The 226933-nt window shown below is 72.8% G+C and carries 199 protein-coding genes, 4 tRNA genes, 1 other RNA gene and 5 pseudogenes (2 of these 209 running past the window's edge); 113 read left to right on the top strand and 96 right to left on the bottom strand.

The window, feature by feature from the left end; translation table 11 throughout:
- The 4 genes and pseudogenes from ACF1BE_RS01475 to ACF1BE_RS01490 all read left to right on the top strand — a co-directional run.
- Positions 1-339: the 3' portion of an IS5 family transposase gene (locus ACF1BE_RS01475; RefSeq protein ID WP_392196938.1), read on the top strand. 258 nt of this gene lie to the left of the window's left edge; the window shows 339 of its 597 coding nt (coding positions 259-597); its start codon lies beyond the left edge, outside the window; it ends in the stop codon at positions 337-339.
- Between the two features lie 484 nt (positions 340-823).
- A complete protein-coding gene (locus ACF1BE_RS01480; protein WP_392196939.1) occupies positions 824-1891 on the top strand; it encodes a CAP domain-containing protein in 1068 nt (355 codons plus the stop codon).
- A gap of 182 nt (positions 1892-2073) precedes the next feature.
- A pseudogene (locus tag ACF1BE_RS01485) lies at positions 2074-2373 on the top strand (hypothetical protein); the annotation flags it as partial.
- Positions 2374-2521: 148 nt separating this feature from the next.
- Complete coding sequence (locus ACF1BE_RS01490; RefSeq protein ID WP_392196940.1) at positions 2522-2674, top strand: hypothetical protein; 153 nt, start codon at positions 2522-2524, stop codon at positions 2672-2674.
- A 361-nt stretch (positions 2675-3035) separates the two neighbouring features.
- Here the strand turns inward: ACF1BE_RS01490 and glnA are convergent, their stop codons facing one another.
- Positions 3036-4397 (bottom strand): type I glutamate--ammonia ligase, encoded by a 1362-nt coding sequence (gene glnA / locus ACF1BE_RS01495; protein ID WP_392196941.1) that lies wholly within the window; start codon positions 4395-4397, stop codon positions 3036-3038.
- 326 nt (positions 4398-4723) lie between these two features.
- Here glnA and ACF1BE_RS01500 point away from each other — a divergent pair, with 326 nt between their 5' ends.
- Positions 4724-5908, top strand: coding sequence for a globin domain-containing protein (locus ACF1BE_RS01500; protein WP_392196942.1), 1185 nt, complete (start codon positions 4724-4726; stop codon positions 5906-5908).
- 39 nt (positions 5909-5947) lie between these two features.
- Here the strand turns inward: ACF1BE_RS01500 and ACF1BE_RS01505 are convergent, their stop codons facing one another.
- Positions 5948-6391: an RrF2 family transcriptional regulator gene (locus ACF1BE_RS01505; RefSeq protein ID WP_392196943.1), complete on the bottom strand. Its 444-nt coding sequence runs from the start codon at positions 6389-6391 to the stop codon at positions 5948-5950.
- A 136-nt stretch (positions 6392-6527) separates the two neighbouring features.
- Here ACF1BE_RS01505 and ACF1BE_RS01510 point away from each other — a divergent pair, with 136 nt between their 5' ends.
- From ACF1BE_RS01510 to ACF1BE_RS01520, 3 genes are all read left to right on the top strand, one after another.
- The gene (locus ACF1BE_RS01510) at positions 6528-7205 is read left to right on the top strand and encodes a DUF3105 domain-containing protein (protein WP_392196944.1); all 678 of its coding nucleotides are present in this window, start codon (positions 6528-6530) and stop codon (positions 7203-7205) included.
- On the top strand, positions 7202-7834 hold the full coding sequence (locus ACF1BE_RS01515; protein WP_392196945.1) for a DUF305 domain-containing protein: 633 nt from the start codon (positions 7202-7204) through the stop codon (positions 7832-7834). The genes ACF1BE_RS01510 and ACF1BE_RS01515 overlap by 4 nt, the downstream gene beginning before the upstream one ends.
- A gap of 210 nt (positions 7835-8044) precedes the next feature.
- Entirely contained in the window at positions 8045-9988 is a 1944-nt protein-coding gene (locus ACF1BE_RS01520; RefSeq protein WP_392196946.1) for a protease pro-enzyme activation domain-containing protein, read from the top strand.
- 210 nt (positions 9989-10198) lie between these two features.
- Here ACF1BE_RS01520 and ACF1BE_RS01525 read toward each other — a convergent pair whose 3' ends face one another.
- A complete protein-coding gene (locus ACF1BE_RS01525; RefSeq protein WP_392196947.1) occupies positions 10199-10480 on the bottom strand; it encodes a DUF397 domain-containing protein in 282 nt (93 codons plus the stop codon).
- Positions 10452-11315 carry a Scr1 family TA system antitoxin-like transcriptional regulator gene (locus ACF1BE_RS01530; RefSeq protein WP_392196948.1) on the bottom strand — a complete coding sequence of 288 codons (864 nt, stop codon included), beginning with the start codon at positions 11313-11315 and terminating at the stop codon, positions 10452-10454. The genes ACF1BE_RS01525 and ACF1BE_RS01530 overlap by 29 nt, the downstream gene beginning before the upstream one ends.
- Before the next feature lie 116 nt (positions 11316-11431).
- Here ACF1BE_RS01530 and ACF1BE_RS01535 point away from each other — a divergent pair, with 116 nt between their 5' ends.
- Positions 11432-11650, top strand: a complete 219-nt coding sequence (locus tag ACF1BE_RS01535; RefSeq protein ID WP_392196949.1) for a hypothetical protein — start codon at positions 11432-11434, stop codon at positions 11648-11650.
- The gene (locus ACF1BE_RS01540) at positions 11650-12057 is read left to right on the top strand and encodes an ATP-binding protein (RefSeq protein ID WP_392196950.1); all 408 of its coding nucleotides are present in this window, start codon (positions 11650-11652) and stop codon (positions 12055-12057) included. Before ACF1BE_RS01535 ends, ACF1BE_RS01540 begins: the two co-directional genes overlap by 1 nt.
- A gap of 189 nt (positions 12058-12246) precedes the next feature.
- Here ACF1BE_RS01540 and ACF1BE_RS01545 read toward each other — a convergent pair whose 3' ends face one another.
- The 5 genes from ACF1BE_RS01545 to ACF1BE_RS01565 all read right to left on the bottom strand — a co-directional run bounded on the left by ACF1BE_RS01545 (position 12247) and on the right by ACF1BE_RS01565 (position 18344).
- On the bottom strand, positions 12247-12831 hold the full coding sequence (locus tag ACF1BE_RS01545; RefSeq protein WP_392196951.1) for a hypothetical protein: 585 nt from the start codon (positions 12829-12831) through the stop codon (positions 12247-12249).
- 638 nt (positions 12832-13469) lie between these two features.
- Positions 13470-14684: an MFS transporter gene (locus ACF1BE_RS01550; protein ID WP_392196952.1), complete on the bottom strand. Its 1215-nt coding sequence runs from the start codon at positions 14682-14684 to the stop codon at positions 13470-13472.
- 141 nt (positions 14685-14825) lie between these two features.
- Entirely contained in the window at positions 14826-15863 is a 1038-nt protein-coding gene (locus ACF1BE_RS01555; RefSeq protein ID WP_392196953.1) for an endonuclease/exonuclease/phosphatase family protein, read from the bottom strand.
- 182 nt (positions 15864-16045) lie between these two features.
- Positions 16046-16681 carry a TetR/AcrR family transcriptional regulator gene (locus tag ACF1BE_RS01560; protein ID WP_392196954.1) on the bottom strand — a complete coding sequence of 212 codons (636 nt, stop codon included), beginning with the start codon at positions 16679-16681 and terminating at the stop codon, positions 16046-16048.
- Positions 16682-16757: 76 nt separating this feature from the next.
- Positions 16758-18344, bottom strand: coding sequence for an MFS transporter (locus tag ACF1BE_RS01565; RefSeq protein ID WP_392196955.1), 1587 nt, complete (start codon positions 18342-18344; stop codon positions 16758-16760).
- A gap of 169 nt (positions 18345-18513) precedes the next feature.
- On the opposite strand from ACF1BE_RS01565, the gene panB reads away from it, so the two are divergent.
- The 6 genes from panB to ACF1BE_RS01595 all read left to right on the top strand — a co-directional run bounded on the left by panB (position 18514) and on the right by ACF1BE_RS01595 (position 24225).
- Positions 18514-19380, top strand: coding sequence for a 3-methyl-2-oxobutanoate hydroxymethyltransferase (panB, locus tag ACF1BE_RS01570; protein ID WP_392196956.1), 867 nt, complete (start codon positions 18514-18516; stop codon positions 19378-19380).
- Between the two features lie 225 nt (positions 19381-19605).
- Entirely contained in the window at positions 19606-21141 is a 1536-nt protein-coding gene (locus ACF1BE_RS01575; protein WP_392196957.1) for a zinc ribbon domain-containing protein, read from the top strand.
- Positions 21142-21178: 37 nt separating this feature from the next.
- Entirely contained in the window at positions 21179-21562 is a 384-nt protein-coding gene (locus ACF1BE_RS01580; RefSeq protein ID WP_392196958.1) for a hypothetical protein, read from the top strand.
- Positions 21563-21578: 16 nt separating this feature from the next.
- On the top strand, positions 21579-22283 hold the full coding sequence (locus tag ACF1BE_RS01585) for a zinc ribbon domain-containing protein (RefSeq protein ID WP_392196959.1): 705 nt from the start codon (positions 21579-21581) through the stop codon (positions 22281-22283).
- A gap of 98 nt (positions 22284-22381) precedes the next feature.
- On the top strand, positions 22382-23407 hold the full coding sequence (locus ACF1BE_RS01590) for an ATP-binding cassette domain-containing protein (protein WP_392196960.1): 1026 nt from the start codon (positions 22382-22384) through the stop codon (positions 23405-23407).
- A complete protein-coding gene (locus tag ACF1BE_RS01595; RefSeq protein WP_392196961.1) occupies positions 23404-24225 on the top strand; it encodes an ABC transporter permease in 822 nt (273 codons plus the stop codon). Before ACF1BE_RS01590 ends, ACF1BE_RS01595 begins: the two co-directional genes overlap by 4 nt.
- A 13-nt stretch (positions 24226-24238) precedes the next feature.
- Here the strand turns inward: ACF1BE_RS01595 and ACF1BE_RS01600 are convergent, their stop codons facing one another.
- On the bottom strand, positions 24239-27490 hold the full coding sequence (locus ACF1BE_RS01600) for a BTAD domain-containing putative transcriptional regulator (RefSeq protein ID WP_392196962.1): 3252 nt from the start codon (positions 27488-27490) through the stop codon (positions 24239-24241).
- Between the two features lie 22 nt (positions 27491-27512).
- On the bottom strand, positions 27513-28037 hold the full coding sequence (locus ACF1BE_RS01605) for a DUF6578 domain-containing protein (RefSeq protein ID WP_392196963.1): 525 nt from the start codon (positions 28035-28037) through the stop codon (positions 27513-27515).
- Positions 28038-28144: 107 nt separating this feature from the next.
- Here ACF1BE_RS01605 and ACF1BE_RS01610 point away from each other — a divergent pair, with 107 nt between their 5' ends.
- The gene (locus ACF1BE_RS01610) at positions 28145-28945 is read left to right on the top strand and encodes a site-2 protease family protein (RefSeq protein WP_392196964.1); all 801 of its coding nucleotides are present in this window, start codon (positions 28145-28147) and stop codon (positions 28943-28945) included.
- Here the strand turns inward: ACF1BE_RS01610 and ACF1BE_RS01615 are convergent.
- The 3 genes from ACF1BE_RS01615 to ACF1BE_RS01625 are packed head-to-tail and all read right to left on the bottom strand — an operon-like array spanning position 28935 to position 31033.
- A complete protein-coding gene (locus ACF1BE_RS01615) occupies positions 28935-29204 on the bottom strand; it encodes a hypothetical protein (RefSeq protein WP_392196965.1) in 270 nt (89 codons plus the stop codon). The two genes, ACF1BE_RS01610 and ACF1BE_RS01615, sit on opposite strands and share 11 nt — an antisense overlap.
- Positions 29205-29217: 13 nt before the next feature.
- Entirely contained in the window at positions 29218-29922 is a 705-nt protein-coding gene (npdG, locus tag ACF1BE_RS01620; protein WP_392196966.1) for an NADPH-dependent F420 reductase, read from the bottom strand.
- A gap of 37 nt (positions 29923-29959) precedes the next feature.
- A complete protein-coding gene (locus ACF1BE_RS01625) occupies positions 29960-31033 on the bottom strand; it encodes an exo-alpha-sialidase (protein ID WP_392196967.1) in 1074 nt (357 codons plus the stop codon).
- Between the two features lie 108 nt (positions 31034-31141).
- Between ACF1BE_RS01625 and ACF1BE_RS01630 the strand changes: the two genes are divergently transcribed.
- Positions 31142-31744, top strand: a complete 603-nt coding sequence (locus tag ACF1BE_RS01630; RefSeq protein ID WP_392196968.1) for a hypothetical protein — start codon at positions 31142-31144, stop codon at positions 31742-31744.
- A gap of 36 nt (positions 31745-31780) precedes the next feature.
- Here ACF1BE_RS01630 and ACF1BE_RS01635 read toward each other — a convergent pair whose 3' ends face one another.
- Positions 31781-32014, bottom strand: coding sequence for a hypothetical protein (locus tag ACF1BE_RS01635; RefSeq protein ID WP_392196969.1), 234 nt, complete (start codon positions 32012-32014; stop codon positions 31781-31783).
- 58 nt (positions 32015-32072) lie between these two features.
- Here ACF1BE_RS01635 and map point away from each other — a divergent pair, with 58 nt between their 5' ends.
- Entirely contained in the window at positions 32073-32930 is an 858-nt protein-coding gene (map, locus tag ACF1BE_RS01640) for a type I methionyl aminopeptidase (protein ID WP_392196970.1), read from the top strand.
- Between the two features lie 46 nt (positions 32931-32976).
- Here map and ACF1BE_RS01645 read toward each other — a convergent pair whose 3' ends face one another.
- Complete coding sequence (locus ACF1BE_RS01645; protein ID WP_392196971.1) at positions 32977-33624, bottom strand: PhzF family phenazine biosynthesis protein; 648 nt, start codon at positions 33622-33624, stop codon at positions 32977-32979.
- A 134-nt stretch (positions 33625-33758) separates the two neighbouring features.
- Here ACF1BE_RS01645 and efeO point away from each other — a divergent pair, with 134 nt between their 5' ends.
- The 4 genes from efeO to ACF1BE_RS01665 are packed head-to-tail and all read left to right on the top strand — an operon-like array spanning position 33759 to position 38009.
- Positions 33759-34904: an iron uptake system protein EfeO gene (gene efeO, locus ACF1BE_RS01650; protein WP_392196972.1), complete on the top strand. Its 1146-nt coding sequence runs from the start codon at positions 33759-33761 to the stop codon at positions 34902-34904.
- A gap of 17 nt (positions 34905-34921) precedes the next feature.
- Positions 34922-36181 (top strand): iron uptake transporter deferrochelatase/peroxidase subunit, encoded by a 1260-nt coding sequence (gene efeB / locus ACF1BE_RS01655; protein WP_392196973.1) that lies wholly within the window; start codon positions 34922-34924, stop codon positions 36179-36181.
- Between the two features lie 3 nt (positions 36182-36184).
- Positions 36185-37057: an iron uptake transporter permease EfeU gene (gene efeU / locus ACF1BE_RS01660; RefSeq protein ID WP_392196974.1), complete on the top strand. Its 873-nt coding sequence runs from the start codon at positions 36185-36187 to the stop codon at positions 37055-37057.
- Positions 37017-38009 (top strand): hypothetical protein, encoded by a 993-nt coding sequence (locus ACF1BE_RS01665; protein ID WP_392196975.1) that lies wholly within the window; start codon positions 37017-37019, stop codon positions 38007-38009. The genes efeU and ACF1BE_RS01665 overlap by 41 nt, the downstream gene beginning before the upstream one ends.
- A 27-nt stretch (positions 38010-38036) precedes the next feature.
- Here ACF1BE_RS01665 and ACF1BE_RS01670 read toward each other — a convergent pair whose 3' ends face one another.
- The 5 genes from ACF1BE_RS01670 to ACF1BE_RS01690 all read right to left on the bottom strand — a co-directional run bounded on the left by ACF1BE_RS01670 (position 38037) and on the right by ACF1BE_RS01690 (position 44094).
- On the bottom strand, positions 38037-38774 hold the full coding sequence (locus tag ACF1BE_RS01670) for a bifunctional DNA primase/polymerase (RefSeq protein WP_392196976.1): 738 nt from the start codon (positions 38772-38774) through the stop codon (positions 38037-38039).
- A gap of 151 nt (positions 38775-38925) precedes the next feature.
- Entirely contained in the window at positions 38926-39540 is a 615-nt protein-coding gene (locus tag ACF1BE_RS01675; RefSeq protein WP_392196977.1) for a TetR/AcrR family transcriptional regulator, read from the bottom strand.
- A 31-nt stretch (positions 39541-39571) separates the two neighbouring features.
- Positions 39572-40579 (bottom strand): small ribosomal subunit Rsm22 family protein, encoded by a 1008-nt coding sequence (locus tag ACF1BE_RS01680; RefSeq protein ID WP_392196978.1) that lies wholly within the window; start codon positions 40577-40579, stop codon positions 39572-39574.
- A gap of 1104 nt (positions 40580-41683) precedes the next feature.
- Entirely contained in the window at positions 41684-42853 is a 1170-nt protein-coding gene (locus ACF1BE_RS01685; protein ID WP_392196979.1) for a serine hydrolase domain-containing protein, read from the bottom strand.
- Entirely contained in the window at positions 42805-44094 is a 1290-nt protein-coding gene (locus ACF1BE_RS01690; RefSeq protein ID WP_392196980.1) for a multidrug effflux MFS transporter, read from the bottom strand. Before ACF1BE_RS01690 ends, ACF1BE_RS01685 begins: the two co-directional genes overlap by 49 nt.
- 87 nt (positions 44095-44181) lie before the next feature.
- On the opposite strand from ACF1BE_RS01690, the gene ACF1BE_RS01695 reads away from it, so the two are divergent.
- Both ACF1BE_RS01695 and ACF1BE_RS01700 read left to right on the top strand, forming a co-directional pair.
- Positions 44182-45279 (top strand): Gfo/Idh/MocA family protein, encoded by a 1098-nt coding sequence (locus ACF1BE_RS01695; protein ID WP_392197389.1) that lies wholly within the window; start codon positions 44182-44184, stop codon positions 45277-45279.
- A gap of 11 nt (positions 45280-45290) precedes the next feature.
- Positions 45291-46049, top strand: coding sequence for an SDR family oxidoreductase (locus tag ACF1BE_RS01700; protein WP_392196981.1), 759 nt, complete (start codon positions 45291-45293; stop codon positions 46047-46049).
- 272 nt (positions 46050-46321) lie between these two features.
- Here ACF1BE_RS01700 and ACF1BE_RS01705 read toward each other — a convergent pair whose 3' ends face one another.
- Together ACF1BE_RS01705 and ACF1BE_RS01710 are read right to left on the bottom strand one after the other, a co-directional pair.
- Positions 46322-47548: a D-alanyl-D-alanine carboxypeptidase family protein gene (locus ACF1BE_RS01705; protein ID WP_392196982.1), complete on the bottom strand. Its 1227-nt coding sequence runs from the start codon at positions 47546-47548 to the stop codon at positions 46322-46324.
- Positions 47549-47670: 122 nt separating this feature from the next.
- The gene (locus ACF1BE_RS01710; RefSeq protein ID WP_392196983.1) at positions 47671-47997 is read right to left on the bottom strand and encodes a nuclear transport factor 2 family protein; all 327 of its coding nucleotides are present in this window, start codon (positions 47995-47997) and stop codon (positions 47671-47673) included.
- A gap of 127 nt (positions 47998-48124) precedes the next feature.
- Here ACF1BE_RS01710 and ACF1BE_RS01715 point away from each other — a divergent pair, with 127 nt between their 5' ends.
- The 5 genes from ACF1BE_RS01715 to ACF1BE_RS01735 all read left to right on the top strand — a co-directional run bounded on the left by ACF1BE_RS01715 (position 48125) and on the right by ACF1BE_RS01735 (position 54165).
- Positions 48125-48670: a DoxX family protein gene (locus tag ACF1BE_RS01715; protein WP_392196984.1), complete on the top strand. Its 546-nt coding sequence runs from the start codon at positions 48125-48127 to the stop codon at positions 48668-48670.
- Positions 48671-48722: 52 nt separating this feature from the next.
- The gene (locus ACF1BE_RS01720; RefSeq protein ID WP_392196985.1) at positions 48723-49061 is read left to right on the top strand and encodes a MazG-like family protein; all 339 of its coding nucleotides are present in this window, start codon (positions 48723-48725) and stop codon (positions 49059-49061) included.
- 221 nt (positions 49062-49282) lie between these two features.
- Positions 49283-50239, top strand: coding sequence for a hypothetical protein (locus tag ACF1BE_RS01725; RefSeq protein ID WP_392196986.1), 957 nt, complete (start codon positions 49283-49285; stop codon positions 50237-50239).
- A gap of 177 nt (positions 50240-50416) precedes the next feature.
- Positions 50417-51244, top strand: coding sequence for an SDR family NAD(P)-dependent oxidoreductase (locus ACF1BE_RS01730; RefSeq protein WP_392196987.1), 828 nt, complete (start codon positions 50417-50419; stop codon positions 51242-51244).
- Between the two features lie 947 nt (positions 51245-52191).
- On the top strand, positions 52192-54165 hold the full coding sequence (locus ACF1BE_RS01735) for a hypothetical protein (RefSeq protein ID WP_392196988.1): 1974 nt from the start codon (positions 52192-52194) through the stop codon (positions 54163-54165).
- Between the two features lie 59 nt (positions 54166-54224).
- Here the strand turns inward: ACF1BE_RS01735 and ACF1BE_RS01740 are convergent, their stop codons facing one another.
- The 4 genes and pseudogenes from ACF1BE_RS01740 to ACF1BE_RS01755 form a co-directional block, all read right to left on the bottom strand.
- Complete coding sequence (locus ACF1BE_RS01740; RefSeq protein ID WP_392196989.1) at positions 54225-54896, bottom strand: SMI1/KNR4 family protein; 672 nt, start codon at positions 54894-54896, stop codon at positions 54225-54227.
- A gap of 285 nt (positions 54897-55181) precedes the next feature.
- An RNA gene (gene rnpB, locus ACF1BE_RS01745) (RNase P RNA component class A) lies at positions 55182-55585 on the bottom strand.
- A gap of 115 nt (positions 55586-55700) precedes the next feature.
- Positions 55701-56480: pseudogene (locus ACF1BE_RS01750) on the bottom strand (DMT family transporter); the annotation flags it as partial.
- The gene (locus ACF1BE_RS01755) at positions 56477-57403 is read right to left on the bottom strand and encodes an AraC family transcriptional regulator (protein WP_392196990.1); all 927 of its coding nucleotides are present in this window, start codon (positions 57401-57403) and stop codon (positions 56477-56479) included. The gene ACF1BE_RS01755 and the pseudogene ACF1BE_RS01750, both read right to left, overlap by 4 nt.
- Positions 57404-57586: 183 nt before the next feature.
- On the opposite strand from ACF1BE_RS01755, the gene yaaA reads away from it, so the two are divergent.
- Together yaaA and eda are read left to right on the top strand one after the other, a co-directional pair.
- Complete coding sequence (gene yaaA, locus ACF1BE_RS01760; RefSeq protein WP_392197390.1) at positions 57587-58369, top strand: peroxide stress protein YaaA; 783 nt, start codon at positions 57587-57589, stop codon at positions 58367-58369.
- Positions 58370-58432: 63 nt separating this feature from the next.
- Positions 58433-59191 (top strand): bifunctional 4-hydroxy-2-oxoglutarate aldolase/2-dehydro-3-deoxy-phosphogluconate aldolase, encoded by a 759-nt coding sequence (gene eda / locus ACF1BE_RS01765; protein WP_392196991.1) that lies wholly within the window; start codon positions 58433-58435, stop codon positions 59189-59191.
- On the opposite strand, the gene ACF1BE_RS01770 is transcribed toward eda, so the two are convergent.
- From ACF1BE_RS01770 to ACF1BE_RS01780, 3 genes are read right to left on the bottom strand one after another with little or no spacing between them, the layout of a single operon-like run.
- Positions 59102-60634, bottom strand: coding sequence for a bifunctional RNase H/acid phosphatase (locus ACF1BE_RS01770; protein ID WP_392196992.1), 1533 nt, complete (start codon positions 60632-60634; stop codon positions 59102-59104). The genes eda and ACF1BE_RS01770 overlap by 90 nt on opposite strands.
- Before the next feature lie 16 nt (positions 60635-60650).
- Positions 60651-61394, bottom strand: coding sequence for a zinc ribbon domain-containing protein (locus ACF1BE_RS01775; protein ID WP_392197391.1), 744 nt, complete (start codon positions 61392-61394; stop codon positions 60651-60653).
- A 13-nt stretch (positions 61395-61407) separates the two neighbouring features.
- Positions 61408-62247: a Nif3-like dinuclear metal center hexameric protein gene (locus ACF1BE_RS01780; protein ID WP_392196993.1), complete on the bottom strand. Its 840-nt coding sequence runs from the start codon at positions 62245-62247 to the stop codon at positions 61408-61410.
- 187 nt (positions 62248-62434) lie between these two features.
- Between ACF1BE_RS01780 and ACF1BE_RS01785 the strand changes: the two genes are divergently transcribed.
- Positions 62435-63751, top strand: a complete 1317-nt coding sequence (locus ACF1BE_RS01785) for a hypothetical protein (RefSeq protein ID WP_392196994.1) — start codon at positions 62435-62437, stop codon at positions 63749-63751.
- 96 nt (positions 63752-63847) lie between these two features.
- Positions 63848-64003, top strand: coding sequence for a hypothetical protein (locus ACF1BE_RS01790; RefSeq protein WP_392196995.1), 156 nt, complete (start codon positions 63848-63850; stop codon positions 64001-64003).
- Between the two features lie 102 nt (positions 64004-64105).
- Here the strand turns inward: ACF1BE_RS01790 and ACF1BE_RS01795 are convergent, their stop codons facing one another.
- Complete coding sequence (locus ACF1BE_RS01795) at positions 64106-64978, bottom strand: MaoC/PaaZ C-terminal domain-containing protein (RefSeq protein WP_392196996.1); 873 nt, start codon at positions 64976-64978, stop codon at positions 64106-64108.
- Between the two features lie 187 nt (positions 64979-65165).
- On the opposite strand from ACF1BE_RS01795, the gene ACF1BE_RS01800 reads away from it, so the two are divergent.
- Complete coding sequence (locus tag ACF1BE_RS01800; protein WP_392196997.1) at positions 65166-66488, top strand: sensor histidine kinase; 1323 nt, start codon at positions 65166-65168, stop codon at positions 66486-66488.
- On the opposite strand, the gene ACF1BE_RS01805 is transcribed toward ACF1BE_RS01800, so the two are convergent.
- Complete coding sequence (locus ACF1BE_RS01805; protein ID WP_392196998.1) at positions 66454-68046, bottom strand: alpha-L-arabinofuranosidase B; 1593 nt, start codon at positions 68044-68046, stop codon at positions 66454-66456. The genes ACF1BE_RS01800 and ACF1BE_RS01805 overlap by 35 nt on opposite strands.
- Before the next feature lie 274 nt (positions 68047-68320).
- On the opposite strand from ACF1BE_RS01805, the gene ACF1BE_RS01810 reads away from it, so the two are divergent.
- From ACF1BE_RS01810 to ACF1BE_RS01830, 5 genes are all read left to right on the top strand, one after another.
- Positions 68321-68962 carry a response regulator gene (locus ACF1BE_RS01810; RefSeq protein WP_392196999.1) on the top strand — a complete coding sequence of 214 codons (642 nt, stop codon included), beginning with the start codon at positions 68321-68323 and terminating at the stop codon, positions 68960-68962.
- A gap of 179 nt (positions 68963-69141) precedes the next feature.
- Positions 69142-70884, top strand: coding sequence for an MFS transporter (locus tag ACF1BE_RS01815; RefSeq protein ID WP_392197000.1), 1743 nt, complete (start codon positions 69142-69144; stop codon positions 70882-70884).
- 307 nt (positions 70885-71191) lie between these two features.
- A complete protein-coding gene (locus tag ACF1BE_RS01820; protein WP_392197001.1) occupies positions 71192-71842 on the top strand; it encodes a class I SAM-dependent methyltransferase in 651 nt (216 codons plus the stop codon).
- A 22-nt stretch (positions 71843-71864) separates the two neighbouring features.
- On the top strand, positions 71865-72800 hold the full coding sequence (locus tag ACF1BE_RS01825) for an N-acetylmuramoyl-L-alanine amidase (RefSeq protein ID WP_392197002.1): 936 nt from the start codon (positions 71865-71867) through the stop codon (positions 72798-72800).
- 83 nt (positions 72801-72883) lie between these two features.
- Entirely contained in the window at positions 72884-73687 is an 804-nt protein-coding gene (locus ACF1BE_RS01830) for a hypothetical protein (RefSeq protein WP_392197392.1), read from the top strand.
- 97 nt (positions 73688-73784) lie between these two features.
- Here ACF1BE_RS01830 and ACF1BE_RS01835 read toward each other — a convergent pair whose 3' ends face one another.
- Positions 73785-74360: a hypothetical protein gene (locus ACF1BE_RS01835; RefSeq protein WP_392197003.1), complete on the bottom strand. Its 576-nt coding sequence runs from the start codon at positions 74358-74360 to the stop codon at positions 73785-73787.
- 127 nt (positions 74361-74487) lie between these two features.
- Here ACF1BE_RS01835 and ACF1BE_RS01840 point away from each other — a divergent pair, with 127 nt between their 5' ends.
- Positions 74488-74781, top strand: a complete 294-nt coding sequence (locus ACF1BE_RS01840) for a hypothetical protein (protein WP_121789030.1) — start codon at positions 74488-74490, stop codon at positions 74779-74781.
- 58 nt (positions 74782-74839) lie between these two features.
- Here ACF1BE_RS01840 and ACF1BE_RS01845 read toward each other — a convergent pair whose 3' ends face one another.
- The 7 genes from ACF1BE_RS01845 to ACF1BE_RS01875 all read right to left on the bottom strand — a co-directional run bounded on the left by ACF1BE_RS01845 (position 74840) and on the right by ACF1BE_RS01875 (position 82603).
- Entirely contained in the window at positions 74840-75910 is a 1071-nt protein-coding gene (locus ACF1BE_RS01845) for a prenyltransferase/squalene oxidase repeat-containing protein (RefSeq protein WP_392197004.1), read from the bottom strand.
- Complete coding sequence (locus ACF1BE_RS01850; RefSeq protein WP_392197005.1) at positions 75907-76671, bottom strand: class I SAM-dependent methyltransferase; 765 nt, start codon at positions 76669-76671, stop codon at positions 75907-75909. Before ACF1BE_RS01850 ends, ACF1BE_RS01845 begins: the two co-directional genes overlap by 4 nt.
- A complete protein-coding gene (locus ACF1BE_RS01855) occupies positions 76665-78083 on the bottom strand; it encodes a glycosyltransferase family 4 protein (protein WP_392197006.1) in 1419 nt (472 codons plus the stop codon). Before ACF1BE_RS01855 ends, ACF1BE_RS01850 begins: the two co-directional genes overlap by 7 nt.
- Positions 78084-79199: 1116 nt before the next feature.
- A complete protein-coding gene (locus ACF1BE_RS01860) occupies positions 79200-80063 on the bottom strand; it encodes a tetratricopeptide repeat protein (RefSeq protein ID WP_392197007.1) in 864 nt (287 codons plus the stop codon).
- A 110-nt stretch (positions 80064-80173) separates the two neighbouring features.
- The gene (locus tag ACF1BE_RS01865) at positions 80174-81379 is read right to left on the bottom strand and encodes an MAB_1171c family putative transporter (protein WP_392197008.1); all 1206 of its coding nucleotides are present in this window, start codon (positions 81377-81379) and stop codon (positions 80174-80176) included.
- Positions 81379-82017 carry a hypothetical protein gene (locus ACF1BE_RS01870; RefSeq protein ID WP_392197009.1) on the bottom strand — a complete coding sequence of 213 codons (639 nt, stop codon included), beginning with the start codon at positions 82015-82017 and terminating at the stop codon, positions 81379-81381. The genes ACF1BE_RS01865 and ACF1BE_RS01870 overlap by 1 nt, the downstream gene beginning before the upstream one ends.
- Complete coding sequence (locus ACF1BE_RS01875; RefSeq protein WP_392197010.1) at positions 82010-82603, bottom strand: XRE family transcriptional regulator; 594 nt, start codon at positions 82601-82603, stop codon at positions 82010-82012. The genes ACF1BE_RS01870 and ACF1BE_RS01875 overlap by 8 nt, the downstream gene beginning before the upstream one ends.
- 252 nt (positions 82604-82855) lie before the next feature.
- Between ACF1BE_RS01875 and ACF1BE_RS01880 the strand changes: the two genes are divergently transcribed.
- The 7 genes from ACF1BE_RS01880 to ACF1BE_RS01910 all read left to right on the top strand — a co-directional run bounded on the left by ACF1BE_RS01880 (position 82856) and on the right by ACF1BE_RS01910 (position 90748).
- Positions 82856-83902, top strand: a complete 1047-nt coding sequence (locus ACF1BE_RS01880) for a hypothetical protein (RefSeq protein WP_392197011.1) — start codon at positions 82856-82858, stop codon at positions 83900-83902.
- Between the two features lie 500 nt (positions 83903-84402).
- Complete coding sequence (locus ACF1BE_RS01885) at positions 84403-85620, top strand: prenyltransferase/squalene oxidase repeat-containing protein (protein WP_392197012.1); 1218 nt, start codon at positions 84403-84405, stop codon at positions 85618-85620.
- The gene (locus tag ACF1BE_RS01890) at positions 85617-86261 is read left to right on the top strand and encodes an SCO2322 family protein (RefSeq protein WP_392197013.1); all 645 of its coding nucleotides are present in this window, start codon (positions 85617-85619) and stop codon (positions 86259-86261) included. The genes ACF1BE_RS01885 and ACF1BE_RS01890 overlap by 4 nt, the downstream gene beginning before the upstream one ends.
- Positions 86248-87432, top strand: a complete 1185-nt coding sequence (locus ACF1BE_RS01895) for a CbiQ family ECF transporter T component (RefSeq protein ID WP_392197014.1) — start codon at positions 86248-86250, stop codon at positions 87430-87432. The genes ACF1BE_RS01890 and ACF1BE_RS01895 overlap by 14 nt, the downstream gene beginning before the upstream one ends.
- Positions 87429-89177, top strand: a complete 1749-nt coding sequence (locus ACF1BE_RS01900; RefSeq protein WP_392197015.1) for an ABC transporter ATP-binding protein — start codon at positions 87429-87431, stop codon at positions 89175-89177. The genes ACF1BE_RS01895 and ACF1BE_RS01900 overlap by 4 nt, the downstream gene beginning before the upstream one ends.
- Entirely contained in the window at positions 89174-90001 is an 828-nt protein-coding gene (locus ACF1BE_RS01905) for an ECF transporter S component (RefSeq protein ID WP_392197016.1), read from the top strand. Before ACF1BE_RS01900 ends, ACF1BE_RS01905 begins: the two co-directional genes overlap by 4 nt.
- Before the next feature lie 333 nt (positions 90002-90334).
- Positions 90335-90748, top strand: coding sequence for a transglycosylase SLT domain-containing protein (locus ACF1BE_RS01910; protein ID WP_392197017.1), 414 nt, complete (start codon positions 90335-90337; stop codon positions 90746-90748).
- 7 nt (positions 90749-90755) lie between these two features.
- Here ACF1BE_RS01910 and ACF1BE_RS01915 read toward each other — a convergent pair whose 3' ends face one another.
- Complete coding sequence (locus ACF1BE_RS01915; protein ID WP_392197018.1) at positions 90756-92006, bottom strand: alpha/beta hydrolase; 1251 nt, start codon at positions 92004-92006, stop codon at positions 90756-90758.
- Between the two features lie 289 nt (positions 92007-92295).
- Positions 92296-94332 carry a bifunctional glycosyltransferase 87/phosphatase PAP2 family protein gene (locus ACF1BE_RS01920; RefSeq protein WP_392197019.1) on the bottom strand — a complete coding sequence of 679 codons (2037 nt, stop codon included), beginning with the start codon at positions 94330-94332 and terminating at the stop codon, positions 92296-92298.
- A 424-nt stretch (positions 94333-94756) separates the two neighbouring features.
- On the opposite strand from ACF1BE_RS01920, the gene proP reads away from it, so the two are divergent.
- Together proP and ACF1BE_RS01930 are read left to right on the top strand one after the other, a co-directional pair.
- Complete coding sequence (gene proP, locus ACF1BE_RS01925) at positions 94757-96109, top strand: glycine betaine/L-proline transporter ProP (RefSeq protein ID WP_392197393.1); 1353 nt, start codon at positions 94757-94759, stop codon at positions 96107-96109.
- A 191-nt stretch (positions 96110-96300) separates the two neighbouring features.
- Complete coding sequence (locus ACF1BE_RS01930) at positions 96301-96972, top strand: O-methyltransferase (RefSeq protein ID WP_392197020.1); 672 nt, start codon at positions 96301-96303, stop codon at positions 96970-96972.
- 30 nt (positions 96973-97002) lie between these two features.
- On the opposite strand, the gene ACF1BE_RS01935 is transcribed toward ACF1BE_RS01930, so the two are convergent.
- The 3 genes from ACF1BE_RS01935 to ACF1BE_RS01945 all read right to left on the bottom strand — a co-directional run bounded on the left by ACF1BE_RS01935 (position 97003) and on the right by ACF1BE_RS01945 (position 99116).
- Positions 97003-97395 (bottom strand): hypothetical protein, encoded by a 393-nt coding sequence (locus tag ACF1BE_RS01935; protein WP_392197021.1) that lies wholly within the window; start codon positions 97393-97395, stop codon positions 97003-97005.
- A 270-nt stretch (positions 97396-97665) separates the two neighbouring features.
- Positions 97666-98451 carry a hypothetical protein gene (locus ACF1BE_RS01940; RefSeq protein WP_392197022.1) on the bottom strand — a complete coding sequence of 262 codons (786 nt, stop codon included), beginning with the start codon at positions 98449-98451 and terminating at the stop codon, positions 97666-97668.
- 5 nt (positions 98452-98456) lie between these two features.
- Complete coding sequence (locus ACF1BE_RS01945) at positions 98457-99116, bottom strand: hypothetical protein (protein WP_392197023.1); 660 nt, start codon at positions 99114-99116, stop codon at positions 98457-98459.
- 139 nt (positions 99117-99255) lie between these two features.
- Here ACF1BE_RS01945 and ACF1BE_RS01950 point away from each other — a divergent pair, with 139 nt between their 5' ends.
- Positions 99256-99780, top strand: coding sequence for a GNAT family N-acetyltransferase (locus ACF1BE_RS01950; protein ID WP_392197024.1), 525 nt, complete (start codon positions 99256-99258; stop codon positions 99778-99780).
- Here ACF1BE_RS01950 and ACF1BE_RS01955 read toward each other — a convergent pair.
- Positions 99758-101803: a DHA2 family efflux MFS transporter permease subunit gene (locus ACF1BE_RS01955; protein WP_392197025.1), complete on the bottom strand. Its 2046-nt coding sequence runs from the start codon at positions 101801-101803 to the stop codon at positions 99758-99760. The genes ACF1BE_RS01950 and ACF1BE_RS01955 overlap by 23 nt on opposite strands.
- Positions 101804-102268: 465 nt before the next feature.
- Here ACF1BE_RS01955 and ACF1BE_RS01960 point away from each other — a divergent pair, with 465 nt between their 5' ends.
- Positions 102269-102961, top strand: coding sequence for a peptidoglycan-binding protein (locus ACF1BE_RS01960; protein ID WP_392197026.1), 693 nt, complete (start codon positions 102269-102271; stop codon positions 102959-102961).
- Positions 102962-103208: 247 nt separating this feature from the next.
- Here ACF1BE_RS01960 and ACF1BE_RS01965 read toward each other — a convergent pair whose 3' ends face one another.
- Positions 103209-103874, bottom strand: coding sequence for an HAD-IA family hydrolase (locus tag ACF1BE_RS01965; protein ID WP_392197027.1), 666 nt, complete (start codon positions 103872-103874; stop codon positions 103209-103211).
- 173 nt (positions 103875-104047) lie between these two features.
- The gene (locus ACF1BE_RS01970; protein WP_392197028.1) at positions 104048-104629 is read right to left on the bottom strand and encodes a TMEM165/GDT1 family protein; all 582 of its coding nucleotides are present in this window, start codon (positions 104627-104629) and stop codon (positions 104048-104050) included.
- Positions 104630-105015: 386 nt separating this feature from the next.
- On the opposite strand from ACF1BE_RS01970, the gene ACF1BE_RS01975 reads away from it, so the two are divergent.
- The gene (locus ACF1BE_RS01975) at positions 105016-105660 is read left to right on the top strand and encodes an HNH endonuclease family protein (RefSeq protein ID WP_392197029.1); all 645 of its coding nucleotides are present in this window, start codon (positions 105016-105018) and stop codon (positions 105658-105660) included.
- A 79-nt stretch (positions 105661-105739) separates the two neighbouring features.
- On the opposite strand, the gene ACF1BE_RS01980 is transcribed toward ACF1BE_RS01975, so the two are convergent.
- The 3 genes from ACF1BE_RS01980 to ACF1BE_RS01990 all read right to left on the bottom strand — a co-directional run bounded on the left by ACF1BE_RS01980 (position 105740) and on the right by ACF1BE_RS01990 (position 107416).
- Positions 105740-106354, bottom strand: coding sequence for a DedA family protein (locus ACF1BE_RS01980; RefSeq protein WP_121791267.1), 615 nt, complete (start codon positions 106352-106354; stop codon positions 105740-105742).
- A gap of 142 nt (positions 106355-106496) precedes the next feature.
- Positions 106497-106928 carry a DoxX family protein gene (locus ACF1BE_RS01985; RefSeq protein ID WP_392197030.1) on the bottom strand — a complete coding sequence of 144 codons (432 nt, stop codon included), beginning with the start codon at positions 106926-106928 and terminating at the stop codon, positions 106497-106499.
- Positions 106929-107164: 236 nt separating this feature from the next.
- Complete coding sequence (locus ACF1BE_RS01990; RefSeq protein ID WP_392197031.1) at positions 107165-107416, bottom strand: DUF2277 domain-containing protein; 252 nt, start codon at positions 107414-107416, stop codon at positions 107165-107167.
- A 91-nt stretch (positions 107417-107507) separates the two neighbouring features.
- Here ACF1BE_RS01990 and ACF1BE_RS01995 point away from each other — a divergent pair, with 91 nt between their 5' ends.
- A complete protein-coding gene (locus tag ACF1BE_RS01995; RefSeq protein WP_392197394.1) occupies positions 107508-108407 on the top strand; it encodes a ketopantoate reductase family protein in 900 nt (299 codons plus the stop codon).
- 84 nt (positions 108408-108491) lie between these two features.
- Complete coding sequence (locus tag ACF1BE_RS02000) at positions 108492-108836, top strand: hypothetical protein (protein WP_392197032.1); 345 nt, start codon at positions 108492-108494, stop codon at positions 108834-108836.
- Positions 108837-108893: 57 nt separating this feature from the next.
- Here the strand turns inward: ACF1BE_RS02000 and ACF1BE_RS02005 are convergent.
- A tRNA-Val gene (locus ACF1BE_RS02005) sits at positions 108894-108965 on the bottom strand.
- Positions 108966-109318: 353 nt separating this feature from the next.
- Here ACF1BE_RS02005 and ACF1BE_RS02010 point away from each other — a divergent pair.
- From ACF1BE_RS02010 to ACF1BE_RS02020, 3 genes are all read left to right on the top strand, one after another.
- On the top strand, positions 109319-109522 hold the full coding sequence (locus ACF1BE_RS02010) for a hypothetical protein (RefSeq protein ID WP_392197033.1): 204 nt from the start codon (positions 109319-109321) through the stop codon (positions 109520-109522).
- Positions 109523-109596: 74 nt separating this feature from the next.
- On the top strand, positions 109597-111003 hold the full coding sequence (locus ACF1BE_RS02015; protein ID WP_392197034.1) for a hypothetical protein: 1407 nt from the start codon (positions 109597-109599) through the stop codon (positions 111001-111003).
- Between the two features lie 83 nt (positions 111004-111086).
- Complete coding sequence (locus ACF1BE_RS02020) at positions 111087-111659, top strand: DUF4383 domain-containing protein (protein ID WP_392197035.1); 573 nt, start codon at positions 111087-111089, stop codon at positions 111657-111659.
- On the opposite strand, the gene ACF1BE_RS02025 is transcribed toward ACF1BE_RS02020, so the two are convergent.
- From ACF1BE_RS02025 to ACF1BE_RS02035, 3 genes are all read right to left on the bottom strand, one after another.
- Complete coding sequence (locus ACF1BE_RS02025) at positions 111647-112750, bottom strand: amidase domain-containing protein (RefSeq protein ID WP_392197395.1); 1104 nt, start codon at positions 112748-112750, stop codon at positions 111647-111649. The genes ACF1BE_RS02020 and ACF1BE_RS02025 overlap by 13 nt on opposite strands.
- A 188-nt stretch (positions 112751-112938) precedes the next feature.
- The gene (locus ACF1BE_RS02030; RefSeq protein WP_392197036.1) at positions 112939-114234 is read right to left on the bottom strand and encodes a hypothetical protein; all 1296 of its coding nucleotides are present in this window, start codon (positions 114232-114234) and stop codon (positions 112939-112941) included.
- A 38-nt stretch (positions 114235-114272) separates the two neighbouring features.
- Positions 114273-116579 (bottom strand): transglycosylase domain-containing protein, encoded by a 2307-nt coding sequence (locus tag ACF1BE_RS02035; RefSeq protein ID WP_392197037.1) that lies wholly within the window; start codon positions 116577-116579, stop codon positions 114273-114275.
- A 177-nt stretch (positions 116580-116756) separates the two neighbouring features.
- Here ACF1BE_RS02035 and ACF1BE_RS02040 point away from each other — a divergent pair, with 177 nt between their 5' ends.
- On the top strand, positions 116757-116987 hold the full coding sequence (locus ACF1BE_RS02040; protein WP_392197038.1) for a zinc ribbon domain-containing protein: 231 nt from the start codon (positions 116757-116759) through the stop codon (positions 116985-116987).
- A gap of 105 nt (positions 116988-117092) precedes the next feature.
- Here the strand turns inward: ACF1BE_RS02040 and ACF1BE_RS02045 are convergent, their stop codons facing one another.
- The 3 genes from ACF1BE_RS02045 to ACF1BE_RS02055 are packed head-to-tail and all read right to left on the bottom strand — an operon-like array spanning position 117093 to position 121609.
- Entirely contained in the window at positions 117093-117944 is an 852-nt protein-coding gene (locus ACF1BE_RS02045) for an HAD family hydrolase (RefSeq protein ID WP_392197039.1), read from the bottom strand.
- Complete coding sequence (locus ACF1BE_RS02050) at positions 117944-120406, bottom strand: phosphoribosyltransferase (protein WP_392197040.1); 2463 nt, start codon at positions 120404-120406, stop codon at positions 117944-117946. Before ACF1BE_RS02050 ends, ACF1BE_RS02045 begins: the two co-directional genes overlap by 1 nt.
- 27 nt (positions 120407-120433) lie before the next feature.
- The gene (locus tag ACF1BE_RS02055; protein WP_392197041.1) at positions 120434-121609 is read right to left on the bottom strand and encodes an HpcH/HpaI aldolase/citrate lyase family protein; all 1176 of its coding nucleotides are present in this window, start codon (positions 121607-121609) and stop codon (positions 120434-120436) included.
- Between the two features lie 177 nt (positions 121610-121786).
- Here ACF1BE_RS02055 and ACF1BE_RS02060 point away from each other — a divergent pair, with 177 nt between their 5' ends.
- Positions 121787-122548 carry a TerD family protein gene (locus tag ACF1BE_RS02060; protein ID WP_392197042.1) on the top strand — a complete coding sequence of 254 codons (762 nt, stop codon included), beginning with the start codon at positions 121787-121789 and terminating at the stop codon, positions 122546-122548.
- Between the two features lie 30 nt (positions 122549-122578).
- Here ACF1BE_RS02060 and ACF1BE_RS02065 read toward each other — a convergent pair whose 3' ends face one another.
- The 6 genes from ACF1BE_RS02065 to ACF1BE_RS02090 all read right to left on the bottom strand — a co-directional run bounded on the left by ACF1BE_RS02065 (position 122579) and on the right by ACF1BE_RS02090 (position 127040).
- Entirely contained in the window at positions 122579-123313 is a 735-nt protein-coding gene (locus ACF1BE_RS02065) for a Tellurium resistance (protein ID WP_392197043.1), read from the bottom strand.
- A gap of 96 nt (positions 123314-123409) precedes the next feature.
- A complete protein-coding gene (locus tag ACF1BE_RS02070; RefSeq protein ID WP_392197044.1) occupies positions 123410-124549 on the bottom strand; it encodes a DUF475 domain-containing protein in 1140 nt (379 codons plus the stop codon).
- Positions 124550-124625: 76 nt separating this feature from the next.
- Positions 124626-125204 (bottom strand): TerD family protein, encoded by a 579-nt coding sequence (locus ACF1BE_RS02075; RefSeq protein WP_392197045.1) that lies wholly within the window; start codon positions 125202-125204, stop codon positions 124626-124628.
- A gap of 96 nt (positions 125205-125300) precedes the next feature.
- Positions 125301-125876: a TerD family protein gene (locus ACF1BE_RS02080; RefSeq protein WP_392197046.1), complete on the bottom strand. Its 576-nt coding sequence runs from the start codon at positions 125874-125876 to the stop codon at positions 125301-125303.
- A 138-nt stretch (positions 125877-126014) separates the two neighbouring features.
- A complete protein-coding gene (locus ACF1BE_RS02085; protein WP_392197047.1) occupies positions 126015-126473 on the bottom strand; it encodes a peroxiredoxin in 459 nt (152 codons plus the stop codon).
- Between the two features lie 129 nt (positions 126474-126602).
- A complete protein-coding gene (locus ACF1BE_RS02090; RefSeq protein WP_392197048.1) occupies positions 126603-127040 on the bottom strand; it encodes a DUF3052 domain-containing protein in 438 nt (145 codons plus the stop codon).
- A 380-nt stretch (positions 127041-127420) separates the two neighbouring features.
- Here ACF1BE_RS02090 and aceE point away from each other — a divergent pair, with 380 nt between their 5' ends.
- Both aceE and ACF1BE_RS02100 read left to right on the top strand, forming a co-directional pair.
- Entirely contained in the window at positions 127421-130168 is a 2748-nt protein-coding gene (gene aceE / locus ACF1BE_RS02095; RefSeq protein ID WP_392197049.1) for a pyruvate dehydrogenase (acetyl-transferring), homodimeric type, read from the top strand.
- 78 nt (positions 130169-130246) lie between these two features.
- Positions 130247-130987 (top strand): potassium channel family protein, encoded by a 741-nt coding sequence (locus tag ACF1BE_RS02100; RefSeq protein ID WP_392197050.1) that lies wholly within the window; start codon positions 130247-130249, stop codon positions 130985-130987.
- 150 nt (positions 130988-131137) lie between these two features.
- On the opposite strand, the gene ACF1BE_RS02105 is transcribed toward ACF1BE_RS02100, so the two are convergent.
- Complete coding sequence (locus ACF1BE_RS02105) at positions 131138-131443, bottom strand: small hydrophobic protein (protein ID WP_392197051.1); 306 nt, start codon at positions 131441-131443, stop codon at positions 131138-131140.
- A gap of 243 nt (positions 131444-131686) precedes the next feature.
- Positions 131687-133303, bottom strand: a complete 1617-nt coding sequence (locus tag ACF1BE_RS02110; protein WP_392197052.1) for an MFS transporter — start codon at positions 133301-133303, stop codon at positions 131687-131689.
- Positions 133304-133416: 113 nt separating this feature from the next.
- Between ACF1BE_RS02110 and ACF1BE_RS02115 the strand changes: the two genes are divergently transcribed.
- The 3 genes from ACF1BE_RS02115 to ACF1BE_RS02125 all read left to right on the top strand — a co-directional run bounded on the left by ACF1BE_RS02115 (position 133417) and on the right by ACF1BE_RS02125 (position 136302).
- Complete coding sequence (locus ACF1BE_RS02115; RefSeq protein WP_392197053.1) at positions 133417-134043, top strand: TetR family transcriptional regulator; 627 nt, start codon at positions 133417-133419, stop codon at positions 134041-134043.
- 126 nt (positions 134044-134169) lie between these two features.
- The gene (locus ACF1BE_RS02120) at positions 134170-135387 is read left to right on the top strand and encodes an alpha/beta hydrolase (RefSeq protein WP_392197054.1); all 1218 of its coding nucleotides are present in this window, start codon (positions 134170-134172) and stop codon (positions 135385-135387) included.
- A gap of 66 nt (positions 135388-135453) precedes the next feature.
- Positions 135454-136302 carry a DUF4429 domain-containing protein gene (locus ACF1BE_RS02125; protein WP_392197055.1) on the top strand — a complete coding sequence of 283 codons (849 nt, stop codon included), beginning with the start codon at positions 135454-135456 and terminating at the stop codon, positions 136300-136302.
- 216 nt (positions 136303-136518) lie between these two features.
- Here ACF1BE_RS02125 and ACF1BE_RS02130 read toward each other — a convergent pair whose 3' ends face one another.
- Complete coding sequence (locus ACF1BE_RS02130) at positions 136519-137535, bottom strand: aldo/keto reductase (RefSeq protein ID WP_392197056.1); 1017 nt, start codon at positions 137533-137535, stop codon at positions 136519-136521.
- Positions 137532-137996, bottom strand: coding sequence for a MerR family transcriptional regulator (locus tag ACF1BE_RS02135; protein WP_392197057.1), 465 nt, complete (start codon positions 137994-137996; stop codon positions 137532-137534). Before ACF1BE_RS02135 ends, ACF1BE_RS02130 begins: the two co-directional genes overlap by 4 nt.
- A gap of 97 nt (positions 137997-138093) precedes the next feature.
- On the opposite strand from ACF1BE_RS02135, the gene ACF1BE_RS02140 reads away from it, so the two are divergent.
- Both ACF1BE_RS02140 and ACF1BE_RS02145 read left to right on the top strand, forming a co-directional pair.
- Complete coding sequence (locus ACF1BE_RS02140; RefSeq protein ID WP_392197058.1) at positions 138094-138576, top strand: GNAT family N-acetyltransferase; 483 nt, start codon at positions 138094-138096, stop codon at positions 138574-138576.
- 19 nt (positions 138577-138595) lie between these two features.
- Positions 138596-139417, top strand: a complete 822-nt coding sequence (locus ACF1BE_RS02145) for a serine hydrolase domain-containing protein (RefSeq protein ID WP_392197059.1) — start codon at positions 138596-138598, stop codon at positions 139415-139417.
- 71 nt (positions 139418-139488) lie between these two features.
- Here ACF1BE_RS02145 and ACF1BE_RS02150 read toward each other — a convergent pair whose 3' ends face one another.
- Positions 139489-140145 (bottom strand): pirin family protein, encoded by a 657-nt coding sequence (locus tag ACF1BE_RS02150; RefSeq protein WP_392197060.1) that lies wholly within the window; start codon positions 140143-140145, stop codon positions 139489-139491.
- A 71-nt stretch (positions 140146-140216) separates the two neighbouring features.
- On the opposite strand from ACF1BE_RS02150, the gene ACF1BE_RS02155 reads away from it, so the two are divergent.
- The 5 genes from ACF1BE_RS02155 to fabF all read left to right on the top strand — a co-directional run bounded on the left by ACF1BE_RS02155 (position 140217) and on the right by fabF (position 145158).
- Positions 140217-141422 (top strand): PucR family transcriptional regulator, encoded by a 1206-nt coding sequence (locus ACF1BE_RS02155; RefSeq protein WP_392197061.1) that lies wholly within the window; start codon positions 140217-140219, stop codon positions 141420-141422.
- Positions 141423-141511: 89 nt separating this feature from the next.
- Positions 141512-142438: an ACP S-malonyltransferase gene (locus ACF1BE_RS02160; RefSeq protein WP_392197062.1), complete on the top strand. Its 927-nt coding sequence runs from the start codon at positions 141512-141514 to the stop codon at positions 142436-142438.
- 10 nt (positions 142439-142448) lie between these two features.
- Positions 142449-143480 carry a ketoacyl-ACP synthase III gene (locus ACF1BE_RS02165; protein ID WP_392197063.1) on the top strand — a complete coding sequence of 344 codons (1032 nt, stop codon included), beginning with the start codon at positions 142449-142451 and terminating at the stop codon, positions 143478-143480.
- An 81-nt stretch (positions 143481-143561) separates the two neighbouring features.
- Entirely contained in the window at positions 143562-143810 is a 249-nt protein-coding gene (locus ACF1BE_RS02170) for an acyl carrier protein (RefSeq protein ID WP_356816124.1), read from the top strand.
- 85 nt (positions 143811-143895) lie between these two features.
- Positions 143896-145158 (top strand): beta-ketoacyl-ACP synthase II, encoded by a 1263-nt coding sequence (gene fabF, locus ACF1BE_RS02175; RefSeq protein ID WP_392197064.1) that lies wholly within the window; start codon positions 143896-143898, stop codon positions 145156-145158.
- 66 nt (positions 145159-145224) lie between these two features.
- Here the strand turns inward: fabF and ACF1BE_RS02180 are convergent, their stop codons facing one another.
- On the bottom strand, positions 145225-145719 hold the full coding sequence (locus ACF1BE_RS02180; protein WP_392197065.1) for a DUF3145 domain-containing protein: 495 nt from the start codon (positions 145717-145719) through the stop codon (positions 145225-145227).
- A 255-nt stretch (positions 145720-145974) separates the two neighbouring features.
- Here ACF1BE_RS02180 and ACF1BE_RS02185 point away from each other — a divergent pair, with 255 nt between their 5' ends.
- Positions 145975-146856 (top strand): SGNH/GDSL hydrolase family protein, encoded by an 882-nt coding sequence (locus ACF1BE_RS02185; protein WP_392197066.1) that lies wholly within the window; start codon positions 145975-145977, stop codon positions 146854-146856.
- Positions 146857-146870: 14 nt separating this feature from the next.
- Positions 146871-147863, top strand: coding sequence for an aldose epimerase family protein (locus ACF1BE_RS02190; RefSeq protein WP_392197067.1), 993 nt, complete (start codon positions 146871-146873; stop codon positions 147861-147863).
- A gap of 81 nt (positions 147864-147944) precedes the next feature.
- Here the strand turns inward: ACF1BE_RS02190 and ACF1BE_RS02195 are convergent, their stop codons facing one another.
- Complete coding sequence (locus ACF1BE_RS02195) at positions 147945-150386, bottom strand: glycoside hydrolase family 3 protein (protein WP_392197068.1); 2442 nt, start codon at positions 150384-150386, stop codon at positions 147945-147947.
- A 54-nt stretch (positions 150387-150440) separates the two neighbouring features.
- Here ACF1BE_RS02195 and ACF1BE_RS02200 point away from each other — a divergent pair, with 54 nt between their 5' ends.
- Both ACF1BE_RS02200 and ACF1BE_RS02205 read left to right on the top strand, forming a co-directional pair.
- A complete protein-coding gene (locus ACF1BE_RS02200) occupies positions 150441-150593 on the top strand; it encodes a hypothetical protein (protein ID WP_392197069.1) in 153 nt (50 codons plus the stop codon).
- Between the two features lie 223 nt (positions 150594-150816).
- On the top strand, positions 150817-152085 hold the full coding sequence (locus tag ACF1BE_RS02205; RefSeq protein ID WP_392197070.1) for a pyroglutamyl peptidase: 1269 nt from the start codon (positions 150817-150819) through the stop codon (positions 152083-152085).
- 10 nt (positions 152086-152095) lie between these two features.
- Here ACF1BE_RS02205 and ACF1BE_RS02210 read toward each other — a convergent pair whose 3' ends face one another.
- Together ACF1BE_RS02210 and ACF1BE_RS02215 are read right to left on the bottom strand one after the other, a co-directional pair.
- Positions 152096-152902: an EI24 domain-containing protein gene (locus tag ACF1BE_RS02210; protein WP_392197071.1), complete on the bottom strand. Its 807-nt coding sequence runs from the start codon at positions 152900-152902 to the stop codon at positions 152096-152098.
- Positions 152903-152939: 37 nt separating this feature from the next.
- Positions 152940-153377, bottom strand: a complete 438-nt coding sequence (locus tag ACF1BE_RS02215) for a MarR family transcriptional regulator (protein ID WP_362222731.1) — start codon at positions 153375-153377, stop codon at positions 152940-152942.
- An 88-nt stretch (positions 153378-153465) separates the two neighbouring features.
- Between ACF1BE_RS02215 and ACF1BE_RS02220 the strand changes: the two genes are divergently transcribed.
- The gene (locus tag ACF1BE_RS02220) at positions 153466-154464 is read left to right on the top strand and encodes an NADP-dependent oxidoreductase (protein WP_392197072.1); all 999 of its coding nucleotides are present in this window, start codon (positions 153466-153468) and stop codon (positions 154462-154464) included.
- 133 nt (positions 154465-154597) lie between these two features.
- Positions 154598-155017 carry an organic hydroperoxide resistance protein gene (locus ACF1BE_RS02225; protein WP_392197073.1) on the top strand — a complete coding sequence of 140 codons (420 nt, stop codon included), beginning with the start codon at positions 154598-154600 and terminating at the stop codon, positions 155015-155017.
- A 358-nt stretch (positions 155018-155375) separates the two neighbouring features.
- Here the strand turns inward: ACF1BE_RS02225 and ACF1BE_RS02230 are convergent, their stop codons facing one another.
- Positions 155376-156284, bottom strand: a complete 909-nt coding sequence (locus tag ACF1BE_RS02230) for a hypothetical protein (RefSeq protein WP_392197074.1) — start codon at positions 156282-156284, stop codon at positions 155376-155378.
- Positions 156285-156484: 200 nt separating this feature from the next.
- Here ACF1BE_RS02230 and ACF1BE_RS02235 point away from each other — a divergent pair, with 200 nt between their 5' ends.
- From ACF1BE_RS02235 to ACF1BE_RS02270, 8 genes are all read left to right on the top strand, one after another.
- Complete coding sequence (locus ACF1BE_RS02235; protein ID WP_392197075.1) at positions 156485-157642, top strand: mandelate racemase/muconate lactonizing enzyme family protein; 1158 nt, start codon at positions 156485-156487, stop codon at positions 157640-157642.
- Positions 157639-158643: a zinc-binding dehydrogenase gene (locus ACF1BE_RS02240; RefSeq protein WP_392197076.1), complete on the top strand. Its 1005-nt coding sequence runs from the start codon at positions 157639-157641 to the stop codon at positions 158641-158643. The genes ACF1BE_RS02235 and ACF1BE_RS02240 overlap by 4 nt, the downstream gene beginning before the upstream one ends.
- 113 nt (positions 158644-158756) lie before the next feature.
- Positions 158757-159758 (top strand): hypothetical protein, encoded by a 1002-nt coding sequence (locus ACF1BE_RS02245; protein WP_392197077.1) that lies wholly within the window; start codon positions 158757-158759, stop codon positions 159756-159758.
- 4 nt (positions 159759-159762) lie between these two features.
- Complete coding sequence (gene chvE / locus ACF1BE_RS02250) at positions 159763-160872, top strand: multiple monosaccharide ABC transporter substrate-binding protein (protein ID WP_392197078.1); 1110 nt, start codon at positions 159763-159765, stop codon at positions 160870-160872.
- 44 nt (positions 160873-160916) lie between these two features.
- Entirely contained in the window at positions 160917-162467 is a 1551-nt protein-coding gene (gene mmsA / locus ACF1BE_RS02255; RefSeq protein ID WP_392197079.1) for a multiple monosaccharide ABC transporter ATP-binding protein, read from the top strand.
- Positions 162464-163708: a multiple monosaccharide ABC transporter permease gene (gene mmsB, locus ACF1BE_RS02260; RefSeq protein WP_392197080.1), complete on the top strand. Its 1245-nt coding sequence runs from the start codon at positions 162464-162466 to the stop codon at positions 163706-163708. The genes mmsA and mmsB overlap by 4 nt, the downstream gene beginning before the upstream one ends.
- Before the next feature lie 25 nt (positions 163709-163733).
- On the top strand, positions 163734-164888 hold the full coding sequence (locus ACF1BE_RS02265; RefSeq protein ID WP_392197081.1) for an aldose epimerase family protein: 1155 nt from the start codon (positions 163734-163736) through the stop codon (positions 164886-164888).
- 102 nt (positions 164889-164990) lie between these two features.
- Positions 164991-166721, top strand: a complete 1731-nt coding sequence (locus tag ACF1BE_RS02270) for an aminotransferase class I/II-fold pyridoxal phosphate-dependent enzyme (protein WP_392197082.1) — start codon at positions 164991-164993, stop codon at positions 166719-166721.
- A gap of 190 nt (positions 166722-166911) precedes the next feature.
- Here the strand turns inward: ACF1BE_RS02270 and ACF1BE_RS02275 are convergent, their stop codons facing one another.
- Positions 166912-167562: a DUF4360 domain-containing protein gene (locus ACF1BE_RS02275; protein ID WP_392197083.1), complete on the bottom strand. Its 651-nt coding sequence runs from the start codon at positions 167560-167562 to the stop codon at positions 166912-166914.
- Between the two features lie 682 nt (positions 167563-168244).
- The gene (locus ACF1BE_RS02280; RefSeq protein WP_392197084.1) at positions 168245-168703 is read right to left on the bottom strand and encodes an RrF2 family transcriptional regulator; all 459 of its coding nucleotides are present in this window, start codon (positions 168701-168703) and stop codon (positions 168245-168247) included.
- A gap of 75 nt (positions 168704-168778) precedes the next feature.
- On the opposite strand from ACF1BE_RS02280, the gene ACF1BE_RS02285 reads away from it, so the two are divergent.
- The 3 genes from ACF1BE_RS02285 (at position 168779) to ACF1BE_RS02295 (ending at position 173737) form a co-directional block, all read left to right on the top strand.
- Complete coding sequence (locus ACF1BE_RS02285; protein WP_392197085.1) at positions 168779-171733, top strand: beta-galactosidase; 2955 nt, start codon at positions 168779-168781, stop codon at positions 171731-171733.
- A gap of 118 nt (positions 171734-171851) precedes the next feature.
- Positions 171852-172511, top strand: a complete 660-nt coding sequence (locus tag ACF1BE_RS02290) for a toxin-antitoxin system, toxin component family protein (RefSeq protein ID WP_392197086.1) — start codon at positions 171852-171854, stop codon at positions 172509-172511.
- Positions 172508-173737 (top strand): MAB_1171c family putative transporter, encoded by a 1230-nt coding sequence (locus ACF1BE_RS02295; RefSeq protein ID WP_392197087.1) that lies wholly within the window; start codon positions 172508-172510, stop codon positions 173735-173737. The genes ACF1BE_RS02290 and ACF1BE_RS02295 overlap by 4 nt, the downstream gene beginning before the upstream one ends.
- 46 nt (positions 173738-173783) lie before the next feature.
- Here ACF1BE_RS02295 and ACF1BE_RS02300 read toward each other — a convergent pair whose 3' ends face one another.
- On the bottom strand, positions 173784-174629 hold the full coding sequence (locus ACF1BE_RS02300; protein ID WP_392197088.1) for an SMP-30/gluconolactonase/LRE family protein: 846 nt from the start codon (positions 174627-174629) through the stop codon (positions 173784-173786).
- Complete coding sequence (locus tag ACF1BE_RS02305) at positions 174626-175399, bottom strand: IclR family transcriptional regulator (RefSeq protein ID WP_392197089.1); 774 nt, start codon at positions 175397-175399, stop codon at positions 174626-174628. The genes ACF1BE_RS02300 and ACF1BE_RS02305 overlap by 4 nt, the downstream gene beginning before the upstream one ends.
- Positions 175400-175557: 158 nt before the next feature.
- Here ACF1BE_RS02305 and ACF1BE_RS02310 point away from each other — a divergent pair, with 158 nt between their 5' ends.
- Positions 175558-176115: a hypothetical protein gene (locus ACF1BE_RS02310; protein ID WP_392197090.1), complete on the top strand. Its 558-nt coding sequence runs from the start codon at positions 175558-175560 to the stop codon at positions 176113-176115.
- 9 nt (positions 176116-176124) lie between these two features.
- Here the strand turns inward: ACF1BE_RS02310 and ACF1BE_RS02315 are convergent, their stop codons facing one another.
- Positions 176125-177003, bottom strand: a complete 879-nt coding sequence (locus ACF1BE_RS02315; protein WP_392197091.1) for a RimK family alpha-L-glutamate ligase — start codon at positions 177001-177003, stop codon at positions 176125-176127.
- Positions 177004-177148: 145 nt separating this feature from the next.
- Between ACF1BE_RS02315 and ACF1BE_RS02320 the strand changes: the two are divergent.
- From ACF1BE_RS02320 to ACF1BE_RS02330, 3 genes and pseudogenes are all read left to right on the top strand, one after another.
- Positions 177149-178083: pseudogene (locus ACF1BE_RS02320) on the top strand (MerR family transcriptional regulator).
- 12 nt (positions 178084-178095) lie between these two features.
- On the top strand, positions 178096-179541 hold the full coding sequence (locus ACF1BE_RS02325) for an acyl-CoA synthetase (protein ID WP_392197092.1): 1446 nt from the start codon (positions 178096-178098) through the stop codon (positions 179539-179541).
- Positions 179534-180943 carry a carboxyl transferase domain-containing protein gene (locus tag ACF1BE_RS02330; RefSeq protein ID WP_392197093.1) on the top strand — a complete coding sequence of 470 codons (1410 nt, stop codon included), beginning with the start codon at positions 179534-179536 and terminating at the stop codon, positions 180941-180943. The genes ACF1BE_RS02325 and ACF1BE_RS02330 overlap by 8 nt, the downstream gene beginning before the upstream one ends.
- Position 180944: 1 nt before the next feature.
- Here the strand turns inward: ACF1BE_RS02330 and ACF1BE_RS02335 are convergent, their stop codons facing one another.
- The gene (locus ACF1BE_RS02335) at positions 180945-184577 is read right to left on the bottom strand and encodes a S8 family serine peptidase (RefSeq protein ID WP_392197094.1); all 3633 of its coding nucleotides are present in this window, start codon (positions 184575-184577) and stop codon (positions 180945-180947) included.
- Positions 184578-184804: 227 nt separating this feature from the next.
- On the opposite strand from ACF1BE_RS02335, the gene ACF1BE_RS02340 reads away from it, so the two are divergent.
- From ACF1BE_RS02340 to ACF1BE_RS02360, 5 genes are all read left to right on the top strand, one after another.
- Complete coding sequence (locus ACF1BE_RS02340) at positions 184805-185209, top strand: CU044_2847 family protein (protein ID WP_392197095.1); 405 nt, start codon at positions 184805-184807, stop codon at positions 185207-185209.
- Entirely contained in the window at positions 185209-186942 is a 1734-nt protein-coding gene (locus ACF1BE_RS02345) for a trypsin-like peptidase domain-containing protein (RefSeq protein WP_392197096.1), read from the top strand. Before ACF1BE_RS02340 ends, ACF1BE_RS02345 begins: the two co-directional genes overlap by 1 nt.
- 44 nt (positions 186943-186986) lie before the next feature.
- Complete coding sequence (locus ACF1BE_RS02350; protein ID WP_392197097.1) at positions 186987-188057, top strand: AAA family ATPase; 1071 nt, start codon at positions 186987-186989, stop codon at positions 188055-188057.
- The gene (locus ACF1BE_RS02355) at positions 188047-192072 is read left to right on the top strand and encodes an SAV_2336 N-terminal domain-related protein (RefSeq protein WP_392197098.1); all 4026 of its coding nucleotides are present in this window, start codon (positions 188047-188049) and stop codon (positions 192070-192072) included. Before ACF1BE_RS02350 ends, ACF1BE_RS02355 begins: the two co-directional genes overlap by 11 nt.
- Positions 192073-192241: 169 nt before the next feature.
- Positions 192242-193279 carry a rod shape-determining protein gene (locus ACF1BE_RS02360; RefSeq protein ID WP_392197099.1) on the top strand — a complete coding sequence of 346 codons (1038 nt, stop codon included), beginning with the start codon at positions 192242-192244 and terminating at the stop codon, positions 193277-193279.
- A 14-nt stretch (positions 193280-193293) separates the two neighbouring features.
- On the opposite strand, the gene ACF1BE_RS02365 is transcribed toward ACF1BE_RS02360, so the two are convergent.
- From ACF1BE_RS02365 to ACF1BE_RS02405, 9 genes and pseudogenes are all read right to left on the bottom strand, one after another.
- Entirely contained in the window at positions 193294-194253 is a 960-nt protein-coding gene (locus tag ACF1BE_RS02365; protein ID WP_392197100.1) for an anti-sigma factor RsbA family regulatory protein, read from the bottom strand.
- A complete protein-coding gene (locus tag ACF1BE_RS02370; protein WP_392197101.1) occupies positions 194250-194561 on the bottom strand; it encodes an STAS domain-containing protein in 312 nt (103 codons plus the stop codon). The genes ACF1BE_RS02365 and ACF1BE_RS02370 overlap by 4 nt, the downstream gene beginning before the upstream one ends.
- A 518-nt stretch (positions 194562-195079) precedes the next feature.
- Positions 195080-196381, bottom strand: coding sequence for a serine/threonine-protein kinase (locus tag ACF1BE_RS02375; RefSeq protein WP_392197102.1), 1302 nt, complete (start codon positions 196379-196381; stop codon positions 195080-195082).
- A 34-nt stretch (positions 196382-196415) separates the two neighbouring features.
- Positions 196416-196553 (bottom strand): hypothetical protein, encoded by a 138-nt coding sequence (locus ACF1BE_RS02380; RefSeq protein ID WP_392197415.1) that lies wholly within the window; start codon positions 196551-196553, stop codon positions 196416-196418.
- Positions 196554-196626: 73 nt separating this feature from the next.
- Positions 196627-196785, bottom strand: a pseudogene (locus ACF1BE_RS02385) (asparagine synthase-related protein); the annotation flags it as partial.
- Positions 196786-197143: 358 nt separating this feature from the next.
- Positions 197144-198415 carry a M20 family metallopeptidase gene (locus tag ACF1BE_RS02390; protein ID WP_392197103.1) on the bottom strand — a complete coding sequence of 424 codons (1272 nt, stop codon included), beginning with the start codon at positions 198413-198415 and terminating at the stop codon, positions 197144-197146.
- A gap of 668 nt (positions 198416-199083) precedes the next feature.
- Positions 199084-199157 (bottom strand) — tRNA-Ile (locus tag ACF1BE_RS02395).
- Positions 199158-199332: 175 nt separating this feature from the next.
- Positions 199333-199405, bottom strand: a tRNA-Asn gene (locus ACF1BE_RS02400).
- Between the two features lie 6 nt (positions 199406-199411).
- Positions 199412-199484 (bottom strand) — tRNA-Asn (locus ACF1BE_RS02405).
- 160 nt (positions 199485-199644) lie between these two features.
- On the opposite strand from ACF1BE_RS02405, the gene ACF1BE_RS02410 reads away from it, so the two are divergent.
- The 4 genes from ACF1BE_RS02410 to ACF1BE_RS02425 all read left to right on the top strand — a co-directional run bounded on the left by ACF1BE_RS02410 (position 199645) and on the right by ACF1BE_RS02425 (position 205258).
- Positions 199645-199950, top strand: a complete 306-nt coding sequence (locus ACF1BE_RS02410; RefSeq protein ID WP_392197104.1) for a YtxH domain-containing protein — start codon at positions 199645-199647, stop codon at positions 199948-199950.
- Positions 199951-200027: 77 nt separating this feature from the next.
- Positions 200028-201479, top strand: coding sequence for an FGGY-family carbohydrate kinase (locus ACF1BE_RS02415; protein ID WP_392197105.1), 1452 nt, complete (start codon positions 200028-200030; stop codon positions 201477-201479).
- Between the two features lie 117 nt (positions 201480-201596).
- On the top strand, positions 201597-203330 hold the full coding sequence (locus tag ACF1BE_RS02420; protein WP_392197106.1) for an ABC transporter ATP-binding protein: 1734 nt from the start codon (positions 201597-201599) through the stop codon (positions 203328-203330).
- A complete protein-coding gene (locus ACF1BE_RS02425; RefSeq protein WP_392197107.1) occupies positions 203330-205258 on the top strand; it encodes an ABC transporter ATP-binding protein in 1929 nt (642 codons plus the stop codon). Before ACF1BE_RS02420 ends, ACF1BE_RS02425 begins: the two co-directional genes overlap by 1 nt.
- A gap of 41 nt (positions 205259-205299) precedes the next feature.
- Here ACF1BE_RS02425 and ACF1BE_RS02430 read toward each other — a convergent pair.
- From ACF1BE_RS02430 to ACF1BE_RS02450, 5 genes and pseudogenes are all read right to left on the bottom strand, one after another.
- Positions 205300-206571 (bottom strand): annotated as a pseudogene (locus ACF1BE_RS02430) (RNA polymerase sigma factor).
- Positions 206572-206717: 146 nt separating this feature from the next.
- Positions 206718-208625 carry a DNA primase gene (dnaG, locus tag ACF1BE_RS02435; RefSeq protein ID WP_392197108.1) on the bottom strand — a complete coding sequence of 636 codons (1908 nt, stop codon included), beginning with the start codon at positions 208623-208625 and terminating at the stop codon, positions 206718-206720.
- 47 nt (positions 208626-208672) lie between these two features.
- The gene (locus ACF1BE_RS02440; protein WP_392197109.1) at positions 208673-209938 is read right to left on the bottom strand and encodes an NAD(P)/FAD-dependent oxidoreductase; all 1266 of its coding nucleotides are present in this window, start codon (positions 209936-209938) and stop codon (positions 208673-208675) included.
- A gap of 104 nt (positions 209939-210042) precedes the next feature.
- Positions 210043-211368, bottom strand: a complete 1326-nt coding sequence (locus ACF1BE_RS02445) for a deoxyguanosinetriphosphate triphosphohydrolase (RefSeq protein WP_392197110.1) — start codon at positions 211366-211368, stop codon at positions 210043-210045.
- Positions 211369-211423: 55 nt separating this feature from the next.
- Positions 211424-212284: a sirohydrochlorin chelatase gene (locus tag ACF1BE_RS02450; protein WP_392197111.1), complete on the bottom strand. Its 861-nt coding sequence runs from the start codon at positions 212282-212284 to the stop codon at positions 211424-211426.
- Between the two features lie 152 nt (positions 212285-212436).
- Here ACF1BE_RS02450 and ACF1BE_RS02455 point away from each other — a divergent pair, with 152 nt between their 5' ends.
- From ACF1BE_RS02455 to ACF1BE_RS02465, 3 genes are all read left to right on the top strand, one after another.
- The gene (locus tag ACF1BE_RS02455; protein WP_392197112.1) at positions 212437-213117 is read left to right on the top strand and encodes a vancomycin high temperature exclusion protein; all 681 of its coding nucleotides are present in this window, start codon (positions 212437-212439) and stop codon (positions 213115-213117) included.
- A 103-nt stretch (positions 213118-213220) separates the two neighbouring features.
- A complete protein-coding gene (locus tag ACF1BE_RS02460; protein WP_392197113.1) occupies positions 213221-215728 on the top strand; it encodes a molybdopterin oxidoreductase family protein in 2508 nt (835 codons plus the stop codon).
- 9 nt (positions 215729-215737) lie between these two features.
- Entirely contained in the window at positions 215738-216568 is an 831-nt protein-coding gene (locus ACF1BE_RS02465) for an arylamine N-acetyltransferase (RefSeq protein ID WP_392197114.1), read from the top strand.
- Position 216569: 1 nt separating this feature from the next.
- On the opposite strand, the gene ACF1BE_RS02470 is transcribed toward ACF1BE_RS02465, so the two are convergent.
- Positions 216570-217031 (bottom strand): gamma-glutamylcyclotransferase family protein, encoded by a 462-nt coding sequence (locus tag ACF1BE_RS02470; protein ID WP_392197115.1) that lies wholly within the window; start codon positions 217029-217031, stop codon positions 216570-216572.
- A gap of 137 nt (positions 217032-217168) precedes the next feature.
- Here ACF1BE_RS02470 and ACF1BE_RS02475 point away from each other — a divergent pair, with 137 nt between their 5' ends.
- The 8 genes from ACF1BE_RS02475 to ACF1BE_RS02510 all read left to right on the top strand — a co-directional run bounded on the left by ACF1BE_RS02475 (position 217169) and on the right by ACF1BE_RS02510 (position 226202).
- Positions 217169-218818, top strand: coding sequence for a M4 family metallopeptidase (locus tag ACF1BE_RS02475; protein WP_392197116.1), 1650 nt, complete (start codon positions 217169-217171; stop codon positions 218816-218818).
- A 265-nt stretch (positions 218819-219083) separates the two neighbouring features.
- Complete coding sequence (locus ACF1BE_RS02480; RefSeq protein ID WP_392197117.1) at positions 219084-219599, top strand: hypothetical protein; 516 nt, start codon at positions 219084-219086, stop codon at positions 219597-219599.
- A gap of 154 nt (positions 219600-219753) precedes the next feature.
- Positions 219754-220413: a class F sortase gene (locus ACF1BE_RS02485; RefSeq protein WP_392197118.1), complete on the top strand. Its 660-nt coding sequence runs from the start codon at positions 219754-219756 to the stop codon at positions 220411-220413.
- Between the two features lie 121 nt (positions 220414-220534).
- The gene (locus ACF1BE_RS02490; RefSeq protein WP_392197119.1) at positions 220535-221749 is read left to right on the top strand and encodes an NAD(P)/FAD-dependent oxidoreductase; all 1215 of its coding nucleotides are present in this window, start codon (positions 220535-220537) and stop codon (positions 221747-221749) included.
- Positions 221750-224359, top strand: coding sequence for a nitrite reductase large subunit NirB (gene nirB, locus ACF1BE_RS02495; protein ID WP_392197120.1), 2610 nt, complete (start codon positions 221750-221752; stop codon positions 224357-224359).
- Positions 224356-224721, top strand: a complete 366-nt coding sequence (gene nirD / locus ACF1BE_RS02500; RefSeq protein WP_392197121.1) for a nitrite reductase small subunit NirD — start codon at positions 224356-224358, stop codon at positions 224719-224721. The genes nirB and nirD overlap by 4 nt, the downstream gene beginning before the upstream one ends.
- 28 nt (positions 224722-224749) lie before the next feature.
- Positions 224750-225334, top strand: coding sequence for a TetR/AcrR family transcriptional regulator (locus ACF1BE_RS02505; protein WP_392197122.1), 585 nt, complete (start codon positions 224750-224752; stop codon positions 225332-225334).
- A 76-nt stretch (positions 225335-225410) separates the two neighbouring features.
- Entirely contained in the window at positions 225411-226202 is a 792-nt protein-coding gene (locus ACF1BE_RS02510) for an SDR family NAD(P)-dependent oxidoreductase (RefSeq protein ID WP_392197123.1), read from the top strand.
- 6 nt (positions 226203-226208) lie between these two features.
- Here the strand turns inward: ACF1BE_RS02510 and ACF1BE_RS02515 are convergent, their stop codons facing one another.
- A protein-coding gene (locus ACF1BE_RS02515) for a carbohydrate ABC transporter permease (protein ID WP_392197124.1) crosses the window boundary here: on the bottom strand, positions 226209-226933 show its 3' portion. 109 nt of this gene lie beyond the right edge of the window; only the last 725 of its 834 coding nucleotides appear in the window; the start codon falls outside the window, past its right edge; the stop codon is at positions 226209-226211.

Below are 226933 nucleotides of genomic sequence, written 5' to 3' on the forward strand. Positions count from 1 at the left end.
ATCCGCGTCGCCCGGCCCGGGCCGGGACGCCCCCGTCGGCGGCCCGAACGGGTGGTGGCCGACAAAGGCTACTCAGCCCGCTCCTTCCGTGCCTACCTGCGCAGACGCGGAATCAAAGCGACCATCCCCGAGCGCGTCGACCAACTCGCAGGCCGGGTACGACGCCGCGAACGCCGGTGCGGCTTCGACAAGACCGTCTACCGGCGCCGCAACGTCGTCGAACGCTGCTTCCACCGCCTCAAGCAGTGGCGTGGCATCGACACCCGCTACGACAAGCAACCCAGCCGCTACCGTGCCGCGATCGCCCTGGCCAGCACACTCATCTGGCTCGACACCTGATCGACAAGACGTCCCCCTATACTCCGCCGCCGCACTTCCTGGTCAAACTCGTTGGCATCGCTGCACGTCAGCAGCTCGGCCGGAAGGACTTCCGGAGGTCTGGGCCCCGCATGTTGTGGTACGACTCGCGATGTCGGCCGAACGAGTGCAGTCTGGAATCAAGGGTTGCCTCACGGCGCAGCGCGAGGTGAGGCGCGGACACAGCGGAAGGCCGGCGTCATTCCGCAGGAATCGCGGACGCTATGTGCATAGGTCTGATGTCTTGATTCCCTGAAGACGAATGTGGCTGCCGACGGCTGCCTGACGGCCGCCGTGACCGCGCAGGGGAAATCAGCGCGGCGACGCTTTCAACAATCGCGGCGGAGCGCCTTACAGGTCTATCTCGCGCAGGATGCGGCGCTCCTTACGGTTCCTTCCGATAGTGAAGTGAATACCGAAGCAGCGCACATCGAGCTGGGCCCAGGATCCGAGAGGTTGGGCGATCATGACGAAAAGTCGACGCGGGCTGGTAGCTCGTGGAGCGGCGATTCTAAGTGCCGCACTGATCAGCGGGCTCTTTGGGCTCACGAGCCCTTCTCAGGCGCAAACCGGATCCCAGTTCACCGATGCCGAGCGCAATGCCGTTCTCGCCCGGCACAACCAAGAGCGCCAAGCGGTCGGCGTGCCACCTTTGGTGTGGAGTAACCAACTCGCCGCCGATGCGCAGGCCTGGGCCAATCTCGGAACGGGGAAGCACAGCAATCCCAATACGGGGCAAAGGCCCGCCAACCAGGGTGAAAACCTATACGAAGCCTGGGGAACCCCCACTCCCGCCCGTGACTCCATAGCCCGTGATGCGGCGGCTTCGTGGGCCAACGAGAAGCAGTACTACGACGCCGATCCCAACAAGAAGATCGATCTGGCCCATGCGGTCAACGACCCGGATCCGGCGAAAAGAACCAATGTATACAGGTGGGGCCATTACACGCAGATGGTGTGGTCATCCACCAGGGAGATCGGCTGTGGGATAAAGCAGGGTGCGCCCAAGCCCAACGGATGGTTCGTGGTGTGCCGGTACCGCTCCGGAGGCAACGTCGACGGACAGACACCCTATCCGCCCGGACAGGCATCGCCCCCTACAAAGCGAATGGCAACGGTGGCCGGTGAGGACGTGGATGTCTACAACGTCAAGAATGAGCCGGACGGTGCCGGGCGGGTCATCGGCACCCTGCGCGTCGGCCAACAAGTTGAGCTCGTGGGAAGCTGTGAGCCGGAATCCTGGTGCCAGGTCACCGGACGCAACGTCCCCGGTGGCAACGGCTGGGTCTGGGGGCACCTGCAGTTCGGACAAGCATCGCCACCTACAGGGCGAATGGCAACGGTGGCCGGTGAGGATGTGGACGTTTACAACGTCAAGAATGAGCCGGACGGTGCCGGGCGGGTGATCGGCACCCTGCGCGTCGGCCAACAAGTGCAGCTCGTGGGAAGCTGTAAGCCGGAATCCTGGTGCCAGGTCACCGGACCTAACGTCCCCGGTGGCAACGGCTGGGTCTGGGGGCACCTGAAGTTCTGAAGATGGGCGGAGTGAAAAAGCCCACGGCTCTGATCAGCTCGGATGCCGTGGGCTTCTGTCCTTGGTCGGTCGCCCGGTACGTGAAGGCCGGCCGGCACGTGCGCAGCCCGGAGAGCGCGATCGAGGAGTTCATCAAGTCGCGCACGGTGGAGCCCATCAGGGCCCGCCGCGCCACACTCCCGTCTTTCGGTCGCAAGTGGCGGGGCACCCGAGCCGCTGTCGGACTCCCCGACGACTTCCGCTTCCACGGCCTTCGGCACACCGGCCACACGCTCTCGACCCGTTCCGGCGCCACGCTCAAAGACACGGTGGTCCGCGCCGGCCAGTCGTCCGAGAAGGCCGCGCTGATCTACCAGCACTCCGACGAGGAGCGGCAGCGGGACATGGCGGCCGGGCGCGCACCGCAAGGAGAAGCCCGCCGGCAGCTGGCCACGCCCTTATGGTGCGGATGTGGTGCACAGCCCGCGCACTGGGCCAGATAGCAAAGAGCCCCCGGTCCTCTGACCGGGGGGTTTCTCATGGAGCGGGTGACGAGAATCGAACTCGCGCTCTCAGCTTGGGAAGCTACTGACCCTCAAAGCGTGGTGTCGGTAGGGCTGACCGTCCATGTCCCTGCGGTATGCCGACTGCATGAGGTATGCGCAAGGGGGCGGGCTGACCGATGAACGGCGCTCCTTCCGCGAGAAGTTGCGATTGGAGGCGGCCGAGCGGTTCCGGCAGGGTGACGAGAACGTGGTCATCGCTCACGACCTGCCGGTCAGCGTCCGGTCGGTACAGCGCTGACGCAAGGCTTGGCCGCAGGGCGGGCCGAAAGCCTCCTGCCGCTGAACGAGTCGACTGGGCTCCCCTTGAACGAGACATCGTCATGGACTCGTTGACGGGCCTGTTCAACTTGGATGTCGTCACGTACAGCGCGCCAAGAGGTCGCTAGAGACCCAGACAGACTCAAGCGAAGGGAGTTCGACGCCCGATACCCGAGCGGGAACAGTCAGGCACCATGAAGCCGCGCAAGCCTCGGATCAAGTCGCGCTCGCTGCCCGGGCGGCCCAGAGACGGCCCAGAGACCGTGAGACACGATGGGGCCGACGGTTCGTGACCGTCGGCCCCACGGGATCGTCCGGGCGGAACCCCGCCCTGACCTGCGCTACAGCACCGGCAGGTTCTTGCGCAGCTCGAACGCCGTTACCTCGCTGCGGTACTCCTCCCACTCCGACTTCTTGTTGCGCAGGAAGAAGTCGAAGACGTGTTCGCCGAGGGTCTCGGCGACCATGTCGCTGCTCTCCATCAGGGTCAGGGCCTCGCCGAGGTTCTGCGGGAGGGGCTCGATGCCCATGGCGCGGCGCTCGGCGTTGGACAGGGCCCAGACGTCGTCCTCGGCGCCGGGCGGGAGTTCGTAGCCCTCCTCGATGCCCTTCAGGCCGGCGGCCAGCAGCACCGCGTACGCCAGGTACGGGTTCGCGCCGGAGTCGATGGAGCGGACCTCCACGCGCGCGGAGCCGGTCTTGCCGGGCTTGTACATGGGGACGCGGACGAGGGCGCTGCGGTTGTTGTGGCCCCAGCAGATGTACGAGGGTGCCTCGCCACCGGCGCCGGCGGTGCGCTCGGAGCCGCCCCAGATGCGCTTGTAGGAGTTCACCCACTGGTTGGTGACCGCGGAGATCTCCGCCGCGTGCCGGAGCAGGCCCGCGATGAAGGAGCGGCCGACCTTGGAGAGCTGGTACTCCGCGCCGGACTCGTAGAAGGCGTTGCGGTCGCCCTCGAAGAGGGAGAGGTGCGTGTGCATGCCCGAGCCGGGGTGCTCGGAGAACGGCTTCGGCATGAAGGTCGCCTGGACCCCCTGCTCCAGCGCCACCTGCTTCATGACCAGGCGGAACGTCATGATGTTGTCGGCCGTGGAGAGGGCGTCGGCGTAGCGCAGGTCGATCTCCTGCTGGCCCGGGGCGCCCTCGTGGTGGGAGAACTCCACGGAGATGCCCATCGACTCCAGCATGGTGATCGCCTGGCGGCGGAAGTCCATGCCGACGTTGGTGGGCGTGTGGTCGAAGTAGCCGGAGTTGTCGGCGGGGGTGGGGCGGGAGCCGTCGAGCGGGCGGTCCTTCAGCAGGAAGAACTCGATCTCCGGGTGGGTGTAGAAGGTGAAGCCCAGGTCGGAGGTGCGGGCGAGGGCGCGCTTGAGGACGTAGCGCGGGTCCGCGAAGGACGGGGAGCCGTCCGGCATGAGGATGTCGCAGAACATGCGGGCCGTGCCGGGGGTCTCCGCGCGCCAGGGCAGGACCTGGAAGGTGGACGGGTCCGGCTTGGCGATCATGTCGGACTCGTAGACCCGGGCGAAACCCTCGATGGCGGAGCCGTCGAAGCCGATGCCCTCGTCGAAGGCCTGTTCCAGCTCGGCGGGGGCCACGGCGACGGACTTGAGGAAGCCCAGCACGTCCGTGAACCACAGCCGTACGAACCGGATGTCGCGCTCCTCCAACGTCCGGAGCACGAACTCCTGCTGCTTGTCCATCTTCCGCTTCCCCATCCTTGCTGGTCAGGCCGCCTGTCTCCCGTGTCGCGGGAGGCGGTCGGGCACCTGAGCATCCCACCACAACACCATTTCGTGCGCGTTGCGGACCTTGATCGCCCGAGCGTCCTGGATCTGAACGCCTCTCCTACGGCCGGTGTACTGCTCTGCCGCCCATCTTGCCTGCTCGGGCCGTCATCCGTAATGGCCGTTCCGCTCCGTGATGGCCGGTCCGTTGCGGTGGTGAGCGACACCACGTCCGTTTAATTTGCACCGCCAATGCCAATTTCCATAGCGTGCCGGTCAGCCGAGTCCTCCGAGGAGTTTCGATGCTGACCGAGCAGTCCGCAGCCACCGTCCGCGCCACCCTCCCCGCCGTCGGCGCGGCCATCGGCGAGATCACCGAGCGCTTCTACGGCCGCCTGTTCGCCGCCCACCCCGAATTGCTGCGGGACCTGTTCAACCGCGGCAACCAGGCCTCCGGTGCGCAGCAGCAGGCCCTCGCCGGTTCGATCGCCGCCTTCGCCACCCACCTGCTGGACCACCCGGACCAGCGGCCCGACGCGATGCTCGCCCGGATCGCGCACAAGCACGCCTCCCTCGGGGTGAGCGCCGAGCAGTACGAGGTCGTCCACGAGCACCTCTTCGCCGCCATCGCCGAGGTGCTCGGCGACGCCGTCACGCCGGCGGTGGCCGCCGCCTGGGACGAGGTGTACTGGCTGATGGCGCACGCGCTCGTCGCCGTCGAGAAGCGGCTGTACGAGGAGAGTGCCCACCGGGGCTTCCGGGAGTTCGAGGTCGTGGAGCGGGTGGCGGAGACCGCGGACGTCGTCACCCTCCGGCTGCGGCCGGCCGACGGGGGCCCGGTGGCCGGCTTCCGCGCCGGGCAGTACGTCTCCGTCCGCGTCACCCTGGACGACGGGGCCCGGCAGATACGGCAGTACAGCCTGTCCGGGGCGCCGGGCGGGACGGTGCGGCAGATCAGCGTCAAGCGGGTGCACGGCGGTACGACGCCCGACGGCGAGGTCTCGAACCACCTCCACGCGCGCGTGCGCCCCGGTGACGTGCTGGAGCTGTCCGAGCCGTACGGCGACCTCGTCCTGGGCGGCGGACCGGACACGCCGCTGCTGCTCGCCTCGGCGGGCATCGGCGTGACCCCGATGGTCGCGATGCTGGCCGACCTCGCCGCCTCGGGCCACCGCGGCCCGGTCACCGTCGTGCACGGCGACCGCTCCCCCGCCGACCACGCCCTGCGCGCCGACCAGACGTCGTACGCCGCCAAGCTGCCGGCGGCGGCCGTGCACCTCTTCTACGAGCGGGACGCCGGTCCGGGCGCCCGGACCGGCCTCGTCGACCTGGCCGGGGTCGCCGTACCGCCCGGCACGCGCGCGTACCTGTGCGGCCCGCTGCCCTTCCTGCGCGCGGTCCGCGCCCAGCTGATCGGGCGGGGTGTGGCTCCGGCGGACGTGCACTACGAGGTGTTCGGCCCCGACCTGTGGCTGGCCCAGGGCTGAGCGGCGGCGCCGCCGGCGCCGGGGCCGGCCGCGGAGCACTCAGGCCGGTCCCGGCCCCCGGGAGAGGCCCAGCAGCAGCGGACCCGTCGGCTCGGTGACGATCTCGGTGATCGTGACGGAGTCCAGCGTGGCGAAGAATGCCTCCTGGGCGCGGCGCAGGGCACCGCGCAGGCGGCAGCCGTGGCGCAGGGGGCAGGGGGTCGTGCCCTCGCAGTCGGCCACGTCGCCGTCGCCCTCGAAGGCGCGCACCACCGCGCCGACCGACGCCGTCCGCCCCCGTTCGGTCAGGGCCAGGCCGCCGCCCCGGCCTCGGCGGGCGTCGACGAGGCCGAGGTGCTGGAGTTCGGCGACGACCTTCGCGGCGTGCGTGTAGGGCACGTGCATGTCCGCGGCGACCTGGCGGGTGGTGGGTGTGGCGCCCGCGGCGACGGCGAGTCGCATCAGGACACGCAGAGCCAGGTCGGTGGAGCGCAGCAGCCGCATACCGCGAGGGTAGGTAACGCGCATCCTTGCTCCAAATCAGCCGGTTCCCGCGCCCTCTCTACGGAAGGGCGGCCCCCGCGCATTACGATCAGCGGGCCCCACCGTCCACGTCCCCTTCCGCAGAAGGACACGCCTCATGGGTTCCGGCAAGAACAGCAGCACCGCGGCGCGCAAGGCGCGCATCGAGGAGATGCGGCGCGCGGACCGTGTCCGCGAGCGCCGGAACCGGGTGCTCACCATCGCCGCGAGTGTGGTGGTCGTCGCCGGTCTCGCCGTCGGCGGTGTGGTCCTCGTGAACAAGCAGTCCGGGGACAAGGATCCGGCCGCGAGCGGTGACGCCAAGGGTTCCGGGGACTCCGGGCACTTCACCACCGGCAAGGACGGGGTGCGGACCTGGTCGGGCAAGCTGTCCCGGACGCACGTGACGACCAAGGTGTCGTACCCGATGCACCCGCCGGTCGGCGGCAACCACAACCCGGTCTGGCTGAACTGCAACGGCGATGTCTATACCAAGCCCGTGCAGGACGAGAACGCCGTGCACGCGCTGGAGCACGGCGCGGTCTGGGTGACGTACACGGGCAAGGCGCCGAAGGCGGACGTCGACGCGCTGGCGGCGAAGGTGAGGAAGACGCCGTACTCGCTGATGAGCCCGTACGAGAACCAGGGCGCCCCGCTGGTGCTGTCGGCGTGGGGTCACCAGGTGGCGGTGAAGAGCGCGAGCGACCCGGAGGTGGACAAGTTCTTCGCCACCTATGTGCAGGGCCGGCAGACGCCCGAGCCGGGCGCCTCGTGCACCGGCGGAGCCATGAAGTGAGGCGTCGGCACGTCGGCTGGACCGCGGGGGCCGCGGCGGCGGTGCTCGTCGCGGCCGGCGCGATCACGTACGCGGTCGCCGAGGACACGGGCGGGGCGGGTACGAGTACGCCGGGCGCGGAGTCGGCCGACGCCGGTTTCGCCCGGGACATGGCCGTCCACCACCAGCAGGCCGTCGAGATGTCGTACATCGTGCGGGACCGCACGAAGAACGCGGAGGTCCGGCGCCTCGCGTACGACATCGCCCAGACCCAGGCCAACCAGCGCGGCATGCTGCTGGGCTGGCTGGACCTGTGGGAGCTGCCGAAGGTGTCGGCCCAGCCTCCGATGACCTGGATGGGCATGGGGGACATGCCCGCCGGCAAGGACGGCGCGCTGATGCCGGGCATGGCGACCAACACCGATCTGAAGAAGCTCGGGACGCTGAGCGGGAAGCAGGCCGAGGTCTTCTACCTCCAGCTGATGACGGACCATCACAAGGGCGGTGTCCACATGGCAGAGGGGTGTGTCGCCAAGTGCACCGTCGGCGTGGAGAAGCGGCTCGCGCGGGGCATGGTGGAGGCCCAGCGCTCGGAGATCCGGCTGATGGCCGACATGCTCGAGGAGCGGGGCGCGCAAGCCCGTTCGTAACAGCACCGTCAGGACGAAAGACCCAAAACGCCGCGCGTGACGGCTCCTTGGGCTTCTCTTGACTTTTACGTTCCCCTGACATGAACGGTTCATCGCAAGAGTGACCCCCATCGTGTGATCCCCTCGCCGGCCGACACCGCCGCGGGCCGGCGCGCGGAACCGCGACGTACCGACCACTACATGCATGCGAAACGCATCGCAGGGGGTTTTATGAGATCCAACCGTGCCACCGTGCGCGCCGGTGTGAGCATGGCAGCGACACTGCCCATGATCGCCGGTGCGCTGGCGCTCGGCATACCCGCGGCGCACGCCGCGGGCTCCCCGGCCCGCGACACGCTCAAGGGCACCAAGCCCGCGTGGGCCACGGCCAAGGCGGACAAGGGCGCGACCTCCGACAGCGCCCAGGTCAAGGCCCGGGTCTACCTGGCCGGCCGGGACGCGGCGGGCCTCGCGGCCTACGCCGAGGCGGTGTCCGACCCCGGCTCGCCGCTGTACGGCAAGTACCTCGGCGCCAAGAAGGCACAGGCCCGCTTCGGGGCCACCAAGGCCCAGGTGGCCGCGGTCACGTCCTGGCTGAAGTCGGCCGGCCTGACCGTCACCGGGGTCACCCCGCACTACGTCGCCGTCTCCGGTGACGTGGCCGCCGCCGAGAAGGCGTTCGGCACCCAGCTGCACAACTTCGCCAAGGGGTCGAAGACCTACCGCGCCCCCGCGGGGAGCGCGTCGGTGCCGGCCGGCCTGAAGGGCGCCGTCCTGACCGTCACCGGCCTGGACAACGCCCCGCACAAGGCGACCCACGACGACCAGCTGCCGCCGCCGGACGCCGTGTTCAGGAACTCCGGGCCGTTCTCCTCGTACTACGGCTCGAAGACCGCGAGCACGCTGCCGGACGCCTACGGCCACAAGATCCCGTACGCGGTCAAGGGTTACACCGGCAAGCAGCTGCGTGCCGCGTACGGCGCCGGCACGTACACCGGCAAGCACGTCCGCATCGCCATCACGGACGCGTACGCCTCGCCGACCATCGCCTTCGACGCGGGCAGTTACGCGAAGAAGCACGGTGACGCGGCCTGGAAGACCGGCCAGCTGCACCAGTCGCTGCCGAAGAACTACACCAGGACCGAGGAGTGCGGCGCGGCCGGCTGGTACGGCGAGGAGACCCTCGACGTCGAGGCCGTCCACGCGGTCGCGCCGGCCGCCGACGTCACGTACGTGGGCGCCGCGTCCTGCTACGACGAGGACCTGCTCGACTCGCTGAACAAGATCGTCGACAACCACCTGGCCGACATCGTCTCCAACTCCTGGGGCGACATCGAGGCCAACCAGACGCCGGACCTCGCCGCCGCCTACGACCAGGTCTTCCAGCTGGGCGCGGTGCAGGGCATCGGCTTCTACTTCTCCTCGGGCGACGACGGCGACCAGGTCGCCGCCAGCGGCGCCAAGCAGGTCGACACCCCCGCCAACTCGGCGTGGGTGACGGCGGTCGGCGGCACCTCGCTGGCCGTCGGCAAGGGCGACACGTACCAGTGGGAGACCGGCTGGGGCACCCAGAAGGCCACGCTGTCGGACGACGGCAAGAGCTGGACCAACTTCCCCGGTGCGTTCACCTCGGGCGCGGGCGGCGGCACCAGCAGGACGGTGGCCGAGCCGTACTACCAGAAGGGCGTCGTCCCCGACGCGCTCGCCAAGGCCAACAACGCCACCGGCAACCGCGTCGTCCCGGACATCGCGGCCATCGCCGACCCGAACACCGGCTTCCTGGTCGGCCAGACCCAGTCCTTCCCCGACGGCACCGAGCAGTACAGCGAGTACCGCATCGGCGGCACCTCGCTCGCCGCTCCCGTCATCGCGGCGGTCCAGGCCCTGGCCCAGGAGGCGCGTGGCGGCAAGGCGATCGGCTTCGCCAACCCGACGATCTACGCCAAGTACGGCAAGAAGGGCGTCTTCCACGACGTCACGGACAACCCGACCGGCTCCGGCCTGGCCGTCGTCCGCGTGGACTTCGCCAACGGCCTCGACAAGTCCGGCGGCCTGCTGTACTCGGTCCGCAGCCTCGGCAAGGACAGCTCGCTGTCCGCGGTCAAGGGCTACGACGACGTGACGGGCGTCGGCTCACCGGCGAACGGCTACGTGAAGTCGTACGGCAAGCACTGACGCTCCGCTGAGCTGAGCAGGGGGGCGGGGGGGGGGGGGCGCCCCCCCCCCCCCCCCCCGGGGGCCCCCCCCCCCCCAGGGGGGGGGGGGGGGGGGGGCGCCGCCCGGGGTACGGGATTGGGGGGGGGGGGGGGGGGGGGCGGGGGGGGGGGGGGGGGGGGGGGGGGGGGGGGGGGCCGGCCCCCCCCCCACGCCCCTTCGCGTTGCCCGCTACGCCGACTTGAGGGAGGCGATGAAGGGTGCCCAGGCGGTGGCGGGGAGGAGGAGGGCGGGGCCGTCGGGAAACTTGGAGTCCCGGACGGGCACGAGACCGGGGAGGTTGTCGGCGACTTCGAGGCAGTTGCCGCCGTCACCGTTGCTGTAGCTCGACTTGCGCCAGAGGGCGGCACCGGGGAAATCGCCGGCCACTTCGACGCAGTCCCCGCCGTCGCCGTTGCTGTGACTGCTCTTGCACCAGAGCGCGTCACTCAAGTCGATCCCGTTGCTCGCCATTTCGGTAATCCTCTGCCGCTGCCTTGATCATGGCCAGGGACGTGTCTGGTGACAGTGCGACGGCCCTGAGCCGATCGTATGCCTTGCGGTACTGCTTCACGAGGGCCGGATCGTCGATGGTGTCACCGCTGTAGGACGCTTCGGTGTAGATCAACGGCGGCGCGTCCGGGAAGGTCATCACCATGATGGAGGCTGCCATCAGGGGATACGCCCCGCACGTCCGCGGCACGATCTGCGGAGTGATCCGGCGCCTCTCGGCCAGCTCAACGATCCGGTCCAGCTGCTCGGCCATCTCCAGCGGCGGGAGGAGAGGGTCCGTGATCAGCGACTCACGCAGGACCGCCCAGTACTCCGGTGTGGAGTGATCCTCCTCGAAGAGGCGGGCGCGGGCGAGCCGGGCCGTCACCTTCTCCTCGACCCACTCGTCGGAGGCTGCGGGGTGAGCCGACCGGACCAGCGTCCGGGCGTACGGGGCGGTCTGGAGCAGTCCGGGGAGCGTGATGGGGCACCACTCCTCGATGGTCTCCGCGTAGTTCTCCGCCTCCAGAACCTTCTCGAAGTACGCGGCGTGCGGTCCCCTCCGCGCCTTCCGCACATCCTCGCAATGCCGCTCGAAGAACCCGTCGGTCCCCAGTACCCGGTCCGCGTGCCGGGCCAGATCCAGCGGCATCCGGCGCTCCCCGTGCTCGATGTCGCTGAGGTACGTCTTGCCGTAGAAGCTGCCTTCGAGGAACGTCTCCAACGACATCCCCGCCGCCTCCCGCTTCCACCGCAACTCCTTGCCGTAGAAGGTCGGGACGCTGACCGAGCCGTCGATGTCCTTGCCGCGAGCCACCACTCACTCTCCTCCGCTGCCCTGGTCGCGAACGCGAAACCCCTTTCACGGTAGCGAGACGTTCGACACTCTGTGAGGTGTTCGTCACACCCTGCACAGAAGGTCACAACACCCCCATGCCCGACCGCTCCCCCACCGCCTACGACGTCACCCTCTGCGTCGAGGAACTCCGCGCCGCCCTCGCCCTGCACGGCATCACGCTGCCCTCCCTCCGCGTCGACCTGCCGTGCTTCGCGGGGACGTACTCGCCGCCCGCGGGCCTCGTCACGCTCGGCAGTTGCAACACGGTCACGGCCCGCGCCCTCGCCGCCGCGCTACGGAAGACGGCCGGGTGATGACGCCTCTGGAACTGCGTCTGCTCGCCACGCCGAAGGCCGCGCCGGAGCTGCGCCGCCACCTGCGTGAGCACGGCTTCGACGTCCGGCTCTGTGCCACGGAACTGCTGACGAACGTCATCGACCACCTGGGCGAGGGCACGCCGGTGACCGTACGGGTCAGCGGTACGGCCCACGGTCACACCCGCGTCGAGGTCACCGATCCGGCCCCCGGCACGCTGCCCACGGTGCTGTCCGCCACCGGCACGGCCGAATCCGGTCGCGGCCTGAGCCTGGTCGCCCGACTCTCCCGGCGATGGGGAGTGGAGCTGGACGCGGACCGCAAGACGGTCTGGTGCGAGGTTCCCGGACCGGAGCAGCCGGCCGCTGAGCCCAGCCAGGAACCCACGCTCCTGAAGCTCCCGTGAGAGTCCTGGACATCCGCTGCTCCGCGCAGCATCGGCCGACCAAGATGCACAACGGGTTCCCGATCTCGGTGGGCATCTCCGGCGCCGGCCTCCACGACAGCCGGCGCCTGGTTCCGCTGGTCCGCGGGCTTGGGCCGGCACGGCTGGGTGGTCGAGCGCGCAATGTCCTGGCACTCGGAACGGCCGGACTCAGGTGTTGGCCGCCCCATGGTGCAGGACACCCTCTCGCGGAAGCAGGTAGCCGATCGCGCGCTCCTCCGGCAACTTGCCTGCCAACGTTGCCGCATCGGTGCATCCAGAGACTTCCCAGCCGATCACGCCGAGGCTGAACACCGCCTGCTCGAAGGTCTCGGTGCCAATGACCGCGAGCCAGTCGTCCATGACGGGGGACCTGAAGAACGGCCGGCCGTCCCAGTAGGCGATACCCGCCTTGTCCAGCGCTCCGAGGGGGACGTAAAAGTCCAGCCAGTCGCTGCTGTCGTCACCTCCGCGGATCGCCACGCAACCGCACACGGCCAGCTGGCCGGTCGGCAAGCGGACCTGACCGTGAAGGTGGCCGAACTCGGCCAGGGAGGCAACCGTGCATGGCACGGGCTCCTGTTCATGGGGCTCACGGTCGTTGAACGCGAATGATCCCTGCACACCTGCTGCGGACCACAGAGCGCTCAGGACTGCCTGTATCTCAGCGTCGTCCGTCGACCCCACCTCGATCGCCAGTTCGTAGTAGCCGTCGGACCAGTTGGTCTGGTCACGGAACGAAGCAGGGTTCGGCATGACGCGATCATGCGGCACGGTCCGGTCCCTTGACACCCCGATTTCGGCGCTCAGCTGCACCGATCGAGACGACCTCCAAGGGCCGAAGCGGTTCGACGACGCCGACTTCGGTCTGACGTGGCTGACCACGATGTTCCACGCGGACTGGACACACAACGGGGCTGCAGCAGCTGACAGGCACGGCAACGACTGAGCGGATCCGGTCAGGGCCACCGGGCGAATCAGCCGCCGGCCAGGGCCATGAGGAACCTGGTCTCCGCGTCGTCCCGCCCCGCACACAGTGGTGGCGCACACGGTGCCGGGACCGCTCCGGTCGGACCAGGCGAGGCAGAAGAGCGGCGGGCCAGAGCGGTGGGGCTCCCGGCGACGGCGGTCCGGGGTCCCCTGCGGAGCAGGAACACGGCGGCCGCCGCGGCCAGGACGGTCAGGGTCACGCCGGCCGACGGCAGGGCGGCCGGTCCCAGGGCGAAGCAACCGCCGACCGCCGGCCGGGCCAGGAACCAGCCCCACCGCGCACCCGGCGGGTCCCGGCCGGGACGGTCGTCCGTCGCACCGTGCCTCCCGTGGAGGGTGAGCCCGCGCGAACCCCGGTGCGGAGTCCGGGGCCCGGTCCAGGGTGTCGCCGGTCATCCCCTGGGTCAGTGGTGCAACGCCCCCGCTTCCTCCGGAACATGGGAGGTGACCACGCGCCCCGCCGACGGAGTCGCCCGGCGCCGGTCCACCACCTGGGCGGCGCCCGCGACGCCCAGGCCCAGTACGGCCAGGGCCGCGCCGGTCAGCGCCGGGGACGTCGCGCCGAAGCCGGCCGCGAGGGCCAGGCCGCCGATCCAGGCGCCGCCGGCGTTGGCCAGGTTGAAGGCGGCCTGGTTGGCCGAGGAGGCGAGGGAGGGGGCCGCGGAGGCCTTCTCCATGACCATCAGCTGGAGCGGGGAGCCGGTGACGAACGCCGCCGCGCCGAGCAGGGTCACGGCGAGGGCCGCGCTCCACTCCGCGCGCATCAGCAGCGGGAACAGCCCCAGCACCACGGCCAGGGAGGCCAGGCCGGCGAAGAGGGTGCCGCGCAGGGAGTGGTCGGCGAGCCGGCCGCCGAGGAGGTTGCCGGCGGTGGCGCCGACGCCGAAGAGGGCGAGGAGCAGGGTCACGTTCGTCTCGGCGAAGCCGGCGGTGTCCGTGAGCATCGGGGTGACGTAGCTGTAGGCGGCGAAGAGCGCGCCGAAGCCGGCCACCGTGGTGCCGAGGGCCAGCCAGACCGGCAGGGACTTCAGTGCCGCGAGTTCGCCGCGCAGGCCGCTGCCGGAGGCCTCGGTGCGGTCGTGCGGGATCAGCAGGGCGAGCGAGGCTATCGCGGCCAGGCCGATCGCGCTGACGCCGAGGAACGTGGCCCGCCAGCCGAGGTGCTGGCCCATGAGGGTGGCGGCGGGGACGCCCGCGATGTTGGCGACGGTCAGACCGAGGAACATCAGGGACACCGAGCGGGCCTTGCGCTCCGGCGGGACCATCGCCGTGGCGACGACCGCGCCGACGCCGAAGAAGGCGCCGTGGGGCAGTCCGCTGAGGAAGCGGGCGGCGAGCAGGGAGCCGTTGCCGGGGGCGAACGCGGAGAGCGCGTTGCCCGCGACGAACAGGGCCATCAGGGCGATCAGGACCGTGCGCCGGGGCATCCGGGCCGTCACGGCGGCCAGCAGCGGGGCGCCGATGACGACGCCGAGCGCGTACGCCGAGACCAGGTGCCCGGCGCTGGGGATCGAGATGTGCAGGTCGTCCGCGACGTCGGGCAGCAGGCCCATCATCACGAACTCGGTCGTACCGATGCCGAAGGCGCCCACGGCGAGGGCGAGCAGGGCCAGGGGCATGAAGGACCTTTCAGAGAGGTGACGCCGTACAGATTCGCACTATGTTCCTGTACGGAACAAATCCTCTCGGGCCCGCTATTCCAGCGGGTGACGTCCCCGTCGCCGATGTGGGTGCCGTCACCGTGGGAGCCGTGGGACGGCTCACACCTTCACGCGGGCCGCCACCGGCAGATGGTCGCTGTTCGTGCGGGGCAGCGTCCAGGAACTCTGCGGCTGCACGCCCTTGACCATGATCTGGTCGATCCGCGCCATCGGGAACGACGCCGGCCAGCTGAACCCGAAGCCGCTGCCGGCCGCGCCCTGCGTGGAGCGGAGCTGCGAGGTGACGGCGTTGAGCGAACGGTCGTTCATCGTGCCGTTCAGGTCGCCGAGCAGCACCACGCGCTTCAGCGTCTCGTCGGCTATGGCCTCGCCGAGCGCGTCGGCGCTCTTGTCGCGCTGCCGGGCGGTGAACCCGGCCTTCATCTTCACCCGCACCGAGGGCAGGTGCGCGACGTAGACCGCGACCGGGCCGCGCGGGGTGGCGACCGTGGCGCGCATCGCCCGCTTCCAGCCGAGCTTGATGTCGACGGCGTCGACGCCGGCCATCGGGTACCTGCTCCACAGGCCGACCGTGCCGACCACCGCGTGGTACTTGTACGTCGTCGCGAGCGCCTTCTCGTAGACGGGGACGGCGGAGGCGGGCAGCTCCTCCAGGGCCAGGACGTCCGCGCCCGAGGCGGCCACGTCGCGGGCGGTCGCGGTCGGGTCGGGGTTGTCGGCGTTGACGTTGTGGGTGGCCACCATCAGGTCGCCGCCGCCGCCCGACCTGTCGGTGAGCAGTCCGCCGAACAGGTTCAGCCACACGACCGCCGGGAGGAGCACGGCGACCAGCGCGGTCGCCGACCGGCGCAGCAGGCCGAGGGCCAGCAGCACCGGGACGGCCAGGCCCAGCCAGGGCAGGAAGGTCTCGGTGAGACTGCCCAGGTTGCCCACCCGGTTCGGGATGTGGGAGTGCAGCAGCATGACCAGGCCGAGGAGCAGGGCCAGCGCGGCGAGCACGAGGCCACGGCGCCAGACACGTGGGTCGCCTCTCCAGCCGGCGGTCAGGCGGTGCGCCAGGCGCCGAAGCCGGGATCCCGGTCGCTCGGGCCCCGAGCCGCCGTTGTCCGTCTCCGTCATGTACGCCTGCTGCGCCATACCGTCTGCCTCACTGCCTGCCGTGCACACCGTTCGTCCCCCGTTCACTTCCGACCCTAGGGGATGATCGGCTCCGTTCCCGCCGTCCGGTGACGGCCTTACGGAAGAGGAGGACGAACGGCGCGGGACGAAGAGTTCCGGTTAGTCCCCGTCCGGGCGGGGTCTGTGACGAAACGCGCACATCAACGTGACGGGGCTGTGGAGCTGACGGGCCGTAGGCCGGCCAGGACCGTGTCGACGATCTGCGCCGCCAGGCCCTCGGGCAGATCCGCGTCCGGGCGCATGACGGCGCGGACCAGCATGGGGCCGACGAACATGTCGTTGGCCAGTTCCAGGTCGACGTCCGCGCGCAGTTCGCCGTTCTCCCGCCCGCGGCGCAGCACGTCCAGGCCGAGGACGCGGCGGGGCTCTATGACGCTGGCGTGGTAGGCGGCCCAGATCCGCGGGCTGCTCTTCATCTGCGCGTACACGTTGTGCAGGATCGCCGAGGAGCGGCTGGCCAGACCGCGCCGGCGCAGGGACTCCAGCAGCACGACGAGGTCGTCGCGCAGGGAGGTGCCGGGGAGTTCGGGGTCGGGGGGTTCGGCGGCGCGTACGACGTCGACGAACAACTCCTCCTTGCCGCTCCAGCGGCGGTAGATGGTGGCCTTGCCGACCCCGGCCGTGCGCGCGACGCGCTCGATGGACAGCTCGGCGAGGGGGACGCCCTCCTCCAGGAGCTTCATCACGCCTTCCAGAATGGCGTGTTCCACCGCTTCGCTGCGCGGCCGGCCCCGCGCGGGTCCCTCCGGCCGTGGCCGGCTGTCGGCAAGGCTCACGTCGTACCGTCCTCTCACTGGCTGCGGGAATTGTCCCGCAGCGGCCTCCTTCCCCCGTGGAAATCGCGCCGGACCGTCAGTCCGTGGCTCCGACCAACTCCGCTTCCTCGTCCTTCCGCTGCCCGGCCGGCGGCCTGCCCGGCAGGAACAGGGCCACGACCACGGCTCCGACCAGCGCGACGCCCGTACCGCACAGGGCGGTGACGTGCATGGCGTGCAGGAAGGCGTCATCGGCGGGGGTGACCAGGGCCCGGCCCTGCGGGCCCAGCTTCGCGGCGACACCGAGGGTGGCCTCGATGGACTCGCCCGCGGTGTCACGCAGGGCCGGCGGCAGCGAGCCGAGCTTGCCCTCGATCCCGTCGCGGTAGGAGGTGGCGAGCACCGAACCGAGGACGGCGATGCCGAGGGCGCCGCCGACCTGGCGGAAGGTGTTGCTGAGCGCGGAGGCGGAGCCGGCCTTCTCGCGCGGCAGGGCCTGCATGATGACGACCGAGGTGGGGGTCATGATGTGCGCCATGCCGGTGCCCATCAGGAAGAAGACGACCTCCAGCAGCCAGATCGGGGTGTCGGCCTCGAAGCCGGCGAACGCGGCCAGCGTCGCCGCGATCAGCAGCAGACCGGCGGTGGTGGTGGCCTTGTTGCCGAACCGGTCGACCACCAGCCGGGCGCGCGGCGCGAAGATCAGCTGGGCGGCGGCGAGCGGCAGCATCAGCACACCCGACTCCAGCGGGGAGTAGCCGCGCACGCTCTGGGTGTAGAAGACGCCGAAGAACGTGACGCCCATCAGCGCGAAGAAGACCAGCGCGATGGCGCTCATGGCGGCCGAGAAGACCTTGTTCCTGAAGTAGCTGACGTCCAGCGACGGGTGGTCGCTGCGCTTCTCGAAGATGACGAACCCGGCGAGTACGACGAGGCCGGCGATAATGGTCGCCAGGACCTTCGGGTCGGTGAAGTCGGCCAGTTCGCCGCCCTTGATGATGCCGTAGACCAGCAGGACGAGGCCGACGACGGACAGCACCACGCCGATGGGGTCGAGGCGGCCGGGGCTGGGGTCGCGGGAGTCGGGCACCAGCCAGACCATCAGGACGAGCGCGAGGATCACGATCGGCACGTTGACGAAGAAGACCGAGCCCCACCAGAAGTGGTCGAGGAGGGCTCCGCCGGTGATCGGGCCGATGGCGATGGCGAGGCCGACGCCGCCGGCCCACATGCCGATGGCCTTGGGCTGCTCGTCGCGCTCGAAGACGTTCATGAGTACGGCGAGGGTGGCGGGCATGACGAAGGCGGCACCGACGGCCATCAGCGCGCGGTAGGCGATCAGCTGGGCCGGGGAGCCGGACTCGGCGGCGAGCGCGGAGCCGATGCCGAACAAGGCGATGCCGCCGAGGAGCACCTTCTTGCGGCCGATCCGGTCGCCGACGAGGCCGGCGGTGAACAGCAGCCCGGCGAAGACGAGGGTGTAGGCGTTGATCGCCCACTCGATCTGGCTCTGGGTGGCGCCGAGGCCGATGGGCGCCGGGGTGGAGATGGTCTTGATGGCGACGTTCAGGATCGAGTTGTCGAGCACCACGATGAGCAGGCTCAGCATCAACACGCCCAGGATCGCCCAGCGGCGCCGGTGCACCGCCTCCGGTATCCGGGGGGCAGGGAGGGGACTGGTCATGGGTCCGAGCCTATGACCATTTCGATACGGAACCGTCTCGTATCTTAATTTTTTGCCAAGGCCTTAATCACAGGGACCCCCTCTGGCCGTGTCTGGCACGAGGTGCCACCATGGAGACGATCCGGGGACGCCGTCAGGGTGCCTCGAGATGACTGAAGGAGCCGTTGCCATGACGCAGCTCTCGGCTGCCCAGAACAAGCCCTCCGACGGCAGCAAGGCGCTGTACGGGGGGAAGGGCACGCGACGCATCACCGTCCGCGACATCGCCCTCGCCAAGGAGCGGGGCGAGAAGTGGCCCATGCTCACCGCCTACGACGCGATGACCGCCTCCGTGTTCGACGAGGCCGGGATCCCGGTGATCCTCGTCGGCGACTCCGCGGGCAACTGTCACCTCGGCTACGAGACCACCGTGCCCGTCACCCTCGACGAGATGACCATGCTCTCGGCGGCCGTCGTACGCGGCACGACCCGCTCCCTGATCGTCGGCGACCTGCCCTTCGGCTCCTACCAGGAAGGTCCGGTGCAGGCGCTGCGCTCGGCGACCCGGCTGGTGAAGGAGGCCGGCGTCGGCGCAGTCAAGCTGGAGGGCGGCGAGCGCTCGCACGAGCAGATCCGGCTGCTGGTGGAGTCCGGCATCCCGGTCATGGCCCACATCGGCCTGACCCCGCAGTCCGTCAACGCGATGGGCTACCGCGTGCAGGGGCGGGGCGAGGAGGCGGCGCAGCAGCTGCTGCGGGACGCGAAGGCGGTGCAGGACGCGGGCGCGTTCGCGGTCGTGCTGGAGCTGGTCCCGGCGGAGCTGGCGGCCGAGGTGACCCGCGTGCTGCACATCCCGACCGTGGGCATCGGGGCCGGCCCGGAGACGGACGCGCAGGTGCTGGTGTGGACCGACATGCTGGGTCTGACGTCCGGCCGGGTGCCGAAGTTCGTGAAGAAGTACGCCGACCTGCGTGAGGTCATGAGCACCGCGGCGAAGGCGTTCGCGGAGGACGTCGTCGGCGGAACGTTCCCGCTGGACGAGCACTCCGTCCACTAGGCCACTGCGGCACCACCCGGCAGCCCGCCGATCGTCCCCCGTCGGCGGGCTGCCCCTTTTTCCGGCCGGCATCGTGAAGCCATGGCCTCAACTTCCCGGTGCGTTCAGGGACTTGCCTCGAACTCCAGGTAACGGAGTGGCCTCGAAAACACTCCGGGGACTCCCCGGCCCCGTGTGAGTGGTGCACTTGGCGGTGTGGGACGTCTCACATCCGGGGGAGCGACGATGGCCCAGCCGCAGACCACCTGTTCCGACTGCTCCGCCGCCACCGCGCCGGAGGCGGCCTTCTGCGGCGGGTGCGGGGCCACGCTGGCCGTCGCCGGACCGGTGACGGCGGCGCGCCCGGCCCGCAGCCTCGCCGTCCCCCGCTGGACCGGCGGCCGGGACCTGACCCGGTACATGTGCGCGGCCGTCTTCCTGGACCGGAGTTACGCCGACTCGCTGATCCGGGACATCGCCGCCGAGCCGCATCTGGGTGTGGCACCGGCTCCCGGGTGCGACGTACCCGTGGTCCTGCGGTACGCCTACGAGGCCAATGCGCGGCGACACGCCAGGGACCTGCTGCTGGCGGCCGAGTTCCTGATCCTGGCCGTCGGGCTGCTGGTGCTCCACAGCGGCCTGGCCGTCTTCCTGATGCTCCTGTTCGCCTGGCTGACGACGCTGGTCTTCGCGTTCTCCACCCAGTACGGCGAGCGCCTCCAGCGGCTGCGGCCGGACCGGTTCGACCCGGCGCAGGCACCCCCGCCGCCCAACGAGTCCGCGGCCCGGCGGCTGCGCCAGATCGACGAGTACGCGCACGGCAACCTCACCGTCTACAGCGACTTCTCCCCGTTCACCGGCTACGGCCAGGAACTCGACTCCTGGTCGCTGACCTTCGACGTGACCGCCTCGGGACGCGAAGGCGTGCGGCCACGGGAGTTCGACGTCGCGGACCTGTACGCCCACATCGCCCGGCGGGTCGGCGAGCTGTCGCTGCCCTGCCTGGAACTCGAGGAACGGGTCTTCGTGGAGGGGACGGCGCTGCTGGGCGACACCCGCTTCCTGCCGGACCCCCTCGGCCGCCCCGCCGCCCAGATCGGCCCCGACCGGCTGGACGCGCTGAAGCGGGCCCCGGAGGAGACCGCGCGCGTCTACCTCGTCACGCACTCCTCGGGCTGGGGCGGGGAACTGGTCACCTCGATGTTCCTGCGGCTCGTGCGCTCGGACTCCAACCTGTTCGTGGAGGCCCTGCCCACCGTGCTGTGCCCGCTGCTGGACCGCTACCGGACCATCGACAGCCTCATGCCGTACCCGTCGCCACGCGAGTTCCTCACGATGCTGTTCCAGACCCTGGCCAGCACGCCGTTCGTGCTGCTCGCCTCGCCGCCGCGCGCGGTCATGGGCTTCTTCCCGGACTTCCGGCTGCGCAGCCGGCTGAAGAAGCAGCACCGGCAGATCACCCGGCTGGGGATGTTCGACTACGGGGCGCGGGACAGCGTGCGGCAGCTCGCCTCCGCCACGGACCACCGGCGGTACTTCCAGAAGGTCGACTCCGGCATGGTCCTCAAGACCGTCGAACGGCGGATCCTGGACGCCCTGGTGGAGTTCGCCGTGGAACACGACATCGACGCCGGCGACCTGATCAAGCGCCAGGAGACCATCATCAATAACGGCATCATCGCCACCGCGGGGGCGAAGGTCGAGTCCAGCTCGGTCGCCTCGGGCGACAGGTCCCGTATCTCGACCATCCTCAGCAGGATCCCGCGGCCCAACACGGACTGACGGCGACGGCACACCGAACGGACGAACGGGGACCGGCATGGACGGACGCAGCAACGACGGCGTCATCGCGACGGGGAACGCTCAGGTCAGGAACACGGTGGTCGCGAGCGGCAGCAACGCGCGCGTCGACTTCCGGGTCACGGAACGGGCAGCGGCCGAGGGCGCCGACGGCCCCGCGCCGACCCCTCAGGAGATCAGCGAGCTGCTGGCCCGGTTCATCGAGGCGCTGCACCGCTCGGACCACCCGGAACGGGAGGACCTGGCGGAGTTCGCGCAGGACGCGCGCGAGGAGCTGGCCGCGCCGGAACCCCGTACGGGAAAGCTCCGGCGGGTCGCGAAGGCCCTGGTGGAGGCCGTGCCCGGGTTCACCGCGCTGGCCTCCCTCGCCGTGACGATCGAAGAAGCCGTCCGGGGCCTGTAGACGGAGGACGGGGGCCATGCACTTCTGCGTTCACTGCGGCGCGCGGGTCGAGGACGCCGCGCGGCCGGACTGTCCACACTGCGGGGCGCCGTACGCCGCCGGGGAGCCCGCCGAGCCCGCCGGCCGGGACACGTATCTGCGGGTGGGCGCCACGCGGCTGCCGGGCTGGCTGCCCTGGGCCCTGGTGGCCGTTCTGGCGGCCGGCGGCGTGGCGCTCGGGGTGGCCGTCGCCGGCCGCCCCGACACCCCCTCGGCGGGCGGCCTGCCCACCGTTCCGTTCTCCCCCGGGCCCACGTACGACGGCTCGGACGTCACCTCGTCCCCCTACGACGACGGGAACAACACGGCGGAGACCTACCCCGCCGACAGCTACCCGTCCGACGACAGCGGCGCCCCGGACACCGGGACGCCCGAGCCCACGGCCGGCGTCCAGGACGCGCGCACGGTCGTGCTGACGTACTACGACCACCTCAACGCCGGGAACTACTCGGCGGCCTGGGACATGGGCGGTTCCCACCTCTTCCCGGGCACCTACTCGGACTGGGTGGCGGGCTTCGCCACCACGGCGCACGTCGACGTCACCGCCTCCGACGACGGCTACGGCACGGTGAGCGTCGAGCTCCGGGCGAGCCAGAACGACGGCAGCGTGCGCGTGTTCCGGGGCACCTACACCGTGGCGGGCGGGGAGATCGTCAACGGCCGCATCCAGCAGGTGTCGTAGCGGCCCGCGGAGCGCCTACAGGTCCCCGACAGACGCCGGGCGACCGCTGTAGGCGCGCTGTCGGCCGTTTGTCGGTGGGCCCTGGCACTGTCGTCCCCATGAAACGCATCGACGACGACCCCGCCGGCGTGACCCACGCCGTGACCGTACGGGGACTGGTCAAGCACTACGGCGAGACCAGAGCGCTGGACGGTGTCGACCTGGACGTGCGCGAGGGCACCGTGATGGGTGTGCTCGGGCCGAACGGCGCCGGCAAGACCACCCTCGTACGAATCCTGTCCACCCTGATCACCCCGGACGCCGGCCAGGCCACCGTGGCCGGTTACGACGTCGTCCGCCAGCCCCGGCAGCTGCGCCGGGTCATAGGCCTCACCGGCCAGTACGCCTCGGTGGACGAGAAGCTCCCCGGCTGGGAGAACCTGTACCTGATCGGCCGGCTGCTGGACCTGTCCCGCCGGGACGCCCGCTCCCGCGCCGACGAGCTGCTGGAGCGGTTCTCGCTGACGGAGGCGGCCCGCCGCCCGGCGAGCACGTACTCCGGCGGTATGCGGCGCCGGCTGGACCTCGCCGCCTCCATGATCGGCCGCCCGGCCGTGCTGTACCTGGACGAGCCGACGACCGGCCTGGACCCCCGCACCCGCAACGAGGTGTGGGACGAGGTCAAGGCGATGGTCGGCGAGGGCGTCACCGTGCTGCTCACCACCCAGTACATGGAGGAGGCCGAGCAGCTCGCCTCCGAGCTGACCGTCGTGGACCGCGGCCGGGTCATCGCGGGCGGCGGCATCGAGGAGCTGAAGGCCAGGGTCGGCGGACGCACCCTGCGGGTCCGCCCGCTGGACCCGCTGCAGTTGCGGCCCCTCGCCGTCATGCTGGACGAGCTGGGCATCACCGGGCTGGCGACCACCACCGTGGACCGCGAGACCGGCACCCTGCTGGTGCCTGTCCTGAGCGACGAGCAGCTGACCGCGGTGGTCGGCGCCGTCACCGCGCGCGGCATCACCATCTCCGCCATCACCACCGAACTGCCCAGCCTGGACGAGGTGTTCCTGTCCCTCACCGGCCACCGTGCCAGTGCTCCGCAGGACGCCGTACCCGCCGACGACCGTCAGGAGGCCGCCGTATGAGCGCCGCCACGCTCACGCCGGCCGCGCACCCGGCCGACACACCCATCTCGCTCCGCGCCCATCTGCGCCACACCGGCGCGCTGATCCGCCGCAACCTGCTGTGGATCCGGCAGGACCCGGAGTCGATGTTCGACGCGATCCTGTTCCCGGTCGTCTTCACGCTGCTGTTCGTGTACGTCTTCGGCGGTTCCATCGGACAGTCCCTGGGGGGCGGCCAGGACCGGTACGTCCAGTACGTGGTGCCCGGCCTCATGGCCATGATGGGCATGAACATGGCTCAGGGCGTGGGCACCGGCTTCAACCAGGACTTCAACTCCGGGGTCATGGACCGCTTCCGCTCACTGCCCATCGGCCGCGGCTCCGTGCTCTTCGCGAAGATCGCGGTGGAGCTGATGCGGATGCTGTTCGCGACGGCCGTGCTGATGGTGGTCGCCGTCCTGGTGGGCTACGACATCAAGCACTGGAGCGGCCTGCTGGCCTCCGTGGCGCTGTCCGCGCTGTTCGGCTCGGCGCTGATGTGGGTGTTCCTCACGCTCGGCGTGATGATGAAGAGCGCGCAGTCCGTGCAGGCCATGGGCTTCCTGGTACTGATGCCGTTGCAGTTCGGCTCGTCGATCTTCGCGCCGACCGCCTCCATGCCGGGCTGGCTCCAGTCGTTCACCGACTACAACCCGCTCTCCGCGCTGGCCGACACCGCCCGCGGACTGATGGAGGGCGGCCCGGTCGCCCACCATCTGTGGGTGACGCTGATCTGGTCGGTGGGCCTCACCGCGGTCATGGCGCCGGTCGCGATCCACAAGTTCCGTACGAAAGCCTGACGTTCACCGGCGCTCACACCAGGGCGGTGGCCTCCACGAGGGAGAGGCCACCGCCCTCGGCGTACGCGGCCGGGTATCCGGGGCCGAGCACCTCGCGGACGCGGGCCTCGGTGATGTCGTACGCCCGCTGCTCCACGCGGGAGCTGACATGGCCGGGCGGCAGCAGCGCCCGGGCGGCGGCCAGACAGCGGGCGGCGTCCGCGGCGCGGCTGCCGCCCTCGGCGCCCTCGCCCGTGAGGGCCATCGCGGAGACGGCCAGGCACAGGGAGATCAGGTGCGGGGCGATGGCCAGGGACAGCGGGTCGGCGGCGAGGCGCAATGCCCTGCGGGCCCGGGTGAGGGCCTCCTCGGTGCGCCCGTCCAGGGCGTCCAGCCAGGCGTGCTGGCAGACGATCATGGCGTCGAACACGACGAAGTGCGCGACCGGCAGCTCCTCGCGCAGCAGCCGCAGCTGTTCGCGCGCCTCGGCGGTGCGGTCGGTCAGGCTGAGCCAGGCGGCGAGGTACAGCCGGGCGGCGGGCATCGCCTCGTGCAGGGTGCCGTCCTGGCTGTCGATGACCTCCCGGAGGAGCCGCTCGCCGCGTCCGGTGTCACCCGACTCCAGGAGCACGCCGCCGAGCCGGGCGCGGAGCACGGCCATCTGGGCGCGGGCACCGAGGCGTTCGGCGTGCTCGATGGCCGCCCGGTAGTCGGCGGCGGCCTCCTGGTAGGCGCCCTTGCGTTCCAAAGCCTCACCGCGGGCCGACAGGGCCTCGGTGGTGCCCCAGGTGTCGCCGAGGCGGCGGTAGATCTCCAGGGACTCGTCGGCGTCGCGGGTGGCGTCACCGGCCCAGGCGGTGCGGTTGGCGAGGAGGCCGGCGCGCAGTTGCAGCGCGCCGGCCAGCTCCCACTCGTAGCCCGGGGTGTCCCGGCAGGTCCGCACGCAGGCGTCGATGATGGTGTGCAGCCGGTCCGTGCGGCCGGTCAGCAGCTCGGCGAAGAACCACAGCATGCCGGGGGCCCGGCAGGTCTGCGGCAGGCCGGGTTCGTAGGCCCGGGTGACCGCGCGCAGCTTCGCCTGCGCCTCGGGCGTCTGCCAGGTGTCGACTTCGGTGTCCATACAGGCCAGGTGGGCCAGATGGACACCGCGCCGGGCCTCGGCGAGGTCCTCGCCGGTGTACGGGGGCGGGGTCTCGGTGCAGCGCCGCCACACCGGGCCGGCGGGGCGCACCGGTTCGGCGAACGGGTCGGGGCCGAGCGCCATGACCTCCTGGCACCAGGTGCGGGTCTCGATGCGCTGGTCGCGCATCTGCCAGAACCAGACCAGGGACAGCACCAGGCACAGCCCCTCCTGCTCGTCACCGAGGGCGACCGCGAACCGGAGGGCGGTGCGCAGGTTCTCGTACTCCAGCTCCAGCCGGTCGATGGCGGCGCGCTGTCCGGGACCACGCAGCAACGGGTCGGTGGTGCGGGCGAGTTCGCGGTAGTACGTCAGATGGGCGCGGCCGGCCGCGGTACGGCGGCCGGTCTCGGCGAGCCGTTCGGCGGCGTACTCGGCGACGGTCTCCAGCAGCCGGTAGCGCATGCCGCCGCCGGGTGACGGGGCGGCCACCACGAGGGACTTGTCGACCAGGGAGCCGAGGGCGTCCAGGGCGACGGGCCCGCACACGGCCTCGGCGGCGGCCAGGTCGCAGCCGCCGGCGAAGACCGACAGCCGGGCCAGCACGTCCCGTTCGTCCGCGTCCAGCAGCTCCCAGGACCAGTCCACGACGGCGCGCAGGGTCTGCTGGCGGGGCAGCACGGTGCGGCTGCCGGAGGTGAGCAGCCGGAAGCGGTCGTCCAGCCGGTCCGCTATCTGACGAGGGGTCAGCATGCGCAGCCGGGCCGCGGCCAGCTCGATGGCGAGGGGCAGCCCGTCCAGCCGGCGGCAGATCTCGGCGCACGCCTCGGGGTCGTCCCCGACGCGGAACCCGGGGCGGGCCGCCGCGCCGCGCTCGGCGAGCAGCCGCAGCGCGACCGGCTCGGGCAGCGGCTCCACCGGACGCAGCAACTCCCCCGGCACACCGAGAGGTTCGCGGCTGGTGGCGAGGACGGTCAGCTCCGGGCAGCGGGCCAGCAGCCGTTCGGCCAGCCGGGCTGCGGCGTCGACGACGTGCTCGCAGTTGTCCAGGACGATCAGCATCCGGCGCCGCGCGCAGTGCTCCACGAGCCGTTCGAGGGGGTCGCCGTGCCGGTCGGTGACCGCGCGCATGGTCTCCACGCCGGCGCCGTGCAGCACGGTCTCGCGGGCGCCGATCGCGGTGAGCACGGCCTGCGGCACGGCGTCCGGGTCGTCCACGGGGGCCAGTTCGGCGAGCCAGACCCCGTCCCGGACGGTGTGCCGTACCGCCGCGGCGGCCTCCTGGGACAACCGGGTCTTGCCGGCGCCGCCGGGCCCGAGCAGGGTGACCAGGCGGTGCCTGCCGAGGTCGGCGCCGAGGGCCGCGAGGTCGGCTTCCCGGCCGACGAAGGAGGTGAGCCGGGCGGGCAGGTTGCCCGGGCCCGTCGCGGGCCGCGCGTCCACGGGCTCCTCGTCCAGCAACTCGGCGTACAGGGCACGCAGTTCAGGACCGGGATCGGAGCCGAGCCGGTCCGCGAGGAGCCGTCGTACGTCCTCGTAGGCGGCGAGTGCCCGGGCCGGCCGGCCGGTGTCGCGCAGGGCGCGCAGCCGCAGCGCCTGGAGCGGCTCGTCCAGCGGGTGGTTGTCGCACAGGGCGGTCAGTTCGGGCAGCGACTGCTCGGCCCGGCCGAGAGCGAGGGCGGCGGTGTGCCGGGCGCGCAGGGCGTCGAGGCGGCGGGCGTCCCACCGGGCCGCCTCGGCGGTGCGGTCGGGCAGGTCGGCGAGGGCCGGGCCGCGCCACAGGGCGAGGGCGTCTTCGAGGACGGCGGCGGCCTTGGCCGGGTCGCCGTCGGCGAGCGCGCGCAGCCCGTCCCCGGTCAGCCGGTCGAAGCGGGTGAGGTCGATGTCGTCGGGCGCGGCGGTCAGCCGGTAGCCGCCGTCGGCGGAGGCGACGGCGTCGGCGCCGAGGGCCCTGCGCAGCCGGCCGACGAGTGCCTGGAGCGCGCCGGCGGCGTCGGCGGGCGGGTCGTCACCCCAGACCTCGTCCACCAGTGCGGCCACGGGCACGGTCCGGCCGGCCCGGAGCGCGAGCACGCTCAGCAGGGCACGCAGCCGCGCCCCGCCGACCGGGACGGCCGTACCGTCGGGGCGGACGGCCTGGGTGGTGCCGAGCAGCCGATAGCGCACGGGTCCATTCTCCCTGCGGCGATCAGCGGCGGTCACCGGGTTCGTCCGGCGTGGCGCCGGGATCCTCGGGGGCGACGTCCCTGACCCCCGTGACGTCCAGTACGACGAGGGCGCCCACGGTGCGCCGCACCCGTCGGGGGCCCGGCCCGCCACCGGGTTCCTCGCCGCGGAACCATCTCGGGCAGGCGTCCACGGGCTCCAGGGTCCATGCGCCGGGTACCTGTTCCATACGGTGGGGAGACGGCAGCAGGACCGTTTCGCCGGGTTCCGCGTCCGGATCCAGGGCGCGGTCGAGCTGTTCGCGGAGGCGCGGATCGGTGTGGACCACGTACTCCTGGTGCACCAGCTCGATGGCGTGGACACGGCCGACGGTCTCGTGGTCGGGGCCGCCGTGGTTCTCCACCCACCATTCGGCGCCGCGGCGGTCGCCCCCGTGGTCGTGCGGGTCGACCGCGACGAGCCGCCAGCCGACCTCGTCCCCGACCGCGAACGGCGTGCCGCAGCACTCCATCTGCCAATCCTCGTAGAACACCCTCGTGCGCGCCATTGCACCACCTTGAAGGAACCGGAGGGCCACCGCGAGACGTTTTCCCCGCGGGGCCGTGGCCGGTACGGTCGCCTGACCGACCGTCCCCGCACTCCAGGAGTTCGCCCATGACCACCGTCACCACCCGCCACGGCGACCGCAGGGTCAGTCCCGTGTTCGTCGGGATCCTGGCCGTGACGGCGGTGACCGGCTGGGCCACCTGGACCGGGTTCGCCGCGCAGCCGGGCATAGCGGTGTTCCTGTTCGTGACCGCGGCCTGGATCGTCTCCCTGTGCCTGCACGAGTACGCGCACGCCCGCACCGCCCTGCACAGCGGGGACATCACGGTCGGCGCGAAGGGCTATCTGACGCTCAACCCGCTGAAGTACACGCACGCGCTGCTGAGCATCGTGCTGCCCGTGGTTTTCGTGATCATGGGCGGGATCGGTCTGCCGGGCGGCGCGGTGTTCATCGAGCGGGACCGGATCCGGGGCCGCTGGCGGCACAGCCTGATCTCGGCGGCCGGCCCGCTGACGAACGTGCTGTTCGCGGCCGTCTGCACGGCCCCGTTCTGGCTGCACGCCCTGGACGGCGTGCCCGGGCAGTTCCGCAACGCGCTGGCGTTCCTGGCGCTGCTCCAGGTGACGGCGGCGATCCTGAACTTCCTGCCGGTGCCGGGCCTGGACGGCTACGGCGTGATCGAGCCGTGGCTGTCGTACGGCGTCAAGCGGCAGGTGGAGCCGTTCGCGCCGTTCGGGCTGCTGTTCGTGTTCGCGGTGCTGTGGCTGCCGTCGGTCAACGGCGCGTTCTTCGACGTGGTCGACACCTTGCTGCGCGGCCTGGGCGTGGACGGCTTCTCCCAGTACTGCGGCGAGGCGGTCTACCGCTTCTGGGAGGACAGCCCGGAGATCTGCTCGCTCAGCTCGTGACGGACGTGCCGTCGCCCCCGGCGGGCCGGCCGCGCTTCACGTAGTACCAGGTCATGTTGGACGTCACACCCGCCAGCAGCACCCAGACGACGCCCAGCCAGCTGCCCTGGACGAACGAGACGACAGCGGCGGCCACGGCGAGGAGGCAGACGGTCAGGGTGTAGAGGGCGAGTCGCCGGGACGGGCTGGGCGGGGGCAAGAGGGGCATGGGGCTCGGCTCCTTGCGGGGGACACTGCTTCGACGACCAGTGTCCCCCATGGCCCGCCCGGTCTCACACGTCGGTGACGCGGAGCCCGGCGTGCGCCTTGTACCGGCGGTTGACGGAGATCAGGTTCGCGACGAGCGACTCGACCTGGTGGGCGCCTCGCAGCCGGCCGGCGAAGACGCCGCGCATGCCGGGGATGCGTCCGGCCAGCGCCTGCACGATCTCCACGTCGGCGCGCTCCTCGCCGAGCACCATCACGTCGGTGTCGATCCGCTCGACCTCGGGGTCCTGGAGCAGGACGGCCGAGAGGTGGTGGAAGGCGGCGGTGACCCGGGAGTCCGGCAGCAGGGCGGCGGCCTGCTCGGCGGCGCTGCCCTCCTCGGGCTTGAGGGCGTAGGCGCCCTTCTTGTCGAAGCCGAGCGGGTTGACGCAGTCCACGACGAGCTTGCCGGCCAGTTCCTGGCGCAGGGCCTTGAGCGTGTCGCCGTGGCCGTCCCACGGTACGGCCACGATCACGATGTCGCTGCGGCGCGCGGTCTCGGCGTTGTCCGCGCCCTCGACGCCGTCGCCGAGTTCCGCGGCGGCGGCCCGGGCGCGCTCGGCGGACCGGGAGCCGATGATCACCTTCTGGCCGGCCCGGGCGAGCCGGTGGGCGAGGCCCTTGCCCTGCGGGCCGGTGCCGCCGAGCACGCCGACGACGTACCCGGAGACGTCGGGCAGGTCCCAGGGGTCCTTGACGGGGGCCTTCTGTGCGCTGTCGGTAGAGGTCATGGCCCGACTCTACGTCCGCCACCGGGCCCGCAGCGGCTCAGGTCAGCCGCTGCACGGGCACCCGGCGGAAGGTGATCGTCTCGTAGGCGCCGAAGTCGCCGGTCTCGTACAGGAGCCCGACCGTGTGCCGGTCGACGCGGACCAGGTCGGAGTAGGCAGCGGGCAGCCCGTCGACGGTGAACGCCGTGCGCCAGGTGGTGCCGCCGTCGGTGGAGGCGCGGATCGTCATCAGGGCGCGGGCGGCCGGGTCGGCCGGGCCGGAGAAGAGGAGCAGGTCGGGGTCGCGGAGCTGGAGGACGGAGGCCTCGCAGACCGGTGCGCTCAGCCCGGCCTGCGGGCGGAAGGGCTTCACGAGGGTCCGGCCGCCGTCCCTGGAGTGGGCGTCGGCGCGGTTGCCGGGCGAGGGCGAGTCGTTGCGGGTGTTGAGGTAGACACGGCCGTCGGGCAGTTCGGCGGCGGTGGTCTCGTTGACGTTGACGTAGCCGTCGGTGTTCTCGTCCACGTAGCCGAGGTACCAGCTCGCGCCGCGGTCGTCGCTGAGCAGGCAGTGCCCGCTGTTGTACCGGGCCTCGGCGCCGGTGTCGGTGCCGGTGGGCGGCAGGGTGTGGTTGGCGGGGACGAGGACGCGCCCACCGCTCAGCTGGAGGGCGTGCCCGGGGGTGGTGGCGTACCAGCGCCAGCCGGGCTTCCTCACCCGCGCGGTGATCTCCGTCGGCGCGGACCAGGTGAGGCCGTCGTCGTCGCTGTGCCGTACCCACACGCGGCGCCCGTCGGCGTCCTTGACCTGGCCGCGCAGGATGGCGGCCTCGGTGGCCCAGGCCGCGGCGCGGACGTGCACGAGCAGGATCCGGCCGGTGTCGAGCACGACGGGTGCGGGGTTGCCTGCCAGGTTCCTGCCGTTGCCGGCCGCGACGGTGAGCGGCCCCCAGGTCCGGCCGCCGTCCGTGGACCGCTTCAGCACGATGTCGATGTGCCCGTGGTCGGCCGGGGAGTCGGCCCGGCCCTCGCAGAACGCGAGCAGGGTGCCGGCCCCGGTGGCGACCACGGCCGGGATGCGGAAGGCGGCGTACCCGTCGTGGCCCGCGCGGAAGGGGACGGTCGCGTCGGTCATGGACGGCTCCTCGCTTCTGACGGACACGGGCCCGTCCCCTTCCCCGGTCGGGCGAATTCCGGGTGAACTCCACGTCACGAACGGCCGCTTCCGGCAGGATGCGGTCGCATGGACGCCGTACGGGTCGCGTTGCTGCGGGAAGTGCTCGCCGGAACCGAGTGGCTGGGCGCCACCCGCAGATTCGCGGGGGTGCTGCGCGGGTCGGTGGTGACGCACGGGGGCGGCCTGCTGCTGGTGGGCACGCCGGCGTACGAGCCGTGGCATCTGGCCGCGCATCTGGTGGACGAGGCCGCGTGGTCGGGCACGCCGGAGCTGGCTCCCACGCTCGTACGGCATCGTGTGCGCCCCGGCGATCCCGCGCACCTGGCCGTCGGGCCGGGCCGGATCGCGGCGGCGCGGCGCGGCGACACCCTGCTGGTCGTGGCCCCCGAGGAGCCCGCGCCGCTGCTGGAGCGGGTGCACGACGCCCGGCGGGCCGGGGTGACGGTGCTGGCGCTGGGCGCGGGCGGGGGCGAGCTGGCCGCGATGGCGCATGACACGCTGGCCGTGCCCGAGGGGGCGGAGCTGGACCTGGACAGCGTGCAGCACCTGGTCAGCGCGGCGGCCGGGGAGAACCCGGCCGGGGACTGCCCGCGGGCCCGGCGTCACCTCCGGGACCGTCTGTCGAGACTGGCGGAAGCGCTGACGGCGCCCCCGCCGGCTCCCTGGTGACCCCGGCCGGGCCTGGCCGGCCGGGTACGGGCCGGGTCAGTCGTCCCGGGTGTCCGGGCCCGCCGGCGTGTCGTGCCAGCGCGGGTCGTTCTCCCACTGGAGGTTGCGCTCGCGGGCGGCCTCCATCGCGTGCCCGGCCTCCTGGGCGGAGGCGTAGGGCCCGAAGCGGTCCTTGCCCGGGCAGTCCGGGCCCTCCTCGACCTTCTGGTGCTCCAGGCAGTAGTACCACTCGCCCGGCTTGCCGGCGGTGCGCTTCTTGAACAGGGCCATCGACAGCTCCTCTCGCCACCGTCATGTTCCCCCATGTCCGCTGGATAGACTCGCCGGTATGTCTGGCCAGTCGCTGCTCGTACCAGGGGAGCTGTCCCCCGTCCGTCCGGTCCCCGGAAACATCCGCCGCCCCGAGTACGTCGGCAAGCCGGCGCCGGCGCCGTACACGGGGCCGGAGGTGCAGACGCCGGAGACCGTCGAGGCCATGCGGACCGCCGGCCGGATCGCCGCGCGGGCGATGGCGGAGGCCGCGAAGATCATCGCGCCCGGGGTCACCACGGACCGGCTCGACAAGGTCGCCCACGAGTACATGTGCGACCACGGCGCCTACCCGTCCACGCTCGGCTACCGCGGTTTCCCCAAGTCGCTGTGCACCTCGGTCAACGAGGTCATCTGTCACGGCATCCCGGACTCGACGGTCCTCAGGGACGGCGACATCGTCAACCTGGACGTGACCGCGTACATCGGCGGGGTGCACGGCGACAACAACGCCACCTACCTGGTCGGCGACGTGGACGAGGAGTCACGGCTGCTGGTGGAGCGCACCCGGGAGGCCCTGGACCGTGCCATCAAGGCCGTCAGGCCCGGCCGGCAGATCAACATCATCGGCCGCGTCATCGAGTCGTACGCCAAGCGCTTCGGCTACGGCGTCGTCCGGGACTTCACCGGGCACGGCATCAACTCCTCGTTCCACTCCGGCCTGATCGTCCCGCACTACGACAGCCCGCACGCGACGACGGTGATGCGGCCCGGGATGACCTTCACGATCGAGCCGATGCTGACGCTCGGGACCCACGAGTACGACATGTGGGACGACGGCTGGACGGTCGTGACCAAGGACCGCAGGCGGACTGCGCAGTTCGAGCACACGCTGGTGGTGACGGAGACCGGCGCGGACATCCTGACCCTGCCGTGACGCCACGCGGATCCACCCGTACGGGGGGCGCGGACGCGCGCACGTGTCAGCGCTCGAGGTGCACCCGGCCGCCGATCTCCGTCCAGCCGTGCGGCTGCGGGGCGGTGAGGATCTGGGAGCCCGCACCCTGGGCGATGTTCAGGGCGCGGCCCAGCCGGTCGGTGAGCAGCAGCGCGGCGGCGCCCGTCGCCTCGTCCTCCCCGGCGCGCTCCGCCCCGCCCGGCAAGGCCCTGGCGCGCACCCGGCCGGCCGCCTCGTCCTCCCAGGCCCAGGCGTAGAGCCCCGCCCCGGCCGGTGCGGACGCGTCGAGCGCGTCCACCTCGGCGGCGCCGGCGTACCGGCGCAGGGTGTGCGGCGGCGCCCACTCGGCGCGGGCCTCGATCCAGCTGAACTCGCCGTCCAGCCGGGCCCCGACGGCTCCGGCGGGCGTGACCAGTTCCGGCACGTCGAGCAGCCAGGCCGTGCCGACGCAGGCGTGCACGGCGAAGCACGGGCGCAGGGCGGGGGTGTAGAGGTCGATCACTCCGCGCTCGGGATCGTCCACGAACACGGTCGTGCGGAAGCCGAGCTTGGCGGCGAAGTCCTGCCGCTCGTCGCGCTCCGGCATCCGCGAGCCGTCGCGGACGACGCCCAGTTCCTTGCCGTACCCGCCGTACGGCCCGCAGAAGACCCGGAGTACGTCGTATGCAGTCACCGGAGAATTGAATCACCGCATCCGTCCCGGCCGATCTTCCGATGAGAGCTGAATCACGACCCGCACGGTTATGAGTGAGGTAAGCCTCATGTAAGTTAGGGCAGCCTCACCAATCAGATCCGCTGGGAGCCTGCATGCGAGCCGTCCGACTGACCGTCACCGCCGCCGCCACCGCGGCCGCTCTGACCGCCCTCTCGGCCTGCACCGCGAAGAGTGACGCCAAGGACGGCGACGCCGTCCGGGTCACGGCCGCAGACTCCACGTGCGAGACCTCCACCAAGTCCGTGCCGGCCGGCCAGGTGACGCTGAAGATCGAGAACAAGGGCTCCAAGGCGACCGAGGTCGAGATCCTCTTCCCGGACGACCGCATCGTCTCCGAGAAGGAGAACATCGGGCCGGGCACCCGGTACACGCTCACCGCCGAGGTGAAGGCCGGATCGTACGAGGTCGCCTGCCGGCCCGGCATGAAGGGCCACGGCGTCCGGCAGAAGCTCACCGTCACCGGCGACGGCGGCAGCGCCAAGCGGAACCCGAAGCTCGACACGGCGGTCGCCGAGTACCGCCGGTACGCCCAGGACCAGGCCGACGAGACGCTGCCGCTTACCGAGACGTTCGCGAAGGCGGTCAAGGCCGGCGACCTGGACGCCGCGAAGAAGGCCTACGCCCTCTCCCGCCTCGGCTGGGAGCGCACCGAGCCGGTCGCCGAGTCCTTCGGTGACATCGACCCGAAGGTCGACGTCCGCGAGGACGGCCTGGAGGACGGCCAGAAGTGGACCGGCTGGCACCGGCTGGAGAAGGCCCTCTGGCACGACAAGAAGATCGGCGCCGAGGAGAAGGCCCTCGCCGACCAGCTGGTGAAGGACCTCAAGGACTGGCAGGCCCGGGTCGGCAAGGCCGAGATCACCCCGACGTCCATGGCCAACGGCGCCAAGGAACTGCTCGACGAGGTCGCCACCGGCAAGGTCACCGGCGAGGAGGACCGCTACGCGCACACCGACCTCGTCGACTTCAAGGGCAACGTCGAGGGCGCCCAGAAGGCGTACGAGCTCCTGAAGCCCGTCGCCGCGCACAACGACCCGGCGCTGACCCGGGAACTGGACAAGCAGTTCACGACCCTGGACGCACTGCTGGACACCTACCGCGCAGATCCGGCCGACAAGGCGGGGTACGACTTCATCTCCTACGACAAGGTCGGCAAGGACCGCCGCAAGGAGCTGTCGGACGCGGTCAACGCGCTCGCCGAGCCGCTGTCCAAGCTCGCCGCCGCGGTCGTGAAGTAAGCAGAGGGGGCAGGGCGATGACCGAGACCCAGGGAAGCACTCCGTCCCGTCGCGCGCTGATCGGCTGGGGCGGGGCCGGGCTCGCGCTCGGGGCCGCGGCGGCCGGCGGCACGGTGGCGATGACCAGGGCGGGCGACGACGTGGACCCGGTGGCCGCCGAGACCGGCGGCGCGGTGGAGTTCCACGGCGCCCACCAGGCCGGCATCGCCACACCGGTGCAGGACCGGCTGCACTTCGCCGCGTTCGACGTGAAGACCGACGACCGCGACGCGTTCGTGCAGATGCTGAAGGACTGGACGGCGGCGGCCCGGCGGATGACCGCGGGCAGCGCGGTCGGCGAGGGCGCCTACGGCGGGCTCGCCGAGGCCCCGCCGGACGACACCGGCGAGGCACTCGGGCTCAAGCCGTCCCGGCTGACACTGACCATCGGGTTCGGGCCCTCCCTCTTCGACCGGTTCGGTCTGAAGGACAGGCGGCCCGAGGCCCTGGTCGACCTGCCCGCGTTCCCCGGCGACAACCTGGACAGGTCCCGCACCGGCGGCGACCTGTGCGTCCAGGCCTGCGCCGACGACCCGCAGGTCGCCGTGCACGCGATCCGCAACCTCGCCCGCATCGGCTTCGGCAAGGTCGCCATCCGCTGGTCGCAGCTGGGCTTCGGCAAGACCTCCTCGACCACCCCGGGCGCGCAGACCCCCCGCAACCTGATGGGCTTCAAGGACGGCACCCGCAACATCGCGGGCACCGAGACCGACCGGCTGAAGAAGTTCGTGTGGGTCGGCGACGGCGACGGCGACGCGCGGACGGACTGGATGACCGGCGGCTCCTACCTGGTCGCCCGGCGCATCCGCATGAACATCGAGACCTGGGACCGCACCTCCCTGCAGGAGCAGGAGGACGTGTTCGGCCGGGACAAGCGCGAGGGCGCCCCCGTCGGCAAGGCCCACGAGCACGACGAGCCGTTCCTGAAGGCGATGAAACCGGACGCGCACGTGCGGCTCGCCCACCCCGACTCCAACAACGGGGCCACCATCCTGCGCCGGGGCTACTCCTTCACCGACGGCACCGACGGCCTCGGCCGGCTCGACGCGGGCCTGTTCTTCCTGGCCTACCAGCGGGACGTACGCAAGGGCTTCATCCCGCTCCAGCGCAAGCTGTCGGCGCACGACGCGCTCAACGAGTACATCCAGCACGTGGGTTCGGCGGTCTTCGCGGTGCCCCCCGGCGTCCGGGACTCCGGCGACTGGTGGGGCCGCACGCTGTTCTCGAAGGAGGCGTAGCCCGTGTTCTCCAACTACCTGATCGGCCTGCGCGAGGGACTGGAGGCGTCGCTCGTCGTCTGCATCCTGATCGCCTACCTGGTCAAGACCGGCCGCAGGGACGCCCTGAAGCCCATCTGGATCGGTATCGGCATCGCGATCGCCATCGCCATGGGCTTCGGCTGCGCCCTGGAGTTCGGCTCCCAGGAGCTGACCTTCCAGGCGCAGGAGGCGCTCGGCGGCTCCCTGTCGATCGTCGCCGTGGGCCTGGTGACCTGGATGGTGTTCTGGATGCGGCGCACCGCCCGGCACCTCAGGTCGGAGCTGCACGGCAAGCTGGACGCGGCCCTCGCCCTCGGCACGGGCGCGCTCGTCGCCACCGCGTTCCTCGCGGTCGGCCGGGAGGGCCTGGAGACCGCGCTGTTCGTGTGGGCGTCGGTGCACGCGGCCTCCGACGGCACCCCGCGCCCGCTGGCCGGCGTCGCCCTCGGCCTCGCCACGGCCGTCCTCCTCGGCTGGCTGTTCTACCGCGGCGCCCTGAAGATCAACCTGGCGAAGTTCTTCACCTGGACCGGCGGCATGCTCGTCGTCGTCGCGGCGGGCGTGCTGGCGTACGGCTTCCACGACCTCCAGGAGGCCGACTGGGTCCCGGGCCTGACCCACCTGGCCTTCGACATCAGCGGCACCATCCCGCCGGACAGCTGGTACGGCACCCTGCTGAAGGGCGTGTTCAACTTCCAGCCGGACCCGACCGTCGTCCAGGTCACGGTGTGGGCGCTGTACCTGGTCCCGGTGCTCGCACTGTTCCTCTCCCCGGTAGGGTTCGCCTCCGGAAAGGGGAAGGTGAAGCAGCCGGATGACCAGGGAACGCAGCCGTCGACGGCTTCGCAGGCGTGACCGGAACGCACTCATAGCGGCCTCGCTGACCGCTATGTCGGTGACGGCGAGCGGCTGTGTGGTGGTGCACGGGGAACGCGTGGTGCTCCCGGCCGCCACCCGCGCCGAGGCCGCCAGGGCGCTGACCGCGTTCACCGACGCGTACAACAAGGCCGACAAGGCCTACGACAGCTCCCTGGACGCGCCCTACGTCACCGGCGCCGTCGCCGACATCGACTCCGCCCGGCTGAAGGCCGGGCACACCAACAGCCCCACCGGGAACGTCCGTCACGCCCCGCTGGCGCTGACGGACGTCACGTACACGATCCCGAAGAAGGCCGGCTGGCCGCGCTGGTTCGTCGCCGACGCCAGGAGCAACAAGGGCGGTGACGTCCGCTGGGTGCTGGTGTTCACCCGCCACGGCCAGGGCGAGCGGTGGCAGGTGGCGTACCTGACGCTCATGGCGCCCGGTGCCGTGCCGAAGTTCCGGACGGACAAGGACGGCTGGGCCGAGGCCGTACCGGCCGATTCCACCGAACTTGCCGTCCGGCCGGACGCGTTGAGCACGTCGTACACCTCCTACCTCAAGAACGGCGGCAAGGCGTTCGCGGACGGCCGCGACACCAGCGTGCTGCGCGCGGACCGCAAGAAGGCGGCCGAGAAACCCGGCCTGGTCCGCCAGTTCATCGACGAGCCGCTCACCCACGGCGACTACGCGCCGCTCGCGCTGCGCACGGCGGACGGCGGGGCGCTGGTGTTCTTCACCACGCACCACTTCGAGAAGCAGACCGCCTACCCGGGCGCGACCGTGCCGATCCCCAACAAGGACGTCCGGGCCCTCGTCAAGGGCGACGTGAAACAGTCCCTGACGCTGGAGTCGATGGCCGACGAGGCCGCGCTGGACCCGCCCGCCCGCGGCCCGGTACGGATCCTGGGACGCGTCCAGGGCCTGACGGCCGGACAGGGTTCGTGAGGCCGGCGCCGGACGCGGCCGGCGGTGTCAGTGGCGCGGGGGCCAGGCCGCGGCCGGGTGGGCGGGCTCCTCGGCCGCGTACCGGGCGCACGCGTCGGTGAGCGCCTCCAGCAGGGTCAGCGGGTCGGGCAGCGGCTGCTCCGGGCCCCGTACCCAGCGCACCCGGCGGTCGTCACCGGGAAGCCGGGCGGGCGGCACGAGGACGTAGGAGCCACGGCAGTGCCAGCGCAGGCCCGGGTGCTCGTCCATGGTCTCGGGATGGCAGTCCAGCTCGCAGGGCCACCACTCGTCCTCGTCCTCGGGGGTGCCGCGGGTGAGCGTGAAGAACAGCATGCGGCCGTCGTCGCTCTCGGCGACCGGGCCGACCTCGACGCCGGCACCGAGCAGCCGCTCCATGGCCTCGCGGCCGGCCTCCAGCGGCACGTCGAGGACGTCGTGCACCATGCCGGTGGCGGTGATGAAGTTGGCCTGCGGCTGGTGCCGGGCCCAGCGCTCGATCTGGCCGCGCTCGGTGGTGGACTGGGTCTGCCAGGCGAACGACACCGGGTGCCGGGCCGGGGTGGGACAGCCGACGCGGTCGCAGGAACAGCGGTATCCGGGGGCGGGGTGCGCGGCCGGGGCCAGCGGCAGGCCCGCCCCGGCGGCGGCGAGCAGCAGGGCCTCCCGGCCGTCGTCACCGGACGCGGCTCGCTTCGGGCGGCGCCCCGGCAGCCACCGGGAGAGTTTGCCCTGGAGACCGGTCCGGCCGCCGAACGTCGCGCTCATCTGTCCCCTCGCCTCGCTGTGTGCGGACAGCATGCCTTATCGCCCTATCTTCCCTCCGCCCCGGGGGCCCGGGGGACGGTTCCGCCCCAACCGGGCGAGACAACCCTCACAGCTCCCGGAACACCGGCCCGGCCGGGGCCGGCGCCGGGGCTCAGCGGGCTGCGATGCCGTGCAGCGCGTACTCGACCAGCGTGTCCGTGTACGCGTACGAGAGCGGCCCGGTCCGCTGGAGCCAGCGCTGCGCCAGCGGCGAGACGAACAGCTCCAGGGCGATCCGCGGATCGATGTCGGGCCGCACCGCCCCGGCGTCCCGCGCCGAGCGCAGCCGGTCCGCGTACAGCTGGAGCTGGGGTTCGAGGAGCTTCGTCACGAACCGGCGGCCGAGCTCCTCGTTGACCAGGCCCTCCGCGGCCAGTGCGCGCGACGGCGCCTCGAAGCGCGGGTCGAGCAGCTCGTCCACCGTGGCCCGGAGCACCGCCCTGAGGTCGGCTGCCAGGTCACCGGTGTCGGGGATCGCGTACGACTGCTGCCCCGCCTCGTGGGCCGCCTGCCCGGTGAGGTCCAGGAACGCCTCCAGCAGGACGTCGGCCTTGGACGGCCACCACCGGTAGATGGTCTGCTTGCCGACGCCTGCGCGGGCCGCGATCGCCTCGACGGTGGTCCTCGGATAGCCGACCTCCCCCACCAGGGCGAGGGCGGCGGCATGGATCGCCCGGCGGGACTTCTCGCTGCGGCGGGCGGCGTCGGGGGCGGACTTGTCGACCATGGGACCGAAAGTAACAAGGGGCGGCGGCGTACTACGACACGGAGCCGTGGCCGTCCGGCGGCCACGCATCGCCCCAGTCGGCGTCCCGGGCCGCCCGGTACAGGTCGCCGTGGCGTTTGGTCACCGTCGTACGGCGCAGCCGCTCGTCGGCCTCGCACAGGTCGAGCAGCACCTGGCCCTTGCGGATCTGCGGGCGCCGGACCACGCGGGCGGGGGCCGGTCCGGCGGGCAGCCGGGTGGCGGCGACGTAGGCGAACTTCTCGTCCTCGTACGCCAGCGAGCCGCCCTTCACCTGGCGGTGCAGGGAGGAACGGCCGACCCGGGCGGAGAAGTGGCACCAGTCGGTGCCGGGCGCGATCGGGCAGGCCGCGCTGTGCGGGCACGGCGCGGCGACGCGGAAACCTGCCCCGATGAGCCGGTCGCGGGCCTCGATGACCCGCTCGTAGCCGGCCGGGGTGCCCGCCTCGACGATCACGACGGCCTGCGCGGCGCGCGCGGCGGCGTCGACGAGGGCGGCCCGGTCGGCCGCGGCGAGTTCGTTCAGGACGTACGACACCGTGACCAGGTCGGTGTCGTCCAGGGCGAGGTCGGCGCCGATCCGGGCGCGCTGCCAGCGGGCGTCCCCCAGTGCCGGGTTCGCGGCGGCCAGCTCCCGGCCGAGGGCGAGCGCGGGCTCCGCCCAGTCCAGCACGGTCACCGGGCGGGTGCCGTCCCAGGTGGCGGTGACCGCCCAGGTCGCGGCGCCGGTGCCGCCGCCGACGTCCACGTGCCCGGCGGGCACCCAGCCGGGCACGGCGTCGGCGAACGCCGCCAGCGCCGAGCGGACCGCCTCGAAGGTGGCCGGCATCCGGTAGGCGGCGTACGCAGCGACGTCGGCGCGCTCGCGGAGGATCGGTGCGTGGGTGGGGGTGTCTCCGCGGTAACTGGCGATCAGCCGTTCCACGGCTCCGGCGACCCGCGAGGGCGGCAACCCGGCCAGCAGCCCACCGAGAGCCTCACGCAGAGTCTCGGCCGGGGACGGGGATACGGGGTGGTTCACCTGCCGATTGTACGAGGCCGGGGGTGAGGGTGGGGCGGGAGGGCGGTGGGAGTGAGGGTGGGGCGGGAGGGCGAGGGCGTGAGAGTGGGCACGGGCGGGGGGCGTGCGCGGTGGGCCCGGATCGTGGGCGCGGGCGGGGGGCCCGGATTGTGGGCGCGGGCAGGAGGCGTGCGCGGTGGGCGCGGGTCGTCGGCGAGGGCAGGGGCGAAGCCCTGCCAGGCCGGTGTCGCGGCCGGCAGGCCGGGCTGGTGCGCGAGGCCCTGCCGTGCCGGTGCCGTAGGCGGCGGGCGGCGGGCGGCGGGCGGCGGGCGGCGGGCGGCGAGCGGCGGGCGGCGGGCGGCGGGCGGCGGGCGGCGGGCGGCGGGCGGCGGGCGGCGGGCGGCGGGCGAGGAACGGTGCGGGACCGTGCCAGCCGGTGTCGAGGCCGGCAGGCCGGGCCGGTGCGCGAAGGCAGCGGCGAGGCCGGGCCGGTGCCGAGCCGGCGGGGCGGACCGGTGCGGGGGCCGGTGCCGAGGCCGGCAGGTCGGGTTGGTGGGCGACGGCGGCCGTGCCGGGCCGGTGGGCCAGGCCGTGCCGGGTCCATGTCGAGGCCAGCCGGCCGGGCAAGGGCGAGGCCGTGGCGGGCCGGTGCCGTGGGCGGCGGGCCGGGCCCGTGGGCGAAGGCAGCGGCGAAGCCGGGCCGGTGCCGAGCCGGCAGGAGTCAGGCCGGTGCTGAGCCAGTGGCCAAGCCGGAGCCGAGGCCGGCAGGCCGGGTTGGTGGGCGACGGCGGCCGTGCCGGGCCGGTGGGCCAGGCCGTGCCGGGTCCATGTCGAGGCCAGCCGGCCGGGCAGGGGCGAGGCGGGCCTGCCAGGTCGGTGGACGACGGCGGCCGTGCCGGGCCGGTGGGCCAGGCCGTGCCGGGTCCATGTCGAGGCCAGCCGGCCGGGCAGGGGCGAGGCCGGGCCGGGCCGGTGCCGTGGGCGGCGGGCCGGGCCCGTGGGCGAAGGCAGCGGCGAGGCCGGGCCGGTGCCGAGCCGGCGGGGTCGGGCCTGGGCGAGGGCCGGGGGGCGGTGCGAGGCAGGCGGACGGGCCGGCCGGCGAGGCCGTGCGGGGTGGGCGTGGGGTCAGATCACCGCGCGTGCCAGTCGCGTCGCCAGTGCCGCTCTCGGGCCGCTGTCCGCCGGACGCCGTCGCGGGTGGACCGTGTTCGCCAGCAGTACGAGGAACGTGTCCGTCGCCGGGTCCAGGACCAGGGACGTGCCGGTGAAGCCGGTGTGGCCCGCCGCGCCGTGGCCCGCCATCTCGCCCATGAACCACGGCTCGTCCAGGGCGAATCCCAGCCCGGGCGGGGTGAACAGCAGCTCCACGAAGTCGGGCCCGAGGATGCGCGCGGGGCCGTAGGAGCCGCCGGCGAGCAGGGCGCGGCAGAAGACGGCCAGGTCGGGCGCGGTGGAGAAGAGGCCCGCGTGGCCGGCGACCCCGCCGAGCGCCCAGGCGTTCTCGTCGTGGACCACACCGCGCAGCATGCCCCGGTCGGCCTTGGCCCAGGGCCGCCGCTGGTCCTCGGTGGCCGCGGCGCCGGGGCAGGGACCGAAGGCGGTGGCGGTCATGCCGAGCGGGCGGGTGATGCCCTCGTGGACGAGGACGTCGAGGGTGCGGCCGGTGATGCGCTCCAGGACGAACTGGAGCAGCAGCATGTTCAGGTCGGAGTACCGGTAGGTGCCCGGTTCCGCCGTCGGGGCGGTGTTCCGCAGGAGTGCGAGGCGGGCGCGCTCGTCCGGGCAGTCGTACAGCGGGAGTTCGGGGCGCAGCCCGGAGGTGTGGGTGAGCAGCTGACGCACGGTGATGCCGTAGGCGGCGGCTCCGGTGAACTCGGGCAGGTAGGCGCCGACCCGGGCGTCCATGCCGAGGGTGCCGCGTTCGATCTGCTGCACCGCGGCGACGGAGGTGAACAGCTTGGTGAGGGAGGCCAGGTCGAAGGGGGTGTCGACGGTGGCCGGGACCCGGGAGTCGGGCGGCAGCGCGACAGCGTTGTCGGTCTTCGGGTCGTAGGCGCAGTAGCGCACCGCCCAGCCCGCGGCCTCGGCCACCGCGACCACGGGTCCGCGTCCGGCCAGCACGACGGCACCGGCCGCCCAGGGGCGGACGCCGGTGGTGAGGGCGTGCACGTCGTCGGTCAGACGCTCGAGCTCCGTGGGGTCGAGCCCGGCTCGCTCGGGTGTGCCGGTACGCAGTCTCGGTGCGCTCAGTTGTCCTCTCCCTTCGGCCCCGTACGGGTGTTCCAGGGACGGCACATTCCCACGAAGCAGGCCGCGGCGACCAGTGCGCCCGCCAGTTGGACGACCGCCATGGGGACGGCGGTGTGTTCCCCGGCGACGCCGACGAGCGGGGAGGCGATCGCGCCGACGAGGAAGGAGGTGGTGCCGAGCAGCGCGGAGGCGGAGCCGGCGGCGTGCCGGGTGCGCAGCAGGGCGAGGGACTGGGCGTTGGGCAGGGTGATGCCCATCGCCGACATGAGGACGAACAGGGCGGCGGAGACGGGTGCCAGGCCGACCTCGCCGAAGGTGCCCGCGGCCATGAGGAGCAGGGCGGTGGCGGCGATGACGATGACCGCGAGGCCGGTCGCGAGGACCTTGTCCAGGCTGACCCGGCCCACCAGCACCTTGCCGTTGATCTGGCCCGCGATCATCAGACCGACCGAGTTGACGCCGAACAGCAGGCTGAAGGTCTGCGGGGAGGCGCCGTAGATCTCCTGGATGACGAACGGCGAGGCGGATATGTAGGCGAACAGCGCGGCGAAGGCGAAGCCGCCGGCCAGCGTGTAGCCGGTGAAGGGCAGGTCGGCGAGGAGGCCGCGCATCGCGCGCAGGGCCTGGCCGGTGCCGCCGCCGTGGCGGTCGGCGGGCGGCAGCGTCTCGGGCAGCCGCCGCCAGACGACGGCGGCGAGCAGGACGCCCACGAGGGTGAGGACGGCGAACACGCCCCGCCAGTCCGTCACCCGGAGGATCTGCCCGCCGATCAGCGGCGCCACGATCGGGGCGACCCCGGAGATCAGCATCAGGGTGGAGAAGAAGCGGGCCATGTCCACACCGTCGTACAGGTCGCGTACGACGGCTCGTGCGATGACGATGCCGGCCGCGCCCGCGAGGCCCTGGGCCAGCCGGAAGGCGACCAGGGTCTCGACGTTCGGGGCGAAGGCGCACAGGACGGTGGCGAGGACGTAGACGGCGAGGCCGGCCAGGAGCGGGCGGCGGCGGCCCCAGCGGTCGCTCATCGGACCCACGATCAGCTGGCCGAGCGCCATGCCGGCCAGGCAGGCGGTGAGGGTGAGCTGGACGGTGGCGGCGGGGGCGTGCAGGGAGCGGGTGACCTCCGGCAGGGACGGGAGGTACATGTCCATGGCGAGCGGAGGTGTGGCGGTGAGGCCGCCGAGGACGAGGGTGACGAGCAGGCCGGTCCGGCGGTCGGCGGGTGGGCTCTGCGCGGTGGACGCGTGCTCCGTTCCGGGTGTCTGTGCCGCCGCGTGCTCGGGCATGTGTCCCTCCCTCTCGTACTGGACCGGCACCTATGCTCTCAGCTCGTACACACTGCCGAGGCACACATGAGCGAGGGTGGGGCGGGCATGGCGGAGCGGGGCGTGCGGTGGGGGATCCTGGCGACGGGCGGGATCGCGGCGGCGTTCGCGGCGGACCTGGTGGCCGCGTCGGACGACGGCCGTGCGGCCAAGATCGTGGCGGTGGCGTCGCGCCGGCCCGAGTCGGCGCGGGCGTTCGCCGACCGGTTCGGGGTGGCGCGGGCGTACGGCGACTGGGAGTCGCTGGCGGCGGACGAGGACGTCGACGTCGTGTACGTCGCCACTCCGCACACCGCGCACCGGGCGGCGGCCGGGCTGTGCCTGGCGGCGGGGCGGAACGTGCTGTGCGAGAAGCCGTTCACGCTGAACCTGCGCGAGGCGGAGGAACTCGTCGCGCTGGCACGGGAGCACGACCGCTTCCTGATGGAGGCGATGTGGATGTACTGCAATCCGCTGGTGCGGCGGCTGAAGGCGCTGGTGGACGACGGGGCGATCGGCGAGGTGCGCACGGTGCAGGCGGACTTCGGGCTGGCCGGGCCCTTCGCCGCGGACCACCGGCTGCGGGATCCGGCGCTCGGCGGTGGGGCGCTGCTGGACCTGGGCGTGTACCCGGTGTCCTTCGCTCAGTTGCTGCTGGGTGAGCCGGACGGGGTCGCCGCGAGCGCGGTGCTGTCACCGGAGGGCGTCGACCTGCAGACGGGGGCCGTGCTGTCCTGGGACAGCGGCGCGCTGGCCTCGCTGCACTGCTCCATCGACGGCGCTACGGCGGCCACCGCCTCGGTCACCGGCTCGCGCGGCCGGATCGACGTCCCGTCCGGCTTCTTCCACCCGGACCGGTTCGTACTGCACCGCGAGGGCCGTGACCCCGAGGAGTTCGCCGCGGACCCGGCCGACGGGCCGCGCAGCAGCATGCGGCACGAGGCGAGGGAGGTCATGCGGGCGCTGCGGGCAGGTGAGAAGGAGTCGCCGCTGGTGCCGCTGGAGGGCACGCTCGCGGTGATGCGGACGCTGGACGCGGTGCGGGAGCGGACCGGGGTGCGGTATCCGGGGGAGGCCGGGGCGCGGTATCCGGGGAAAGAGGTGGCCGACGTCTCCGGACAACCGTATGGCGGACACCTGATCCCGTATGGCGGACCCGCCGCCTAGGCTGCGGAGCCATGACCGGCAGGCAGTCGAAGATCGCGGTGGTGACCGGGGCGGGCTCCGGCATCGGACGGGCCGTCGCCGTGGAGCTGTCGCGCCACGGCTGGTCGGTGGCGCTCGCCGGCCGGCGCGCCGGGACGCTGGAGGAGACGGCGGCGACGGCGCCGGAGGGCACCGCGCTCGCCGTGCGCACCGACGTGTCCCGACCCGAGGACGTGGACGCGCTGTTCGCGGCGGTGGTGGAGCGGTTCGGACGGGTGGACCTGCTGTTCAACAACGCGGGGATCTTCGGGCCCGGCGGGGTCCCGGTCGAGGACCTGCCGTACGACGCCTGGCGGCACGTGGTGGACACCAACCTCAACGGCGCGTTCCTGTGCGCGCAGGCGGCCTACCGGCGGATGAAGGAGCAGGATCCGCAGGGCGGCCGGATCATCAACAACGGTTCCGTCTCGGCCCACACGCCCCGCCCGCACTCGGTCGCCTACACCGCGACGAAGCACGCGCTGACCGGGCTCACCAAGTCGCTGTCGCTGGACGGGCGGCCGTACCGCATCGCGGTCGGGCAAATCGACATCGGCAACGCGGCGACCGACATGACGGCCCGGATGCGGACCGGCGCGCTCCAGGCGAACGGCGAGGTGGCCCCGGAACCGGTGATGGACGTGGCCGACGTGGCGCGCACGGTGCGGCACATGGCGGAACTGCCGCTGGAGGCGAACGTGCAGTTCGCGACGGTGCTGGCGACGGGGATGCCGTACATCGGGCGGGGCTGAGCCCGGCGGCGCCTGCCCGCGGGCCGAGCCCGGCGGCGCCCGCCTTCTCCCCGTCCGACGGAACCGGAGTTTGAACGTCCGCGCTATTGCGGCCGGTCGCGCCCGTGTGCTGAACTCTCCTTCACCAGAGCTTCACAGTTGGCGCACCGACGTTCCGCGGCCACTCCGAGGGGGGAGGCGGCGGTCGTTCCACCGGACCGGAGTCAGGGGCGTGCCTCGCGGCCGGCCGCGGGGCACACGCCGGTGGGTGGAACGACCGCCGCACACACCGCTCAGCTCCGGTGGCGGCCTTCCGGCCCGCCCGCGGCGCCCTTGCGGACCTCACCGCCCCCGCCGTCCGCGGCGCCCGCGCCGTTCACCACCGCCCGTGTCCGGTGTCGGCGCAGGACCCAGGCTCCGGCGCCCAGCAGGGCGGCCGCCCCGGCCGAGCCCGCCGCCAGCCCCCACCCCGAGCCGCCCCCGGACCCCGTACCGGGCGCGCCGGCCGCCGCCCGTGCCGGCTTCCGCGCGGGCGGTGGGCTCGCCTTCACCCCGCCCTCGCTGAGCGGTGCGACCAGCAGACCCACCGCCTGCGCCGAACGCCCGTGCCCGAAGCCCCAGTCGAGCAGCGCGGCGGTCTCCTCGTAGACGGCGTTGCCGCCGGCCTTGGGGTGCATCACGGTGACCAGCAGGGTGCGCCCACCGCGGGTGGCGGCACCGGTGAAGGTGTTGCCGGCGTGGCTGGTGTAGCCGTTCTTGACCCCGATCAGCCCGTCGTACGTCTTGAGGCCCCACGCCCCGGTCAGCAGGCGGTCGGTGTTCTGGATCTGGAAGGTCTTCCTGCCGCCCGCCGGGAAGTCGGCGGTCCGGGTGCCGCAGTAACGGCGGAACGCGGCGTCCTTCAGGCCGTGGCGGGCGAAGAGCGTGAGGTCGTACGCCGAGGAGAGCTGGCCCTTGTGGTCGAAGCCGTCGGGGCTGACCACATGGGTGTCCATGGCCTGGAGGTCCGCGGCCCTGGCCTGCATCTCGGCCACCGTCCGGGCGATGCCGCCGTTCAGGTGGGAGAGCACGTGCACGGCGTCGTTGCCGGAGCGCAGGAACACGCCCTGCCACAACTGCTCGACGGTGTAGGTGATGCCGGGCTTGACACCGACGAGGCTGGAGCCGGCCGGGACGTCGGCGAGGTCGGCGTCGGTGACCCGGTAGCGCTCGGCGGGGTCCAGCCGCTTCAGCACGGTGTCCGCGAACAGCATCTTCAGGGTGGACGCGGGCGGGAGGCGCCGGTGTGCGCCGAACGAGGCGAGGACCTCCCCGCTGTCGAGGTCGGCGACCAGCCACGAGCGGGCGGTGAGCTTTCCGGGCAGTCCGGCGGCACCGCTCACCTGGACGCCGGGACGGGCCAGCCGCTCGCCGCCGACGACCGTGGTCGCGGCGGCGGCCCCCGTGGCCGTGGAAAGGGGGAGGGCGGCGGCCGTCAGCCCGAGGACGGCACGCCGGCTGAGCCGGGAACTTTCACGCACCCGGGGACCGTACACCGCGCCGGGCGGGGGTCCGGCGCGCGGGAGGGCCGCGGGGCGGGGAACGGGCCACCGGAGCAGAACTCCGGTGGGTCAGCGCCGATTCCCGGCGCGTGGGCGCCTGTTCAGGCCTGCCCGGTCTCGAACCGCGAGATCCGCCCGTCGTCCTGGACCGTGAAGACCCACTTGGTGCGCATCTCGCCCCAGGTGTCGTTGCGGTAGCGGGCGAGGACGGTGCGGCCGCCGTCCGACTCGTTGTCGACCTCCAGGTGCCCGTGGGAGGAGAAGATCTCCCGGTCCGTCCACTCGGCGAGGTCACGCTCGAAGCCGTCGTCGCACATGGTCGCGCCGGGCGCCAGGAGCGACATGAAGCCCTCCAGGTCACGGGAGTTGACGGCGTGCACGAAGGCCCTGACGGCCGGATCGCTGAGCCGGGTCGGCTGAATCGTCATGGCGTCAGGCTCACACCGCTTCCGCGGGCCCGCCACCCGAACGACAGCCAGCGGGGGCCGGACGGTGTCGGGGGTGCCAGGCTGAACGCGGGAGGACATCCGCTCGCCAGTCTGCATGGGAGTCACCGTGAGCTGTTACGACCGACGTGATCTGGGTTTGCTGCTGCTCCGGCTGGGCACCGGCGGGGTGCTGGCAGCTCACGGCACGCAGAAGCTGTTCGGCTGGTTCGGCGGCCACGGCCTGGAGGGCACCGGCCGGTTCATGGAGTCCGTCGGCTACGTGCCCGGCAAGGCCAGCGCCACGGCCTCGGGCCTGGCGGAGACGGGCAGCGGCGTCCTGCTGGCGCTCGGCCTCGCGACCCCGGCGGCGGGTGCGGCGGCGGCCGGGGCGATGGCGGGCGCGGCGGCCGTCCACGTGCCCAACGGCTTCTTCGCCCAGGAGGGCGGCTGCGAGCACCCGGTGAGCCTGGGCCTGGTCGGGGCCGGCCTCGCCGTCACCGGACCGGGCCGCCTCTCCCTCGACCACGCCCTGGGCCACGTCCTGAACCGCGACTGGATGGTGCCGGCCGCGCTCGGCGTGACGGCGGCGGTGGCGGCCGTGGTGATCGGCGCCCGGAACAAGCGGGTCCGGGCCCAGGCGGCGGGCGAGCAGGAGACCCTGTTCGAGGAGTGACCGCCGTCCGGAGACGGCCGGGCACCGCCTCGGGCATGGCAGGCTGCGGGACATGAGCGATCACGACTCCGCAGCCGGGCTCTGGCCCGCCGTCGACTCCCTGTGGACCCGCCTGGAGGCCACCCGCGCCCACGGCGGCCAGGACGGCGTCCTGCTGCGCATCCTCAAACTGTCCGAGGAGGTCGGCGAGGTCGCCGAGGCTGTCATCGGCGCGACCGGCCAGAACCCGCGCAAGGGCGTCACCCACACCTGGGACGACGTGCAGGCGGAACTGTGCGACGTGGCGATCACGGCGCTGGTGGCACTGCGCACACTGACCCCGGACGCCCGGCAGGTCTTCGAACACCACCTCCGGAAGGTCGGGACCCGGCCGCTCGACCGGCCGGCCTGACACCTCGTCCCGGCGCGCGCTGCGCTGCCCACCGGGTGTTCCGGCCGGTGTTCCGACATCGCGCGCCGGACAGCACAACCTTGTGGGCAGGTGGTGAGTCTTGTTTTCGATCACACCGTGGTCGGACTCACGAGGAGACCATCATCAGCGCCATACGCAAGACCCTGACCGCCACCGCCGTAGTCGGTGCCGTCCTCGCGGGCTCCGCCGCCTGCGGAACGGTGGAGCAGCTCTCCGCCGGCAAGAAGCTCGACCAGGCCTTCGAGAAGCTCGGCAAGAAGAACTCGCTCTCCTTCGAGCTCGACCTGGACACCGACGTCACGTCCCTGAAGGCGCTGGACGCCAAGTCCGACCCCGCGCCCGGCGACGAGATCCCGGATGACGCGGCCAAGCTGATCAGCGGCGCGAAGATCACGGTCACCGTGCAGTCGAAGAAGCCGATCGAGGAATCCGGTGAGAAGGACCTCGTCGGCATGGCCATGAAGATCAGCAGCCCGGACGGCGACCTCGCCGAGTACCGGGTGATCGGCGACAACGCCTACATCCGTGCCGACATGGACACCATCGGCAAGGTGACGGGCAACCCCGTACCGGCCGCCACGGACCTGCCCCCGGAGGCCGGGGCGATCAGGAACGTCCTCGAGGGCAAGTGGGTGAAGTTCGACACCAAGGAGATGCAGAAGGCCACGGGCCAGGGGTCCGAGGACGGTCCCGAGCCCAGCCCGTCCCTCGACGCCAAGACGCAGAAGAAGCTCGTGAAGGCGGTCCGCGAGGTCGTCGCCCGTCGGGTGCATCTCAAGACGGCCGGCGGCGGGGACGGCACCGAGCACATCACCGCCACGGCCCCCTTCCGCACGCTCGTCACCGAGCTGCTCGGCAAGATCCGCCCGCTGGTGAAGGACCTGCCGCCGGGCATGGAGCTGCCGACGGACAAGGACCTGAAGGACGCCCCCAACGCCAAGGTGACGGCGGACTTCACGCTCAAGAACGGTGAGCTGACCGAGGTGGACGTGGACCTCGCCAAGCTGGCCGAGAACGCCAAGGTCAAGAAGCTGGGCCTGACCCTGCGGCTGGGCAAGGGCACCAGGCCCACCGTTCCGGCCGGCGCCAAGAAGCTGGACCTGAACGCCCTCATGCAGGGCTTCTTCGCCGGCCCCGGGATGAGCGACGAGTCCTGATCACGCCGAGCGCGTACGGAGCGGGTGCCCCACCCGCACGGTGAGTGGCCGTGCGGGTGGGGAGCACTCCCCCCGACCGTGTCTGCGGTCCCTGGCTGGAAGTCGACGGCGGTGGAGCCGCCGGTCCTAGAGTCGGATGCCCCAGGTGATCTCGGTGATGGAGGGGGTTCGACCACGTTGGCGGACAAGCGGGTTGTCGTCGTGACCGGCGGAGCCACGGGCATCGGTGAGGCCACGGCCCGGCTGTTGCGCGAGGGAGGCCACCACGTGGTCGTCTCCGGCCGCCGGCCCGAACCCCTGCGACGCCTCGCGGCGGAGATCGGGGCGCTGGCGTACCCGTCCGACGTCGGTGAGCCCGACGCGGCCGAGGGGCTCGTCCGGGCGGCCCTGGCCGAGCACGGCCGGATCGACGGACTGGTGCTGAACGCGGGGATCGGACGCGGCGGCGCCGTGGGAGACCTGACGCTGCGGGACTGGGAGGACGTGATGCGCACCAACGTCACCGGCCCCCTCCTGCTGCTGCGCGCGGCGATCCCGCACCTGCTGGAGTCCAGGGGGGCGGTGGTCGCCGTCGCCTCCGTCTCCGCGCTGCGCAACGGCGCGAGCAACGCCCCGTACGCCACCTCCAAGGCGGCTCTGCTCCAGCTCTGCCGTTCCGTGGCCGTCGACTACGGGCGTCAGGGGGTGCGCGCCAACACCGTGTGCCCCGGCTGGGTACGGACCGAGATGGCCGACCGGCGCATGGCCCGCTTCGCCGAGGAGGCCGGCCTGGGCGGTGGCGTGGAGGCCGCCTACGAGGAGGCGACCAGGTTGCTGCCCCCGGGACGGCCGGGTGAGCCGCGCGAGGTCGCGGAGGCGATCGACTGGCTGCTCTCCCCGGCGGCGTCCTACGTCAATGGCGCGGTCCTCACCGTCGACGGCGGGACGACGGCCCTCGATCCGGGAACGCTGGCGTTCGACTTCCACATCACGCCACGCGACGCCGACGGCTCCGCCACCCGCTGAGCATCTCCCGCACGGGGCGGGCGGAGCTGCGCCCGGGCGGGGGCCGTTGTCCCCGCCCGGGGCGTCCGCCCTCCTTCGTCGCCGTAACCGCGTACGACGACTCGACGCACAGGATCACCGGGTTCATCAACGCGCCGGCCTCGGCAGCGGCCTGCTCGGCACCCTGGCGGACGCCGGCCCGGTCCGCCTGGAGGCCCATGGCCCCAAGCCCGCCTCGGGGCCCAAGACCTCGTGCTCCTGGGAGAAGAGCGCCCCCGGCTTGCTGTGCGAGCCGGCACGGTGACCTGAACGACGCGCTCGGCCACGCGCGTGGGATCGCGGCAACGGCGGACGCGGCCACCCGGCCGCTGCACGGCGACGGCGCGGGACGGTGACGGCCGGCCCCGTCCCGCCGTCACCGCCTGGCTGACGAACGGACAGCTCATCCACTCCCTTCGGCGTGGCGGTGCCACGCGTGACGTACCGATCCACTGGCCCCGACAGTGCTCGCCCACGAGTACGACGGTCTGGCACACACGTCCGGGACCGTCGACCATGGTCACGGACTGACACGAACCCGTCCCACTCCACGGCCGGGCGCGGGGCGTACGAGTCCATGTGTACGGCTCGCGGGGGAGCGCCGCAGACGTGGACGGCCTTTCGCGCCGGTGCCGATGTTCCACGTTGGGATGCGAGTGGCCCCATGCTGCGCCTCTGCGGGGGCGTGCCCGTGCTTGATCAGCCAGATCTTGGTCGGCCTGACGGCCGCGGACGTCCTCGAACCCCACGAGATCCCATCCGGAAGGAGAGGGCGGCTGAGTCGGGAGCGCCGGTGACCTGCAGGTCGGCGTAGACGGGAACAGGTGGCTCATCTCTTTCCCCGATCGCTCAAACCGTGAGACCGGCCATGGTTCTCGCGCTGTGGACCTGATGGGATCGCACTCTTGTTCCCACAGGAGGGTCACAGATTGATATCCCGCACCAGGAAAAGACGGCGCACAGCCCTCGGTGCGATCCTCGCGGTCGTCCTCGGCTCCGGAGTGACCACCAGCTACGCAGCTGACTCCGACAACCCGCCACCCGTCCACGGTCCCGGCGCACGCGCCGTCGCAGCCGCCGTACCGGACACACCCAACGCACCGGAAGTGGGCCCGCCGTTCACGAAGACGGACGGCGTGTGGCAGGTCGAAACCACTACACCGACGTTACGCAACACGGTCAACGCCACCAGCGGCCACAAGACCACCGCAACCTTCGAGGTCCACACCACCGACTCGGGTGGCAAGCCCACCGCCACGGTCGTGAAGCTGACCGACGCCAACCAATGGGGCGTTCTCGTGTCCGGCGAGGTGAACGCCGGCAAAGCGGCCTCTGTCACGGTTCCCGCGGGCAAGCTCAAGAACGGGGTCACCTACGCGGTCCGCTCCTCCGGGTACGACGCGACCAGCAAGGTCTACGAGGACGGCTGGTCCGCGTACTCCATCTTCAAGATCGGTATTCCTCCGGCCGACAAGCCGTACGTCACCTTCCCGGCGCCGCAGACCACGTCCGGCATCAACTCGCTTGCGCAAAACCCGATCGAAGTCACGCGCACCGATCCCGGCCCCGTCACGGGTGTGCGCAGGAAGGACTCCGGCCGGAAGTGCTCCGCGCTGGACTCCAAGGGGCGGAAGGTGTGCATCGAGATCAGCCGTGACGCGCCGACTCCTGAAGACGCAGCGGTGGCCAGGAGAGTGACGAGAAACGCTCTTCGGGGCGCCGATCTCGTCCCGTGGTGTGCCGCCAAGCCGGACGGCAAGGACTACATGGACCGGTCCGACGCGTGTCTGAAGAACGTCGGTTACGCAACTCTGATCTTCGTCGACGCGGACGAACTGCCGAAGTTCGGCACCGCGACGTTCGCGCTGTCACAGCAGATCAAGCTGTACAACAAGAAGGCGGAGACCAGCACGGACAGGGCGGAGTTCGACCAACAGCTCACCGTGGTCCCGACGCAGATCGACGACGCGACCGAGGGGGTTCACCTCACCTGGAGGCCGTCCGACAACTGCAAGGACTGCACCAGTTCGCAGGTTCAGTGGTCGAGCAACGACGGCCTCAACCACACGCCGCACTGGGCGGTCGGCCAAGTCGGCTCCCAGTACGCCATGACCGCAAAGGTGCAGACGATCTGGAACGGCACCGGCAAGGAGCAGTTCGACCTCGGTTGGAGCCTCCTCGGTTCCGTCGACGCCGGAGACGGGCACGCCCAAACCAGCCTCGGCACCAGCGGCGACGTCCGGGTCCGGGAGCTTGCGCCGCGCTGTGACGACATCGCCGGGGGCAACATCGCGACCGGTTGTGTCTTCCCCTACTTCAAGCCGACCTGGACGGTCGACACCAACCAGTATCCGGCGGCCGGTGCTTACTACTGGCTGATGCAGGAGAAGCTGCCCTCCCATCCCGGCAGCCGGAAGTGGGACTCCCTCGTCACCTACCTCGGCCCCGGCAACAACGCCGACCCGGAGGGAGGCGACTGGACCAACGCCAAGAGCCGCGGCAAGGTATGCCCCGGTAGCTGGGCGCCGAACAGCGCCACGCCAAGCGGATCGTGCGACGAGTACGCGCCCGCGAGTACGTACGAAAGCGGCGGCATGCCGAAGGGCCCGAACCAGGTCAACTCCGGCAATGAATGCGCCCAGCTCTACACCAAGCCGATGACCGGCGGAACGTGGGGTCTGCTGGCTGAGAATCGCAACGGCTACACCGGACCGAAGTGGAACGAGAAGTGCGGTCGCGCCTCCGTCCCGCTGGACCAGAACGAGGGTGCGTTCCGCGACCTCGGCATCAAGTTCGTTCCCCAGATGCGGCTGCTCGACAAGGACGGGTTCCTGATCAGCGATCCCGGCTTCGAGCACTGCAAGAACGCCGACACGGTCTGCGGGTGGAAGAAGATCGGCTGACCTGACCACTGCCTGACCGCCCTGTGGCCGGACCACCCCGCGGTGTTCCGGCCGCAGTGCTATGCGAAGCGTGTCCAGTCCGGATCCAGTGGATACAGAGGGCCGTCCCACGCCAGGGCCTGATCGACGAGCCCGGGCACAGTCGTGTCCTGATGCCCGTCCGCGTACTCGACGCCACGGTTCTCGTGCAGGGCATCGGCGACTTCGATGATGTAGTCGGCGAACGACGGCCACGCGCCCAGCCTGGGTATGCCGGCCTCTTCGAAGGTTCCGATCCGTCCGTAGCCGGGTCCTGGGGTGCAGTCCGTGAACAGCCCGTACAGGCCGCTGCGGTCGGTCGCGGCGAACGCGAGGTACCGCATCGCGGGGTCGGCCGGCATGCCGATGGTGTGGGGGCCCTCATCCCAGTACGGCAGATGCTGTACCGGGGGGATCGCGTGCCTCATCGGCAGCAGCCAGGCCGTTCCCTGTCCTTGTGGGGGGAGGCCGGTCTCGGGTTCGGGTGTCCAGCCGAAGTCAGCGGGGTGGCCGGTGCCGTTGCGGAGGCGGTAGAACGCTCTGAGGCCCGGTGGGACGGTGAGGTCGAGTTCCTGCTCGACCGCGGCGATGCCGGCTTCTGAGGAGGGTGGAGGAAGCATCCGGTAGGAGCGTGGAGCGTTCTGCCCGAGCCACGCTTCGATCCTCGTCCAGGCGCCTGCCACTGCCTCTTCCTGCTGTTGGTCATCGGTCATACCCGCGACCCTAAGGTTCCCCTGCGCGCGCAACTGTGGCCTGCACCACGCGGCGGCTCAAATGTCGCTGTGGACCGCGATCGGCGCCTGCGCGATCAGCCACTGGCCCCGGACACAGCTGAACGGGTTCGGCTCCCCGACGAGTTCGCGGAAGTCACCGGTCCTTCCACCGGCACCGCAGGGCACGGCCGGCTGAAGCCGGGTGTATGCCCCCTCCTGCCAGGCTGCCCCAGTCCCACGGCGGGCACCGGTTCGGCGCAGGCGAAGCGGAGCCGCAGGTGGCGGCAGACGAGTCGGGCTGTACGCCGGGTTCTGTTCCCCGGTCGCCTCGCGGCGGCCGGGGCGACGGCCATCCATCTAGGGCCGGCGTTGCCGCCGGCCTCGTGCGGTCTACCCGCGGACTCGGGCGAGCAGCCCTCGATCGTCCGCGCAGAGCGCTTTTCACGGCGCTCCTCTTGACCTTGCTCCGGGTGGGGTTTACCTAGCTGCCCAGGTCACCCTGGGCACTGGTGGTCTCTTACACCACCGTTTCACCCTTACCGAGGACCGAGATCCCCGGCGGTCTGCTTTCTGTGGCACTGTCCCGCGGGTCACCCCGGGTGGCCGTTAGCCACCACCCTGCCCTGTGGAGCCCGGACGTTCCTCGGGGAGCCCCTTGAGGAACTCCACGCGGCCGTCCGCCCGGCTCGTCTGCCGTGCTGACCATGGTACCGGGCGTGTGCCGCGCCGCGGACCGGCGGCCGTCGCCAGGACCGAGCCGGCCAGGATGAGTGCGAAGGCGGCCAGTACGGGCAGGGTCAGCGGCTCGTCCAGGAAGACCGCGCCCGCCGCCACCGCCACCGCCGGGTTGACGTACGTGATCACGGTCGCCCGGGTCGGGCCGGCCTCTCTGATCAGCTCCAGGAACGCCACGAAGGCCACCGCCGTGCAGATCACGCCGAGGCCGGCCAGCGCGGCCAGGACCGTGGCGGAGGGCACGCCGGACGGGCGGGTGAGCGCGGCCACGGGGGCGTAGACCAGCGCGGCCAGGGTCAGGCAGGCGGCGGTGAGGTGCAGGGACGGGACCTCCTTGAGGCGGCGGGCGGCGATGAGGGGGGCCGTGGCGTAGCCCAGCACGGTCAGCAGGACCTCCACCAGCGACCGCGCGTCCCCGCCGGTGAGGTGCGGCAGGGTGAGGACCGTGACACCGGCGAGGCCCAGTGCCAGACCGGTCACCCGGCGGACGCCGAGGTGTTCGGTCTCCCCCAGCAGCCGCGCCCCGATCACGCCCACGATCGGCACGCCCGCGATCAGCAGGCCGGCCGTCGAGCTGGACAGGTGCCGTTCGGCGTCGGTGAGGGTGAACCAGGGGACGATGATTTCCAGTACCGCGAAGGCCAGCAGGGGCCGCCAGTGGGCCCGTACGGTCGCGGGCAGGCCGCCCTGACGCAGGGCGAACGGGAGCAGCAGGGCCGCGCCGAGCGCGCAGCGTGTGAACACCACCACCGGCGGGGACACCTCGTCCACCGCCACCTTGATCATCAGATAGGGGATGCCCCAGACCACTCCCATCAGGGAGAAGAGGAACCAGCCGCGTGCAGTCATGGGGTCGAGTCTCGGCCGGTGCGCCCCGGGGTGTCTTGAACGCTGTTGCGGTAGACCGCCGGGGTCACCCCGAGCACCCGGCGGAACCAGCGGGTCAGGTGCGCCTGGTCGGCGAAGCCGACGAGAGGGGCCACCTCGGCCGGGCGCAGGCCGGTGTCGAGCAGGGTGCGGGCGCGGGCGACCCGGTGCTGGGCGAGCCAGGCGTACGGGGGTATGCCCACGGTCGTACGGAAGGCGCGCAGGAGCTGGTAGCGGGACAGGCCGAGGTCGGTGGCGAGGAGTGCGAGGGACGGCGGGTCGGCGAGTTCGCCGGCGAGGCGGTCACGGACCGTGCGGGCTATGGCCGCGGCGCCGGGAACGCGGTCGGACACCGGGCGCGCCGTGGAGTGGCGCCGGGCCAGGGCGGTCAGCAGCCAGGGCAGCCGGGACTCGGCCTCCAGCGGGTCGGGGCGGGCGCTGAGCCGCGTGTGGGCGGTGCGCAGGGCCCTGACCAGCGCGGGGTCGTCGATGAGGGGCTCGCGGAAGTGCGGCAGGCCGCCGAGGGTGCCGTCGGCCAGCAGGGACGGCTCGGCGTACAGGGCCAGGTACGCGTAGCCGTCGGTGGGGTTGCCCGGGCCACCGGTGTGCATCTCGCCGGGTTCGAGGACGATGATCGTGCCGGGGCCGGTGCGGACGTGGCCGCCCCGGTAGTCGATGATCTCGGAGCCGCCGACGCAGACGCCGATCGTGTACTCGTCGTGGGCGTGCGGGGCGTACACGTGCCGCTGGAAGCTCGCGGTCAGCAGGTCGAGCGGGGGCCCGCAACGCCCCAGCCTGGCCCGGGTCCACCGGGCCCGCTCCCCCGGTCCCCGCTCCCCCGGTCCCCGCTTCTCGGGCGCCCGCTCGTCCCCGAGCCGCTGCCTCACCCGGACCTGTTCGCCCATCGGACTCCCCCTTGCCGTGCCGTCTGCCACGGGTGCAACGTCCGCGGGCCCCGCTTCCATGCCACGTGCCGCGTCCGGACCGGGACGGGCGGGGGGGGTGCGTCCGGGGCGCCGTCGACGCGGGCGAGGCCGTACCGGAAGTACGCCGTACCCTGGCGCGGAGGTCTACGTGAGGAGTACGTGTTGCTGGTCCTGCTGCCCCCCTCGGAAGGCAAGGCGAGCGCGGGTGAGGGCGCCCCGCTGGAGCTGGAGTCACTCTCCCTGCCGGGGCTGACCGGCGCGCGCGAGGCCGTGCTCACCGAACTGGTCGAGCTGTGCGCCGCCGACGAGGAGAAGGCCCGCGAGATCCTCGGGCTGAGCGAGGGACTGCGTGGCGAGGTCGCGAAGAACGCCGGGCTGCGCACGGCCGGCACCCGCCCCGCCGGGGAGATATACACCGGCGTGCTCTACGACGCCCTCGGCCTGGCCACGCTGGACGCGGCGGCGGCGCGGCGCGCGGCGGACTCGCTGCTGGTGTTCTCGGGGCTGTGGGGTGCCGTGCGGGTGACCGACCGCATCCCCTCCTACCGCTGCGCGATGGGCGTGAAGCTGCCGGGGCTGGGCACGCCGGCCGCGCACTGGCGGGCGCCGATGGCCGAGGTGCTGCCCACGGTGGCCGCCGAGGGCCTGGTGCTCGACCTGCGGTCCGCCGCCTACGCGGCGGCCTGGAAGCCGAAGGGCGAGGTCGCCGGGCGGACTGCGACGGTACGGGTGCTGCACGCGCCGACCCGGAAGGTCGTCAGCCACTTCAACAAGGCGACGAAGGGCCGGATCGTCCGCGCCCTGCTGACCGCCGGGGCGGTGCCGGAGGATCCCGCCGAGCTGGTGGAGGCGCTGCGGGAGCTGGGCTACGCCGTGGAGACGGAGGCGCCCGGGAAGGCCGGCCGGGCGTGGTCACTGGACGTACTGGTGGACGACGTGCACTGAAGTGTCGTTGCAGAATGCGCAACGCGCATTGCGTGTGATGCGCTCCCTGGGCACGATGAGGGCATGACCTCGCCGCTGCCCTCCTTCCCGGCTGCCTCGGTCCTCGACCTGGCTCCCGTCGTGCCCGTGGTGGTGCTCTCCGACGCCGCCGACGCCGTACCGCTGGCGCGGGCACTGGTGGCGGGCGGGCTGCCCGCGATCGAGGTGACCCTGCGGACACCGGCCGCGCCGGCCGCGATCCGCGCCATCGCCGACGAGGTCCCGGAGGCAGTGGTAGGGGCGGGCACCGTGATCACACCGGAACAGGTCGGGATGTGTACGGCGGCCGGTGCGCGGTTCCTGGTCAGCCCCGGATGGACGGAGGCCCTGCTGGGGGCGATGCGGGGGGCCGGGGTGCCGTTCCTGCCCGGGGTGTCGACCACTTCGGAGGTCGTCGCGCTGCTGGAGCGCGGGGTGCGGGAGATGAAGTTCTTCCCGGCACAGGCCGCGGGCGGGACGGCGTATCTGAGGTCACTGGCCGGGCCGTTGCCGCAGGCGCGGTTCTGCCCGACCGGCGGGATCGGTCAGCACAACGCCCCCGAGTATCTGGCACTGCCCAACGTCGGTTGCGTGGGCGGGAGCTGGATGATCCCGACAGAAGCCGTGGCCGCCGGGGACTGGGGCCGGATCGAGGAACTGGCGCGGTCGGCTGCCGGGTTGGGGACCGACGTGGGCCCCGGGCCGAAGGTGGGCTCAGGGCCTGAGGTGAGACGTGTCGTTGAAGAGCCGGACGCTGGCGTTGCCGTCCGCGTAGTACGCCACCGCCGACAGGGATGCGGCTGAAAGCTCCATGCGGAACAGGGACTTGGCCGGGGCGCCCAGGGCGAGACGGATCAGGGTCTTGATCGGGGTGACGTGCGTGACCAGCAGCACCGTACGGCCCGCGTGGGCGGCGACCAGCTTGTCCCGGGTGGCGGCGATCCTGATGGCCGTATCGGCGAAGCTCTCGCCGCCGCCGGTGGGGTGGGCCTCCGGGTCGGCGAGCCAGGCGTTCAGGTCGTCCGGGTAGCGGTCCCGTACCTCGCCGAAGGTCAGGCCCTCCCAGGCGCCGAAGTCCGTCTCCCGCAGGCCGTCTTCGAGTGTGACGTCCAGGCCGAGGCGGGCGGCGACGATGGCGGCGGTCTCCCGGGTGCGGGCGAGGGGCGAGGCGACGACGGCCTGCACCGTGCCACGCCTGGCCAGTGCCTCCGCGACTCGCCGGGCCTGCTCACGGCCGACGCCGGAGAGGGACGGGTCCGTCCCGCCGCTCCCGGAGAAGCGCTTCTGGGGGGTGAGCGGGGTCTCGCCGTGGCGGAGCAGCACGAAGGTGGCGGGGGCCCCGAGGTCGGGTGCGGCACTCCAGCCGGGGGCGGACGTGCGCTGCTCGGCGTCGCCGGGGGCGGCGGGGGCGGCGGGGGGCTGCTCACCGGCGCCGGAAGCGGCGGGTCGCCGCTCGCCGGAAGGTGCCGCTTCCCCTGGGGCGGGCGCCGCCCCGTCGGCACGGCCCCGGCCCTCCGCCGCCGCGTCGACGGCGGAAGCCGCGTCGGAAGCGGGCGCGGCATCGTCAGAGGGCACCGGTTCGGCAGAGACCGCCGGTTCGTCATAGCCCGCCGCATCCGCATCGGCAGCGCCCGCCGTATCGGCAGGGACCGAAGTGGCAGGGCCCGCCGCATCGGCAGCGCCCGCCGGTTCGGCAGAGCCCGACCGGTCGGCAGAATCTGCCACATCGGCAGCGGCCGCCACAACGGCAGACCCTGCCGCGCCGGACGCGGCCGGAGTGACAGCGGCGGTCCCCGTGTCCAGCGCGGTCCGGGACTGCGACGGCGACCACTGTTCGCCCTTCGCTCCCGCGTCCATCGCCTCGTTGGCCAGACGGTCCGCGTGCTTGTTCCGCTCGCGGGGGATCCACTCGTACGTGACCTGGTCCGGCGGGAAGATCGACCGGGCCGCCGCGGCCAGCGGCTTCATCGCGGGGTGTTTGATCTTCCAGCGGCCCGACATCTGCTCGACCACCAGCTTGGAGTCCATGCGGACATGGACCGGCGCGGACGGGTCGAGGGCGTGGGCGGCGCGCAGGCCGGCCAGGAGACCGCGGTACTCGGCGACGTTGTTCGTGGCGACGCCGATGTACTCCGCCGCTTCGGCCAGGGTCTGGCCCGTCGCCGCGTCGCACACCACGGCACCGTAGCCCGCGGGCCCCGGGTTGCCCCGTGACCCGCCGTCGGCCTCGACGATGAACTCCCGCACCCGCCCGGCCCCTCGTCTACAGGCCCGACTCGGCCGTGCGCACCAGGATGCGGCGGCAGTTCTCGCAGCGCACCACCGTGTCCGGCGCCGCCGAGCGGATCTCGCTCAGCTCGGTGATCGCCAGCTCCTGCCGGCAGCCCTGGCAGCTGCGGGCGTACAGCTTGGCCGCGCCGATCCCGCCCTGCTGCGCGCGCAGCTTGTCGTAGAGCTTGAGCAGGTCCGCGGGGACGGAGGCCGCGACGACCTCGCGCTCCCTGGTGACCGAGGCGGCCTCGCCGTCGATCGCCTCGAACGCCGCGTCCCGGCGGGCGGTGGCGTCGTCGATCTTCGACTGCACGGAGGCCACCCGCTCGGTCAGCTCGCCGACCCGCTCCTGCGCGGACTCGCGGCGCTCCATGACCTCGAGGACCACGTCCTCCAGGTCACCCTGTCGCTTGGCGAGGGAGACGATCTCGTGCTGGAGGTTGGAGAGGTCCTTCGGCGAGGTGACCGCGCCGGAGTCCAGGCGCTGCTGGTCGCGGGTGGCGCGCCGGCGCACCTGGTCCACGTCCTGCTCGGCCTTGGTCTGCTCGCGGGCGCAGTCGCTCTCCTCGGTCTGCGCGGCCACGAGCAGGTCGCGCAGCTGGGTGAGGTCCTTGGTCAGCGCATCGATCTCGGCGTGCTCGGGCAGCGACTTCCGCTTGTGCGCGAGCTGCTGGAGACGGACGTCGAGGTCCTGGACTTCGAGGAGTCGGATCTGGTCGGCGGGCGCGGCGTTCAGTTGGGGGCTCCTGTTAGCTAGCGGGGGTGGTGGACGCCGCGTGGGCGGTCCAGGGGTCGGTGACCGTCTTGGAGACGTGGACGCGCAGGTCCCAGCCGTGGCGGTCGGAGATCTCGTCGAGCTGGGTGGCGGCCAGCTCGCACCAGGGCCACTCGGTGGCCCAGTGCGCCGCGTCGAGCAGCGCGAGGGGGCTGTGGGCCACCGCCTCGGACGCCGGGTGGTGGCGCAGGTCGGCGGTGAGGAAGGCGTCGACGCCGGCCGCGCGGACCTGGTCGAAGAGGCTGTCGCCGGAGCCGCCGCTGACGGCGACCGTGCGGACGACGGCATCCGGGTCGCCGGCCACCCGGATGCCCTGCGCGGTGGCGGGCAGCCGTTCGGCGGCGCGGGCGGCCAGTTCGCGGACGGTGAGCGGGTGGTCGAGTTCGCAGACGCGGCCGAGGCCCCGGCGGCCGTGCGGGTCGGTGGGGTCGGGTACGAGGGGGCGTACGACCCGGAGGTCCAGTGCGCCGGCGAGGGCGTCGGAGACACCCGGGTCGGCGGTGTCGGCGTTGGTGTGGGCGACGTGCAGCGCGATGTCGTTCTTGATGAGCGTGTGCACGGCCCGGCCCTTGAAGTGCGTGGCCGCGACCGTCGTCGTACCGCGCAGGTAGAGCGGGTGATGGGTGACCAGAAGGTCGGCGCCGAGCTGCACCGCCTCGTCGACGATCTCCTGGACCGGGTCGACGGCGAACAGGACCCGGGTGATCTCCTGGCCGGGGTCGCCCACGACGGTGCCGACCGCGTCCCAGGACTCGGCCCGCTCGGCGGGCCACAGGTTCTCCAGCGCGGCGATGACTTCAGACAGACGGGGCACGAGAGACAGGCTACCTGGCTGTTCTGCGGGCCTGTACCGCATCCGCCGGCTCCGCGCCCGGTCGGCACAGACGCCCCGGTTTCCTCAGAGGAATCGCTTCTGCCCCACCCGTATGTGTGAAGCCTGAGCCATCGGTCCCCCGCCCGTGCGTACGAAAACTAGCTTCGTCACCGGAGGTGACCGAACCATGACGGCCTGTGCTATCGAATCCCCGTCCACGGACGGGGCCGACGGTGTGCCGGGGGCGGGATGCGCGATCACGGCGGACGGCGCGTACGCCGCCCGGCTCGCGCCGGCCGGTGACTGCTGGTTCCCGGAGCGCTGGACCCTGGACGGCCCGGAGCCGTACGCGGTACCGCTGCCCGGCAACCAGCCGGAGGAGCCCGGCACCGAGGTGCAGCCCCTGGGCGACGGCCGGGTGCTGATCCACCGGCTGGTGGAGCGGCGGCACGCCTTCTCGCTGCTGTATCCGACCGGGCCCGGCACCGGCGAGTTGCCACTGGGCGCGGTGGAGTGCCCGGGGCCCGGCACCGGTCTGCCGGGGCTGGCTCTGCTGCCGCCGGCGCCGGGGGGCACACGGGCGTACGCCCTCGCCGTCGGGCCGCGTTCCAGCGTGGTGTGGCTGGTGGCGGGCGGGGCGTCCGGCCCGGAGCGGCTCGCCGAGGTGCCGGGACGCTGCTCGGGCGGGGTCTGGCTGGACCGCACCGGGCGGCTGCTGGCGCTGGACCGGGAACTGGACGGGCGCACCAAGACGGTCGTGGTGGACCTGGAGCGCGCCGGCGCGGTCTCACCGCTGCTCCAGATCACGGACGGCAGCGACGACCGGCTGCTGCTCGCCGACCCCGACAGCGGGCTGCTGCTGATCTCCTCGGACGCTCCCTCCCCGGGGCGGCGGCGACTGGGCTGGGGGGTGCTCGGCAGCACCCTGCCGGTGCGCTTCCCGGAGTGTCTGCGGGTGCCGGAGTGCCGGGTGACGCCGTTCGCGATCCAGCCGGGTCAGGTGCTGATGCCGGAGAGCTGCGGGGTGGGCCTGCGGATCGACGGGACGTTCGGCACCTGGGTGGGGACCTGGCGCCCGGCCGAACGGCGGGTACGTCACCTTCCGGCGCCGCACGGATGGCTGGCGGGGGCCGGGCTGTGGACACCGGAGGGCGTGCTGCGGCTGCCGTACGCCACGCGGGACACCCCGTGCGGGGTGGCGGAGCTGACGGCGCCCAGGCGCGAGGCGGCGGACGCGTGCGCCGTCGGGGGGACGGCAGCCGCGGAGGGAACCGGAGCGGTGGAGGGGGCGGGGGCCCCAGGAGGAGCGGGCGGGACGAGCGGGACCAGTGGGACTGGCGGGACCGGCGGGACCATCGGGTCTGGCGGGACCGGCGATGCGATCGGGGCTTCCGAGACACCCGGGGCGTCCCGGCCGGGGGTGGAACCGCGCCCTGCGGAGCGTGTGTCGGCCCGTCCCGTGCCGCTCCAACAGGCGCCTCTGGGCCGTCTTGTAACGAACTAGTGCCGGTCGGCGTGTGCGCCTGGATTCGGCCCGTGGTGTGCCGGTTAGACTCGCCCGGCTGTACGAATGATCATGTTGACGGGGTGAATTCTTCCGATGAGCGACACCAGGACGCGGCAGCTGACTGCCGACTCTCAGGAGAGCGCCGGCCACGGCCGGCACCGGGGCCCGGTCGCGGCCCAGGAGAGCGAGACGACTCCGCACGGCCGGCACCGCAAGCCGGTCCAGGAGACGGTCGAGGCGGCTTTCTGACCGCAGGGGAACAGCAGGGAACCGAGGGGCGTTCGTACGGCGAGCGCCCCTCTTCCTCTGCCCGCGTCCCGACCGCCTCCTGCGGCGTGGAGATCTCCGGCTTCAGCGGTGCTGGACGACGGTGCCGGTGAGCACCGCGGTGTCCCGCTCGGCGGCGTCCACGGTGACCCGCACCCAATCCTCCCCGCGCCACATGCGGATGCGCAGGGTCTCCCCCGGGTACACCACGCCGGTGAACCGGGTGCCGTAACCGCGTACCCGGGTCACGTCACCGCCGAGCAGCGTGTCCACGACCGCCTTGAGCGTGATGCCGTAGGTGCACAGGCCGTGCAGGACCGGCCGGTCGAAGCCGGCGAGCCCGGCGAACGCCGGGTCGGCGTGCAGGGGGTTCAGGTCACCGGAGAGACGGTAGAGGAGGGCCTGGTCGGGGCGGACTGGACGCTCGACGGTCCGGTCGGGGGTGCCGGCGGGCGGGTCCGGCCGGGAGGCGGGCCCGCGGTCGCCGCCCCAGCCGCCCTCGCCGCGCACGAAGATCCGGGCGTCGTCGGTCCACAACGGGCCGTCGGCGTCGGCGACTTCGGTGCGCATGACGAGAACGGCGGCCTCGCCCTTGTCGTACACGGCGGCGATGCGGCTCGTGGCGGTGGCGGTGCCCGAGGCGGGGACCGGACGGTGCGGCGTGAGGTACTGGCCGCCGTGCAGGACCTTGGCCAGGTCGACGTCGACACCCGGCATGGACAGGGCGCGGACGACGCCGGGTGAGCCGCCGCCGGCGACGGTGGCGAAGCTCGGCAGGACGTGCAGCCGGGACTCCAGCGTGTAGCGCAGCTCGTCCGGGTCGGTGGCGGGGTCCTCCTTGTCGGGGTTGGCACCGGCCCCGATGCCGAGGTGGTAGAGCTGGACGTCCCTCGGGGTCCAGGAGATCTCGCCGGCATGTGGCCCGGCGGCGAGGGCCAGGGCTGCGTCGATGGGCATGCGGCTCCAGTCGGTGAGGGCTGTCGTCGGCGCTGCGTCGGTTCCGGGCGCCACCCGTGACATTCGTACCGTCCGAAGCCGTACGTACGCATCTGCCGGCGGCCGGATCCGGCTCCTTACCGTTGGTCCCTACGCTGTGCGTCCTACCGCCGCACGGCGGGGACCACTCGACCGGGGGACGACAGAGATGACTTGGTGGCGGGCACCACGGTGCCGGACAACGGCCTGGCAGGCGGAACAGCGTCGGTGGTGGGCGGAACGCGAGGGCTTCCGGGCCGCGCGACGGGCCGCCCGGAAGGACGGCGGGGCGCCGCGCGTCGACCAACCGGGCCCGCCGCCCACCGGCTTCACCCTGCTGCCCTGGCTGCTGATAGGCATGGGGGCCATCTCCAACCTGCTCCAGGGCAGGACCGCGAACCCGTGGGTCGGCGGTCTGGGCCTGCTGGCCTTCAACTCCCTGTACGTCTACGTCACTTTCCGCTCCTTCGACCGGCGCAGTCGCGAGGCGGTGTCCACCCGGGTGGCGCTCGCCCTGATGGGCCTGCTCACCACCGGCCTGGCCCTCGGGTACGGCGGTGACTGGCTGGTGTTCTTCCCGCTGCTGGGCCTCGCGGCGGGCGCCAGTCTGCGCGGCCCGTTGCTGGGGCGCGCGGGGACGCTGCTCGCGCTGTACGCGGGTGCCGTCGCCTACGTGCGTGGCGGCTGGGACGACGCGTCGAGCATCGGGTACGCCACCTTCATCTCCAGCATGGTGACCGCCGCGATCCTCGGTCTGTCCGAGGCAGTACGGGAGTTGCGGGCCGCCCGCGAGGAACTGGCCCGGCGGGCCGTGGAGAAGGAGCGGCTGCGGTTCTCCCGCGATCTGCACGACCTGCTCGGGCACACCCTGTCGGTGATCGTGGTGAAGTCCGAGGCGGCCCGGCGGCTGGCCCCGCGGGATCTCGACGCGGCGCTGGCGCAGGTCACGGACATCGAGTCGGTGGGCCGGCAGGCGCTCACCGAGATCCGCGAGGCGGTGACCGGCTACCGCGAGGGCAGCCTGGCCACCGAGCTGACCCGGGCCCGGTCGGCGCTGTCCGCGGCGAGCGTGGAGCCGGTGGTCCACCAGTCCGGGACGCCGCTCGACCCGCAGAGCGAGGCGCTGCTGGGCTGGGTGGTGCGCGAGGCGGTCACCAACGTCGTCCGGCACAGCCGCGCGACCCGCTGCGAGATCACCGTGGAGGGCACCACCGAGCGGGTCCGCCTGACGGTCACGGACAACGGCACCGGCACCGGCACGAGTCCGGAGGCCGGCACCGGGGCCGGTGAGGGGGGCGGCCGGTCGCGGGGGTGCGTCGGCGGTACGGGGCTGAAGGGGCTGGCCGAGCGCCTCGCGGCGGCGGCCGGCTCCCTCACGGCCGGTCCGGCACCGCGCGGTGGTTTCACGGTCAGTGCGGAACTCCCCGTTGTGGCCGACGAGGTGGTCCCGGTGGCGGTTACGGCGCCCAGGGGGAGCCGGTCACCCAGCTGACGTCGGCGGCCCAGGAGGTGCTGCTGTCGAAGTCGTTGGCTCCGCCGTTGCTCGCTATGTACAGCGTGTGGTTGTAGTGGCGCAGGTAGCGCGTCGGATAGTTGTACGAGGCGAACGAGGTGCCGGTGCCGCTCCTGCCGGTCTGCGGGCAGAAGGTGGCGTCGGCCCGGAACTGGGCGGTTCCGTCCATGGGCTGCCGGTGGAGCCGGTAGTCGAAGTGGCGCAGGAAGTCACCGGGGTAGTTGCGCGACTCGAAGGAGACGCAGGAAGCGTTGGCGAGCCCACGGCGCACGATCCAGGTGGCGTCACCCTTGTCGACGGCCGGGCTGCTCGACGTCACCGTGGAGGTGACGGCCGCGTCGTTCTGGTGGCGGACGTACTCGGTGGTGCAGCAGGCGGTCGTGGCGCGCAGCGAGATCTCGGAGCCGGGGTTCAGGGTGCCGGTGCTGCCGGTCGGGCCGCCGTAGCCGACGGAGACGATGTTGGTCTGGACGGCGGCGTCGGCGGCGTCCGTCGGGATGCCGGAGGTCATGACGCCCTCGAAGAAGGACCCGATGGAACCGTTGCTGTTGTCGCCCCCGGTGCCGAGGACGATCGCGCCCTCCTGGTGCATCGGCGAGTAGCCGCTCGCGGTCGGCTCACCGCCGGAATAGGTGGTCGTCAGTCCGCCGGACCGGCCGTTCGCGTATTTCAGCGCGAAGTGGTTCTGCCCGTTGTTCTTGAGCAGCGCGGTCACGAACGGCAGCGCTCCGGTCCCGGTGTTCGCCGTGTTCCTGCTGTATCCGGCGTCGGACTGGAACAGGCCGTTCTCCAGGTCGGCCTGCACCCACGGGCCCTGCCCGTAGCAGGGCGCGAACCAGCACTCGGTGCCGAAGTTGATGGCGTCCATGTGACCGTTGCCGGTGTCCAGGTTGTTGGTCTCGGCGTTGCCGTAGTCGAAGCAGCAGCGGTTGTTGACGTGGGTGCCGGAGGTCACCATGTACATCCCCTCGGCCTGTCCGTTCACGGCGACACCCGAGGTGGAGTTGTCCCGGTAGCCCATGCCGGCGGAGATCTCCAGGCCGTAGACCTGGTGGCCGCCGGCGGTCACCGGCAGTGCGTCCGCGGGCGCCCCCACATCGGCCGCGCCGGCGCCGCCCGCGCCCTCGACCGTGAGGTCGTTGTGGCGCGGGGACTGGTCGTAGATCTCGGTGATGATGCAGGTCGTGCCAGAACAGAAGGAGTCCTGGGCGGCGGCGTCGGCGTAGCCGCCGGTGGACAGGAGGCCGATTCTCGCGGTCGCCCCGTCCGAGGCCCGCCGCACCTGGTAGAGCGGGCCGTTGTACGCCCCGTACAGCGCCCGGGTGAGGCTGTGTGCGGCGACGCAGGGGGTGCCCGCGGCGCCGTAGATGTCGCACGGCAGCGAACCGGCGGCGGCGGCCGGGGGCGCGCCGGTGCCGAGGAGCAGGGCGGCGAGGCCGGCGCAGACGGTGAGGACGGACAGAAGGGCGCTTCTGACGCGCCGGGGGATGCGGGGAGTCCAGGGCCCTCGGGGGCTCTTGGGGGTTCGGGGAAGCACGGTGCACCTCGTATTCGTCGGGGGCTGTGCGGGGTCTCTGCGGGGCTTCCTTCCTGTCCGATATTCCGAACGTTGTTCGATCGCTATACCGGACTCGCCCGGCTGGGGGGTGACCGGGGATTGCCGAGAAGGCAGGGGCGATTGTTTGCGTACCGTCAAGGACCGTCAACCCCCGGCGCACGGGAGAAGAGAGATTCTTGACCGGGCTCCACCCCCGGCCCGCCCCGTGCCGCGCTCCGCCACCGGGCCCGGAGGCCCGCCGTAATCTGAGCCCATGAACGAGACGCCCCGCGACGAGCGGCCCGCCAGGCGCATCCGGGTGCTCCTCGCCGAGGACCAGGGCATGATGCGTGGCGCCCTGGCCCTGCTGCTCGGCATGGAGGAGGACATCGAGGTCGTGGCGCAGGTGGCCTCGGGTGACGCCATCGTGGACGGCGTGCTCACGCACCGGCCGGACGTGGCCCTGCTGGACATCGAACTGCCGGGCATCAGCGGGCTGGACGCGGCGGCCCGGCTGCGGGACCGGGCGCCCGACTGCCGGGTGCTGATCCTCACCACCTTCGGCCGGCCCGGCTATCTCCGTCGGGCCATGGAGGCCGGGGCGGCCGGCTTCCTCGTCAAGGACGGGCCGGTGGAGGAACTGGCCGGGGCGGTCCGGCGCGTCCTCGGCGGGGAGACGGTGGTCGATGCGGGGCTGGCCGCCGCCGCGCTCACCGCCGGGCCGAACCCGCTGACGGCGCGGGAGCGCGAGGTGCTGACGGCGTCGAGGGACGGGGCGACGGTCGCCGACATCGCCGGCCGGCTCCATCTGTCCGAGTCCACCGTCCGCAACTACCTCTCGTCCGCGATCGGCAAGACCGGCACCCGGAACCGGGCGGAGGCGGCACGAGAGGCCCGGCAGCAGGGGTGGCTGTGAGCCGGGGGGGGCGCACTCCGTCACCTCGCTGGAACGCGTTCCATGACACCCTCGCCCCTGACACGTCGTCAGATACCCATGGATCGGTCAAGAATTCATTAGAGGCCCGAAGCAACGGAATAGTTGCCCGTGCATACGAGGTTTACGCAGCACTTATGACACGCGGAAGGCCTCACCCCATGCCAGACACGACGACCGACCAGCCCACCCGGAGAGCGAGCGGGGCCGTGGTCCCGGTACTCGCCTTCGCGGGCATCGTGGTCGCGGTGATGCAGACCCTGCTGGTGCCGGTCATCAAGGACCTGCCGCAGCTGCTGGACACCGCCCCCACCAACGCCACCTGGGTGCTCACCTCGACACTGCTGTCCGGTGCCGTCGCCACCCCGATCACGGGCCGGCTCGGCGATCTGTACGGCAAGCGGCGCATGCTGGTGTTCAGCCTTTCCGTGATGGTGGTCGGCGCCCTGGTCAGCGCGCTCACCAGCGACCTGATCATCATGATCGTCGGTCGTACCCTCCAAGGGTTCGCCATGGGCGCGATACCGCTCGGCATCGGCCTGATGCGCGACATGCTGCCTCGCGAGAAGCTCGGCTCGGCCATGGCGCTGATGAGTTCCTCCATCGGCGTCGGCGGCGGCCTCGCCCTGCCCGCCGCGGCCCTGATCGCCCAGCACTCCGACTGGCACGCCCTGTTCTACGGCGCCGCCGGCCTCGGCGCGCTCGCCATCGCCCTCACCCTCCTCGTCGTACCCGAGTCCCCGATGCGCGCCCGGGGCACCTTCGACGTGCTCGGCGCTGCGGGCCTGTCCGTCGGCCTGGTCCTCCTGCTGCTCCCGATCACCAAGGGCAGCGACTGGGGCTGGTCCTCCGGCACGACGCTCGGCCTGTTCGCCGCGGCCGTCGCCGTCCTCCTGCTGTGGGGCGTGTACGAGCTGCGCATCCAGGCGCCCCTGGTCGACCTGCGCACCACCGCCCGCCGCGAGGTACTGCTCACCAACCTCGCCTCGATCATGGTCGGCGTCAGCTTCTACGTCGTCTCGCTCGTCCTGCCCCAGCTGCTCCAGCTGCCCACCGCGACCGGCTACGGCCTCGGCCAGTCCATGGTCGTCGCGGGCCTGTGCGTGGCCCCGCTGGGCCTGACGATGATGTTCACGGCACCGGTCTACGCCCGCCTGTCCGCCCGCTACGGCCCCAAGGTCACCCTCATCCTCGGCATGCTGATCATCGCCATCGGCTACGGCGGCGGACTCGGCCTGATGGACGCGGCCTGGCAGACGATCATCACCTCCGTGGTCCTCGGCGCGGGCATCGGCCTCGCCTACTCCTCGCTGCCCGCACTGATCGTCGGCGCGGTCCCCGCCTCGGAGACCGGCGCGGCCAACGGGCTCAACACCCTCATGCGGTCCATCGGTACGTCGGTCTCCAGCGCCGTCATCGGCATGGTGCTGGCCAACACGGCGAACCACGTGGGCGGCCTCGCCGTCCCGACCATGCACGGCTTCCGCGTCTCGTTCCTGATCGCCACGGCCGCCGTCGCGGTGGGTCTGCTGCTCGCCCTCTTCCTGCCGAAGGCCCCGCGGCCGGCCCAGCACACCCAGCTGCGCGTGAGCAGCGAGGAGGACACGAACCTGGAGCACGCCGAGCAGGTGCTGCGGGCCTTCCGGGGGCGGGTGCTGGACGCCGGTGGCACGCCGGTCGCCCGGGCCACGGTCACCCTGATCGACCGCCGGGGCCGGCAGGCGGGGGCCACGGTCTCCGGGGAGGACGGCTCCTACGCCCTCGTCGTGCCGGCGCAGGGCGCGTACGTACTCGCCGCGAAGGCCTCCGGCCATGGGCCGCTGGCGTCGTCGGCGACCCACTCCGGTGAGGAGCGGGCCGTCGAACTGGACCTCGCGTTGCCGGGGGCTTCGGTCAGCGCGTAGCGCTCCGCTGGGGGGCGGGGGCTCTACCGGTACCGGGGGTGCCGTGCGGTGTCGTCGGGGGCTGCGGCCTGGGGGTGGCCCCTGGCGGGGGTGGTCTACCGGGCTGCCACCGAGTGCCGGGCGGCGGCTGCGGCTTCGATGGGGCCGGGCGCGCCGTTCCCCGCGCCCCTTCGGGGGGCGGAACCGCTCGGCGCCGGTCGGGCGGGGGTGGCGTGGTTCTCGGGGCGTTGTCGCTACCCCCTGTCGGGTCGGTGGACGGGGGTGGGGGAGCATGGGGGTGGATCGTTGCGTTAGCGAGAGGTTGAGCATGGCCGCCGTACCCCGTCCCGAGATTCTGGCCGCGTTCGAGGGGGCCAAGGGGTTCATGCCCGTGGACGAGGGGCTGGCGCTGTACGCGGCGGCGGTGGAGGCGGGGCGGCTCGGGCTGCCGCTGCTGGAGGTCGGCACGTACTGCGGGCGGTCCACCGTTCTGCTGGCCGACGCGGCCCGCGCGGCCGGGGTCGGTGCGCTGACCGTCGACCATCACCGGGGCAGCGAGGAGCAGCAGCCCGGCTGGGACTATCACGACCCGGAGACGGTCGACCCCGAGATCGGCCTGATGGACACGCTCCCCGCCTTCCGGCGCACGCTGTTCCGGGCGGGCCTGGAAGAGCACGTGATCGCCCTCGTCGGCCGGTCCCCGCAGATCGCGCGGATCTGGAACTCCCCGCTCGGGTTGGTGTTCGTCGACGGCGGCCACACCGACGAGCACGCCACGGCCGACTACGAGGGCTGGGCACCCCATGTGGCCGAGGGCGGACTGCTCGTCATCCACGACGTCTTCCCGGACCCGCAGGACGAGTTCACCGGCCAGGCGCCGTACCGGGTGTATCTGCGGGCGCTCGGATCGGGGGCGTTCACGGAGGTCTCGGTGACCGGCTCGCTGCGGGTCCTGCGGCGAACGGGCGCGGGGATCTGAACCCCCGGTTAGAGTCGCTGACGTGTCGTACGCAGGCCCGGACCTCGATCCCCCGCAGCCCCGCCGGCCCCGGCGCGGCCCGCTGACCGTGGCGCTCGCCGCGCTGGTGCCCGGTGCGCTGCTCGGCTGGGTGGTGTACGAGGCGGTGGGCGGCGGCAGTCCGGGCAGCCGGGACGGTGCGGCCTCCCCCGCGCCGGCCCCGCGCAGTTCCGCGGTGTCCTCCTCCCCGCCGGCCCCGACCGCCGCGCCCGGCACCGGTGGCACGCCGAAGGGCGCACGCCCGCTCGAGGGGAAGGTCGTCGTCATCGACCCGGGACACAATCCGGGCAACTTCCGGCACACGGCCGAGATCGGCCGTCCGGTGGACATCGGCACCCATCGCAAGGAGTGCGACACCACCGGCACGTCCACCAACGACGGTTATCCCGAGGCCCGGTTCACCCTGGACCTGGCGCACCGGCTGCGGGCGCTGCTGGAACGGCAGGGCGCCACGGTGAAGTTGACGCACGACGAGGACAGGCCGGCCTGGGGGCCGTGCGTGGACGAGCGGGCCCGGATCGGGAACACCGCGCGCGCGGACGCGGCCGTCTCCCTGCACGCCGACGGCTCCGCACCCGGCAACCGCGGCTTCCATGTCATCCTGCCCGGGTCCGTGCACGCCGGTGCGGCCGACACCCGCGCCATCGTCGGCCCGTCCCACGACCTGGGGACGCGCATCGCGGGCGGCTTCCTGCGGGAGACGGGCGAGCCGCCGTCCAACTACCTGGGCAAAGGTACCGGTCTGGTCACGCGGACGGACCTGGGCGGTCTCAATCTGTCAACGGTTCCCAAGGTGTTCCTCGAGTGCGGCAACATGCGCGATAGCAAGGACGCGGCACTGCTGACCAGCGGCGCCTGGCGGCAGAAGGCGGCGCGGGGGATCTCCGAGGGAATCGTGGGTTTCCTGCGCACGTCGTGACCGGCGGGCGGATCCGGCCGTACGACCGGATCTTGCGGACGATAGTGTCTACCGACGACGAGACGACCTACGAAGGACCTGAAGTGAATATCCGCTCCCTCACTAGAGGCGACGGCGTGGTGATCGGAGCAGCGGTGGTGCTGTTCATCGCGTCGTTTCTCGACACGTTCGACACCGGCAGCGACAGCACCAACGCCTGGGACAACCTGGGCCTGGTGATGAGCATGTACGTCGGCGGCATCATCGGCGCGGTCCTGATCGTCGTCGCCCGCGCGCTGCCGCAGCCGCGCAAGGTCGTCGGCCTCGACCTCGGCCAGGTGGGCGTCGCCCTGGCGGTGTTCGCCGCCTGGACGGCGTTCTGGTCGATCCTCGACCCGCTGGGCGCCTTCGACGACTTCGACAGGTTCGACGTCGGTGCCGGCGCCGGTCTGGTGCTGGGGCTCATCGCCGCTCTGCTGCTGGCCGCGGCCGCCATCGCCACGCCCCTGGTGCCCGCTCTCCAGGCCGCCCTGGTCCCGGCTCCCAAGCCGGCCGCCCCGCAGCCCTACGGCGCCCAGCCGCCCGGCGGTTACGGCTACCCGGGTGCCCAGCCGCAGCAGCCGTACGGCGCCCAGCCGCAGCCGGGCCAGCCGTTCGGGCAGCAGCAGCCGGCCCCCCAGGGCGCTCCGGCACCGCAGCCTCCGGCCGGGGACTTCTCCCCGTTCTGGTTCGCCGTACCGGCGGCCCGTCCGCTGTTCGCGGAGGACGGCTCGCCGAACCAGATCGCCGAACTGGCGCCGGGTACCTGGTACCTGGCCGTCGAGCAGCGCGGTGCCGCGCTGGTCGCGCAGACCCAGGACGGCCGTCGTGGTGTGCTCCAGGACAGCTCGGGCATCCAGCGCGGCTGAGCCGTTCACCCGTACCGCACGGCCCCTCGCCCTCGTGGCGGGGGGCCGTTGTCGTACGGCCTTCTGAGGCACGTCGCCTGACGCGACGTCGACTATGTCAGCCCTGCGACAGCTGGGAGGTCGAGGGCACCTTGTTCTCGACCGGGGCGCCGGCGCTCTTGCCCGCGTCCTTGACCTTGTTGATGATGCCGTCGAACGTGCCGGCCGCGCCCTCGTCGCCCTTGCGGAGCTTGGACGGCAGGCTCTTCAGGGATTCGATGCCGGCGGCCAGGGGTGCCAGGGCCTTGGACAGCAGCGGGTCGGCCTGGGCGTTCTTCTTGGCCGCCTTGAGCCGGTTGTAGGCGAAGGCACCGGCGACGGCGGCCTTCACCAGGGCCACGGTGCGGCCGTGGGCGCCCTTCTTGAACTTGCCGGCCTTCCACGGCTTCACGATCCACTGATAGGTGGCGCCGGCGGCCAGGCCCGCGTCCACCACGAACCGCGTCTTGGCGAACTTGCGCTTCTCCGCGGACGTGCTGGGGCTGGGGGTGGGGCTGTCGGCGGCGGGGACGGCCTGGGTCGCCGCGCTGTTCTTCGTCGTGCTCTTCCCGTCGCTTCCACAGGCGGTGGAACCGGCGAGCAGGGCGCAGCACAGCGTGAGCGCCACGGCGAGGCGCCGCATCGGTACGGGCACGAGATCCTCCGGACGTGTCTCCCCGAGCGGTTGGCTTCCTCCGGCAGCCTCACCCCGAACACCCGGACGCGCCACCCGGGGGACGCCGTCCGGGTTTCACCGCCCGCCGCCCGGCAATCCGCAAGGCATGTCCCCTAGATATCGCAACGGTGCGAATCAGGCCGGGACGGTCATCGCGATCGTCGCCGACGTCATGGCCTTCATCCTCGGCCTGTGGATCCTGATGTACCTGTTGGACGCGAACCGGGCGAACAGCCTGGTCCAGTTCGTCCATGACGCGGCCTCCTGGCTGGCAGGCTGGTCGCACGACCTGTTCACCTTCGACGAGGCGTGGGCCCGGGTGGTCGCCGGGTACGGCCTGGCCGCGGTCGTCTATCTCTTCGTGGGCCACGCCATCGCCAACCGCATGAGCCGGCACTGACCCCGTCCCGCACGGTCCACGCGCCGCCCCCGGCAGGGCGGGGCGTGGCCGGTGGGGGTCAGTCGCAGCAGTCGGGGTCCAGGCCCGCCGGCAGGTACTGTCCTCCGAAGACCGCGCAGGTGGCCTCGTGGCCGCCCAGTGCGGCGACGGCCAGCAGCAGGGAGCCCGCCGTCCAGGTGGTCAGCTCGCGCGGCCAGACGGCGTCGTCGTCGAAGACGTAGCCGGTCCAGTACAGGCCGCTGTCCGGATCCCGCAGGTGCTGGATGGACTGGAGGATCTCCAGGGCTCGGTCGGACTCCCCCACCGCCCACAGGGCCAGGGCGAGTTCGCTGGACTCGCCGCCTGTCACCCAGGGGTTGGGGATCACGCAGCGCACGCCGAGGCCGGGCACGACGAACCGGTCCCAGGATTCCTCGATGCGCGCCTTGGCCTCCTCGCCCGTCAGCGCGCCGCCGAGGACCGGGTAGTACCAGTCCATCGAGTAGCGGTTCTTGTCCAGGAACCGCTCGGGGTGCCGGCATATCGCGTGGCGCAGCGCTCCGACGGCCAGCTCCCAGTCGGGCTGCGGCTCTTCGCGCTCCTCGGCGATGGCGAGCGCGCACCGCAGGGCGTGGTGGACGGAGGAGCTGCCGGTGAGCAGGGCGTCCGTCGTCGGCGTGCCGTCGTCCTCGCGGCGCCAGCCGATCTCCCCGCCGGGCTGCTGCAGCCGCAGCACCCACTCCATGGCCGCGTAGACGGTCGGCCACATCCGGTCCAGGAACATGTCGTCGCCCGTGGACAGGTAGTGGTGCCAGACGCCGACGGCTATGTAGGCGACGAAGTTGGACTCGCGGGCCCGGTCGGTGACGTCGTCGTGGGCGCCGTCGGCGTAGGCGGCGTACCAGGAGCCGTCCTCGTTCTGGTGCCGGGCGAGCCAGTCGTAGGCCCGCTCGGCGGCCTCGTGCTCGCCGGCCGCGTCCAGGGCCATGGCGGCCTCGGTGTGATCCCACGGGTCCAGGTGGTGCCCGCGGAACCACGGGAGCGCACCGTCCTCCCGCTGCACGGCGAGGATGCCGCGGACGGTCGCGGCGGCCTGCTCGGCGGTGAGGACCCCGGGCAGGACGAGGTGTTCTGTCCGGGGGGTGGTCACTTGGCGGCCGCCTCGGAGGTCTCGGTCCCGGTCTCGGCCAGGCGCGGCAGGTGCGGCTTGGTGGCGTAGACGACGAAGCTCTTGCCGATGAGCGGGTTCAGGGCCTGCTCGGCGAGGCGGGTGGCGAGCGGCTTCTTCATGATGTCCCAGACCAGCAGCTTGTGGTACGCCCGCACCGGCAGCGCCTTGTCGTTGTCCACGCCGAAGGCGCACTTCAGCCACCAGTACGGCGAGTGCAGCGCGTGCGCGTGATGGCTGCCGTACGGCCTCAGGCCGGCCTCGCGGACCTTGGCGACCAGTTCGTCGGCCTTGTAGATGCGGATGTGGCCGCCCTCGACCTCGTGGTAGGCGTCGGACAGCGTCCAGCAGACCTTCTCGGGGCCGTAGCGGGGCACGGTGACCGCGAGCCGGCCGCCGGGACGGAGCACGCGGACCATCTCGGCGAGCACGCCCTTGTCGTCGGGGATGTGCTCCATCACCTCGGAGATGATGACGACGTCGAAGGAGTCGTCGGGGAAGGGCAGGGCGAGGGCGTCGCCCTCCATGGCGGTGGCGGTGGCGCCCTCGGGGGCCTCCCCGGCCTCCCGCATCGCCGCGAACCACTTGGCGACCTCGCGGATCTCCTCGGCGTTCTGGTCCAGCGCCACGACCTGGGCGCCGCGCCGGTAGCACTCGAAGGCGTGCCGGCCGGCCCCACAGCCGAGGTCCAGGACACGGTCGCCGGGGGCGATCGGGAACCGGGAGAAGTCGACGGTCAGCACGTGGCCCTGCTTTCGGTGTAGACGCCGGGGGTGGCCGCGGGGCGGCCGGGGTCCTGCCGCCCGGGGCGCGGGTCGCCGGAACGGGCGATGGCCTCGCGGTAGCGGGCCACGGTGCCCTCGGCGGCCCGGGCCCAGGTGAAGCGTTCGAGCACCCGCGCCCGGCCGGCCACGCCGAGCCGGGCCCGCAGCGCCGGGTCGCCGAGCAGCCGGCCGAGACCGGCGGCGAGGGCGTCCGCGTCACCGGGTGGTACGGCCAGGCAGGTCTCGCCGTCCCGGCCGGCGACCTCGGGGATCGCGCCGCCGGTGGTGGCGACCAGCGGGGTGCCGGTGGCCATGGCCTCGGCGGCGGGCAGCGAGAAACCCTCGTACAGAGAGGGCACGCAGGCGACCTGGGCGGAGCGGATCAGGTCGACCAGTTCGGCGTCGGAGATGCCCTTGACGAACTCGACGGCGCCCTGGAGGCCGTACCGCTCGACCGCCCGGGCGACCGGGCCCTCCTGCGGGCGCTTGCCGACGACGACGAGGTGGGCGGCCGGGTGCTCGGTGCGCAGCTTGGCGAGCGCCTCCACGAGGTACACCAGGCCCTTGAGGGGCACGTCGGCGCTGGAGGTCGTGACGATGCGTCCGGGGATCTCGGGCACGGCGGGGTCCGGCGCGAACAGGTCGGTGTCGGCGCCGATGTGGACCACGTGGACGCGGTCGTCACGGACGCCGAGGTGATCCACGATCTCCTGCCGGGAGCTGCCGGAGACGGTGAGGACCGAGGGCAGGCGGCGGGCGACCCGCTTCTGCATGCGGGTGAACGCGTACCAGCGGCGCACCGAGCAGCGGCGCTGCCAGGTGGCGGCCGCGTCCAGCTCCAACTGCCGGTCGACGGTGATGGGATGGTGGATCGTGGTCACCAGGGGGGCGCCGATGTCGCCCAGCAGGCCGTAGCCGAGGGTCTGGTTGTCGTGGACGATGTCGAACTCGCCGCGCCGGGCGCGCAGATGGCGGCGGGCGCGCAGCGAGAAGGTCAGCGGCTCGGGGAAGCCGCCGGTCCACATGGTCGCCACTTCCAGGGCGTCGATCCAGTCCCGGTACTCGTCCCGTCCCGGGGTGCGGAAGGGGTCGGGCTGGCGGTAGAGGTCGAGGCTGGGCAGCTCGGTGAGCGTGAGGTTCGGGTAGCCCTCGTCCAGGACGGGGTACGGCTGCGACCCGATGACCTCGACCCGGTGGCCGAGGCGGGCCAGCTCGCGCGAGAGGTGCCGTACGTAGACACCCTGCCCCCCGCAGAACGGGTTCCCCTTGTAGGTGAGGAGCGCGATGTCGAGCGGTCGCTCTCCCCCGCTCCCGGCCGCGCTCGAGCGGGAGGGACCCCCACCGGCAGCGGGTTGGTGGCCGGCACCCGCTTCCCGGGCCTCAGCGGTCACTCCGTGCCCCCTTCTGCCTGCACTGCCCGCGACACCATGACGGGGACTGACAAGTTGCAGACTTGATCGTTCAGGAAGCTCCGAATCTACCGGCAGGTAGGAGCACTGTGAGCAGTGGATCAGGTGATTCGCGCCACGGCACACGGCGTTGCCGTGCTGTCTGATCACGAGCCCCACCGAGGACCTCACCGACTGTCACGGACGGTACCCGTGCCCCGTGAGCCGGTATCTCACGTCCGTCCCCCGGGCTCCCGCCCTCACCCGGGGGCCTCCCCCACCGCCGCCCCTGACCGCACGGCAGGAGACCCGCCGCCGCGGGATCCTGCACACCGGCGCCCAGCCGGCCGGGGCGGGTTCGACGGCGTGCGGATGCGTGAGGGCGCCGAGGTCTCGCAGGTGGCCCCTGGCACGCTGTACCGCGGCTTCCCGTCCGCGGTGCGTCTGCTCGTGGCCGCCGTGCGGGACCGGCCGGAGCGCCCGCACGGCAGCCTGCGCGAAAGGCCCCCACGGGTGGCACGGCCGCCGGGCGGCCGGCCGAGCACACCTGGCGCCCGGTGCTCGTCACCTGGGCCCTCTCGTTCGGATCATGCCGGGCTCGCGGGCCCTGGCACCGCGCCTCGCCGCGTTGTCGTCGGTTGCCATGGCGCCGCCATGGCGCCCTCCTCCGCCGTGCGACGCACGGCACCAGGACCCGCTCCCTGATCCGGCCTGATCCGAACGAAAGACCCTGGGTGTCGGGCCGCGCGTGCGTCGCCCAGGCGGAGGCCGGCCCCGGGACGCTGTGCCGCCTGATCGATCTGGCGGAGCCGGGCGGCCGGCCGAGCACCTTCCCACGGACGGCACACGGCGCACGGAAAGACCTACGAGACGGGTTCCCTTCGCCGGCATGGTCCGGATCAGGTGCTGGGGGTCGCCGGCCGGCCTGACTGCTGCCGTGCGGCCTCTCAGCCCCACCGTCGCTGTCGGCCCCGGCGGATGCCTGCGCGTCTCGCCGTAGTCGGCTACTCCGGTTGGACTCCCTCACTCGCCTCGTAGGCTGTTTTCAGGATAGACCCGCCCAGCCGTGTCAGAACCCACCATTTGGCACCATTTCCGACACCGCCGTGCCGGCGCCCCTCAGCCGGCCGGTTCCAGGCCCTTCCAGCTCCGGGCGGGCGCCCGCGGACCGGCCCACTCCTCCAGCAGGCGGCGGGCCTCCTGCGGCGGGGCGGCCAGGGAGACCCGCTGGGTGCCGGCGTGGGTGTTCCGCTCCCGCTCCAGCGTGCCCGCGCTGCAGCAGGAGCACAGCAGCTCGAAGCTGCTCGCCGGGTCGGCGCCGTAGTCCTGCCGGCCGAACAGCTCGACCAGCGCCTCGACGTCGGCGGCCTCGGCCGCGTGCACCGTCACCGTGAGCGTCGGCAGACCGGAGGGCTCGAAGAGGAGCAGTTCGTCGAAGACCGGGTACTCGCGGCCGTCCACGACCCGGCGGCCCGTCGGCTCGCCGTCGTGCACGACGACCTCGCCGTACCGGCGGCCGGCGGTCACCGGCACGTTCATCACCCGGCCCCGGGTCGGGCACAGCCGGTCGATCCACACGACCTCCCGCTCGCCGCCGGTGTCCAGGCGTACGCAGGCCGGCCCGAGACGGGCCTCGATCGGGCCCTCGCCCGCCGGGAGCGTGATGCCGAACCCCTCCCAGGCCTGGCGTGCGGTGACCCACTCGCGCTGGATGGTGGCCGCGATGCCCAGGTTCCAGTACGCCGGGTCGCCCTCACCGCGGGGGGCGCGGGCGGCGGCCTCACGGCCCAGCTCGTACGCCTTCGCCCAGTTGCGCAGGAACTTGTGACCGAGGGCGGCGTCGTACCACCACACCCCGCTCGGCTCCTCGTCGGGGAAGTGGGCGAGCACCCGCTCGAGCAGACCGGCGGCGGTCAGCCACTCCTCGGCGTCCCACGCCTGGTACGCCCGCTCGATCAGCTGCTCGGCCTCGGACTTGCGCACGCTGTGTTCCTCACCCCGGTCGGTACCCGTCGAAACCGCAGGAGCCTACCCCGTCCTTCCGGCACCCCGGCCCGCGGGTGGGCAGGCCTGACGGGCCCACGCGCCGTAGGTCAGGCGTGGGTGGTGAGGCCCTCGGTGACGGCCGTCCGGCGGCGGAGCCTGTCGACGGTGGCGGCGTGGCAGCGCAGCGCGTGGGCGACGGACTCCAGTTCGCCGGGACCGCAGGCGGTCGCGGCGGGCCCGGCCGGCGCCGGTCGGCTCCGGTCCCGCGGTGCGTGCAGCACCTCGGCGGCGACCAGGATGTCCACCGCCGCCGCGATGCCGCGCGCGACGCACTCCGGGTGGCCCGCCGCGGTCGCCGCCCGCAGGGTCCTCTCGCGCCGGGCTCCGCTGAGGTGCGGGGCCAGCTTCAGGAGTCCGTCGTTGATGGCGGCCCGGCGCAGTTCGAGGCGGAGGGCGGCACCACTGACCCGGCCGGTCGCCGGCGCCGCCGGCGCGCTGACGGTCAGCATGATCTGCCACAGCGGCTTCAGCCGCCGGTAGGTGCGCACGAGCCGGCGGCGCTCCGCCACGAGCGGCCCGGCCTGCCCGGCGATGAAGGCGACGGCCACCAGGCCGGCCTCGGCGATGGCGAAGGGCGGGGCGACGTACGTGGACAGCCAGTCCCAGTCCCGGCCGCTCCACCGGGCGCCGATCGCGGTGAGTTTGGCCAGGTCGAAGAGGAGTCCGAGGGCGTAGGCCTCCTGGAGGAAGATCACCGCCCGGCGCAGCCAGGTCTCCTCGACCTCCTGGAACCAGGCCCACAGCATGCCGGCCGCGACCAGCGCCGACACCAGGTGGGCGACGAGGTAGAGCAGCACGAACTCGCGCATCCACGGCGTGTCGGCGTAGTACGTGTCGAGGTCCCGTACCCGTTCCACATGGTGGTCGCCGAGCAGGAATGTCGTCCACAGGCCGACGATGATCACGGTGTACGTCATCCACACCAGCCGGGTGCGCCGGCGGCGGACGACGGACGGCGGCTCGCGCCAGGTGATGATGAGCCACAGGCAGGCGCCGCAGTAGACGGTCAGCAGCGAGTAGACCCACAGACCGGCGAAGTTGGGGATGCCGGTGAGTTCGTTGATGCCGTGCAGGCCGGCCGGCGGCAGCGAGGCGAAGACGACCGCGCCGATACCGAGCAGCAGGGCGGTGGCCCGCAGGATCGGGTCCTGCCAGGCGCGCCGCAGCAGCGGGACTTTGATCACGAAGGCCACGGCGAACAGGGCGGCCGGGACGGCGTAGGCGGCGAGGCAGCCGGCGAGGTCCCAGCGCATCAGGGCCCGCCGATGTTGCCCAGTGAGGAGGACAGCCGGCCGGTGAGGGTGTCCTGGGTCGTCCGGCCGGCCGCGCCCGGCCCGACGACCTTGGAGAACTTGGCCGCGAGGCGCAGCCCGCACTCCTCGGCCGCCCACTCCGCCTCGGCCGCCGGCGCGGCGGGCGAGCGGGTGGCCGTGGCGACCACCTGGTCCCAGGGGATGTCGTCCTCGGCCCGGGACAGCAGCCGGCGTGCGGCGGCGGGCAGTCCGGCCGGGTAGTGCACGTCCAGCGTGCCGTGGTGGACATGGCCGATCTCGTGCCCGGCGATGACGAACTGGTGCAGTTCGGGAGCGCGTTCCTCGACCACGACGAGGTACTCCTCGTCCCGGGCGAGGGTGACCCCGGAGACGTCCAGGGTGGCCGGGAAGGCGACGAACTTCAGCCGCACCGGGCGGTCGAGGCACGGGCTGAGCGTGGCGCACAACGCGTGCAGGAACGCCTTCGGTTCCGTGGGCGGGGTGAGGGTGCGGACGGTGTCGCGCACGAGCTGGTCCAGGAAGCGCTTGGGGGATCTCGCGTACTTCGGGGAGCCCGCCGGCCGCGGGTGGGCCGCGGGCGCCCGGGATTTGGGGGAGCGGGCGGTTCGCTCAGGCACGCCCGGTGTCCTTCGCCCGCTCCGAGGAGATGATCATCTCGGCCAGGTCGGCCAGGGTGGCGAGCTGCCGGGCGTTCATCTGCGGGGCGCGGGCGGCCAGCCTGACCAGTCCGCTCTCGCGCAGCCGCAGCAGCGGGTCGGCCTCGGCCTCCAGGCTCTGGAGCACCGGTCGCAGCGCCTCGTGCAGCGCCTCCGGTTCGTCCGCGGTGAAGAAGCCCGCGGGCAGGCAGAAGAACCGGCGCAGCCGGTCGGCGTGTTCGAGGCTCGGCATGCCGCTCTTGCGCCACTCGCTCAGCCACTGCCTGCTGGTCCCGGCGATCCGGGCCAGCTCGTCCAGCGAGTACCGCTTGCCGTCGGGCCGGCGCCGGGTCTCACGGATGAAGTCGAGACGCTGACGCACCCGTTGGGCCAGGCACGGCTCGGAGACCTGTCCGCCGTGGAGGAGTTCTACGACGGTGCCCGCGGGGATGCCGGTGCGGTACGAGAGACCGGTCACGTCGAGGACCTCCGACAGGCGGCCCGGCCGGCCGGTCAACTCCCCGAGCCGTTCCAGGACTTCGGCCAGCGAGGCGTAGGCGTCACTCACCGAGGTCCCCCCTGGGCGTGTCGTCCGTTCGGCGGCTGAGCTGACGCGAGGCTACCCGGTTGCCCGTGCGCCGACCAGACGTGACAACACTCCCTGCGGAAGTACGCAGCTATCGTTGACAGTTGATGGTGCGGTGGGTGAGGATCACTGCACACAGAGCAAGATCTGACCCGCCCCGGGTGCCGCCGATGGGGGAGCGGCACCCGGGGTGTTTCTCGTCCGCCTTCGCCGTCGAGGAAGGACCAGGCACCCATGGCGCAGCCCGTCCTCCTCCTCGGGACCGGACACGGGGACACGTGCGGTGAGTTCCCGCTGGCGCGGATCGCCGCGGTCCACCCGGTGATCCTGGTCGACCCGGACCCGCCCGCCTGGGCGCGCCCGTATCTGGCCGGCCACCTCGCGGCCGACCCGGCCTGCGAGGCGCAGACGGCCGACGCCGTGCTGCGGTACGCGGCCCGGCGCCCGGTCGGCGGCCTGCTCACCTGGTCCGCGGAACACCTGGTGACCGCAGCGCGCCTCACCGCCCGGCTGGGGCTGCCCGGCCTGCCGTACGAGACGGCCGCGGCCTGCGCCGACCCCGCCGCGTTGCGGGCGCTGCTGCTGCGGCACCGGGTGACGCCGGCCGGTCCCGAGGACACGGAGGGGCCCCTCGTGTCCGCCGAGACCGTCGTCCTCGACGACGAGATCCGCATCGTCGCGCTCACCCGTACGACGACGGGCCCGCCGCCCGCCCGCCGCCCGCTGCGGCACTGCGTCCACGCCCATGACGGGCTCCTGCACAACCGGTTCCTGCGCCAGTGCGTCGAGCGGACCGTCCGCGCGCTCGGGCTCACCCACACGGTCGCGCACCTCACCCTGCGGCTGACCGACCGCGGCCCCCACGTCACCGGCGTCGCCCCGCACCTGCCCGGCGACCTGGTGCCGCTGCTGGTGGAACAGGCCACCGGCGTCGACCTCGCCCGGGCCGCCGCCGCCCTGGCCACCGGCCGGCTCCCGGAACTGACCCCGACCCGGCAGCAGGCCGCCGCCGTCCAGTTCGCCTACCCGGCCGCCACCGGACGTCTGACCCACCTCCGCCTGGACCCCGGTGCCGCCCACGAGCCCTCCGCCGAACGCATGGTCCTCACCCGGCGGGCCGGTGACCCGGTGACGGCCGCCGCGCACGCGGACGTCACCGACCGGCTCGCCCACTGGGTCGCCACGGGCGAGGACCCCGCCCGGTGCGAGGAGGCACTGCGCCGCATGGCCCGCCACCTCAGCGCGACGGTGGCCCCGGCGACGAGCACGTACGCGGCGTAGACCGCCGGGCCCACCCACATGCGACCGGGTCCGACGGCGGCACCGACGGACGACCGGCGCACCGGCAGCACCTGACGGCCCGTGTGCGTACGGTCCGCACCGTACGGTGCCCGGGTACGGCCCGGCCCCGGCGGCGACCCGCGCTCCCGTCGCCGTCACGGCCGTGACCCCGGTCACCGTGGCCCTGTGCCCACGGCCACCCCTCGGCCCGCCCGGGGCGGCCGGTACAGTGGCGGGGTCGTCATCACACCCGTACGGGGGGAAGCCGGTGCAATTCCGGCGCCGGCCCTTCCCACGCCCTCGACTTCGCTCGAGCAGGGGACACCCCTGTCCGTGAACCGTCGTCCGACGGTGCGCCGGACCGCCCCGGGCGGGACGTTGACCGGCTCCCGTGCGCCGGCGGCCCGCCGCGCACGGCACCGTCGAGTACTACGGAGCCGAGCCGCCCGGGGAGTCTCCCGCGCGCCGCCGGCTCCCCGCAGGAGAGGCAGTCGCCGACCATGAACGTCCGCCGCAGTGCCGCGGCCCTCGCCGCCGTAGGCGTGCTGGCCGCCGCCGCGCCCGCCACGGCCGCCGACCCGTCCCCGTCCGCGCCGTCCCCCGAGGTGACGGCCCCGTCCGGGCTGTACGGCAAGGGCGACCCGACGTGGGACGGCGTGTGGCGGCAGTCCCTCACACTGGTCGCCCAGCGCGCCCTCGGCTACCGCCCCGCCGCCACGGCCGTGGACTGGCTCACCGGACAGCAGTGCGCGAACGGCGGGTTCGCCGCATTCCGCGCCACCACCGGCACGGCCTGCGACAGCAAGGTCAAGCTCGACACCAACAGCACCGCCGCCGCCGTCCAGGCCCTCGCGGCGGTCGGCGGACGCGGCGGCGCGGCCGGCAAGGCCGTCGACTGGCTGAAGTCCGTGCAGAACAAGGACGGCGGCTGGGGCTACTACCCGGGCGCCCCCAGCGACACCAACTCCACCTCCGTCGTCATCGGCGCGCTGGCCGCCGCGGGCACGGACCCGGCGGACGTCCGCAGGTCCGGCAGGTCCCCCTACGACCCGCTGCCCGCCTGGTCCGTCCCCTGCGACCAGGACGGCGGGGGCGCCCTCGCCTTCCAGCCGGACAAGAAGGGCAAGCTGCTCGCCAACGCGGACGCGACGGCGGCCGGCCTGCTGGGCGCCCTCGGCAAGGGATTCGCCGCCCCGGCCGGCAAGGCCCCGGCGAAGGACACCTGCACCAAGGGTGGCCACCTCACCCGGACACAGGTCGCCGACAACGCCGGCGCGTACCTCGCGGCGGCCGTCGCGAGGACCGGGCATCTGCGGTCCACGCTGCCCGGCGCCAAGGACCAGCCCGACTTCGGCAACACCGCGGACGCCGTCGTCGCGCTCGCCGCGGACGGCCGGACCGAGGCCGCCCACAAGGCGTACGCCTGGCTGGAGAAGAACGCCGGCCAGTGGGCGACGCAGAGCGGCCCGGCCGCGTACGCGCAGCTCATCCTCGCCGCCCGCGCGGTCGGGGAGCAGCCGGGTGACTTCGACGGCACCAGCCTGGTCCGCTCCCTCAACGCCCTCGGCCCCGCCCCGCACATGGACTCCGCCGCGGACCCGTCGGCGTCCGACGAGAAGGACTCCGACAGTGGCGTCTGGTGGATCGTCGGCGTCGGTCTCGTCGCGGGCATCGGCGTCGGTCTCCTGCTGAGCGGCCGGAAGAAGCGGCAGCCGTGACCGCCGTCCGCCGTGCCGTGCCGGTGCTCTTCGCCGTGGCGCTCCTGTTCGGCTCCGCCGGACAGGCCGGTGCCACCGGTTACCGCTACTGGTCGTTCTGGGAGCGGACCGGGGGGCACTGGGCGTACGCCTCGCAGGGCCCGGCGTCCGTCCGCCCCGACGACGGCAGCGTGCAGGGCTTCCGGTTCGCGGTGAGCGCGGACTCCGCGGACGCGAGCCGGCCGCGCGGTACGGCGGACTTCGGCAAAGTGTGTGCGGGGACACCCGCGAAGTCCGGTACGAAGCGGGTGGGTCTGGTGCTCGACTTCGGTACGCGATCGGACGCGCCGTCCGGCGAGACCCCGCCGTCGTCGCGTACGGCGTGCGCGCGGGTGTCGCCTGACGCGACGGCCGCGGATGCGCTGGCCGCGGTGGCCAAGCCGCTGCGCTACGACACCAACGCCCTGTTGTGTGCGATCGCCGGGTATCCGGCGAAGGGGTGCGGGGAGCAGGCCTCCAGCGGGGGCGAGACCGCGTCCGACGGCGGGACCGAGTCGAACGGTGGGCCGTCGCTGGGGCTGCCGGTCGGCGTGGCGGTGGTCGCCGCGCTGGCGGGGGCGGCGGTGTGGCGGGCCAAGCGGCGGCGCGATGACGCCGGGTGAGACGGCAGGGGGGTACGGGCGTGTCGGGCCGTCCCGTGAGTGCGGGCGCGCCGCGGCTGGTCGCGCGGCTCCCCGCGCCCCTGAGGCGTTGCGGCCGGCGTCGGCTTACCGCGGGGGTGTTCTGCATCCCGGGGCCTGGTGGGCATGGGCTCTCGGGGTCGGGGTCGCTGCCGGCCGTACCACCAATCCGCTTCTCCTCGGCCTCCTCATCACCGCCTCCGGCTACGTCGTGGCGACGCACCGGTCGTCCGCGCCCTGGTCCCGCTCGTACGCCGCCTTCGCGCGGCTCGGACTCGCCGTCGTCCTCGTCCGTCTTCTCTTCGCGGTAGCCCTCGGCTCCCCGATCCCCGGCACGCACACGCTTCTCACGCTTCCCGAGGTCCCGCTGCCGCACTGGGCGCAGGGCATCCGTCTGGGTGGCCGGGTCACCGCGGAGGCGGTGGTCTTCGCCGCGTACGACGGACTGAAGCTCGCCACCCTCCTGGTCTGCGTCGGCGCGGCGAACGCGCTGGCCGCCCCGGCCCGTCTCCTCAAGTCCCTGCCCGGCGCGCTGTACGAGACGGGCGTGGCGGTGGTCGTCGCGCTCACCTTCGCGCCGCACCTCGTGGCCGACGTCCAGCGGCTGCGTGCCGCCCGCCGCCTGCGCGGCCGTCCGGACCGGGGCGTGCGGGGCCTGTTCCAGGTCGGACTTCCGGTCCTGGAGAGCGCGTTGGAGCGTTCGGTGGCGCTGGCCGCCGCGATGGAGGCGCGCGGTTACGGCCGTACCGCCGAGGTCCCCGCCCGGGTCCGCCGTACGACGGCCGCGCTCACCCTCGGCGGTCTGCTGGGCGTGTGCGCGGGAACGTACGGGCTGCTGACGGCCGAAGGCGGCACGTACGGTGTCCCGGTGCTGCTCGCCGGGGTCGTCGCCGCGCTCGCGGGCCTGCGGCTGGGCGGCCGGCGCTCCCCGCGGACCCGGTACCGCCCGGACCCGTGGGGTGCGCGCGCCTGGCTGGTCGCGGGCTCCGGTGCCGCGGTGGCCGCGCTGCTCACGCTCGCCTCCGTCCGCGATCCGGGGGCGCTGCACCCGGGGGTCGTACCCCTGGTCGCCCCCGGGCTTCCGGTCTGGCCCGCCGCTGCCGTCCTGTTCGCCCTGCTGCCCGCCTTCGTCGTCCCCAGGGAGCCGTCGTGATCCGCTTCGAGGATGTCAGCGTGACGTACGACGGTGCGGCCGGGCCCACCGTCGCCGACGTCTGCTTCGAGGTGCCCGAGGGTGAACTGGTGCTGCTCGCCGGCCCGTCCGGGGTCGGCAAGTCGACGGTGCTGGGCGCGGTGAGCGGGCTGGTGCCGCACTTCACCGGCGGTACCCTGCGCGGACGCGTCACGGTGGCCGGCCGGGACACCCGTACCCACCGGCCGCGCCATCTGGCCGACGTGGTCGGCACGGTGGGCCAGGATCCGCTCGCGCACTTCGTGACGGACACCGTGGAGGACGAACTCGCCTACGGCATGGAGTCGTTGGGGCTCGCCCCGGAGGTGATGCGGCGCCGGGTGGAGGAGACCCTCGATCTGCTGGGTCTGGCCGGGCTGCGGGACCGGCCCATCGCCACACTGTCCGGCGGGCAGCGCCAGCGCGTCGCGATCGGCTCGGTCCTCACCCCGCATCCACGGGTGCTGGTCCTGGACGAGCCGACGTCGGCGCTGGACCCGGCCGCCGCGGAGGAGGTGCTGGCCGTGGTGCAGCGGCTGGTGCACGACCTGGGGACGACGGTGCTGATGGCCGAGCACCGGCTGGAGCGGGTGATCCAGTACGCCGACCGGGTCGTCCTGCTGCCGGCACCCGGTGCGGCTCCGGTCGTCGGTCCCCCGGCCGAGGTGATGGCCGTGTCCCCGGTGTTCCCGCCGGTGGTGGACCTGGGCCGGCTGGCCGGCTGGTCCCCCCTCCCCCTGACCGTCCGGGACGCCCGCCGCCGCGCCGCCGGCCTGCGCACCCGCCTGAGCGCCACGACCACGACAGCGACCGCGACCACCGCCACCGCCTCCACCGTCACCGGCACTGCCACCACCGCCGGCACCGCCTCCGCCGGCGTCCCCGCCCAGTCGCGGCGCCCCGCACCCGCCGGACCCGCCCGCCGTCCCTTCTTCCGCCGTCGCCCCTCCCCCGGCCCGGTGGCGCCGCCGGCCACGCGCGTGGCCGAGGTCCGCGCCCTCTCCGTGCGCCGGGACGGTGTCCACGCGCTGCGGCGGGTGGACCTGACCGTCACCCCGGGCGAGACGGTGGCCCTCATGGGCCGCAACGGCGCCGGGAAGTCGACGCTGCTCGGCTCGCTCGTCGGGCTAGTGGCGCCCGGTGCGGGCACGGTCACCGTCGGCGGAGCCGTCCCTCACCGCGCCTCGCCCCGGGAACTCGTCCGCAAGGTCGGTCTCGTCCCACAGGAACCGCGCGACCTGCTGTACGCGGACACGGTGGCCGCCGAGTGCGCGGCGGCCGACCGGGACGCGGGCGCGGCGCCCGGCACCTGCCGGGCGCTGGTGTCGGGGCTGCTGCCGGGCATCGCGGACGGCACGCACCCCCGTGACCTGTCCGAGGGCCAGTGTCTGGCACTCGCCCTGGCCGTCGTGCTGACCGCCCGCCCTCCCCTGCTCCTGCTGGACGAGCCGACGCGCGGCCTGGACTACGCGGCGAAGGGCCGTCTGGTGGCCGTCCTGCGCGGGCTGGCGGCCGAGGGACACGCGATCGTACTGGCCACGCACGACGTGGAACTGGCCGCCGAGCTGGCCCACCGGGTGGTGCTGCTCGCCGAGGGTGAGGTGATCGCCGACGGTCCGACGGCCGAGATCGTGGTGTCGTCGCCGTCCTTCGCGCCGCAGGTGACGAAGATCCTGGCCCCGCAGCGGTGGCTGACGGTGTCCGAGGTACGGGAGGCCCTGGCATGAGCCGCCCTACCCCGCGAATCCGTGCCGTCCGCCTCGGCCCCCGCTCCGTCGCCGCGCTCGCGCTGACCGGCGCGGTGGGTGTGGCGGCCTTCGGCTGGCCCTTCCTCGCTCCGCCCGGCTCCGGGCTGGGTGCACACGCCCAGGACGCGCCGTGGCTGTTCGCGGGCCTGCTGCTGCTCCTGGTGGCGGTCGTGTCGGCGACGATCTCCGAGTCGGACCTCGGACCGAAGGCCGTGGCCATGCTGGGGGTGCTGGCCGCGACGGGCGCGGCGCTCCGCCCGATCGGCGCGGGGACGGCGGGCCTGGAGCCGATGTTCTTCCTGATGGTGCTGAGCGGGCGGGTGCTCGGTCCGGGCTTCGGGTTCGCGCTGGGCTCGGTGACGATGTTCGCGTCCGCTCTGCTCACGGGCGGGGTGGGGCCGTGGCTGCCGTTCCAGATGCTGGCGATGGGCTGGTTCACGACGGGCGCCGGCCTGCTCCCGGGTGCGGTCCGCCTGCGTGGTCGCGGCGAACTGCTGCTGCTGGCCGCCTACGGCTTCCTGGCGGCCTTCGCCTACGGCACGGTCATGAACCTGGCCGGCTGGCCCTTCATGGGTGCGTCGGTCTCGGGCATCTCCTTCGACGCGGACGCTCCGGTCGCCGTCAACCTGGCCCGCTTCGTCGCGTACTGCCTGGCCACCTCGCTCGGCTGGGACCTGGGCCGGGCGGTGTGCACGGTGGTGCTGACGCTCGCCCTCGGTCCTGCGGTGCTGCGCGCCCTGCGCCGGGCCACGCGGCGGGCGGCGTTCGAGACGGCGGTCACGTTCGACGGCCCCGGTGCGTGAGCTGCCGCATCCCCACGGTGAGCGGGACGGTGAAGCACCCCACATGACGCACGTCACCTACGACCCGGGATCGTAGTCCTATTTGTCCGATACATCCTTCTGTGCACCCCTTCTGACCTGCGCTTTGAGACCCACGCCACAGACCCGGTCACACCGGCAGATCCGGCCACAACTAGTAAAAGGGGTCATTGCGGACTTGTTTCGCGCCTGTTTCTCTGGAGGACGTCGCCAGGCACCACGAGCCCCCCGGGCCGCGGTGCCGACGCATGCGGCCACAGCGCGTGGTCCTTCCCATGCGGGTGATCCACCGTCCCCCACAGAAGAGGTTTCTCCGTGTCCGTCTCCTTCATCCGCCGCGTCGCTTCCCCCAAGAAGGCCCTCACCACCGTCGCCCTGGCCGCCGCCACCGCCGGCATGGCGCTCACCGCGGCGCCCGCCCAGGCCGCCCCCGCCTCCGCCTCCTCCGCCCAGGCGATCGCGCACAAGATGATTCCGGACGCCGCGCAGTTCAACGCCTTCAGCAAGATCGTCGAGCACGAGAGCGGCTGGAACCCCAGCGCCACGAACAGCTCCTCCGGCGCCTACGGCCTGGTCCAGGCCCTGCCGGCCTCGAAGATGTCCTCCGCCGGCGCCGACTGGAAGACCAACCCCGCCACCCAGATCAAGTGGGGTCTGGACTACATGAACTCCCGCTACGGCAGCCCCGCCCAGGCCTGGAACTTCTGGCAGGCCAACGGCTGGTACTGAGCCGCCCCTACGCGGTCGCACCGCTGAACCAGCGCGCGATCCCGGCCAGCGCCGCCCGGTCCGACCCGAAGTGGTCGACGGGCCCCACCTCCAGCACCCGCACCCTCGCCCCCCGGCCGGCGAGGGTGCGCGCGCATGTCCGGGCGTTGCCGATGGGCACGTCCGTGTCGCGGTTGCCCGCGTACAGCCGCACCGGCACCTCGGGCTTCCAGTCACAGGCGTGCCCGTTGGCGCGCAGGGCCTCCAGCAGGCCGCCGGCCGGCCTGCGCAGCTGCCGGTAGAAGCGGTCGGTCAGCAGCTGCCGCACGGTGGGCGCGAGCTGCCGGACGATGTCCTCGTCCTTGTGCCGCCCGTCGAAAAGCCCCTCGACCCGCCCCGCATAGGGCTGCCGGAACACCTCGGCGGGGTCCTTGTAGATCGGGTGCAGCCGGTTCTGGGCGACGAGGAAGTAGGAGAGGTAGAACACTCCGCTGACGTTGTTGACCCGCCCGTCGGTGAGCGCGGGCTCCTCCGTGCCCTGGAGGTCGTACGGCCCCGCCACCGGCGCCACCGCCTTCAGCCGGAACCCGGCCGCGTCGCCACCCTGCACGGCCCGGGCCAGCGCCATCGCCACCTGGCCGCCCTGGGAGAACCCGGTGACGTACAGGTCCCGGTCCAGTGAGCGCCCCAGCAGACGGCTCGCCGTGCGGGACGCGCGCAGCATGTCCACGGATGCGGTCACCGCGGACCCGGTGTCCATGTAGGGGTGCCGTCCCGGTCCTTCCCCCAGCCCCAGGTAGTCGGGTGCGGCGACCGCGCGCCCGGTGGCGGCGAACAGGTACGACCGGGTGCGCGCGTCCTCCGCGACGGAAGGGGCGTAGGCGCGGTTCGCCATGGTGCCGTGGGTGTCGGAGACCAGGCCCAGACGGTGCCCGCCGCCCGACGGCACGGTCAGCAGGCCGGTCGCGGTGGTCGGTCGCCCCTGCGGGTCCACCGTGCGGTACGTCACCCGGTACGCGAGGACGCCGTAGCGCAGCGGGACGGCACCGATGTGCCGCTCACCCAGGGCGCGGGCGATCTCGGCGCGGCTGTGCGCGGCCACCGGCACGACGGACACGACCTCCCCCCGGTCACCGCTGACGTGCCCCTCGGCCGCGGGCAGCCCCGGCACCACCCCGGCGGCACCGACGAGCACCAGGGCGCCCAGGGTGACCGCCGGGCCCTTCCGCAGGGACCGACCGGGCTGCTTTCCCACCACTTCGCGCGTGTCCTGTGTCATGTCCGGAACGCTACGGACGCAGGCCGCGCCGGGACATCCGAGAGCCCCCCGTCCTCGGGGTGGACTTCTTTCGCGGGCCGGGTGGAGTTCTTTCCACCTTCCACGGCCACCGTCCCCCCGGAGGAGCGACGCCGACACCACCGGTACCGGACCCGGAGTTGCGCGGGCTGCGGCTGGTGACGAACTCCCTTCCGTGACAGAGCACACCTCTGAGGACGCGGAGAGTGGCCGGGGGCTTACGCTGGTCGACGCCGCAGTCGAGAAGCGGCCGGCCCGCCGGGCGTAGCGATCAGCCGGGGGCCGCTTCCTTCACCGACTCCCGGCTGCTCCCGGCCGCCGACCGCGCGACCGGCCGGGCCCGCGGCCCCTGGAGCACGTACGACAGTCCGAACCCCGCCCCGACCACCACAGCGCCGCCGACCGCGTCCAGTACCCAGTGGTTGCCGGTGGCGACGATGGCCGAGACCGTGAAGAGCGGGTGGAGCAGGCCGAGGGCCTTCATCCACCACTTCGGGGCGATGACCGCGATGACGATCCCGCACCACAGGGACCAGCCGAAGTGCAGGGACGGCATCGCGGCGTACTGGTTGGTGAGAGCGGTCAGGGTGCCGTAGTCCGGCTTGGAGAAGTCCTGGGCGCCGTGGACGGTGTCGATGATGCCGAGGGCCGGCATCAGGCGGGGCGGGGCGAGCGGGAAGAGCCAGAAGCCGGTCAGCGCGAGGAAGGTGGCGAAGCCGAGGGAGGCGCGGGCCCAGCGGTAGTCGACCGGGCGGCGCCAGTACAGGACGGCGAGGACGGTGAGCGGGACGACGAAGTGGAAGGACTCGTAGTAGTAGTCGAAGAATTCCCGCAGCCAGCCGATCCTCACGACGGCGTGGTTGACGGTGCGCTCGATGTCGATGTGCAGGAAACGTTCGGCGTCCAGGACCAGACGGCCGTGGTGCTCCGCGGTGGCCCGGCCCCCGGAGTTGGTGCCGCCGGTCGCGGCCAGCCGTACCTGTTGGTAGGCCGCGTACGTGACGCGGATGAGGAGCAGCTCCAGGAGGAGGTCGGGGCGGGTGAGGACCCGGCGCAGGACCGGCAGCAGCGGGACGTGGCGGAAGCGGGCCGGGGGCTGCGGGGCGTACTCGGTCGCGACCGGGACCTGGTAGTACGGCGAGGTGCGGGACAGGAAGGGGGCGGCCGTGGCGGCGGCGAGGGCAGCGAGCAGCACCAGGTTGTCCCGCAGCGGGTACATCACCGGCATGTCCGGCAGCATCATCTTCGCCGGGAGCGTGGTCACGAGGATCACCGCGACCGGCCAGACGTAGCGGTCGGAGGCCCGCCTGCCGACCCGGCCGACCACCGCGAGCAGCACCCACAGCAGCTGGTGCTGCCAGGTGGTGGGGGACACGGCGACCGCGGCGCAGCCGGTGACCGCCACGGCCAGCAGGAGCTGGCCGTCGTGGGCATAGCGGACGGCACGGCGCAGGGCGAGGCCGGCGACGGCGGCGCCGAGCAGCAGGAAAGAGGTGATCTCCAGGGGGCCGGTGAGGCCGAGGCGGAGCAGGGCACCGTGCAGGGACTGGTTGGCGAGGCCGTCGGCCTTGCCGCCGAGGCCCACGCCGGCCATGTGGTGCACCCAGTAGGTGGCGGAGTCGTGCGGCAGCGCCGCCCAGGCCAGCGCGGTGCACGCGGCGAAGGTGCCGGCCGTGGCGAGGGCGGCCCGGCGGCGGCCGGTGAACCACAGCAGCGGGGCGAAGAGCAGGACGGTCGGCTGGAGGGCGGCGGCCAGGCCCAGGCACAGGCCGCTCGCCCGCTGCCCGCGGACGGTGAAGCAGCCGAGCAGGACGAGCAGCACCGGGATGATGCTGGTCTGGCCGAGCCACAGGGCGCTGCGGACCGGCAGCGACAGCATGAGGAGGCTGACGGCGGCCGGCGCGGCCAGCAGTGAGGTGCGCCGGCTGACCGGCTGGGGCAGCGCACGGGCAGCCACCAGGCCGAGGGCGACGACCAGCAGCAGGGTGCCGAAGGTCCAGCCCCAGCCGAGGGCGGCTTCCGCCGAACGGGTGAGGGGCTTGAGGGCCAGGCCGCCGAAGGGCGTGCCGGTGAACCGCGTGGAGTCGTAGATCGAGCCCTTGACGTGCAGGACGCCCTCGGGGCCGACCCAGGTTTCCAGGTCGGTGAGCCGATCGCCGCTCGGTGTGGTCAGGACGACGGTCGTCTGCCGTAGGGCGAGGATCGCCGCGATCGTCCACAGGGCGAGCCGGGCGGCGCGCAGCCGGTTCCCGGTAGCCGCCTCGCCGAAGGCATCCGTCGGTCGTCCGCTGTGCCGCACGTTCGCCACGCCTGTTCGGCCTCCCGCCCCGTCGCGTCCCGGGCGCGCCCTGCGCGCCGGGTCCGTCCGCGCCTCTTCCGAGGCTTTCAGACCCCCTGGGCAGGGACGCAGGAAACCTCCGCTTCACCTGACGTCGATCGGCCTTTTGTCCGGAACACGACCGTCCCGGCGACCCGCGGTTGCGGGCCGTGGACGCGACAAGGATCACACTGATCAGGCGGAATGGCAGTGAGTGAGTGGGCAGGAGTACCTGCGTATCCGGCCTTTAATTGCATGCTGCATCGATTCGCACACCGTACGTAAAGGGCAGACATGCCCCTATGGTCGTTTTTCGGCCCGTCGTACGTCAGCGACGCCGTCCGGGTCCGTCCCTGTCCCCGTCGAAAGGTAGGCGAGCTCCGTCTTGGCGACCTTCACAGCCGTCAACCCGCCCCTGAAGGCACGACGGGCCACCACGGCCCGAGACACCGGCGATGTCACCGTCACCGACCCGGCGCTCGTCAAGCGCGCCGTGAAGGCGGCCGCGCTCGGCAACGCGATGGAATGGTTCGACTTCGGTGTCTACAGCTACATCGCGGTCACCCTGGGCAAGGTCTTCTTCCCGTCCGGCAACCCGACCGCGCAGCTGCTGTCGACCTTCGGCGCCTTCGCGGCGGCCTTCCTGGTCCGCCCGCTCGGCGGCATGGTCTTCGGCCCGCTGGGCGACCGCGTCGGCCGGCAGAAGGTCCTCGCCGTCACCATGATCATGATGGCCGCGGGCACGTTCGCGATCGGCCTGATCCCGTCGTACGCCACGATCGGCGTCGGCGCGCCGCTCCTGCTGCTGGCCGCGCGGCTCGTGCAGGGGTTCTCCACCGGCGGCGAGTACGCGGGCGCCACCACGTTCATCGCCGAGTACGCCCCGGACAAGAAGCGCGGCTTCCTCGGCAGCTGGCTGGAGTTCGGCACGCTCGCCGGTTACATCGGCGGCGCCGGCCTGGTCACCCTGATGACGGCCCTGCTCTCCTCCGACGACCTCACCTCCTGGGGCTGGCGGATCCCGTTCCTGATCGCGGGCCCCATGGGCATCATCGGCCTGTACCTGCGGATGCGCCTGGAGGAGACCCCGGCGTTCGCCGCCGAGGTCGAGAAGGCGGAGGCCGCCCGGCCGAAGGTGCCGCTGCGCGAGATGGTCACGGGTCAGTGGAAGGCGCTGCTGCTGTGCATGGGCCTGGTCCTGGTCTTCAACGTCACCGACTACATGCTGCTGTCGTACATGCCGAGCTACCTCACCAGTGAGCTGAAGTACGACGAGACGCACGGTCTGCTGGTCGTGCTCGGCGTGATGGCCCTGATGATGGTCGTCCAGCCGTTCGCGGGCGCCCTGACCGACCGCGTCGGCCGCCGGCCGGTCATCGCGGCGGGCTGTGCGGGCTTCCTGCTGCTGTCCGTTCCCGCGCTGCTGCTCATCCGCCAGGGCAGCCTGGTCGCCGTCGCGCTGGGCATGGGCGCGCTGGGTCTGCTGCTGGTCTGCTTCACGGCCGCCATGCCGGCCGCGCTGCCCGCGCTCTTCCCGACCCGGGTGCGCTACGGCTCCCTGTCGATCGGCTTCAACGTCTCCGTGTCCCTGTTCGGCGGGACGACTCCGCTCGTCGTGACCGCGCTGATCGGGTTGACCGGGAACATGATGATGCCCGCGTACTACATGATGGCCGCGGCTGTCGTGGGCGGGTTCGCGGTGTGGCGGATGTCCGAGTCCGCGGGCCGGCCGCTGCCGGGGTCCGCGCCGGCGGTGGAGGAGCGGTGACCGTCGGCACGTCGCCGGCGAGCGCAGCGAGCCTTGCGGTTGCTCGCCGGCTGCGGCTCGGTCGTAGCTGATCGCGCGGTTCCCCGTGCCCCTTGGGGGGTGCGGGGATCTCTGCTGGGATCATCTGGGTGGGCAGAGGCAGGCAGTCCGGGGAAGACTCGGGAATGACACTCGGAAAGGCAGCAGGCGCTATGAGCGGGTCGCAGCTGTGGGACGACGTCGACGACTACCTCATCAGCCGGCTATCGCCGGACGACGAGGCGCTGCGGGCGGCCCTGCGGGAAAGTGAGGCCGCGGGGCTGCCGCAGATCAGCGTGACGGCCGCGCAGGGCAAGCTCCTGCACCTGCTCGCCCGGCTCCAGGGCGCCCGCAACATCCTGGAGATCGGCACGCTCGGCGGCTACAGCACGATCTGGCTGGCCCGGGCCCTGCCCGAGGACGGCCGGCTGGTGTCGCTGGAGTACAACGCCAAGCACGCCGAGGTGGCCAACCGGAACATCGCCCGCGCGGGCCTGGAGCGGATCGCGCAGGTACGGGTGGGTCCGGCGCTGGAGTCGCTGCCCAAGCTCGCCGACGAGAACCCGGCCCCCTTCGACCTGGTGTTCATCGACGCCGACAAGGTCAACAACGGGCACTACGTGGAGTGGGCGCTGCGGCTCACCCGCGCGGGCAGCCTCATCGTCGTGGACAACGTGGTGCGCGGCGGCCGGGTGGCCGACGCGGACAGCACCGAGCCGGACGTGGTGGGCACCCGCGCGGCGATCGAGCTGATCGCCACCCACCCGAGACTGAGCGGTACGGCGATCCAGACGGTCGGCAGCAAGGGTTACGACGGGTTCGCGCTGGCCCACGTGCTGGGCTGACCGCCGGGACGCGGTGCGCCGGCAGCCGCCTCACGGCTCGTGGTAGAAGCCCACGTTCACGCTGCGCGGTGCGGTGCGGTCCTGGATGACGATCTCACCGGACCCGCCGTACGGCAGCGGGACGGTCGCGCCGTAGCCGACGGGCTGGGCGTGCTCCCCGACGGCCACCCGTACCTCGGAGGCCGGGTCGGGCTGTGAGCCGCGCAGCCAGGTCACCTGCCAGGCACCGTCGGGGCCGCACCGGAACTCCAGGTGGATCCGGGAGACGAACAGCCAGTCCTCGGGGGTGGCCAGCCGGCACACGGTGCCGTCGCGGCCGACCCGCAGCACGGCCCCGGGCTCGCTGGGCGCTTCGGCCATCGTCATGCCGGCTGTGGCGCCCGCGTCCTCCCCTGAGACGGCGGCCATGGTGAGTTCGAGCACGAGCGTTCCCCCTGAAACGTCCTGGCGCGGTGGGCGGATCGCCGTACCACCGCCGCATGATAAAACGCCCGGCGGGGTCCCGTCCGGCACAATGGGTTCATGACCGCGCGGCAGCCACCGGGCGTCCCGTTCGTGACGGGGGTGTCCTCGCTCGGACCCGGTCGAGCGCGGGAGAGGGCCCGGCGGATCCGTGACGCGCCGCACGACGTTGAGCCGGCACGCGAAATGGCGGCAGCGCAGGGCTGCCGCCAGGGGGGGGACGGACCGGAGTCAGCCGTGCAGCAGGCGTCCGGCCAGTTCCCGGTAGTCGCGCAGGGCGAGCCGCAGCTGTTCGGTGTCGGTCCCGGCACCGGGCCCGCCGTCCTCTCCGCCCTCCCAGGAGGTGCGCAGGGTGCGGCGGCGTTCCGTCACCGCCTCCGTGAATCGTGCGGCGATCTCCTCCAGCGCCCGGTCGGCCTCCACGACGGCCGCCTTCGGCTCGTCCACGAACCCGGAGACGACCTCCCGCATCCGCCGTTCCCACCGGTCCGCCTCGTCGTGCGGGAGCAGCGGGGCGTCCACGCCGGCGCCGGCGTGCGCCGCGTGAGGGGCGCCGGACGCGGCGGACGTCTCGTCCCCGCCGGTACCGGTACCGGTACCGGTACCGGGTGTCTCCTGGCCCAGGTCCTCCGTGCCGGGACGCAGGCCCTCGGTGCCGTGTCCCGGGCCGAAGGCCCCGGCGGCGGGTGCCGCCGTGTCCCGGGGCGTGGCGAGTCCTCCCGTGTCCGGTCCCGGCGCGGGCCGTGCCGTGTCCCGCGGGGTGCGGTCGTCGGCCGTCAGCCCTTCCCGGACGGGGCCGGCCGAGCCCGGAAGCCGGCCGCCCGCGTGCTCGGCCGGGGCCGGTTCGCCGGGGAGCCGCTCCTGCGGCAGGGCCTCCCTCGGCGTGCGGTGGCCCGGCGCCGCGTCTCCGGCTGCCCACTCGTCGTTCTGCGCGGCCTCGCCGGCCGGCACCCCCGCGTCCGCCGGGGTGCGCGTGAAGCGCCGGTCGTCGCCCGTACCGCTCGTCCTGTCCGGCATGGTTCTCAGCTCTCCTTCGGCCGGCTCCGGTGGAGGACCGGGGTGTGGGAACGGGTGCCGGTCAGACTCTTGGGGTGGTCCGTGCCGGCGGAGGCGCGGTGCCGGCCGGGTTCCGTGCTCGTCAGGTCGTCGAAGAGGGCACGGGCGCCCAGCAGCGCCGACCGCAGCTCCTCCGTCCCGGCGCCGGACCCGTCCGTGCCGGTGCCGGTGCGGGCGGCCCGGTGCACCCGGCGGTAGCCGTCGACGTGCTCGGCGTGGTGCACGGACAGCGCGTCGAGCTGCTCCTCGTACCGCTCGCCGTCGGGGTAGCCGCGTACCGCGGCGAGTTCCGCGAGCAACCGGTCGGCGTCGGCCACCGCCTCGCGCGGGGAGTCGACGAAACGCTCCTGGACGGCCGTCCAGCGGTCCGCCCAGCGCTGCCGCTCGGCGGGGTCGAGCGGCCGTTCCCGCAGCTCGCCGTGGCGTTCGAGGCGCCCGGTCAGCTCCCGTTCGGCCGCCTTGGTGTCACCGTCGTGCAGGGCCACGGTCCGCTCGTACTCGGGCCCGAAGCGCCGCTGGAGGTTGGACCCGCCGTGCCGCCCGCGGCTGCGCGCGATCAGGGCCAGCGCCCCGACGACCACGACGGCCACGATCACGGCCAACGCGATGATCATGCCTGTGGACATGGTTGCCTTCCAGTCGGACCGGCCCCGCTGGCCGGTTCATCCTTCGTGTGACCCGGAACACGGGCCACAAACGGCCTCCCGCACGCCGCCGCGCATATTCGGTTGCCGAGAGTGAGGGGACCCTCCCGACAATGGCCGCATGACATGGACGATCGCTCCGGAGCCGTACGACTCCCCGGCCGCCGCCGCCCTGTGGCGGGCGTACTACACGGAGGTCAGCGACCGCTGGTACCTGCTGCACGAGGGGCACCGCACCGACCCGGACGAGCTGGAGCGGGAGATCGCGGCCCACCCGGGCGCCGAACTCGCCCCGCCCACGGGGCGACTGCTCGTCGGGTGGTACGAGGGGGCGCCGGCCGGGTCGGCGGGCGTACGGCTGCTCGACGCCGACACGGCCGAACTGACGCGGGTGTTCGTGCGGGAGGGAGCGCGCGGCCGGGGCGGGGCCGCGCTGCTCGTCGCCGCCGCCGAGGAGGCGGCCCGCGACCTCGGTGCCCGGCGGATGCTGCTGGACACCCGCGGCGATCTGGTCGAGGCCCGCGCCCTGTACGCCCGGCTCGGCTACACCGAGACCGGGCCGCACAACGACGAACCGTACGCCGAGCACTGGTTCCGCAAGGAACTGGGCCCGCCGCAGCCCCTCAGCGCGACGCGGTCCTCGTGACCGTGCCGTCGTGCGGGCGTTCGCGTTCGGTGCCGCACAGTTCGCCCGTGAGGTCCCGGACCAGCTGTGTCAGGTCGGTGGAACGGCCCTGGTGCCACCAGTCGCCGAGCAGCTCGCCCAGGGTCTCCTCGCGGGCCCTGGTGAGCCGTTCGGTGGCCTCGCGGCCCGTGCGGGTCAGCACCAGCTCCAGGCCATGGCGCTCGGCGAGCCGCCGCTCCTCGACCTGGCGGGCGGCGGCCATGACCGCCTGGAGCGGGACGGGGCTGCGCTCGGCGAGCACGGCCGGTTCCACGGAGCCGTACCGGCGGATGCGCAGCAGCAGCCAGCTGGCGGCGGGCAGCAGGTCGTATCCGGCCCGTTCGGTGATGTCCCGGTAGATCTCGCGGCGGCCCTCGCGGGTGCCGAGCACGGACAGGGCGCGGCACACCTCGTCGTAGGAGGAGCGCTCGACGGGGTTGGGCGGGATCGTCTCGGAGATGTCCGGTGCGGTGACCGAGCCGCGCAGGCGGTCCTCCTTCAGGAACCAGGCCAGCACGAAGCCGAGAGCGGCGACGGGCGCGGCGTACAGGAAGACGTCGGTGATGGCGGACGCGTACGCGTGCAGGGCCGCCGGGCGCAGCGCCGGCGGCAGGGCGGCGATGCCCCGCGGGTCGGCTCGGAGCGCGTCGGGGGTCGCGCCGGGCGGCAGGCGCAGCCCCCGCAGGGCGTCGGCGAGCTTGTCACCGAGGCGGCCGGCGAAGACCGAGCCGAAGATGGCCACGCCGAAGGCGGCGCCGATGGAGCGGAAGAAGGTGACGCCGGAGGTGGCGACGCCCAGGTCCTCGTAGGAGACGGCGTTCTGCACGATGAGCACGAGGACCTGCATGACCAGGCCGAGACCGAGGCCGAAGACGAACAGGCTGGCGCTCGTCTCGACGGTCCCGGTGCGTTCGTCGAGCCGGTGCAGCAGGAGGAGGCCGAGGGTGGTGACGGCGGTGCCGACGACCGGGAACACCTTCCAGCGGCCGGTGCGGCTGACGATCTGCCCGGAGACCGTGGACGAGAGCAGCAGGCCGACCACCATCGGCAGCATGTGCACGCCGGACAGGGTCGGGGAGACGCCGCGCACGACCTGGAGGAACGTCGGCAGGTAGGTCATCGCGCCGAACATGGCGAAACCGACGATGAAGCTGATCACGGCGGCCAGGGTGAAGGTGCGGATGCGGAACAGCCCTAGCGGCAGGACCGGTTCGGCGGCCCGGCGCTCCACGGCGACGAACGCCACCGCCAGCAGGACGCCCAGCACCGCCAGCCCGATGATCTGCGCCGACCCCCAGGCCCAGGTGGTGCCGCCGAGCGAGGCGACCAGGACCAGGCAGGTGGCGACGGCCGCGATCAGGAACGTGCCCGGGTAGTCGATGACATGGCGGGCGGCCCGGTGCGGGATGTGCAGGGCGACGGCGATCACGGCGAGCGCGACGACACCGACGGGCAGGTTGACGTAGAACACCCAGCGCCAGCTCAGGTGCTCGGTGAACAGCCCGCCGAGCAGCGGCCCGAGCACGCTGGTCGCGCCGAAGACGGAACCGAACAGGCCCTGGTAGCGACCGCGTTCCCGCGGGGGCACGATGTCGCCGACGATCGCCATGGACAGCACCATCAGCCCGCCGCCGCCCAGGCCCTGGAGCGCCCGGAAGGCAATCAGCTGGGGCATGTCCTGCGCGGCCCCGCACAGCGCCGAGCCGATCAGGAAGAGCACGATGGCCATCTGGAAGAGCCGCTTGCGTCCGTACTGGTCACCGAGCTTGCCCCACAGAGGGGTCGCGGCGGTCGACGCCAGCAGGTAGGCCGTGACGACCCAGGACAGATGCTCCAGACCGCCGAGTTCGCTGACGATCGTCGGCAGCGCCGTCGACACGATGGTCTGGTCCAGCGCGGCCAGCAGGAGGCCGAGCAGCAGGGCGCCGATCGGCACCAGCACGCTGCCCGGTACGTGTTCGCCGCTGCGCTCGTCCTTGGCCGTGCCGTGCGTGTCCAGGGCCATGAAGACCTCCCGGGGCTCGGATGCGCCTCTCCCATCGTGATCGGTGTCACCACTTACGGCCTGTTGAGTCGAGAAGACCCGCATAATCTCTGGAGTCCCGAGGGGAGGGCCGAACGGGTGACGGGGAAAACGGGGAAAACGGGGAAAACGGGGAGAACAGGGAAAGGCGACACCAGCTGCCCGGAGTGCGGGACGCCGAGGGCACCGGACCACACACCGTCGTGCGACTGCACCGAGCGTGCCGCGGAGGCCCTGCACGAGACACGCACGGCCGAAGCGGCAGCGGCGGAGGACTTCGACCCGCTGCGGATACGCCCGTACGTGGGGATGCGGGACGCACCCGCGGGGCCGCCGGACGCGCCGGTGACGAGGCCGGACGCACCCGCGGGGCCGCCGGGCCGTCCGGCGGCAGGGACCGGCACGCCCGCGCCGGCCGACCGTCCGGCGGCAGAGACCGGCACCCCCGTGTCGTCGCATTCGCCGGCGGAGACCGGTGCCTTCGGTGCGGGGTCCGCCGGGCAGCTCCCGGCCGAGTCCGGCCCGCACCCCCGGCCACCGCGCCGCTCCCGCCGTACCGTGCTGCTGGCGGCCGGGGGCGCGGGAATCGCGCTCGTCGCGGCAGCCGGTTTCGCGCTGTCCTCCTACCATGAGCCCGCGCGGGACCAGGGGGCCCCGGAGGTCAGGCAGGGCATCCCGGACGTCGGCGCACCGGGCCCCGCCTCCGCGTCGGCACCCCCGGCCGCGCCCCGCTCACCGGCCCCGCCCCCTCCCCGGTCCCCGTCGGCATCGGCATCGGCATCGGCCGACCCGAGCCCGTCCCAGGGCTCCGCTTCCCCGTCCCCTGCTCCGACGCCCTCAGGCAGCGCGTCCGGCTCCGCCTCCCCCACCCCGTCAGGGACGGTCTCGGGCACCCCGCACACCACACCCGCCGCGGCACCGGTACTGCGGCGCGGCGACACCGGCCCGCAGGTCACGGAACTCCAGCAGCGGCTGCGCCGGCTGAACCTCTACGGCGACCAGGTCAACGGCGTCTTCACCCGCCCGGTGGAGGACGCCGTACGCAACTACCAGCTGGCCCGGGGCATCAAGGGCGACACCCTGGGCGAGTACGGCCCGGCGACCCGATCGAGCCTGGAATCGGAAACCGCACAGCCATAGCGGCCCCGGCCACGCGCCCTCCCCCCTCAGCGCGCCGAATCCACCCCGCCCACGCACCCCCACCCAAGGGGCGCCAGGAACTGCGCGACCAGCCGACACCGACCCGCACCCCACCCAGGACACCGAGCGCACCATACGGACCCGCCGGCACCGGCCCCACCCCATCGCCCGGCGTGCGACGAACACCCCGCCCCCCGACGACACCCGCCCCCCGCCGGCCAAGGCGCCCTTACCGGAAGGACCCCGCTCAGCCGAGGCGCAGCCGCACCGCGCCGCCCGAAGCCTCCACCGCCACCTGCGTGAGGTCGCGGACGACGGCGTCGGGCCCGTGGACCGCGGCGCGCGCCCCCACTCCCACGACCCGCATCCCCGCGGCGCGCCCCGCCGCGATGCCCGCGCCGGAGTCCTCGAAGACGACGCAGTCGGTGGGGTCGACGCCCAGTTCGGCGGCGCCCTTGAGGAACCCCTCGGGGTCGGGCTTGCTCGCGCTCACGGACTCGGCGGTGATGCGGACGGAGGGCAGCGGCAGCCCCGCCGCGTTCATGCGGGCGGTGGACAGGCCGACGTCGGCGGAGGTCACCAGGGCGTGCGGGAGTCCGCGCAGGGCGGCGAGAAAGGTGCCCGCGCCGGGTACCTCGGTCACGCCGTCGGTGTCGGCGGTCTCCTCGGCGAGCATCCGGGCGTTGTCGGCGAGGTTCTGCTTCCTGGGCCGGTCGGGGAGCAGGACGGCCATGGAGGCGTGGCCCTGCCGGCCGTGCACGACCTTCATCACCTCGTCGCCGTCCAGCCCGTGCCGCTCGGCCCAGCGCCGCCAGATGCGTTCGACGACGGCGTCGGAGTTGACGAGGGTGCCGTCCATGTCGAGCAGGAGGGCCCGGGCGGTGAGGACGGTGGGCGTGACGGTGGCCGGCATCGGCAGCTCCAGGAACGGAAAAAGGGTCCCGTGTCGGGAGGACGGCGGGAGGGACAAGGCGGCCCCGCCCGCCGGTCAGGGAAAACGGGCGGGAGCCACTTTGTTCCTCCACGGTACAAAACCGACCGGGGATCCCGCCACCACCCCGCGCGGACGTTCATCCGCCGTTCAGCTCAGCCGGCCACGGCCTCATACAGGCTCCAGACGCCGAGCGCCAGCATCAGCAGCGCCGCGATCTGCGTGATCAGCCGCAGCGGTACCCGCTTCATCAGGGCCTTTCCGCCGACGATGCCGAGTCCGGCGACGGCCCACAGGCCCAGTACGGCACCGAGACCGACGGAGAGCGGGTCGTCGTAGCGGGCGGCGAGGTTGGCGGTCATGATCTGGGTGAGATCGCCGAATTCGGCGACCAGGATGAGCATGAAGCCGGTGCCGGCGACCTTCCAGAAGGACTGGTCGGCGGGCTTCCTGATCTCCTCCTCGTCCTCACCCTTCTTCAGGAGCAGCACCGCGGCCCCGCCGAGGAAGAGGACGCCGGTGACGGCGTGCACTATCTGCTGCGGCAGCAGGGTCAGCACGCTGCCGGCCGCGACGGCCAGCACGACGTGCAGCAGGAAGGCGGCGGCGACGCCCGCGAAGACGTACGAGGCGCGGTAGCGGGTGCCGAGGACGAGGCCGGCGAGCGCGGTCTTGTCGGGCAGTTCGGCGAGAAAGATGACGCCGAAGACGAGCGCCGTCACGGTGATGCTGATCAAAGTCCCTCGATCGGTCGGGCTGCCCCGCCGAGAGTGCGGTACGTCATGCGCTGACACCTCGGCACGGCAGCGCACACGGCGCCCGCGCCGGGAGGCGCGGGCGTGCACTGCTTGCCGAAGGTCTCGCTGGCGGACGTCGACGAGGATCGATGGTCCGCCTCCGGGCGCCGGCTCAGGCTCGCTGAGCAGTATGTCGACGGTCCGGCGAAGAGCTACTCCCCTTCTGCGCCACCCATCGTACGGGATGTGAAGGTTCCGCCGTGAACCTTGTCGTGTCATGCGCACGTCATTAGCTTCTTACCGAGCGCTCACCCCCCGGTCACACCGTCCCGCGAGCATTCCCTCGCCCGCACCCCAACACCCCCACGCCACAAGGGAGTTACCCCATGCCCAAACTCTACGCGCGTCGACGGCTGAGCATACTGGCGACCCTCACCGGCCTGATGGCCTCCGTCGCGCTGTTCAACTCCCCGAGCGCCTCGGCCGCCCTCCCCACGCCGGTCAGCGCCGCCACCGCCCGCGGCTACCTCGCCCAGCTCACGGTGGCCACCGAGAACCGCACCGGCTACAGCCGCGACCTCTTCCCGCTCTGGATCACCATCAGCGGCACCTGCAACACCCGCGAGACGGTCCTCAAGCGGGACGGCACGAACGTCGTCACCGACTCCGCCTGCGCGGCCACCAGCGGCAGCTGGTACTCCCCGTACGACGGCGCCACCTGGACCGCCGCCTCGGACCTGGACATCGACCACCTCGTCCCGCTGGCCGAGGCCTGGGACTCCGGGGCGAGCAAGTGGACGACCGCCCAGCGGCAGGGCTTCGCCAACGACCTGACCCGGCCGCAGCTCATCGCCGTCACCGACAACGTCAACCAGGCCAAGGGCGACCAGGACCCGGCCACCTGGGTGCCGTCCCGGTCCGCGTACGTCTGCACCTACGTCCGCGCATGGGTGCAGGTGAAGTACTACTACAACCTCTCGGTCGACTCCGCCGAGAAGAGCGCGCTGACCAACTACCTGGCGGGCTGCTGAACCTCGCGCACCCGGTGACCGCGGGTCCGCCGGGGCCCGTCGTGCGGTGCCCGCGTCCCCGCGGGCGCCGCGCGCCGCGTCAGGCGGCCGGCCGGCGGCGCACCAGGAAGCCCGCCGCCGCGCCCGCCCCGAACAGCGCGGCCACCGAGACACCCGTGGCCAGCCACGTCGCGCCCAGCCACTGGGCACCGTAGTAGCCCAGGGCGACGCTGTACGCGGCCCAGGACAGGCCGGCCAGGGCCGACCAGGGCAGGAAGTCGCGGGCGCGGCGGTGGGCGGCGCCCGCGCAGAAGGAGACGACCGAGCGGCCGGCGGGGGCGAAGCGGGCGAGGACGACGAGCGCGCCGCCGCCTCGCGCGAGGGCGTCGCCGAGACGTTCCTGCGCGGTGGTCAGCCGCCGGGAGCGGGCTATCGCGCGATCCAGGCGCGCGCCGCCCCGCCACGCCAGCCGGTAGGCCACCAGGTCGCCGAGGACCGAGGCGGTCGCCGCGGAGACGATCAGGGCCAGGATGTCCGGCACCTCGTGCGGGACCCCGCCCGCCGCCGCGCCCGACCCCGCCGCCGCCGCCGTGCCGGCCGTGATGACGAGCACCCCGCTCGGCAGGACCGGCAGGAACACGTCGAACAGCACCGACAGGGCCACCACGGCATAGATCCATGGACCGGCCGCCAGCGACCCCACGCTTTCGAACACCACGACTCCCGACACTCCCCCGTTGACAGCCATACAGCGTACGCCGGGGGTGTGACAGGAGGTTTCACGGGGGTTTCGCGGGGTGAGGACCGGGTGCCCACAGGCGGTGCGCGGTGCCGGATCGGGCCGTCGGCGGGGCCTGTTACGCGGCGGGCTCGCCGGCCGCCGCCGTGCGCCGGGCGAGGAGCCGGTCGAGGCCGAAGACGCCGGAGCCGGTGAAGACCAGCAGGAGGAACGCCCAGCAGAACAGCACCGACAGCTCGCCGCCGTTCTGGATGGGCCACAGGGCGGCCTGCTGGTGGACGTCGAAGTAGGCGTACGCCATCGAGCCGGAGGCGACCAGTGCGGCCCCGCGGGTGCCGAGGCCCAGCAGCACCAGGCCGCCGGCGACCAGTTGGATCACGGCCGCGTACCAGCCGGGCCAGGTGCCGGCCTCGACCGTGCCGCCGGTGCCCGCGGCGCCGCCGAGGACGCCGAACAGGGCGGCGGCGCCGTGCACGGCGAAGAGCAGGCCGATGACTATGCGGAAGAGCCCGAGGGCGTAGGGCTGAGCGGCGTTGAGGCGTGCGGACATGGTGGGGACTTCTCCTCTTCGGTGTCGGTCGGACCGGCCGGGACGTGGACCGGTCGTGGGGCGGCGGAACCGAACGAGAGTCCAGGTTAGGTGTCCCTAAGCAGTGCTTGCAAGTTCAACATCCGGCTCCGATGTCTTTCCCGGGCGCCGTCACGAAGACATGCCGGCATGGCGCGACGGCCTCCTCGGCCGGACCGGGGGCGTCCGGTCCGCCGTCCCGCTGCGCCCCGGGTCGGCTACCCCTGCGCGGCCCGGTCCGGTTCCGCCCGTGCGGCGCCCGCGCCCCGGACCTCCAGCCCGTCGAGCAGCTCCGCCGTGGCCCGGGCCACGGCGTCCACCGCCCGGTCGAAGACCTCACGGTTGTGGGCGGCGGGGGCCCGGAACCCGGACACCTTCCGCACGTACTGCAACGCGGCGGCGCGCATGTCCTCGTCCGTGGCCTCGCCCGGCAGCGCGGGCGGACGCAGCGTCTTGATGCTCCGGCACATGCACTCAGTCTGGCGCGCCCCGGCCGCCCCTGCGATGATCGTCGCGAAGGCGGCCACCGACCCCGGGGCCGACCGTCGGAAGGACAACTCCATGACCAACCCGCTCACCGTTGCCGTCCTCGGCCCCGGCGGCACGGGCGGCCTGCTCGCCGCCCTCCTCTCCCGCGCCGGCCACCGCGTCGTCTGCGTGGCCCGCGACGACACGGCGGGCGCCCTGCGCCGTACCGGCATCACGGTCCGCAGCCCGCAGTTCGGCGATTTCACCACCCCCGTCGAGGCGGACACCGAGCTGCGCGGACCGGTGGACGCCTGTCTGATCGCCGTCAAACACACCGCGCTCGACGAGGCCCTGACCCGCGTCCCGGCCGCCGCCCTCGGTGACGGGCTCGTCGTACCGCTGCTGAACGGGGTCGAGCACCCGGTGCTCCTCCGCGCCCGCTACCGCCCCGACCGGGTCGCCCCGGCCGTGATCCGCGTGGAGTCCACCCGGCTCGCCCCTGGCGTGATCGAACACGGCAGCCCGTTCACGGAGCTGGACCTGGCCGGGGACGCCGTACCGCGCGCCCGTCTCGAAGCCCTCGCCGTGCACCTCCGTGCCGCCGGTACGACCGTCCGCGTCGCCGGCGACGAGACGGCGGCCCTGTGGGGCAAGATGGCCTTCCTCGCCCCGTTCGCCCTGCTCACCACGCGGTACGGCCGCCCGCTCGGCGAGGTCCGCACCCGTCACCGGGAGGAGCTTCGGGCGCTGGTCGCCGAGACCGCCGCGGTCAGCCGGGCCTGCGGCGTGCCGGCCGATCCGGCCGGGGCCCTGGCCCGGTTCGACGCCTTCCCGCCCGCCACCAGGTCGTCCATGCAGCGCGACGCCGAGGCCGGCCGGCCGCTGGAACTGGACGCCATCGGCGGGGCCCTGCTCCGCGCGGCCGAGCGGTACGGCGTAGCGGTGCCGGTGACGGCGCGGCTGGTGGGGGAGCTGCGTGCCGCCGGGCACTGACGTCGGCCACCCGTTCGGATGAACACGGTCCACGCGCCGGGATCGGACTCGCTCCATAAAATCGAACAGGCGTAGCATTATCGCGTGGCTACGACCTATGACTTCCCCAGTGACCTCCTCGCCGGCCAGGAGGAGCTGCATCAGGTCCGGGCCGAGCTGTCGGCCCTGCTCAGGCGGCTTCCCTGGTCGGTCGAGCCGATGGACGGCTTCAGCGACGACAACGGCTGGCGCAAGGTGGAGCGGCCCGCGTCCCCCGGCTGGACGGCCGACGAGCAGGCCGAGGTGGAGAAGCTGCGGCGCCGCGAACACGAACTCGCGGTCTTCGTCAGCACCCACCGCTTCTGGACCGAGGTCGCGGCGGCGGACCGCGTCGAGGCGCGCACCCGGCTCAAGCACGTCCACGAGGAGACGGCGGAGGGCGGGAGGTAGCAGGGGCCCCACTCGAGCACAACGGCCCCCCGGAGACTTCTCCGGGGGGCCGGCCGGTGGGCGCGGACGGTTTCGAACCGCCGACATCCTGCTTGTAAGGCAGGCGCTCTACCCCTGAGCTACGCACCCGGGACAGGCCGACAGCCTACATTGCCCGGTGGGTTGCGCCGCAAACCGCTCTCCTCTCTTCCCCGTGCGGGGCGGCGAAGCGGGAGGTTGTCCCCGTCCCCACCCTCGTCCGGGTGGCCGCCGGAGCGTCACGCGGGCGCCCGCCACCTGGAGTCGCCGGAGACCGACGTGCTCCGGCCCCGGTCCGGCGGGCCGGCTCAGGGGGAAGATCCGCCGGCCCACACCGTCGACTCCGACGACTCCGCCCCGGACATCGTCGCCGCGGGGCAGCAGGCCAGGACGGTCGCCGTGACCCGCGGGCGCACCGACCCGTCGTCGGCCCGCAGGTCCAGCGGCCCCCTGAAGTCCGTGACGTGCACGGCGCCGTCGCCGACGCGGACGCCGAGCGCGTCCCGGCGACCTGCACGCCGACCCCGCGGGGCACCTCGATCCGGTGCCGGGCCGAGCAGGCGGTGAGGATCGAGCCGTCGTCGCTGCGGGCGTCCACGAGGCCGGGCGCGCCGGGGGTGTCGGCGCACGCCCAGAACGGCAAAGTCACGGTGCGTACGGCGAACTGACCGGCCCGTGTGTTCGTCTTCGACGGGTGGGAGAATGACACCACCCAGGGCGGACCACAGCACGGGAGAGGGATGTGACGGCGACACCGGGCACGCCAGCGACGCGGCCGTACCCGCCGCCGCTCACCGCACGGGCCCGGCGCGGGCCCGCCCCGCGGCGGGGCGCCCTGCGGGACGCCCTCACCCTGATGGGCCTGCCCGTGCTGGCCGCGCTCGCGCTGCCGGCCGCGTTCGCCGGCGGCGGCACCCGCCGCTGGTTCGGCGGGCGGGCGGACAGTCAGCGGGCCGACGCGCAGGCCGCCAAGGACGCCGCCGCAGCGGCGTTCTACGAACTCGACACCGCGCAGCGGGATCTGCGGATCTCGATCGAGACCATCACGGCGGTGGACGACTCCCCCGGCGCCCGGCGCGCCGTCTCCGATTTCGAGGCCCTCGGGCGCCGGATCGACGAGGCCAGCGCACAGTACATCCAGGCCGTCGACGCCCATGACCTGGACCGCGACGACCTGGAGGCCGCCGCGGCCGTCCGGGCGCGCGCCGAGCTGACCACGGCCCGGGACGAGCTGGTGCGGGTCCGCCAGGACCTGGAGCGGTTCGGCTCCTCGCTCGGGCCGCTGCTGGGAACCGCGGAGACCGCGCTGGCCCGGCTGGCACCGGCCGTGGAGCGGGCCCGGCAGTCACTGCTGGCCGCGAGCAACGCCCTGGACGCCGTACGGGAGCAGGGACTGCGCGCCGACGAGCTGGCCGCGCGGCTGGCGGCCCTGTCGCCGGAGCTGACCCGGCTGAACCAGGGCGCCGGGCAGCACGGTGTGGCGCCGACGCTGGAACGCGCCGAGCGGGTGCAGCGGGAGGCCGGGGCGATCCGCGCGGAGGCGGAGCGGCTGCCGGAGAAGGCCGCCGAGATCGACCACCGGCTGGTCAGCCTGCGCACCAGGGCGCAGGCGCTGACCACGCGCGCCGGGCAGGTGCAGCCGGTGCTGAGCGAGCTGCGACGCCGGTTCACGGCCTCCTGCTGGCAGGATCTCCAGCACGTGCCCGAACAGGCCGCCGAGAACGTGCGGCAGGCCGAACTGAGACTTCGCGAGGCGCAGACGGCGCGGGACGCCCAGCGGTGGCCGGACGCCACCTCGCTGCTGTCGACCGTACGGGCCCTGCTGAACACCACGGACGACGCCGTCTCGGCCGCCGGGGACCGGCTCACCAGGCTGAACGCGGTGCAGAAGGATCCGCATCAGGAGATCGAGCGGACCCGGTTCGCGATCCGGGACGCCCAGCGGCTGGCCATGACGGGCCGTACGACCCCCGATCCGCGGGACGCCCGGCCGCTGGACGACGCGGTGGCCCGGCTGGAGCGGGCGATCGGCACGCTGGAGGGGCGGCACCCGGACTACTGGCACTTCCTCACCGAGACGGACGCGGTGCGGCAGGCGGTGGCCCGGGTGGTGTCACGGATCCGCGAGGAGCGCGGCACCGGGCACTGAGCCGCGCGTGTTGCCGAGTGGGGCGGGGCGGGCGGATATTGAAGTGGACGGATGGCCTCCGCTAGCGCCCGAGGGAGCCGGACATGGCCACACACGCAGTGCGCACGAGGAACGCCGGCGAGCGCCGGCGGACGCGGCTGGACGACCACCTGCCCGTCGATCACCGCCTCAACCGGGTCTACCGGTTCGGTGCGGGCCTGATCGGAGCGTTCCTGGTCGTCTTCGGCATCCTCGGCCTGATCGATCACATCGGCTACTTCAACACCGGGGGTGACAGGGTCGTCGGGCTGAACACCAACGGCTCGCTCAGTGTCCTGTCGATCTGCATCGGTGCGATCCTGCTGGCCGGCATGGTGATCGGAGGGAACGTCGCCTCGACCCTGAACATGGTCCTCGGCGTGCTGTTCCTGCTGAACGGCTTCCTGTTCCTCGGCCTGCTGGACACCGGCAGCAACTTCCTGGCCTTCAAGATCCAGAACGTGTTCTTCAGCTTCGTCGTGGGCCTGCTGCTGATGACCTTCGGCATGTACGGCCGGGTCGGACACGCCCTGCCGTACGACAACCCGTACTGGCGGGCCCGCCACCCCGAGCCCTCCCCGCAGGAGCAGCGGGACGGGCCGGAGCGGCGGGACCAGCAGCGGGGTCAGGTGCGGTAGGCGTAGAACGCCGCGCTCGGGTACGAGGCGACGAGGCTGGCCACCGACCTGTTGTAGGTGTTGGTCGAGTGGTAGCTCACATACGGCACGCCCCGGCGGTCGCGGTACGTGACGATCATGGAGTGGTCCTTCGACCCGTCCCGGTTGAAGTCCATCTGGAGGACGTCACCGACATCCAGCTGGTAGACGTTGGCCAGGCTGGTGACCCGCTTGGAGGACAGGGCGAACCAGGAGAACTCGTTGACCCCGACGAACGAGTCCGACTGGATGTCGGAGTTGCCGAACCACTTGTGGAAGTCGGTCGTGTAGCCGGGTACGTGCTTCCAGCCGCCCGCCTTCAGGGACTGGCTGACGAAGTTGGTGCAGTCGCCGCCGGCCCCCTGCCCGTTGAAGTCCGGGTAGGCCGGGTTGTACTTGTTCCAGTACTTCGCCGCGTACGCCGCCATGGCCTGGTAGTCGTAGCCGGACGCGGAGAAGTTCTTCGCGTTGGCGGGCGCGGGCCAGCTGGTGGCCGAGCGGACCGCGCTCGGCGGACCGTCGTCCTCACCGGCGGTCTTCACCTTGGCGACAGCCGGCTTGGCGACCTGGTTCACCGCGAGGTAGCCGTCGTCCGTGTCACGGATGCCGGTCAGCTGCCAGTTCCCGTGCCGGTCGGCCGTGAAGGTCAGCTCGTGGTGCGCCTGGAAGCCGGTGGACTTCGGCCCCTTGGTCGTGGCCTTGTCGTAGGACAGGGTCGTGCTCTCGGTGACGGCGACCTTCGCGTGCCGGCCCGTGACCCGGGTCGCGTCCAGCGTGACCTTGGTGTTTCCCCCGCCGTACGTCTCACCCAGCCGGGCCAGCCGGCTGCGGCGGTCACGCAGCTCGTCCAGCGCGGACGTCTGCTCGCGTGTCTGCCCACCGGACAGGCGCACCGACCCCGAGAAGCCGGACGTGTGCCGGGTGCCGGCCTTGCCGGCGCCCTCCACGAGAGCCTGCGTGCGGTCGGTGAAGACCGCGTCGGCCAGCCGCTGGAAGGTCGCCTTGGTGGCCGCGTCCACGGTCGGATCGTCGGTCACCGCCGCACCCGCGCTCCAGTTGGGCACCAGGGCCACACCGGCGACCACCGAGGCGGCGGCCGCGGTGACTATGGCCGTGCGGCTCCGCTTACGGCTCAGTCTTCTTGTTTTCAATGATGTTTCCCCTCTACGCCGGTACACCTACCGGGAGAGGGGCATCTTCGCACGGCGTGTGCCACGGTTGTGAAGGGGGTTGCACAAGTGGAACCGGCGGCGCTCTCGGGTCACTTGACGACCGCGGACCAGTCCGGCGACTGGGCGGGGTCGAGGCTGCGCAGAGCGGCCAGGGTCTGCGGCTTCTGCACGTCGAGCCAGTCGGACAGCTCCTTGAAGGACACGCACTTCACGCCCTTCTTGGTGCAGACGTTCTTGACCACCTGGTCGATGGACCGCATGTAGATGCCGCCGTTCCAGTCCTCGAAGTGGTTGCCGATGAACAGCGGTGCCCGGCTGCCGTAGTACACGCGGTTGAAGCCGGCCATGTAGGAGTCGACGGTCTGCTGCTCCCACTCGGGGTACTTGGCCGGATCGCCCTTGGTCTCGCCGTCGGACTGGTTGTAGAGGAAGTTGAAGTCCATCGACAGGCCCTGGTACTTGCCGCTCTCGTACGGCAGCATCTGGAGCGGGAAGTCCCAGATGCCGTTCTTCTTCGACGGCCATATCTGGAAGTCGCCCGGTGAGCTGGCGTCATAGCGCCAGCCGTAGCTCTTGATGGCCTTGAGCAGGTTCTTCTGCCCCTCCAGGCAGGGCGCCCGGCCGCCGGTGACCTCCCGCTTGAAGTCGAACGGCAGCGCGGGCACGTCCTTGAAGCCGGTGTTGGTCTTCCAGTGCTCCACGAACGAGAAGAACTGGTCGATCTCGCTCTTCCACTCCCCCACGCTCCAGTCGCCGCCGCCCTTGGCCTCGCAGAAGTGACCGTTGAAGTGCGTGCCGATCTCGTCGCCGTCCTTGTACGCCTCGCCCAGCTGCTCCAGCGTGGTGCGGATGTGGTCGTCGGTGGCGTAGTCGATCGCGGCGTCGCCGGGCGAGTGCATGGGGCCGTGGTAGAGCGACTTCTTGCTCTTGGGCAGCAGGTAGATGCCGGTGAGGAAGAACGTCATGTGGGCGTCGTACTGCTTGGCCAGCTCCCGGTAGTGCGAGAACAGGTGGTCGCTGCCCTCCAGCGCGCCGTCCCAGGAGAACACCACGAACTGCGGCGGCTTCTCCCCCGGCTTGAGCGGCACCGGCTTCAACTGCCCTTTCTGCGGGCCCGTGTACGAGGTCGAGCCGTCGCCGAGGACCCTGGTCCTGCCGTCCCAGCTCGGGCTCGGCGTGGCCTTCGGGGCGGCCGTGGGTTTCCGGTCCGCGGAGGCGGTCGGCGTGGTGCTGTCCGAGCGGGACAGTGCCAGGAAACCGGCCACCAGCGACGCCACGACGAGAAGGGCCGCCAGGGCGGTCAGCACCTGCGGCCGGGTGGGCCGGGGTGCACCGCGGCGACGGGGGGCTCGACGGCGGCCTGACGACGACATCTTGCGGGGCATGCGCGGCTCATTCTGGGGAAGGGGAAGGTGGACAGGTCTCAGCCGAGGCCCGTCGCGGCCGACCAGAGGGCATACGGGACGCTGTTGGCGGATGTACCGGCCAGCCCCTCGAGCGGCAGCGGCTCCAGGGATCTGGCCAGGTCGATCCGGTAGACGACGATCGCTGTGGACACGGCGTCGGCCGTGCCGACGTACCAGGCGGCGGTGTCCTTCTCGGTGGTGCCGGCCTTCCCCGACACCCCGGTGCGGCCGGCCGCCGCCTCCGGGTGAGCGGTGCGGAAGGAGTCGGTGAGCGCCTCGGTGACCTGCTGGGCCACCTTGGCGCCGACCGCCCGCCTGGCGTGCGGGACGGTCAGGGCGATCGGGGCGCCGTTCCGGGTGACGCGGCGCACCGAGTACGGCTCGGTGTGGGTGCCGTCGGCCGCGAACGTGGCGTAACCGCTGGCCATCCGGATCGCACTCGGCGTGGAGTTGCCCATCGACAGGGCGGGCACCTGGGGGCCGATGCTGGACGACAGCAGCCCGGACGCCTCGGCGGTCCGGCGTACGTCGGCCAGGCCGGCGTCCATGCCGAGCTGCATGAACGGGGTGTTCACCGAACGGGCCATCGCCTCGCGCAGCGTGATCCGCCCGTACGACCTCCCGCCGTCGTTGTGCGCGGCGACCTTCTTGCCGCTGCGGTCCCAGTAGGGCCCCTCCGGGGTGGTGACGGGCACACCGTCGTCACCGTCGTACACGGACTCCGGGGTGACGGGCGTGGCGGGCCCGCCCCGTGACGTGTGGACGCCGTGTTCGAGTCCGGCGGCGTAGACGAACGGCGTGAACGCGGTGCCGGCCGGGACGGTGGTCGCGTTGGAGTCGTTGTAGCCCTGCTTACGGTGGTCCGGGCCGCCGTAGACGGCCAGGATGCGCCCGTCCGCCGCCACCGAGGAGGCGCCGTAGTGCGCGTCGGCCGCCACCTTCGGGTCGTTCCGCCTCGCCTGCTTGCGGGCCTTGGTGACGGCGTCGGTCAGCGCCTTCTCCCGCTTGCGGTCGAACGTCGTGTAGATCTGGTAGCCGCCCAGGTCGAACTGCTTGTCCGTGAGATGCGCGGCCTTCTTGGCGTACTGCGACGCCAGCTCCACCAGGTAGTCGCTCTGCTCACCGGTGTCGTACAGCGGATTGCTCTTCAGCGGCTCGGGGAACTCGGTGTACTTGGCCCGCTCCTCGGGCGACAGCTTGCCGATCTTGACCATGCGGTCGAGGATCCAGGACCAGCGCTCCACCGCCCGCGCGTGGTTGGCCTTGCCGAGCGTCGGGTCGTAGAGGCCGGCACCCTTGAGCAGCGAGGCGAGCATGGCCGCCTGGGAGGCGTTGAGCTTGCCGACGTCCTTGCCGTAGTACGCCTGCGCCGCCCGCTGGATGCCGTAGGTACCGCGGCCGAACCAGCTGGTGTTGAGATAGCCCTCGAGGATCTCGTCCTTGCTCATCGCGTTGTCGAGCTTGAGGGAGATCATCGCCTCGGTGAATTTGCGGCTTACCGTCTGGTTCTGTGTGAGATAAACGTTTTTGACGTACTGCTGGGTGATGGTGGACCCGCCCTCGGTGTCCCCCTCGCCCAGCGTGCGGAACAGCGCCCGCGTGATGCCCTTGGCGGATATGCCCGGGTCCGAGTAGAAACTCTCGTTCTCCGCCGCGAGCACCGCCCAGCGGACGTCCGGGGGTATGTCCCGCAGCGGCATCGCCTGCCGCTGCACCCAGCCCGTCCGGGCCATGGGCGTGCCGTCGGACCAGAAGTAGACGTTGTCCTGCTGTGTCGCGTAAGAGTTGATGTTGCTCGGTATGTCCGTCATCGCGTACGCGGTCACGAGGAACGCGGCGAGCAGACCGAACGAGGACAGGACGGCGCCGAGCGACTGGCGCCAGGAGGGTATCCAGCGCCGCCAGCCGGTCCGGCCGCGGCGCGGATAGACCGGCTTGAGGCGGCGCGCGTACGGGGCCACGACCTGCGCGTACGGGGCCAGGCGGCGCGCGTACGGGGCCAGCGGGCCGATCAGACGGGCACGCGCGGCGACGGCGCGCTCGCGGGCGGTGGACAGGCCGGAGGAACGACCACCGGAAGAACGGCCGGAAGAACGGCCGGAAGCATCCGCCGGGAGGCCTTCGGCGGAGCGCGCGCCACGCCGCCGCTCCGCCCGGCCACCGGCCGGGGCGGACGGCTCGGGCGGCGGCGGGACCCGCAACTGCATGGTCTCGTCCGCCCGGAGGGCGTCCACTCTCAGGTGCAGGGTCTCGTCGGCCTCCCGTGGCTTCTCGCCCCGGCCATCCCCCATGGAGCCGCCCTCCCCCTGCGAAGCGTCGGTCACGCCTGCGTCTCCCTCCGCACTAGGTCTTGCTCGCGCGGGTGAGCTGAGCATCCTCGCAACGGCATTCACAAATTATCAGTAACGTTTTCGAATGCCCCGCACATATGCCGGATAGTAAGCAACACTCATAGAACATTGAGGTGCCCCCCAGGGGCCCTCGACGACTAACCTGGGCCCATGCCTCGCTACGAGTACCGCTGCCGGACCTGCGGCGACACCTTCGAACTGAACCGCCCGATGGCGGAGTCCGCCACCCCCGCGAGCTGCCCCGCGGGCCACGACGACACGGTCAAACTGCTGTCGACGGTGGCCGTGGCCGGCGTCGCCCGCGCCTCCGCCCCTTCCCCGGCACCCCGGGCCGGCGGAGGCGGGGGCGGTGGGTGCTGCGGCGGAGGGTGCTGCGGCTGAGCGTCGACGGGCGTGGGCCCACGCGTGTCGGCCCACGGGCGTTGGCCCCACGGGCGTGGGCCCACCGGTGTTGGCCGACACCCTCGTTGGCCAACACCTGTAGGCCTACGCCGGTGGGCCGACCGCCGTTGCTGACCCGTGCGCGGCCCGCGCCGCCCCTGTCGCCGCCAGGAACTCCCGCAGGATCCGCTCCCCCGCCAGCACCCCCCGCTCCGGCAGCGCGCTGACGTGCGGCGCGCCCCACGCGGTGTCGGCCAGCTCGCCGTGGCCCGGCCGCCAGCCTCGGTCGGCGGCCAGCAGCAGGTCGGCGTCGAGCAGGGAGTCCCCCGCCGCCAGCGTCAGCTCCGCGCCGGTGCGGCGGGCGACCTCGCGGACGGCCGCGCTCTTGGTGAGCGGCTTCGGCACGGCGTAGATCTTCCGGCCCTGGAGCGACACCGTCCAGCCCCGGCCCTCCGCCCACACCGCCAGCTCCTTCACCCACTCCTCGGGCAGCAGCTCGCGCTCGACCACGAGGTAGGCGAACAGGTCCTCGGCGATCCGCTGCCTGCGCACCCAGACCGGGTCGGCGGACCTCAGCAGGTGCTCGCGGATCTCCTCCAGCGGCGCGCACTCCTCGGCGAGCCGTGCCTGCACCCCGGCGTGCCAGCCGGCGTCGGTGACGCCGTCGACCAGGAGGTGGCCGCCGTTGGCGCAGATCGCGTACTTCGGCGGCGGTCCGGGCAGGTTGATGCGCTGGTACTGCTTGCGCGTCCGGGTCGTCGTCGGCACGAAGACGGCCGCGTCGCCGAGGTCGGTCAGCAGCCGGGCCGCGGTCTCCGTCAGGTAGGACAGCGGCCGGGCCTCGTGCACCTCCACGCACAGCAGCCGGGGCGCCCGCGCGTCCGGCATGGTCAGCGCGAGGGCCGCGGCGGAGTAGATCAGCGTACGGTCGAGGTCGCTCGCCACGAGCACCGGCATCACGCGGTCACCGCCCGGCCGTCGGCGCCCGTGGCACCACGCGTGTACTGGGGGTGGATCAGCCCGACGCAGGTGTACGGCAGGCCGCCGACCTCCTCGACGGGCACCCCGCGCTGCCCGGCGAGCAGCCGGACGTGGTCCAGGTCGGCGCCGGCGCCGGCCCGCGCGAGGATCTTCCACGGCACCCGGCGCAGCAGCACCCGGGTGGTCTCGCCGACGCCCGGCTTGACGAGGTTCACGTCGTGGATGCCGTACTCCTCGCTGATGCGCTCCACGGCCCGCCAGCCCGCCCAGGTGGGCGAACGGTCCTGGGTCATCAGTTCCCCGGCCGCCGCCCCGACGGAGCCGGCGACCTCCGGGAAGCGGGCGGAGACGGCGTCCAGGAAGGCCCCGGAGACGTCGGATCCGGCGAGTTCGCGGTAGAACTTGGCGCCGTGGAAGTCGTCCGGGCCGACGAGGTCCGCGCGCAGGACGGTGCGGGAGACCAGGCCGGACACCGTGGAGTTGAGGCAGGCGGAGGGGATGAGGAAGTCCTCGCGGGTGCCGTAGACCCGTACGCAGGAGCCCGGGTCGGCGAGGACGGCGATCTCCGGGTCGAAGCCCGTGATGCCCTCCTTCGCCTCGAACTCCTCCACCGCCTGGGCGAGTTCGCGGGTGATGGCGCCCTTGCCGGTCCAGCCGTCCACGAAGACGACGTCCCGGGGGTCGTGGTGGGCGGCGAGCCAGCGCAGCGCGTTGGCGTCGATGCCCCGGCCCCGGACGATCGAGACGGCGTAGTGCGGCAGGTCGAGACCGTGCCGGAACCGCGCCCAGCGGCGCATGAGGATGCCGACCGGGGTGCCCGCGCGGGCGAGGGAGACCAGTACCGGGCGCGGCGAGCGCTCGGCCAGCACCAGCTCCGTCACGGCGCCGGCCGCCCGGGCGATCCGTGCGGCCGAGGCGTCCAGGGCCGCGTGGAACAGCTGCTGGTACTGCTCGCTGGGCTGGTACTCCACCGGCAGTGACTCGGCGTAGTGCGCCCCGCCGCTCTGGATGGCCTCCTCGCGCTCCTCGGTCGGCGCCTCCAGGTGGACGTCGGAGAGGTCCTGGAGCAGCCAGCCGACCTCCTCGGGCGCGTACGAGGAGAAAGCGGGGCCGCGGAGGGGCTCGGGCAGCATGGCCGGCCTTTCGGGTGCGTGCGGGACGTACGAGGGGACGACCGCGAGCAGGACGTGCGGGACGTGCGCGGCGAGGCGGGCGAGGAGGCCGTCGGGCGCGTGCAGGGCGGAGGTGTCGGCGGCCGAGTCGACCACGGCGACGACGGCGTCGAAGCCGGCGCCGGCGACGTTGTAGGCGTAGCGCTCGCCGGGGCCGTCGGCCGGGTCGTCGTGGGCGGGGAAGACCAGGCGGGTGCGGATGGCGTAGCCGGGGTCGTCGACCGCGAGCACGGGCGAGCGGGTGGTGGTGGAGAACCGCACGTCGGCCGGCAGGAGCCGCTCCAGCTCGCGGGCGAGGCGCAGCGGGGCGTACATCAGCTCCTCGCACCCGAGCACGAGGACGCGGCCGGCGCCGGCGGGCAGGGCCTCGGCCGTGCGGGCGGCCATGGCGGGCAGCGCGGCTTCCAGGCGGGCGCGGTGGGCGGGTGTGAAACCGTGCCGGCCGCCGTCGGGGAGGCCGGGAGGCCAGCGCAGGTCCACCCGGCCGGCCTGCCCCGGCTGCGGCGCCCCCCGGGGGGTGCGGGGAACCGCGCGACCGGCCCCGGCGGACTCGTGGTGCGCGACCAGTTCCTGCCCCTTCTCCAGCACACCGGGCGGCAGACGCACCGTCCCGGACGCGGTGGCGACCAGATCCACCCGCGCCCCGATCTCACCGGCGAACCGCTCCATCCGGGCGGCGTCCTCGGGCGAGCGCATGTCGACCAGGGCGACCACCACATACCGCTCACGTGGATGCCGTTCGTGCAGGTCTCGGATGGTGTTGAGCACGGTGTTGCCGGTGGAGAACTCGTCGTCGACCAGTACCAGCGGCCCGTCACCGGCCAGCAGAGCGGGGTCTTCCGGCAGCAGCAGATGCGATGTGGCGTGGGAGTGCGACTCCTCGAACCCGCCCGCGGGGGCGATCCCGGCCACCGGCCGCCGTGTGGAGTGCAGGTAGGGCACGGGACCGAGCCCGTCGGCGACAGCGTGGCCCAGCCCGGTCGCGGTCTCCGCGTAGCCGAGGACCACCGCGGTGGCCGCCTCCGTCCCGCCGAGGAGCTCGGCGACCCGGCGGCCCAGCCGGAACCCGTGGTCGTAGACCACGGACGGCGACTGGGGGACGTGCTTGCCCAGGACGTTCGAGACCAGCAGGTGGGCCCGCTTGGGGTTGCGGCGCAGGGCGAGCCCCAGCAGGGCCGGCAGCCCGTCGTCGCCCGTGAGTCCGACCCCGAGCCGCTCGGCGACCCAGCTGCCGGTCCAGACCCCGTCGTTCACTGCGTTCTTCATGCGTTCCTTGGAAAGAGGCGGGAAAGGTCAGCCGGGTATGCCGGCGGCGAGCAGCTCCACGAAGCCGACGTCCTCGTTGGCGACGCCGAACACCTCGGCGCGCAGCAGGGTCCGCTCGGCCCAGGCGCGGTGCGGCTTCACCTCGTTCATCTTGTTCGTGTACGCCGACCTGAGGACACCCCCGCCGCCGCGTTCCGGCCGCAGGATGTCCTGGGCGTCGCTGAACTCCTCGTGGCTGACCACGGAGAGCGCGTGGACGGGCAGGACGTGGGAGGGGTGGATGCAGGTCTTGCCGAGGAGGCCGTTGGCCTGGTCGAGGGAGATCTCGCGGAGCAGGCCGTCCATGGCGTGTTCGATGAGCCTCTCGCGCAGCTCGACGGCCTGCATCTCCAGGAAGGGGCTCTGCCGGAGCTGCGGCTTGAACATGCGCTCGGAGACACGGAAGTACTCCCAGACCGGGCCGGTGACGGTGAAGCCGGTGCCGTCGGCGCGGCCGAGCATGTTCACGACGTCGGCGATCACGGAGGCGACGATCCGGACGTCGTAGGCCGTCATGTCGGGGGCGCGGCGCAGGCCGTAGGAGGAGCAGAAGTCGGTCACGCCGAGGCGGAGGGCCAGCACCCGCTCGCGGTACTTGTCGACCGCGCGGAATATGCCCTCCAGGGTGTCCACCCGGGACTCGAGGTAGAGCAGTTCCGGGGACTCCAGGACCGGCATGGCGAAGAGCCGCCGGCCGGTGGCGGCCTCGGCGACGGTCAGGGCCTCCAGGAAGGGGATGCCGCGTTCCCCGGTGAATTTGGGGAGCACGAAACCGGACAGCAGGCGCACGGCCGGGCCGAGTCGCCGTACGAGGTCGGTGATCTGCTCGGGGGTGCGTACCCGGATGAACAGCAGGGGCAGCTCCACGCCGGGCCGGGCGGCATGGCCGGCGAGGGCGGCGAACTGGCGGACGAGGTTCTCCTCGCCTGCCGCGACGTCCGCGTCGCCGATCGAGTCCTCCAGGCACAGCACCATCGAGACCACGCCGTTCCCGGCCTGTCTGACGATGTCGTCCGCCAGCCGGGGCCGGGTGGCCGGGCTGTAGAGCGTGGCGCCCAGGGCCGCGGAGAGCAACCGGGCCGGGGAGTCGGCGGTGAACGCGCACGGCTCCCGGTGGAAGAGGCGCTGACGCACCTCCGGGGCGATGTGCCCGAAATGACGCATAGGACTCCCTCTGGGGTGCGAGCCGAGTCTGAGGATTCGGTAAAGGGTGGCCGGTAATAGTACGTAGGGATCCATGTGAGGAGTTCCCGGTGGGCATGAATTTCCGGTGACCCGCCCATGTCGGCGCCACGGCCCCCCGCATTGTCGTGACCAGGACCGAGAGGGCAGGATGACCGCATGACGCACGCGATGCTGAAGGGGTCGAACGTCCCGCTGGAGGCCACCACGGTCCGCGCGGTGCTGCGCTGGACGCCGGGGCAGGAAGTCCCGGACGTGGATGTCTCGGCGCTGTTGCTGGGGCCCGACGGCCGTGTGCGCTCCGACGAGGACTTCGTCTTCTACAACCAGCCCCGGCACCCCTCAGGGGTGGTGTGGCGGCTGGGCAAGAAGCGGATCGCCGAGGGACTGACCGACACGATCCAGGCGGACCTGCCCGGTGTCGAACCGAGCGTCGGCCGGATCCTGCTGGTCGCCTCCGCCGACGGGGTCCCCTTCGACCGGGTGCCGGCGCTGTGCATCCTGCTGTACGACGCGGGGGCCGCCGACGGGGAGCCGCTGGCCCGGTTCGACATCAAGCCGGAGACCGGTGCGGAGACGGCGCTGATCTGCGGGGAGCTGTACCGGCGCGGGGAGGGATGGAAGTTCCGCGCTCTGGGCGAGGGCTACTCGAACGGGCTGAGGGGGCTCGCCACCGACTTCGGCATCTCGGTGGACGAGTCGGAGGAGACGGAGGAGGAGCCGGCTCCCGCCGGGCCGGCGTCCCGGCCGCTGCCCCCGGAGCTGCCGGCGTCCGTGGTGCCGCCGCAGGCGGCGTACGGCTACCCGCAGCCGCCGCCGCAGACGCACCCCCAGCCGGTGCCCGTGCCGGTACCGGCGACCGTGGGGCTGGACCCGGACTTCCGGCTGCCGCCGCAGGGGCCGCAGTTCATCGGGCGGTAGGGCGGCGGCCAGGGTCCCGTGCCGGGGTGACTACCGGTCGACCTTGGTCTTGTAGCCCCGGCCCCACTGGAGTCCCCAGCCGTACAGGCGGTCCAGTTCGCCCTGGAAGCCGTAGACGAACTTGACCTCCCGGCGGACGACGAGTTCGCCCTTGACGTTCTCGATCATCACCACGGCGCAGGAGCGGGCCTGGGGATGGCGTTCGTCGAGGCCTATCTCGATGCGGGGGCCGTTGCTCGGGTAGAGGGTGACGATCGCGTGGGTGCGGTCGAAGGCGGGCGTCCGGTCGTAGATGTAGACGAAGACCAGCAGCCGCTTGAGCGCGTCCCGGTGGTCGAGATTGACGTACATCGTCTCGCCGGACCCCGAGCCGAACCGGTCGTCGCCGCTGAGCTTGATGTACGGCGGCGCGTTGACGTCGCCCAGGTAGCCGCCGAGCGGCTGGACGACCCCCTTGGTGCCGTCGGCCAGCTCGTACAGGCAGCCGAGGTCGAGGTCGACGTCGACCATGCTCTCCCCGTGGCCGAGGATCTCCGGCGGTTTCAGCGCCCTGAAGGGGTGCCGCAGCAGGCTGGGGCGCCGGCCCCCGTCGAAGTCGGAGGTGCGCATCCGCCAGGTGAGGTTGACCCGCAGGTGCCCGGTGGCCGCGTCCTGCTTGGTGAGGGACACCGCCTGGTGCCGTCTGGTGAGCTCGATGGTGTTGGTCGCGTTGCCCGAGTCGAAGTCGGCGGCGCGCCCGCCCAGCAGTCCGTCGAAGAAACCCATTCCCGCCCCCAGGTACTCGCGTGCTCGTCCAGACGCCGTCGGGGCGGCCGACCGCGTCGGCCGCCCCGCTCGAAGCGTTCCTCACCGGCAGGGGTGTCACACCCCGGAGGCGACCTCGGCCTTGTCGCCGGTGCCCTCGCCGGCCGCGGCCAGCGCTCGGTTGCGGCGGACGGAGGACCAGAACGACCAGGCGATCAGGACGACGCCGACGAGGCCGGTGATGACCTCGTTGATCTCGTACCGGATGGTGACCATGAGGATGATGGCGAGGGCGCCGATGGCGTAGTGGGCGCCGTGTTCGAGGTAGACGTAGTCGTCGAGGGTGCCCTGGCGGACCAGGTACACGGTCAGCGACCGGACGTACATCGCGCCGATACCGAGGCCGAGGGCCATCAGGACGATGTCGTTGGTGATGGCGAAGGCGCCGATCACGCCGTCGAAGGAGAAGGACGCGTCGAGGACCTCGAGGTAGAGGAACATGAAGAACGCGGCCTGGCCGGCCAGGACGACCGCCGAGCGCTGCTTGCCCGAGCGGGCGGCCTCTTCCTCCTCCTCGTGCTCGCGCTCCTCCGCTTCCTCCAGCCTGTCCTCGAAGAATCCGGACAGACCGCCGACGACCATGTAGGTGATCAAACCCGCGATGCCGGCGATCAGGACCGTCTGCGCCTTGTCGGCGTGGGCGCCGCCGTGCTGGTGGGCGTGGGTGGCGAAGGTGAACGAGGTGATCAGCAGGACGACGAGGGAGATGCAGACCGCCAGCATGTCGACCTTGCCGAGCTTGGCCAGGGGCCGCTCGATCCAGCGCAGCCACTGGATGTCCCGGTCCTCGAAGATGAAGTCGAGGAAGATCATCAGCAGGAACATGCCACCGAAGGCGGCGATCGCCGGGTGCGCGTCGGTGACCAGCTGCTGGTAGCGGTCCTTGTCGTTGAGCGCCAGGTTGACGGCCTGGATCGGGCCCATCTTGGCGGTGACCGCCACGATGACGACGGGGAACACCAGCCGCATGCCGAAGACCGCGATGAGAACGCCGACCGTGAGGAAGATCTTCTGCCAGAAGGCGCTCATCTTCTTCAGGATCCCGGCGTTGACCACCGCGTTGTCGAAGGAGAGCGAGATCTCCAGGACGGCGAGGATCGCCACGATGCCGAAGGCGGTCCACCCCCCGTAGAACACCGCAGCGACCAGGCCGAGCGCGGTGACCGCGAACGACCAGCCGAAGGTTTTCAGAAGCACTGGCTACCCCATCATCTGTTGGGGGTCCCTCCCAGACGGAGTCTGGGGGAGGGTCTCCCCCGCGCCGTACGCGGCTTTACGAAACGTTGACTCCGAAGTCTAGAGCGATACCCCGGAGGCCCGACGCGTACCCCTGTCCGACGGCACGGAACTTCCACTCGCCCTGATACCGGTACAGCTCGCCGAAAATCATGGCGGTCTCGGTGGAGGCGTCCTCGCTCAGGTCGTACCGGGCCAGTTCCTGGCCGTCGGCCTGGTTCACCACGCGGATGAAGGCGTTGGAGACCTGGCCGAAGGTCTGCCCGCGCTCGTCCGCCATGTGGATGGACACCGGAAAGATGATCTTCTCGCACCGGGCCGGCACCTTGGCGAGGTCGACCAGGACCGACTCGTCGTCCCCCTCGCCCTCACCGGTGAGGTTGTCCCCGGTGTGCTCCACGGAACCCTCGGGGCTCGTGAGCTGGTTGTAGAACACGAAGTACTCGTCGCCCAGCACCCGGTTGGTGCCGTCGCACAGCAGCGCGCTGGCGTCCAGGTCGAAGGGGGCGCCGGTGGTGGACCGCGCGTCCCAGCCGAGCCCGATCAGGACGTTGGTGAGGTTCGGTGCGGCCTTGGAGAGGGAGACGTTGCCTCCCTTGGCGAGCGTGACGCCCATGATGCTGGTCCTCCCCTGGTGGTGCTTCCCTGGTGGTGCTGCGCGTCCGGCGCCGCCCGTGGAACGGTGCGGCGCCGGGGCGGGAGCGGATCGGTGTCAGACGTTGACGCCGAAGTCCTGGGCGATGCCGCGCAGACCCGAGGCGTAGCCCTGGCCGACGGCGCGGAACTTCCACTCCGCGCCGTTGCGGTACAGCTCGCCGAAGACCATGGCGGTCTCGGTGGAGGCGTCCTCGCTCAGGTCGTAGCGAGCGATCTCCTGCTGGTTGGCCTGGTTCACGACGCGGATGAAGGCGTTGCGGACCTGGCCGAAGGACTGCTGGCGGTTCTCGGCTTCGTAGATCGACACCGGGAAGACGATCCTCTCGACGTCGGCCGGGACGCCGGCCAGGTCGACCTTGACCTGCTCGTCGTCGCCCTCGCCCTCACCGGTGAGGTTGTCGCCGGTGTGCTCGACGGACCCGTCCGGGCTCTTGAGGTTGTTGAAGAAGACGAAGTGCTGGTCGCTCGCGACCTTGCCGGAGTTGTTCAGCAGCAGCGCGCTGGCGTCGAGGTCGAAGTCCGTGCCGGTCGTGGTGCGCACGTCCCAGCCCAGACCGACGATGACGGCGGTCAGGCCCGGGGCCTCCTTCGTCAGTGATACGTTGCCGCCCTTGCTGAGGCTGACTCCCACGGGTCCTCCATGTGGTGTTCGGGGACGGAACCCCGTCGTGCTTCGGATATGGGATCAACGTGTCGATCCTAGTGACGGGTTCCCGTCACCCGCAGAGCATGAGCAGGGGAAATCAGCGGTTTCGAGCCGCCGGACGGCTCAGAGGGCGTCGAGTGCCTTGACGTATTCGCCCAGGTCACGGGCGTCCGGCAGGCCGTTGACCACGGTCCACCGCACGATGCCCTCCTTGTCGATGATGAAGGTGCCCCGAACGGCGCAGCCCTTGTCCTCGTCGAGGACGCCGTACGCGCGCGAGACCTCGCCGTGCGGCCAGAAGTCGCTCAGCAGGGGGTACTCGAACCCCTCCTGTTCGGCGAAGACGCGCAGGGTGTGGATGGAGTCGTTGGAGACGGCGAGCAGCTGGGTGTCGCGGTCCGAGAACTGCGGCAGGTTGTCGCGCAGCTCGCACAGCTCGCCGGTGCACACGCCGGTGAAGGCGAACGGATAGAAGAGGAGGACCACGTTCTTGTCGCCGTGGAACTCCGAGAGCCGCACGGTCCGGCCGTGGTTGTCCTTCAGCTCGAAGTCGGGCGCCTTGTCTCCGACCTGGATCGCCATCGTCGTGCATCCCTTCGGTGGGCTGTCGGGGGGAGGGCACAGCAAACGCCGTGGTCCACCCTACGCAGCGATCCCCGGGGGTGACGGACGGGCCGGACGTTCCCGGCCCGTCCGGTGGTGACGAAGCGGTCACTTCTTGGACTTGGCCGCCTTCGGCGTCGCCAGACGGCTGCCGCTCCAGTCCTTGCCGACACTGACGCTCTTGGCCGCGGTCAGGCCGGCCGTCGTGGCGGCGTCCTGGATGTCGCTCGGCTCCACGTACCCCGAACGGCCGGTCTTCGGCGTGAGGAGCAGGACGATGCCGCCCTCTTCGATGTACGTGGTGGCATCCACCAGCGCATCCGTCAGGTCACCGTCGTCATCACGGAACCACAGCACGACGGCGTCGGCCACGTCGTCGTAGTCCTCGTCCATGAGGTCGCCCTCGATGGCTTCCTCGATGGCCTCGCGGAGCTCCTGATCGACGTCGTCGTCGTAGCCGATCTCCTGGACCACCTGCCCGGGCTGGAAACCCAGCCTGGCGGCAGGGTTAGTCCGCTCCTCCGCGTGGTCCGCGGTCGCGCTCACGGGGTGCCTCCTGATCATGTCTTGGGAATGTCTCAGCCACGCGCGTGCGCGAAGCATTGGCCGTAGTCCACACGGGCGGGGCGGATCGCGCAAGTACCCGGCCGTCGGGACCGCCGAAACGGTGACGATCCCGGCCGGGTCGCCGCAACTTCTGGCACCGTATCCCGATTCTACGTAACCCACCTCACACCGATGTGCCCCGTTTGTGCCGTTCGGAATCATCCACAGACACGTCACTCGAACGACTTTGCCAAGCGCGTCACACCCCGGGCGTATCGTTGCGTTTTGACCGGTGCGGATGACGTACGCCTTCCCGAGGTACACGATGGGGACGGCGCAGGCAGGCGCAGAAACTGGCCCTCTCACAGGTAAGGAACAGCGTGGCTTCCGGATCCGATCGTAATCCGATCATCATTGGCGGCCTTCCGAGTCAGGTTCCTGACTTCGATCCCGAAGAGACCCAGGAGTGGCTCGACTCCCTGGACGCCGCCGTCGACGAGCGCGGCCGGGAGCGGGCCCGCTACCTCATGCTGCGTCTGATCGAGCGGGCGCGCGAGAAGCGCGTGGCCGTGCCCGAGATGCGCAGCACGGACTACGTCAACACCATCCCCACCAAGAGCGAGCCGTTCTTCCCCGGCAACGAGGAGATCGAGCGCCGGATCCTGAACGCGACCCGCTGGAACGCGGCCGTCATGGTGTCCCGCGCCCAGCGCCCGGGCATCGGCGTCGGCGGCCACATCGCCACGTTCGCCTCCTCCGCCTCCCTGTACGACGTCGGCTTCAACCACTTCTTCCGCGGCAAGGACGAGGGCGACGGCGGCGACCAGGTCTTCTTCCAGGGCCACGCCTCCCCCGGCATCTACGCGCGCGCGTACCTGCTCGACCGGCTCACCGAGAGCCAGCTGGACGGCTTCCGCCAGGAGAAGTCGAAGTACCCCGAGGGCCTCTCCAGCTACCCCCACCCGCGCTCCATGCCGGACTTCTGGGAGTTCCCGACGGTCTCCATGGGCCTCGGCCCGCTCGGTGCGATCTACCAGGCGCGGATGAACCGCTACATGGAGGCGCGCGGTATCGCGGACACCTCCCGCTCGCACGTGTGGGCGTTCCTCGGCGACGGCGAGATGGACGAGCCGGAGTCGCTCGGTCAGCTGACCATCGCCGCACGCGAGGGCCTGGACAACCTGACCTTCGTCGTCAACTGCAACCTCCAGCGCCTCGACGGCCCGGTGCGCGGCAACGGCAAGATCATCCAGGAGCTGGAGTCGGTCTTCCGGGGCGCCGGCTGGAACGTGATCAAGCTGATCTGGGACCGCACCTGGGACCCGCTGCTCGCGCAGGACCGGGACGGCATCCTCGTCAACAAGATGAACATCACCCCGGACGGGCAGTTCCAGACGTACGCCACCGAGTCCGGCGCCTACATCCGTGACCACTTCTTCGGTGACGACCACCGGCTGCGCGCGATGGTCGAGAACATGACCGACGACCAGATCCTGCACCTGGGCCGCGGCGGCCACGACCACCGCAAGATCTACGCGGCGTTCAAGGCGGCCAAGGAGCACCGGGGGCAGCCGACGGTCATCCTCGCCAAGACGGTCAAGGGCTGGACGCTGGGCCCGAACTTCGAGGGCCGCAACGCCACCCACCAGATGAAGAAGCTGACGGTCGACGACCTCAAGCGCTTCCGGGACCGCCTGCACCTGCCGATCTCCGACAAGGAGCTGGAGTCCGGCCTGCCGCCGTACTACCACCCGGGCCCGGACACGGAGGAGATCCAGTACATGCACGACCGCCGCCGGTCGCTCGGCGGTTACGTTCCCACCCGCGTCATCCGCTCCCAGCCGCTGCCACTGCCGGACGACAAGACGTACGCGACGGTGAAGAAGGGCACGGGCCAGCAGTCCATCGCGACGACGATGGCCTTCGTGCGCCTCCTCAAGGACCTCATGCGCGACAAGGAGATCGGTAAGCGGTTCGTACTGATCGCACCGGACGAGTACCGCACGTTCGGCATGGACTCCTTCTTCCCGAGTGCGAAGATCTACAACCCGCTCGGCCAGCAGTACGAGGCGGTGGACCGGGAGCTGCTCCTGGCCTACAAGGAGTCGCCGACCGGTCAGATGCTGCACGACGGCATCTCCGAGGCCGGCTGCACGGCCTCGCTGATCGCGGCCGGCTCGGCGTACGCCACGCACGGCGAGCCGCTGATCCCGGTCTACGTCTTCTACTCGATGTTCGGTTTCCAGCGCACCGGCGACCAGTTCTGGCAGATGGCCGACCAGCTGGCGCGCGGCTTCGTGCTGGGTGCGACCGCCGGTCGTACGACCCTGACCGGTGAGGGCCTCCAGCACGCGGACGGCCACTCGCAGCTGCTCGCCTCGACCAACCCGGCGTGCGTGGCCTACGACCCGGCGTACGCCTACGAGATCGCGCACATCGTGCAGGACGGCCTGCGCCGGATGTACGGCAGCTCGCCCGAGCACCCGCACGGCGAGGACGTCTTCTACTACCTGACCGTCTACAACGAGCCCATCCAGCACCCGGCCGAGCCCGCCGACGTGGACGTGGAGGGCATCGTGAAGGGCGTCCACAGGATCGGTGCGGGCACCGGCGGCTCGATCCCGGCGCAGATCATGGCCTCCGGTGTCGCGGTGCCGTGGGCGCTCCAGGCGCAGCGGATCCTCGCCGAGGAGTGGGACGTCAGGGCGGACGTGTGGTCCGCGACCTCCTGGAACGAGCTGCGCCGCGAGGCCGTGGAGTGCGAGCGGTACAACCTGCTGCACCCCGAGGAGGAGCAGCGGGTGCCGTACGTGACGCGGAAGCTCGGCGCCGCGGAGGGCCCGTTCGTGGCCGTGTCCGACTGGATGCGGTCGGTTCCGGACCAGATCGCCCGGTGGGTGCCGGGCACCTACCAGTCCCTCGGCGCGGACGGTTTCGGCTTCGCCGACACCCGGGGGGCCGCGCGCCGCTTCTTCCACATCGACGCCCAGTCGATCGTGGTGGCGGTGCTGACCGAGCTGGCGCGTGAGGGCAAGGTGGACCGGTCCGTGCTGAAGCAGGCCATCGACCGGTACCAGCTGCTGGACGTCTCGGCGGCGGATCCGGGCGTGGCGGGCGGCGACGCGTGACCTGAGCGGCCCGGGAACGACCCGAGGGCGGTGGAGCCGAACACTCCACCGCCCTTATGTCTTCTTTACGATGCGCTCATGGAACAACTGTCGGCGCAGGCGCGGTGGGAGCGGCACACCCAACGGCCGCTGCTGGCGTTCGCGCTCGCGTTCACCGTCGCCTACGCGGTACCGATCGTGGACGCGTCCGCCGGACGCTCCCTGACCGCGGCGTGCACGGTGGTGGAGTGGGTGGTGTGGGGCGCGTTCGCCGTCGACTACCTGATGCGGCTGGCACTCACCCCGCACCGCGGACAGTTCGTACGGCGCCACTGGCTCGACCTGTGCGCGGTGATCCTGCCGATGCTCCAGCCGCTGCGGCTGCTGCGCCTGGTGTCCACGCTGCTGCTGGTGGGGCGGCGGGCGCGGATGGCTCCGCAGATCCGGCTGACCACGTATGTCGTCGGGGCCGTGATCGGACTGCTGATGTTCGGCTCGCTGGCGGTGCTGTCCGTGGAACGGGAGTCGCCGCACGGGAACATCCGGACGCTGGGCGACGCCGTGTGGTGGTCCTTCACGACGATGACGACCGTGGGATACGGGGACCACGCGCCGACCACCGGGCTAGGACGGATGATCGCGGTCGGGCTGATGCTGTCGGGCATCGCGCTGCTCGGTGTCGTCACCGCGAACATCGCCGCGTGGTTCATCTCGCGGTTCGAGAAGGACGACGTGGAGGAACGGCGGCAGACGGAGGCGATCGCCTCCCTGACCGAGGAGGTACGGCTGCTGCGGGCGGAGGTGGCACGGCTGGCCGCGGAACAACGGGAACACCGCTGACGCGACGCCCGGCCGGGCGCGCGCTCCACAGGCCCACGCCGCCGGGGCACCGCCAGGGGCGCGGGGAACCGCGCGACCGGCCACGACGATCCCGCAGCCGGTGCCACAGCGCACGTCCACCCGCGCCCCAGGCGCCGGGGTGCCCGCCGGCTACAGCAGGCCGTGGCCCCAGGTCGCCGCGCCCGCCAGGGCGATGATGGCGAGCAGGGTGTCGATCGCGCCCAGGATCAGGGCCACCAGAGCCGGTACGTTGCGGTCGCTGGACCAGGTGCGGCCCATCGACTGCCAGCCGCAGAACATCGCGACGGGGCCGAGGATGATGCCCAGTGCGAAAAAGCCGGCCACCGCACAGATGGTTCCGATGATCCCGAGCGTCGCACGGTCCGGCCCGGTCCGCTGCCACGTCCGGCCGCGGGACCGGGGGTACCCGCGCGTTCCTTGCCCGAAGCCCGCCATCATCAACTCCCTGGGGTTCTTTGGACAGTTCGGCTTCGGTGTGCGGGTACCCCGGTTCCGTCCCGGCAGACCTGCGCGCGCCACCCCCCTCCGGCAGCGCGCGCCGCGGCCCGGCCGCCCCCCCCCAGGTCCTGCGGAGGACCTGACCCACTGTGACCTGGCACGCGCGCCGGGAGCGAGCGATCTTGAGCGGGGTCACCCTGATAGGGGAACTCCGCCGGGAAGGGGAGCGGTGACCGGGTCTCAGATGTGGCCCACGCCCGCGCCCGCCTCCGCGTTCTCGCCGCGCTTGGTGAGCAGCGCGACCAGGACGGCGCCCGCCGCCACGCCGGCCGCGACCAGGGAGGCGAGGCTCATGCCGGAGATGAAGGTGTCGTGGGCGACGGCGGTGATCTTCGCGGCGACCGGTTCCGGCATGCCCTTCGTCACCGGGGCCACACCGACCTGCACGGCCTCGGAGGCCTGGCCGAGCTGACCGGGCGTCAGCTTCGGCAGACCGGCGTCGGCCCAGTTGCCCGGCAGGTCGCTGTCGACCTTGGAGGCCATCACGGCGCCGAGCACCGCCGTACCGAGGCTGCTGCCGATCTGCATGGCCGCCTGCTGGAGACCGCCCGCCACGCCGGACAGCTCCATGGGGGCGTTACCGACGATGACCTCCGTGGCACCGACCATGACCGGCGCGAGACCGAGGCCGAGCAGGGCGAACCAGAGGGACATCAGCGCGCTGCCGGTGTCGACCTCGAGCGTGGACATGCCGTACAGGGCGACCGCGGTGACGGCCATGCCGCCGGCCAGCGGGACGCGCGGGCCGAGCCGGGTGATCGCGGCGCCGGCGAGCGGGGAGCCGACGATCATCATGCCGGTGAGCGGCAGCAGGTGCAGGCCGGCGTCGACGGGGCTCATGCCGTGGACGTTCTGGAGGTAGAACGTCACGAAGAACAGGCCGCCCATGAACGCGATGGACATCAGGACCATCAGCACCGCACCCGCCGAGAACGGCACGGAACGGAACAGGCGCAGCGGGATCAGCGGTTCCGCCACCCGCGTCTCCCAGAGGGCGAAGAGCACGAACAGCAGCGCCGAGGCGCCGAGGAACAGCCAGGTCCGGCCCGCGCCCCAGCCCCACGCCGGGGCCTTGATGAGCGCCCAGACCAGGCAGAACATCGCGCCGGACAGCAGGGCGATGCCGAGAATGTCGAAGGAGCGCGGGGCGTTCTCGGCCCGGTGGTCGAGCAGGATCAGGGTGCCGAGGAGCAGGGCGAGGGCACCGACCGGCACGTTGATGAAGAACACCGACTGCCAGTTGACGTGTTCGACGAGGACGCCGCCGAGGATGGGGCCGCCCGCCGTCGAGGCGCCGATCACCATGCCCCACACGCCGATGGCCATGTTGAGCTTCTCGGCCGGGAAGGTGGCCCGCAGCACGCCGAGCGCGGCCGGCATCAGCAGCGCGCCGAACAGCCCCTGGAAGACGCGGAAGGTGACGACAGCGGCGATGCTGCCGGAGAGCCCGATGGCACCGGAGGCGACGGCGAAGCCGGTGACCCCGATGAGGAAGGTCTGCCGGTGGCCGAAGCGGTCTCCGAGCTTGCCCGCGGTGATCAGTGTGACCGCGAGGGCGAGGAAGTAGGAGTTGGTGATCCACTGCACGTCGGCGAAGGACGCGTGCAGGTCGTCGCGGATGGCCGGGTTGGCGATGGCCACGATGGTGCCGTCCAGGGCCACCATCATGACCCCTACGGCGACGGTGATGAGGGTGAGCCACGGGTGGCCACGCAGCCCCGAGGCCGGGGGCGGGCCCGACGGAGCGGGTGCCTTGTCCCCCGGTCCCGTCGGGTCGATGGCGGTCTGACTAGTCATACCCCGAGGCTAGTGACAGTGACTGACAGTTGACAAACCGAATCACAAGACGGTTACTGACATGTCGTCGCCGGATAGGCTGAACAGGCCGGACGTTCACGGGAGAGAGGGCCATGGAGACGCTGCGCGAACGCAAGAAGCGGCGTACCCGGGAGGCGCTGCTGCGGGCCGCTCTCGAACTGTTCACCACACAGGGGTACGAGCAGACCACCGTCGACGAGATCGCCGAGGCCGTCGACGTCTCGCAGCGCACCTTCTTCCGTTACTTCGCGGGCAAGGAGGACGTCGCCTTCGCGGTCCAGAAGACGACGGAGGCGGCCTTCGTGGCGGCCGTCCGCGCCCGGCCGCCGCAGGAGGCGCCGATGCAGGCGCTGCGGCAGGCGTTCCTGGAGGGCTGGGACGCGATCCGCGAGACCGTCGAGTCGGCCGTCCCGGTCGAGCTGTACCTGCGTATGTACCGCACGATCGACTCCACGCCCGCGCTGCTCGCCGCGCATCTGCGCCGGTCGGCGGCGACGGAGGAGACCATCGCGCGGGTACTGGCCGAGCGGGAGGGCGTCGACGTGGACACCGACCCGCGGCCACGGCTGGCGGTGGCCGTGTTCGGCGGGGTGATCCGGGTCTCCGAACGGCAGTGGTGCACCGGCGAGGACTTCGGCCTGGAGTCGATCCGCACGCTCACCGCGTCGTACCTCGACCAGCTGTCTTCGGCACTCACGGGGAACTGGCGCGCCGGCTGAGAACGCCGGCGGGTCACCGGCGGACCGTCGTCACGTGGTGCGACGTCCGCTGAAACGTGGTCCTGCACGTGATCCGTGTCACTCGGTTACCGCGAGACCCTCCCGTTCTCCTAGTGTGTCCTCCCAGTGACTTCCTTCGACACCTCCCCGAAATTGAACGTCTGGCGCGCCCTGCCGGCGCTGGCCGTGGTGTTCGTGATGCTCGCGACCACCGGCTGGACCGCCATGCGCAGCCACCGGGAGTCGACGGCACTCCAGGCCTCGCTCTCCCAGTGGGAGCACGGCAGCATCCACGGCCGCCACCTGCCGGACCCCGGGTCCGGCCCGGCGCGCCTCGGCCACTTCTTCGCCTCGCTCACCCCGCACGAGCGCGACCGTCTCGCCCACCGCTACCCGCTGGCCGTCGGCAACATGAACGGCGCCCCCGTCCCGCTGCGCTACCTCGCCAACCGCGTCGCGCTGAAGCAGGCCCGCGCGGTGGAGCGGAAGCGGATGCACGACAGCCGGCTCAGCACCGCCGGCCAGCAGGACGCGGGCCACCGGATGCAGCGCTACGCCTCCCTGCTGAGTCCCGGCCGGCACATCCTGGCCTTCGACCCCGAGGGTTCGGGCCGGGTCGCCGAGGTGTTCGGCGACCTCGACAGGGCGCAGCGGGTCTCGGTCGTCGTCCCCGGCGTCGACACCGACCTGCTCACCTTCCAGCGGACGTACCGCAGGTACAGCGCCCCGGTCGGCATGGCCAAGGCCCTGTACGCGGCCGAGCGCACGGCGAGTCCCACGACCGGTACGGCGGTGATCGCCTGGGCCGACTACACCGCTCCCGACGGGCTCGGGGTGGACGCGGCCACCGGCCTGCGCGCCGAGGAGGGCGCCGTACGGCTGAACGCGTTGCTGCGCGCGCTGCCCGGCCGTGCCCCGGTGTCGATGTTCTGCCACAGCTACGGCTCCGTCGTCTGCGGGGTCGCCGCGCACGGCATGCCCGGCCGGGTGGCCGACATAGCCGTGGCGGCGAGCCCCGGCATGCGGGTCACCCAGGCCGGCCATCTGCGCACGACGGCCCGGGTGTGGGCCATGCGGGACGCCACCGACTGGGTGCAGGACGTGCCGTACCTGGAGCTGGGCGGCCTCGGTCACGGCGCCGACCCGGTGTCCGCGGGCTTCGGGGCGCGGGTGCTGTCGGCGCGGGACGCGCAGGGCCACAGCGGTTACTTCCAGCCGGGCACGGACAGCCTGCGCAACCTCGCCGACATCGGCGTGGGCGCGTACGACGTGGTGACGTGCGCACAGGAGAACGACGCGTGCCGGTCCGGTCTGTCCGGCACGACGACGGCCGGACGCGCGTAGAGACAGCAGGAAGTGCGGTCTGCGCGGGTGGCGACGGAGGAGCACGTGCCGCATACGATGAGCCGCATGGGTGACGTACTGGCGGGATTTCATGCCGTATGGGAGTTCGAGTCCGACTCCGTGCTCATCCGTTACGAACGGGGGATACGGACACCGAAGCTGTTCCAGGCGCTCGGCGAGCGCCGGATTCCGCTGGCCGCGGTCGAGGAGGTGACCCTCAGCCCGGGCAGACGCGGCACGGTCGTCCTGCGGCTGCGGCCACGCCCCGGCGCCGATCCGCTGATGGAGGCGGCCGACGGCCAGCTGAAGGAGGGCTCCGACCCCTACCGGCTGGCGCTGCCGGCCGAGCGGGAGACCCTCGCGGAGTACTACGCCGACGAGCTGAAGGGCCTGCTGACCGGGTCCGGGCCCGTGGAGCGGTACCTGGTGGCGGCGCCCGAGGCACCGCTCCAGTTCAAGGCGTACGACGGGAAGGCCTCCTTCGACGGGACGTCCGTGCAGTTCCGCTGGTCCTGGACGGGTGCGTCCTCGGCGAAGTGGAAGGCCGGCGACCAGAGCTTCGCGGTGACCGGGCTGAGCGGGGTGGAGTGGCGGTCGCCGGAGGTCTTCGAGGGACACCTGCGGCTGCTGCCCCGTGACCCGGGCGCCGGCCGGTCCGCGCTACCGGACCAGGACCCGGCCTCGGTGGTGTTCGGGCTGGGGTACGGGCCGGTGCACGAGTCGCTGCCGTTCGCCGCGGCGGTCCTCTCGGCGGTGCGCTCCCGCGGACCGGCACCGCTGGCACCGGCCGTGTCGCGGCGCGACCCCGCCGGCATCGCCGAGCGGATCCGGCACCTCGGGGAGCTGCACCGGGCCGGGCTGATCACCGACGAGGAGTTCTCCGCCAAGAAGGCCGACCTGCTCGCCGAGCTGTAGCGTCCACCGGGCGCGCCCCGCGACGGGTCCCGCGCCCCCCGCGTCCGGCCGCGCCCCCTCCCGGACCCCGCGTGTCCGGCGGCCACCCCGCCTCCCGGGCGCCTGCCCGGCGAGGTCCGGGGACGCCTCCAGCACGGCGTCCGCCCTGGACGGCCAGCACCGGTGGAAGCCGCCGGCCCGTCCGCGGGCGCGGTCCGCTCCCCTCCCGGTCGGCCGCTACTCCCTGCCCGCGGAGGTGAAGGCCATGTCCGTGTAGCGGTCGCCCGCCACCTCGGCCGCGATCGGCTCCAGCCGGGCCAGCTCCGCGTCGGTGAGGGTGATCCGGGTCGCCGCGGCGTTCTCCGCCACCCTGCCCGGACTGCGGGTGCCCGGGATGGGGACCACCGTCAGCCCGTCGACCGCCGCCCGCTGCTGGATCCAGGCCAGGGCGATCTGGCCGAGGGTGGCCCCGTGGGCCTCGGCGATCGCGCGGACCGGCGCCAGCAGGGCCGCGTTGGCGGCCGCGTTGTCCCCGCTGTAGCGGGGCATGTGGCGGCGGAAGTCGCCGGCGGTGAGGTCCTGCGCGGCGTCGGCGAAGGCTCCGGTGAGGAAGCCGCGGCCCAGCGGGGAGTACGGCACGAGGGCGACGCCCAGGTCCCGCGCGGCCGGTACGACCCGGGCCTCGATGTCCCGGCTGAACAGGGACCACTCCGACTGCACGGCCGCGACCGGGTGCACGGCGTGCGCGGCGCGCAGCTCGTCGGCGGTGACCTCGCTGAGCCCGAGGTGCTTGACCTTGCCCTCCCGGACCAGGTCCGCCATCGTGCCGACGGTCTCCTCGATGGGGACGTCCACATCGCGGCGGTGCATGTAGTAGAGGTCGATCACGTCGACGCCGAGCCGCCGCAGGCTGGCCTCGACGGCCTGGCGGATGTAGGGCGGGTCGTTGCGGATGATCCGCTTCGCCGGGTCGTCCGGATGCCAGGACAGGGCGAACTTGGTGGCGATGACCACCTCGTTCCGGTGGGTCTTGAGGAACGGGGCGAGGAACCGTTCGTTCTCGCCGGAGCCGTAGAAGTCGGCGGTGTCGTAGAGGGTGACGCCGAGTTCGAGGGCCCGCTCCAGCGTCGCCCGGGCCTGGTCGGTGTCGGTGGGTCCGTACGCGGCGCTCATGCCCATGCAGCCGAGCCCCTGGACGCCGGTCACCGGCCCCTGTGCGCCGAGCCGTACCGTAGCGATCCTGGCGTCGGTCATCGGTTGGTTCCCTCCGTGGCGTAGAAACTGATCTTGCGGTCGAGCACGGCGAGCGTGTCCCGCAGTTCGGCGATCCGGCCCAGCACGTCCCGGCGGGTGGCCTCCAGCAGCCCCCGGCGCGCCGCGTACGTGCTCTCGCCCTCGCGCACCAGTTCCGCGTACCGGACCATGTCCGCCACCGGCATCCCGGTCAGCCGCAGCTTGGTCACGAAGTCCAGCCAGTCCAGGTCGCGGTTGCTGTAGCGGCGCTGGCCGGTGTGCGAGCGGTCGACGTGCGGCATCAGCCCGATCCGCTCGTACCAGCGCAGGGTGTGCGCGGTCAGACCCGTGCGGGCGACGACCTCACTGATCGTGTAGCGGTCCTGGCCGTCGGGCCGTGGATGGCGCCGCGGCGGGGCGGAGCAGATGTCGGTGGGGGTGGCGTGCCCGGTGGCCGCCGGCGTGGTCTGCGTCACCGTCATGGCCCCCACGCTATGACCTTCGAGTGCACTCCAGGCAAGCGGGACCGGCAAGAAATCCGCGCGACGTGATCAAGGCGGGGTGGTTAGCGTGCGGGACATGAGTTCCGTACGCCGGGCCCGGCCCGAGGACGCCGCCGAAGTGCTGCGACTGCGCCAGCTGATGATCGACTCCCTGTGGGGCTCCGGGAGTTCGGGGCCGGGACCGGCCGACTGGCACGCGGAGTCGCTGCCGACGCTGCGGGAGCGGCTCGGCGAGCAGGACGGGGACTTCGCGGCGTTCGTCGTGGACCGCGCCGGCCGGCCGGGGGCGCTGGCCGCGCTGGTGGCGGGGACCGTGGAGTACCGCATCGGCAAGGCGGGGAATCCGCGGGGGCGGGTCGGCCACGTCTTCAGTGTCGCGACCGACCCGGACGCCCGACGGCGTGGGTACGCGCGCGCGTGCATGACCGAGCTGCTGGCCTGGTTCCGGGCGCGGGGCGCCGGGCACGTGCTGCTCAACGCCTCGCCGGAGGCCGAGCCGCTGTACGCCTCCCTCGGTTTCACCCGCGACCCCGACCCGTCGATGCGGCTGCTGCTGTGAGCCGCATAGGCTCGGGCACATGTCGTCGCAGAGCCTGGCACTGATCGAGAACTGGCCCGTCCCCACCGCCGCGGCGGGTGTCGTACGTGCCGACGGGACCGTCCTCGGGACACACGGCCCCGCCGGGCACCGCTTCCCGCTGGCCTCCGTCACCAAGCCACTGGCGGCCTACGCGGCGCTCGTGGCGTACGAGGAGGGGGCGGTCGAGCTGGACGAGCCGGCCGGTCCGCCCGGGTCGACGGTCCGTCACCTGCTCGCGCACACCTCCGGCCTGGCCTTCGACGAGCACCGGGTCACCGCCGCGGCCGGGGAGCGGCGGCTGTACTCCAACGCCGGGTTCGAGCAGCTCGGTGACCACATCGCCCGGGCGACGGACATCCCGTTCGCCGAGTACCTGCGGCAGGCCGTGCTGGCTCCGCTGGGGATGACGTCGACGTCACTGGAGGGCTCGCCGGCCAAGGACGGCGTGTCGACGGTGTCGGACCTGCTGCGGTTCGCGGCGGAGGTACAGGCACCGCGCCTGCTGGACCCGCGGACGGTCGCGGAGGCGATGACCGTCCAGTACCCCGGGAGGAAGGGGGTCCTGCCCGGTTACGGCCACCAGAACCCCAACGACTGGGGCCTGGGATTCGAGATCCGCGGCGGCAAGTCCCCGCACTGGACGGGCGCTTCGTCCTCGCCGCGCACGTTCGGGCACTTCGGCCAGTCCGGTACGTTCCTGTGGATCGACCCCGACGCCGGGGTGGCGGCGGTGGCTCTGACGGACCGGGCGTTCGGCACTTGGGCGATCGAGGCGTGGCCGGCGTTCACGGACGCGGTGCTGACGGAACTGCGCGGCTGAGGTCCGCGGCGGCCGGTCGCGCGCGGAACCGGGCGATCGGCCCCCGCGGCCGAGCCCGGCGACGGCCGTGGTCACGGCGCCATCTCCCACAGCAGCAGCTCCGCCGCCGCGACCGCCACCGCCTCCAGGCCCGCCGCGTCCGTGACACGGGCCGCGTCGCCCGCTCCCAGCTCCTCGCCGTCCAGCCGCACCTCGCCGCGCACCACGTGCACGTACAAGAACGCCGCGTCCGGCACCGCGACCCGCTCCCCCGGTGCCAGGCGCCGTACGTGCAGCACCGCGCCGGCGGCCGGGACCGCGTACGCAGTGGAGTCGGCGATGCCCGTCACGGTCCGGTACGCGGGCTCGCCGCCCGCCTCCCGGGGGGCCAGCCACATCTGGAGGAAGACCAGCGGGACGGCACCGTCGTTGCGCTCGGTGTGCCGCACGCCCGTCGCCGCGCTGAGGTGCTGGACGTCTCCGGGGCGGACGGTCGTCCGGTGGCCCGTGGAGTCGCGGTGGGTCAGTTCGCCCTCGATCACCCAGGTGACGATCTCGGTGTGGCTGTGCGGGTGTTCGCCGAAGCCGGCGCCGGGGGCGAGCCGTTCCTCGTTGCAGGCGATCAGCGCGCCGAAGCGGAGGTTGTCCGGGTCGAAGTGCGGGCCGAAGGAGAAGGCGTGGCGGGAGTCGGTCCCGGTCTCCGGGTCCCCTCCGCGGTAGCGCTCACCGGCGCGCCGGACGTCCGTCACGGGCACCACCGTAGACCCCGTCCCGGACCCGGCGACGCAGGGTCCCGTCCCGATAAGGCAGTCTTGTCCCCGTGCCCGAACCCGAAACCCACCGCAGCGACCCCGCAGTACACGCCGTCCACGCGCACGCCGCGACCCTGAGGCGACTGGAGAAGTCCTCCGGCAGTCTCGCCGCGCAGGCCATCGCACGGATGGACGAGACCCTGCCGTGGTACCGGGCCATGCCCCCGGAGAACCGTTCCTGGATCGGGCTCGTCGCCCAGGCGGGCATCGCTGCCTTCACCGAGTGGTTCCGGCGCCCGGACGCGCCGCAGGCGATCTCCACGGACGTCTTCGGGACCGCGCCGCGCGAGCTGACCCGGGCCATCACGCTGCGGCAGACCGTGGAGATGGTGCGCACCACGATCGAGGTGATGGAGAGCGCCATCGACGAGGTGGCGGCGCCGGGTGACGAACGGGTGCTGCGCGAGGCGCTGCTGGTGTACGCCCGCGAGATCGCCTTCGCCACGGCCCAGGTGTACGCCCAGGCCGCCGAGGCACGGGGTGCCTGGGACGCGCGGCTGGAGTCGCTGGTGGTGAACGCCGTGCTCAGCGGGGAGGCGGACGAGGGGGCCGTCAGCCGGGCCGCCGCGCTGGGCTGGAACTCCCCCGAGCATGTGTGCGTGGTGCTCGGGACCGCCCCGGACGGGGACAGCGAGCTGACCGTCGAGGCGATCCGGCGCGCCGCCCGGCACGCCAAGCTCCAGGTGCTCACCGGGGTGCTCGGGGACCGGCTCGTCGTCGTCGCCGGCGGCAGCCCCAACCCGCTCGCCGTCGCGAAGTCGCTGATCGGGCCGTACGCGGCCGGGCCGGTGGTCGCGGGACCCGTCGTACCCGACCTGCTGGCCGCCACCCGGTCCGCGCAGGCCGCCGCCGCGGGGCTGAAGGCCTGTTCCGCCTGGCAGGACGCGCCGCGGCCGGTGCTCGCGGACGATCTGCTGCCGGAGCGCGCCATGGCGGGCGATCCGAGCGCCCGTGAGCAGCTGGTGGAGGAGATCTACAGACCGCTGGAGGAGGCGGGCTCGGCTCTCCTGGAAACCCTGAGTGTCTACCTGGAGCAGGCCAGCAGCCTGGAAGGCGCGGCGAGAATGCTCTTCGTTCACCCGAACACCGTGCGCTACCGGCTCCGACGTGTGACAGACGTCACCGGCTGGTCGCCGTCGGATGTACGATCCGCCTTCACACTGCGGATCGCGCTCATCCTGGGGCGTCTGGCCGACGGTGATGCTCAGGCATAGGGTTTTGTGGGGGCTCCACAAAAGCCCTCCGTGTTCTTCGTCCCTGTCCTCACGGGCGGCCGTGCCCGTCCCCAAGAGAGAGTGTGAGAGTGCTCGTACTCGTCGCTCCCGGCCAGGGCGCCCAGACGCCCGGCTTCCTGACCCCCTGGCTCGACCTCCCCGGTGCCGCGGACCGCGTCGCCGCGTGGTCGGACGCCCTCGGACTGGACCTGGCCCACTACGGCACCCAGGCCGACGCCGACGCCATCCGGGACACCGCGGTGGCCCAGCCGCTGCTGGTGGCCGCCGGCATCCTGTCCGCCGCGGCACTGGGTGACATGACCGAGATCGCGCCGGGCGCGGTCGCGGGTCACAGCGTGGGTGAGATCACCGCCGCCGTCTTCGCCGGGATCCTGGACGACACGGCCGCCCTCGGTCTCGTCCGCACCCGGGGTCTGGCGATGGCCGACGCCGCCGCCGTCACGGAGACCGGCATGGCGGCGCTGCTGGGCGGTGACCCGGAGGTCACCCTCGCGCACCTGGAGAAGCTGGGCCTGACCCCGGCGAACATCAACGGCGCGGGCCAGATCGTGGCCGCCGGCACGCGGGAGCAGCTCGCCGCGCTGGCCGAGGACAAGCCCGAGGGTGTCCGCAAGGTCGTCCCGCTCAAGGTCGCCGGCGCCTTCCACACGCGTCACATGGCCCCCGCGGTCGAGACGCTGGCCAAGGCCGCGGCGGACCTCACGCCCGCCGACCCGCGGGTCGCCTACGTCTCCAACAAGGACGGACAGGCCGTCGCCACCGGTGCCGAGGTGCTGGAGCGGCTGGTCGGTCAGGTCGCCAACCCCGTGCGCTGGGACCTGTGCATGGAGACCTTCAAGGAACTCGGCGTCACCGCGCTGATCGAGGTGTGCCCGGGCGGCACGCTGACCGGCCTGGCCAAGCGCGCACTGCCCGGCGTGGCGACGCTGGCCCTGAAGACCCCCGACGATCTCGACGCGGCCCGCGCTCTCCTCGCAGAGCACACCGGCGTCTAAGGAGCCGTACATGGCGAAGATCAAGCCCAGCAAGGGCGCCCCGTACGCGCGCATCCTCGGTGTCGGCGGCTACCGCCCGACCCGGGTCGTGCCCAACGAGGTGATCCTCGAGAAGATCGACTCGTCGGACGAGTGGATCCGTTCGCGCTCCGGTATCGAGACCCGGCACTGGGCCGGACCCGACGAGACCGTGGCCACGATGGCGGTCGAGGCCTCCGGCAAGGCGATCGCGGACGCGGGCATCGACGCCGAGCGGATCGGCGCGGTGGTCGTCTCCACCGTCTCGCACTTCAGCCAGACCCCGGCCGTCGCCACCGAGATCGCCGACAGGCTGGGCACGGACAAGGCCGCCGCCTTCGACATCTCGGCCGGCTGCGCGGGCTTCGGCTACGGCCTGACGCTCGCCAAGGGCATGGTGGTGGAAGGTTCCGCCGACCACGTCCTCGTCATCGGCGTGGAGCGGCTGAGCGACCTGACCGACCTGGAGGACCGGGCGACCGCGTTCCTCTTCGGCGACGGTGCCGGCGCGGTCGTCGTCGGCCCCTCCGACGAGCCGGCGATCGGCCCGACCGTGTGGGGCTCCGAGGGCGACAAGGCCGAGACGATCCGGCAGACCGTGTCGTGGGACCGGTTCCGGCTCGGTGACCTCTCCGCGCTGCCGCTCGACAGCGACGGCAACATCAAGTTCCCTGCGATCACGCAGGAGGGCCAGGCGGTGTTCCGCTGGGCCGTGTTCGAGATGGCGAAGGTCGCCCAGCAGGCGCTGGACGCGGCCGGGATCACCTCGGACGAACTGGACGTCTTCATCCCGCACCAGGCCAACGTGCGGATCATCGACTCGATGGTGAAGACGCTGAAACTGCCGGAGCACGTCACGGTCGCCCGTGACATCCGCACCACCGGCAACACCTCGGCCGCCTCGATCCCGCTCGCGATGGAGCGGCTCCTGGCGACCGGGGAGGCGAAGAGCGGCGACACCGCGCTCGTCATCGGATTCGGGGCGGGTCTCGTCTACGCCGCCACGGTCGTTACCCTCCCCTAGGCACTCCGTGCCGGACCATGCGGTCCGGCACGGGGACAACTGCCGCAAACCGTCTGAAACATCGAAGAAGGAGCGCCTGACATGGCCGCCACTCAGGAAGAGATCGTGACCGGTCTCGCAGAGATCGTGAACGAGATCGCCGGGATCCCCACCGAGGACGTCCAGAGGGACAAGTCCTTCACCGACGACCTGGACGTCGACTCGCTGTCCATGGTCGAGGTCGTCGTCGCCGCCGAGGAGCGCTTCGACGTGAAGATCCCGGACGAGGACGTCAAGAACCTCAGGACCGTCGGCGACGCCACCGACTACATCCTCAAGCACCAGGCCTGATCCGCCGCGCAGGCAGCAGCCTGCCAGGCCCCGCCACCCGGCGGTGGCGCCGTCGAATCCCGTATCCGTTGGAGAAAGAATTCCCGTGAGCCCGACCAATCGCACCGTGGTCGTCACCGGTATCGGCGCAACCACACCGCTGGGTGGCGACGCAGCCTCGACCTGGGAGGCCCTCCTCGCCGGCACGTCCGGCGTCGGTCTCCTTGAGGAGGACTGGGCGGCCCAGCTGCCCGTCAGGATCGCCGCGCGGATCGCCGTCGAGCCCGGCGAGATCATCCCCCGCCCGCAGGCCCGCAAACTGGACCGGTCCGCGCAGTTCGCGCTGATCGCCGCCCAGGAGGCATGGAAGGACGCCGGTTTCACCGCCAGGGCCGGTGAGGACTCGTCCGTGAACCCCGACCGTCTCGGTGCGGTCATCGCCTCCGGCATCGGCGGTGTGACGACCCTCCTGGACCAGTACGACGTGCTCCGGGAGAAGGGCGTCCGCCGTGTCTCCCCGCACACCGTGCCCATGCTGATGCCCAACTCACCGGCGGCCAACGTCGGGATCGAGCTGGGTGCCCGCGCCGGTGTGCACACCCCGGTCTCGGCCTGCGCCTCGGGCGCGGAGGCCATCGGGTACGCGATCGAGATGATCCGCACCGGGCGTGCGGACGTGGTCGTGGCCGGTGGCACCGAGGCCGCCATCCACCCGCTTCCCATCGCCGCGTTCGGCAACATGATGGCGATGTCCAAGAACAACGACGACCCCACGGGCGCCTCCCGGCCGTACGACGCGGGCCGTGACGGCTTCGTGCTCGGTGAGGGCGCCGGCGTGATCGTCCTGGAGTCCGAGGAGCACGCGAAGGCCCGCGGCGCCCGGATCTACGCCGAGGCGGTCGGCCAGGGCATCTCCGCCGACAGCCACCACATCACGCAGCCGGAGCCGTCCGGCAACGGCATCGCGCACGCGCTGCAGAACCTGCTGGACAGCACGGACCTGAAGCCGGCCGAGATCGTGCACGTCAACGCGCACGCCACGTCGACCCCGCAGGGCGACGTCGCCGAGATCAAGGCGCTGCGGAAGGTGTTCGGCGACGACGTCGACCACATGGCGATCTCCGCGACCAAGTCGATGACCGGTCACCTGCTCGGTGGCGCCGGCGGTGTCGAGACCGTCGCGTCCATCCTGGCGCTGGTGAACCGTACGGCTCCGCCGACCATCAACGTGGACAACCTCGACCCCGAGGTCAACGCGGACGTGGTGACCGGTGCGGCGCGGGCGCTGCCCGAGGGCCGGATCGCCGCGCTGAACGACTCGTTCGGGTTCGGCGGGCACAACGTGGTGCTGGCGTTCAGGACCCTCTGAGCGGACACCTGACGAGGGGCCCTCACCGGTGGTGAGGGCCCCTCGTCATGTCTGCCGCCCGCGGGCTCACACCACCTGGTGCAGCCAGCGCACCGGCGCGCCCTCGCCCGCGTAGCGGAACGGCTCGAGTTCGTCGTCCCACGGCTTGCCCAGCAGCCGGGACAGCTCGCCCTCCAGGTCCGTCTCGCCCCGCTGGCTGCGTTGCAGGGCCGCGCGGAGCCGGTCCTCGGGGATGAGGATGTCGCCGTGGATGCCGGTGACGGCGTGGTAGATGCCGAGGCCGGGGGTGCAGCTGTAGCGCTCCCCCTCGGCGGTGGAGCAGGGCTCGGCGGTGACCTCGAAGCGCAGCAGGCGCCAGCCGCGCAGCGCGGAGGCGAGCTTGGAGGCGGTGCCGGCCTCGCCCTGCCAGGAGAACTCCGAACGCCAGGTGCCGGGGGCGGCGGGCTGCCGGATCCAGTCGAGGCTGACGCGCGTGCCGAGCACCCCGGCGACGGCCCACTCGACATGCGGGCACAGCGCGCGCGGCGCGGAGTGCACGTACAGAACTCCACGTGTCGTCACCGGAACCTCCGGGCAGAGCGGGACATCTTGCGGACTGGCTTCGGCGGCTGTGGCACGACGGCCGCGTTGATGGCGAGGCTACCCTGCGGCGGGGCAAGGAGTGTGACGTACCGTCGGTCCCGCTGCCAGGAAAACACCGCCATTCACCCAGGGGGACGCCTGTGCGGGGGTGTGCCGTTCCCGGGGGAGCCGGCCGGGAACCCCCGCACGTTGTCAGGGGAGGAGGCCGACCGTCGAGCGAGGGGAACACCAGGGATGCGAAAGCGAAGCCGCCGTGCGCGGGCCGTGCTCGCCGCCGTGGCGGCCGTCATGCTGGGCGCCGCCGGATGTGACGGCGGTGGGGGCCCGGCCGCGCCGGAGGGCACGAAGGCGCACGCGGCCCGGCCGCCGGTGTGGGACCGCAGCCCGGAGTCGATCGCCGCGGTCGGTGACTCCATCACACGCGGTTTCGACGCGTGCGCGGTGCTGTCGGACTGCCCGGAGGTGTCGTGGGCGACGGGCGGTGACGCCCGGGTGGACAGCCTGGCGGTACGGCTGCTGGGCGTGCCGGGAGCGGCGGAGCGCAGCTGGAACTACGCGGTGACGGGCGCCCGTATGGCTGACCTGCCCGGGCAGATGGCGCAGGCGGTCCGGCGCGGCCCGCAGTTGGTGACGGTCATGGCCGGCGCGAACGACGCCTGCCGGTCGTCGGCGTCGGCGATGACGCCGGTGGCCGACTTCCGCGCGGACTTCGAGAAGGCGATGCGCACCCTGCGCGCGGCGCTGCCGCGGACGCAGGTGTACGTGGCGAGTGTGCCGAACCTGAAGCGGCTGTGGTCCGAGGGCCGGACGAACGTGCTGGGCAAGCAGGTGTGGAAGCTCGGCGTCTGCCCGTCGATGCTGGGGAACGCGGACGATCTGTCCAGGTCGGCGATGCTGCGGCGGGACAGCGTGCAGCAGCGGGTGGTGGCGTACAACGCGGTGCTGAAGGACGTCTGCGCCAGGGACCGCCGCTGCCGGTTCGACGGGAACGCGGTCTACGACTACCGCTTCGGCACCGATCAGCTCAGTCAGTGGGACTGGTTCCATCCCAGCACGGACGGCCAGGCGCGGCTGGCGGAGATCGCCTACCGGAGGATCACGGCGAGGCATCCGTGACCTAGGGTTCCCACATGAACGAACTTTTCGGCACACTTCCCGACGGCACCCCGGTGCACCGCTGGACGCTGGAGCGCGCCGGTGTCCGGGTCCGGGTGCTGTCGTACGGCGGGATCGTGCAGTCGGTGGAGGTCCCGGACGGGGCCGGACGGGTGACGGACGTGGTGCTGGGGTTCCCGTCCCTCGCCGGCTATCTGGAGCATCCGGAGCCGTATCTGGGCGCCGTCATCGGCCGGTACGCCAACCGGATCGCGGGCGGCCGGTTCCCGCTGGACGGCCGGACGTACGCCCTGACGCGCAACGAGGGCACCAACTCGCTGCACGGCGGCGCACGGGGCTTCGACAAGCGGGTGTGGGACGTGACGCCGGCCGGGCACGGGGTGCGCCTCAGCCGGGTGAGCCCGCACGGCGAGGAGGGCTTCCCCGGCCGGCTGGAGGTCGCGGTGACGTACACGCTGACGGACACGGGGGCGCTCCGCATCGCCTACGAGGCGGTCACCGACGCGCCGACGGTCATCAGCCTGACGAACCACACGTACTGGAACCTGAGCGGATCCGGCCACGCGGGCGGACACGAGCTGCGGCTGGCCGCGTCCCGGTACACACCGGTGGACGCGGACCTGATCCCCACCGGCGCGCTGGAGGACGTGACCGGCTCCCGCCTCGACTTCCGTACGGCCCGGGTGGTGGGCTCCGGCTACGACCACAACCTCGTGCTGGACAAAGGGGTGAGCGAGACGGCCGAGGAGGTGGCCGAGCTGTACGACCCCGCGTCCGGCCGGGTCCTGACGCTTTCGACGACCGAGCCGGGCGTGCAGCTCTACACCGCCGACCACCTGTCCGCCCCGTTCACCCCGGGCGCCGCGATCGCCCTGGAGACCCAGCACTTCCCGGACTCCCCCAACCACCCGGACTTCCCCACCACGACCCTCCGGCCGGGCACCCCCTTCCGCTCCGAGACGGTGTACGGCTTCGGGGTACGGGGGCGGGACCGGTCCGGGGAGTGACGTTGCCCCGGTCCAGGGGTCAGGTCCCGGACCGGGGCTGTTCTGGGGGGCTGCCCCACTCGGTGGGGGACTTGTCCCGGATCAGACGTTAATCCGTGCGGTGAGCCTGCGGTCGGTGATCGAGCGTCCGGCGGCGATCTCGTACGAACCCTTCACACACGCCCACGCCTTCGCCGTCTCGTCCCAGACCTCGAAGGTCCGGCCTGGGAGTTCGACCCTCACCTCGGTGCTCTCGCCGGGGCCGGCCTCGGCGGAGGTGAAACCGGCCAGTCGGCGTGCGGGGCGCTCGGGGCCGGGACCGGCCGGGGCGACGTAGATCTGGACGACCTCGCGGCCGGCCCGCTCACCGGTGTTGCGGAGGCGGACGCGGACGGTGGTGCCGTCGACGTCCAGGGACTCGTAGGCCCAGTCGGTGTAGCCGAGGCCGTGGCCGAAGGGGTACGACGGGGTGCGGCCGGCCTTCTCCCAGGCGGCGTAGCCGATGAACACTCCCTCGTCGTAGCGGAGTTCGCCGTCGGTCGGGACGACCTGGGTGACCGGGGCGGCGGCGAGGGACCCCCAGGTGGTGGGCAGCCGGCCGCCGGGCTCGTGGGCGCCGGTGAGGACGTCGGCGAGGGCGGCACCGCCCTCCTGGCCGGGGAACCAGCCGAGCAGGACGGCGGCGGCCTCCTCCCGCCAGGGCAGTTCCACCGGGGAGCCCGCGTTGACGACGACGACCGTGTTCGGGTTGGCGGCGGCGACCGCGCGGACCAGGTCGTCCTGGCGGCCGGGGAGCCGCAGGTCGCGCCGGTCGAAGCCCTCGGACTCCACGCGGTCGGTGGTGGCGACCACGACGACGGCCGTGTCGGCATTCCGGGCTGTTTCCACGGCCTCGGCGATCAGCTCGTCGGCGTCGCGCCGGGGGCCGGAGTGGGCGAGCGCGAACGCGACGGCCTTCATCGGGAGGCCGTCGGGGAGCCGGACGACATGGGTGAGGGAGACGTCGACCGGCTCGCCCGCGGTGAGTTCGGCCCGGGCACGCGGCACGGGGGCGCCGAAGAACGCCTCGAAGGGGTCTCCCTCGCCGGGGCGCTGGTCGTCGTCGTAGTACGTCGTGCCGCCGACGGTGAGGGTGAAGTCCCCGGTGCCCTTGATGCCGAAGGTGTGCGTGCCGGACTCGCGCGGCGTGAAGGTGCCGGTCAGCTCGACGGTGTGGAGGGTCTCGTGGGTGACGCCCTCGGGGAGGTCGGTGCCCATCCACTGGATCAGGCCGCCGGGGGCGGAACGGGTGCCGATGACCTGGCCGGCGGCGTCGCGGCAGACGGCCCGCAAGGTGAAGCCGGCGTCGGCGACGACGAGTTCGGTGACGGGGTCGGCGCCGACGGCGTAGCTGAGGGTGCCGTCGGCGAGTGCGGCGGTGAGGCCGTCGAGCGGGGAGACGATCCGGGCCGGGAAGACGGTGGCGGAGCCGCCGCCGAGGATGCGGGCGTCCCGGGCGGCGGCGCCGATCAGGGCGACGGTGCCGTGGGGCTTCAGTGGCAGGGCGTGGCGTTCGTTGCGCACGAGGACGAAGGAGCGGCGGGCGATCTCGCGGGCCAGGGCCTCGCCGTCGACCGGCGCGGGCGGTGCGGCGACCACGGGTTCGGCACCCTCCAGGACTCCGACGCGGGCGGCGAGTCTCAGCACCCGGCGGACGGCCGCGTCGACCGTGGCCTCGCCGACCCTGCCCTCCCGCACCGCCCGGGCGAGGGCCTCGCCGTAGACGGTCCGCGGGCCGGGCATGGCCACGTCCAGGCCGCCCTCGATGGCGCCGGTGGTGTCCCGGGCGGCCGTCCAGTCGGAGACGTTGACGCCGTCGAAGCCCCACTCGCCGCGCAGGACCTCGTTGACGAGGTGGTGGTGTTCGGTCATCGTCGTGCCGTTGACCGTGTTGTAGGCGGTCATGACGCCCCACGGGCCGGCGTCGCGCACGATCGCCTCGAAGGGGGCCAGGTACAGCTCGCGCAGGGCGCGTGCGGGGACCAGGTTGTCGACCGTGAGGCGGTCGGTCTCGGCGTCGTTGGCGACGAAGTGCTTGACGGTGGTGCCGACGCCGCCGGACTGGACGCCCGACACGTAGCCGGTGCCGATGACGCCGGTCAGGTACGGGTCCTCGCTGTAGCACTCGAAGTGGCGGCCGCCGAGCGGTGAGCGGTGCAGGTTGACGGTGGGAGCGAGCAGGACGTGGACGCCCTTGCGGCGGGCCTCCTGGGCGAGCAGCACACCGGCGCGGCGGGCCAGTTCCGGGTCCCAGGTGGCGGCGAGCGCGGTCGGTGAGGGCAGGGCGACGGAGGGGTCGTCGGCGCTCCAGCGCACGCCGCGGACGCCGATCGGGCCGTCGGACATGACGAGGGACCTCAGGCCGATCCCGGGCAGTGCGGGCAGGCTCCACATGTCCTGGCCGGCCAGGAGGCGTGCCTTGGTGTCGAGGTCGAGGGTGCGCAGGGCGGCCTCCACGACCGCCTCGCGGGCCTGGTCGGCCGGGGTGGGCTGGGCTCCCGCCATCGCGGTTCCTCTCCGTCGGGTCCGTGCAGGTGCCTCCATCGTGCATCCGGGCAGGTGATCGCCGAGCGCGGTTACCGGGATGCGAGCCCGGCCCCGGTGGCCCAGGGGGTGGGACCGACGCGGCAGGGCCTGTCGGACCCGGAGCCGGTCGGCATGCCGGGCGCGTTCCGCGGCTTCCTGCGGCTGCCGGGCGAGCCGGCGGCCTGAGCGGGCGGGCCCTCCCGCGGCGCTCGGGCCTCAGCCGGCGGTCAGGGCGCGGTCGAGGAGGGGGGAGCAGGCGGTCCCAGCGGCGCGCCCGCCTCGACCTCCGGTCGGCGGCGCCACGTACTCGACCGCGGTCGGTGGCATGGCGCCGGAAACTCCCGTCGCGTCATACTGCCGCCGTCCACCGCATCACGCGCCCCACAGCGACGGAAGGACCCGAACTCCCTTGACCCGCATATGTCTTCGCCTCGGCTTCGTCGGTCTGGCCCTGCTGACCGGCCTGTCCGCCCCCGCCACCGTGGCCTGCGCCGGTCCGGCTGCGGCGCCCTCCGCCACCGTCGAGGAACAGCGGCTCGACCAGGCCGTACCGCGGGAGATCCTGCGGCGCTCCGGATTCGACGGGGTGGCGCCCGGTTTCCGCCGCGGGCTGGAGGGCGCGCACTCCTACGCGCAGGCCCGCCGCCTCGTCGTCCGGGAGGGGACCGCGCTGTGGCGACGGGCCGTGGCGCGGGCGCAGGGGCGGGGGCCGGCGGGGGGTGACCTGAGCAGGGACGACGATCGGCCGCTGTACTGGGCGCGGCTGGGGATGAGCCGGGAACTGCGCGGATGGGAACCCGGGTTCGGGTTGACCGGCGGGCAACGGGACGCGCTGCTGTCCGAGTTGGAGCGCACCTCGCGCGGGCAGACCGGCATCCGCTACCCCCGGGCGAGGCACCTGCGGCGCGTGCTGCTCACCGGCTTCGACCCCTTCACGCTCGACCGGGACATCCGCATCTCCAACCCGTCGGGGGCGAGCGCGCTCGCACTGGACGGCACGGTGATCCGGACCGACCGGGGGCCGGCGCGCGTGGAGACCGCCGTGTTCCCGGTGCGCTGGCGGGATTTCGCCGGAGGCACGGTGGAGCGCGCCCTGCGGCCGTACCTGCCCCAGGTGGACCTGTTCACGACCGTGAGCCAGGGCCGCGTCGGCCGGTTCGACATCGAGCGCACCAACGGCGCCTGGCGGGGCGGCTTCCCGGACAACGACGACGTCTCGCGGACGGAGACCGTCCCGGTCGCCGACCCGGCCTCGCAGCCGCAGTGGACGAGCACGACCCTGCCGTACGCCACCGTCGTGGCCGCCCGGACGGGACGCTTCCCCGTCTACGACCACACCGAGGTCACCGAGATCCCCGCGGGAGGCACGGACCCCGTCGTACGGCCGGACGGGCCGACCCCCGGCTCCACCGCCCGGGCCGGGGGCGGCGGCGACTACCTCTCCAACGAGATCGCCTACCGGGCCACGCTGCTGCGGGACCGGCTCGGGCTGCACGACACCCTGCCCGGCGGGCATGTGCACACGCCCGTGCTGACGTTCGGCACCGGTAACACCGACCCGGCGACGGGTGCGGTGACCGACCCGGAGTTCGTACGGAACCGGCTGGACATCATCGCTCAGGTGCGGTCCGTCGTGACGGTCGCGGTAGCTGCCACGGCGCGGGCGGCGCACGGCTGACGCACCCGGGTCAGCGGGGGGCGTCCTCCGTGTCCGGCTGCCCGACGGTGGCCGCGGACACGTCGGCGGCGCTCTCCTCGCCCAGCAGGTCGCGGGCGAGGAACGTGGCGCCGGCCACCGCGCCCGGCATCAGGAACACCGCGACGAACGGAACCAGGAAGGCCAGGCCCAAGGGGGTGCCGAAGCCCCAGACCAGGCTCTTGCGGGAGCGGAGCAGGGCGAGGCGGGCGCGCAGGTCGACACCTCGGCGCTGGAGCGCCACGGCGGCGAGTTCCTCGGTGAGGAAGAAGCCGGTGACGAAGAAGCCGAGCACGGGGACGACGGTCTGCCCGACGAACGGCAGGAAGCCGAGGGCGAAGAGCAGCACGCCCCACAGAGCGGCGCGGACCAGGACGCGCAGGCTGTCGCGGGCGGAGATCCACAGTTCGCGCCAGAGCGGGAGGTCCGAACGGGGCGCGGTGCCGTCGGGCGAGACGTCGGCGTCGGCCTTCTCCGACAGGTTCTCGTAGAAGGGCTGGCCGACCAGCAGGGTGACGGCCGTGAACGTCAGCACGGCCAGCAGCAGGCCGAGTGCGAACAGGACGGCGGTCAGGAGGCCGCGGAACAGGCCCTGCCAGGGGCTGGACCAGTCGTCCGCGAACGGGGTCGCCCAGCTGACCGCGTCCTCGCCCCACAGGGCGAGCGCGACCAGCGCGGCGGCGTACAGCACCAGCGTGATCAGTCCGGGCAGCAGCCCGAACCCGTACTGCCGTCCGTGCCGGGCCACCCACCGCTGGCCCTTCAGCAGATAACCGAAACCCACCCCGAGATCGCGCATGACAAGGACTTTACTGGCTCGGCGGCGGGGCGGATCCTCAGTCGTCCAGCATGCGGCGGAGCAGGTCCCGCAGGGAGCGGCGCTGCTCCTCGGACAGGCCGGCGAGGGGCTCGCGGGCGAAGTGCAGGCCCTCGCGGAGGTCCCGGGCCACGCGCCGGCCCTCCTCGGTGGCGGCGGCCACCTTCACCCGGCGGTCGGCCGGATCGGGGCGGCGCTCCGCCAGCCCGCGGGCCTCCAGCCGGTCCACGATCCCGGTCACGTTGGACGGCTCGCACTTCAGCTTCTGCGCCAGCTTGCGCATGGGCAGCGGTTCCAGCGAGAGCAGGCTGAGGAGGCGGGCCTGCGGGCCGGTCAGCGCGTGTTCGCCCGCCGCCTTCTCGTAGTCCGCGTAGAAGCGGGCCACGACGTCCCCGATCAGCTCGACGACCTCCAGGGTGAGCGCGTCGGGGCGGGGGGGCTTCGATGGGGTGGACATACCCACCAGGATACCCGGTTACTTGACATCATGAAATATCCATGAGCATGGTTGTTTCAGGTACTGAAGTAAAAGGAAAGGCGCTGTCATGATCAACCGCGAGTGGCACCTGCTCAGCCGTCCCGTCGGCTGGCCCAAGCCCGAGGACTTCGCCCTCGTCGAGGCACCGGTCCCGGCCCCGGGTGAGGGTCAGGTGCTGGTGCGGAACAAGTACCTCTCCGTCGACCCGTACATGCGTGGCCGGATGAGTGCCGCGAAGTCGTACACCGCCCCGTTCGAACTGGGCAAGGTCATGCAGGGCGGTGCGGTCGGCGAGGTGATCGAGTCCCGCGCCGAGGGGATCTCCGCCGGCGACCACGTCCTGCACTTCTTCGGCTGGCGCGAGTACGCGGCCCTGGACGCCAAGCATGCCGTCAAGGTCGACCCCGAGGCCGCGCCGCTCTCGACGTACCTCGGCGTCCTCGGCATGACCGGACTGACCGCCTACGCCGGCCTGCTGCGCACCGCCTCCTTCAAGGAGGGCGACGCCGTCTTCGTGTCCGGAGCGGCGGGTGCCGTCGGCAGCCAGGTCGGGCAGATCGCCAAGCTCAAGGGCGCCTCCCGGGTCATCGGCTCCGCCGGGTCCGACGAGAAGGTCAGGCTCCTGGTGGAGGAGTACGGCTTCGACGCCGCGTTCAACTACAAGAGCGGCCCGGTCGCCGAGCAGCTGCGGCAGGCGGCGCCCGACGGCATCGACGTCTACTTCGACAACGTCGGCGGCGACCACCTCGAGGCCGCCATCGGCTCGCTGAACCAGGGCGGCCGGATCGCCGTCTGCGGCATGATCTCGGTCTACAACAACACCGAGCCCGCCCCCGGCCCGAAGAACCTCGCCCGGTTGATCCAGACCCGCGGCCGGATCGAGGGCTTCCTGGTCGGCGACCACTACGACCTCCAGTCCCAGTTCGTCCAGGAGGTCGGCCCGTGGGTCGCCTCGGGTGCGCTGAAGTACCGCGAGACCGTGGCCGAGGGCATCGAGAACAACCTGGAGGCGTTCCTCGGGGTCCTGCGGGGCGACAACGTCGGGAAGATGGTCGTCAAGCTCTGACGGAGCCCTTCCGCGGTGGCCGCCCCCTTCTCGGGCGGCCTTCCCGTTGATTTCGACATGCGGTAAATTCTTTCCGAAATCCGTCGGTGATCGTGGGCGCGAGTCGCGGCGGACCGAAGAGGAGGACAATCGCATGCCCATCACGCAGTCCGACGTCCTGTACACCGCCGTCGCCACCGCCGAGAACGGCCGCGACGGGCGGGTCGCCACCGACGACGGGGCGCTCGACGTCGTCGTGAACCCGCCGAAGGAGATGGGCGGCAACGGCGCCGGCACCAATCCGGAGCAGCTGTTCGCCGCGGGGTACAGCGCCTGCTTCCAGGGGGCGCTCGGTGTCGTCGCGCGACAGGAGGGCGCCGACGTGTCCGGGTCCACCGTCACCGCCAAGGTCGGTATCGGCAGGAACGAGGACGGGTTCGGGATCATCGTGGAGATCTCGGCGAGCATCCCGAACGCCGACGAGGCCGTGGCGCGGGCGCTGGTCGCGAAGGCGCACCAGGTGTGCCCCTACTCGAAGGCCACGCGCGGGAACATCACCGTGACGCTGGTCTGACGGTCGTCGTTGCGTACGGGGTCCCTGCGGGGTGCCTGCGGGGGCGGGGCGTCGTGTGCGGGGTCCCTGCGGGAGCGGGGCGTCGTGTGCGGGGTCCCTGCGGGAGCGGGGCGTCGTGTGCGGGGTCCCTGCGGGAGCGGGGCGTCGTGTGCGGGGTGCGGTGAGCTGCCGGCCGCGGGTCGTCGTGGGCTTGTCGCGCCGTTCCCCGCGCCCCTGAGGGGGTTGGCCCTGCCGTTGGCCGGGATGTGCGGGGTGGGGGCGGCGCGTTGTTGGCCGCGGGTCGTCGTGGGCTTGTCGCGCCGTTCCCCGCGCCCCTGGCCGGGTTGGCCCTGCTGTCCGTCGCACAGGGGCGGGGTGGTCAGCTGCACCACCAGAGGAAGCGGTCGCAGGTCCTGGTGGGGGTCGGGGCCGGGGTGGGGGCCGTGGTCGTGGGGGTGTCCGTCGGGGTGGGGGTGGGCTGGGTGGCGGCCGGGGGTGCGGGGTCGCCCGCAGTGGCCGTAACGGAAGGTGTCGTCGACGGTTGATCGGCCTTGCCGGTGTCCTGGGCGGACGGGGATGCGGAACCCTTGTCCTTCGGGGACTCCGAGGCGGACGCGGAGGCGGACTCCGAGGCGGACGCGGAGCGGCGCGCGCCCGGGGTCGCACCGGAGACGTCGTCCAGGGGGTCCGCCGCGCGGGCCGGTGCCGCCGTTGAGGCACCTCCGTCCGCCGACGCCTCCCCGGCGGGGGCCGGCGTGTCCGCCGTGAATGGCGAGAAGGGCGAGAAGGGCATGTCCGTGCCCAGTTCGGCGAGGCTGAGGCCGCCCGCCGCGAGGACGAACCCGGCGGCGACCAGGGCCGTACGGCGGCGCCGGCGGCGATGCGCGGCGGCCTTGCGGTCGCGCCGGCTGTCCTCGGCCCGGCCACGGGCCCGCCGGCCGGTGGGCGCGACGGCATCCTCGACGTTCTCGACGTCCTCGGCGTTCTCGACGTCCTCGGCGTCCTCGACGTCCTCGGCGCCCTCGACGGCTTCCGTGAGCTGATCCGTGCGCTCCGGCTCGCCGTACTGGTACCCCCCGGTCGCTTCGGCGGGCCGGTCCGTGGTTTGCGGCTCCCCGTAGGCGTACCCCCCGACGGCTTCGGCGGGCCGGTCCGTGTGCTCCGGGGGCGGGTAGGCGTATGCCTCGTACGCCGTCGGTGGGGTCGGTGCGTACGTGGCCGGCGATCCGCACCCGGGGCAGGCCAGGGCGCCGTTGAGGTGCCGTTGGCACGGGTGACAGAAGTTCATGACGCCGGAAGACTAAGGTCCGCGCGACCCGGCTTCCAGGTGACGCTGTGAAGGTTTCGTGCGGGACCGAGAGAGTTCCTGCGAGCCGTGCCGAAACCGTTACCTGTTCGACCCATTGACACCCCTACCGCACCGTCCTTACTGTCACGCCAGCATTTCGAACGTGTGACGAAATTTCGAACAGCTGAGGGGCAACTGTCGTGCGCATCACCGGAATCAGCACGCACGTGGTCGGTACACCGTGGCGGAACCTGACCTACGTCCAGGTGCACACCGACGAGGGGATCACGGGTGTCGGCGAGACCCGGATGCTCGGTCACACCGACGCGCTGATCGGTTACCTGCGGGAGGCCGAGGCCAACCACATTCTCGGATCGGACCCGTTCGCCGTCGAGGACCTGGTACGCCGGATGAAGTACGGCGACTACGGCCGCGCCGGCGAGATCGTCATGTCGGGCATCGCGGTCGTCGAGATGGCCTGCTGGGACATCAAGGGCAAGGCCCTGGGCGTACCGGTGTGGCAGCTGCTCGGCGGGAAGGTCACCGACAAGGTCAAGGCGTACGCCAACGGCTGGTACACCACCGAGCGCACCCCGGAGGCGTACCACAAGGCCGCTCAGGGCGTCATGGAGCGCGGCTACCGGGCGCTGAAGATCGACCCGTTCGGCACCGGGCACTTCGAACTGGACCATCAGGAGACCTCGTACGCCGTCTCGCTCATCGAGGCCGTACGGGACGCCATCGGCCCGGAGGCCGAGCTGATGCTGGAGATGCACGGCCGCTTCTCCCCCGCCACCGCCGTCCGGCTGGCGAAGGAGATGGCGCCGTTCAAGCCGGCCTGGCTGGAGGAGCCGGTGCCGCCGGAGAACCTCAAGGCGCTGGAGAAGGTCGCGGCCAAGGTCGACATCCCGGTCGCCACCGGTGAACGCATCCACGACCGGATCGAGTTCCGCGAGCTGTTCGACAGCCAGTCCGTGGACATCATCCAGCCCGACGTCGGCCACATCGGCGGCATCTGGGAGACCCGGAAGCTCGCCGCGACCGCCGAGACGCACTACATGCTGGTCGCCCCGCACAACGTGGGCGGGTCGGTGCTCACCGCCGCCTCCCTCCAGGTCGGCTTCACCTCCCCGAACTTCAAGATCCTGGAGCACTTCAACGACTTCGCCGACGCGGAGATCAAGAAGGTGGTCAAGGGGGCGCCGGAGGTCGTGGACGGGTACTTCCACCTGTCCGACGCGCCCGGTCTCGGCGTGGAGCTGGACGTCGACGCGGCGGCCGAGTTCCCGCAGCAGCAGGCCCGGTTCGACCTGTGGGCCGAGGGCTGGGAGCAGCGCAAGCCGAAGGGCACTCAGTGAGTTCCCAGATCCTGGTCGAGGCGCCCGGAGTCCACCGGGTGCAGGCCCACACCCCCCGCGATCCCGCCCCCGGTGAGGCGCTGGTGGCCGTGCACGCGGTCGGCATCTGCGGCAGCGACCGCGAGGTGTACCAGGGCAACCGGCCCGAGGGGTACGTGCGTTACCCGCTCACGCCCGGCCACGAGTGGTCGGGGACGGTCACCGCGGTGGGGGCCGGGGTGCCCGGCGCGCTCGCCGGCCGCAAGGTCGTCGGCGAGGGCTTCCGCAACTGCCAGGTGTGCGAGCGCTGTCACGCGGGCGAGACCACGCTGTGCACGGCCGGGTACGAGGAGACCGGGTTCACCCGGCCCGGCGCCATGGCGGCCACGCTGACCCTCCCCGCCCGGTTGCTGCACGTCCTGCCCGACGACGCCGACCTGACGGCCGCCGCGCTGCTGGAGCCGGCCGCCTGTGTCGCCGCCGCCGCGCTGAAGGCGAACGCCCGGCCGGGTGAGCGGGTCGCGGTGGTCGGCACGGGCACGCTGGGCATGTTCGCCGTGCAGTTCCTCAAGGCCGTCTCGCCGGCGGAGCTGCTCGTCGTGGGCACGCGCGACGACCGGGAGGCACTGTCACGGCGGTTCGGGGCCACCGGCTTCCGGCTCCGGGACGAGGAACTGCCCGCCGGCTTCGACGTGGTGATCGAGACCGCCGGGTCCGCGTCCGCCGCGCGCACCGCCGCCGCACTGCTGCGGCGCGGCGGGCGCCTGGTCCTCACCGGTATCCCGGCGCCGGGCGCGGACGGGCTGGACCCGACCGATCTCGTCGTACGGCAGCTGGAGGTGCACACGGTCTTCGGGGCGCCGCCGGACGCCTGGGCACACGCGGTGCGGGTGTTCGGCGCCGGGCTGCTGGACCCGCTGCCGCTGGTCACGCACGAGCTGCCGCTGGCCGAGTTCTCGCGGGCCATCGAGCTGGTCGGGGCCGGCGATCCGGCGGTGGGCAAGGTGCTGCTCCGCCCCTAGTCGTGCGCCGGCCGGGGCGTGACCTGACGGCGCCCCGGCCGGCGTACCACCGGCGCCTTGCCGTACCCACAGCCGCGAACCTTGTCCGAAATATCGAACACGAAGGACAGCTTGTGACCGACGCTTCCGCCCCGGCAGTCCGCAGGCCCGGCGAGCAGGTGCTCGCCGCACTCGGCCTGGGGGCGCCCGCCCTCGACCCCGCCGACGCCTCCGCCCGCGCCTTCCCGGGCGGTGGCCGCTGGCGCACCGAGATCCCCTCGTGCGAGGGGCCCGAAGCGCTGGCCGTCATCCTCAAGGAGGCCTCGCGCCTCGACGTGCCGATCCACCGGATCAGCCAGGGCAGCGGCGTGTGGATGCTCACCGACGCCGAGATCACCGAGATGGTGGACGCCACCGCCGAACGCGGCATCGAACTGTGCCTGTTCACCGGCCCGCGCGGCACCTGGGACATCGGCGGCTCGGTACGGTCCGACTCGCGGGGGGCCGGACTGCGCGCCCGGGGCCACGACGCCGTGGCCGGCTGCGTCGAGGACGCCGTCCGCGCCACCGAACTGGGCGTCCAGTGCCTGCTCGTGGCCGACGAGGGCGTGCTGTGGACCCTGCACCGGGCCCGCGAGGCGGGGATCATCCCGGCCGACACCACGCTGAAGGTGTCGGCGCTGATCGGCCCCGTCAACCCGGCCTCGTACGCCGTCTACGAGCGGCTCGGCGCCGACTCCGTCAACGTGCCCAGCGACCTGACGCTGGACCACCTCACCGAGATCCGCCGGGTGTCCGGCGCCCCCATGGACATGTACATCGAGGCCCCCGACGACCTGGGCGGCTACATCCGGATGTACGAGGTCGCCGAGCTGATCCGCCGCGGCGCCCCGCTCTACCTGAAGTTCGGCCTGTCCAAGGCCCCCGGCATCTACCCGTGGGGCACCCACCTCAGGGACCTGACCCTGAACACCGCCCGGGAGCGGGTGCGGCGCGGCCGGCTCGCCCTGGACCTGCTCGCCCGGCACGGCGCGGACGACGGCATGGCGCCGCTCGGCTCCCGGCTGCCCGGACCGCTCCACCGCTTCCCCGTCGAAGCATCCGCTCCCCTCCACGCCGAGATCGACAAGGACTGATCCCATGCGCAACCGCAGAGCCGCACTCGCCGCGACAGCCGCCGCCGCCTCGCTCGCCCTGACCCTGACCGCCTGCGGGCAGAGCGGCGAGGGCGGCAGCAAGGAGAAGCCCGGCGACACCAAGGGCGCCACCATCGGCATCGCGATGCCGACCAAATCCTCCGAGCGCTGGATCTCCGACGGCAAGAACGTCGTGAAGGACCTGGAGGCCAAGGGCTACAAGACCAAGCTGGTCTACGGCGAGGACGACCCGGAGCAGCAGGTCTCGCAGATAGAGAACCTGATCACCCAGGGCGTCAAGGGCCTGATCGTCGCGGCCATCGACAACAAGTCCCTGGACAGCGTCCTCCAGCAGGCCGCGGACGCCAACATCCCGGTCATCTCCTACGACCGGCTGATCCTCGGCACCGAGAACGTCGACTACTACGCCTCCTTCGACAACGAGAAGGTCGGCAGGCTCCAGGGCTCGTACATCGTGCACAAGCTCGGCCTGGACAGCGGCAAGAAGGGCCCGTTCAACATCGAGCTGTTCGCCGGTTCCAACGACGACAACAACACCCGGTACTTCTTCAACGGCGCGATGAGCGTCCTGAAGCCGTACATGGACAAGAAGCAGCTCGTCGTCCGGTCCGGCCAGACCGCACTCAACAAGGTCACCACCCTGCGCTGGGACGGCGCCACCGCCCAGCGGCGCATGGACGACATCCTCACCTCCTCGTACAAGAGCGAGCGGGTCGACGCGGTCCTCTCGCCGTACGACGGCATCTCCATCGGCATCCTGTCGGCCCTGAAGTCGGACGGCTACGGCTCCGGGAACAGGCCGCTGCCGGTCATCACCGGCCAGGACGCCGAACTCGCCTCCGTGAAGTCGATCATCGGCGGACAGCAGACGCAGACCGTCTACAAGGACCTCCGCAAGCTCGCCGAGGTGGCCTCCACGATGGTCGACGACGTCCTGAAGGGCAAGAAGCCGCAGGTCAACGACGTCAAGTCCTACGACAACGGCAGCAAGGTCGTCCCCGCCTACCTGCTCCAGCCGGTCAGTGTCGACAAGAACAACTACGAGGACGTGCTCGTCAAGGGCGGCTACTACACGGCCGCCCAGCTGAAGTAGTCCCGCCTACCGACCGACCCCACACCTGATTGGAAGGCACGACCATGGCGGGACCCGTCCTGGAAATGCGCTCGATCGTCAAGACCTTTCCCGGTGTCACAGCGCTCTCGGACGTCACACTGACGGTACGTCAGGGCGAGGTCCACGCCATCTGCGGCGAGAACGGCGCCGGGAAGTCCACCCTGATGAAGGTGCTCTCCGGCGTCCACCCGTACGGCAGTTACGAGGGCGACGTCCTCTTCGAGGGAGAGCCCTGCCGCTTCAAGGACATCCGGGCGAGCGAGCAGCACGGCATCGTCATCATCCACCAGGAGCTGGCGCTGGTGCCGTACCTCTCCATCGCGGAGAACATCTTCCTCGGCAACGAGCACGCCACGCGCGGCTTCATCAACTGGAACGACACGCTCAGGCACGCCACCGAACTGCTGCGCCGGGTCGGTCTGAGCGATCACCCGGAAACCCGCGTCGCCGACATCGGGGTGGGCAAGCAGCAGCTCGTGGAGATCGCCAAGGCGCTGTCCAAGAAGGTGAAGCTGCTCATCCTGGACGAGCCGACGGCCGCCCTGAACGACGAGGACAGCGGCAAGCTCCTCGACCTGATCCTGGAGCTGAAGAACCAGGGCATCACCTCGATCATCATCTCCCACAAGCTCAACGAGATCCGCAAGGTCGCCGACTCGGTGACGATCATCCGCGACGGGCACTCCATCGAGACGCTCGACGTGAAGTCGGCGCGGACGACCGAGGACCGGATCATCAGCGGCATGGTCGGCCGCGACCTCGACCACCGCTTCCCCGAGCGCACCCCGCACCAGGCGCAGGAGGACACGGCGCCGGCCCTGGAGATCCGTGACTGGACCGTGCACCACCCGATCGACCAGCAGCGCAAGGTGGTCGACCAGGTGTCGCTCCAGGTCCGGCGCGGGGAGATCGTCGGCATCGCGGGCCTCATGGGCGCCGGCCGCACCGAACTCGCCATGAGCGTCTTCGGGCGCTCCTACGGCCGGTACGCGGGCGGCACGGTCCTCAAGGACGGCACGGAGATCCGTACCAGGACCGTCCCCGAGGCCATCGGGCACGGCATCGCCTACGTCACCGAGGACCGCAAGCACTACGGCCTCAACCTCATCGACACCATCAACCGCAACATCTCGCTGACCTCCCTGCGCAAGGTGGCCCGGCGCGGGGTCGTCGACGAGAACGAGGAGCGGCGGGTCGCCGAGCGGTTCCGCACGTCGATGAACATCAAGGCGCCGACCGTCTTCGAGCCGGTGGGCAAACTCTCGGGCGGCAACCAGCAGAAGGTCGTCCTCAGCAAGTGGATCTTCGCGGGTCCCGACGTGCTGATCCTGGACGAGCCGACGCGCGGCATCGACGTCGGCGCCAAGTTCGAGATCTACACGGTCATCGACCAGCTGGCGGCCGAGGGCAGGGCGGTCGTCTTCATCTCCTCCGAGCTGCCGGAGCTGCTCGGCATGTGCGACCGCATCTACACGATGGCCGCGGGGCGGCTGACCGGCGAGTTCTCACGGGCCGAGGCATCCCAGGAATCGCTGATGCGCCAGATGACGAAGGACAAAGAGGTAACCCGATGAGCACGGACGTGACCGCCAAGACGCCGGCACCGGCGCCGCCCGGCAAGAGCGGCGGCCAGGCCTCCGGCGGCCTGCTGCACCTGATCCTGGACGGCCTGCGCAACAACATGCGGCAGTACGGCATGCTGATCGCGCTCGGCCTGATCGTGGTCCTGTTCTCGGTGTGGACCGGCGGCGACCTGCTGCTGCCGCGCAACGTCTCCAACCTGGTGCTCCAGAACAGCCATATCCTGGTCCTCGCCATCGGCATGATGCTGGTGATCATCGCGGGCCACATCGACCTGTCGGTCGGCTCGCTGACGGCGTTCACCGGCGCCTTCGCGGCCGTCCTGACGGTGCAGCACGGCGTGGCCTGGCCCCTCGCCGTGGTGCTGTGCCTGCTGGTGGGCGCGGTGGCCGGCGCGGTACAGGGCTTCATGATCGCCTACTTCGGCATCCCCTCGTTCATCGTCACCCTCGCCGGGATGCTGATCTTCCGCGGCCTGACGGAGATCTTCCTGGAGGGCCAGACCCTCGGCCCGTTCCCGGACGGGCTCCAGAAGATGGGCAACGGCTTCCTGCCGGAGGCCGGTCCGGAGACGAACTACCACAACCTCACCCTGCTGCTGGGCGTCGCCCTGATCGTCTTCACGGTCCTGCGGGAGGTCCGCGACCGGCGCCGCCAGCAGGAGTTCTCCCTCGACGTGCTGCCCGGCAACATCTTCCTGCTCAAGCTCGTCGCCATCACCGCCGCGATCCTCGTCGTCACGATGCTGCTCGCCAGCTACAAGGGCGCCCCGATCGTGCTGATCGTCCTCGGCGTGCTGGTGGTCGGCTACGGCTACGTCATGCGCAACGCCGTCTTCGGCCGCCACATCTACGCCATCGGCGGCAACCTGCCGGCGGCCAAGCTGTCCGGCGTGAAGGACAAGAAGGTCACCTTCTACGTCTTCCTGAACATGGGCGTGCTCGCGGCCCTGGCGGGTCTGGTGGTCGCCGCCCGCCTGAACGCGGCCTCTCCGAAGGCGGGCCTCAACTTCGAACTCGAGGCCATCGCCTCGTCGTTCATCGGTGGCGCCTCCATGAGCGGCGGTGTCGGCACCGTCCTCGGCGCCATCATCGGCGGTCTCGTCCTCGGCGTGCTGAACAACGGCATGAACCTCCTCAGCGTCGGAACCGACTGGCAGCAGGTGATCAAGGGCCTGGCCCTGCTGGTGGCGGTCGGGTTCGACGTGTGGAACAAGCGCAAGTCCGGTTCGTAAGCGCCCAGACAAGGGAGCCGCACCCATGGAACTGAACAGACGCACGGTCATCGCAGGCGCCGCCGCGGCGGGCCTCGCCGCCACCGCCCTCGGCACGGGCGGCGCCCAGGCCGCCACCGGGGGCAGGAAGCCGGTGAGGGAGCCCTTCGGCACGCTCGCCGACGGCACGAAGGTCCACCGCTGGTCGCTGGAGAACGGCGGCACCCGGCTGAAGGTGCTGTCGTACGGCGGCATCGTGCAGTCGCTGGAGATACCGGACCGGCACGGCCGCCACGCCGACGTCGTCGCCGGCTTCGGTGACATCGCCGACTACGAGGCGAAGAGCCCGTACTTCGGCGCCCTGATCGGCCGCTACGGCAACCGCATCGGCAAGGGCCGGTTCACGCTGGACGGCACGAGCCACCAGCTGTCCGTCAACGACGGCGTGAACCACCTGCACGGCGGCGCCAAGGGCTTCGACAAGCACGTGTGGCACGTCGAGCCGTTCACCGACGGCTCCGACGTCGGCCTGCACCTGCACTACACCAGCGTCGACGGCGAGATGGGCTACCCGGGCACCCTCCGGACGAAGGTGACGTACACCCTCACCCGGCACGGCGACTGGCGCATCGACTACGCGGCCACCACCGACCGCGCCACCGTCGTCAACCTGACCAGCCACGTGTACTGGAACCTGGCCGGCGAGGGCAGCGGCACGATCGAGGACCACGAGCTGACGATCGCCGCCTCGCGTTACACCCCCACCGACTCCGGTCTCATCCCCACCGGCGAGCTGGCCGGGGTCGCGGGCACCCCCTTCGACTTCCGCCGGGGCAAGCCGATCGGCCGGGACCTGCGGGCGGGACACGAACAGCAGGTGGCGGCCAAGGGGTACGACCACAACTGGGTCCTGGACAAGGGCGGCACCGCCCGGCCCGAGCACGTCGCCACGCTCCGCGACCCGCGCTCCGGCCGCACCCTGCGGATCGCCACCGACCAGCCGGGCCTCCAGTTCTACTCCGGCAACTTTCTCGACGGCACCCTGACCGGCACCGGCGGCCGCACCTACCGCCAGGGCGACGCCCTCTGCCTGGAGACACAGCACTTCCCGGACTCGCCGAACCACCCGCACTTCCCGTCGACGGTGCTCCGGCCGGGGCAGACCTACCGGACGACGACGGTCCACACGTTCGGGGCGTGAAGCGGCTCACACAGCCGCCGAGTTGAACACCACTGACGCCCCCTCCGTACCAGTGGGCGGCCCGTGCTCCCCCGCACGGGCCACCCCCGGACGGAGGTTCCCTTGCCTGACAACGTCACCTCGTTGTTCCGCGACACCGCCGCGCACAGCCCTTCGATGGCGGCGCTGACGCGGCAGAGCGACGGGTCGGGCCCGGTGGACTTCTGCATCCCGTGCAACCCGTACTTCCCCACCCCCGCGATGTTCGAGGAGATGGGGGCCCGGCTGCGCGAGATCATCACGTACTACCCGAGCAGCGCCGACACCATCACCGCGGAACTGTGCGGTCTGCTCCAGCTGCCCCCGCAGTGCGTGGCGATGGGCAACGGTTCCACGGAGCTGATCACCTGGATCGACCACCTCCTCGTCCGCGAGTCCCTGGCGATCCCGGTGCCCACCTTCGGCCGCTGGACCGACCAGCCGATGGAGACGGGCAAACGGGTCGACATGTTCCCGCTCCAGGAGGCGAACGGCTTCGCCCTGGACCTCGGCCGGTACGCCGAGTTCATCCGCGCCCGGGGCACCCGGGTCGCGGTGGTGTGCAACCCGAACAACCCCGACGGCGGCTATGTGCACCGCCGGCAGGTGGTGGAGTTCATGGACGCCATGGCGGACCTCGACCTGGTGATCGTGGACGAGTCCTTCCTGGAGTTCGCCGACGCGGAGCCCGAGCCGAGCGTCGTCCAGGAGGCCGTGCTCCGCCCCAACGTCGTCGTGCTGCGCAGCCTGGGCAAGAACTTCGGCCTGCACGGCGTACGCTTCGGCTACCTCGTCGCCAACCCGGCGCTCGCGGGCAGGATCCGCTCGATGCTGCCGAAGTGGAACCTCAACTCCTTCGCCGAACACGTGGTGTTCATGCTGCGGGAGCACGGGCCCGAGTACGCGCAGAGCCTGCACCAGGTCCGCCGCGACCGGCTGGACATGGCCGGCCGGCTCGCCGCGCTCCCCGGCCTCACGGTCTACCCCTCCCAGGGCAACTTCCTCTTCGTGCGCCTCCCCGTCGGCGCCGAGGGCACGGTGGTCCGGGACCGGATGCTCACCGAGCACCGGATCCTGGTCCGCGAATGCGGCAACAAGATCGGATCCTCCAGCCGCTTCCTGCGGCTCGTGGTGCGCCCCCAGGTCGACGTGCGTCGCCTGGTGTCCGGCCTGGAACAGGTGCTCTACGAGTCCAGGAGGGGAGCCGCCGTACCCGGGCCGGGCGCCGGGACCAGCTACAGCTCGGGTACGGCGGCGGTCGACCGACTGGTCAGCGAGACCAACGGGGCGGGTCTGCCGGGGCTGGCCGCGCAGGCCGTCGCCCCGGCCGCCCCCGCCCCGTCCACCGGCACGGGTGTGCCGCTCCCCGCCGCCGTACCGCCGGCCGGCACGGGAACACCGCTCCCGGCAGCGGCCTCCCTCGCCCAGCCGGCCCCCACCCCCTTCCCCCAGCCGTCCCCCGCCCCCTTCCCCCAGCCGGCGTACACCCGGATGCCGGCCCCCCTGCCCACACCGGCGCCCCCACCCGTGCCCCCCGCCGTCCCCACCCCGGCTCCGGCTCCGGCGCCGGCTCCAGCGCCGGCACCGGCACCGGTCCCTCTGCCCACCCCGCCCCCCGCGCCCTCACCCCTGGCCCCCGCGGCGTTCGCCGCCTCCGCCCCCACTCCGCCCGGCGTCCCGGCCCGCGGCGGGCTCACCGCGGCGCAGGTGCGCGGGATGACGGCACCGGCCACGGGCCTGGCCCCCGCCCCCGCGACGGGCTGGCCCAACGCCCAGAGCTGGCCGAACGCGGCGGACATCGGCCAGGCGGGATAGGGCCTGGGTCGATCAGGCCGACACGCCGTCGGGCCGGTGGCTCAGGCCGGTGGCACCGGCGGGCGGCCAGTACGGCACGTCGGTCTCGGCCCGCGGAGCGGCCGCAGCAGCAGCGGGTCCGGCGACCGCCGACGGACATCGGGAGGAGCCCGCGTCCCCCTTCCGGGGCCGCAGGCTCCCTGCGCTCCCGTCAGGACTTCGGGCAGCTCTTCCACGCCATGTGGTACACCGTGCTGATGTCCCCGTCCGTCGAGTCCATCGTCATGAAGCTGACCTTGTCGGGAGCCGCGGTGCCGGCGTTCACCCGCAGCTCGGTGTTGATGTTGAAGTTGCGCAGCACCCCGCAGGGCGCCCAGACCAGCTGAGCCCAGTCGGTGGAGTCGGTGGCCTGCCAGTCGTCGTTGTAGGGGCCGCCGAACGGGTGGGTGCGGGGCACGGTGCTGGAGGAGCCCTGGAAGTAGTACGACGCCTTCTGCGTGGCCGTTGCGCCCCGCTGGAGTGAGGCGAAGCCGCGGTAGTCGGCGCTGGCCACCGCGTAGGTGAAGCCCTGCGGGACGTGGACCACCAGGTTGAGCTGGCAGTTCTTGCGGAAGGCCGTGGGATCGGAGTTGCCGCCGGCCTGGGCGAGGTAGGCGCTGTAGGTGACGGTGAAGGCCGTGTTGTCCGGTGAGACCGCCACGGCGGCCGTACCGGCCGGGCAGCCCGAGCCGTTCACCGTCGCCACGTCGATGACGATCTTGTCCGGGGGCGGGTCGTCGAACACGGAGGAGGGGCTCTGGGCGGGCAGTGCGGTGGTGAGCAGAGCGGCCACGGCGCCGCTCAGGAAAAGTCCACCAGCCATGGTGTCTCCCGGTTGTCGGGTGGGGGGTGAGCCTCCTTCCGGTGCCCGTCCGCAGGTGAAGGATCTGTGTGTCACCTGTGAAGCGGAGAGGGAGGCGTGGGCATCGTAGGAAGCGCACGCCTGGCCCGGCAGGGTGAACTCCGGCCATTCACACCGGGGTTTTCACGTTGTCCGGCCCACCGCTCTCCTGCGGCGCTTGACCATCCGGGCACCGGCGGGACTCGTCGCCCTCGTCGGCAAGCGGACGCACGAGTCATCGAGGAACGTGACCGCAGGCTCGTCACCGGGCTCACCACCGGACACGGCGCGGTCGCCGAGCCGACGAACGTCACGCCGCGGGCGCGCGCTCGACTCCTCACCGCCGCGGACGTCCACGCCTGCGCCGCGATCACGGCCCGGGACGCCGGCGCCGACCGGCTTCACGCCGAGGGCGCGGCCACCCCGGGCGTCGCCAGGGGACCGCACCCGCCTGCCGCGCGCTTCTCCTTCGGCTGACACGTCCGACGTGCGCGGAACAGCGCTGGGCCCTCTCGTTCGGATCAGGCCGGGCTCGCGGGTCCTGGTGCCGCGCCTCGCCACGTTGTCGTCGGTTGCCATGGCTCCGCCATGGCGCCCTCCTCCGCCTTGCGACGCACGGCACCAGGACCCGCTCCCTGATCCGGCCTGATCCGAACGAAAGACCCTAGGGGTTCTCCCATGCCGCCGGTTCCGCGGCGAGCGCCCGGACCGGTTCGGGCAGGGCGCCCGCGGCGAGGTCGGCGAGGGTGACGCCCTCCAGGATGCGGCGGACGTTGGCGCGCAGGGCGATCCACAGGGGCAGCAGGGGCTGGGCGGTACCGGTGTAGGCGAGGCCGGTCGGGCGTTCGCCGCGTACCGACACGATCGGGCCGTCGACCGAGCGGATGACGTCCGCCACGGTGATCGCCGCCGGGTCCCCGGCGAGCCGGTAGCCGCCGCCCCCGCCGCGCCGGCTGTCCACGATCCCGGCGCGCCGCAGGTCGCCCAGGATGCCCTCCAGGAACTTGTGCGGGATGTCCTGTACGGCGGCGATCCGCTCGGCCTTCACCGGGCCGTCACCCTGCCGTACGGCCAGCTCCAGCACCGCCCGTACCGCGTAATCCGCCCGCGCCGAGATCCTCATGCGTCCATTGTGGGGCGTCCTCCCGTGCAGAATGGCGGCACCCGCGCCCCGTAAGATCGCCCGGGAGGATCCACCTTGGCGCTCAGCAGACGTACCTTCAGTGCCCTGACCGGCTCCGCCGCGCTCGGTCTCGCCATGGGCGGCAGCGGCGGCCCGGGGGCGCCCTCGGCGTACGCGGGCGGCGGCGTGCCGACCGGCCCGGCGCCGGCCCCGCCGAGCGCGGACGGTGCCCGGCACACCATCGGCTACGACCGCCACTCGCTGCTCGTGGACGGGCGGCGGCTGGTGGTGTGGTCCGGGGAGATGCATCCCTTCCGGCTGCCCAGCCCCTCCCTGTGGCGCGACGTGCTCCAGAAGATGCGGGCCCACGGCTTCAACGCCGTGAGCATCTACGTGGCCTGGAACTACCACTCCCCCGCGCCGGGCCGGTACGACTTCACCGGCGTCCGGGACCTCGGCCTGTTCCTTCGCATGGCCGCCGAGACCGGGCTGTACGTCATCCTGCGGCCGGGCCCGTACATCAACGCCGAGGTCGACGGCGGCGGCTTCCCCGGCTGGCTGACGGCGGCGAAGGGCACGGCCCGCACCGACGACCCGGCCTATCTCCGCCACGTCGACGAGTGGCTGACCCAGGTGAACCGGATCGTCCGCGAGCACCTGTTCACGCGGGGCACGGGGACGGTGCTGCTGTACCAGATCGAGAACGAGTACGACGCCCATGTGGGCGAGGCCGCCGGCCGGAAGTACATGGCCCACCTGTACCGGAAGGTGCGGGCCGACGGGATCGACGTACCGCTGTTCCACAACGACAAGGGGCGGAACGGGTACTGGGTGCCCGGGTCGTTCGACACCGGCGGGGAGCGGGGCGGCTGGCTGTACGGGTTCGACGGGTACCCCTCGCCCTCCCAGACCCCGCCGGACTGGGGGCACTACGGGCCCGGGGGGCCGAAGGGCGGTGCCACGGCGTCGCCGTCCACGCCCGGCTTCGTGCCCGAGTTCGGGGGCGGCTGGTTCGACCCGTGGGGCGGCGCCTGGTTCGACGGCAAGGGGTACGCCGAGTCGCGGCGCACCCGGGACGCGGCGTACGAGCGCCGCTTCTACCTGACCAACCTCGCCAACGGGCTCACCCTGCACAACGTGTACATGACCTTCGGCGGCACGTCGTGGGGCTGGCTGCCCGCACCGGTCGTCTACACGTCGTACGACTACGGCGCGGCCATCGACGAGGGCCGCAACGTCACCGACAAGATCGCCCCGCTGCACCAGCTCGGGCACCTGCTGCAACGCGTGCCCGCCTTCGCCCGGCTGGACCGGGCGGCCGACGTGCGGGCCGAGGGCCTGAAGGTCTACCACCTCACCAACCAGGACACCGGCACCCACGTGTACGTCGCCCGCAACGACGGCACGGACGACGTCACCACCGACCTGCCGACCGACGCGGGCCGTCTGCGGATCACCGTGCCCGGCAAGGACGCCAAGCTGCTCACCACCGGGCTGCCGCTGGGCGCGCGGACCCTGGAGTACGCCACCGCCGCCCCCATGCTGTGCCTGACGGCGGGCCGCCAGGACATCGCCGTGTTCGCGGGCCGGCGCGGCGAGATGGCCGAACTGGTGCTGAGGTGCCCGGTCGAGCCGTACGTGCAGCGGCTGGACCCGGAGGCCGCCTGGGTCTACGACCGGGACGCGCTCCACGTGAACGCGCCGCTCGGCCGGGGCGGCCTGATCCGGGTGCTGGTGCAGAAGGGCGAGAGCGACACCCCGCTGCTGCTGCTCTTCGCCGACGACGACACCGCCGTCCGTCTCTTCCCGTACGACACCTCGTCCGGGACCCTGCTCGTGTACGGCCCGGCCCTGCTGCGCCACGCCGAGGTCCGCGGCTCCGAGGTCCACCTGACCGGTGACATCACCGAGGCGGCCGACCTGGAGGTGTGGGGTCCGCGCGGGATCGACACCCTGGTGTGGAACGGTCGCAGGCTGGACACCCGGGTCACCCTCTCCGGCAGTGTGATGACCACCGGCGCGCTGCCGGCCGTCCCCGAGATCCGGCTGCCCGCACTGGGCGGCTGGCGGACGCGCACGGAGAACCCCGAGGCGGGCCCCGGCTTCGACGACTCGAACTGGCGGGCCGCCGACAGGACCTCGTCGTACAGCACCACGGCCGTCCCGGCCGGGCAGCCGGTGCTGTTCGCCGACGACTACGGCTTCCACTACGGAGACGTCTGGTACCGGGGCACCCTCACCGGCACCACCGGCGTCAAGGAGGTCTCGCTCGCCTACAGCACCGGCACCCAGGGCCTGCTGATGGCCTGGCTGGACGGCGAGCCGCTCGGCACCCACCGCATGCCCGTACCCGACAAGGAGGTGACGATCCGCAGGGGCACCTGGACGGACACGGCGGTCTTCCCGGTGCGCGCGCGGCTACGCTCCCCCGGCCGGCACGTGCTGTCCGTCCTCGTCCGGCGCATGCAGCACGACCAGGACGGCAAGTCCCTCGACACGCACAAGGCGGCACGCGGACTGACGGCCGTCACCTTCGAAGGCGCGTCCCCGGAGGTGCGGTGGCGCATCCAGGGCGAGGGCGCTGCCGACCCGGTGCGCGGTCCGATGAACAACGGCGGTCTGTACGGGGAGCGGGAGGGCTGGCACCTGCCCGGGTTCCGGGACCGGGACTGGGAGAAGGTGACCTTCCCGCGCGCCGTGCGACGGCAGGGCGTCACCTGGTACCGGACCACCTTCCGGCTGTCGGTGCCGGCCGACGTCGACGCCTCGGTGGGGCTGACCCTGGAGGACGACCCGTACCGCGCCTACCGCGCGCAGATCTTCCTCAACGGCTGGAACCTGGGCCAGTACATCAACAACGTGGGCCCGCAGCACACCTTCGTCCTGCCCAACGGCATCCTGCGCACCCGGGGCACCAACACCCTCGCGCTGGCGGTCCTCTCGGAGTTCACCACGCTGTCGGGTCCCGGGTCGGCGCGCCTGACACTGCTGGGCGGGGCGACGGGCGGGGTACCGGTCACGCCCGTCTGACCACGCTTCCGGATCAGATCGTTCCGCGTGGGACGACGGTCGCCGGATCGCATGACGCGGACACGCCCGGACGCGTACGCTCGGACCGGCCGGACACCGCGGACGGGAAGGGAGACCGATGAGCTTCGGCGGCGCGCGAGAAGGAGCCGCACGCCTGGCCGCCCGCCTGCGGCGCCCCCGTCCGCGCTCCGCCATGCGCTCCCTGGCCCGGGACCTCGCCACCGCCGTCCGCGCCCGGCCCCGGCAGCCCGACGGCGTACGCGAGTTGTGCCTGGCGCTGTGCGAGGAGATGAGCGCGCTGCGCGGCGGACGGCCGCTGGGACTGCGGTTCGAACGGTTCCCGGACGAGATCGAGGTCACCGGACTGTGGGTGGAGTTCACCGACTTCGACCTGGTCATCGTGGAGGAACGCGCCGAAGCCGTGCAGCAACTGGTCATCCTCGGTCACGAACTGTGGCACCTGCACGCCGGACACCGCCACCACCACCTGGCCGGGGCCGCCGCCGCACGCGCCCTCGCCGACACACCCGGCTGGCGGGAGGCGGCCCTCACGGTGGCCGCCCGCAACGGCTCCCGGGAGGCCGACGAGGCCGAGGCCGACGACTTCGGGCACCGGCTGGCCACCCTGTTCCGGAGCCGTCTCGCCCGCACCCCCGACCTCCCCCTCGACCCCCTCCAGCGCTCCCTCGGCTATCGCGGACGGGAGCGGGCGGGTGAGCGCGAGGGGCACGCCCCGGAAGCGGACCGCGCGGCGGGAACAGGTGGAGCCACGCGGTGACCCTGCTGGCGCTGGATCCCTCGGGACTCCTCGGCGAGTTCTACATCTCCTTCTGGATCCCCACCGCCGTGCTCACCACCGCCCTGGTGATCAAACTGCCCTCGATCATCCGGTTATGGCGGGACCCGCTGCTCCGCGCGGTCGGCGGACTGCTGCTGCTCGCCTGCGCGGTGTTCGTGTTCTGCACGCCCTCCAGCATCGCCGGGGTGAACCGGCTGACCGGCGTGCCCAACATCTCGGCGCCCTGGTGCTACTCGCTGATCACCGCGTTCTGCGGCTCCTGCCTGCTGCTCATCATCACCTGGCGCAACGGCCTGTCCGACCGCTCGGCCGCCACCCGCCGCGCGACGCGCTGGGTGATCACGGTGTACTCCGGGGTGATCGCCGCCCTGTGGACGCTGTTCCTGCTCGCCGACGTCCCCGAGGAGCGGCTGCGGGACCTCGACACCTACTACGCCACCACGCCGTTCATGCGCGAGGAGATCCTGCTCTACCTCCTCGCGCACGCCGCCGCCTGCCTGGTCACGTCGCGCCTCATATGGAACTGGGTGCGCGCCGAGGGCCTGGACGCCTGGCTGCGGTGGGGCCTGAAACTGCTGGGCGCCGGCTACGTCCTCAACCTGATCTTCGACGCGGTCAAGCTGACCGCCGTCACCGCCCGCTGGTGCGGCCGTGACCTGGACTGGCTCAGCACCGGCCTGGCCCCGCCGGTCGCCGCTCTGTCCGCCATCCTGATCGCCGTCGGCTTCATCCTGCCGCACGCCGGACAGTACCTGCGCGACCGCTGGCGGGTTCGGCTCGCCCACCGTGAACTGGGGCCCCTGTACCGGCTGATGCGCGCCGCGAACGGCGACGGCGTGCCGTTCGTGCTGCGCGCCGCCCCCGAACTGAGGCTCACCCGGCGGGAGACGTTCATCCGGGACGTGCTGCTGCCGCTGGCCCGGCACATCGACACCGGCCTGGGCAGACGGTCCTACGACGCCGCCCTCGGGCTCGGTCATCCCCCGGAGCGGGCCCGGGCGCTGGCCGCCGCGGTGAGCATCCTCGACGCCGTCGGGGCCCGGGCCCGTACGCCGAAACCGCCCGAACCGGCCACCGGGCCCGACACCACCGGCCTGCTCCAGGAGATCGGGGCCGTCTCCCGCGCCCTCGGCCGTCCCGGCGACATCGAGGCGGTCCGCGCCCGTGCGACCGCCCCGGCCAGGAGCGTCGCCGCACACGAGTGAGGCACGGCCTGCCCGGTGGGCCCACCCCGGGCGCCGCCGGTGGCGCTCAGCCCGCGAACGCCGGCTGGGGCAGGCCCTGGCCCGCTCCCGGAACCACCAGGAGCGAGCCGGACAGGGGATGCGGTGCCGGCAGGCCCGTACGTGCCGTCGTGATGTACAGGTCGGTCAGCGCGGGGCCGCCGAACGCGCAGGCCGTCGTGCGCGGCGCGGGCACCCGGATCACCCGGTCGAGCACCCCGTCGGGCGTGTACCGGCGCACCGCGCCGCCGTCCCACAGCGCCACCCACACACAGCCGTCCGCGTCGACCGTGAGGCCGTCCGGGAAGCCCGCGCCCTCCTCGATCTCCACGAGCGGGCGGCGGTTGCGCACACCGTCCGCGTCGTGGTCGAAGACGTCCACGCGGCGGGTCGGGGTGTCGACGTAGTACAGGAGACTGCCGTCGGGACTCCAGCCGGTGCCGTTGCTGACCGTGACGTCGGCGAGGACCGTCCGCACCGTTCCGTCCCCGGTCAGCCGGGACAGCGTGCCGCCGCCCTTCGCCTCGTCGTAACGCATCGTGCCCGCCCACAGCGAGCCGTCGGGGGCCACCGCGGCGTCGTTCGCGCGCCGGCCGGCGACCGGCTCGTGGTGCAGCCAGCGGAACGTGTCGTCGGGGTCCAGCAGGCCCACGCCGTCCCGCAGGTTCAGCACCAGGCCGCCGCCCGCCCGGGGCTTGACCGCACCGACGTGGTGTTCCGTCGTGCGGACCGTGCGCCGGCCGGTCACCGGGTCGTAGGTGTGCACCCGCATGCCCAGGATGTCGAGCCAGATCAGCCGACCCGTCGCCGGGTCCCAGGTCGGTCCCTCGCCGAGCGCCGCCTCGGCCCGCACCGCCACCTCGTACGCCGTCATGCCGCGCTCCGGTGGCCCAGGCGCTCCGACAGCTCCGCCGCGCCCTTCAGCGCGAGCTGCTCCAGCTCGGCCCGGCGCTCCTCGCTCCAGCGGATCATGGGTACGGAGATGGACAGGGCGGCCACGACCTGGCCGGTGCGGTCGCGGACCGGCGCGGCCACGCAGGAGACGTCCGGGTTGGACTCGCGGTTCTCCACCGCGAGCCCGCGCTGCCGGATCTCCGCCAGGGCCTCGCGCAGGGCGGCCGGCCCGGTGATGCTGTTCGGGGTCATCGCGGCCAGCTCGGCGCCGTCGGGGATCCGCGCGGCCAGCTCCGGCTCCGGCAGGGAGGCCAGCAGCATCTTGCCCACGGAGGTGCAGTGGGCGGGGAGGCGGCGGCCCGCGGCGGAGACCATGCGGACCGCGTGCGTGGAGTCGACCTTGGCGATGTAGATGACGTCGGTGCCCTCGAGGATGGCGACGTGGACCGTCTCGTCGCAGGTCTCGGCGACGGAGCGGGCCACCTGCTGGCCCTCGGCGGCGAGGTCGAGCTGCTCGGCGTAGCGGCTGCCGAGCTGGTACGGGCGTACGCCGAGGCGGTACCGTCCGGGCTGTCCGGGCAGCGGCACGATGTACGAGCGTGCGGCGAGCGTGGTGACCAGCTCGTGCACGGTGGTGCGCGGCAGCTGGAGCCGGCGCACGATGTCGGGGGCGGAGAGTGTCCCGTCCCCGTCGAGGAACAGCTCCAGAATGTCGAGAGCCCGGGTCACGGCAGGCACGAGGCGTCCCACGTCCGGCCCCCTCCTTGGGTTAGGCGCCTGCGGGCGATATCCCCATCAGATGTTCGAGATATCAACAGACGATCGGCATGACGAACACAGGCTAGTCAGGGAAGGGGACGCGGGCAATGGCCGCGGGCGGGCGGAACGCGCCGGGCACCATGGATGCCATGCGACTCGACTTCCAGCTGGTGCTGCTGCGCCGGATGGCCGACCACAACCCCGGCCTCGTCGAGGAGGCCCGCCGCGAACTGGGCGCCTCGGTCACGGACATGAGGGAGACGAACAGACGCTGGCAGGCCATGGTCCGCTCGCCGCGGGCCCGGGGCGCCGCCGCGCGCTACCGCTCCGTCCTCGGCGGACCCGCCCGCGTGCTCCCGCGCCGCCTCGGTGACGTCGACTGCGAGGCCTGGCAGTGGGTCCTCCCGCTCTGGCCCGGCCTGCGCTTCGAGGTCCTCGTCGGGCCCGACGGGGAGGTCTGGAACGAGTGGCTGGTGCGGGCGCCGGACGCCCCCGGCCCGGACCTGCGCGTCCTGGAGGACCTGACACCCTGGTCGTGCACGGTGGACGAGGCGGCCCGCGCCTTCGCCCCCGCCCGCCCGCTGGAGGGCACGGCCCCGACCCGGTGGGGGCTGGCGTTCACCGTCCCCGACCGGGCCGGCACCCGGCACGAGGTGGTAGCCGAGTTCACCTGGGGCCTGCTCCAGCGCACGGCGGTCGTCACCTGAGCCGCGGGGCTAACCGGCGTCGGCCGCCGTCAGGATCGCCCGGGTCACGTGCTCCAGCGAGCCGGGGTGCAGCCACAGGAAGAGGTTGGGTTCCACCAGCTCCAGTTCCATCAGGCGGGGTGCGCCGTCCTCCCCGTCCACCAGGTCCACGCGCGCGTACAGCAGCCCGGACGAGGGGCCGGCCACAGCCGCCAGGGCCTGTTCGGCGACGGCGAGTTCGGCGGCCGTCGGCTGCCAGGGCTCCAGGCCGGGGTGGGCGACCTTGACGGCGTCGTACGGGGTGCCGGGGGACAGCACGGCCCCTTTCCGGCTGGCGTGCAGCAGCCGGCCGCCGAAGAACTGCAGCGCCCGCTCGCCGTTGACGTCGATGCCCGGCATGTAGGGCTGCACCATCGCCGTGAGGCCCTCGGCGTGCATCCGCGCGAGCTGCCGTAGCGCCGTGTCGTGTTCGGCGGGCGTGTACCGGGCGGCGAAGCGGGCGCCCGCGCCCGACGTCGGCTTGATCACGAAGTCGTGTCCGGCGGGCAGGCCGGCCGGATCACCGGGCGCCGCGTACCGGGTGGGCACCGTGGGCACGCCGGCCGCCGCCAGCTCCCCGAGGTAGCGCTTGTCGGTGTTCCAGCGCACCACGGAGGCCGGGTTGGCCAGCCGGGTCAGCGCGCCGGCCCGCTCCACCCAGGCGGCGAACTCCGCGGCCCGCCAGCTGTAGTCCCAGGTGGAGCGGATGACGACGAGGTCGTAACCGCCCCAGTCCACCGCCGGGTCGTCCCAGTACGGGGCCTCCGCGCGCGCCCCGGCGTCCCCGAGCGCCCGCACCAGCAGGGGCAGGTCGGTGTCCCTGCTCGGCGCGGCTCCGGGGTCGTAGGTGGCCAGGGCGATGCGGGGCACGGGCGGACTCCCTGTCGTACGACGGTTCGACGGACGGACGCGCTGCGAGGCTAACAAGCAGCACGCGACCACAGCACCTTGTTTGACCTTCCCCCTCGGGGAAGCCCCAGCATCGGTGGCGGACGACGAGAGACACGGGGTGCGCATGGAACTGCTGACGATCGGTGCCTTCGCGAAGGCGAGCCGGCTCTCCCCCAAGGCCTTGCGGCTCTACGACGAGCTGCGGCTGCTGCGGCCCGCCCGGGTCGACCCGGACACCGGCTACCGGTACTACGCCACGGCACAGCTGGAGCGGGCCCGGCTGGTGGCCTGGCTGCGCCGGCTGGGCATGCCGCTCGCCGGGATCCGGGCGGTGTGCGCCCTGGACGCGGCGGGCGCGGCCCGGGAGATCCGCGCGTACTGGGCGCGTGTCGAGGCGGAGACGGCCGTACGGCGGGACCTCGCCGAGTTCCTCGTCGACCAGCTGACCGGCGAAGGGGCTGGACCTGTTGGAGGACGCCGTGCGCGAAGCCGGCGCCGCCGTACGGGACCTCCCGGAGGGCGACAGGGAGAACGGCACCACGCTGACCGCGCTGCTGTGGACGGGGTCGAGGCCGGCGCTCGTGCACATCGGGGACTCGCGGGCGTATCTGCTGCGGGACGGGGGGCTGTTCCGCATCACCCACGACCACAGTGTGGTGCAGTCGCTGATCGACGAGAGGCCGGCTGACCCGGGAGGAGGCCGGCACCCATCCCCAGCGCGCTCTGCTGCTCAAGGCCCTCGGCGGCGGCCTGGCTCCGGTACCGGACCTGCGGCTGCACGACGCCCGCACCGGCGACCGGTATCTGCTCTGCTCCGACGGTCTCACCGCGGTCGTGACCGACGAGCGCGTCCGGGATCTGCTGGCCGCCGCACCCGGTCCGTACGCGGCGGTCCACCGACTGATCGCCGCGGCCAACGCGGCCGGCGGTCCCGACAACGTCAGCTGTGTGGTCGCCGATGTGGTGGATGCCTCACCGGTCCGAGGGCGGTCGTCGGCCGGGGGTGTCTGGTGTAGGAAGGGTGCTGTCGTCCCCGGCGGTCGGCAGAGTCGACAATAAGGAGTGCGTGGCGTGTCCTCTCTCTTTCCCGCTCTGACGGACGGTCCGGGCGAGCGGGCCGCCCTGCGGTTCGGTCCGCGGACCCTGACGTACGACGGACTCGCGGGCGCCGCCGGCGCCCTCGCCGGCCGGCTGCGGGGCACCGGACGGGTCGCCGTGTGGGCCACCCCCGAGCTGGAGACGGCTGTCGCCGTCACCGGTGCGCTGCTGGCCGGGGTGGCCGCGGTGCCGCTGAACCCGAGGTCGGGCGAGAAGGAGCTGGCGCACATCCTGTCCGACAGCGCGCCGTCACTGGTCCTCGCCGCGCCCGGGGCGCAACTGCCGCCCGTCCTCGCCGCGTTGCCCCGGACCGACGTCGACGCGTCCGCCACCGGCATCGTGCCCGAGGAGGAGGCCGCGGACGGTGACCCGGCGCTGGTCGTCTACACCTCCGGCACCACCGGCCCGCCCAAGGGCGCGGTGCTGCCCCGCCGGGCCCTGGCCACCACGCTCGACGCGCTCGCCGACGCCTGGCAGTGGACCGCGGACGACGTGCTGGTGCACGCGCTGCCCCTGTTCCATGTGCACGGGCTGGTGCTGGGCGTCCTGGGCCCGCTGCGGCGCGGCGGCTCGGTGCGGCACCTGGGGCGGTTCTCCCCCGAGGGCGTGGCCCGGGAGCTGAACGACGGCGCGACCATGGTGTTCGGGGTGCCGACGATGTACCACCGCATCGCCGAGGCCCTGCCCGACGACCCCGGGCTGGCGGGAGCGCTCGGGCGGGCCCGGCTGCTGGTCTCGGGGTCGGCGGCGCTGCCCGTGCACGACCACGAGCGGATCGCCGCCGCCACCGGGCGCCGGGTGATCGAGCGGTACGGCATGACCGAGACGCTGATGAACACCAGCGTGCGCGCCGACGGTCAGGCCCGGGCGGGCACGGTCGGGGTGCCGCTGCCGGGCGTGGAGCTGCGGCTGGTGGAGGAGGACGGCTCGGAGATCACCGTGTACGACGGGGAGAGCGTCGGCGAGATCCAGGTGCGCGGGCCCCACCTGTTCACCGAGTACCTGAACCGGCCCGACGCCACCGCCGCCGCGTACACCGCCGACGGCTGGTTCCGCACCGGCGACATGGCCGTGCGCGAGCCCGACGGCTACGTCCGCATCGTCGGGCGCAAGGCCACCGACCTGATCAAGAGCGGTGGCTACAAGATCGGGGCCGGCGAGATCGAGAACGCGCTGCTGGAACATCCCGGGGTACGGGAGGCGGCGGTCACCGGGGAACCCGACACCGACCTGGGCGAGCGGATCGTGGCCTGGATCGTGCCCGCGGAGCCGGGGACCCCGCCCGGCGCCGAGGAGCTGGCGGACCATGTGGCCCGGCGGCTGGCCCCGCACAAGCGTCCCCGGGTCGTCCGCTACCTGGAGGCGCTCCCCCGCAACGACATGGGGAAGATCATGAAGCGGGCGCTGACCGGTGCCTGACCGGCTCTCGGCACGTCAGGTCCTGGCGCTCGTCACGGACGCCGGCAGCTTCCGTGACCTCCCCTCGCCGCCTGAGGAGTCCCGGCCGGACGGCCCCCTCGGCTGGCAGGGCTACGACGCCTCGCGCGCCCGCGCCGCCGAGCGCACGGGCGAGCGGGAGTCGGTCGTCTGCGGCACCGCGAGCGTCGCGGGCACCCGGGCCGTGCTGATCGCCTTCGAGTTCGGCTTCCTGGGCGGCTCGCTCGGCGAACGCACCGGGGACCGGCTGGAGGCTGCCTACTCGCATGCCCGCGCGCACCGGCTGCCGGTCGTGCCGCTCGTCGCGACCGGCGGCAGCCGGATGCAGGAGGGCATGCTCGCGCTGACCCAGCTCCAGCGGGTCGCCCGTCAGTCCGCGCTCACCAGGGAGGCCGGCCTGCCCCAGATCGCGGTCCTGCGGGACCCGACGACCGGCGGCGGCTGGGCCACGCTGGGCGCGGGCGCGGACGTCGTCCTGGCCCTGTCCGGTGCCCAGGTCGGCTTCGCCGGCTCCCGCGTCCGTCCCCCGGACGCCGACCCGGCGGCCTACACGGCCGAGGCCCAGGTGGCGGCGGGCTCGGCGGACTCGGTGGTGGAGCCGGGCGAGGTGCGGGAGGTGCTGGGCCGGTGGCTGCGGCTGCTGTCCCGCGGAACGCCCGTGGACGGCGGGCGGGTGCCGGCCGCGGACGTGCCGGCCGCTCTCGGCGCCGCCGGCCTGCCCGGCACCGGCTGGGAGGCCGTCCGGCGGGCCCGTTCGCCGCGACGGCCGCGCTGCCGGGCCTACCTGGACGCCTACTTCACCCACCGGGCGGGCATCAGCGGCGACCGGTGCGGCGGCACGGACGCCGACGGCATGCTGTGCGGGTTCGGCGAGCGGGACGGCCGTACCGTGGCGTACGCGGCGCAGACCGGGGCGGCGACCCGCCCCGCCGGGTACCGCACCGCCGCCCGGCTGATCCGGCTGGCGGACCGGCTGGGGATACCGGTGCTGACCCTGGTGGACACCCCGGGCGCCGCCAACGACGCGGAGGCGGAGCGGCAGGGTGCCGGCCCGGCGATCGCCGAGGTGTTCGGCGCGGTGGCCGCCGCCCGCGTGCCGGTCACCACCCTCGTCATCGGCGAGGGCGGCTCCGGCGGGGCCCTCGCACTGGCGGCACCGGGCAACACCTGGGCCACGCCGGACAGTTACTTCTCGGTGATCGCCCCGGAACTCGCCGCGGCGATCCTCAAACGCGGGCCCCTGGAGGTGGAGGAGACCGCGGGGCAGCTGCGGCTGCGGCCGCAGGACCTGGTGGAGCTGGGGGTGGTCCGGGGCATCGTGACGCGCGAGGGGCGTCAGGAGCACCCGGACGGGGCCGGCCCCGGGGGACGGCCCCGGCCGTAGGTCAGCGCACCGCCACCGCCCGGACGATCCGCTGGGTCACCGAGCCACCGCGGTCGTCGTGGGCCGAGGCCCGCAGGGAGACGGCGGACGCGGTGCGCGGCACGGTCAGGGTGCCGTGCCAGGAGGCGTCCCGGCCCGTCAGGGGCACCGGCCGCCAGGTCCGGCCGGCGTCGTACGACACCTCCAGCCGGCCGCCGCCGAGCGTGCCGGTGCCCGGGGCGTTCGCCACGTACTCGGCGTGCAGCGTGACCGGTGTCCGCCGCCCGCCGGGCACGGTGCCGGCGAGGTCGGTGCCCAGGCGGCAGGCGAGGTTGATCAGCGGCAGGGCGGTCCAGTGGTCCTCCGGGGTGGCCGCCGAGCGGAAGGTCCACTCGCTGTGGCCCCGGGTGGCGAGCGGCCAGCGGCCGGCGTCCAGGGCGGTGTCGGTGACGACCGTGTAGGTGTGCTCGTCGGCGGGCGCGTCCTCCACGTCGACGGCGGAGCCGGTGCGCCGGTCGGCCAGGATGCCGTCCAGTCGGACGGCGGTGGTCTGGGTCATGCCGCTGCTCTCGCTCCACACGTCCCCGTAGCCGGTGTGGTCGGGTCCGGAGTCGCCCCAGCCGGGGGTGTTCAGCCGGATCCGGTTCCCGGCGCGTTCCCGGCCCCAGCCCGGTGCGGTGCCCAGCCACGGGTGCCACACGGGCCCGAACCAGTCCAGTTCCGGCCGGGTGCCGCCGGTGTAGCGGACGAGCCCGCCGCGTTCCTCCAGGGCGCCGTCGGCGGCCGTGACGGTCTCCTGCCAGCGCTGGCCGGGTCCGGTGGAGACGTGGTCGGTGCGCTCGGCGGGCAGGGTGATCGGCTCCTGGAAGCCGAGTCCGACCGGGAAGGCGTCGGTGAGCGAGAACCGGAACTCGCCGCCGTTCAGCGGTCCGGCGGCGTGGAACCGGACGTGCACGGCGGCCAGTTCGCGGCGGCCGGGCGCGTAGGTGAGATCCCGGTCCGGGATCGCGCCCCGGTGGCCCTGCGCGAGGTCGTAGACGTACGGCGGGTCGGCCGTGCCGGTCATGTCGACGCGGCCGGCCGCCCGCAGCCGCGCCGCGTCCGCCTGGTTCACCGTGGCGATCGTGAGCGGCCGGTCGGTGTTGTCGTCGGTGCCCCACCAGGCGGTCAGCCGGCCGGGGGCGTCGTCCGTGACGAACAGGGCCCGCGCGCCGGCGTCCTCGGCGGCCCGGGCGAGCGCGGCCGGTTCGGTGCCGTCGGCGAGGCGGGCGAGGACCGCCTTGCCGGACACGCCGGTGACGGGTCCGTCGCCCACGTCCACCAGGGGCAGTCTCGTGCGGCCCCCGGTGAGGGTGCCGCCCGGCTGGACGGTCGCCTCGGTGACTCCCCTCACCTCCAGCCGGGGCGCGGCCAGCCGCCACACGGTCCGGTACTCGAAGGTGCCCCGGGTGACCCGGGGGGTGGGCGCGGCGAAGACGCTGTCGTAGGTGAGGGGCACCTGGACGGCGCCGGACAGGTCGGCGCCGTCGGCCCGGCGGTCGTACTCCATGACGAGCTGGCGGGTCTCGGTGCGCCGGTCCACCCGTGCGGCCACCTCCCGCAGCCGGCGCCCGTCCAGGGTGAGGTCGCGGTCCCGGTCGAGGACGGTCTCGGGGGCCGTGAGGAAGCCGAGGCCGAGGGAGTCGGGGCCGTGGCTGCCGGGCACGTCGAGGAAGGAGGCCAGGGCGTAGGTGCCGGGCGGCAGGCGCAGTGCGAGTGTGCCCGAGTCGTCCACCCGGGCCTGCTGGGCGTCCTCGCCCGCGGCGAGCCGCTGGACGGTGAGGTCGGCCGGGGCCGGCGCTCCCGCGCGGTCCCTGACATGGACGGTGAGTGTGTACCGCTCCTCCTTGACCAGCCCGAACACGGTGTGCGCGACCGTGGCGCCGGTCCCGTCCACGGCCACCACCCGCCCGCTGGTCGCACCGGCCGGTGCCCGGGAGGCGTCGCCGGTGACGGTGGTGGAGGCGGTGCCGTGCGCGGGCACGGTGAGGGTGTCGTCGGCGAGGGTGGCGACCCCGTCCGGGGCGCCCCGTACCGACAGCCTCAACTCGGCCGGGCTGCCGGATGTGTTGGTGTAGGTGAGGGTCCGGGTGACCGGTTCGTCGGCGCCGGACGGCCGGCTGTGGAAGCCGAGGTCGGCGCTGCCGGTCGCGGTGACCGTCGCCCGCACCGCGTCCGGCACGCTCACCCGTCCGGCACCCAGCACGTAGGCGGAGGTGTCCAGTTGCCGCGCGCTGGACATCAGCGCGTTCTTCAGCTGGGCGCCGGTGAGGCCGGGATGTTCCTCGGCGAGCAGCGCGGCGGCGCCCGCGACCTGCGGGGTTGCCATGGACGTGCCGCTCATGGCGGTGTAGTGGCCGTCGCCGGGCGCGAGGTGGGAGCGCGCGGCGAGGACGCCGACACCGGGGGCGGCCAGATCGGGTTTCAGGGCGTTGTCGCCGTAGCGTGGGCCGGCGGAGGTGAAGGGGGCCGCCCGGTCACCGGCGTCCACCGCGCCGACGGTGAGAGCGGCGCCGGCGGCGCCGGGCGAGCCGATGGAGGACGGGGCGCCGGTGTTGCCGGCGGCGACGACGAACAGCGCGCCGGTCTCCCGGGACAGGGTGTCGAGCGCCCGGGCCATGGGGTCGGTGCCGTCGCTCGCCTCCGCCGTGCCCAGGCTCATCGAGACGATCCTGGCGTGCACGTCCCGTGCCGCCCACTCCATCCCGGCGATGATCTGGGACTCACTGCCCGAGCCCTGGTCGCCGAGCACCTTGCCGACGGCGAGGGTCACCCCCGGCGCCACGCCCCGCTCCCGGCCGCCGGAGGCGGCGCCGCTGCCGCCGACGGTGGAGGTGACGTGGGTGCCGTGCCCGTTGCGGTCGACGGCGTCCTGCCCGTCGACGAAGCTCCGCGTCTCGCCGACCCGGCCGGCGAGGTCGGGGTGGCTCAGGTCGGCGCCGGTGTCCAGGACGGCGACGGTGACGCCCTTCCCGGTCAGGCCCGCGTCCCAGGCCGCCCGGGTGCCGATCTGGGCGTTGCTCTCAGCCAGGCCGGCCGTCACCCGCCCGTCGAGCCACACCCGGTCGATGCCGGACGAAGCGGTGAACGCCCGCCAGAAAGTGCGCCCCCGGGCGGCTGCGACGGCCGCCCCCCGGACGCTGGCCAGCGTCCGGATCCGCTCGGCTCCGGCCGGGGTCGCGGCCCGCGCGCTCCTGCCGTACGCCAGGATCAGCGGCAGCGCGCCGGCGTCGGAGTCCGTGAGCCCCTGCCGGATCAGCCCGCTCACGTCGAACAGCCGCCGGTCCAGCGTCCCGGCCCGCAGATAGGGCAGCGCCTCGTCCGGTACGACGGTCAGGTCGCCGTCGCTCGTCCGTGTCCGTACGGCACCGGTGGCCCCGCGCGGGCGCCGTACGGTGACCGTCCTCCTGCCGTGCCCGAGGTCGGTGACGGTGACCCGGTCGCCGGTGACGAGGGTGACGGTACGGGCGGCATCCGTCGCGCGCGGGGCCGGCGGCGCACCGCCCACCGCAGCCGCCGCCGTCGCCGTCGCCGTGACTGCCGCCGTCGGCGGCAGCGACAGCACGAGCCCGGCCGCCAGCAGCAACGCCCCACGTCTGACTGGTTCTCTGCTCATCGGCGCCCTCTTCCACGTCCGCGTGCGAGGCCGGGACCGCTGTGCAGAGTGCCGGACGGGGCCCGCGAGAGGAAGGCCGGCCGGAGCCGGCGGGCCGGTGTGATGACGGGTTCTCGCCAACCTCGGCCAGTGCCCCGCCGCGCGCCGTCAACGGTGTGACACCCGAAGCACCGTCCGTAACATGAGAGTGGTCAGCAGTCAGGTACGACGGGGGAGCGAGCGGCGCCATGGACGGGCTGGTGGAGTTCACGACCGAGGACGGCGCGCAGGTCGTGGTGGAGGGCGTGGTGACCCGGTCCGGTGCCCGCCTCGTCTCGCGCGGCGACGGACCGGCGCAGGCGGCGCGGACCTTCGAGGGTGCCCTGGAGGGTGTACGGGCGGCGGCCTCGGCCGCGCTGCGGGTCTTCCGGGACGGGAGTCTGCGCCCCGACGCGGTGGAGATCGAGTTCGGTGTGCGGCTGTCCGCGGAGGCCGGTGCCGTCATCGCGAAGGGATCGACGGAGGGCCACCTGGTGGTCAAGCTCAGCTGGTCCCCCGGACAGCAGCCGCAGGACACGGTGTCCGCGCAGCCCGCGCCGGGGCGGAGCGTGCCGGGGCAGGCCACGCCGGTCCCGGAGTCCGCCGACCGGTGATGCGCAGTGCTGCCTGGCACGCCCGGATCGTCTGCGGCCACGAGGTGGGGGCCGGTTTCCTGGTCACCGGCCGCCGTGTCCTCACGTGTGCCCATGTGGTCGAGGGCAGCGGCACGGCGCCGGTGACCGTCTCCTTCCCGCACGCCCGGGAGCTGGGCGAGCTGTCCGCCTCGGTCGTCGCCCACGGCGGCTGGGCGGGGGACGTCACCGACCCCGGCGACGTGGCCGTGCTCGAGCTGGAGCGGGACGTCCCGCTCGCGCCGGCCGGCTTCGCACCGCCCGACGCCGCGTACACGGAGCCGTACCCCAAGCTGATCGCGTACGGCTTCCCCGAGGGCTACGACGAGGGCACCCTCGCCGAGTACCAGGCCGTCTCCGGCCAGCTGATCGCCGGTGAGTGGCTGGAACTGGTGGCATGGCACGGACACGGGCAGCCGCTCGTGGCCGGATTCAGCGGGGCGGCGGCGACCCTGCCCGACGGCAGGGTGGCGGGCATGGTCACCGCGGCCCTGGACGCACCGGCGGTGCGCAAGGGCCGGATGCTGCCGCTGGACGTGATGGCCCGGTACTGGCCCGAGCTGGGCGAGCTGGTGCCCACCCCCGGCCACCGGGACGACGCCCGCCGACGGCTGTACACCCTGCTGCGGCGGGCCACGGGCACCGGCCGCGGCTGTGATCCGAACCGGCTGTACGTGGACGCGGTGGGCGCGTTCGGGCCGCCCCTGCCCACGGGCGGTTTCCCCTCCCTGTGGGCGGCTGCCGCGTACGTGCAGTGGGAGGTACCGGATCCGGAGGCGGTGAACCGGTTCGCCGGCCGCCTCGGGGAACTGCTGGACGCGACGCCGGCACCCCCCGCACCCCCGGCCCCTCCGACGCCGGCACCTCAGGCACCTCCGGTGTCGTCGGCCTGGGCTCCGGTCGTCGTCGAGATCGAACACAGCGGCGCCGGTCCCGACCAGGTGACCGTGGAGGTGTCCGCGTACCGCGACGGACAGCGCCGGCCGGTGGGCGCGGGCCGGCTGCCGCGGACCGGTGTGCGGGCCTACGTGCAGAGCCGCATCGACGAGGCCGTCGCCCAGCTCGCCCCGGACGCCGACGAGCTGGTGACGTTCGTCCTGCCGCGCGAGTGGCTCAACGAGGCGGTGGCGCACTGGGAGTGCGGCGCGGAGGACAGCACGCCCCTCGGGTGCGCCTATCCCCTCGTGGTGACCGACCGCGCACGCCACCACAGCGGCCGGCTGCGCCACCAGCTGCGCAAGAAGTGGCAGAAGCTGGACTCCGCCGGCCAGGGGGTCGAGGTGCACCGCGTGGGGTGCGGCACCGTGGAGCGCCCGCCGAGCCTGCGCAAGCGGCTGTGGGACGGCGACGCCGGACTGGCGGGCTACGCCTCCCCGCCCACGGCGGCACGCGGCCACTTCGAGGTCGGACTCACCGTGCCCGTCCCCGTCCTGCTGTGGTCCCGGACCGGCTGCCCCCGCCCCGCGCACACGGACCCGTCCTGCCCGGGAGACGCCGAACCGCCCTGCCCGGGCAGCGCGTTCCTCGACCAGCTGGCCGTGGCGGTCGCCGAGGTCCCGCCCGCCGAACTCCCGCGCCACATCCTGTCCCTGCGGCTGGCCGCGGACGCCGCCGACGAACCGGACCTGCACTGGGCGAGAGACCTCCAGCTGCTCTGGGACGACCCGCGCTGCTTCCCCGAGACCACCGCGAGCCTGCACTCCCCCGTCGCCTGACCGACCGCACCACCGACCGAGCCCCCCACGGAGAAGAAGAGCCCATGCCCCTGTGGCCCGTCTACACCGGTACGAACGAGCCGCACGACGGCATCGCGAAGCTGCCCCCGCCGCCGCCGTGGCGGGCCTTCGACGGCGGGCCGGTGCTCCGGGCGCCCGACGCGGCCACCGACGCCTCCGCCGTCTCCCCCGACCGCATGCACCGCGCCGAGACGTACCAGGCGACGGAGCAGACGGTCCAGCTCGTCAACGCGGCCCTGTACCTGCGCCGCCCGCTGCTGGTCACCGGGCCGCCGGGCACCGGCAAGTCCTCGCTCGTGTACGCGGTCGCCCGTGAGCTGCGGCTCGGTCCGGTCCTGCGCTGGAACATCACCAGCCGCAGCACGCTGCACGACGGCCTGTACCAGTACGACCCGCTGTCACGGCTGTACGCGGCCCGGCAGGCGGTCACCCGCACCGGCCGGACGGACCGGACCGACGCGGACGGGCGGGCGGAGAGCGCGAGGGGGGCGGCCGGCGAGTCGGGCATCGAGGACCATCTGCGACTGGGCCCGCTCGGCACCGCCCTGCTGCCGTACGACCGTCCCCGCGCCCTGCTCATCGACGAGATCGACAAGAGCGACCTCGACCTGCCCAACGACCTGCTGAACGTGCTGGAGGAGGGCCAGTACGAGATCCCCGAGCTGGTGCGCACCGCCCGCCTCGCACCGGACGGCGTCGCCGAGGTGCTGGCCGACGGCGCCGACGAGCGGGTGCCGGTGGCGCACGGCCGGGTCCGCTGCCGGGCCTTCCCGTTCGTCGTCCTCACCAGCAACGGGGAGCGCGAGTTCCCGCCCGCCTTCCTGCGCCGCTGTGTCACGCTGCACCTGCGGCAACCCGACGACCGGCACCTTGCCGAGATCGTCCGCGCCCACCTCGGGGAACCGGACGCGTACGCGCGGACCCTGATCGACCGCTTCCTGTCCCGGGCGGGCCTCGGCGACCTGGCCACCGACCAGCTCCTCAACGCCATCTACCTGGCCCGCTCCGCCGATCTGGACACCGAGTCCCTCGACCGGCTGGCCGAGCAGCTGATGCCGTACCTCGGGCAGGCGGCGCAGTCCGATGTCTTCTGACCGCGCCGGTTCCCCGGACCCCGTGGTACGCCTGGCCGGCATCCTGGCCGAGGCGGCCCACGGGGAGCGCCCGACCCCGCTCGAACTGGCCGAACTGCTGTGGCTGGCCGGGCACATGAGCCCCGCCACCACGGACGGCGAGGCCACCGGGCAGCTCCCGGCCGGCCCCCCCGCCGGCGGGCCGTCGGTCCCGGAGCAGGCACCACCGCCCCCGGAGCCGACCAGGCGCCGGCCGGCGCCCCGGCCCTCCCCCGCGGCGGACCGGGAACCGGCGCCCGCACCGGCCGCAGCCCCCGGGCCGCCCACCCGCGTCCCCCTGCACCTGCCCTCCCGCCGCCCCGCCCCCACCCCGGCGGGCCGGCCCCACACCACGCTCCTGGCCCCCGCGCCCCCGATGCTGCGGCACCCGCTCGCGCTCCAGCGCGCGCTGCGCCCGCTGGGGCGCCGCGTCGACGCGCCCGTGGGACGCGAACTGGACGAGCGGGCGACCGCCGACCGCATCGCCCGCCTGGGCGCCGCCCCCGAGTGGTGGCTGCCCGTGCTGCGCCCCGCCCGCGAGCGCTGGCTGCGCCTGAACCTGGTGTACGACGCCGGGCCCACGATGCCGGTCTGGCGGCCCCTGATCCGTGAACTGCACACGGCCCTGGCCCAGTCGGGCACCTTCCGCACGGTCGCCCTGTACCGGGCCGCCGCCGACGGCACCGTGCGCGGCGCCGACGCGCACGCCCCCGGCGACGGCCGCACCGTCACCCTCCTGATCAGCGACTGCATGGGCCCGCAGTGGCGGGAGGGACCCGCCGGCACCCTCTGGTACGCCACCCTGCACCGCTGGGCACGCCGCACGCCCCTCGCCGTCGTCCAGCCGCTCCCGGAGCACCTGTGGCGGGACACGGCGCTTCCCGCCACGCCCGGCCGCCTGTCGGCCCCGCACCCCGTGGCCCCCACGGCGAAGCTGACGTTCACCCCGTACGAACAGGACGAGCCCGAGTCCGGTGCGGCCGGGGGTGCCGTGCCCCTGCCCGTGCTGGAGCCGGAACCGCGCTGGCTGGCGCACTGGGCGGCGCTGCTCACCACGCCGGGCGGCGGGGAGGTGCCCGGCGCGGTCGCCGAGCTGGGCCGGCCGCTCCCGGCGGACGCCGAGGACCGTACGGACGTCGGCGCGCTGTCCGCCGAGGAACTGGTGCTGCGCTTCCGGGCGACCGCCTCGCCCGAGGCGTTCCGGCTGGCCGGCCATCTCGCGGTGGGGCGCCCCGACCTGCCGGTCATGCGCCTGGTCCAGGCCGCCGTCGAACCCGATCCCCGCCCGCAGCACCTGGCCGAGATCGTCCTCAGCGGCATGCTCACCACCGTCCCGGGCGGGCCACCCGGCGCCTACGCCTTCCGGGACGGGGTGCGGGAGCTGCTCCTGCTCGGCCTGCCGCGCACCGCCCGCAACAGCACCGCCGGACTCCTGGAGCGCGTGGGCGAGTTCATCGACCGCCGGGCGGGCCGGGCGCCGGGCGAGTTCCGGGCGTCGGTGCCCGCCGCGCGGGGCGCGGGCACGGCGGCGGAGGACGACCCGTTCGCCACGGTCAGCGAGGACAGTGTGCGCCGGCTCTCGGGCGCGGCCACGCCGTTGTTCGCGGGACGCTACCGGCTGCTGCGGCAGACGGGTCCCGAGGGTTTCGAGGACACGGACTGGCTCGCCCAGGACACCCGGCGGGACGACGGGACGGTCCTGCTGCGCCGGTACGGGCGCCTTCCGCGAGGGCTCCGCGCCGGCTTCGCGGACCTCGCCGGGCGGCTCGGCGGGATCCGCCATCCGGGCATCGCGGCGGTCACGGACCACGGCATCGCGGACGACACCCCCTATCTGGTCCGTGAGTTCGTCACCGGCCGCACACTGAGCCGGCGGCTCGGCAGCGCACCGTACGGCCTGCCCGCCGCGGAACTCACCGCCCTCGTACCCCCGCTCGTGGCGGCCCTGAACGCGCTGCACACGCAGGGGCGCCCGCACGGGCGGCTGACGGCGTCGGACATCGTCCTCACCCCGCGCGGGCCCGTCCTGACCTGCCTGGACGTCAGGTCCTTCGGCGGCGGCAGCCGCGCCGACGACCTTCGCGCGCTGGGGCACATCGTGCGCGCCATGCACCGCGGCCCGGCCACCGGTCGGCAACCCACACCCCGGCCGGAACACCTGTCCCTTCCGGAGCGGATCGAGGCGGAGCTGGACACGGCGGTGGCCGAACTCCTCTCCGACCGTCCGGAGGCACAACTGCGCGGTGCGGACCGCCTCCGCCGCCTGCCTCCGCACCGGGAGCACACCCTCCGCGCCGAGGCCGGGACCGGGACCGGGGCCCCCGCCGCCCCCTCCGGGATCCGGTTCTCGGCCGACGACCTCACCGGCCGGCCGGAGGCCCGCATCACGCTCGAAGCCGCCGTGCACGAGGTCCTGGCCCGCGGTTCCCTCGGACCCCGCCAGTACGCGGTGGACGTCCGTCCGGACGGCTACCAGGTGCGCACCGAGCCGGACGCCTATCTGCTGCCCGCCCTCGTCGCCGTCCTGCGCGAACTCCCCCAGGCGCTGTCCCGGCTGACCGACCCGCTCCGGCTCGGCGTCACGTTCGGGGAACTGTCCGTCCGGCCGCCGGAGGCCGCCGCGGACATCGTGGTCGTCGTACCGCCCGCGTTGTACGACGACTTCGCCGCCAGCTCCGCCGCCCGGCGCTCCCCGCCGTTCCGGCCGCTCTTCCGTGACAGCGCTCCGGACAGCCCGCCGGCCGCCTGGTACTGCCTGCTGGGGCCGAGGTCCCCCGAGCCCGCGCAAGGCGACCTGGTGCAGGGTCCGTTCATCACGCCCGACCTGCACGAGCTGGGCGTTCCCACCCCGGGCCGCACGGCGATCGTGCACACGCGGCCCGACGGCCCGCTGACGCTGCTCGACCCGATCCAGCCGTACGGCACCCGCGCGCCCCGCCCGGAGACGTACTACTCGGTCGACCTCACCCCGCACGAGGCCCGTCACCTGGTGTCCCTGCCGAGTTCCGGGAAGGGCGCGTTCAAGGCCGCGGTGAAGCTGTCCTGGCGTGTGGAGGACCCGGTCGCCTTCGTCCGCGGTGAGGCCACCGGTGTCCCGGGGCTCCTGCTGGCGCATCTGACCGCCGCGGCGGCCCCGCTCACGCGCCACCATCCGCTGCGTCGCGCGGGCGCGGCCCAGCGGGCGGTGAACGCGGGGATCGACGCGTGGCCGGTGCCCGGGCTGGTGGTGTCGTACACCGTGCAGCTGGTCCCCGAGTGGGCGCCCACACCGGAGGCGGAGCCGCCGGTCCCGTCGCGTCGGCGGCTGTCGGCCCTCCTGGACGACACCCAGACGGTGCTGGTCGGTTTCGACGGGCCCCTCGCCCGGCTGTTCCCGGCGCAGCGGGCCCGGGAGGCCGTCCTCGACCTGCTGTCCGTCGTGGCCGACCACCGCGATCCGCAGGACGCGCTGACGGGCCGGCCGCTGCCCCTCGTGGGCCCCGCCGGCCGGGAGGCGTTCACGCACCCGCTTGACCTGCTGCGCGCCTTCGCCCACGACCGGCTCGGCCCGTTGCTGCGGGCACGCCTGGACGATCTGGAACTGCGCGCCGTGCCCGACGCGCCCACGACGCACCGCTCCCTCGCGCTCGTGCGCGCCCTGCACCGCTCCGGCCGGCGCGTCAGCGTGGTGACGGACGTGAGCACCCCGGCCGTCCAGCGCTACCTGGAGCCCTGCCGGCTGCCCCTCGCCGGCGTCCACGGCCGCCGCGCCGACCTCGGCCTGCTGACGCCCCACCCCGACTGCCTGCTGCGCGCCCTGCGCGCCCGCGGCACACCGGCCCGCGGCGGCGTCCTGATCAGCTCCTCGGTCGCCGAACTCACCGCCGCCCAGCAGCTCGGCCTCCGCTTCATCGGGTACGCCCCCACGGCCGCCGGGCGTCGGCGGCTGCGCGAGGAGGGCAGCGAGGTCACCGTGTCGTCCCTCGAACCGCTGCTGGAGGCCGCCCGTTCCCTGTGAACGGGGGCGTTGTCCGGCCGACACTCCGGGGCGGCCGGGAAGTACGCCCGTTCAGCGGCGCCCCGCCCGGCCGCCCAGGAAAGGCGCCCGCCCCCGGTGCCGCGCAGGATTCCAGTGAGCCCGTCGACCAGGCGGGACGCCGAGGCCCGCGCACCCGGGAGGAGCTGCCGTGACCGTCAGCCTGGAGCAGTTGCGCCGCTGTCACTTCGCCGTCGACCTGGGCGCGGCGCGTACCCGCGTGTACGTGAAGGGCACCGGCCTGGTCGTCGACCAGCCGTCGGCCGCGGCCGTGAACACGCGGACCGGCGCGCTCATCGCGGTGGGCGAGTTCGCGGAGCAGATGACGGGTCGGACCCCGAGCTACATCAGGGTCGTCCGGCCCATCTCCGGCGGCACGGTGGTCGACATCGAGATGGCCCAGCGGATGCTGCGGCACCTGCTCGGCGACAGGATGCGCCGGGCGCTGCGCCGCAAGCCCCGGCTGCGCGCGGCGGCCTGCACCCCGCACGACGCCGATCCGCTGGCCCAGCGGGCGACGATCGAGACGCTGGTCGGGCTCGGGGTCAGGCGGGTGGAGCTGGTGGACACGCTCATCGCGGCCGCCGTGGGCTGCGGGCTGCCCGTCGAGCGGCCCGAGGCCACCATGATCATGGTGTGCGGGGCGGCGGCCACCCAGGTCGCGGTGCTGTCGATGGGGTCCATCGTCGCCGCCGACCGGGTCCCGGTGGGCGGCGAGGCCGTGGACCACGCGATCGTGCAGCACCTGCGGCACGAGCACGAGCTGATACTGCCCAGCCAGTCGGTACGGCCGCTCCAGCTCACCCTGTCCGGCAACGGGCTCACCCCGCAGGGGCCGGCGTCCGCCGAGATCCACGGCCGGGACGTGGTGACGGGCCTGCCGCGCAGCGTGCGGGTGGACACCGCCGCCGTGCGGAACGCGATCCAGACCCCGCTGACGGCCGTGCTGGACGGCATCGGCAAGGTGCTGCGCGACTGCCCGCCCGACCTGGTGGCCGATCTCGCCGACCGCGGGATCACGATGGTCGGCGGCTCCGCGCGGCTGCCCGGCTTCGACCAGATGCTGCGGCAGGCCACGGGGATGCCCGTGCACATCGCCGAACGGCCCGACATCTGCGCGGCGCAGGGCCTGGGCGACATGCTGGAGGGCCGGATCGAGCCGCTGGTGCTCAACCCCCTGGCTGCCTGAGGCCGGCGGCGGGCTCAGCGGCCCAGGTAGGCCCGGATGGTCGTCCCCTCGGGCCCGGTGTGGACCCGCACCAGGTCCGCCACCAGGTTGACCAGCAGCAGACCGCGTCCGCCGCGCTGGTCACGGGCGGCGGGCCGGCGGCCGGCCAGCGGATCGGCGAGGCGGCCCCCGTCACGGACCTGGCACAGCACGTACCCGCTGTCGGGCCACACGGTGAGCACGCCCGTGCCGCCGCCGTGGACCACGCTGTTGGTGGTCAGCTCGGCGGTGATCAGCGCCAGGTTCTCCAGCGCGAGGCCGGACAGGCCCAGCCGGGCGCCGTGGCCGGTGGCCGAGTGCCGGACGGCGGCGAGCACGTCCTCGTCGAAGCTGACGGCGAGCAGGTCCGGGCCGTCCGGCACCGGTGGCAGCGGCTCGTTGTAGCGGGCGACCACCCCGTCGGGGTCGTAGGCCGCGCTGGTCCGCTCGCCCGCGGAGCCGGCCGGGATGACCACCGGGTGGGTGGCGTGCGCGTCGGCGAGCGCCCGCTCGTCCAGGCGGGAGGTGTCGTAGGGGCACAGGATGGTGATCTCGCGGCCCTGGAACGCGGCGTTGATCAGTGCCTCGTGCTGGGCGCAGGCCGGGTACTCGGCCGGACTGCGGCCCGCCCAGACCGGCTCGCCGATGATGTGGACCCGCCGTCCGGGCGGCTGGGCGTCGGCGAAGGCCCGCAGCACGCCGGGGATGATCCGGCCGGGGTTGCGTCCGGCCTCCCGCATGTCCAGGAACCGTACGGCGTCGCCGTCGGCGCCCAGCTCGTCCTGGATGAGACGCAGGTTCTCGCCGGGCACCGCCACCGCGACGGGCTCCCCGGCCGCCAGCGCCGCCCGGACGAAGGGGACGGTGCCGGACAGGTACTCCCGCGCGTCGCCGTAGAACAGCGCGGGGTGCACGAACGGGTCCGTGGCCTCGACGGCCTCCACGACTTCGGTCATGACGCCGACACCTCGATCCCCCGGAGTCCGGGCCACAGCAGGTCCAGTATCCGCGGCAGGGCGGCCGGGGGCCGGTCCAGCACCAGCCGCCGTCGCTCGCCCCGGCGCCGGGCCGCTTCCGCCAGCGCGCCGGCGCCCGCGACATCGACGAAGGTCAGGGCGGAAAGCTCCAGGTGGTACACGTCATCGCCCTCGTGAACGGCCCGCTCCAGCGCACGTTCCCAGATGTCGCGCGTGGGCAGGCTGACCTCGCCCGCCGCCCGCAGTCCGGCCCGTCCGCTCAGCGGGTACACAACGAGTCGCGGCACGGCGGGCGTGGGCAGGACAACGGCCCGTCGGGGCCTTTCCGGCTCGGTTCCGCTCACGCCATCTCCCAGCTGCACAGGTACACAGCTGCCCAGTATGCGCCTCTCGCACCCCCCGGTGGGACGGAAGCCGGGGCACGGCGGGCCGTCGCCCCGTGCTCGCGCCCCGGTCCGGGCGGGGCGGAACGCGCGGGAGACGTGCCGGCTGCCGGGGCCGTCCGGGTCAGTACGGCAGGATGCGTCCCGAGGGCGTCCTGCGGTCGATCTCCTGCCCGCGCGGCGCGGCGGGCCGCCGGCTGACACGTACCCGGATCCGACGGTCCATGACGCCCTCCTCCTGCCGACACCCCCCGGCTGGACGCCGGTAGGAGGTCCGTGCCCAGGACATGGCCCGTTCAAGCCTGAACGGGTCAAGTCGTGCGCGCGTCGGGGCCGTTGCCCTAGGCCCTCTCGTTCGGATCATGCCGGGCTCGCGGGCCCTGGTGCCGCGCCCTGATCCGGCCTGATCCGAACGAAAGACCCTAGCGGTTCAGGTACCGGCCGAGGACCGGGTCGAGCTGGGCCAGCCAGGTGCTCAGCCGGGCCCTGCGGCGGGCGTTCAGCTCGCAGGAGTACACACCGCCGTCCCACAGCCGCACGGTGACGGTGAGACGGTTGCCGCGCCAGCTGCGTTCGACGTGCGCTATCTCGTCCCACGGGAAGTCCGCGGTGGTGCCCGCGAGCTCCAGGAGCACCCCGGTGGCGTTGACGACCACACCGGCCTGCGCGTCGGCGAGCACGGCCTCCGGGCTGCCGTACGGGACCGGCGGTCCGAAGCCGTAGGGGGGCGGGGGCACGGTGACGGGCAGGTGCGGGGGCGTGGCGGCCTGCACGGGCTGCTGGTACGGCGGTGTCGTGGGCGGCGGGGGCGCCCCGAACCCCTGCGGCGCCGGGAGGAACGCCGGCGGGGGCACGGCGGACACCTGCGGGGGCGTGGCCGGCACCTGCGGGGGCGCGGCGGTGCGTGTCGTCGGCGGGTACGGCGGGGCCAGCGGGTGGGCCGGCAGCGGTGCGGAGCCGGTCAGCCGGTCCAGCAGCGCGCTGGGCGTGGGCCGGTCCGCGGGCTCCTTGGCCAGGCAGGCGGCCACCACGTCGGCCAGGGCGGCCGGTACGGCGGACAGGTCCGGCGGCTCGTGCACCGAGCGGTACATCAGACCCATCGGGGTGCCCTCGCCCCAGGCGGTGCCGCCCGCCGCCGCCACCAGCACGGCTCCGAGGGCGAACACGTCGGCGGCGCCGGTCACGTCGTGCCCCAGGGCCTGCTCGGGCGCGAGGAAACCGGGGGTGCCGAAGGCGGTGCCGGTGGCGGTGAGGCGGGTGGACTCCACGGCCCGGGCGATGCCGAAGTCCAGGACCCGCGGACCGTCGTCGGCCATGATGATGTTGCCCGGCTTCAGGTCGCGGTGCACCAGGCCGCAGGAGTGGATGGACTCCAGGGCCTCGGCCAGGGCGGCCCCCAGGGCCCGCAGCCGCGGCTCGTCCATGGCGCCCTCGGCGGCGAGGCGGGCCGCGAGGGTGGGCCCGGGGATGTAGGCGGTGGCCAGCCAGAGCGGGTCGCCGGTGGCGTCGGCGTCCACCACCGGCGCCGTGTGGAAGCCGCCCACCGCCCGGGCGGCCTCGACCTCGCTGCGGAACCGCTCGCGGAAGACCGGGTCGGCGGCCAGTTCGGCCTTGGCGACCTTCAGCGCGACGGGCCGTCCGCCGCGCGTCCGTGCGAGATAGACCGTGCCCATGCCGCCCTCGCCGAGCCGGCGCTCGACGAGGTATCCCCCGATGCGTTCCATGCGGACAAGTATGGCCGCCGGACAGGGCCGTCCATCACCCCGTGCGCGCCCGGGAGCCCGCCCGTGCCCCGCTCCGTGTCCGGGCCGGAGCGGCCCGGAGCACGACGTCCACGTCGTACGTGCGCGGCCAGGCGTCCAGCTGGAGGGTCGTCTCCCGCGCGGCCCGGCTCATGCCCTGCTCCGGCGCCGCGGCGGACCAACTCGGCGAGGCGTTCACGCAGGGTCCGGTTGCAGGCCTCGGCCCGGATGGAGGGGTACGGCGTCCTGATGCGCTGGTCGACCGCCGTGGGCAGCAGACCCGTCATGTCCGCACGCAGCGGGCTCTTCTCCCGGCCGCCGGAACTCCTCGTCACCCAGGGGAGGTTGAGGGTGTACTCGGCCAGCCGGTGGTCGGCGAAGGGCACGCGGGGCCTCCGGTCCGCAGGCCGTGCTCATGCGGTCCTCGCGGTCGAAGAGCACCTGCCGTGTGGCGGGTGAGGGCGAGGTAGGTGACCTCGCGGCAGCGGGCCTGGGCGGGGTCGTCCAGGTGCCGGCCCACGTCGGTCTCGGCGACGGCCGCGCTGTGGCAGTCACGTTCGTAGGTGGCCGGGTCGAGCTCGGCGAGCAGGCCGGGGGTGAAGACGACCTCGTTGCCCTGGTGGTCGTGACGGCCCTCGTGGACCCGGTGAAGGTGGTGGAGAAGACCGCGTCGGGGTGGCGCTGCCAGCGGTCGAGATGCGGTCCATGCCAGGGGGCAGGGCAGGCGGCCGTTGTCCGGGGCGGTCACCGGGCAGGCCGCCCTCCGCGGCCGGCGAGGAAGGCCAGGGCCACGGCGGCCTCGCAGGCGATGCCCGTGGCGATGACCTCCTCGTCGATGTCCGTGCGGGACGAGTGCAGGGACGGGGACTCGTCCGGGGCCAGGCCCGGCGGGCAGGCACCGAGGAAGGCCAGGGCGCCGGGGACCTCCTGGAGGACGTAGGAGAAGTCCTCCGCCGTCAGCTGCGCGGCCGGCAGCACGCCCACCGCCCCGGCGCCGAGCGCCTCCCCGGCCGTGCGCAGGACGAACTCGGTGAACGCGGCGTCGTTGACGGTGACCGGATAGCCGGGTGTGACCGTCGCCTCCGCCGTCGCTCCGTGCGCGGCCGCCACCCCGTGCGCGACCCGGGCGATCGCCTCGTGCAGCCGCTGCCGGGTCCGTGCGGTCAGGGTGCGCACGGTGCCGCCCAGTTCCGCGGTGTCCGGGACGACGCCGGGGGCGGTGCCCGCGTCCAGCCGCGTCACGCTGAGGACGGCGCTGTCGTCGGCGGCGAGGCCACGGGCGACCGTCGTCTGGAGGGCGAGCACGATCTCGCAGGCCACCGGCACCGGGTCACATGTGGTGTGCGGTGCCGAGGCGTGCCCGCCGCGTCCGCGGACGAGGACCCGGAACCGGTCGGAGGCCGCCATCTGCGGTCCGGGGCGCAGCCGCACCGTCCCGGCGGGCAGGGTGGGCTGCACGTGCAGGGCGAAGGCCGCGTCGGCCCGGCTGCCGGACGCCTCCAGCACCCCTTCGCCGATCATGTGGCGGGCTCCGTGGTCGCCCTCCTCGCCGGGCTGGAACATGAACACCACGTGCCCGGCGAGCGCGTCGCGCCGCCCGGCCAGCAACCGTGCGGCGCCCACCAGCATCGCCATGTGGGCGTCGTGCCCGCACGCGTGCATCAGCCCGGAGGTGCGCGAGGCGAACGGCAGCCCGGTGTCCTCGGTGACCGGCAGCGCGTCCATGTCGGAGCGCAGCAGGATCGTCGGGCCGTCGGCGGCCCCGGTGAGGGTCGCGGTCACGGAGGACAGGGCCCGGCCGGTGCGGATCTCCAGGCCGAGGCCGTCGAGGGCGTCGAGGACCAGGCGCTGGGTGGCCGGCAGGTGCAGGCCCGTCTCCGGGGTGCGGTGCAGGGCGCGGCGCAGGGCGACCGCGCCGGGGGCCAGCCGGCGCGCCGCGCCGGGCAGGCCGGTCGGGTCCGGGCCGGCGGGGGCGGTGTCCGGCGTGCCGGGCGGGGTCCGGGGCGCAGCTGGCATACGACCGTTCTCCTTCCGGGCCCGGCCCTGCCGACGCGGCCCGCGTGGGCGCCTCACGGAGAGGCGGTACCCCTTCACCGTAAGGACGCCCCGGCCCCAGCGCACCGCCCCCGACGGGACTGGGACACGGCACGCGGAACACCGGACGCGGACGTGAACGGGAAGGGGGCGGGACGGGGAGGAACAAGGAAAGGAGGGGTGAGGAACAAGGAGGGGGACGGCCGTTCGACCGCGTGGCCCGCGCGAGTGAACGGGGACGGCCGCCTCGGCGTGGCGGCCACCGTTCGCAGCTCCTGTGAGGTCGTCAGGGCGGCTCCCCGAACGACGGACGCTCCGTCACCGGCGGTCCGGAGCCGCCCGGCGGCGCAGGCCGTCCCGGCCTCGGGGGGCGGCAGCCATCAGCGGCCGGCTGGATCGGGGACGCCGTCAGGTGCGGGCGTCGCACTGCCGTGCTTCCTCGAGGACCGCCGCCACGGTGGCGAAGTCGTCGTCCACGTGCAGCACGCGGCACGTGCGGCCCATCGGCCATGAGCCGCACGCCGGACACGCCGTGTCGGCCGAGTGTCCACTGCATTCTGGTGCGGGGCTAGAGTGAGGGCCTCACACGGTCCATGGGGCCCCGTCCTCTGTTCTCGCGGGTCGGAAGATTCCTCCGACCGATTTGGCGGTGGGGCGGGTGGGACTCGAACCCACGGCCGACGGATTATGAGTCCGCTGCTCTAACCGGCTGAGCTACCGCCCCATAGCGGCGTGTCGCGTACATGTGTGCGCGTCGTCTGCCGCAGCATAGCCGCTCATACGATCTCCTGCTTCGGATGGTCGGCTTCGCGCTGCTCATGATCCCGAGGACGGCGACGCCGGGCACGGCGGTTCCCGCGGACATGAAAAAGGACCCCTGCGGGGGCCCTCGTTCAGCGCTCCCCCGACTGGACTCGAACCAGTAACCTGCCGGTTAACAGCCGGCTGCTCTGCCAATTGAGCTACGGAGGACCGAAGCTCCCCCGACTGGACTCGAACCAGTAACCTGCCGGTTAACAGCCGGCTGCTCTGCCAATTGAGCTACGGAGGATCGCCTCGATTGCATCGATCGCGCCTACCTGGGTATTCGCCAGGGGGCGGGCGCTCGCTGCGTCACATACATTAGCGCAAGCAGGGGGGTGCTTCGCCAATCGGTTCCCCTCGGGGCGCCGCGCCGCACCAGAAACCTACGCACGGGAAGGGTGGCAGCCATGCGCTACCGGCTCACGTTCCTCGCCGGACTGTCCCTCGGTTACGTACTCGGCACGAGGGCCGGACGGGAGCGCTACGAGCAGTTGAAGAAGTCCGCACGGCAGGTAACCCAGAACCCAGCCGTGCGCAACACCGCCGAGACGGCCGCCCAGCAGGGCCGCGTCTACGCCGGCAAGGCGTTCCACACGGTCAGCGACAAGGTCGGCGACCGCGTCCCGGAGGCCGTCGCCCAGCGGGTGCGGTCCCTGCGTGAGCGCGGCGTCAACGGCCACCGTGAGGACGACTGGGGCACCAGCAACACCTGAGGCTCGTCGCGCGGCGCCGGCGACCGCCGCCGCCCCTCGGCCGGACCAGCCCCGCGGATGCGGCAAAATTCGTAGGCATGGGGATAGTCGCCGGCTTGGACAGCTCGCCCGATTTCACGCGCATCGTGGTCTGCGACACGGACACGGGCGCCGTGCTGAGGCAGGGGTACGCCCCCCATCCGGTCGACGCGCCGGACGGGGGGCGGCCCAGTGACGTCGACCCGCAGGCCTGGCTGCTCTCCCTGGGCGAGGCCGCGGGCGGCGGTCTGCTGGAGGGCGTACAGGCCATCGGCGTCTCCTCGCAGCAGAACGCGCTGATCCCGCTGGACGCCCAGGGCAACACCGTCCGCCCGGCGCTGGTCGGCGGCGACAAACGCGCGCAGGTCGCGGCGGCGGACCTCGTGGACGCGCTCGGCGGACGGGAGGCCTGGGCGCAGGCCGTCGGAAGTGTTCCGCAGGCCGCCCAGCCGGTCACCAAGCTGCGCTGGCTCGCGAAGAACGAACCGGAGAACGCGCGGCGCGCCGCCGTGCTGCTCCAGGCCCACGACTGGCTCGTCTGGCAGCTGCTCGGGCGGCCGGTGCGCCGCACCACCGACCGCGGCGGGGCCTCCGGCACCGGGTACTGGTCGGCCGCCACCGGCGCCTACCGGCCCGAACTGGTCGAGCTGGCACTCGGTCACCAGGCGATGCTGCCGGAGGTCATCGGCCCCTCGGACGCGGCCGGTACGACTCCGGAGGGGCTGCTGATCTCCGCCGGGACCGGGGAGACCATGGCCGCCGCGTTCGGGCTCGGCATCGGGCTCGGGGACGCCGTCGTGTCGCTCGGGGCGTCCGGATCCGTGATGGCCGTGCATCCGGAGGCGCTCACCGACCAGTCCGGGATGATCACCTCCCTCGCCGACGCCACCGGCATGCACCTGCCGGTCGTCACCACCCTGAACGCCGTACGCACGCTGCGCGGCACCGCCGAACTGCTCGGGCTGCCGGACCTGGAGAGCCTGTCCGACCTGGCGACGAAGTCCACGCCGGGGGCGCACGGCCTGGTGCTGCTGCCCTATCTGGAGGGCGAGCGGACGCCGAACCTGCCGCACACCGCGGGGACCCTCTCGGGACTGCGGCGGGAGTCGATGAAGCCGGAGCACCTGGCGCGGGCGGCGTTCGAGGGCATGCTGTGCGGGCTCGCCGACGCGCTGGACGTGCTGCGCGGACGGGGTGTGGCGGTGCGGCGGATCTTCCTGCTCGGCCCGGCCGCCGAACTGCCCGCCGTGCAGGCCTCGGCGCCCTCGCTGTTCGGCGCGCAGGTCGTCGTACCGCAGCCCGCGGACTACGCGGCGATCGGCGCGGCCCGCCAGGCGGCCTGGGCGCTCGGGGTGTCACAGGGCACCCTCGACCCCCGGAACCCGCCGGCCTGGCAGGGCGCGGCGGCGCAGGTCCTGGAACCCGGCGAGGAACTGGCGGTGGGACAGGCGGTACGGCAGCAGTTCACGGCGGTGCGGGAGCAGACCCATCCGGGGGCGTTCGGTCCCTGACGCACGCGCGCACCGGACCGGTCGGGTTAATCGGTTGGGGTAACACGGGTGGCGTGCACGACGATAGGGGCCAGGGGCAACCGTCCAGCCCCTGTCGCCGACTCCGAGAGACGTAGCGTGCTCATACGACTTCTGCGGACCTATCTCAGGCCCTACAAGAAACCCATCGCCTTCCTGGTGCTGCTCCAGTTCCTCCAGACCTGCGCCACGCTCTACCTGCCCACGCTGAACGCCGACATCATCGACAACGGAGTCGTGAAGGGTGACACCGGGTACATACTGACCTTCGGCGCCCTGATGATCGGCATCTCGCTGGCCCAGGTCGTGTGCAACATCGGTGCCGTCTACTACGGCGCCCGGACCGCCTCCGCCCTCGGCCGGGACGTGCGCGGTGCCGTCTTCGACCGGGTCCAGTCCTTCTCCGCGCGTGAGGTAGGTCACTTCGGGGCTCCCTCGCTCATCACCCGTACGACGAACGACGTGCAGCAGGTCCAGATGCTGGCCCTGATGACGTTCACCCTGATGGTGTCGGCGCCCATCATGTGCGTGGGCGGGATCGTGCTGGCGCTCGGCCTGGACGTACCGCTGTCCGGGGTGCTGGCCGCGGTCGTACCCGTGCTCGGCGTCTCCGTGACGCTCATCGTGCGCCGGCTGCGCCCGCTGTTCCGGTCGATGCAGGTCCGCCTGGACACGGTGAACCGGGTGCTGCGCGAGCAGATCACCGGCAACCGGGTGATCCGCGCCTTCGTCCGCGACGAGTACGAGCAGGGCCGGTTCGGCGAGGCGAACGCCGAGCTGACCGGGATGCAGCTGGCCACCGGCCGGATGCTCGCCCTGATGTTCCCGATCGTCATGACGGTGGTGAACCTGTCGTCCCTCGCGGTGGTCTGGTTCGGCGCCCACCGGATCGACAGCGGCGAGATGGCGATCGGTGACCTGACCGCGTTCCTCGCCTATCTGATGCAGATCGTCATGTCGGTGATGATGGCGACCTTCATGTTCATGATGGTGCCGCGCGCCGAGGTGTGCGCCGAGCGCATCCAGGAGGTCCTCGGGACCGAGTCCAGCGTCGTGCCGCCGGCCGCCCCGGTCCGGGAGCTGCGCGGGCACGGACACCTGGAGATCCGGGACGCGGGCTTCCGTTACCCGGGCGCCGAGGAGCCGGTGCTGAAGGCCGTCTGCCTGGTGGCCCGGCCCGGCGAGACGACCGCCGTGATCGGCTCCACCGGCAGCGGCAAGTCGACGCTGCTCGGACTCGTCCCCCGGCTGTTCGACGCCACCGAGGGCGAGGTGCTGGTGAACGGCGTGGACGTGCGGACCATCGATCAGCCGCTGCTCGCCAGGACCGTGAGTCTCGTCCCGCAGAAGCCGTACCTGTTCGCGGGCACCGTCGCCACCAACCTGCGCTACGGCAACCCGGACGCCACCGACGAGGAACTGTGGCACGCGCTGGAGGTGGCGCAGGCCGGGGACTTCGTGCGGAAGCTGGAGGGCGGCCTCGACGCGCCGATCGCGCAGGGCGGCACCAACGTCTCCGGCGGCCAGCGCCAGCGCCTGGCCATCGCCCGCACCCTGGTGCAGCGCCCCGACATCTACCTGTTCGACGACTCCTTCTCCGCGCTCGACTACGCGACGGACGCGGCCCTGCGTGCCGCGCTCGCCCGGGAGACCGCCGAGGCGACCGTCGTCATCGTCGCCCAGCGGGTGGCGACCATCCGGGACGCCGACCGGATCATCGTGCTCGACGAGGGCCGCGTGGTCGGCTCCGGCCGGCACGCCGAACTCATGGCGTCCAACGAGACCTACCGGGAGATCGTGCTCTCCCAGCTGACGGAAGCGGAGGCCGCCTGATGGCCGGGCCCATGGGACGCATGATGGCCGGGGGCGGCCCCGACCAGCGCTCGATGGACTTCAAGGGGTCGGGCAAACGGCTCGTCGCCCAGTTCAGACCGGAACGCGTCACGATCTACACGCTGCTGCTCTGCGTGGTCGTGAGCGTGGGCCTGAGCGTGATCGGCCCGAAGATCCTCGGCCGGGCCACCGACCTGGTGTTCTCCGGCATCATCGGCCGGCAGATGCCGGACGGCGCCACGAAGGCGCAGGTCCTGGCGAGGATGCGCGAGCACGGCCAGGGCCAGGTCGCGGACATGCTGCAGGGCACCGACTTCACGCCCGGCCAGGGCATCGACTTCGACGCCGTCGGCCGCGTCCTGCTGTTCGCGCTCGGCACGTTCCTGGTCGCCGGCCTGCTGATGGCGGTCGCGACCCGGCTGGTGAACCGGGCCGTGAACCGCACCATGTACCGGCTGCGGGAGGACGTGCAGAAGAAGCTGTCGCGGCTGCCGCTGTCGTACTTCGACAAGCGTCAGCGCGGTGAGGTGCTGTCCCGCGCGACCAACGACATCGACAACATCGGGCAGACGCTCCAGCAGTCGATGGGCCAGCTGATCAACTCGGTGCTGACCATCGTCGGCGTGCTCGCGATGATGTTCTGGGTCTCCTGGATCCTGGCGCTGGTCGCGCTCGTCACCGTACCGCTGTCGTTCGTGGTCGCCACCCGGGTCGGCAAGCGGTCGCAGCCGCACTTCGTGCAGCAGTGGCGGTCCACCGGCAGACTGAACGCGCACGTCGAGGAGATGTACACCGGGCACGCCCTGGTGAAGGTCTTCGGGCGGCAGGAGGAGTCGGCGCAGCAGTTCGCCGAGCAGAACGAGGCGCTGTACGAGGCCGGGTTCAAGGCGCAGTTCAACAGCGGTGTCATGCAGCCGCTGATGATGTTCGTGTCGAACCTCAACTACGTGCTGGTGGCGGTCGTCGGCGGGCTGCGGGTCGCGTCCGGCGCCCTGTCCATCGGTGACGTGCAGGCTTTCATCCAGTACTCGCGGCAGTTCTCGATGCCGCTGACGCAGGTCGCGTCGATGGCGAACCTGGTGCAGTCCGGTGTGGCCTCGGCCGAGCGGGTCTTCGAACTCCTGGACGCGGAGGAGCAGGAGGCGGATCCGCTGCCGGGCGAGCGGCCCGAGGAGCTGCGCGGCCGGGTGCGGCTGGAGCACGTGTCGTTCCGGTACGACCCCGAGAAGCCGCTGATCGAGGACCTGACCCTCACGGTGGAGCCGGGGAACACGGTGGCGATCGTCGGCCCGACCGGTGCGGGCAAGACCACACTGGTCAACCTGCTGATGCGGTTCTACGACGTCTCCGGCGGGCGGATCACGCTCGACGGGGTCGACATCCGGAAGATGTCCCGCGACGAACTCCGGTCCGGGATCGGCATGGTGCTCCAGGACACCTGGCTGTTCGGCGGCACCATCGCGGAGAACATCGCGTACGGCGCCTCGCGGGAGGTCACGCGCGGGGAGATCGAGGAGGCGGCACGGGCGGCGCACGCCGACCGGTTCGTGCGCACGCTCCCCGACGGGTACGACACCGTGATCGACGACGAGGGCACGGGCGTCAGCGCCGGCGAGAAGCAACTGATCACCATCGCGCGGGCGTTCCTGTCCGACCCGGTGATCCTGGTGCTGGACGAGGCGACGAGTTCCGTCGACACGCGCACGGAGGTGCTGATCCAGAAGGCGATGGCCAAACTGGCGGCCGGACGTACGTCGTTCGTGATCGCGCACCGGCTGTCGACGATCCGGGACGCCGACGTCATCCTCGTCATGGAGAACGGGTCCATCGTGGAACAGGGCGCGCACGCGGAACTGCTGGCCGCCGGCGGCGCCTACGCCCGCCTGTACCAGGCCCAGTTCGCCCAGGCCGTCGCCGAGGTGGACTAGGGTCTTTCGTTCGGGGGGCCGTCGCACGGCGGCCCCCGGCTTCAGTCCAGGTAGCCCCTGAGCTGGTCCGCGAAGGCATGGTCGCGGAGTTTGTTCAGGGTCTTGGACTCGATCTGCCGTATCCGCTCCCGGGTCACCCCGAAGATGCGGCCGATCTCCTCCAGGGTGCGGGGGCGGCCGTCGGCCAGGCCGTAGCGGAGCTGGACGACCTTCCGCTCCCGCTCCCCCAGCGTGGACAGCACCACCTCCAGGTGTTCGCGCAGCAGCAGGAACGCCGCCGACTCCACGGGACTGGCCGCGTCGCCGTCCTCGATGAGGTCCCCGAGGGCGACGTCGTCCTCCTCGCCGACCGGGGCGTGCAGCGACACCGGCTCCTGGGCGAGCCGCAGCACCTCGCCGATGCGCTCGGGCGACAGGTCCAGGTGGGCGGCGACCTCGTCGGCCGTCGGCTCGCAGCCGCGCTCCTGGAGCATCCGCCGCTGGACGCGGACGACCCGGTTGATCAGCTCCACGACGTGGACCGGGACGCGGATGGTGCGGGCCTGGTCGGCCAGGGCCCGGGACATGGCCTGGCGGATCCACCAGGTGGCGTACGTGGAGAACTTGTAACCGCGCGCGTAGTCGAACTTCTCCACGGCCCGGATGAGCCCGAGGTTGCCCTCCTGGACGAGGTCCAGCATGGTCAGGCCGCGGCCCACGTACCGCTTGGCGACGGACACCACCAGGCGCAGGTTGGCCTCGATGAGCCGGCGCTTGGCCATCCGGCCCATGACCACGAGCCGGTCCAGGTCCTGCGCCAGCCGGCTGTCCAGGTCGGGCGTGCTGCTCAGCTTCTCCTCGGCGAACAGGCCGGCCTCGACCCGGCGGGCCAGCTCGACCTCCTCGGCGGCGGTGAGCAGGGGGATACGGCCGATCTCGCGCAGGTACTGGCGGAACAGGTCGGCCGAGGGCCCGCCGGACTCGGCACGGGCGACGGCCGGGACCTCGACGGGTTCGGCGGCCTCGTCGGCCTCCTCGGTCTGAGCCGGTTCGGCCGGTTCCGCCGGTTCCCCGGGGTCCTCCTCGAGCACCCCGGCGGCCGGGGCCTCCGGCTGCCGGGCGGCACGGCTCTGCGGGGGCACGGCCCCGAGGACGTCCGTCTCCGCGTCCGGCTGGTCCGCGGTGGTGCTGGTGCTGGTGTCGGTCTGGGCGAGGGTCCGGGTCTGCACGTGGGCGACCTCCAGGATGATCGCTGCTGAAGGCGTGCGGCAGCGGCACTTCGGGAGCGGGGAGTCGACGGCCTGCGCTCCGAGGACTCGGGCACCGGCCCCCAGTGTGGAGTACGGGACAACGCCGCCACGAGGGGCGTGCGGTGACTTTTTGCATCCGGTCCGTGACCGCCCGCTGACCGTACCCGGACCGGCGGCCCCGACCCCGCCGCTGACCTGGCGGGATCCCGGGAGCCCAGAAATCGCCGGGACTAGAGCGCTTCCGCGCCGCGCTCGCGCAGGGCCTGGTCGTACTGCTGGAGGACCCACACCTCGTTCTGGACGGCGGCAAGCCGGGCCGGGTCACCGCCGGCGGCGAGACGGGTCAGCTGGGACTGGATGTCGCGGATACGGCGCTCCACGGCCCGGCGGCGGACCTGCACCAGGACCGTGCCGGCGTACGTCTCGTCCACCGTGCGGCGCAGGATCGGCTCGACGGCCAGCTCGGTGACCATCGCGCGGACGGTGTCGTCGGGGGCGGCGTCCCGCACCCGCACGACGTACTCCTGCGGGTCGGACACGCCGTACTCGGCGCCGCCCACCTCCGCGACGGCCTGGCGCACGGCGGCGTACGGCGGGGCGGTGAACTCGTCCATGCCGTAGGCGTCGAACGCCGGGGAGACCAGTTCGGGCCGCTGCAGAGCGAGTTTGAGCAGCTCGCGTTCGGCGGCGTGGACGGGGTTGCGCAGGGTCAGCGCCGGGCCGCCGGTGGGGCGGGGTGCTTCGGCCCACCGGGGGTCGGCCGGGCGGGACGGGCCCTGCCTCGGGTCGCCCTTGCCGCCGCGGTCGCGGGCCCAGCGGGCCAGCTGGCCGACCCGGCGGACGACGAACTGGGTGTCGAGGATGCCGAGCATGCCGGCCAGTTCGACGGCGACCTCGTGCTGGGCGCCGCTGTTCTTGATCCGGGCGACGATCGGGGCGGCCTCGTCCAGGGCGGCGGCCCGGCCGGCCGGGGTGTCGAGGTCGTAGCGGCTGAGGATCTGGCGGAGCGCGAACTCGAAGAGCGGGGTGCGGGGCTGGACCAGGTCGGCGACGGCCTCGTCGCCCTTGGCGAGGCGCAGGTCGCAGGGGTCCATGCCGTCGGGGGCGATCGCGATGTACGTCTCGGCGGCGAACTTCTGGTCGTCCTCGAAGGCGCGCAGGGCGGCCTTCTGGCCGGCCGCGTCACCGTCGAAGGTGAAGATGACGCGGGCGCTGCCGTTGTCCATCAGCAGCCGGCGCAGGATCTTGATGTGGTCGCCGCCGAAGGCCGTGCCGCAGGTCGCGATGGCCGTCGTCACCCCGGCGAGGTGGCAGGCCATGACGTCGGTGTAGCCCTCGACCACGACCGCTCGGCTCGCCTTCGCGATCTCCTTCTTGGCCAGGTCGATGCCGTACAGGACCTGGCTCTTCTTGTAGATCGCCGTGTCGGGGGTGTTGAGGTACTTCGGGCCGTTGTCCGCCTCGTACAGCTTGCGGGCGCCGAAGCCGACGACCTCGCCGCCGATGTCCCGGATCGGCCACATCAGGCGGCCCCGGAACCGGTCGATGGGGCCCCGGCGGCCCTCCTGCGCCAGGCCGGACAGGAGCAGTTCCTTGTCGCTGAAGCCCTTGCCGCGCAGGTAACGGGTGAGGTGGTCCCAGCCCTGGGGGCTGTAGCCGACGCCGAAGTGGACGGCGGCGGCCTGGTCGAAGCCGCGTTCGGCGAGGAAGACCCGGCCGGTCTCGGCCTCGGGGCTGGTGGCGAGCTGCTCCGCGTACCACTGCGCGGCGATCTTGTGCGCCTCGACCAGGCGGATCCGCTCACCGCGCTGGTGGGCCGGGTTGTATCCGCCCTCCTCGTACCGCAGGGTGATGCCGGCCTGGGCGGCGAGGCGCTCGACCGCCTCCGAGAACGAGAGGTGGTCCACCTTCATCACGAAGGTGATGGTGTCGCCGCCCTCCTGGCAGCCGAAGCAGTGGAAGAGTCCCTTGCTGGGGCTGACCTGGAAGGACGGCGACTTCTCGTCGTGGAACGGGCACAGGCCCTTGAGGTTGCCGCCGCCCGCGCCGCGCAGCTGGAGGTACTCGGAGACCACGGCGTCGATCGGGACCGCGTCCCGAACCGCCTTCACGTCCTCGTCGTTGATCCGTCCTGCCACGCGTGAATTCTACGGGGGTGGCGCGGCAGTGCCGGTGCGCGCGGTGGTCAGGAGGTGAGGCTGTCGAGGGGTACGTGCGGGTCCGAGAGTGCCTCGATGTTCACCGGGGACCGGGAACGGACGAGCCGCTGGATCTGTTCTGTGACATCCCACACGTTCACGTTCATCCCGGCCAGTACGCGGCCCTGCTGGACCCAGAACGCGATGAACTCCCGTTTCCCGGCGTCGCCGCGGATCACCACCTCGTCGTACGAGCCCGGCGGTGCCCATCCGCTGTACTCCATGCCCATGTCGTACTGGTCGCTGAAGAAGTACGGCACACGGTCGTGGACGACGTCCCTGCCGAGCATGGAGCGGGCGGCGGCCGGTCCGCCGTTCAGGGCGTTGGCCCAGTGCTCGACGCGCAGCCGGGTGCCGATCAGGGCGAGCGGGAAGGACGCCACGTCGCCGGCCGCGTAGATGTCGGGGTCACCGGTGCGCAGCCGCTCGTCGACGACGATGCCGCCGCCGAGCGCCGGGTCGGCGGTCTCCAGCCCCGCGGCCTCCGCGAGGCCGGTGCGGGGAGCGGCGCCGATCGCGGCGAGGACGTCGTGCGCGGGGTGTTCCTCGCCGTCGTCCGTGCGGGCGGCGAGGACCATGCCGTCCTGTCCGACGATCTCCGTGAGCCGGACGCCGAAGCGGAAGCGGACGCCGTGCTCGCGGTGCAGCTCCGCGAAGACGTTGCCCAGCTCGGGGCCGAGGACGCCGTGCAGCGGGGTCGGGGCCGGTTCGATCACCGTGACCTCCGCGCCGTACTCGCGGGCCGCCGCCGCGACCTCCAGGCCGATCCAGCCGGCGCCGGCGATCACGAGGTGCCCGTTGTCCCGGCCGAGCGCGGCCAGTACGCGCCTCAGCCGTTCGGCGTGGGACAGCCGGCGCAGATGGTGGACGCCCGTGAGATCGGTGCCCGGGATGTCGAGGCGGCGGGGTTCGGCGCCGGTGACCAGGAGCAGCTTGTCGTAGCGGACGAGCGTGCCGTCGTCGCCGAAGCGGACCGTCTTCGCCGCGCGGTCGATGCGGTCGACGGTCTGCCCGAGGTGCAGCTCGATGTCGTTGCGCGCGTACCAGGCGGGCTCGTGCACGAAGACGCTGTCGCGTTCCTCCTTGCCGAGCAGGTAGCCCTTGGACAGCGGCGGGCGCTCGTAGGGGTGGTCGCGTTCGTCGCAGATCAGTATCACCCGGCCGGTGAAGCCCTCCGCCCGGAGCGTCTCCGCCGCCTTCGCGCCGGCGAGACCGCCTCCGACGATGACGAATGTCTGATCCGCGTCGACCACGTGATGCCTCCTCATAAGGGTGCCGCCACCTGCGAGCCTCCCGCACGCAGCGTGATGCGGGAAGAGGGTGTGACCCGTTCAGGCCACGGACGGTCACATCCGCTTCACAGTCGTCCCGTCAGTCTCGCGTGCAGCGAGAGGGCGGAGGCGTCGGTGAGGGAGGCGATCTGGTCGACGATCACCCGCTTGCGCGCGTGGTCGTCGGCCGCCGCACCGAACAGCGCCCGGAACTGCGGGTCCAGGCCGTCCGGGGCGCGGGCGGTGAGCGCCTCGGCCAGCTCCGCGACGATCACCCGCTGGTCGGCACGCAGCCGCTCCTGCTCGGCGCGCTGTATGACGAACCGGTCGGCGACCGCCTTGAGCACCGCGCACTCCATGCGGGCGGCGCGGGGTACGACGAGTTCGGCGCCGTAGCGGGTGAGCCGGCCGGTGCCGTACGCGGCCCGGGTGGCGCCCTCCGCGGCCAGGCAGAACCGGCCGATGAGCTGGCTGGTGGCGTCCTTCAGGCGGGCCTGTGCCACCGCCGTGCCGTCGTAGCCGTGCGGCCACCACTCCTGGTCCAGGAGGCGGTCCAGGGCGGCGGCGAGTTCCGCCGGGTCGGTGTCCGCGGGGACGTACCGGCCGACGGCGGCCTCGAACACCGCCTGCCGTTCCGGTTCGGCGCGCAGGCAGCCGGGGTCGATGTGGCCCGCGTGCAGACCGTCCTCCACGTCGTGCACCGAGTAGGCCACGTCGTCCGACCAGTCCATCACCTGCGCCTCGAAGCAGGTGCGGCTGCCGGGGGCGTGCTGCCTGACCCAGTCGAACACCGGGCGGTCGTCCTCGTACACGCCGAACTTCCCCGACCCGGGGTCGGTGGGGTGCGCGCCGCGCGGCCAGGGGTACTTGGTGGCGGCGTCGAGGGTGGCGCGGGTGAGGTTGAGACCGACGGAGCCCCGCGGGGTGAAGCGCTTGGGTTCGATGCGGGTGAGCAGCCGCAGGGACTGGGCGTTGCCCTCGAAACCGCCGCAGTCGTCGGCGAACTCGTTCAGCGCGTGCTCGCCGTTGTGGCCGAAGGGCGGGTGGCCGAGGTCGTGGGAGAGGCAGGCCGCCTCGACCAGGTCGGGGTCGCAGCCGAGGGCCGCGCCCAGCTCCCGGCCGACCTGTGCGCACTCCAGGGAGTGGGTGAGGCGGGTGCGGGGGCTGGCGTCCCACACCAGGCTGCGCGTCCCGGGGGTGACCACCTGGGTCTTGCCCGCCAGGCGGCGCAGGGCGGCGGAGTGCAGGACGCGGGCGCGGTCGCGCTGGAAGGCGGTGCGGCCGGGGCGTTTGTCCGGCTCGGGGGCCCAGCGGTCGGCCGACGCCGGGTCGTATGCCGACGTGAGTGCGGTGCCGGTCCCTGCGGTGCTTGTGGTGTCTGCGGTGCCTGCGGTGCCTGCGGTGCCTTCCATGGTTCGACAGTACGGGGCGGCACCGACAAAAAGCGGGCTGCCCCCTGCCGTGCCCTCAGGCGGAGGCCAGTTCCGGCTCCCGGCTCACGTGTGCCTGGTCGTACCGGTGCATCACCAGGCGGGCCATCGCCTCGTGCGCGCCCAGGGGGGCCGAGGCGAGCCACGGGGCCTGGGCCGCGCACTGGGTGGCGAAGCGGCCCGGGGCCGTGAAGTACGACGCGACCGCCACCCGGTGCCGGCCGCGTGCCGCCAGGGCCCGCAGCGCGGCCGGGACCGCCGGTGCCGCCGCGGAGGCGTACGCGGGGACGACGGGGACGCCGAGGCGGGCGGAGAGCAGGCGGGCGGTGCGGCGGGTGTCGGCGGCCGAGTCGGGGTCGCGGGAACCGGCCGCGGCGAGGATCACCGCGCTGGTGCGCCGTGTGGCGGCGTCCATGGCAGTGGGCCAGCCGGCCTCCAGGAGGCGGTCGTGCAGGGTGCGGGCGAGGAGCGGGTGCGGGCCGAGCGGGGCGGCCACGCGTGCGCGTGCCGGTGCGGCGGCGGCCATCGCGGGGATGTCCTGCCGGACGTGGTAGCCGCGGCCGAGGAGCAGCGGGACCAGGACGGCGGGGGTGTCGCCGAGGGCGGCGAGGGTGTCGGGCAGCAGGGGCGCGTTCAGTTCGACGTGGCCCAGGTGGACCGGCAGGCCGGGGCGCAGCGCGCGGACCTGTTCGGCCAGGGCCCGTACGGTGGTGAGCGCCCGGGGGTCGCGGCTGCCGTGGGCGACCAGGACGAGGGCGGGCGGGGCCGGGTGGCGGGGCCGGAGCGGGGGGACGAGCCGGAGCCGGCCGGTGGGGCGGCCGGCGCTGCCGGTCCTCGGGTGCGCCGTGTGGCCGAGGGGGGCGCGGGGCTCGTCGCTGCGTGGGTTCGACGCCGTCATGGAACGATCCTGTCGGTCGGAGGTTGCGTCGCCGTTGCCGGCCCGTCACGGGTGTTTTCCGCCGTTTCACCGTGGACGGACGCGGGGTGTGAGGCGAAACCGGACAGGCGCCGGTCGCGTCCTCCGGATCGGAAGCGATCTCTGGGGGGCGTATGAGGATCCGTCGACCGCGGCTGCCGCGCAGCCGTGCCGGCCAGCGGCGGCTGGTGCAGGCCCTGATGGCCGGGTGCGTGCTGGCACTGCTGCCGGTGACCTGGCTGTACGTGTCCACGGCCGACCGGCTGCGCACCACGGCCGACGTGCCGCACACCGAGGTGGCGATGGTGTTCGGGGCGGGGCTGTGGAAGCAGGGGGAACCGTCGCCGTACCTCGCGCACCGGCTGGACGCGGCGGCCCGGCTGTACCACGCGGGGCGGATCGAGGTCGTCCTCGTCACCGGGGACAACAGCCGGAAGGACTACGACGAGCCGGACGCCATGCGCACCTATCTGACCCGGCACGGCGTGCCGGACTCGCGCATCGTCAGCGACTACGCCGGCTTCGACACCTGGGACTCCTGCGTCCGGGCCAGGAAGATCTTCGGAGTGGACCGGGCGGTGCTGATCAGCCAGGGCTTCCACATCCGGCGGGCGGTCGCGCTGTGCGAGGCCGCGGGCGTGGCGTCGTACGGCGTCGGGGTCGACGCGAAGCACGACGCGACCTGGTACTACGGCGGCACACGTGAGGTGTTCGCGGCGGGCAAGGCTGCGCTGGACGCGGTGTTCCGGCCGGACCCGCGGTTCCTGGGACCCAGGGAACCGGGGGTGGCGCGGGCGCTGGCCGCCGGTCGGTGACCGCGTCCTCACGGTCCCCGGACCGGCGCGGGGAGGTCGCCGTGCCGGGCGTGTAACGGGATCCGGCCAGGGGGCGTAACACGCCGGACGCACGCTGGGCGGCATGGAGAACACCTCGGCGCCCACCCACTGCCCGTACTGCGCCCTTCAGTGCGGGATGACGCTCACGCCCCTGTCCCAGGGGGGCGTCGAGGTCACCGAGCGCCCGGACTTCCCCGTCAACCGGGGCGCGCTGTGCGGCAAGGGCCGCACGGCGGCGCAGGTGCTGTCGCCGGCGGCACGGCTGACCGTACCGCTGGTCCGGGAGGGCGGCCGGCTGGTGGAGGCCGACTGGCCCCAGGCGCTGGACCGGATCGCCGAGCGGCTCGGGGCGGCCCGGGAGCGGTACGGCGCGGACGCGCTCGGGGTGTTCGGCGGGGGCGGGCTGACCAACGAGAAGGCGTACGCCCTCGGCAAGTTCGCGCGGGTGGTGCTGGGCACCTCGCAGATCGACTACAACGGCCGCTTCTGCATGTCGTCGGCCGCCGCGGCGGGCACGAAGGCGTTCGGACTCGACCGGGGGCTGCCGTTCCCGCTGGAGGACATCCCGCGGACCGGCTGTGTGATCCTCGTCGGCTCCAATCTCGCCGAGACCATGCCGCCGGCGCTGCGCTTCTTCACGGAACTCCGGGAGAACGGCGGCACGCTGATCGTCGTGGACCCGCGCCGGACGAAGACCGCCGAACAGGCCGACCTGCACCTCGCGCCGCGCCCAGGCACCGATCTCGCCCTCGCGCTCGGCCTGCTGCACCTGGTGGTCGCGGAGGGGCGGACGGACGAGGAGTACATCCGGGAGCGGACCACCGGCTGGGCGGAGGCCCGGGCCGCGGCGATGGCGCACTGGCCGGAGTACGTGGAGCGGATCACCGGCGTGCCCGTGCCGCGGCTCCGTGAGGCGGTACGGATGTTCTGCGCACCGGAGGCGGCGATGGTGCTCACCGCGCGCGGGCCGGAACAGCAGTCCAAGGGCACGGACACGGTGGGTGCGTGGATCAACCTGTGCCTGGCCACCGGGCGGGCGGGGCGCCCGCTGTCCGGGTACGGGTGTCTGACCGGGCAGGGCAACGGGCAGGGCGGACGCGAACACGGCCAGAAAGCCGACCAGTTGCCCGGCTACCGCAAGCTCGACGATCCGGAGGCCCGGCGGCACGTGGCCGGGGTGTGGGGCGTGGACCCGGACGCGCTTCCCGGCCCGGGGCGCAGCGCGTACGAACTCCTCGACGCCCTCGGCACGGACGTGCGGACGTTGCTGCTGATGGGCTCCAACCCGGTGGTGTCCGCCCCCCGCGCGGCCCACGTCGAGGAGCGGTTGCGCTCGCTGGACTTCCTGGCCGTGGCCGACGTCGTCCTGTCGGAGACGGCGGAGCTGGCGGACGTCGTGCTGCCGGTCGCCCAGTGGGCGGAGGAGACCGGCACGACGACCAGCCTGGAGGGCAGGGTCCTGCTGCGCCGCCAGGCCGTCGCTCCCCCGCCCGGCGTCCGCACCGACCTGTACGTCCTGCACGAGCTGGCCGCCCGGCTCGGGGTGGAGAAGGGCTTCCCGACCGACCCCGAGGAGGTCTTCGAGGAACTCCGCCGAGCCAGCGCGGGCGGCCCCGCGGACTACTCGGGCATCACCTACCGCCGCCTCGCCGAGGAGAACGGCGTCTTCTGGCCCTGCCCGGCCGAACCACCCACCCCGGAGACCGGGAGCGCCACCGCGGGCGGGACGGCCGCAGGCGGGGTCACCGACGCCGCCGGGGGCGCGGACGCCGACGGGTCCACCGGCGCCGCCGGGAACGCAGACGCCCACGGGGCCACGCGTAGGGCCCCGGCCAAAGACGCGAGCAGGGTGGCAGGGGCTGAGGGGGTCACCGGCGCCGCCGGGGGCGCGGACGCCGGCGGGGGCGCTGACGCGGGCGTGGCACCGCGTGCGGATGCCGGGGGGACAGACGGCGCCGGTCACGGCACGGCGCCGGGCGCGGACAGCGGCGCGGCGGCACGGCGGGAGGATCTCGCCGTGGCGCGGGCGGACGGCAGCCAGGTGGCCTCCGGCCGTGTCCCCGGCAGCGCTGCCGGCCCGGCCCCCGTTCCCGTGCCCGGGGTGCATCCCGGGTCGCCGCGGCTGTTCCTCGAGCGGTTCGCCACCGTCGACGGTCGCGCCCGGTTCGTCCCCGTCGTGCACCGGGCGACCGCCGAGGAGCCGGACGACGAGTATCCGCTGCTGCTGACCACCGGCCGGGTGGTGTCGCAGTACCAGTCGGGGGCGCAGACCCGGCGGGTGGCGGAGCTGAACGCGGCGGCGCCGGGACCGTTCGTGGAGCTGCATCCGCGGCTCGCGGCCCGGCTGGGGGCGTCCGACGGCGACCCGGTCGCGGTGGTCTCCCGGCGGGGCCGGGCCGTGGCGCCGGCGCGGGTCACCGCCACCATCCGCCCGGACACCGTCTTCATGCCCTTCCACTGGCCGGGCGAGGGCCGCGCCAACACCCTCACCAACCCGGCCCTGGACCCCACGTCGGGGATGCCGGAGTTCAAGTCGTGCGCGGTGCGGCTGGAGATCCCGGGGCCGCGGCCCAGGGACGGTCTCGCGTAGGTTCGGGGTATGGCCGACACCGAGCAGTACGACCTCGACGCCTATCTCGACCGCATCGGCTGGACGGGCGAGCGGCGGGCCTGCCTGGACACCCTGCGCGGCGTGCACCTGGCGCACGCCCTGTCCCTGCCGTTCGAGAACCTGGACCCGCTGCGCGGATCGGTTCCCTCGCTCGCGCCCGGGGACCTGATGGCGAAGATGGTGCACGGCCGGCGCGGCGGCTACTGCTACGAGCACAACACCCTGCTCCGGCTGGCGCTGGAGGCGCTCGGCTTCCGGGTGACCCCGCTGGCCGGCCGGGTGGTGCTGGGCGCGGAGCGCCCGGACAGCCGGCCGCGGACGCACACGATGCTCCAGGTGGAGGTGGCGGGCGAGGGCGGGCCGTATCTGGCGGACGTCGGCTTCGGCGCCCCGGGGGCGCTGCTGCTGCCGGTGCCGCTGGTCACCGGCACCGAGTCCGAGGGCGCCGGACGCCGGCACCGGCTGGCGCGGCTGCCGCACGACGGGCCGCTGGAGCTGTGGGAGCTGCAGACGTACGACCGCCGGGACGGGGTGTGGGCCGGGCAGTACGCGTTCACGCGGGAGCCGTTCACGGCCATCGACCTGGACGTCTTCAACTGGTATGTCGCCACGCACCCGCGTTCCCCGTTCACCCGCCGCCCCTATCTGCAGCGGACCACCGCCGAGCGTCATCTCGCCCTGGACGGTGCCCGGTTCACGCAGACCCTCGCCGACGGCACGGTGACCGGGCGCACGCTGACGGGGGAGGCGGAGGCGCGGCGCGTGGTGGCGGAGGAGTTCGGCATCGAGGTGCCCGAGGGGCTCGCCCTGCTGGGCTGAGTCAGCGGCGGTCCGGCCACTCGCCGCCCGGGATCGGCCGGCCCTGGGCCCGCAGCCGGTCCGCGACGCGCGGGGCGGCCAGGTACACCCAGGCGCGGACGGTGGCGCCGTCGGCGCGTTCGACGTCCCGGGTGACGCGCTCGTAGAGGTTGCGGGGGTCGCCCGGCACGTACCCCTCCAGCCGGTCGAGGTCGGTGAGCAGGCTCTCGTACGCCTCCGGGAGCGCGGTCACCAGTTCCCCGCGCACCCGTCCGCCGGACTCCTCGACGGCGTAGGGGTAGCCGGGGCCGTCGTACAGCACGGCGCCGGTCAGCCGGGCAGGTTCCCGGGCGAGGATGCGTCCGCGCAGGAACCGGTCGTGGTTCGCCCCGCCGGCGCGCAGGGTGCCGTAGACGAAGAACGGGCGGGGACCGCTGGGTCCACCGGGGCCAGTGCTGCGGGGCGGGGGGTCCTCGGCGATCACGGAAACGATTCTGTACCCGCGCCGGCTCCTCACACATCTCCATGAAGACGCTATGGACATGACATGTCATGCCCCCTTAAATCTCAGTGACATCAGCGCCACCCCCACGCCTGCCGGGCGCCTTCCCGAGGAGACAGATGAGCCGGATACGGCAGCACGTCCGAGGAACCCGTCGCATCGCCACCGCCGGCGCCGCCGTCACCAGCGCGGCCCTGCTGACCGTCACCCTCTCCCCCGCCGCCCACGCCGACGGCAGACCCACCCGCGCCACCGCGGTCGCCGACGCGGCCTCGGCACTCCTGGCCCACGCGGCCACCCTGGGCCTCACCGCCGACCAGGACACCAGCGTCCGGGACGTCATCGTGGACAAGGACGGCACCCAGCACGTCCGCTACGACCGCACCTACCACCGGCTCCCCGTCCTCGGCGGCGACTTCGTCGTCCACCTGGCCGGGGACGGCCGCTACCGCGGCGCCGACCGGGCCACCCGGCAGTCCGTCTCGCTGCCCTCCGTCACCCCGGAGGTCTCCGGCCCGAAGGCCGCCGGCCTCGCGGTGAGCGCCCTGCGCGCGGCCCACCCCGGCGACCGGCTCAAGCAGGTCAAGGCCAGGCCGCGGCTGGTGGTCGACGCCCTGCACGGCAGGCCCCGGCTGGCCTGGCGGACCGACGCCGTCGGCCTCGACACGCTCGGCAACCCCGTCGCCCGCACCGTGCTGACCGACGCCCGCACCGGCACCCGGATCGACGCCTGGGACAGCATCGAGACGGCCACCGGTGACGGCGCGTCCCTGTACAGCGGGACGGTGCCGCTGGAGACCACCCCGTCCGGGTCGTCGTACCAGCTGAAGGACCCGACGCGCGGGAACACCTACACCGGCGACGCCGCCAACAAGACCGACCTGTGCATCTTCGGCATCTGCATCAGCCGGGCCCCCGCGACCCTGTTCACGGACGCCGACAACCACTGGGGCACCGGTGCCACCGCGGACCGCTCCTCGGCCGCGGTCGACGCCCAGTACGGCATCGACGCGACCTGGGACTACTACAAGAACGTCCACGGCCGCAACGGCATCGCGAACGACGGCAAGGGCTCGTACAACCGCGTCCACTACGGCAGCAACTACAACAACGCCTTCTGGGACGACAGTTGCTTCTGCATGACGTACGGCGACGGTGACGGCACCACCTTCGGCCCGCTGGTGGCGCTCGACGTCGCCGGACACGAGATGACGCACGGCGTGACGTCCAAGTCGGCCGCGCTGGCCTACTCCGGGGAATCCGGCGGGCTGAACGAGGCGACCTCCGACATCCTCGGCACCATGGTCGAGTGGTACGCGGGCAACTCCTCCGACCCGGGTGACTACCTGATCGGCGAGAAGATCGTCCGCCCCGGCTTCGGCAAGGCCGCCCTCCGGTTCATGGACCGGCCCTCCAGGGACGGCAGTTCGGCCGACTACTGGAGTTCGTCGGTCGGCAACCTGGACGTCCACTACTCCTCCGGCGTCGCCAACCACTTCGCCTACCTCCTCGCCGAGGGCAGCGGCGCGAAGACCGTCAACGGCGTCAGCTACGACTCGCCGACCGCCAACGGCGCCACGCTCACCGGCATCGGCCGCGACAAGGTCGGCAGGATCTGGTACCGGGCGCTGACGGTCTACATGACGTCCTCGACGAACTACGCGGGCGCACGCACCGCCACCCTGAACGCGGCCCGGGACCTGTACGGCGCCGGCAGCGCCGAGTACAACGCGGTCGCCGCCGCCTGGAGCGCGGTCAACGTGAACTGAGCCGGAGCGGCGTCTCCCGCCGGCCCGTCCCGTCGACGGGACGGGCCGGCGGGTGGAGGCCAATCGTGTGTTTTTCATACTTAACCCCTCACACGGTCGTGACCTGCCGGAACACTCCCCGGCTGGGCCGTGTGGGGGGCCGTCCGCGCCACCCGTTCACCGCATTCGCGGCGGTGCCCCGGGAAGCGGATCCCCGTGAGTGCGACTTATCTCGGTAGGGCAGGGGCGCACCCCTGGACGAGTCGGACAAGCTCTGGGGAGCACCATGCGACGCACTGCCCGTCTGCTGGCCGGTACGGCGCTCGCCGTGACCGCCGCGGCGCCCGCCCACGGCCTGGCCGGGGGCACCGGCCGACTGGACGTGTACCCGTCCACCGTGGTGCCCGGCGGTCAGGTCACGGTGAACACCGCCGCGTGCGGGGACCGGGGTTCGGCGACGGGGGACGCGGGCGCGGTCGGCGCGGGCGTCTTCACGCTGGCGCCCACCGCGCACGACGGCGAGGCGATCGGCGAGTTCCGGGTGCCGCCGAGCGCCCAGCCCGGGACGTACGAGATCGTCGCCAGGTGCGCCGAGGGCAGCCGGCAGGTGGCGGGTGACCTGGTGGTGGCGTTGGGAGCGGCGCACGAACAGGTGCAGCCGCGGGGAAGTGTGAAGACGGGGGTCGGCGGCGGACTCGGTCCCGACCCCGTGCAGACCGCGGCGGGTGTGGCGGCGCTGGCCGTCGCCGCCGCGGGCGGTACCTGGCTCCTGCATCGCCGGGCGAGAGGCGACGGGATCTGACGGACACCCTCCGCTGTCCGTCCGTCGGTACCGCACGTCCCGCCCCCTCCGGGTCCGACGCCCCTCGCGGCCCGGAGGGGGAGGGGACCGGCCCCGAGGCCGGTCCCCTTCTCAGGGTCCCGTTCGGGGGCGCGCCCCCGGGAGAGGGGTTCGCATGCGCAGGAGAGCCAGGCTCGGCGACACCGCCATAGCCGCCGTCACCGTCGTCGCCCTCGGCTCGGGCGTGTGGCTGCTGGACGGCGGCACCGGCAGCCACACGCCCCCGCAGCCGACGGCCGCCGAGGGCCGCCCGGACCCGCGCGGTGAGCGGCTCGGGGCGTCCGCCCTCGCGCCGTCACCGCCGGTCCGCATCCGCATCCCCGCGATCCGCGTGGACGCCCCGCTGACCGGCCTGGCCCTCACCCGTTCCGGCAGCCTGGAGGCGCCGCCCGCCGGACGGAAGAACCTGGCCGGCTGGTACGAGGCCGGCACCGTGCCCGGCGAGACGGGCACCGCGGTCGTAGCCGGCCACGTCGACAACGCCGACGGCCCCGCCGTCTTCTACGACCTGGGCGCGCTGAAGCGGGGCGCCGCCGTCGAGGTGGACCGCCGGGACGGCAGCGTGGCCGTCTTCACCGTGGACGCGGTGGAGGTGTACCCGGCCCGGGGCTTCCCCGACGACAAGGTGTACGGCGCCGCGCCCCGCCCCGAACTGCGCGTCATCACCTGCGGGGGCGGCTACTCCCGGACGACCGGTTACCAGGGCAACGTGGTGGTGTTCGCGCACCTGACGGGCAGCCGCCACGGCAGCGGGCAGGCGGCGCCGGGCCGTTGACCGGCCGGGCGACCCGGCACACCCGGCCTCACACCCGTGTCATGCCGCCACTGAGGGCAGCGTTCCCCGTGGGAAACAGCAGTGATGCCACCGGGTAACGTCGGGACCGCACCCTCGGGACATGACCTCGAATACGCGTGTGGTGGTGATCGGCGCCGGCCTCGCGGGCGTACGGCTCGCCCGGCGGCTCGGCGAGCTGGGTACGCCCGCGCTGCTCATCGGCGAGGAGGAGCACCCCCCGTACAACCGCGTCCTGCTGGCCGAGGTGCTGGCCGGCCGGTACGCCCCGGAGGTGATCACCCTCCCGCCGCCCGCCGGCCTGCTGCGCGCCCGGATCACCGGCATCGACCGGGCCGCCCGGACCGTCACCCGCGCCGACGGCATGCCGATCGCCTACGACACGCTGGTCCTGGCCACCGGCTCCAACCCCGTACTGCCGCCGCTGCGCGGCCTGTTCACGGCCGATCGCCGGCTGCCCGAGGGCGTGCACGCGTTCCGCACCCTGGACGACTGCCTGGGCCTGGCGAAGGCCGTCCGGCCGGGGGTGCGCGCGGTCGTCATCGGCGGCGGCCTGCTGGGGGTCTCCGCGGCCCGCGCGCTCGCCGTGCGCGGCGCGCAGGTGGTCCTCGCCCAGCAGTCCGAACGGCTCATGGAGCGCCAGCTCGACCCGGACGCCTCCCGGCTGGTGCTGCGGCACCTCACCGACCTGGGCGTCGAGGTGCACACCGAGTGCCGGGTGCGGGACGTGCGCTGCGTGGCGGGCGCGGTCCGCTCGGTGGAACTGGCCGACGGCTACGCCCTGGACGCCGACCTCGTGGTGGTCGCCTGCGGGGTGCGCCCGCGCACCGGCCTGGCGGAACAGGCCGGGCTCGCCGTCCACAAGGGCGTCCTCGTGGACGACGCGCTGCGCACCTCCGACCCGCACATCCACGCCGTCGGCGACTGCGCCCAGCACGACGGCACGGTCTACGGCCTGGCCGCCCCCGCGCTGGAACAGGCCGACGTGCTCGCCCGGCTGCTCGCCGACGATCCGGGCGCCCGCTACCGCGGCACCCGTTCCCTGACCCGGCTGACCCTCGCCGGCGCCGGCTCCCCGTTCGACCTCGCCGCGTTCGGCGACACCGAGGTACGCCCCGGCGACGACGTGGTGCGGCTCGCCGACGCCACCCGGGGCACCTACCGCAAGGTCGTCGTCCGCGACGAACGCCTGGTCGGCGGGGTCCTCGTCGGCGAACTCGGCACCGTAGGCGCGCTCGCCCGCGCCTGGGAGGGAGCAGAGCCGCTCCCCGGTGACGGTCCCCTGCTCCACCTGCTCACCCACGATGGAGGCTCCTGAATGTCCGCCACCCCGGAGGCCACCCCCACGATCGTGCTCGTCGGCCACGGCATGGTCGGCCAGCGCTTCCTCGAAGCACTCGCCGAGCGCGGCCTGACCGCCACGCACCGCGTGGTCGTGCTGTGCGAGGAGCCACGTCCGGCGTACGACCGCGTCCAGCTGACCTCCTACTTCTCCGGCCGGACGCCGGAGGACCTGTCCCTGACCGACCAGCGGTTCATCGAGGACCACGGCATCGAGCTGCACCTCGGCGACCCGGCGGAGACGATCGACCGCGCGGCACGGCGGGTCACCGCCCGCTCCGGCCTGGTCGTCGGCTATGACGTCCTCGTCCTTGCCACCGGCTCCTACCCGTTCGTGCCGCCGGTGCCGAACAAGGACGCCACCGGCTGCTTCGTCTACCGCACCATCGAGGACCTCCTCGCCATCGAGGAGTACGCGGCGAGGAAGGCCTCGACGGGCGCCGTGGTCGGCGGGGGCCTGCTCGGGCTGGAGGCGGCGGGCGCCCTCAAGGGCCTCGGACTCGACGCCCACATCGTGGAGTTCGCGCCGCGCCTGATGCCGGTGCAGGTGGACGAGGGCGGCGGCGCCGCCCTCCTGCGGACCATCGAGGACATGGGCCTGACGGTCCACACCGGCGTGGGCACCCAGGAGATCGTGACGGACGGATCCGGTGCCGTCACCGGCATGCGGCTGTCCGACGGCTCCGAACTCGCCACCGACCTGGTGGTGTTCAGTGCCGGTGTGCGCCCCCGTGACCAGCTGGCCCGCGACTGCGGTCTGACGGTCGGCGAGCGCGGCGGCATCACGGTCGACGAGCAGTGCCGTACCGTCGCCGACCCGCACGTCTTCGCCATCGGCGAGTGCGCGCTGGCGGCGGACGGCCGGGTGTACGGCCTGGTGGCGCCCGGGTACGAGCAGGCGGCGACCGCGGCGGCGACGATCGCGGCCGACGAGGCGTCCTTCACCGGCGCCGACCTGTCCACCAAGCTGAAGCTGCTCGGCGTGGACGTGGCGTCCTTCGGCGACGCGCACGGCACCACCGCGGACTGCCTGGACGTCGTCTACTCCGACTCCCGCGCCGGCCTGTACAAGAAGCTGGTCATCGGCCGGGACGGCACGCTGCTCGGCGGCGTCCTGGTCGGTGACGCGGAGGCGTACGGGACCCTGCGGGCGCTCACCGGTTCGGTGCCGCCCGTCTCCCCCGAGTCGCTGGTGCTGCCCGCCGGCGCCGGTTCGGCGGACCGGCTCGGCCCGTCCGCGCTGCCGGACGACGCGGTCATCTGCTCCTGCCACAACGTCAGCAAGGGCACGATCCGCGGCGCGGTCACCGAGCACGCGTGCACCACCGTGCCGGAGGTGAAGAAGTGCACCCGGGCCGGTACCGGCTGCGGTTCCTGCGTGAAGGTCCTCGGCCAGCTGGTCACCGCCGAGCTGGAGGCGTCCGGCGTCGAGGTCGACAAGGGGCTGTGCGGCTGCTTCCCGCAGACCCGCGAGGAGCTGTACGAGATCGTCCGCGCCCTGCGTGTCGCGTCCTACCAGGAGCTGCTGGACCGCTACGGCCGCGAGGACGCCCGGGGCGGGGACGGCTGCGAGGTGTGCAAGCCGGCCGTCGGCTCGGTCATCGCCTCGCTCGCCCCGGCGATCGGCGCCAGCGGCTATGTCCTGGACGGTGAGCAGGCGGCCCTGCAGGACACCAACGACCACTTCCTGGCCAACCTCCAGAAGAACGGTTCGTACTCGGTGGTGCCGCGGATCCCCGGCGGGGAGATCGCGCCCGACAAGCTGATCGTGATCGGCGAGATCGCCCGGGACTTCGGCCTCTACACGAAGATCACCGGCGGCCAGCGGATCGACATGTTCGGCGCCCGGGTCGAGCAGCTGCCGCTCATCTGGGCGCGGCTGGTGGACGCCGGCTTCGAGTCCGGCCACGCGTACGGCAAGTCACTGCGCACGGTGAAGTCCTGCGTGGGCTCCACCTGGTGCCGCTACGGCGTGCAGGACTCGGTGCGGATGGCGATCGACCTGGAGCTGCGCTACCGGGGACTGAGGTCCCCGCACAAGCTGAAGTCGGCCGTGTCCGGGTGCGCCCGCGAGTGCGCGGAGGCCCAGTCGAAGGACTTCGGGGTGATCGCCACCTCCAACGGCTGGAACCTGTACGTCGGCGGCAACGGCGGTGCCACCCCGCGCCACGCCGACCTGCTGGCCCAGGACCTGTCCGATGCCGAACTGGTCCGTCTGATCGACCGGTTCCTGATGTTCTACATCCGTACGGCCGACCGTCTGGAGCGCACCAGCACCTGGCTGGAGCGGATCCCGGGCGGCCTGGAGCACGTCAGGGACGTGGTGGTGCACGACTCGCTCGGCATCTGCGACGAGCTGGAGAAGCTGATGCGGGCGCACGTCGCGCACTACCGCGACGAGTGGGCCGAGACCGTCAACGACCCCGAGCGGCTCGCCCGGTTCGTGTCCTTCGTGAACGCCCCGGACACCCCGGACCCGGTCGTCTCCTTCGTCCCCGAGCGCGACCAGATCAAGCCCGACCTGCCGCTGCTGAACATCGGTCTGCGGCCCGCCGACGACGTCCTGGAAGGGAGCGCCCAGCGATGACCCTGGCACTCGAGACGACCGACCTGACGGTACAGCTCCAGCTGGCGGACGGCTGGTTCACCGTCTGCGACCTGAGCACCCTGGTCCCGGGCCGCGGGGTGGCGGCCCTGCTGCCGGACGGCCGCCAGGTGGCCGTCTTCCGCGACCGCGCCGACCGGCTGTACGCCGTCGACAACCGCGACCCCTTCACCGGCGCGGCCGTCCTCTCGCGCGGCCTGACCGGCAGCCACGAGGGCCGCCCGTTCGTGGCGTCCCCGCTGCTCAAGCAGCGCTTCGACCTGGCCGGCGGACAGTGCCTGGACGACGAGGCGGTACGGGTGGCGACGTACGAGGTCCGGGCGGCCCCGCCCTCACTTGACTGATCGTTCCAGAAAAATCTAGGCTGCGCCCGTGGCCAGAACGAAGGAATTCGACCCCGACGCCGCGCTGCGGTCAGCCCTGGAGCTGTTCTGGCGGCGCGGCTACGAGGCGACCTCGATGGCCGACCTCGTGGCTCACCTCGGCATCGGCCGGGCGAGCCTGTACGCCACCTTCGGCAGCAAGCACGAGCTGTACCTGCGGGCGCTGGACCGGTACGGGCAGGAGCAGAACCCGAGGCTGACGCGGGAGCTGTCCCGGCCCGGCCCGGTGCTGCCGGCCGTGCGGGAGCTGGTCCGGCGGTTCGCGGCCGAGGCCACGGCCGAGGCGACCCGCGCCCAGGGCTGCCTGGTCACCAACACGGCCGTCGAACTGGCCCCGCACGACCCGGACGCCGCCCGCCGGGTCGAGCACAGCTGGGACACCCTGGAGACCCTGCTGCACTCCGCCCTGGTGCGCGCGCAGGCGCAGGGGGAACTGGCCGGGGACCGTGACCCGCCGGCCCTCGCGCGGCTGCTGCTCGTCCTGCTCCAGGGGCTGCGGGTGACCGGCAAGGCGTCCGCGGACCCGGCCCGGGTCCGGGACGCGGCGGAACAGGCCCTGACCCTGCTGGACTGAGCACGCGCCTCCTGCGGGAGGCGCGCTTTTCTCATGCCCTTGAAATGAACCGATCGGTCAAGAAAAGAGAGCCCGCATGACGACGTACAAGGCGCCGCACAGGACGCACCGCTTCTCCGGCCGGACCGCCCTCGTCACCGGGGCCGGCTCCGGCATCGGCCGCGGGGTGGCCCTCGCCCTCGCCCGGGAGGGCGCCCGGGTCGTCGTCGCCGGCCGGCGACACGAACCCCTGGCCGAGACGGTGGCACTGATCGAGGGCGAGGGCGGCACGGCGCTCGCCGTCACCGCCGACGTGTCCGGCTCCGACGACATGCGGGACCTGGTGGCCGCCGCCGTGGACCGGTTCGGCTCCCTGGACGTGGCGGTGAACAACGCCGGTGTCCTGGAGGGCCGCGGACGGGCCGTGGGCGATCTGTCCGAGGAGGACTGGCGCCGGATGATCGACATCAACGTCACCGGTGTCTTCCTCGCCCTCCGCGCCCAGATCGACCGGATGCGCACCCAGCCGGACGGCGGCGCCATCGTCAACATCGCCTCCCGGATCGGCGTGCACAGCCGGACCCCCGGCACCGCCGGCTACGCCGTCAGCAAGGCGGCCGTGTCGGTCCTCACCCGGGCCGCCGCCCTTGACCACATCGCCGACGGGGTGCGCATCAACGCCGTCAGCCCCGGCCCCACCGCCACCGACATGTCCTTCCGGCAGGGCGAGAGCGAGGCCGGCCGGGCCGCCCGCATGCGCTCCGAGGTGCCGCTCGGCCGGGTGTCCACCGTCGCCGAGGTGGCCGCCGCGGTGCTGTACCTGGCCTCGGACGACGCGGCCTCCGTGGTCGGTGCCGACCTGGTGATCGACGGCGGGTCCACGGCCTGAGCCGGCTCAGTCGATCCCGGACCGCTCCACCCCGGCCACGATCCACCGCTGGAAGCACAGGAACACCAGCAGCAGCGGCAGCACCGACACGGCGGCGGCGACGAACAGCTCGTGCAGCCGCACGACCTGGGCGGTGGTGAACGTCGACAGCGCCACCTGCACCGTCCAGGCGCCGCGGTCCTGCCCGATCACCAGCGGCCACAGGAAGGAGTTCCAGGCGCCCAGGAACACGATGGTCCCGACGGCCGCGAACACCGGCCGGGCGTTGGGCACGACGACCAGCCAGTACGTCCGCCAGTACCCGAGCCCGTCCACCTGCGCCGCGTCCTCCAGCTCGTGGGGGAACCCGAGGAAGTACTGCCGGAAGACGAAGCAGGCGAACGCCGGGAACAGCGTCGGGACGATCAGCCCCCGGAGCGTGGAGATCCAGCCCAGCGACGACACCAGCACGAAGCTGGGGACGAAGGTGACGGCCGCCGGTACCAGCAGGGTGCCCAGGACGGCGTAGAACACCTTGTTCGCGTGCCGGTAGGGGATGCGGGCCAGGCCGTACCCGGCGAGGGAGGCCAGGAGCAGGGTGCCCAGGGTGGTGGCGACGGCGATCAGCGCCGAGTTGAGCAGGGACCGGGCGAACGGCACGGAGGGATCGGCGAACAGCTCGCCGACGTTCCCCCACCGCACCCGGCGCGGGAAGAACGTCCACCCCGGGGAGGTGATGTCCCGCTCGGCGG

The organism is Streptomyces sp. NPDC014991, assembly GCF_043080665.1.
GTDB lineage: Bacteria > Actinomycetota > Actinomycetes > Streptomycetales > Streptomycetaceae > Streptomyces.

Excerpts from the sequence above, each read along its gene's own strand:
- ACF1BE_RS01625 (WP_392196967.1), bottom strand. The coding sequence starts at position 31,033 with ATGACCGACGCGACCGTCCCCTTCCGCGCGGGCCACGACGGGTACGCC.
- ACF1BE_RS02310 (WP_392197090.1), top strand. The coding sequence starts at position 175,558 with ATGCGACTCGACTTCCAGCTGGTGCTGCTGCGCCGGATGGCCGACCAC.
- ACF1BE_RS02365 (WP_392197100.1), bottom strand. The coding sequence starts at position 194,253 with ATGACCGAAGTCGTGGAGGCCGTCGAGGCCACGGACCCGTTCGTGCAC.
- ACF1BE_RS02135 (WP_392197057.1), bottom strand. The coding sequence starts at position 137,996 with ATGACGGTGACGCAGACCACGCCGGCGGCCACCGGGCACGCCACCCCC.
- ACF1BE_RS02455 (WP_392197112.1), top strand. The coding sequence starts at position 212,437 with ATGAGGATCCGTCGACCGCGGCTGCCGCGCAGCCGTGCCGGCCAGCGG.
- ACF1BE_RS02380 (WP_392197415.1), bottom strand. The coding sequence starts at position 196,553 with ATGAGCCGGGCCGCGCGGGAGACGACCCTCCAGCTGGACGCCTGGCCG.
- ACF1BE_RS02350 (WP_392197097.1), top strand. The coding sequence starts at position 186,987 with ATGCCCCTGTGGCCCGTCTACACCGGTACGAACGAGCCGCACGACGGC.
- ACF1BE_RS02110 (WP_392197052.1), bottom strand. The coding sequence starts at position 133,303 with ATGACTAGTCAGACCGCCATCGACCCGACGGGACCGGGGGACAAGGCA.
- chvE (WP_392197078.1), top strand. The coding sequence starts at position 159,763 with ATGCGCAACCGCAGAGCCGCACTCGCCGCGACAGCCGCCGCCGCCTCG.
- ACF1BE_RS02480 (WP_392197117.1), top strand. The coding sequence starts at position 219,084 with ATGCGACGCACTGCCCGTCTGCTGGCCGGTACGGCGCTCGCCGTGACC.
- efeO (WP_392196972.1), top strand. The coding sequence starts at position 33,759 with ATGCGAGCCGTCCGACTGACCGTCACCGCCGCCGCCACCGCGGCCGCT.
- ACF1BE_RS01990 (WP_392197031.1), bottom strand. The coding sequence starts at position 107,416 with ATGTGCCGGAGCATCAAGACGCTGCGTCCGCCCGCGCTGCCGGGCGAG.
- ACF1BE_RS02230 (WP_392197074.1), bottom strand. The coding sequence starts at position 156,284 with ATGAACTTCTGTCACCCGTGCCAACGGCACCTCAACGGCGCCCTGGCC.
- ACF1BE_RS02450 (WP_392197111.1), bottom strand. The coding sequence starts at position 212,284 with ATGACGGCGTCGAACCCACGCAGCGACGAGCCCCGCGCCCCCCTCGGC.
- ACF1BE_RS02375 (WP_392197102.1), bottom strand. The coding sequence starts at position 196,381 with ATGGAACGCATCGGGGGATACCTCGTCGAGCGCCGGCTCGGCGAGGGC.
- ACF1BE_RS02185 (WP_392197066.1), top strand. The coding sequence starts at position 145,975 with ATGCGAAAGCGAAGCCGCCGTGCGCGGGCCGTGCTCGCCGCCGTGGCG.
- ACF1BE_RS02075 (WP_392197045.1), bottom strand. The coding sequence starts at position 125,204 with ATGGGCGTCACGCTCGCCAAGGGAGGCAACGTCTCCCTCTCCAAGGCC.
- nirD (WP_392197121.1), top strand. The coding sequence starts at position 224,356 with ATGACCCTGGCACTCGAGACGACCGACCTGACGGTACAGCTCCAGCTG.
- ACF1BE_RS02465 (WP_392197114.1), top strand. The coding sequence starts at position 215,738 with ATGGCCGACACCGAGCAGTACGACCTCGACGCCTATCTCGACCGCATC.
- ACF1BE_RS01905 (WP_392197016.1), top strand. The coding sequence starts at position 89,174 with ATGAGCCGCCCTACCCCGCGAATCCGTGCCGTCCGCCTCGGCCCCCGC.
- ACF1BE_RS01865 (WP_392197008.1), bottom strand. The coding sequence starts at position 81,379 with ATGCGCTGGGACCTCGCCGGCTGCCTCGCCGCCTACGCCGTCCCGGCC.
- ACF1BE_RS01945 (WP_392197023.1), bottom strand. The coding sequence starts at position 99,116 with ATGTCCACAGGCATGATCATCGCGTTGGCCGTGATCGTGGCCGTCGTG.
- ACF1BE_RS01755 (WP_392196990.1), bottom strand. The coding sequence starts at position 57,403 with ATGGGCGAACAGGTCCGGGTGAGGCAGCGGCTCGGGGACGAGCGGGCG.
- ACF1BE_RS02425 (WP_392197107.1), top strand. The coding sequence starts at position 203,330 with ATGGCCGGGCCCATGGGACGCATGATGGCCGGGGGCGGCCCCGACCAG.
- ACF1BE_RS02335 (WP_392197094.1), bottom strand. The coding sequence starts at position 184,577 with ATGAGCAGAGAACCAGTCAGACGTGGGGCGTTGCTGCTGGCGGCCGGG.
- ACF1BE_RS01695 (WP_392197389.1), top strand. The coding sequence starts at position 44,182 with ATGGCGGAGCGGGGCGTGCGGTGGGGGATCCTGGCGACGGGCGGGATC.
- ACF1BE_RS01915 (WP_392197018.1), bottom strand. The coding sequence starts at position 92,006 with ATGACACAGGACACGCGCGAAGTGGTGGGAAAGCAGCCCGGTCGGTCC.
- ACF1BE_RS02040 (WP_392197038.1), top strand. The coding sequence starts at position 116,757 with ATGCCTCGCTACGAGTACCGCTGCCGGACCTGCGGCGACACCTTCGAA.
- ACF1BE_RS01880 (WP_392197011.1), top strand. The coding sequence starts at position 82,856 with ATGGCGCAGCCCGTCCTCCTCCTCGGGACCGGACACGGGGACACGTGC.
- ACF1BE_RS02410 (WP_392197104.1), top strand. The coding sequence starts at position 199,645 with ATGCGCTACCGGCTCACGTTCCTCGCCGGACTGTCCCTCGGTTACGTA.
- ACF1BE_RS01740 (WP_392196989.1), bottom strand. The coding sequence starts at position 54,896 with ATGACCGATGACCAACAGCAGGAAGAGGCAGTGGCAGGCGCCTGGACG.
- mmsB (WP_392197080.1), top strand. The coding sequence starts at position 162,464 with ATGAGCACGGACGTGACCGCCAAGACGCCGGCACCGGCGCCGCCCGGC.
- ACF1BE_RS01595 (WP_392196961.1), top strand. The coding sequence starts at position 23,404 with ATGAGCGCCGCCACGCTCACGCCGGCCGCGCACCCGGCCGACACACCC.
- ACF1BE_RS01575 (WP_392196957.1), top strand. The coding sequence starts at position 19,606 with ATGGCCCAGCCGCAGACCACCTGTTCCGACTGCTCCGCCGCCACCGCG.
- ACF1BE_RS02510 (WP_392197123.1), top strand. The coding sequence starts at position 225,411 with ATGACGACGTACAAGGCGCCGCACAGGACGCACCGCTTCTCCGGCCGG.
- ACF1BE_RS01480 (WP_392196939.1), top strand. The coding sequence starts at position 824 with ATGACGAAAAGTCGACGCGGGCTGGTAGCTCGTGGAGCGGCGATTCTA.
- ACF1BE_RS02055 (WP_392197041.1), bottom strand. The coding sequence starts at position 121,609 with ATGCGTCATTTCGGGCACATCGCCCCGGAGGTGCGTCAGCGCCTCTTC.
- ACF1BE_RS02210 (WP_392197071.1), bottom strand. The coding sequence starts at position 152,902 with ATGCGCGATCTCGGGGTGGGTTTCGGTTATCTGCTGAAGGGCCAGCGG.
- ACF1BE_RS01800 (WP_392196997.1), top strand. The coding sequence starts at position 65,166 with ATGACTTGGTGGCGGGCACCACGGTGCCGGACAACGGCCTGGCAGGCG.
- ACF1BE_RS02105 (WP_392197051.1), bottom strand. The coding sequence starts at position 131,443 with ATGGCGGGCTTCGGGCAAGGAACGCGCGGGTACCCCCGGTCCCGCGGC.
- ACF1BE_RS01535 (WP_392196949.1), top strand. The coding sequence starts at position 11,432 with ATGCCCGACCGCTCCCCCACCGCCTACGACGTCACCCTCTGCGTCGAG.
- ACF1BE_RS01885 (WP_392197012.1), top strand. The coding sequence starts at position 84,403 with ATGAACGTCCGCCGCAGTGCCGCGGCCCTCGCCGCCGTAGGCGTGCTG.
- ACF1BE_RS02345 (WP_392197096.1), top strand. The coding sequence starts at position 185,209 with ATGCGCAGTGCTGCCTGGCACGCCCGGATCGTCTGCGGCCACGAGGTG.
- ACF1BE_RS02145 (WP_392197059.1), top strand. The coding sequence starts at position 138,596 with ATGTCGTCGCAGAGCCTGGCACTGATCGAGAACTGGCCCGTCCCCACC.
- ACF1BE_RS01955 (WP_392197025.1), bottom strand. The coding sequence starts at position 101,803 with ATGGCCCTGGACACGCACGGCACGGCCAAGGACGAGCGCAGCGGCGAA.
- ACF1BE_RS02170 (WP_356816124.1), top strand. The coding sequence starts at position 143,562 with ATGGCCGCCACTCAGGAAGAGATCGTGACCGGTCTCGCAGAGATCGTG.
- ACF1BE_RS02060 (WP_392197042.1), top strand. The coding sequence starts at position 121,787 with ATGACGCACGCGATGCTGAAGGGGTCGAACGTCCCGCTGGAGGCCACC.
- ACF1BE_RS01975 (WP_392197029.1), top strand. The coding sequence starts at position 105,016 with ATGCCCAAACTCTACGCGCGTCGACGGCTGAGCATACTGGCGACCCTC.
- ACF1BE_RS01710 (WP_392196983.1), bottom strand. The coding sequence starts at position 47,997 with ATGACGATTCAGCCGACCCGGCTCAGCGATCCGGCCGTCAGGGCCTTC.
- ACF1BE_RS01635 (WP_392196969.1), bottom strand. The coding sequence starts at position 32,014 with ATGGCCCTGTTCAAGAAGCGCACCGCCGGCAAGCCGGGCGAGTGGTAC.
- ACF1BE_RS02355 (WP_392197098.1), top strand. The coding sequence starts at position 188,047 with ATGTCTTCTGACCGCGCCGGTTCCCCGGACCCCGTGGTACGCCTGGCC.
- ACF1BE_RS01545 (WP_392196951.1), bottom strand. The coding sequence starts at position 12,831 with ATGCCGAACCCTGCTTCGTTCCGTGACCAGACCAACTGGTCCGACGGC.
- ACF1BE_RS01965 (WP_392197027.1), bottom strand. The coding sequence starts at position 103,874 with ATGCCGGCCACCGTCACGCCCACCGTCCTCACCGCCCGGGCCCTCCTG.
- ACF1BE_RS02475 (WP_392197116.1), top strand. The coding sequence starts at position 217,169 with ATGAGCCGGATACGGCAGCACGTCCGAGGAACCCGTCGCATCGCCACC.
- ACF1BE_RS01820 (WP_392197001.1), top strand. The coding sequence starts at position 71,192 with ATGGCCGCCGTACCCCGTCCCGAGATTCTGGCCGCGTTCGAGGGGGCC.
- ACF1BE_RS02415 (WP_392197105.1), top strand. The coding sequence starts at position 200,028 with ATGGGGATAGTCGCCGGCTTGGACAGCTCGCCCGATTTCACGCGCATC.
- ACF1BE_RS02225 (WP_392197073.1), top strand. The coding sequence starts at position 154,598 with ATGCCCATCACGCAGTCCGACGTCCTGTACACCGCCGTCGCCACCGCC.
- eda (WP_392196991.1), top strand. The coding sequence starts at position 58,433 with ATGACCTCGCCGCTGCCCTCCTTCCCGGCTGCCTCGGTCCTCGACCTG.
- ACF1BE_RS02085 (WP_392197047.1), bottom strand. The coding sequence starts at position 126,473 with ATGGCGATCCAGGTCGGAGACAAGGCGCCCGACTTCGAGCTGAAGGAC.
- ACF1BE_RS02195 (WP_392197068.1), bottom strand. The coding sequence starts at position 150,386 with ATGGCGGGAGCCCAGCCCACCCCGGCCGACCAGGCCCGCGAGGCGGTC.
- ACF1BE_RS02445 (WP_392197110.1), bottom strand. The coding sequence starts at position 211,368 with ATGGAAGGCACCGCAGGCACCGCAGGCACCGCAGACACCACAAGCACC.
- ACF1BE_RS01590 (WP_392196960.1), top strand. The coding sequence starts at position 22,382 with ATGAAACGCATCGACGACGACCCCGCCGGCGTGACCCACGCCGTGACC.
- ACF1BE_RS02125 (WP_392197055.1), top strand. The coding sequence starts at position 135,454 with ATGGGTGACGTACTGGCGGGATTTCATGCCGTATGGGAGTTCGAGTCC.
- ACF1BE_RS01720 (WP_392196985.1), top strand. The coding sequence starts at position 48,723 with ATGAGCGATCACGACTCCGCAGCCGGGCTCTGGCCCGCCGTCGACTCC.
- ACF1BE_RS02165 (WP_392197063.1), top strand. The coding sequence starts at position 142,449 with ATGGCGAAGATCAAGCCCAGCAAGGGCGCCCCGTACGCGCGCATCCTC.
- ACF1BE_RS01540 (WP_392196950.1), top strand. The coding sequence starts at position 11,650 with ATGACGCCTCTGGAACTGCGTCTGCTCGCCACGCCGAAGGCCGCGCCG.
- ACF1BE_RS02490 (WP_392197119.1), top strand. The coding sequence starts at position 220,535 with ATGACCTCGAATACGCGTGTGGTGGTGATCGGCGCCGGCCTCGCGGGC.
- ACF1BE_RS02485 (WP_392197118.1), top strand. The coding sequence starts at position 219,754 with ATGCGCAGGAGAGCCAGGCTCGGCGACACCGCCATAGCCGCCGTCACC.
- ACF1BE_RS01605 (WP_392196963.1), bottom strand. The coding sequence starts at position 28,037 with ATGGCGCGCACGAGGGTGTTCTACGAGGATTGGCAGATGGAGTGCTGC.
- ACF1BE_RS01700 (WP_392196981.1), top strand. The coding sequence starts at position 45,291 with ATGACCGGCAGGCAGTCGAAGATCGCGGTGGTGACCGGGGCGGGCTCC.
- ACF1BE_RS02460 (WP_392197113.1), top strand. The coding sequence starts at position 213,221 with ATGGAGAACACCTCGGCGCCCACCCACTGCCCGTACTGCGCCCTTCAG.
- ACF1BE_RS01555 (WP_392196953.1), bottom strand. The coding sequence starts at position 15,863 with ATGGCGCAGCAGGCGTACATGACGGAGACGGACAACGGCGGCTCGGGG.
- mmsA (WP_392197079.1), top strand. The coding sequence starts at position 160,917 with ATGGCGGGACCCGTCCTGGAAATGCGCTCGATCGTCAAGACCTTTCCC.
- ACF1BE_RS01930 (WP_392197020.1), top strand. The coding sequence starts at position 96,301 with ATGAGCGGGTCGCAGCTGTGGGACGACGTCGACGACTACCTCATCAGC.
- ACF1BE_RS02280 (WP_392197084.1), bottom strand. The coding sequence starts at position 168,703 with ATGAGGATCTCGGCGCGGGCGGATTACGCGGTACGGGCGGTGCTGGAG.
- ACF1BE_RS01550 (WP_392196952.1), bottom strand. The coding sequence starts at position 14,684 with ATGCCCCTGGCCCTGCTCGCCCTCGCCGTGGGCGCCTTCGGCATCGGT.
- ACF1BE_RS01525 (WP_392196947.1), bottom strand. The coding sequence starts at position 10,480 with ATGGCGAGCAACGGGATCGACTTGAGTGACGCGCTCTGGTGCAAGAGC.
- ACF1BE_RS02390 (WP_392197103.1), bottom strand. The coding sequence starts at position 198,415 with ATGCCAGCTGCGCCCCGGACCCCGCCCGGCACGCCGGACACCGCCCCC.
- ACF1BE_RS02340 (WP_392197095.1), top strand. The coding sequence starts at position 184,805 with ATGGACGGGCTGGTGGAGTTCACGACCGAGGACGGCGCGCAGGTCGTG.
- ACF1BE_RS01895 (WP_392197014.1), top strand. The coding sequence starts at position 86,248 with ATGACGCCGGGTGAGACGGCAGGGGGGTACGGGCGTGTCGGGCCGTCC.
- ACF1BE_RS01500 (WP_392196942.1), top strand. The coding sequence starts at position 4,724 with ATGCTGACCGAGCAGTCCGCAGCCACCGTCCGCGCCACCCTCCCCGCC.
- ACF1BE_RS01580 (WP_392196958.1), top strand. The coding sequence starts at position 21,179 with ATGGACGGACGCAGCAACGACGGCGTCATCGCGACGGGGAACGCTCAG.
- ACF1BE_RS01810 (WP_392196999.1), top strand. The coding sequence starts at position 68,321 with ATGAACGAGACGCCCCGCGACGAGCGGCCCGCCAGGCGCATCCGGGTG.
- ACF1BE_RS01585 (WP_392196959.1), top strand. The coding sequence starts at position 21,579 with ATGCACTTCTGCGTTCACTGCGGCGCGCGGGTCGAGGACGCCGCGCGG.
- ACF1BE_RS02130 (WP_392197056.1), bottom strand. The coding sequence starts at position 137,535 with ATGACCGACGCCAGGATCGCTACGGTACGGCTCGGCGCACAGGGGCCG.
- ACF1BE_RS02100 (WP_392197050.1), top strand. The coding sequence starts at position 130,247 with ATGGAACAACTGTCGGCGCAGGCGCGGTGGGAGCGGCACACCCAACGG.
- ACF1BE_RS02140 (WP_392197058.1), top strand. The coding sequence starts at position 138,094 with ATGAGTTCCGTACGCCGGGCCCGGCCCGAGGACGCCGCCGAAGTGCTG.
- ACF1BE_RS02220 (WP_392197072.1), top strand. The coding sequence starts at position 153,466 with ATGATCAACCGCGAGTGGCACCTGCTCAGCCGTCCCGTCGGCTGGCCC.
- ACF1BE_RS01690 (WP_392196980.1), bottom strand. The coding sequence starts at position 44,094 with ATGCCCGAGCACGCGGCGGCACAGACACCCGGAACGGAGCACGCGTCC.
- ACF1BE_RS02045 (WP_392197039.1), bottom strand. The coding sequence starts at position 117,944 with ATGCCGGTGCTCGTGGCGAGCGACCTCGACCGTACGCTGATCTACTCC.
- ACF1BE_RS02030 (WP_392197036.1), bottom strand. The coding sequence starts at position 114,234 with ATGCCCCGCAAGATGTCGTCGTCAGGCCGCCGTCGAGCCCCCCGTCGC.
- ACF1BE_RS01505 (WP_392196943.1), bottom strand. The coding sequence starts at position 6,391 with ATGCGGCTGCTGCGCTCCACCGACCTGGCTCTGCGTGTCCTGATGCGA.
- ACF1BE_RS02020 (WP_392197035.1), top strand. The coding sequence starts at position 111,087 with ATGGCCACACACGCAGTGCGCACGAGGAACGCCGGCGAGCGCCGGCGG.
- ACF1BE_RS01795 (WP_392196996.1), bottom strand. The coding sequence starts at position 64,978 with ATGCCCATCGACGCAGCCCTGGCCCTCGCCGCCGGGCCACATGCCGGC.
- ACF1BE_RS02290 (WP_392197086.1), top strand. The coding sequence starts at position 171,852 with ATGAGCTTCGGCGGCGCGCGAGAAGGAGCCGCACGCCTGGCCGCCCGC.
- ACF1BE_RS01675 (WP_392196977.1), bottom strand. The coding sequence starts at position 39,540 with ATGGTCGACAAGTCCGCCCCCGACGCCGCCCGCCGCAGCGAGAAGTCC.
- glnA (WP_392196941.1), bottom strand. The coding sequence starts at position 4,397 with ATGGACAAGCAGCAGGAGTTCGTGCTCCGGACGTTGGAGGAGCGCGAC.
- ACF1BE_RS02215 (WP_362222731.1), bottom strand. The coding sequence starts at position 153,377 with ATGTCCACCCCATCGAAGCCCCCCCGCCCCGACGCGCTCACCCTGGAG.
- ACF1BE_RS01520 (WP_392196946.1), top strand. The coding sequence starts at position 8,045 with ATGAGATCCAACCGTGCCACCGTGCGCGCCGGTGTGAGCATGGCAGCG.
- ACF1BE_RS02275 (WP_392197083.1), bottom strand. The coding sequence starts at position 167,562 with ATGGCTGGTGGACTTTTCCTGAGCGGCGCCGTGGCCGCTCTGCTCACC.
- npdG (WP_392196966.1), bottom strand. The coding sequence starts at position 29,922 with ATGACCTCTACCGACAGCGCACAGAAGGCCCCCGTCAAGGACCCCTGG.
- ACF1BE_RS01995 (WP_392197394.1), top strand. The coding sequence starts at position 107,508 with ATGACCAACCCGCTCACCGTTGCCGTCCTCGGCCCCGGCGGCACGGGC.
- ACF1BE_RS02065 (WP_392197043.1), bottom strand. The coding sequence starts at position 123,313 with ATGGGTTTCTTCGACGGACTGCTGGGCGGGCGCGCCGCCGACTTCGAC.
- nirB (WP_392197120.1), top strand. The coding sequence starts at position 221,750 with ATGTCCGCCACCCCGGAGGCCACCCCCACGATCGTGCTCGTCGGCCAC.
- ACF1BE_RS01610 (WP_392196964.1), top strand. The coding sequence starts at position 28,145 with ATGACCACCGTCACCACCCGCCACGGCGACCGCAGGGTCAGTCCCGTG.
- ACF1BE_RS02300 (WP_392197088.1), bottom strand. The coding sequence starts at position 174,629 with ATGACGGCGTACGAGGTGGCGGTGCGGGCCGAGGCGGCGCTCGGCGAG.
- ACF1BE_RS01615 (WP_392196965.1), bottom strand. The coding sequence starts at position 29,204 with ATGGGGGACACTGGTCGTCGAAGCAGTGTCCCCCGCAAGGAGCCGAGC.
- panB (WP_392196956.1), top strand. The coding sequence starts at position 18,514 with ATGACGCAGCTCTCGGCTGCCCAGAACAAGCCCTCCGACGGCAGCAAG.
- ACF1BE_RS01840 (WP_121789030.1), top strand. The coding sequence starts at position 74,488 with ATGTCCCCTAGATATCGCAACGGTGCGAATCAGGCCGGGACGGTCATC.
- ACF1BE_RS01785 (WP_392196994.1), top strand. The coding sequence starts at position 62,435 with ATGACGGCCTGTGCTATCGAATCCCCGTCCACGGACGGGGCCGACGGT.
- ACF1BE_RS01940 (WP_392197022.1), bottom strand. The coding sequence starts at position 98,451 with ATGCCGGACAGGACGAGCGGTACGGGCGACGACCGGCGCTTCACGCGC.
- ACF1BE_RS01950 (WP_392197024.1), top strand. The coding sequence starts at position 99,256 with ATGACATGGACGATCGCTCCGGAGCCGTACGACTCCCCGGCCGCCGCC.
- ACF1BE_RS01665 (WP_392196975.1), top strand. The coding sequence starts at position 37,017 with ATGACCAGGGAACGCAGCCGTCGACGGCTTCGCAGGCGTGACCGGAAC.
- ACF1BE_RS01565 (WP_392196955.1), bottom strand. The coding sequence starts at position 18,344 with ATGACCAGTCCCCTCCCTGCCCCCCGGATACCGGAGGCGGTGCACCGG.
- ACF1BE_RS01790 (WP_392196995.1), top strand. The coding sequence starts at position 63,848 with ATGAGCGACACCAGGACGCGGCAGCTGACTGCCGACTCTCAGGAGAGC.
- ACF1BE_RS01490 (WP_392196940.1), top strand. The coding sequence starts at position 2,522 with ATGAGGTATGCGCAAGGGGGCGGGCTGACCGATGAACGGCGCTCCTTC.
- ACF1BE_RS01630 (WP_392196968.1), top strand. The coding sequence starts at position 31,142 with ATGGACGCCGTACGGGTCGCGTTGCTGCGGGAAGTGCTCGCCGGAACC.
- ACF1BE_RS02265 (WP_392197081.1), top strand. The coding sequence starts at position 163,734 with ATGGAACTGAACAGACGCACGGTCATCGCAGGCGCCGCCGCGGCGGGC.
- ACF1BE_RS02115 (WP_392197053.1), top strand. The coding sequence starts at position 133,417 with ATGGAGACGCTGCGCGAACGCAAGAAGCGGCGTACCCGGGAGGCGCTG.
- ACF1BE_RS01815 (WP_392197000.1), top strand. The coding sequence starts at position 69,142 with ATGCCAGACACGACGACCGACCAGCCCACCCGGAGAGCGAGCGGGGCC.
- ACF1BE_RS02050 (WP_392197040.1), bottom strand. The coding sequence starts at position 120,406 with ATGAAGAACGCAGTGAACGACGGGGTCTGGACCGGCAGCTGGGTCGCC.
- ACF1BE_RS01670 (WP_392196976.1), bottom strand. The coding sequence starts at position 38,774 with ATGAGCGCGACGTTCGGCGGCCGGACCGGTCTCCAGGGCAAACTCTCC.
- ACF1BE_RS02190 (WP_392197067.1), top strand. The coding sequence starts at position 146,871 with ATGAACGAACTTTTCGGCACACTTCCCGACGGCACCCCGGTGCACCGC.
- map (WP_392196970.1), top strand. The coding sequence starts at position 32,073 with ATGTCTGGCCAGTCGCTGCTCGTACCAGGGGAGCTGTCCCCCGTCCGT.
- efeB (WP_392196973.1), top strand. The coding sequence starts at position 34,922 with ATGACCGAGACCCAGGGAAGCACTCCGTCCCGTCGCGCGCTGATCGGC.
- ACF1BE_RS01985 (WP_392197030.1), bottom strand. The coding sequence starts at position 106,928 with ATGTCCGCACGCCTCAACGCCGCTCAGCCCTACGCCCTCGGGCTCTTC.
- ACF1BE_RS01510 (WP_392196944.1), top strand. The coding sequence starts at position 6,528 with ATGGGTTCCGGCAAGAACAGCAGCACCGCGGCGCGCAAGGCGCGCATC.